Raw genomic sequence first — 230,686 nt, forward strand, 5'->3', positions numbered from 1 at the left:
GCCGAGCGGGCAGGACGTGTCGAAGCCCTTCGCCCGGGCCCACTGGCTCTCGCGCCGCTGGACGTCACGCGCGGTGACGTCGTTGGCGCAGGTGTAGCCGAAGATGACGTCCTTCACGCGCTCCCGCGGGACCTCACGGCACATACGGCCGATCACCACGGCCAGCTCGGCCTCGTGGTGCAGCTCCTCGGAGAAGGAGGGGAATTCGATGGAGTCGCCCGAGCCGATCACCGAGGTGGTGGGCTTGAAGAAGGCGACGGGCACATCCGGGACCTCGTTGCCCATCTCGGCGGCGTGTTCCGCGTAGTTGCGGCCGATGGCCACGACCTTGTTGGGGAGCACGGGCGGCAGCAGCCGGACCTTCTTCAGCGGGACCTTGGTCCCGGAGAGCTCGAAGTCGGCGTACGGGATGCCCTTGATGATGTCGAGGACGAGGCTGTCGGGGCTGTCGCCCTCGACCGCGCCGAAGGCGACATTGCCGTCGATGGAGAACCTGGCGATGCGCACGGGATGCTGTCGCCCCTCACTTGCTGGCTGGCTGAAGACTGACGCTCCAGGCTATCGCCTCGCCGGGCCGGAGGGCGGCCGCTACTCCGCCGCCGTGACCGGGGCGACCATGAGGATGGTGCGGCGCGGGTTGGCCGTCTGGGTGGGCAGGTCGACGGCGTGCTCACGCAGCTCCGGCTTCTGCAGCGCTTCGGCGTCCTCGAGGTGCGCCAGCGTCGTGCGCCGGGGGTTGGCAATGTTGCGGAACGTCATCGTCGTCTTCATCTGCCGTCTGGACCTTTGCCACTGGGGCGCTGCCCGAGGGCGCGCCGGTTGTCGGGATTCCCTATCCCTGTACAGCGCCAGGCTAAACATCCGATTCCCCACCGCGGCCGGGATGAGTCGGCGATCATGATGTGAGTTTGCTCACGAAGGTGATGACAAAACCCCCATTGCAGACACTTGATCATGGGATGCAAATCAGACAATACGGCTCTGAATCTGTCATTCCGCTCCCGATCATGGCGTCTGGGACACCCGGCACCCCTGGGGAGCCAACCCCATATCGACCGGTTTGACCGTGAACACGATCCACGCCTTGTCACCCGGCCATCACACCGTGTCATCCAGGTCACAGCCCGGTACGTGGGCCTTGTTGGAGATCCTTCACTGTGCTGGAATTCCACGCACCGCCGCGGGTTTCAGGCCCAACGCGCAGGGGCGCAACGCAGCGCCGAGTGGCGGCGGGAGGGGGAAGTACGCCGGTCACTCACGACCACCATGGGGCGCGTCCAGCGCCCCACGACGCCGACACCGTCCCGCCGTGCGACCGCGCGGAGGGACGCCTGGTCCAGAGGTTGCGACGCTAGTGCAGGGACGTTTCAAGAGGGATGGCATGGGGTCGCCCCAGCCCCGCCAGGGCCGAGGGGAAACCCCGGCGGAGCAGGAACCGCGCGGTGGGAACGACCGCGGTTCCTCGCCCCAGCACGCCCAGAATCCCGGTGCTGCCGGTGACGGCGGCGACCGCGCGCAGCGCTCCGGCACGACGAGCTCCGGCAGTTCCGGCAGCGCGGAGGCCGCGGCGCCCGCCAAGCCGGCCGGCCCCACGACCGCTGGTTCACGCGTGGCTCTGCGTAACTGGCGCATCAGCACGCGTCTGGTGTCCCTGCTCGCTCTCCCCGTCGTCGCGGCGACCACCCTGGGCGGGCTGCGGATCAACGAGTCGATGAACGACATCGACCAGCTGGAGCACATGCAGCTGCTCACCAAGATGACCAAGAAGGCGACCGCGCTCGCCAACGCGCTCCAGGAGGAGCGCGACAGGTCGGCCGGCCCGCTGTCGAACGGCGTGAAGGCCACCGACTACAAGGTCACCCAGCCCCGTGAGCGCACCGACCGCGCCAAGGACGCCTTCTTCGAGGCCACCGACGAGATAGGCAACTCCCCGGGCGACGCGGCGCTGGACAGCATCCACGCGAGTGTCAGCCAGATCGGCAACCAGCTGGGCAACATCACCAGCATCCGCAAGGACGCCTACGCCGGCGACAGCCCGAGTCTCAACACGGTCGACCAGTACAGCCAGCTCATCACCTCGCTGCTGAGCCTGTCGCAGGACATGGCGCAGGCCACCAGCAACCCCGAGATGATCAAGCGGACGCGTGCACTGGCCGCCTTCTCCTCCTCGAAGGAGTACGCCTCCGTCGAGCGCGCCATCATCGCCGCGGCCCTGCCGACCAGCGACAGCGAGAAGGGCAACCTGAACGACAACGACCAGGCGTTCGGCCGTAACGCGCTGAACAAGGCGAGCACGACCCTCAAGACCTTCGAGACGACCTACGAGTCCACCGGCAAGAGCTCCGCCGAACTGCTGGCGCCGCTGGACAACGGGAATCCCGAGATCACCGCCGCGGACATGTACGCGAAGAAGGTGCTCGACAGCCCGCTGGGCATGGAGGGCAGCGGCAAGGCCCGCACGTACATGGACTGGTACGACCAGAGCTCCAACAAGATCCAGGCCATGACCACCATCGAGCAGACGCTCCTCGGTGAGATGGAGAGCAAGGCCCGCGAGCTGCGTGACGAATCGCGCCGTGACGCGATCCTGAACGGTGCGATGATCATCATCGTCCTCGGCGTGTCGCTCGTCGGCGCCTTCGTCGTGGCGCGGTCCATGATCCGCTCGCTGCGGCGACTGCAGGAGACCGCGACCCGGGTCGCCCAGGACCGCCTGCCCGAGCTCGTCAAGCAGCTCTCCGAGACGGACCCGCAGGATGTCGACACCTCCGTCGAGTCGGTCGGTGTGCACTCCCGGGACGAGATCGGCCAGGTGGCCGCGGCCTTCGACGACGTGCACCGCGAGGCGGTCCGGCTGGCAGCCGAGCAGGCGCTGCTGCGAGGCAACGTCAACGCGATGTTCACCAACCTCTCGCGCCGCAGCCAGGGCCTCATCCAGCGCCAGCTCTCGCTCATCTCCGAGCTGGAGTCCCGCGAGGCCGACCCCGACCAGCTGTCCTCGCTCTTCAAGCTCGACCACCTCGCCACCCGTATGCGCCGGAACGGCGAGAACCTCCTCGTCCTCGCGGGCGAGGAGCCCGGCCGCCGCTGGACCCGGCCCGTGCCGCTGGTCGACGTGCTCCGTGCCGCCGCCTCCGAGGTGGAGCAGTACGAGCGCATCGAACTGGCCGCCGTGCCCGCCACCGAGGTCGCCGGCCGCATCGTCAACGACCTCGTGCACCTGCTCGCGGAGCTGCTGGAGAACGCCACCTCGTTCTCCTCGCCGCAGACGAAGGTCAGGGTCACCGGTCACGCGCTGCCCGACGGCCGTGTGCTCGTCGAGATCCACGACACCGGTATCGGCCTCTCCCCCGAGGACCTGGCCGCGATCAACGAGCGGCTCGCCTCGCCGCCCACCGTGGACGTCTCGGTGTCCCGCCGCATGGGTCTGTTCGTGGTCGGCCGGCTGTCCCTGCGTCACGGCATCCGCATCCAGCTGCGGCCCTCCGACTCCGGCGGTACCACCGCACTGGTCATGCTGCCCATGGAGGTCGCGCACGGTGGCAAGCAGCCGCCGAAGGCCGGCCAGCAGGGCAAGGGCGGCCAGCAGGGCGGCGCCCCGGGCGGGCTCCTCGCCGGCGGCGCGCCCGCCGCAGGCGGCCAGCGTCCCGGAGTCGCCGGTTCGGCGCCCACCGCGGGGCTCGGCGCGTCCGCCTCGCGCGGACAGGTCGGTACGGGCTCGGCTCCTCGGGCCGCACTGCCCTCGCGTGACGGCGGACCGCGTCAGCCGCAGCAGGGCAACCAGCAGGGCCCCGGTCTGCCCGGCCGGCCCGACGCTCCGCGTCAGGGCGGCGGCCTCGCCGGTGCCTTCGCCGGTGGTGCCCGTCCCGGAGCGCGGCCCCCGCAGGACCCCTCGGCCGGTACGGACTCGGGGCGGCCCAACCTCTTCGGCCACGCCGGCGCACCCACGCCCCGTGGTCCGCAGCAGCCCCAGGACAACCGGGGCGGACAGCAGCCTGGAGGCCCCGGCCGCCAGCTTCCGCCCGTCGGCGGTCCGCGCGCCGAGCTGCCCGGCGGCAACCCGCAGCCGCAGCGCGCGCAGAACACCAGCTGGGGCGCCGAGGAGCAGGGTGCTCCCCGACGCCCGCAGCCGGACGCTCCGCGTGGGCACGAGGAGCACGACAACGGCCGGTTCGCCCGGCCGGGGACCTCGGGCCCGAACCAGCCGTTCAGCCCGCCGAACCAGCGTCCGCCGATGGACGACCGTCAGGGCCCCGGCGCCACAGCGGAGTTCGCCCGCCCGGACTTCTCGGCCCCGCAGGCACCCCAGTACCCGCAGGCGCCCCAGTTCCCGCAGGCGCCGGACCCGGCGAGCACCGCGCAGTTCGCCCGCCCCGACTTCAACGCGCCGATGCCGCAGGACCAGGGCTTCGGCGCCCAGGCCCCGCAGACGCCCGCACCGCGCCACCAGGACGACGCCGACTTCGGCGCACCGCGTCCGCCGGCTCCCTCCGCGGGTGAGCTGCCGCACCGTCCGGCGCTGCCGCAGCAGCCCGAGGCGTTGCCGCCGGCCGGCCCCGGTGACGGACGTACGCCGCTGTACGACACGCTGGAGACGAACTGGTTCCACGGCGTGCAGCAGGGCGGCCAGCAGCCGCCGGCTGCCGAGCCGCAGGCACCGGCCGCCTCCCAGCCCGTCGGCGACACCCCGCCTCCGCCCATGCCTCGGCGTGGCGCGGCGGACAGCAGCGCGACCAGTTCATGGCGCGCTTCGCCCAACGACGAACTCGTACGGCAGGCGGAGCGGGTCAAGAAGCCCGCCGCCGGCGGGATCACGACGTCCGGACTGCCTCGCCGTGTCCCACGTGCCAATTTGGTGCCGGGCACCGCTCAGCAGCAGAATCATCAGTCCGGACCTCAGGTTTCGCGTGCGCCGGATGACGTACGCGGCCGTCTGACCAATCTCCGCCGGGGCATCCAGCAGGGACGACAGGCCAACACCGGCCCGTCTACCGGCAGTTACCAACTCGGCCCCACTCACCAGCAGGAGCGTTAGTTGAGCCCCATGAGTCAGGCCGCGCAGAATCTGAACTGGCTGATCACCAACTTCGTGGACAACACCCCAGGGGTGTCCCACACGGTGGTGGTCTCCGCGGATGGCCTGCTGCTGGCGATGTCCGAAGGTTTCCCGCGCGACCGCGCCGATCAGCTGGCGGCAGTCGCCTCCGGCCTGACGTCGCTGACCGCGGGTGCCTCCCGGATCTTCGAAGGCGGCGCCGTGAGCCAGACCGTCGTGGAGATGGAGAGGGGATTCCTCTTCCTCATGTCCATCTCTGACGGATCTTCACTCGCTGTTCTCGCCCACCCGGACGCGGACATCGGTCTGGTCGGGTACGAGATGGCACTCCTCGTCGACCGTGCGGGGACCGTCCTCACCCCTGACCTCCGCGCCGAACTACAAGGAAGTCTGCTCCACTAGACGGCCATGCGGCACACACTCGACGTGATCCCCCCAGGTACTACTCAAAACCCTCACCCGTCCGGCCGACACAGCCCCCCACCGGCCACCTTCAGACGGCAAGCCGACACCCTGCTGTCACGCCCGGAGGATTTATGACCCCGCCACCCGCCTCACCTGATCCGTACGGCGCACTGCACCACGCGTCGTACGACGGTGAAGGCGACCAGCCGCTGGTCCGTCCCTACGCCATGACCGGCGGCCGGACCCGGCCGCGCTATCAGCTCGCGATAGAGGCACTGGTCAGCACCACAGCGGACCCCGCCCACCTGGGGACCCTGCTCCCCGAGCACCAGCGGATCTGCCACCTGTGCCGCGAGGTCAAGTCGGTGGCCGAGGTGTCGGCCCTGCTGGCCATGCCTCTGGGTGTGGCACGGATCCTCGTGGCGGACCTGGCGGAAGCCGGCATGGTGGCCATCCACCAGCCGGGCAACGGAGAGGCCGGCGGCGCGCCGGATGTGACACTGCTCGAAAGGGTGCTCAGTGGACTTCGCAAGCTCTAGCGGCGGTACGGGTACGGCCCGCTCCACCACCTCGGCGAAGATCGTGGTGGCAGGGGGCTTCGGCGTGGGTAAGACCACGTTCGTCGGTGCCGTTTCGGAGATCAATCCGCTGCGCACCGAGGCCGTGATGACGTCCGCGTCCGCGGGCATCGACGACCTGACCCACACCGGGGACAAGACCACCACCACGGTGGCCATGGACTTCGGACGCATCACCCTGGACCAGGACCTGATCCTCTACCTGTTCGGCACCCCCGGACAGGACCGCTTCTGGTTCATGTGGGACGACCTGGTCCGCGGCGCCATCGGCGCCGTCGTCCTCGTCGACACCCGCCGCCTCGCCGACTGCTTCCCCGCCGTCGACTACTTCGAGAACAGCGGGCTCCCCTTCGTCATCGCCCTCAACGGCTTCGACGGACACCAGCCCTACACGCCCGACGAAGTACGCGAAGCACTCCAGATCGGCCCCGACGCCCCGATCATCACCACGGACGCCCGGCACCGCGCGGACGCCAAGAGCGGCCTGATCACCCTGGTCGAGCACGCACTGATGGCACGGCTGAAGTAGCCGTAAGTCTTTAGTGATCTACGGAAGTTGTTGTAGTCACTCGGGGGCGGCCTGTGTCCTTTGACACGATCCGCCCCCGTGTTCATAACATTTCGACAGAGATCTGGGTCCTCATCGATACCCGACGCGCACGGCCGGTGCCGCTGCGCTCACATGAGCCTCGCCTTTTGGCGGGGCTCGTTCTTTATGCCCGTTTTATCGGGCGCCCGCCTCGCTCCGAATCCCGCATTCCGACTGTTTGGAACGTGCCCGGTCCCCGTGCTGCAATGCCTCGAACTGCCCAGCAGTACGGGCCCTGAACGATAATCCGGCACAACGTAGGTGCCGACGCCGAGAGGTTGTTGGTCGAGTGAGGCGAAGCAACGAGGGCTCCGCGGCGCAGCCGGAGCGGGGCAACTTCACGCCGCCGCCGCGCGCTGCGGTGTCTCCGCCTGCGGACACGTCGTCCGCGGCGGAACCGGCCGGTGGCAGCACCAGCCGGATGTCCCCGCGCAACTGGCGGGTGCCCACCCGGCTGAACGCGATTCTCCTGATCCCGGCGCTGGTCGGCCTGGTCATGGGCGGCTTCCAGGTGAAGGGGTCGATCGACACCTGGAACGAGGCGCAGGAAGCCGAGAAGACGGCCCTGGTCGTCCGCGCGGCCGCGGCGTACGGACAGGCCCTGTTGAACGAGCGTGACCTCACCGCTCAGCCCCTGCTGTCCAACAAGCGCACCGCCGCCGAGGTGGAGAAGGTGCGTGCCACCACGGACAGCGCCGCGTCGGACTTCGACGCCGCCGTGCAGAACATGCCGGACAAGGAAGGGCTCCACCGCCGCCTGAAGCTGTTCAAGGTGGAGGAGCCGCTGCTCCCCGAGCTGCGCAAGTCCGCCTACGCCGAGGCGATGGACCCGGTGAAGACGGAAGAGGGCTACACCAAGGTCCAGCACTCGCTGATGGAGTTCTCCAACGAGCTCGGCCTGGGCACCGGCAACATCACCAGCTACGGCCGGACCGTGTACGCGATCGAGCTGGCCAAGGCCGCAGAATCGCTTCAGCGCTCCATAGGCATGCACCTGCTGGTGCGGCCGAGCCAGGAGGAGCGCAACTTCAACGGCCAGGTCACGGCGTTCAGCTCGTACAACTACCTGGAGCAGATCGCCCTCGGCGAGTTCGTCTCCGGTGGTACGGAGGCCGACGCGGCCCGGCTCACGGAAGTCATGGCCGCCAAGGCCGCCGAGGGCGCCAAGCAGTTGAAGGCCGCCGAGGCACAGGCCAAGGCCGCGGGCAAGCCCTTCGTCGCGCCTCCGAGCATCGACGGTTCGGTCTTCGACGGCATGGCCCAGCAGATCGGCCAGGGCAAGCAGCCGGACGAGCTGAAGGCGAAGGGCATCACGCCCGAGACCTGGATGGCCGCGGCCACCGCGAAGTTCGACGGCTACACCACGGTCGAGAACGAGCTGGTGGACAAGGCCGTGGCCGAGGCGGCGGAGATCTCGTCCGACGCCCGGACCGACGCCATCGTCAACGCCGCCATCGTGATCGTCGCGCTGCTGGCCGCCTTCATCATCGCCGGGCTCATGGCCCGCCAGATGAGCCGCTCGATGCGCCAGCTGCGTACGGCTGCCTTCGGCATCGCCGAGCAGCGGCTGCCGATGCTGGTCGACCAGCTGTCGCGGACCGAGCCGGGCCGGGTGGACACCCGGGTGCAGCCGATCCCGATCAACAGCCAGGACGAGATCGGCGAGGTCGCGCGCGCCTTCGACCAGGTGCACCGTGAGGCTGTCCGGCTCGCCGCCGAGCAGGCCATGCTGCGGGGCAACGTCAACGCGATCTTCACCAACCTGTCGCGCCGCAACCAGTCGCTCATCGAGGGCCAGCTGACCCTCATCACCGACCTGGAGAACAACGAGGCCGACCCGGACCAGCTGGACAGCCTCTTCAAGCTGGACCACCTGGCCACCCGTATGCGGCGTAACGGCGAGAACCTCCTCGTCCTCGCGGGCGAGGAGCCCGGGCGCCGCTGGAATCAGCCGGTGCCGCTGGTCGACGTGCTGCGGGCCGCCTCCTCCGAGGTGGAGTCGTACGAGCGCATCGAGCTCACCGGTGTGCCGGAGAGCGAGATCCACGGCCAGGCCGTGACCGACCTCGTGCACCTGCTGGCCGAGCTGCTGGAGAACGCCACCTCCTTCTCCTCGCCGCAGACCAAGGTGCGGGTCACCGCGACCCGGCTGCCCGACGGCCGCGTCATGGTCGAGATCCACGACAAGGGCATCGGTCTCACTGCCGAGGACTTCGCGGACATCAACCACAAGCTGGCCAACCCCCCGACGGTGGACGCCGCGGTGTCCCAGCGGATGGGCCTGTTCGTGGTCGGCCGGCTGGCCGACCGGCACGACATTCGGGTCCAGCTCCGCCCCTCGGGCGAGCAGGCGGGCACCACGTCGCTGGTCATGCTGCCGGACGCGATCACCCACGGCGGCGGCGGCGAAGGTGCGCCGCAGGGTGACTTCACCGTCTCCTCGATCATGCCCGAGCAGCAGCAGGCGTTCGACCCGATGCCGCAGCAGGTCCCGATGCGCACGGCGGCGGAGCTCGGCTTCGACGACTCGCGCTACGACACCACGGTCGCGGACTCGCCCCAGCTCGACCCGGTCAACCGCTCGCTCATGCGCGAGGAGCGCCGGGCGGCGCTGGAGGCACAGACAGGCGGCGAGCGCCCGCCGTTCCAGGACGACGGTACCGGGCAGCGACAGGACTACTCCCCGGAGCAGTTCACCCAGGAGCAGTACGCCCCGGCCCCGGAGCAGTACGCCCAGAACCAGCAGCAGTACGCGCAGCCCGGCTACGAGGGCGGCTACGACCCGTACGCCACCGGCAACGGCGAAAACTATCCGGATCCGCAGCAGCAGCAGCAGCAGAACGGCTATACGGAAGCCGTGTACGCCGCTCCGGACGGCGGGCAGGAGCAGTACGCCGACCAGTTCGCTCCGCAGAACAGCGGCCCCCACCAGGGTGAATGGGCGGATCAGGGTGGCTACCAGGGAGCTTTCGAGCCCTTGGCGCAGCCCGAAGCGGAATCTGTTCCGAGCGCTCCCGCCGAGACACGGGAACACGAGGGCTTCGACAGCCTGGGACCCACCCCCACCCCCGGCCCCGGTCCCGAGCTGACCGAGGCGGGTCTCCCGCGCCGCGGTGCGGGCCAGCAGCACTGGCAGCCCACCGGCCGCGGGAACGGTCAGCCCGCCGCACCGGCCCAGCAGCAGCGGCCTCAGCAGGACCAGCCGCAGGCGCAGCAGGCGGACGGCGAAGGCCCCGAGGACTGGCGCTCGGCGAACGACGAGCGCTGGGAGCGGGCCGAGAAGCTGCGGGAGCCGAAGGCGGGCGGAATCACCCCTTCCGGTCTCCCCCGGCGCGTCCCCAAGGCCAATCTGGTCGAGGGCACGGCTGAGCAGACCCAGCAGGGCGGCCCACAGGTCTCCCGTGCCCCTGAGGACGTGCGGGGCAGGTTGAGCAACCTGCGCCGTGGTGTCCTGCGGGGACGTACCGCGGGTTCGGACACAAGTGATACCTACAACCAGGAGCGTTAGTGTGAGCCCGATGAGCCAGGCGGCGCAGAATCTGAACTGGTTGATCACCAACTTCGTGGACAACACCCCTGGGGTGTCGCACACGGTGGTGGTCTCCGCCGACGGACTCCTGCTGGCGATGTCCGAGGGTTTCCCACGGGACCGTGCCGATCAGCTGGCGGCAGTCGCCTCCGGTCTGACGTCGCTGACCGCGGGTGCCTCCCGGATCTTCGAGGGCGGTGCCGTGAATCAGACCGTTGTGGAGATGGAGCGAGGATTCCTCTTCATCATGTCCATCTCTGACGGATCCTCGCTCGCCGTTCTCGCCCACCCGGACGCCGATATCGGCCTGGTTGGGTACGAAATGGCACTTCTCGTAGATCGTGCAGGAAGTGTTCTCACCCCGGATCTCCGCGCCGAACTCCAGGGAAGTCTTCTTAACTAATAGACAGACAGTGCGTTTCTCGTCACCGCGCCATAAGGTGCGGTGGCGCGGCACCACTGTGATGGCGACCGGCAGGCGGAGGAGGAAACGTGGCAACACCCACAGGCGGGCACCCGTACCAGGGCGGTCAGCGGGTTCCGGGTGAGCAGGGTGACAACCGTTTCGACAACCCCTCCATGCCCGGCAGACAGGGCGCGCAAGAGCCTTATCAGCCGTATCAGCCCTATCAGCAGCCCCACCAGTCCCAGCAGGGCCGGCACGGTGGCGACTGGCAGCAGCAGTCCCCGCAGCCCGGGTCCGGGTGGCCGCACCAGCAGCCGTACCAGCAGCCGCAGCAGGGTTCGCAGGGCGGCGACTGGCAGCAGCCTCGGTACGAGGTCCCGCCGTCGCGCATCCAGCCCGTCCAGCGGCGGGAACCGGCGCCGGCGAAGCCCGCGGCGCACAACCCGCTGGTCCGTCCGTACGCCATGACCGGCGGCCGGACCCGGCCGCGGTACCAGCTCGCCATCGAGGCACTGGTCAGCACCACGGCCGATCCGTCCCGGTTGCAAGGGCAGTTGCCCGAGCACCAGCGGATCTGCCGGCTCTGCATCGAGATCAAGTCGGTGGCCGAGGTGTCGGCCCTGCTCTCGATCCCCCTCGGCGTTGCCCGGATCCTCGTCGCCGACCTGGCCGAGGCCGGACTCGTCGCTATCCATCAGCCCGGCGGCGACGAGACCGCCGGCGGCCAACCAGATGTGACACTGCTCGAAAGGGTGCTCAGTGGACTTCGCAAGCTCTAGCGGCGGAGCGGCCCGCTCCACTACCTCGGCGAAGATCGTGGTGGCAGGGGGCTTCGGCGTGGGTAAGACCACGTTTGTCGGTGCCGTTTCGGAGATCAATCCGCTGCGCACCGAAGCCGTGATGACGTCCGCGTCCGCGGGCATCGACGACCTGACCCACACCGGGGACAAGACCACCACCACGGTGGCCATGGACTTCGGACGCATCACCCTGGACCAGGACCTGATCCTCTACCTGTTCGGCACCCCCGGACAGGACCGCTTCTGGTTCATGTGGGACGACCTGGTCCGCGGCGCCATCGGCGCCGTCGTCCTCGTCGACACCCGCCGCCTCGCCGACTGCTTCCCCGCCGTCGACTACTTCGAGAACAGCGGGCTCCCGTTCGTCATCGCCCTCAACGGCTTCGACGGACACCAGGCCTACACGCCCGACGAAGTACGCGAAGCGCTCCAGATCGGACCTGACACCCCGATCCTCACCACGGACGCCCGGCACCGCGCGGACGCCAAGAGCGCGCTGATCACCCTGGTCGAGCACGCACTGATGGCCCGCCTGCGCTGACCCCGACGCCGCACGACGAAGGCCCCGTACTCCTCGAGCTTCGAGGAGTACGGGGCCTTCGTCCGCACAGGGCGCACAGGACGTCACAGGACGTTCGGGACACACAGGGACGCGCGCACGGGGCCCTGAGGCCCCTGAACGGCCTCAGCGGCCGCTCTCAGCCCTGCCAGCTGTGCGGGGCCCGGAAACCCGGGGTGCGCTCCAGCCTGCGCCATCCGGCGGTGCTGCGGCCCCGGTGGGCGGTCACCTCGGGCTGGGCGGCCGCGCGGGCGAGCAGGACAGCGGTGATGGCGGCGAGCTCTTCGGGGCCGGCCTGGCCCTTCTCGACGCGCAGGACCGAATCGGCGGGGGTGACGCTCATGGATGTCTCCGTCTTCTGGGCAGGTGGTCGCGGAGCGGAGCGGAGCGCCGCTGCGGCCGCGGCTACTGCGGGGGGTTGCCGTGTTTGCGGGACGGCAGGTCGGCGTGCTTGTTGCGGAGCATCGCGAGCGAGGCGATCAGCACCTCGCGCGTCTCGGCGGGGTCGATGACGTCGTCGACCAGGCCGCGCTCGGCGGCGTAGTAGGGGTGCATCAGCTCGGCCTTGTACTCCTTGACCATGCGGGCCCGCATGGCTTCGGGGTCCTCGGCGTCGGCGATCTGACGGCGGAAGATGACGTTGGCGGCGCCTTCGGCACCCATCACGGCGATCTCGTTGGTGGGCCACGCGTAGGTGAGGTCGGCGCCGATGGACTGGCTGTCCATGACGATGTACGCGCCTCCGTAGGCCTTGCGCAGGATCAGCGAGATCCTCGGCACGGTGGCGTTGCAGTACGCGTAGAGCAGCTTCGCGCCGTGCCGGATGATCCCACCGTGCTCCTGATCGACGCCGGGCAGGAAGCCGGGTACGTCCAGCAGAGTGACGATGGGAATGTTGAAGGCATCACACATCTGGACGAATCGCGCGGCCTTCTCGGACGCCTCGATGTCCAGGACGCCGGCCAGCGACTGCGGCTGGTTGGCCACGATACCGACGACCTGGCCGTCGAGCCGGGCCAGTGCGCAGACGATGTTGCGGGCCCAGCGCTCGTGGACCTCCAGGAAGTCGCCGTCGTCGACGAGCTCCTCGATGACCTTGTGCATGTCGTACGGGCGGTTGCCGTCGGCCGGGACGAGGTCCAGGAGGACGTCACCGCGCCGGTCGGCCGGGTCGTCGCTCGGTACGACCGGAGGGTTCTCCCGGTTGTTGGAGGGCAGCATCCCGATCAGGTAGCGGACCTCGGCGATGCAGGTCTCCTCGTCGTCGTACGCGAAGTGCGCGACGCCCGAGGTCTCGGCGTGCACGTCGGCGCCGCCGAGGCCGTTCTGGGTGATCTCCTCGCCGGTGACGGCCTTGACGACGTCCGGTCCGGTGATGAACATCTGTGAGGTCTCACGGACCATGAAGACGAAGTCGGTCAGCGCCGGGCTGTACGCGGCGCCACCGGCGCACGGGCCGAGCATCACGCTGATCTGCGGGATGACACCGGAGGCGCGGGTGTTGCGCTGGAAGATCCCGCCGTAGCCGGCGAGCGCGCTGACACCCTCCTGGATACGGGCGCCGGCGCCGTCGTTCAGCGAGACCAGCGGGGCACCGGCCGAGATGGCCATGTCCATGATCTTGTGGATCTTCGTGGCGTGCGCCTCGCCCAGCGCCCCGCCGAAGATCCGGAAGTCGTGTGCGTAGACGAAGACGGTCCGGCCCTCGACCGTGCCCCACCCGGTGATGACACCGTCGGTGTACGGCTTCTTGGCCTCCAGGCCGAAGCCGGTCGCCCGGTGCCGGCGCAGCTGCTCGACCTCCTTGAACGATCCCTCGTCCAGCAGCAGCGCGATGCGCTCGCGGGCCGTCAGCTTGCCCTTGGCGTGCTGCGCCTCGGTCGCCCGGTCGCTCGGTCCACGCCGGGCCTGCTCGCGCAGTGCCAGCAGTTCGGCCACCCGGCCACGCGTGTCACTCGGCTCGCCCGGGATTTCGTCCACAACGGTCATACGTCGACCCTACGAACCCGACCACACAATCCCTGCCGTCCACACCGGACAGTCTCCCGCCCTGTTTCCTGGTGGCACCTGACAGAAGCCGGACACCATGTAACCCATCCACCAGCTCACGGGGCGTTCGCGTTGTAGGACTCCAACAAAGCGGACCATGTGGCGCCCGCCACACGCCCGCTCACGCGCCACGCCGCGGATCCACCGGGGCGGGCGACCCGACGCACCGAAATGGCGGGGGGACTCCCAGGATCACACGCCCCGGAGTGCCACACCGTTCCACCCCGGGGACGACCGGACGTCCCACGGCCGGTGTCGCGTTCGACTCCTGTTCACTCCATGCAGCCGATGATCGACCAGGCGTGGCCAAATCCCGTCCAGCGGCATCGAGTTGTGAAGAACTGAGCCTGTCTGAGAGCGCTCTCAGCCGTAAGTCTTGACGCTCACCGAAGGCCTGGCGAGAGTGGTGCGCACCGCAGACACCCCCCACAGCTCCACCTCCCCCCCTGACCCCCGTCTGCGACCCCCACACCTCGGGAGTTCCTTCGTGATTTCGCGCAGAATGTTCCTGACAGGCGCCGCCGCCTCGGCGACCGCGCTCTCCTACCCCCTCTGGGGCAGCGCCCTGAGCCCGCGCGCCTCGGCGGCTGCGGAAACCTGTGAACTGGCTCTGGAGAACAAGTCGTTGCCGGGCACGGTGCACGCGTACGTCACCGGCCACGAGCAGGGCACGGACCGCTGGGTGCTCCTGCGCCCCGACGGCACCGTCTACCGCCCCGACTCCCCCGGCGCCCCGCAGACCCCCCTGCCGGTGGACTGCGCCATCCCGCTGAAAGCCGCTGGCGCCGGGCCCGTCGTCCTGACCCTGCCCCAGATGTACGGAGCGAGGGTCTACTTCGTCCGGGACGACAAGCTGGACTTCTATCTCAACCCGGGTCCCTCCCTGGTCGAGCCCGCCTTCGCGACGCCCACCGACCCGAACTACGGCAGGACCTGGTCGTTCTGCGAGTTCACGTTCAATCCGCAGCAGCTCTACGCCAACATCAGTTACGTCGACCTCGTGACGGCGCTGCCGATCGGGCTGACCCTGGAGGGTGACGCCACCCACACGGTGGCCCCGCTCCCGGACGGCGCGGTGCAGCGCATCGCCGACGACCTCACGGCGCAGGCGGCCGCCGACGGTCAGCCCTGGGACAAGCTGGTCACCCGGGGCGGCGACGGGCAGGTCCTGCGGGTCGTCTCGCCGCAGAACCTGATGGCGCCGTTCTTCGACCGGCCGGCCGAGATGCCGTTCCGGGATCTGTTCACGGCCCAGATCGACGAGGTCTGGGAGAAGTACCGCTCCACCGACCTCAGGATCGATCTGCAGGGGGGCCGGGGCACGATGGCCGGCCGCGTCAGCGGCGACACGCTGACCTTCGAGGGCGGCCACACGTTCGTCAAGCCGACGTCGAAGGACATCTTCACCTGCAACCACGGCCCCTTCACCAACAACCCGGGTGACTCCGACGACAAGAAGGCGCTGCTGGCCAGGATCGCCGCGGGCTTCAACCGCTCGATCATGCTCAGTCACCCGCAGCAGCCCAACGGCACCACGGTGGCGGACTACTACAAGGGCGGGGTGACGAACCACTGGTCCCGCGTCGTCCACGCGAACTCGCCGATCGGCTACGCGTTCCCCTACGACGACGTACGCCCGGACGGCGAACCGGATGTCTCGGGGGCGGCGCACGACGGCAACCCGCGGCGCTTCACGGTGAGCGTCGGCTCCTGACGCCCCCACCGGTGACGCCTCCCACCGGTGACGATCCGCCCCGTCGTCCGCTGCCGCGGCCGGCGGGGCGGACTCGTGGCGCTCATCAGCGTCTGGGTTCGAGCTGGTCGAAGGACGTACAGGTGGAGAGGTTCCGGTTGGAGCAGCCGCCCGAGGGCGACCAGGTGATCCCGGACGCCCGGGATCTACGCGCGTCCACCAGGGAGAGGCGCCGGACGGGCCGGACTTCCGGACCGACCTGGACGCTGATGTTGAATGTTTAACAAAATGGGTCTACAGTCAATCTCATTGAAGGTTAAACAAGACCTTCGGCAAGCCACTCGTCTGAACACGTCCCCCGAGGAGGAGCCATGGCTCTGTTCAACCGCAAGAACAACGAGGCCTCGTCCGCCACCGCCACCCTCGCGGTGGACCCGGCACTGGCCGCGCTGACCGGCACCTACACCATCGACCCGGCGCACAGCAGCATCGGCTTCACCGTCCGCCACGCCATGGTCACCAACGTGCGCGGCTCCTTCGGTGAGCACGAGGGCACGCTGGTACTGGACGGCTCCGACCCGTCCAACTCCTCCGCGTCGATCGACGTCAGGATCGCCAGCGTCGACACCGGCATCGCCGACCGCGACGGCCACCTGGTCAGCGGCGACTTCTTCGACGCCGAGAAGTTCCCCCTGATGACGTTCCGCTCCACGCAGGCCGAGCAGCTCGGCGGTGACACCTACCGCGTCACCGGCGACCTCACGATCAAGGACGTCACCCGGCCCCTCTCCATCGACCTGGAGTTCAACGGCTCCGCCACCGACGTGTACGGCAACGAGCGTGTCGGCTTCGAGGGCAGCACGAACATCCTGCGCTCCGACTGGGGCCTGACCTGGAACGCGGCGCTGGAGACCGGCGGTGTGATGGTCAGCGACAAGGTCAAGCTGACCTTCGACATCTCCGCGATCAAGGCCGTCCCGCAGGCCTGAGCCACCTGGACCGAGCGCGCCCGCCGGCTCTCCCCTTCCGGGGAGGACGGCGGGCGCTCGGCGTTTCACCCTTGTTCCAGCACGGGGGCACGCTTCGTCCCTGCGGCCGTCGCGCCCACTCACGGACCAGGGCTTCGTTCAGCCCATGCTCTTCGCGCCGTCCAGCGACTCACGGATGATGTCGGCGTGACCGGCGTGATGGGCGGTCTCGGTGGCGATGTGCATCAGCACCTGACGGATCGACCACCGCTTGCCGGGCTCCGTCCACGGGGCGTTCGGCAGCGCGTGGGTGATGGACAGGTCGGGCAGGGTGGCGACCAGTTCATCGGTCCGGCGGGACACGTCGGCGTAATCGTCGAGCACGCCCGCCAGCGTCTCGCCGGGCAGCAGCTCGAACTCGTCGGCCCGTCGGGCCCAGTCGGCCTCGGTCATGGCGGTGAAGTCCGGCACCGTCGACGGGCCGTGCAGGATGAAGCCCGCCCAGCTCCGCTCGACCGCGGTGACGTGCTTGATGAGACCTCCCAGGCACAGTGCACTGGCGGTGGTCCGCAACCGCGCCTGCTCGTCGGTGAGGTCGCGGGTGGTGAGGCGCAGGAAGTGCCGCTGGACGGCCAGCATCTCCAGCAGGTCGGCGCGCTCGCCGGTGACGGCCAGGGCCTCGGCCACGTTGCGGGTGCTCGTCTCGCTGACGGTCATGATCTCTGCCTTCTGTCGTCCCTGTTCCGCCGATCGAGGCCCACACTAGAATCCATATAGGTCACTTCATGTCCTAAAGGCTTCTGGTTCTGAGGCTGGACGGCGGCCCGTCACGCCCCCGCTCTCCTGGTTGGCCGGACGGCAGGGCCCTCACGTCCGGCGAAGGCCCTGCCGTCGATGCGCGGTGCGGAGCCACACCCGTTGTCAGCGGCGGCGGAGCTTCAGCGCGTTGTCCGTGCGGGTGGTGGGGTTGCCCTCGGGGTCGTTCTGGATCCGCTCGTGTTCCTCGCTGAGCAACACGTCCCACGCCCCTTCCGGGAGCTCGAGGGACGCGAGGACCTCGTCCGTCGTGGGCAGCTCCATGTCCGGGTGGTCGTGCTCCCAGGAGGGGAAGCCGGCGTGGCCGACGACCAGGAGCACCCCGCCGGGTGCGACGGCCGCGGCCGCCTTGCGCAGGATCTCCTCGCGCGGCAGGTCACCCATGGAGTGCAGGAACTGCGCGGAGACCAGATCGAACTCCCCCTCGGGGAACGAGGCCCCCAGGTCGTGCCACTGCCAGTCGATCCGGTCGGCGACACCGGCCTCGGCCGCGTGGACCGCCGCCCGCTCGAGGGCGACGCGCGAGATGTCGGTCGCGGTGACCTGCCAGCCCCACCGGGCCAGCCAGACCGCGTCCGCGCCTTCGCCGCATCCCAGGTCGAGGGCGCGGCCGGGCTTGAGGCCCTCCACTTCACGGACGAGGACGACATTGGGGTTGCCGCTCCAGATCCGGTCGCTCTCGCGGTACCGGTCGTCCCACATCTCGGCGTCGGTGCGGGTGTCTTCGGTGGTCATCGTGATGTCTCCTGAAGTCCGTGACGGCGGTCACCGAGCACACGCTCGGTGACCTGGCGCTCGGCCTCGGCCGAGAAGGGTGCGCGGCGGGCGTCGACCGCGCGCCGGGTGTCCTCGGTGACGAGGTCCATATTGATCATCGAGGCGGCCTTCAGACCGGCTGCCGCCGCTCCGACGACCTGCTCCATGAGGTTGGCGACGTTGCCGGCCACCCATACGCCCGGCACCTCGGTCGCCCCGGCGGGGTCGGCCGCGATGTACGTACCGACGACGTGGCCGCCCACCTCCATCTCGGTGGGCCGGAGACCGAGGCCCTCCAGGACCGCCGAGCGCGCGGTGAAGCGGGGCTGGACGACGAGTGCCTGGCGCGGGATCACCGTGCCTCCGGCCAGCCGCACACCGGTGACCTTGTCGTCCGCCGCCTCCAGCGCGGTCACCTCACCGTCGACCACGCAGATACCCCGGGCGGCGAGCTGCTCGTACTCCTCGTCGCTGAAGTCGGGCTGGTCGTTCCGGAACAGCACCACGTCGTCGGTCCACTGCCGCCAGAGCAGTGCCTGGTGCGGGGCCATGGGGCTGCCCGCCAGGATGCCTACGGCCTGGTCCCGCACCTCCCACCCGTGGCAGTACGGGCAGTGCAGCACGTCGTTGCCCCAGCGCTCGGCCAGGCCCTCCACGTCCGGCAGCTCGTCGACGATGCCGGTGGTCACCAGCAGCCGACGCGCGTGGACGGTGGTCCCGTCCCCCTGTACGACGCGGAAGCCGTCGGACACCTTCTCGGCGGAGACGACGTCGCCCTGGACGATCTCGGCGCCGTAGCCCTCCGCCTCGGCCCGGCCGATGGCCAACAGCTCCAAGGGCGGAATGCCCTCGCGGCCCAGGTAGTTGTGCGCGTGGGACGCGGGCGCGTTGCGCGGTCTCCCCCCGTCGATCACGAGCACGGAACGCCGCGCCCGGGACAGGGCGAGCGCCCCGCTCAGCCCGGCGGCCCCACCGCCGATCACCACTACGTCGTACCGCTGGTTCTTGTCGCTCATGCGGAACACCTCCTGTTACGGGAGATGGTGCGCGCGCGGGGCCGTAGTGACAAGCTTGCTTGCCGAAGCGGCAAAATCGCACCACACGACCTTCCCCGGGTCCCGCTCCCCCACGCCCCACGCATCGGCAAGCGCCCCGACGAGCACGAGCCCGCGCCCGTACTCGGCGAGGGGTGCGGGGTGCGCGGGCTCCCCGACCGCACCTCCCCCGCTGTCGTGCACCTCGATCCGGAGCACCTCGCCCCAGGTGAGCTGAACACGGAAACCCCGGCCGGGCGGGACGCCGTGGACGAGGGCGTTGGTGGCGAGTTCGCTCACACAGAGCAATACGTCACCGAGGTCCAGCTCGCACGCCCAGTCGATCAGCACCTCGCGGACGAACTGGCGCGCGAGGGGGACGGACCTGCGCTCACGGCGGTAGAACGCCTCACGGAAGGAGGCGGGTCGAGTTGTCTCGTTCACGGGACGACTGTCACAGAAAGTCACTACTCTTGTTCACCGCGTCAGGTCGTACACCGCGTCCGTACGGGCGCTGACGGTCCGGCGGGGCTCGCGCACAGGGAAGGGCACACCTCATGCACTCGGCGAAGAACAAGAAGACCAAGCGGGTCACGTCCTGGCATCTGATCGGCGCCCAGCTCGCCGCCTTCCGGAGGGCGGCCGGGCTGACACAGACAGCCCTGGCCGACCGGGCCTGCGTGGGCGAGGACACGATCGCCTCGATCGAGCAGGGGCGCCGTGCGCTCCAGGCGGACTTCGCGGCTCAGCTCGACGAACTGCTGGACACCAAGGGGGCGTTGTCGGTCGCGGTGGCGATGGTGCCGCAGAAGGAGCGATTCCCGGCGTTCGTGCAGGACTTCGTGGAGTACGAGCAGGAGGCGGTGACGCTGCTGTCGTACGAGAACCAGGTGGTGCCTGGACAACTCCAGACCGAGGAGTACGCGCGCGCGGTCTTCGCGAGCCTCTATCCTCCGCTGGAAGACGACGCCCTGGAGGAACGTCTCGCAGGCCGCCTCGACCGTCAGCACATGCTCGACCGGAAACCCCGGCCGATGGCCAGCTTCCTGATCGAGGAATCCGTGTTGGCACGGCCCCTCGGGGGCCGGTCCGTACTCCGCGAGCAGATCCTGCATCTGCGGCGCTGCGCGGAACTGCCCTTCCTGGTGCTTCAGATCATGCCCACGGACCGCGAGACACACGCCGCACTCGACGGCCCGATGGTGCTGCTGGAGACCCCGGACCACGACCAACTGGCGTACATCGAGGGCCAGCGTGTCAGTGTCCTGATCGACGACCTCGACGAGGTCAGTGTGCTGCACCAGAAATATGGGATGCTGCGTTCGCAGGCGTTTTCCCCCGAGGAGAGCATGCGCCTTCTGGACGATCTGCTTGGAGAGTGAGTCATGACGCGCGCAGCACACGGCACGGATCTCACCTGGTTCAAGTCGAGCCACAGCGGCAGCGAAGGCGGTGCCTGCCTCGAAGTCGCGTACGCCTGGCGGAAGTCCAGCTACAGCGGCAGCGAGGGCGGCAACTGCGTCGAGGTCGCCGCGCACCCCGCCGCCGTACACATCCGCGACTCCAAGGTCACCAACGGCCCGGTCCTCACCGTGCCCCCGGCCGCCTGGGCCGCGTTCGTCGCCTCCGCCGTCTGAAGGTCGCTCCCGGCCGTTCCGCGCACTCTCTCTCCTGGATCATCGATCGGGCGGCGCCGCCCGTCACGCCCTCCGGCGCATTCCGCTGCCATCGACGTCGGTCTTTTCGTTCCCCTCCTCACCCAAGCCGGTCGGATATCTGTACGCGCGTCGACGTCTCGGTGTACGGTCCGGGCCGAAGGCCCTTGGGAGCGCTCCCATGGCGCTGTTTCCGCTTCACCCCCACGAGGAGGAACACTGTGAAACGCCTACTCGCCTTAGTGGCGACCTGCGCGACCGTCCTGGGCCTCACGGCAGCGACAAGCCCCCAGGCGACGGCCGCCGCCACCGGCTGCAAGATCGACTACACCGTCACCAGCCAGTGGACGGGCGGCTTCCAGGCCGCCGTGAAGGTCACCAACCTGGGCGCTCCCGTCACCGGCTGGACGCTCGGGTTCGCCATGCCGGACGCGGGCCAGAAGGTCGTCCAGGGCTGGAACGCCACCTGGTCGCAGTCCGGCTCGGCGGTCTCCGTCGCGGGTCTCGACTGGAACCGCACGCTGGCCACCGGCGCGGCGGCGGAGGTGGGATTCACGGGCTCCTTCACGGGCGCCAACCCGAAACCCACGGCGTTCACGCTCAACGGCGTCGCCTGTACGGGCTCCCTCGAGGAAGAGCCCCCGCCCGTCCCGTCCGACGGCACCCCCGTGGACGTCAACGGGCAACTCCACGTCTGCGGCGTGAACCTGTGCAACCAGCACGACCGCCCCGTCCAGCTGCGGGGCATGAGCACGCACGGCATCCAGTGGTTCGACCAGTGCTACAACCCCGCGTCCCTTGACGCGTTGGCCGACGACTGGCAGTCGGACCTGTTCCGCATCGCCATGTACGTACAGGAGGACGGCTACGAGACCGACCCTGCGGGCTTCACCGCCCGCGTGAACGAACTGGTCGACATGGCCGAGGCCCGTGGCATGTACGCCCTGATCGACTTCCACACGCTGACGCCGGGCGACCCGAACTACAACCTTCAGCGCGCGAAGACGTTCTTCGCCTCCGTCGCCGCCCGTAACGCCGGCAAGAAGAACGTGATCTACGAGATCGCCAACGAGCCCAACGGCGTGAGCTGGTCGGGCATCAAGAACTACGCCGAGCAGGTCATCCCGGTGATCCGGGCCGCCGATCCGGACGCCGTCGTCATCGTCGGCACGCGCGGCTGGTCCTCGCTGGGGGTGTCGGACGGATCCAACGAGAGCGAGATCGTCAACAGCCCCGTCAACGCCACCAACATCATGTACGCGTTCCACTTCTACGCCGCGAGCCACAAGGACGACTACCGTTCCGCACTGAGCCGGGCGGCCTCGCAACTGCCGTTGTTCGTCTCCGAGTTCGGCACGGTGAGCGCCAACGGGGGCGGCGCGATGGACCGGGCGAGCACCACGGCCTGGCTGGATCTGCTCGATCAGCGGAAGATCAGCTACGCGAACTGGACCTACTCCGAGGCCCCCGAGAGCAGCGCGGCGTTCAAGCCCGGCACGTGCAACGGCAGCGACTACAGCAGCAGCGCGGTGCTGACGGAGTCCGGGGCGCTGCTCAAGAGCCGGATCAGCACTCCCGACAGCTTCCCCACCAGCTGACACTCGGCGCGTACCCCGGCAGAGACGTGCCGGGACACGCGCCCCCAGCGTTCGCACCCCGCGCCGCATTTCTGTCCGTGACTCCACAACGACGACCGGAATCCTCAGTGGCGCGCGGGAAGCGTGATGCCGTAGGCCCTCATCTTGCGGTAGATCGTCGTACGGGAGATGCCGAGCCGCTGTGCCGCCAGCAGTTTGTTGCCGTCCGCCTCCAGCAGGGCCTGGACGAGGGTGTCGCGTTCGGACGCCTCCCAGGCGCTCAGGGGCCGGCCTCCCGCACTGTGCAGGGACGGGGGCAGATCGCCGAGCTCGATCCGGTACGTACGGCGGCCCGCTGCAGCCTTGCGCAGGACGCTTTCCAGCTGGCGGATGTTGCCGGGCCAGTCGTGCCGGCGCAGCAAGGGCAGGACCTCCGGCGCGCACTCCACGCCCGCGCCGATGCGTCGCAGCAGGCAGTCGACCAGGGCCGGGACGTCGGCGAGGCGGTGCCGCAGGGCGGGTACCGGTGACGCCTCGGTGAAGCAGCTCCGCAGGGCGTCCGGTACCCCCTGTGCGCGGGTCAGCGTGCCCACGATCCAGGTGCCCTGTGCCGCCGCGGTGTCCAGCGCCAGGGCCGCTGCGGGGCCCTGCCCGGGAGGCACGGCGTCGACGTTGCGCAGGACCAGCGCCCGGCCGGGTCCGGTGGGGGCCGCGTGCAGGGCGGCCGTCAGATCGTCGGTCCCGGCGTCCACGACGACGGGCGCGGAGGCGGCCCCGGTCAGCGCGTGCGCGGCGCGGGCCAGCGCGGACTTCCCTGTTCCGGCCTCGCCGTGGAGCAGGAGCGGCGTCCGTTCGCGGGCACAGCGCGACGCCGTACGGGAGACGGCGTTCCACGCCGGGTCCGTCCCGGCCAGACCCGGCAGCGGCCGGGGCCGGGCCGCCTCCTGCCCGTCACGGGGGCGGGTGCGGGAGCCGGGGCGGGCCTGGTCGCAGGGGTGGTCGGTGAAGGCCAGCTCCAGCAGGTATCCGGCCGCGCCCGCCGGGCTGTCGATCCGGCGGCAGCGCATCAGGGCGGTCTCCCCGCCGGTCAGCCGCACCTGCTTCCGGGTGCGCGGGGCGTGCCCCAGCTCGGCGGCGGCCTCGTGCAGCAGCCGGTGGTCGTCGCCGGTGAGTCTCGCCGAGGCAGCGGAGTTGGCGAGCACGAGGTCCTGGCCGAGGCAGAGGACCGGCCGGTCGCCGTAGTGGGTGACCTGCTGGAACGCCTCCAGCAGAGCGCGCTGGTGCGAGCTGCTGAACTCGTACATCACGCGCTCGATGTCGCCGGCCGCTTCCTGCACCAGGGCTGCCATGAGGGTGCGTGCCGGGCCGTTCCAGCAGGTCAGGTTCATGGCTCCCTCGACCCGCCCGGTGACCGAGTTCCGGATGGGGGCGGCTGCGCAGGAGACGTTCTGCAGGCGTTCGTTGAAGTGCTCGGTGCCCAGCACCACGTTGGGCCGGCGCTCCTCCAGCGCGACCCCGATGCCGTTCGTGCCGACGAACTCCTCGGCGTAGTTGAAGCCGGGCGCCAGGTGGACCCGGTCCAGGTGGGCCGAGAGCCGCTTCTCCCCGACGCGGCGGTCACGCACCCAGCCCTTCCGGTCCGTCACGATCACACAGGCGTCCGAGCCCGCCAGCGCCTGTTCCAGGCGGTCGAGGACCGGCGTGGCGGCGCGTACCAGGCGGCTCTCGCGGTCGTAGTCGGGCTGGTAGGGGACGACCACCTCGTCCGTGCCGATGCCCAGGTACTTGGAACGCTGCCAGGAGTTGCGGATGCCCTCGGGCACGATCGCCGCAGGCAGCTCCGCGTTCTCCAGGAACTTCAGGCGTGCTCGCGCGATGGTCCGGTCCCGCGCTGTGCCGTCACTGAGCATGGCGCCTCCGATGAGCGTGTTTCCGCCATATTACGAACGCGTTTGCACCTGTCAACGGTTACGTCGCCCCTGGTTCGCCGCACGTTCGAACAGTGACCCACGTCACATCCGACACCTGTCAGGAATCGACGCGCCGTTCCGCTCAAGGGGTAAGCGATTCAGACAGGAGCCTCACCATGAAGCACCGCATCCTCGTCCTCGGCGCCGGTTACGCCGGTGCCTTCGCCGCCGGGAGCCTGGCCCGGCGCCTCTCGCCCGCCGACACCGAGATCACCGTCGTCAACGCCGAGCCGGTCTTCGTCGAGCGGATGCGCATGCACCAGCTCGCGGCGGGTCGGGAGCCCGCGTCCCAACTGCTCACCGACGTGTTCGCGGGCACCGGGGTGCAGCTGCGCGTCGCACGCGTCACGGCGGTCGACCCGGAGCGGGGGACCGTCGCCGTGACCGGCGAGGAGGGTGACGACGAACTCGCCTACGACACGCTGCTGTACACGCTCGGCAGCCGGGTGGCCGACCACGGTGTCCCCGGTGTCGCCGAGCACGCCTTCGACGTCGCGGGGCGGCAGTCGGCGCTGCGGCTGCGCGCACGCCTGGACGGTCTCGGCGGAACCGGCACCGTACTGGTCGTCGGGGAGGGCCTGACCGGCATCGAGACAGCCACCGAACTCGCCGAGTCCCGCCCCGGTCTCTCCGTGGCGCTCGCCGCCCGTGGTGAGCTGGGAGCCTGGCTGTCCCCGGGGGCCCGGCTCCACCTGCGCGAGGCCTTCGACCGGCTGGGCATCACCGTCCACGAGCACACCGGCATCGAAGCGGTGGGGCCGGCGCACGCGGTCCGCGCGGACGGTACGTCCCTCCCTGCCGACGTGACCGTGTGGACCGCCGGGTTCGCCGTCGACCCCCTCGCGGCCGCCGCCGGGCTGGAGGTCACCGAGGACGGCCGGATCGTCGTCGACGACACGATGCGCTCGGTCTCGCACCCGGGCGTCTACGCCGCGGGTGACAGCGCCTACGCGATCGGCGACAACGGCCGGCCGCTGCCGATGTCCTGCGCCTCGGCCGGGCACACCACCATGCAGGCGGCGGACGCGATCGTGGCACGGCTGACCGGGCGCCGTGTCCCCAAGGGCAAGAAGACCTACGTCGGCAACCACATCAGCCTGGGGCGGTACGACGCGATCTTCCAGATGGTCGACGCCGACGTACAGGCGAAGTCCTGGTTCGTGGGCGGCCGGAAGGCCGCGCGGCTCAAAGCGGCCATCCTCAAGGGCAGCCTGTGGGCGACCTCGCACCCGACGTTCGGCGTGCCCAAGCTCAGGCGCCGTCCGACCACCACCACGACACCTGCCGGCACCACGACGCAGGCCGGTCTGCCCGGCGAGGCCGCGGCATAAGGTCCTCCGCATGGACAGCACCACCGCTGATCGCTTCGAGGCCGGCCGGCCCCGGCTGGCCTCGCTCGCGTACCGCCTGCTCGGTTCGGCTGCCGATGCCGAGGACGTCGTGCAGGACGCGTACCTGCGCTGGCACGCCGCCGACCGGGAGCGGATCGAGGTGCCGGAGGCGTGGCTGGCCAAGGTCGTCACCAACCTGTGCCTGGACCGGCTCCGCTCGGCACCGGTGCGCCGGGAACGCGCGGCCGGCACCTGGATGCCCGAGCCGCTGCTCGACGGCGACCCGATGCTCGGCCCGGCCGACACCTTCGAGCAGCGCGAATCGGTGTCGCTCGCCGTCCTGACCCTGATGGAGCGTCTCTCACCGGTCGAACGGGCCGTGTACGTCCTGCGCGAGGTGTTCTCCTACCCTCACTCCGAGATCGCCGGAATCCTCGGCATCTCGGAGTCGGCGAGCCAGCAGCACGCCCACCGGGCCCGGGGCCGGGTCGCAGCCGTCCGCCGTGGCAGCGGTGAGGTCGACCCGTCGTCCGCGCGCAAGGTCCTCGAGGAGTTCCTCGCCGCCGCGTCCTCGGGTCGTACCGAACGTCTGGTGGCTCTCCTCACCGACGATGCGAGCGCGGTCTCCGACGGGGCGGGCCTCGCGAGGACGCTGTGGCGCTACGAGACCCCCGCACGCGTCGCCTCCATGATGCGGACCGCTTTCAGACCCACGCCCGCGAAGCGGCGCCTGGCCGGTGGCTCGCCCACGATCCACCTCGGGCGGGTCAACGGCTGGCCGGCCGTGCTCGCCGTGCTCGACGACCGGGTCATCGGCGCCGTGGCGTGTGAGATCAGCGACGGCAAGGTGGCGGCGATGCACGGTTTCGCCGCTGCGGAACGGCTCACCCGCCTCACCGGCATGTGGCGGCGGCACCGTCCCGACGCGCCGGTCGTCGCCCGGTGGTGACCGGCGGTACGGCCGTGTGACGCACCGCCGTACGACCGGGCGCCGCCGTGTGTTCCACATTGAAAAACTCGACGGCGCCCCCTGCCCCCACGCTGATGGGCAGCACCGCACGAAAGGTGCGGCGGCTTACCGTCGAGCACAGGAGCACCTATGACTTCCGCCGACAACGCAGCCCGTACCGCGATCGTCACCGGCGCGGCCCGGGGCATCGGCCGCAGCATCGCCGAGCGGCTGGCCGAGGACGGGCTCGATGTGGCCGTCGCCGACCTCCCCGGCATGGGCGAGGAGCTGAGCGAGGTGGCGGCCGGCATCGAGAAGAAGGGACGCCGGGCGCTGGCCGTGCACGCCGACGTGACCAGCAAGGAGCAGACCGACGCCCTCGTGGAAGAGGTCGCGGACCGCTTCGGCAGGGTCGACGTCTATGTGGCAAACGCCGGGATCGCCAGGGTCACTCCGCTGCTGGACACCGGGCTCGACGAGTTCGAGCAGGTCATGGCGGTGAACCTGCGCGGCGTCTTCCTCTCCTACCAGGCCGCTGCGCGCCAGATGATCGCCCAGGGCGGTGGCGGCAAGATCATCGGTGCCGCCTCGATCGTCGCGTACCGCCCGTTCGCGCTGCTCGGCACCTACTCGGCGTCGAAGTGGGGCGTGCGGGGGCTGACCCAGGCCGCGGCCATGGAGTGGGCGCAGCACGGCATCACCGTCAACGCGTACTGCCCGGGAATCGTCGGCACCGACATGTGGGACCTCATCGACGAGCGGCTGGCGGAGGCCGAGGGCCTGCAGAAGGGCCGCGCCATCAAGAAGTACGCGGAGGCGATCGCGCTCGGCCGGGTCGAGGAGCCCGCGGACGTCGCGTCCTTCGTCTCGTATCTGGCCTCGCGGGACTCGGACTACATGACCGGCCAGTCCGTCATGATCGACGGCGGCATCCAGTTCTCCTGACGCGGGGCGTCGAGCCCGCACCCGGTCAGCCATCCGTCGCGCACTGAGGAGAGACAGATGTATTCCAAGGACGGCGAGAACTACTTCATCGTGGACGCCCACGTCGCGCTGTGGGACGCGCGTCCCGAGAACCAGCTCAACATCCACGGCAAGCAGTTCATCGACTGCTTCTACGACTACCACCGCAACCTGAGCCCCGAGTCGGAGCTGTGGCCGTACGCAGGGGACTTCCTCTACTACGGCGGCGAGCGCCTGATGAAGGACCTCTTCGTCGACGGGTACGTCGACCACGCCATCTTCCAGCCCGCGCGGCTGGGAGCGTTCTACCGCAACGGTTTCGGGCAGACCGAGGAGTCCTTCGCGCTCGCACAGCGGCACCCGGACAAGCTGACGTACAACCACTCCTGGGACCCGCGGTACGAGCAGAAGGGGCTCGACCAGCTGCGGCGGGACGCCGAGCGGTTCCAGCTCAAGGGCGCGAAGCTGTACACGGCGGAGTGGAAGGGCGACAGCCGTGGCTACAAGCTGGACGACCCGTGGACGTACCGCTATCTCGAGGCCTGTCAGGAGCTCGGGATCAACAACATCCACATCCACAAGGGCCCGACGATCCGGCCGCTCGACCGGGACGCGTTCGATGTGGCGGACGTCGACAGGGCGGCCACGCAGTTCCCCGAGATGAACTTCGTCGTCGAGCACTGCGGTCTGCCCCGGCTGGAGGACTTCTGCTGGATCGCCACGCAGGAACCGAACGTGCACGCGGGTCTCGCGGTCGCGATGCCCTTCATCCACAGCCGGCCGCGGTACTTCGCGCAGATCATCGGCGAGCTGCTGTACTGGCTGGACGAGAACCGCATCCAGTTCTCCAGCGACTACGCGCTGTGGACGCCCCGGTGGCTCATCGAGCGGTTCGTCGACTTCCAGATCCCCGAGGACATGACCGAGTACGCGCCGATCACCCTGGCGCAGAAGAAGAAGGTGCTCGGACTGAACGCGGCCGCCATGTACGACATCGAGGTCCCGGCCGGGCTGGGCGTCACCGAACCGGTGGTGGCCTGAGATGTCCACCGACGCACGGGAACTGTCCGCGCGCGCGGCGCTGGACACGGTCTTCGACCCGGAGCTGGACGAGCCGATCACCGACCTCGGCTTCGTGCGCTCGGTGGCCGTGGGCGCCGGCGGGGCGATCACCGTTCATCTCAGGCTGCCCACCTCGTTCTGTTCGCCGAACTTCGCGTACCTGATGGCCTCCGACTCCAAGGACGCGCTGACGGCGCTGTCCTGGGCGCGCGATGTCGTGGTGCTCCTCGACGACCATCACGACTCCGACCTGATCAACCGGGGGCTGGCGGCGGACGCGGGTTACCGCGGAACGTTCGGGGCCGAGGCGGAGAAGGATCTCGAAGCGCTGCGGCTGACGTTCCGGCAGAAGGCGCACACCGCGGCGATGGAGCGGGCGCTGTCCGCCCTGCTCCGGGAGAACCCGGACCTCACCGAGGAGGACCTCCACGACGTGGTCCTCGGCGACCTCCCCGACGTGACGGTGACCGGCGCGCTGCTGCGGCGGCGCGCGGCGCTGGGTCTCGGCGTGGCACCGTCCGAGCCGGTCCTGGTGGACGGGAACGGGCTGCGCTTCCCGCAGGGGGAGGTCCCGCTCCGGCTGCGCTTCGCCCGTTCGGTCCGGGTGTCGATCGACGGCAACGCCCATTTCTGCCGGGGGCTGCTCCGCACCCGGTATCCGCAGTCCGCCGCCGACCAGTCCCCGCGTGCCGGGGACCTCGTGAAGGAGAACGCCTCGTGAAAGCTGTCCAGGTCGTGGGCTACGGCAAGAACCTCGAGATGGCCGAGGTCCCGGCCCCGGAGGTCACCGGCCCGTACGACGTGATCGTCAGGATCGGCGGGGCCGGTGTGTGCCGGACCGACATCCACATCCTGGAAGGGCAGTGGGCCCAGAAGTCCGGGGTGACGCTGCCGTACACGATCGGGCATGAGAACGCCGGCTGGGTCCATGCGGTCGGCGGCGCGGTCACCCATGTCTCCGAGGGTGACAAGGTCATCGTGCATCCGCTGATCACCTGCGGACTGTGCCGGGCGTGCCGGGCAGGTGACGACGTGCACTGCGAGAACAGCCTCTTCCCCGGTATCGACACGGCCGGCGGATACGCCGAGTACCTGAAGACCTCCGCGCGCAGCGTCGTGCGGATCGACGACTCCCTCGAGCCGGCCGATGTCGCGGCTCTCGCCGACGCGGGCCTGACCGCGTACCACGCGGCGGCGAAGGCCGCCCGGAAGCTGCGGCCCGGTGACCGCTGCGTCGTGATCGGCGCGGGCGGGCTGGGGCACATCGGCGTACAGGTGCTGAAGGCCCTCACGGCCGCCGAGATCGTCGTCGTGGACCGCAATCCCGACGCGGTGGACCTGGCCGTGTCCATCGGGGCCGACCACGGTGTCGTCGCCGGGGGCGACCAGGTGGAGAGGGTGCGCGAACTGACCGGTGGGGCTGGGGCGGAGGCGGTCATCGACTTCGTCGGCGAGGGCGGCTCCACCAAGGACGGCGTCGGCATGCTGCGTCAGGCGGGCGACTACCACGTGGTCGGTTACGGCGAGAACATCGACGTACCGACCATCGACATCATCTCCGCCGAGATCAACTTCATCGGCAACCTCGTCGGCTCCTACAACGACCTGTGCGAGCTGATGGTCCTGGCGGCGCAGGGGCGCGTGAACCTGCACACCGCCACATACCCTCTCGACCGTTTCCAGGACGCCCTGGACGACCTCGGAAGCGGCCGGATCCGGGGCCGCGCGATCCTCATCCCGTAGACCCCCATCACTGACGACGAAGGAAGTGGCCCCTTGATTGTCATCACCGTGAAGTTCCGTGTCCGCACCGAGCACGCGGAGCGGTGGCCCGAGGTGGTGGAGGAGTTCACCCGGGCGACGCGCGCCGAACCCGGATGCCTGTGGTTCGACTGGTCCCGCAGCCTCGACGATCCGACGGAGTACGTCCTGGTGGAGGCGTTCCGGGACGACGAGGCCGGCGCGGCGCACGTGGGCTCCGCGCACTTCAAGGCCGCACAGCGGGACCTGCCGCCTCATCTCGTGGCGACGCCCAGGATCATCAACACGAAGGTCCCGCAGGACGACTGGTCGTTGCTCGGCGAGATGACGGTCCACGAGAGCTGACACCGGTCGTGCGGGGTCGTGCGGCCGGAGCCGGTGTGCCGGGCTCCGGCCGCCCCGTGCACGCCCGTCAGGTGGGACGCCGCAGGCGCTCAGGCGACGGTCCGGCGGTAGACCTGCCGTGCGGGTTCGCGGCAGCGTGCCATCGGACGGCCCACCACGGGGAAGGCGAGCAGGCATGGACCTTCCCGTCCCACCGCCGCCACGACGGACGGTTCGGTACGGGTGGCGCTGCCCCACGACGCGCCCGCCTACGACGTCGACGCGGAACGGCAGGACCTCGGTGGACGTCCCCGTCCCCGCCGCCGCGGACGCGGACGAGCACGGCATGACGCTGACCACCGTCGACCGACGGTGACGTCACCGTCGACCGACGGTGACGTCACCGCCACGCGTGACTGAGCCCGTCACGGGTGCTCCCCCGGCCCGTCGGTGTTCGGTGCGAGGCGGGTGGGTGAGAGGGCGGTGTCCTCCTCGCCCGGCTCCAGCAGGGTCGCGGCGGCACCCACGATGAGGGGGTCCGGCTTGCCGACGGTGTCGGCGTCCTTCGCCGCGTAGTCGATGCGGGCGAGGAGGCTGCGCATCGCTTCGAGGCGTGCCCTGCGCTTGTCGTTGCTCTTCACCACGGTCCACGGCGCGTGCTCGGTGTCGGTGGCACGGAACATGTCGATCTTCGCCGTGGTGTAGTCGTCCCAGCGGTCGAGGGAGTCGATGTCCGTGGGCGAGAGCTTCCACTGGCGCACCGGGTCGACCTGGCGGATGGCGAAGCGGGTGCGCTGCTCGGCGCGGGAGACGGAGAACCAGAACTTGACGACGATCATCCCGTCGTCGACGAGCATCTGCTCGAAGGCCGGGCACTGCTGGAGGAAGAGTTCGTATTCGGGCGGGGTGCAGAAGCCCATGACGCGTTCCACCCCGGCCCGGTTGTACCAGGAGCGGTCGAAGAAGACGAGCTCGCCGGGCGCCGGGAGGTGGGCCACGTAGCGCTGGAAGTACCACTGGCCACGCTCGCGGTCCGTGGGCTTGTCCAGGGCCACGATGCGCGCACCACGTGGGTTGAGGCGCTCGGTGAACCGCTGGATGGTGCCGCCCTTGCCCGCCGCGTCCCGCCCCTCGCAGAGCACGACGACCCGCGCGCCGGTCTCCTTGGTCCACCGCTGGAGCTTCAGCATCTCTATCTGGAGGATGCGCTTGACCCGCTCGTACTCCCTGCGGCGGATCTTGACGTCGTAGGGGTAGTTCTCCCGCCAGGTCTTGATCGGCCTGCCCGCCTCGTCCAGCAGGATCGGCTGCTCCGGCCTGCTGGTGTCGACGGTCAAACCGTCCAGCAGCTGCTTCTCCACCCGGTCACGGTCCATCGACCTCAGCCTCCCATCGGTTCGCGTCCCCCGCCACCAGGTGGCGGGGGACGCGGAGTGATCCGCCCTCGCCTACTTCATCTTCTCCGCGAAGAGCGGAACAACCTTCTCCAGCGCGTAACCGGTCGACAGCACCGAGTCGGTGGCGAACGCCTGGCTGATGCCCTTGTCGTCGAAGACGAGGGAGTGCCCGGCCTTCACCGACGGGACCGCCTTGAACAGCGGGTCGTCGCTGATGTCGGTGGCCGGGATGCCGATGGGCGCCATGACCGTCAGGTCGGCGTCGAGCAGGTCCAGGTTCTCCTTGGAGACGGAGACCGAGAAGCCCTCGCCGGCTTCGGCCTCGACGGCCGGGTTGTTCTCGAAGCCGAGGCGCTCGACGAAGTCGACCCGCCCGGTGCCGGAGACGTAGGCCCCGTAACCCTCGGAGGTACGGGAGCCGAGCGTGATCGTGCTGCCCTTGAACTCGGGGTGTGCCTTCACGGCCTCGGCGAACTTCGCCTCGGTGTCCGCGATGAGCTTCTCACCCTTCTCCGGGACGCCCATGGCGGCGGCGACCATCTCGGTCTGCTTCTCCCAGGAGAGCTTGTACTGCTCGCCCCCTTCGGGCACACCCACGGTCGTGGCTATCTTGCTCAGGGTGTCGTAACGCGTCTGGTCACCACTGGACTTGGTGTCGAGGATGAGGTCCGGCTGGAGCGCCGCGATCTTCTCGAACTCGGGCTCCAGGGTGCCGATCATCTGCGGGCTCTTGTCGTACCGGCCCTTGGCCCACGGCCCGACGCCCTCGCCGCCGAACGCCAGCCAGTCGCTCGCCCCGACGGGCTGACCGCCGAGCGCGAGCACCGTCTCGGCGTCGCCCCAGCCGAGCGCGACGATGCGCTTCGGGGCCTTGTCGACGGTGATCTCGCCGAACTTCGTCGCGACCTTCGCGGGGAAGGCGCCCTCGGCCGCTCCGGCCGAGGAGGAGGAGTCGGAGGTGGTGGTGTCGTCGGAGGAGCCACAGGCGGCCGAGCCGGCGAGCAGGACCGCGACGATGCCGGCCATGAGGGCCGGAGTGCGCCGGGACCGGCGGGAGCGTGGAGCGGAATCGTTCATGCTGATTAGGGTAGCCTCACCTAAAAATCCGGGGCAGGGCGGGCACCCGCACTCCGTACGTGGTGGCGGCCCAGCGGCACCACCATCGGGGTGGCCGACGCGGGGTCCTCCAGCACCGAACAGCGCATGCCGAACACCTCGCCGACCAGCGACTCCGTGACGATGTCGGAGGGCCGGCCCTCCGCGACGATCCGTCCGTCCTTCATGGCGATCATGTGGTCGGCGTAGCGGCAGGCCAGATTCAGGTCGTGCAGTACCGCCACCATGGTCACGCCGTGGTCGTGGTTCAGGTCGGTGAGCAGGTCGAGGACGTCCAGCTGGTGGCTGGCGTCCAGGAAGGTCGTCGGCTCGTCAAGCAGCAGGATGTCCGTCCGCTGCGAGAGCGCCATCGCTATCCAGACCCGCTGGCGCTGACCGCCCGAGAGCTCGTCCACCGGCCGGTCGGCGAGGTCGAGGGTGCCGGTCGAGAGCAGCGCCCGGGCGACCGCCTCGTCGTCCTCGGCGGTCCAGCGCCGGAACCAGCCCTGATGCGGGTAACGGCCGCGCCCGACGAGGTCGGAGACGGTGATCCCCTCCGGCGCCGACGGGCTCTGCGGGAGGATGCCGAGCACTGCGGCGACCTCTTTCGTCGGCATCTGCTGGATGCTCCGGCCGTCCAGCAGTACCGCGCCCTCGGAGGGCGCGAGCAGCCGCGCCATCGCGCGCAGCAGGGTCGATTTGCCACAGGCGTTCGGGCCCACGATGACCGTGATCCGCCCCGGCGGGACGTTCACGTCCAGGCCGGAGACGATCTCCCGGTCGCCGTAGCCGAGGCTGACGCCCTGGGCTCGAAGAGTGTGCTCAGCCACGGCGCGGCCACGCCTTTCGTCGTCATCGGTCTCGGATGTCCGAAGGTCAGCCACCGCTGCCCCCTCGGTTGGCGCGGGCCAGGAGCAGCAGCAGATAGGGGGCGCCGATGATGCTGGTCACCACGCCCACCGGCAGCTGGACCGCCGGCAGCAGATGCTGCGCGCCGAAGTCGGCGACCAGGACGATCAGTGCCCCGGTCAGCGCCGCGTGCGGCAGTGCGGCGCCACGGCCCGGGACCAGGCGCCGAGCGATCGGCCCGGCCACGAACGCCACGAAGTTGACCGGCCCCGCCGCCGCGGTCGCGACGCCCGCGAGGCCGGTCGCGCAGCCCAGCAGCGCCAGACGACCGGGCTCCACACGGGCACCGAGACCGGCTGCCGCGTCGTCCCCGAGCTGGAGGGGAGCCAGCGCGCGGGCGGCGAGGACGGTGAGCGGCACGAGGACGGCGAGGGCGCTCACCAGCGGCCACACCTGGCCCCAGGAGCGGCCGTTGAGGGTGCCCGTCAGCCAGAGGTACGCCTCCTGGGCGTCCGCGACGTCGGAGCGGGCCATCACGTACCAGACCACGCTGCTCAGTCCGGTGCCGAATCCCACGCCGATCAGCACGAGTCGCTGCCCGGCCACTCCCTGCCGCCAGGCGAGCAGGTAGATGGCCGCGCCGGCGGCCACGGCCCCGACCAGAGCGCTCGCGGACAGCGCGAGGCCGCTGATCTGGAAGAGCAGCGAGGCGGTGACGGCGACCGCGCTCGCCCCGGCACTGATACCGATGACGTCCGGGCTGGCCAGCGGATTGCGCAGCACGGACTGGAAGACGGCTCCGGAGAGCCCGAAGCCCATGCCGACGAGGACCGCGAGCAGAGCACGGGGCAGGCGCAGTTCCAGCACGACGAACCGCGAGCCGCCGTCACCGCCGCCGAGCAGGGTCTCCACGACCTTGCCGAGCGGCACCACCATGTCGCCCACGCTGAGCGAGACGGCGAACATCACCACCACGGCGGCCAGCAGGCCGGCCGCCACCAGCACGGAGCGCCCGCGCCCCCTGCCGCGTACGCGTGCCACCGTGCGTACGGCGTCCGCGACGCGGGCGTCCGGCGTCTCCCGGAGAGCGGCCCCGGTCACAGCTCCACCTGCTTCCTGCGCCGGACCAGCCAGATGAAGGGGATGCAGCCGATCGCGGCGGTGACCACACCCACCTGGACCTCACCGGGCGGGGCGATGACACGGCCGACGATGTCGGCGACGAGCAGCATGACCGGGGCGAACACCATGCTGTAGGGAAGTACCCAGCGGTAGTCGGGGCCGGTGACGAGCCGGGCGGCATGCGGGACGGCGAGGCCGACGAAGCCGATCGGGCCGGCGGCGACGGTCGCAGCCCCGCACAGCAGCACCACGGCGAGTGCCGAGGTCAGCCGGGCGAGCCCCACCCGCTGGCCGAGGCCCCGGGCCAGGTCGTCGCCGAGCGACAGGGCGTTGAGCTGCGGACCGAGCAGCAGCGCGAGGACGGCGCCGGCCGCGACGAACGGGGACACCTGCCACAGCACGTCCGCGTCCCGGGCCGTCAGCGCCCCGAGCTGCCAGAAGCGGAAACGGTCGTAACTGTCACGGTCCTGGAGCAGGACCGTGCTGGTCACGGACGTGAGCACGGCGCTCGTCGCCGCACCGGCCAGCGCCAGTTTGACCGGGGTGGCGCCCTCCCGCCCGAGCGAACCCACGCCGTACACGAGGAGTGCGGCGAGGAGCGCGCCGAGGAAGCCGAACCAGATGTACTGGGTGGCGACCGTGAATCCGAAGAAGCTGATGGAGCACACCACCGCGACCGAGGCGCCCGCGTTGATGCCGAGGAGCTGGGGATCGGCGAGCGGATTACGGGCGACGCCCTGCATCACCGTGCCCGCGAGGCCGAGCGCCGCACCGGCCAGCAGGCCCGCCGTGGTGCGGGGGATGCGGACCTCCTGGACGATGAGCTGGCCCTTGACACCGAGGTCCGGGTCCCACACGCCGTTCAGCACGTCGGCGAAGGAGACGTCTCCCGAACCGACGGCGAGGCTCGCCAGGACGGTCAGCATCAGGACTGCCACGGAAGCGACGAGTCCGAGGGCCAGGACGGGGCGGCTGCGTGCGGGGCGCCGCTCGGCTGTCCCGGGTGCCTGCGTCTTCGCCGCTCGGAGAACCAGGCCGCTCACAGCAGGGGCACCCGGGGCGGCGACATGCGGTTGTGCATCGTTCCTCACCCTTGCTTGTCGCCCCCGGGACGGGGCGCGCCCGCGAGCATAAGTAAGGTGAGCCTAACAGTGCCAGGTCAGCGATCCGCTGCGGTGCCCCCACGAGGTACGGAGAATCCCTTGTCGAACGCCGCGCCCGTGGCACCCACCGCCGACGCGCCCTCCTCCGTCGGTGACCCCCTGGCCGGGGCGGTGCCCCTGCGATCGGCGGAGCAGTTGCGCGAGATCCTGGGCGAACCGTGGCCGATCGTCATCGACAAGGTCCATGAGGAGCTCACCGAGGCCGACCTGGGCCTCCTGGCCCGTGCGCCGTTCTGTGCCGTGTCGACCTCGGACGCGGACGGCAACTGCGACACCTCTCCGCGCGGCGGCGAACCGGGCTTCACGCTCGTCCTGGACTCGCGCACCCTGGCACTGCCCGACCTGCCGGGCAACCGCCGCGGCGACAGCTTCCACAACATCCTGGCCAACCCGCACGTCGGACTGCTCTACCTGATACCCGGCGTGATGACCGTCCTGCGGATCAACGGCCGCGCCCGCATCCTCACGGACGCCCCCTTCTTCGACGCGATGACGGTGAGGGGCCGCCGCCCCGATCTGGCACTGGTCGTGGAGATCGACGAGATCTACCTGCACTGCCCGGCCTCGCTCAAGCGTTCAGGCGTGTGGGCGCCGGAGACGTGGGAGGCCGCCGCCGCCGCGAAGGCACAGGACCCGGAGGCTTAGTGGGCGTGTTTCGAAAGTCCCGCCTGCCAGACGCCGCCAGGCAGACGGGACTTTCGAAACACGCCTAGGGGCTCAGACCTCAGAACCCGCCTCCGTCGAAGCCTCCGCCGCCTCCGAAGCCTCCGCCGCCTCCGAAGCCTCCGCCGTCCCCGAAGCCGCTGCCGCCGAAGCCGGAGGAGTCGAAGTCGGAGCCGGAGACATCACCACCGCCCCAGTCCCCACCCGCGCCGAAGTCGCCACCGCCGTACTCCGCCGCGTACGCCGGGGTGGCGAGCATCGAGCCGAGCATGGTGCCGACCAGCAGGCCCGGGAGCAGGCCTCCGCCGAAGTAGCCGCCGGCCCAGGGGCCGTAGGCCGGTCCCGCCTCCCAGTAGGGGCGGCGTCGGCCGTCGCCGGTGTCCACCGTGCGGCTCATGGGGTCCTCGCCCTCGCGCAGCCGGACCTCGTCGGCGCCGCAGACCGGGACCTCCCGGGCCGCGCCACCGGACGGCGTCCACCGGACGTCCGCGACCGAGGGCCCGTGGCGGGGGTCGAAGAAGCAGGGCGGCCGGCGCGCCGGTAGCGCGCGGCCCCTGCGGCGTGCCTCCAGGACGGCGAGGGAGAAGCGGCCGTCCTCCAGGGCCTGGGTGACCCCGCGTACGTCGGAGGGGTGCTGGGCGTCGCCCATGCGGGACTTGGCGTTCTCGTAGGAGTCGAGCGCGCGCTCGTAGTCGATGCGCATCGCGTCGTCGGCGCCCTTCTCCGCGGGATGGAAGTCCAGCCGGTCCAGGGTCTCGCCGTACGCGGTGATGTCCTCGTCGACGACGACCCGGAGCTTCTCCAGGGCGGCCCGCTCTTCCTCCTCCTTGCGCTTCTTGGTGCGGCGGACGACGGCGAGCGCGGTGCCTCCGCCCAGGAGCACCACTCCGCCGAGGACGACCAGGCCGGCCACCGGTACGCCGTTCTCCTCGCCGTCACCGGCACCGCCGCCTGACCAGGAGGCCGGGGCGCTGCCCTCCGCCTCGTCGACGGCGCGGTCGACGAAGGCGTTGAGCTGGGACGCGGCGGACGTGTCCGTGCCGGGTGCCTTCACGGCCGTGGTGAGGTTGTCGACGGCCCGGGTCGGCATCACCTGCGGGTCGGCGCCCGCGTCGAAGCCGTCGCCGAGGCGGACCGCGTAGACGCCGGTGATCCCGGTGTCGGTGCGCAGGTTCTGCAGGAGGTTCTCGGGCGGGTACGCGGACGTCTCGGGCAGCACGGCCACGAAGACCGGCTTGTCGGCGTCCGTGATCTTCTTCTCCAGGGCGGCCTCCTGGGGCGCCGAGAGCTGACCGGACGCCGCCGGGTCGACGTACACGGGGCCCTGGCGCAGAGCGCGGGCGGCGTCGTCGATCGTGGCGGGGGCGGCGGCCTGGGCAGCGGGGATCATTGCCAGCACGGCCACCGAGAGCATCAGCAGCAGGCAGGCCCACAAGGGTGCGAACAGCCTTTTCCGCATACTCCGAAAGTAACCCGAACGGGCGAGAAATGCGTCGCCCGCCCGGGTCACGTCCGTGCTGTTACGCGGCGCGGTAGGCCGTGCGCAGCTTCGCCACCGCTGCGGTGAGGTCGCCGGTGAGCAGGAGATGGTCGGCCTCGGCGAACGGCTTCGACACCGCCTCGGTCAGCTTCCCGCCGGTCCTGTGCTGCACCAGCAGCCTCGCCCGGTCCACGATCTCCTTGCCGGCCGTGGTCTTCCCGAGACCCGCCCGCTCGGCGAGCTGTGCGGCGACGGCGAGGCCGGCGAGGGCGGATTCGCCGCCCTTGGGGGCCTTGCGGAGCGTGGTCAGTCCCCAGCCGTACGGGAACTGAGGGTCGTACGCGGCGTCGCCGACGTTGACCGGCAGCTGCGACTCGGACTTCGGCCAGGTCACCGGGAGCTGTCCGGTGAAGGCACGCTTGCCGTAGAGGACGTCGGCGACGCCGTCTCCCTCGGTGCCGGGCAGCCAGGAGGCGACCAGGGCGTCGATGTCGCCGAGGCGGTCGCCGATGAGCTGCGGGCGGCCCGAGACGACGAGCACCGCGCACTTCATGGCGGCGCAGACGGTGTCGACGGCCTTCTTGTCGGCGTCGGTGAGTTCCAGGTCGTGGCCGTTGCCGACGTCCCCGATGCCTTCGGCGTACGGCTTCTCGCCGACGACCACGACTCCGACGTCGTGTCCCTCGGTGGGGGCGGAGGCGTCCTGGGACCAGGTGGCGGAGGAGGTGTTCTTCTCGATGGCCTTCAGGATCGTCGTGCCCGGGGTGGTGGCACCCGAGGCACCCTGCCAGCTGATGGTCCAGCCGCCGGCCTGGTTGCCGAGGTCATCGGCGTTGGATCCGGCGACGTACACCTTCTGCGACGGCTTCAGCGGGAGTACCGCGCCGTCGTTCTTCAGCAGGACCTGGGACTTCGCGGCTGCCTCGCGGGCGACCGCGCGGTGCCCGGCGGAACCGACCTCGTCCAGGTTGGAGGTGTCGGCGTACGGCTTCTCGAAGAGGCCCAGGCGGAACTTCTGGGTCAGGATCCGGGAGACTGCGTCGTCGATACGGGCCTGGCTGACGCGGCCCGCGGCGACCTCGTCCTGGAGCGTCTTCGTGAAGTCCTGGTACGCGGTCGGCACCATGATCATGTCGAGGCCGGCGTTGACCGAGGTGCGGACGTCGCTGGCGTAGTCGCCGGGGATCTGGTCGATGGCCTGCCAGTCGCTGATGACGAAGCCCTCGAAGCCCATCCGGTCCTTGAGCACGCCGTTGATCATCTCGGCGTTGGCGTGCATCTTCACCGGACCCGCGTCGTCGCCGAGGACGTCCAGCGAGGAGTACGACGGCATGACCGTGCCGACGCCGCGCTTCACGGACTCGGTGAACGGCGAGAGGTGCACCGCTTCGAGTTCCTCGCGGGTGACCTTGGTGACGCCCTGGTCGATGGTGTACGAGCCGGTGGTGGAGGAGCCGAACTCCGTGCCGCCGTCACCGACGAAGTGCTTGGCGCTGGCCAGCACCTTGTCGTTGCGGTCGAGGTCCTTGCCGGAGGGGCTGCCCTGCATGCCGGTGATGACCGTCTCCATGGCCTCGACCAGGGCCGGGTCCTCGCCGTACGCCTCGTAGGAACGGCCCCAGCGCTCGTCGCGGGTGACGCACACACAGGGGGCGAAGTCCCACGGGATGCCTGTGGCGCGGACCTCGCTCGCGGTGACGGCGCCGGTCTTCCCGGCGAGCTTCGGGTCGCGGCCCGCGCCGATCCCGATGTTGTGCGGCATGATCGTCGCGCCGATCACGTTGTTGTGGCCGTGCACCGCGTCCACACCGTAGATCAGCGGGATCTGGAAGCGGGTCGCCTGCGCGCGCAGTTGGTAGGCGTCGGTCATCTTCGCCCATGCCTCGGGCGTGTTCGGGGTGGGCACGGAGCCGCCGCCGGAGAGCAGCGAGCCGAGGTCGTACGTGGCGATGTCGCCCTGTGACCTGAGCGCGTTGCGCTCGGCCTGGGTCATCTGGCCGGCCTTCTCTGCCGGAGACAACCGCGACAGCAGGTCGGCGACGCGCCTCTTCACCGGGAGCTTCGCGTTCTGGTACGGCAGCCCGTGGGCGTCGATGACGACCTGCGGGTTCTCCTTGGGCGCCTTGGCCCCGGTGACGGTGAGTTCCAGCGGGATCGTCTCCGCCGTCTCGGCGCCCTTGTCCTCGGCCGTGGCCACCGAGACGGTGTGCGTGGTACCGGACGCGGTGCCCGCCGGGAAGGTGTGCGTGCCGGTGACCGGTGTGTAGTCCTCGCCGGCGCCGGCGCTGCCGCCTTCGGTGGTGTACGCGACGGTGACGGGCTCCTCGGTGGGGAGGGAACCGGTGGTGGCGACGGAGATCCTGATGTCCGCGGTGGCGCCCTCCTCGACGGGGTGCACGGCGGAGTCGACGACGACGCTCGACTTCAGGGCCGGGTCCGCCTTCCCGTACAGCTCCACGGCGTCCATGGCGAAGGAGCCGGGGGCGCCGGTCGGGAGGGTGAGGGCGTAGCCCCACATCTCGTTCAGGCCGAGGACCTGGTCGATGCCGCCGACGGGCTGGTAGTCGGCCCGGTAGACGAAGTCCGCGAAGGGGATCTCCACCTGGTGCCAGCCCTCCCAGTCGTCGGTGAAGGAGGTGGTCCACAGCTCGGAGGCGCCGCCGTTCGCTCCGCCGTCCTTGATCTCGAAGTTGATCCGCTTGCCCGAACCGGGCGGCAGGGGCGCGGTGTTCTGGCCGTACCACCAGAAGCGGACGCCCTTGTGGGCCGTCCAGTCCCTGGGAGGCTGGTCCACGGCGAACTCGTGGCTGAGCCCGCCGTAGGCGCTGATGTCGTAGGTGCCCTGGAGGACCTTGGCGCCTTCGGGGGCGTCGGCGCGCTCCTTCAGCTCCAGAGCGGGGTGGTCGTCGGTGTCGCCGCCCCAGGTGAAGAGGGAGTCTGCGGGCGGGCTGCCCAACGGGACCTCGCCCTCGAAGCGGTCGACGAGGACGGGCGCGGGCTCGTCACCGTCGGCCGCGGCGCTGGGGACGGCCCCGGCGAGCAGGGAGGCGAGGACGGTGGCGGCTGCGAGCGCGGCCGTGGCCGGTCTCGCTCGGTGGCGGGCGCGGGTGTGTGGTGTGCGGGGCATGTGCGGCTCTCTTCCGTCCGTGTCAGTCGGTGTGGGTTTCGCGGGTGAGGCGGATCGTGTCGCGGTACCACTTGGCACTGTCCTTGAGCGTCCGCGCCTGTGTGTCGTAGTCGACGCGGACGATGCCGAACCGCTTGTCGTAGCCGTAGGCCCACTCGAAGTTGTCCATCAGCGACCAGGCGAAGTAGCCCCGGACGTCGGCGCCCTGCCTGCGGGCCTCGGACACGGCGGCGATGTGGTCGGCGAGATAGGCGGTGCGGTCGTTGTCGGGCACGGAGCCGTCGGCGGCGACGGTGTCGTCGAAGGCCGCCCCGTTCTCGGTGATGACGGTCGGCAGCGCGTAGTCGCGCTGGAGCCGCAGCAGCAGATCCGTGAGCTCACCGGGGGTGATCTCCCAGTCCATGGCCGTGCGGGGCAGGTCGCGCTCGACCCCGCGGACGACGGGTACGCCGTCGGCACCGGTCGGGGAGCCGTCCTCGTCGACCCCGGAGAACAGGGCGCCCCGGTAGAAGTTGACCCCGAGGACGTCGAGGGGGGTGGCGATGACCTCCAGGTCGCCTTCCCGCAGGGGCAGTTCGATGTTCTGTGCGGCGAGGTCGTCGACGATGTCCCGTGGGTAGCGGCCGTGGACGATCGGGTCGAGGTAGAGGCGGGTGCCCATGCCGTCGGCGCGGCGGCAGGCGTCCCGGTCGGCCTCGCTGTCGGTCTCCGGGGTGGCGGTGCCGAGGTTGAGGGTGATGCCGAGCTCCAGCGGATCGTCCCCCGCTGCCTCGCGCATCTGCCGGGCGGCGAGGCCGTGGCCCAGGAGCAGGTGGTGGACGGCGCCCATGGCGTCACCCAGGTCGGTGCGGCCGGGGGCGTGCGCCCCGTAGGCGTATCCGAGCATCGCCGAGCACCACGGCTCGTTCAGGGTCGTCCAGTGCTCGACCCGGTCGCCCAGTGCCTCGTAGGCGAGCATGGCGTACTCGGCGAAGCGCAGGGCGGTGTCGCGGGCCGGCCAGCCGCCCGCGTCCTCCAGTTCCTGCGGGAGGTCCCAGTGGTAGAGGGTGATCCAGGGGGTGACGTCCCTGCCCCGGAGCTCGTCGACCAGCCGCTTGTAGAAGTCCAGGCCCTTGGCGTTGGCGGGGCCCCGGCCGCCCGGCTGGATGCGCGGCCAGGCAAGCGAGAAGCGGTACGTGTCGACGCCGAGACCCGCGATCAGCTCCACGTCCTCGGGCATCCGGTGGTAGTGGTCGCAGGCCACGTCGCCGTGCTCCGCGTTGTGCACGGCGCCCGGCACTCGGCAGTAGGTGTCCCAGATCGACGGGGTGCGGCCGTCCTCCGAGGCGGCGCCCTCGATCTGGTACGAGGAGGTGGCGACGCCCCAGCGGAAGTCGGCGGGGAGTCCCTGGACGGCGGCGGGCCGCAGGCTGCTGCGGGGGGTGACGAGGTTCATCGGTCTCCGTAACTCCGGGTCTGGTGTGGGGTGGTGAGCGGTGGCGCGGTCGGTCATCGGGGCAGCCAGCACGCGACCTCGCGGTCCTGGCCGGTCTCCGGCGGGGCGAGGACCGGCACCTGCTGGGCGCACGGCTCGAAGGCCTTGCCGCAGCGGGGGTGGAAGGCGCAGCCCGCGGGCATCGCGGAGAGGTGCGGCGGCGAGCCGGGGATGCCGGTGAGCTCGCGGCGGGGGCCGTGCAGCGCGGGGAAGGAGTGCAGGAGGCCCTCGCTGTAGGGGTGGCGGGGGTCGCGGTAGATCTCGGCGGAGCCCGCCTGTTCCACGATCCGTCCGCCGTACATGATCGCGATGCGGTCGGAGAACTCGATCAGCAACGAGATGTCGTGGGTGATGAACACGACGGAGAAGGAGAGGCGCTCCCGCAGCTCCACCAGCTTGCGCAGGATCTGCCGCTGCATCACCACGTCGAGGGCGGTGGTCGGTTCGTCCATGATGACGATCTCGGGTTCCAGCGCGAGCGCCATCGCGATCATCACGCGCTGGCGCATGCCGCCGGAGAGCTGGTGCGGATAGGCGGCGAGCCGGTCGGTGGAGATTCCGACGAGGTTGAGCAGTTCCTCGGCCCGCGCGGTGCGCTCGGCGGCCCGCATGCCGGGGCGGTGCGCGGTGAGGACGTCGGTGAGCTGGCTGTGGACGGTGTGCACCGGGTTCAGCGAGTTCATCGCGCCCTGGAACACGATCGACAGTTCCTGCCAGCGGAAGGCGCGCAGCTCGTCCGGGGTGAGGGAGAGGATGTCGACGGGCGCGCCGCCCGGCCGGTGGTAGTGGACGTCGCCGCCGGTGATCACCCCGGGCGGGGAGAGCAGCCGGGTGACGGCGTACGCGAGTGTGGACTTGCCCGAGCCCGACTCGCCCGCCAGGCCGAGGACCTCACCTCGGTGGAGGGTCAGGTCGATGTCCCGCAGCGCCCGGACACCGCTCGCGCCGGTGCCGTAGTCGACGTTCAGGCCGCTGATGGTGAGGATCGGCTCGGCGGTCATGCGCTGGGCTCCTTGCTGGGCGTCGCGGGCGCCCCGGGCTGGGTGGTACGGGCCACCGGGGTGAAGCCGACCCGCATCCGGACCTTGCGGGAGGCGCCCGTCGCGGTGCGCAGGCGCGGGTTGACGAACTCGTCGATGCCGAAGTTGATGAGCGAGAGGGCGGTGCCCAGCAGGGCGATGCACAGCCCGGCGGGCACGAACCACCACCAGGCGCCCTGCGCCAGGGCCTGGTTGGACTGGGCCCAGAAGAGCACGGTGCCCCAGTTCCAGTGGGAGATGTCGGCGACACCGATGAAGGCGAGCGTGATCTCCGAGAGGACCGCGAAGATGACGGTGCCGACGAAGCCGGAGGCGATGACGGCGGTGAGGTTCGGCATGACTTCGAAGACGATGATCCGCCAGGTGGATTCGCCGGTGGCCCGCGCGGCCTCGACGTAGTCGCGGCGCCGGAGCGACAGCGTCTGTGCGCGCAGGACGCGCGCGCCCCAGGCCCAGGAGGTGAGGGCGATGACGGCTGCGATCAGCAGGTCCCCGGTGTCCTCGACGAAGCTCGCGATGATGATGATCAGCGGCAGGCCGGGGATGACGAGGAAGATGTTGGAGAGCATCGAGAGGATCTCGTCGGCGGCTCCGCCGAGGAATCCCGCGCTGACCCCGATGAGCACGGACAGCACGGTCGCCAGGATGCCGGCGAGGAAGCCGACGAGCAGTACCCCGCGGGTGCCGACCAGGATCTGCGAGAGGACGTCCTGACCGGTCTGCGTCGTCCCGAACCAGTGGTCGGCGGACGGCGGTTGCAGCAGCTGGTCGCTCATCGCGTCCGGGTCGTACGGGGCGAGCCAGGGGCCCGCCACGGCGAGGACGACGAAGAACGCGAGGATCAGCAGCCCGGCCCGGGTCTTCCCGCCGCGCAGGAAGCGGAGCCTGGCACGGGACGCGGCGGGGGCGGCTTCCGTGACGACTACGTCGGTGGTGGTGGTGACGGACATGGTCAGGGCCTCTCTTCCGGGACAGGCCGGAACAGGGAGCGCGGTCTGGTGCGTGCAGCCGCAAGGCGGAGGGTCGCCCCGATACTGGATGTATCGGGGTGATCCCGACAACGCGGCGAGCGTGCGTACCAGGCGTCGCCAGGCAGGCGGGACTTTCGAAACACGCCCTAGGCCTCCTTGCGGGTGCGCGGGTCGAGGAGGGCGTAGGCCATGTCGGCCAGCAGGTTCGCGGCGAGCACGGAGAGCGTGATGATCAGGAAGACGCCCTGCATCAGCGGATAGTCCTTGGCTCCGACGGCCTGGAACAGCTGGAAGCCGATGCCCGGGTAGGAGAAGACCATCTCGACCAGCAGGGTGCCGCCGACGATGAAGCCCAGCGAGAGGGCGAAGCCCGAGATGTTGGGCAGGACGGCGTTGCGGGCGGCGTACGAGAACATCACGCGGCGCTCTGACAGCCCCTTGGCCTGCGCCACCATGACGTAGTCCTCGGAGGAGACGGTCACCATCATGTTGCGCATGCCGAGGATCCAGCCGGCGATGGCGCTCAGCACGATCGTCACCCCGGGGAGCACCCCGTGGTAGAGCGCGCTGGAGATGAACGGCCAGTCGAAGGCGGGGACCAGGGAGTTGTCGTACCCTCCGGCGGCCGGGAAGACCTGCCACTTCACCGCGAACAGCGCGATGGCGATGAGGCCGAGCCAGAAGTAGGGGATGGCCGAGATGAAGGTGGTCACGGGCAGCAGCCCGTCCAGCCAGGAGCCGCGCCGCCAGCCGCTGTAGACGCCGATGCCGGTGCCGAGCAGGAAGCTGATCAGTGTGGTGATGCCGACCAGCGCGAGCGTCCAGGGCAGTGACTGGGAGATCACCTCGCCGACCGGGGTCGGGAAGAAGGTGAACGACAGGCCGAGGTCGCCGTCGAGGAGGTGGGACCAGTAGTCGGTGTACTGCGACCAGACCGACTGGTCCTCGTCGAGCCCGAACAGCGCCTTCAGGGAGGCGATCGCGGTGGTGTCGAGCTGCCCCTGGTAGCGGCTCATCAGCGCCTCGACGGGGTCACCCGGCATCAGGCGCGGAATCAGGAAGTTGATGGTGATGGCGGCCCACGCGGTGACCGCGTAGAAGGCCAGCCGCTGGAGGACGTACTTCACTTCGCTGCTCCCTCGGCGGTGGTGCCGTCGTACAGCCAGCAGGCGGCCCACCGGCCGTCCGCCAGCTCGAAGCGCGGCGGCAGTTCGGTGCGGCAGCGCTCCATGGCCTTGGGGCAGCGGGGGTGGAAGCGGCAGCCGTCCGGCGGGGCGATCAGTGAGGGCGGCTCGCCGCTCCCGGTCTCTTCCAGCGCCTCTTCGTCCGCCACGCGGTCGGGGTCCGGCGCGGAGGCGATCAGCAGCTGGGTGTAGGGGTGAGCCGGGTGCTGGGTGACGGTCTCGCTGTCACCGCCCTCGACGATCCGGCCCGCGTACATCACCAGGGTGGTGTCCGCGAAGTAGCGGGCGGACGCGATGTCATGGGTGATGTAGAGGATCGCGAGGTGCAGCCGCTCCTTGAGGTCGCGCAGCAGGTTGAGGACGCCGAGCCGGATCGACACGTCCAGCATCGACACCGGCTCGTCGGCCAGCAGCACCTGGGGGTCGGCGCCGAGCGCACGGGCTATCGCCACGCGCTGGCGCTGCCCGCCCGACAGCTCGTGCGGGAACGTGTCCAGGAACTGATGAGGAGGGGTCAGCTGGACGCGTTCGAGCAGAGCGGCCAGGTTCCTCTCCAGGTCCGCCTCCCCGTTCCCCGCCCGGTCGTGGATCTTGAGCGCCCGGGTCAGGTGGTAGCGCACGGTGTGTACCGGGTTGAGCGAGGCGAAGGGGTCCTGGAAGATCAGCTGGACCTGCTTGACGTACGTGCGGAAGGACCGGCCACGCCCGGCCTTCACCGCGGTGCCGCCCAGGTGTATCTCGCCCGCGGTGAGCGGGTACAGCTGGGCGAGCAGCCGTGCGACGGTGGACTTTCCGGAGCCCGACTCCCCCACCAGGGCCGTGACCGTGCCGCGCCGGAGTTCCAGCGAGACGTCGTCGACGGCGTGGACGGTGCGACGCCTGCGGGCGACGAGGTCGCCGGCGGTGCGCCGTACGGGGAAGTGCTTGGTGACTCCGCGTGCTTCGAGCACCACGTCGTTCGCGGTGGGCACGTCTGCGGTCTGTTCGGTGGTCATGGACGGTTCTTCCCCGTGCTTACTTGGCGGGCTTCAGGTTCAGCACGACTTCCAGCGCGTCCGGCTGGGTGTGCTGCGGGGCCGCGTACGGGTCCTTCTCGGTCGGCCAGCCCACCCAGTTCTTCGTGGAGTACTCGGCGCCGATGGGGGCGGCGGCCGTCGGGACGACCGGGGCCTGCTCGACCATGATCTTCTGGAGGGTGTTCATGGCCCTGGTGCGCGTCGGGTCGTCCGTGGCGTTGGCGTACTCCTTGAGCGCGGCGGTGGCCTCGGGGCTCTTGAAGCGGCCGAAGTTGCCGAGCTGGGAGCTCTTGCCGACGGGCTGGAGGATCGCCCCGTCCATGATGTTCTGGTACATGTCGTACGGCGTGGCGCCGCTGTTGGTCCAGTGCAGGGTGGCGTCGAAGTTGCCGGTGGCGACGTCGTTGCCCCAGGCCTCGGCGGTCTGCGTCTTCACCTTGGCCTCGATGCCGAGCTGCTTGATGTTGTCCTTGATGATGGACAGCCCGGTGATGTAGTCGTTCCAGCCGGCCGGGTCGGTGAAGGTGAGCTCGACGGGCTTTCCGCCCGGGTCCTTCAGGACGCCACCGCTGAGCTGGAACCCGGCGTCCTTGAGGAGCGCCTTGGCGCCGTCCACGTCGGGCGCCGTGGTGGCGCTCTTGTACTCCGGGGCGAGGAACGGCTCTCCGGCGGGAAGCGGGATGCCGGTCGGGTTGCTGATCTCCGGGTAGAGGGTGGCCTGGGCCTGTACGTGGATCGCCTTGCGGTCGATGACCATGGCCATCGCCTTGCGCAGGGCCGGGTTGTCGAACGGCTTGCGGGCGGTGTTGAACCACAGACCGTGGATACCGAGCCCGGAGGGGAACCACAGCTTGTGGTTCTTCGGGTCCTTGGCGACGTACAGCTGCTTGTAGTTCGGCATGAAGACGAACGACCACTCGAGCTTGCCGTTCGCCAGGGCCGTCGTCGCCGCGCTGTTGTCGTTGTACGCGGAGTAGCGCAGCTCCTTGACCTTGGTCTCGCCCTTCCAGTAGGTGGGCGTGGCGGTCAGCGTGGTGGTCTGCGGGGTGAACGTCTTCAGTGCGTACGGGCCGGAGCCGACCGGGGTGCGGTTGGGCCAGGTCTCCGGGTTCTCGACCTTCTCCCAGATGTGCTTGGGAACGACATAGGTCGTGATGATCTTGTTCTGGTTGACGAACTGGGAGTCCTTGAACGTCAGGACGACCTTCTCCCCCTCGACGGTGATGCCGTCGTACGGGATGCCGTTGCCGTTGAGCGCGGGGTGTTTCTTGAGCAGTTCGAAGGTGTAGGCGACGTCCGCGGCGGTGAGCGGCTTGCCGTCGGACCACTTGGCCCGCTTGTCCAGGGTGAAGGTGACCTTGGTGAAGTTGGACTCCCAGTCCCAGGCGGTCGCCAGCCAGGGGTCCGCCTTGTCGGTGGGGCGGATCTGGTTCGTCATGGCCAGCGGTTCGTAGATCATGAACCGGTAGCCCAGGGTGGCGCTCGCCGAGGTGGCGAGGAACGGGTTGCTGTTGTTCGTCTGCGGCCCGTCCGGCTTACCGATGGTCAGGACGCCGGATGCGCCGGCGCCCCCTTTGCCGGCGCCCGAGTTGGCGGAAGAGCAGCCGGCGGCGAGCGCGACCACGGCGGTGGCGGCTGAGAGCGCTCTCAGGGTGTGGCGACGGCGTACGGACATGGCGACTCCAGGAGGACTGCGGGTCTGGGAGATCCGGGTGTGGGAGATCCGGGTGCGGGCGGCGCGCTCGACGCGCCGGGTGCGGGAGATCCGGAGATGCGGACGGATGACCGGCGGACCGGGTCCGTTACGGCGCCGAGTGGCGCACGACCAGTTCGGTGGGCAGCACGACCGGGCCTTCCGGTACGGCGGTGCCGCCGAGGTGGGAGAGCAGCAGACGGGCGGCCGCCTCGCCCATCCGCCGGGCGGGCTGGCGCACGGTGGTCAGCGGCGGTTCGGTGTGTTCGGCCATCGGGATGTCGTCGAAGCCGATCACCGCGATGTCATCGGGTACGCGGCGGCCGGCCACCCTCAGGGCCCGCAGGACCCCGGCCGCGCTGATGTCGTTGAGGGCGAAGACCGAGTCGAACTCCGTTCCCGCCGCGATGAGTTCTTCGATGGCGAGACGGCCTCCGCGCTCGGTGAAGTCCCCGTCCACGACCAGCTCGGTGGGCAGGACCGAACGGAGACCCGCAAGCCGGTCACGCACGCAGCCGAAGTGCTTCGGGCCGGTGACGACCAGGGGCCTGGTGCGCCCCGCGGCCCGCAGATGGCGGCCCGCGGACGCGCCCCCTTCGTGATTGGTGGTCACGACGGAGGGGAATTCCGGGTGGTGGCCCCTGTCGTCGATCAGGACGATGGGAAGGCCGGAGCGGTGGAGCACGGTGAGCTGGTCGAGCGTGTTCTCCGGCTCGACGACGACGAGTCCGTCGAAGGCACGTGCCGACACCTGGGTGGTGAAGCGCTCGACGGATTCGGCGCCCCTGTTGCAGGTGAAGAGCAGCAGCCCGTAACCGGCCGCCTCGACGGTGTCGACCACCCCTTGGAGCACCTCACCCATCCACGGCCAGGTGAGCGAGGGGACCAGCATGCCGACGGTGCGGCTGCTGCCACGGGCCAGTCCGACGGCGCCGGAGCTGGGTACGTAGCCGAGGTCCGCGATCACTTCACGAACGCGGGCGGCCGTCGAACCGTCCACTTCGCCCTTGAGGTTGATGACCCGCGACACGGTCGTCTTGCTGACGCCGGCCTCGCGGGCGACATCGGCGATGGTGACACGCAACGGGGCCTCCAGGGACAAGGCGGGGAGGGGTGGGGCGGGACTCCGGTACCGGTTCCGGAACCGGTACCGGCGTTGCCGCTGGAGTTAACCGCCCTGGATCAGGGGCGTCAATACTTCACGCCGAGATTGGTCCGTACCCATGCGCGAAGCAGGTCCGGGAGTCCTTTCGTTCACCTCTTGAACACGCCAACCTCTTGACGCGAACACGTAATAACCCGTTCACTCACGCTCGTTCGACGGCATTTCCCCCACGCCCCTGCCGAGAAAGGCAGCAGCCCATGATTCGGACAAGCAGAGCGGCGAGAGTCCTCGTCGCGACGGCGCTCGCCACCGCCGGACTGGCCGGGCTCTCCTCCGGTACCGCGCAGGCCGCCGGTGAGACCGTGAACATCGTGCTGACCACCACGGACGACTCCGGCGGCCGCCATGTCACCCGTGGCCTCGAGGCACAGACACCGATCGCCTTCGGCCCCGGCAACGGCGGCTCCGGAACGAACATCACCGTCGACGAGAACACCCGCTACCAGACCTTCACCGGCGGCGGCGCCTCGTTCACGGACACCGCCGCCTGGCTGATGAAGGGCAGCGGGGCGCTGAGCCGGGCGACCCGCGACGCGACGATGAAGAAGCTCTTCTCCCCCACGGAGGGCATCGGGCTGTCGTTCGTCCGCAATCCCATGGGCGGGTCCGACCTGGCCCGTTTCGGCTACACGTACGACGACATGCCGGCCGGACAGACGGACCCGGGCCTCGCCGCGTTCTCGATCGCACACGATCTGCAGGACGTGCTGCCGCTGACGGCGCAGGCCAAGCAGCTCAACCCCGCGCTGACGACGGTCGCCTCCCCTTGGACGGCCCCGGCCTGGATGAAGGACGGTGGTCAGCTCAACGGCGGCTGGCTGAAGGCCGAGCACTACGGGACGTACGCCGACTACTTCGTCAAGTACCTCCAGGCCTGGAAGGCCCAGGGTGTCCCGGTCGACTACGTCACCGCGCAGAACGAGCCCACCTGTTGTTCCGGCTACCCCTCCATGAGCTGGAACGGCTCGGGCCTCGCCTACTTCACCAAGAACGAGCTGCTGCCCGGGCTCCGGTCGGCCGGCCTGTCCACCAAGGTCCTGGCGCACGACTGGAACTGGGACACCTACGACGCGTACGCCGCCGAGACGGTCGACGACGCGGCGGTGCGCAGCCATCCGAACTTCGGCGGGGTCGCCTGGCACGGCTACGGCGGTGACGTGGCCGAACAGACGGCGGTGCACGACCGGTACCCGGAGCTGGACGCCTTCCAGACCGAGCACTCCGGCGGGACGTGGATCGCCGACCAGCAGCGCGAGGACATGCTCAACATCATCGACTACACCCGCAACTGGGCGAAGTCGGTGACCAAGTGGTCGCTGGCCGTCGACCAGAACCGCGGCCCGCACAACGGCGGCTGCGGCACCTGCGACGGGCTGGTCACCGTGCACAACGGGGACAGCCGGCACGGCCAGGTCGACTACACCGTCGAGTACTACACGATGGGCCACCTGACGAAGTACGTCCGGCCCGGCGCCGCCCGGATCGCCTCCACCGCCAGCTCCGTCGTCCCCAACGTGGCCTGGCGCAACCCGGACGGCTCCAAGGCACTGATCGCCTACAACGGTTCGTCCTCCGCCCAGCAGGTCACCGTCGACTGGGGCGGGCAGAAGTTCACCTACTCCCTGCCCGGCCGCACCTCGGCGACCTTCACGTGGTCGGGCAGCCAGTCCGGGTCGTCGGGCAGCACCGGCGCCCTCACCGGGAGCGGCAAGTGCCTGGACGCCACGGGTGGCACCGGCGCCGACGGCACGCCCGTCCAGATCTGGGACTGCACCGGCGCGGCCAACCAGCGCTGGACGGTCGGCGCGGACGGCTCCGTCAAGGTGCTGGGCGCCTGCCTGGACGTCACATCGGGCTCGACGGCCGACGGAGCAAAGGTCCAGCTGTACACCTGCAACGGCTCCGGCGCGCAACGCTGGACGTACGACTCCTCGACCGGGGACGTGGTCAACACGGCGGCCGACAAGTGCCTGGACGTGGCCGACCGGTCCACGGCGAACGGTGCCCGCGTGCAGATCTGGACCTGCACCGGAGCCGCCAACCAGAAGTGGCGGCTCCGGTAGCGGCGCCCGTCAGTCGGTGGGCTCCACGCCCGCGCGCAGCAGGCCGTAGGTGTACGCGTCCTCCAGTGCCTGCCAGGACGCGGCGATGACGTTCTCCGCCACACCGACCGTCGCCCAGTCACCGGATCCGTCACCCGTGGTGATCAGCACCCGGGTGGTGGATTCGGTGCCGGTGCGGCCTTCCAGGATGCGGACCTTGTAGTCGACCAGCTCCAGCTTGGCCAGCTGCGGATAGATCCGCTCCAGGCCGACGCGCAGCGCCCGGTCCAGGGCGTTCACCGGGCCGTTGCCCTCGGCGGTGGCGACGATCCGCTCCCCCTTGGCCCAGAGCTTCACGGTCGCCTCGTTGGCGTGGGTGCCGTCGGGGCGGTTCTCGGCGATGGCCCGCCAGGATTCGACGCGGAAGTAGCGGCGGGGCCGGCCCTCGACCTCGGCGCGCAGCAGCAGCTCGAAGGAGGCGTCGGCCGCCTCGTAGGTGTAGCCCTTGAGTTCGCGCTCCTTGACGCGTTCGACGACCCGCTGGACGAGCGCGCGGTCGCCTCCCAGGTCGATGCCGAGCTCCTTGCCCTTGAGCTCGATGGAGGCGCGGCCCGCCATGTCGGAGACGAGCATCCGCATGGTGTTGCCGACGCGCTCGGGGTCGATGTGCTGGTAGAGGTCCGGGTCGACCTTGATCGCGGAGGCGTGCAGTCCGGCCTTGTGCGCGAAGGCGGAGACGCCGACGTACGGCTGGTGCGTGGACGGCGTGAGGTTGACGACCTCGGCGATGGCGTGGGAGATGCGGGTCATGTCGGCGAGCGCGCCCTCGTGCAGGACGGTCTTGCCGTACTTGAGTTCCAGCGCGGCGACGACCGGGAAGAGGTTGGCGTTGCCGACCCGCTCGCCGTAGCCGTTGGCGGTGCACTGCACGTGGGTGGCGCCCGCGTCCACGGCGGCCAGGGTGTTGGCCACGGCGCAGCCCGTGTCGTCCTGGGCGTGGATGCCGAGCCGGGCGCCGGTGTCGGCGAGGACGGTGGAGACGACGGCCTGGACCTGGGCGGGGAGCATGCCGCCGTTGGTGTCGCAGAGGATGACCACATCGGCGCCGGCCTCGTGTGCGGTGCGCACGACCGACTTGGCGTACTCCGGATCGGCACGGTAGCCGTCGAAGAAGTGCTCGCAGTCGACGAAGACCCGGCGGCCCTGCTCCCGGAGGTGGGTGACGGTGTCGCGGACCATCTCCAGGTTCTCGTCCAGGGTGGTGCGCAGGGCGAGTTCCACATGGCGGTCGTGGGACTTGGCCACCAGGGTGATCACCGGGGCACCGGAGTCCAGGAGCGCCTGTACCTGGGGGTCGTCGGCGGCCTTGCCTCCTGCCCTGCGGGTGGCGCCGAAGGCGACGAGCTGGGCGTGCTCGAAGTCGATCTCCTGCTGGGCACGGGCGAAGAACTCGGTGTCGCGGGGGTTGGCGCCGGGCCAGCCGCCCTCGATGAAGCCCACGCCGAAGTCGTCCAGATGCCGGGCAATGGTCAGCTTGTCCGCGACGGTCAGGTTGATGCCTTCACGCTGCGCACCGTCGCGCAGGGTGGTGTCGAAGACATGGAAGGTGTCGTCGGGGGCCGTGGCCTTGGTGGTCATGCTGATCTGACTCCTGTCGGGTGAGCGGATCCGGACGAATCGGCTCCACTTGCCCCCATCCTCTCGCGTGCCTCGCTCCGGCCGTGGTGGGGGCCGGAAAACGAAAAAACCCCTCGCGGGTGCGAGAGGTCTGCGCGCGGGTCTGGGGCACGATGTCCGTTCCGTACGTGGTGGTACGGGACGGTCACTGCGGACCGGCGCGCCTGCTGCCGATAATCATGGCGAACGAGGACACGGCAGCAGTGTGGCACAGCGGTACCCCCGGGCCCCGGCCCGTCTCAGGATGCGGGCGTGACGCCCGTCGCACGGGCGTCCGCTCCGGGCGGGGCGAGTACGTCGTCGGTGTATCCGCGCATCTGGTCCAGGACCTGCTTCCGGCCGGTGCCGGGGATGCCGACGGTGACATGGACGCTGAACCCGTCCATCAGGGCCCGCAGACGGGTCGCGGCCCGGTCCGTGTCGACGGCACGGAACTCGCCGTGTGCGACGCCGTCGGCCAGCAGTTCCACGAGGTCGCGGTGCCAGGCCTCCTCGATGGCGGCCTGCCGGGCGCGGGCGTCGTCGCCGGCGTCCTGCGAGCGGTTCCAGACCTCGAGCCAGAGCGTCCAGTGCGGGTCGCGGTGGCCGTCGGGGACGTACAGCGCGACGTAGGCGTCGAGCCGCTCACGTGCGGTGCCGGGCCCGGTGAGCAGGGCCCGGCGTTCGGCACCGAGCCGTGCCTCGCTCCACTCCAGGGTCTGCAGCAGCAGCTCGTCCTTGTTGCGGAAGTAGTAGAGCAGGTGCCCGCTGCTCATCCCCACCTCACGCCCGAGCCCCGCCATGGTCAGCCCGTCGAGCCCGCGTTCGGCGACGGTGGCCATGACGGCGGCGAGCACGTCCTCCCTGGGCGGGGCGATGTTGCGACGGCGCGGGGTACGGGGCACGGGTTCAGATCCTGGGCTGTTGCTGCGTGACGCAGTGGATGCCTCCACCACCGGCAAAGATGGTACGGGCGTCGACGGGTGTCACCGTACGGTCCGGGAACAGGTCGCCGAAGACCGCGGCCGCCGCCTCGTCCCTCGGGTCGTCGAACGCGCAGAGGATCACACCGTCGTTGCAGAGGTAGTGGGCGGTCGCCTCCGGGACGTTGAGCCGCAGGCCACGGGCGCGCCGGGCTCTGGCCGGCTCGGCCGCACCGAAGATCAGCAGCACTCCCATCACGCTTTGAGCGACGCTCAAAACCGGGGGGACGACAAAGGCCGCGCCCCGGCGGGGGCGCGGCCTCGGTGACGTACGGCCGATGGCTAGTGCCGCATCAGCCAAGGTTCGCCCCGTCGCGACGCCCGGCACGCACTCTCGCCGCACCGGCCGAAAGCCCGAGTACATCCAGTACAAGGGCTTCCGGCCGGCACACCGATAGCACGCACCTGACGCCGCTCCTTGACGGGCAAACCCTGACTGACGCGGCACTAGCCGAGCGTGTGCATCCAGCCGTGGGTGTCCTCGGCGATGCCGCGCTGGATGTCCAGCAGGCGCTCGCGCAGCTTGACGGTGACCTCGCCGGGGGTGCCGTCGCCCTGGGTCCACTCGCCGTCCGCGGACTTCACGGTGCCGACGGGCGTGATGACGGCGGCGGTGCCGCAGGCGAAGACCTCGGTGAGGGTGCCGTTCTCGGTGTCGGCGCGCCACTGGTCGATGGAGACGCGGCCTTCCTCGGAGGCGTAACCGAGGTCACGGGCGACGGTGAGCAGGGAGTCGCGGGTGACTCCGGCGAGCAGCGAGCCGGTGAGGGAGGGGGTGACGATCCGCTTGCCGCCGTCCTCCTGCTCGTACACGAAGTAGAGGTTCATGCCGCCGAGCTCCTCGACCCACTTGTGCTCGACCGCGTCGAGGTAGGCGACCTGGTCGCAGCCCTGCGCCGCCGCCTCGGCCTGGGCGAGGAGGGAGGCGGCGTAGTTGCCGCCGGTCTTGGCGTCACCCACGCCGCCGGGAACGGCGCGCACCCGGTCCTGGGAGAGCCAGATCGAGACCGGCTTCACGCCACCGGGGAAGTAGGCGCCGGCGGGAGAGGCGATCACGAGGAAGAGGTACTCGTTGGCCGGCCGGACACCGAGACCGACCTCGGCCGCGATCATGAACGGGCGCAGGTAGAGGGACTCCTCGCCGCCGTGCGGCGGGACCCAGGCCTGGTCCTGCTGGACCAGGACGTCGCATGCCTCGATGAACGTCTCGACGGGCAGCTCCGGCATCGCGAGCCGGGCGGCGGACCGCTGGAAGCGTGCGGCGTTGGCCTCCGGGCGGAAGGTGGCGACCGTGCCGTCGGGCTGCCGGTAGGCCTTGAGCCCCTCGAAGATCTCCTGCGCGTAGTGCAGCGTCATGTTGGCCGGGTCGAGCGACAGCGGACCGTACGGCACGAGCTGCGCGTCGTGCCAGCCGCGACCCTCGGTCCAGCTGATCGTCACCATGTGGTCGGTGAAGTGCCGGCCGAAGCCGGGGTTGGCCATGGCCGCCTCGCGCTCCGCGTCGGACAGCGGGTGCGAGGAGGGCTTGAGCTCGATCGTGGGCGTCGTCATGAGTGCGTGTCCTTCACCGGTCTTGTGTGTGATGGACCGCGCTCACGCCCCCTCCCCGTCCGGCAGCGCCGGTCAGGTCGTAGGACGTCCGAGCTCTACGGCGAGCCGCGGTCCCGTTCGATTATCTCCCGGGGGCGGCTCTGCACGAAATGACTCGATTGCGGTGACGTTTCACGATGTCGCTCGCACGACGCGAAAACGCGGTCCAGGGGTCGATGGTGGCACCCGGAGACCGCGAGGTGAAGCCGCCGGGTGCGGTTGCGACCCGGCGGCTTCGAAGTGGAGTCGTCGGGTCAGCTCGCTACTCGTACCGCGAGCGCGTCGCCGATCTCGTCGGTGGTACGTGCGGCGACCCCCTCGCGCTCCGCGAGATCGGCGGAGACGGCCTCCTCGACGCGCACGGCCTCGGCCTCGTAGCCGAGGTGGCGCAGCAGGAGGGCGACGGAGAGGATCGTGGCGGTCGGGTCGGCCTTGCCCTGGCCCGCGATGTCCGGCGCGGTGCCGTGGACCGGCTCGAACATGGACGGGAAGGCGCCCGTCGGGTTGATGTTGCCGGAGGCGGCCAGGCCGATGCCGCCGGTCACGGCTGCGGCGAGGTCGGTGAGGATGTCACCGAAGAGGTTGTCGGTGACGATGACGTCGAAGCGCTCCGGCTGGGTGACGAAGAAGATCGTCGCGGCGTCGACGTGCAGGTAGTCGGTGGTGACCTCGGGGTACTCGGCCGCGACCTTGTCGAAGGTGTTCTTCCACAGGTGGCCTGCGTACACGAGGACGTTGTTCTTGTGGACCAGCGTCAGCTTCTTGCGGGGACGGGCGGCGGCACGCGCGAACGCGTCACGCACGACCCGCTCGACACCGTAGGCGGTGTTGACGCTGACCTCGGTGGCCACCTCGTGCTCCGTACCCGTGCGCAGGGAGCCGCCGTTGCCCGTGTACGGGCCCTCGGTCCCCTCACGAACGACGACGAAGTCGATCTCGGGCCGGCCGGCCAGCGGCGTGGCGGTGTTCGGGAAGAGCTTCGACGGCCGCAGGTTGATGAAGTGGTCGAAGGCGAAACGCAGCTTCAGCAGCAGTCCGCGCTCCAGCACGCCCGACGGTACGGACGGGTCGCCGATGGCGCCGAGCAGGATGGCGTCATGGCCCTTGAGGGCTTCGAGCTCCGCGTCGGGAAGGGTCTCACCGGTGCGGTGCCATCGCTGGGCGCCGAGGTCGTACTCCTTGGTCTCCAGCTTCACATCCTGCGGGAGAACAGCGTTGAGAACCTTGAGGCCCTGGGTGACGACCTCCTGGCCGATACCGTCGCCGGGGATCACTGCGAGATCGATGCTGCGAGACATACAGGCACTCTAGCTTCCGTCCCACCCCATGACATTCGACGTCCATGATGCGGACGCCGCGCATCCCTCGCGACGCACGGGCCCCGTGGGCGGGACTGCGGCCTCAGTGGCCCGTCGACCCACCGTTGTCCCGGCGGTCGAGGGCGCGCTGCAGGGCTGCGGCGGCGTTCTTGCGCTCCGACTCGGCGGAGCGGGAGCTGTGGCGGACGCGGCGGACAGTGGTCTCAGCCATGAGGGATCGGCTCCTTGGGATCGCGTGGTTTCAGGACCCGGGACTTCGCGCGACGGATGTCGGGATCGCGGATTCCGGGATCGGGATGATGTCGGGACCGGGATTTCGAGACGCCCGAGGGGGCGGGGAGCGAATGCCGCAGGGATTGCCTGCTCGGCACGCTCACACACACCGGTCGCTGGATCAGCGATTCGTTCGGCTCCTACAAAGCTAGGACAGCTGGAGCCATCTGTCTCTACAGATACTCGGACTTCCTACTATCTGAGACGGTCGCTCGAGCGGACCGTGCTACGCGAGCCTCAGAGAGCCACGGTGAGCTGCGCCTCGATGTGCGCGCGCAGGACGCCCGCCATGTCCGTGGCGCAGTCGCTGAGCAGCCACTGCACCTGGAGTCCGTCCATCAGGGCGATCAGTTGCCGGCCCGCGGCCCCGGGGCCGATACCGGCCCGCAGCGCCCCCGCCCGCCGCGCCTGCTCGTAGGCGAGCTGGGCATCCGCGACCGAGTTCTCGTAGCGGCGCACGAAATATCCGTGGGCCGGGTGATCGGCGGCCGTCGCCTCGGTGGAGACCACCGAGAACAGCTCGACGATCCCGCGCCGGGTGGCGTTCAGCTCGGCCAGCTCGGCGAACCGCCGCAGCCTCCCGACCCCCGTGGTGCCGCCGAGGGAGAGCCACTCGCCGTCCACGTCGTCACGGTGCTCCAGGACCGCGAGCAGCAGCGCCTCCTTGGTCGGGAAGTGATGCAGCAGGCCGGTGTGCGAGATGCCGCACCGGGTCGCGATCACCCGCAGTGACGCGCCACGGTAACCGGCCTCACCGAACAGGGACATGGCCTGGCCCAGGATCTCCTGCCGCTTCGCGCGGCCCTTCGCGTAGCCCCGCCGCTCTTCGGCCGTCACTCGCCACTCCCCCGGTCCGCCGGCACAGGACAGGCCGGCACTGCGGTGCATCGAACACTCATTCAACCTCCCGAAGATACTTACCAGGTGGTCGGTATTGACTCTATGGTGAAGGCGGAACCGTGTCGCGAAAGGACCCCCCGTGTCCCCCTCCCTGCCCTACCTCGACCCCGCGCTCCCCGTCGCCGAACGGGTCGACGACCTCCTCGGCCGTATGAACCTGGCCGAGAAGACCGGCCAGATGCTCCAGCTGAACGCCAAGGACGGGGTGCGTCACCTCATCGAGGACCTGCACGCGGGTTCGATCCTCCACGCCTCACCCGAGCGCGTCCTGGAAGCTGCGGCCCTGACCGGGAAGACACGCCTGCGCATCCCGCTGCTGGTCGCGGAGGACTGCATCCACGGCCACTCCTTCTGGGAGGGAGCCACGATCTACCCCACGCAGCTCGGTCTGGCCGCGACCTGGGACCCGGGGCTGGTGGAGCGCGTCGCCAGGGCCACCGCCGTCGAGGTCGCCGCGACCGGCGTGCACTGGACGTTCTCGCCGGTGCTCTGCATCGCCCGGGACCTGCGCTGGGGCCGGGTCAGCGAGACCTTCGGCGAGGACCCCTTCCTGATCGGCGAGCTGGCCTCGGCGACGGTGCGTGGCTACCAGGGCGAGGGCCTGGACGACCCGACGGCGGTCCTGGCGTGCGCCAAGCACTTCGCGGGCTACTCGGAGACGCAGGGCGGCCGGGACGCGAGCGAGGCCGACATCTCCCGCCGCAAACTGCGTTCCTGGTTCCTTCCCCCGTTCGAGCGGGTCGCCCGTGAGGGCTGCCGCACGTTCATGCTCGGCTACCAGTCCATGGACGGGGTGCCGATCACGGTCAACGACTGGCTGCTCAACGACGTACTGCGCGGCGAATGGGGCTACACCGGCACGCTGGTCACCGACTGGGACAACGTCGGCCGCATGGTGTGGGAGCAGAAGATCTACGCCGACCACACCCAGGCGGCAGCGGCGGCGGTCCGGGCGGGCAACGACATGGTGATGACCACGCCGCAGTTCTTCGAGGGCGCGCAGAGCGCGGTCGCCGAGGGCACCCTGGACGAGGCGGAGATCGACGCGGCCGTACGGCGCGTCCTGACCCTGAAGTTCGAGCTGGGCCTCTTCGAGGACCCCCGGCACCCCGACACAGCCCGGCAGGCCGCGGTCATCGGCAGCGCCGGGCACACCGAGCTGAATCTGGAGGCCGCTCGCCGCTCCCTGGTCCTGCTCACCAACGACGGCACCCTGCCGCTGGCCGGCGGGCTGGTGCCGGGCCAGGCCGGACGCGCCGTCGCCGGGGCGGGACAGGCCTCGCGTACCGTCGCGGTGATCGGGCCCAACGCCGATGACCCGCAGACCCAGTTGGGCGACTGGGCGGGCTCCTCGGGTCAGGTCGACTGGCTGCCGGACGGCCACCCGCGCCCCATGATCCGCACGGTGCTGGACGGCTTCCGTGAGCACGTCCCGGACGGCTGGGACGTCACCTACGCGCGGGGCGCCGACATCCTCTCCGTGGGTCCCGACCCGGAGGGGGCGTTCTTCCCGGACGGGCAGCCCCGTCCGGAGGTCGTCGTCCCGGCGGAGCCCTCCGAGTCCCTGATCGCCGAGGCCGTCGCCGCGGCCGAGGCCGCCGATCACGTCGTCGCCGTGGTGGGCGACCGTATCGAGCTGGTCGGCGAGGGACGGTCGACCGCGACGCTGGAGCTCGTCGGCGGCCAGGTCGCGCTGCTCGACGCGCTCGCCGCGACCGGCAAGCCGCTCGTCGTCGTGGTCATCAGCTCGAAGCCGCTGGTCCTCCCGCCGTCCGCCCTCGGCGCGGCCGCGGTCCTGCACGCCTTCAACCCGGGCATGCAGGGTGGCCGGGCGGTGGCCGAGGTCCTGCTGGGCCTGGTCGAGCCGTCGGGCCGGCTGCCCGTCTCCTTCGCCCGGCACGCGGGCCAGCAGCCGACGTACTACAACCAGATCCGCGGTCAGCACGGCTCCCGGTACGCCGACCTCACCCAGCGTCCGGCCTTCGTGTTCGGCGAGGGCCTGAGCTACACGACCGTCGCGTACTGCGGTCTGGAGGTGCTCACGGCGAATGTCGGGGAGAGCGACACGCTGCGGGCGCGGGTCACCGTCCGCAACACCGGTGCGCGGCCGGCCCTGGAGACCGTGCAGGCGTACATCAGCGACACCGTGACGTCCGTGACCTGGGCCGAGAAGGAGCTCAAGGCCTACCGGCAGGTGACGCTGGCCCCGGGCGAGGAGCGCGAGGTGCTGCTGGAGCTGCCGGTCTCGGAGTGCACCCTCGTGGACGCCGCCGGCCGGCGCGTCGTCGAGCCCGGCGCCTTCGAGCTGCTCGTCGGGCCGTCCTCGTCCGACGACACCCTCCTGCGGGCCGGCTTCACCGTGAAGGGCTGAGGTCTGCCGCCGGACATGGAAACCGCCTCCCGGCAGGCGGGGGGAGCCGGCCGGGAGGCGGAGTTCGGGGCGGGGCGCCCGGCACGGGCGCCCCGGGGGCGTCAGCCCTGGTGGGGGTAGGTGTAGTCGGTCGGCGGGACCAGCGTCTCCTTGATGGCGCGGGTCAACGTCCAGCGCTGCAGGTTCTGCGGGGCGCCCGCCTTGTCGTTGGTGCCGGAGCCACGGCCGCCGCCGAAGGGCTGCTGGCCGACGACCGCACCGGTCGACTTGTCGTTGATGTAGAAGTTGCCCGCCGCGTAGCGGAGCTTGTCCATCGTGTACGCGGCCGCCGCACGGTCGTTGGAGATGACCGCGCCGGTCAGCGCGTAGTCGGACACCGACTCCATCTGCTCCAGCATGGCGTCGTACTTCTCGTCCTCGTAGACGTGCACGGCGAGGATCGGGCCGAAGTACTCCGTGGTGAAGACCTCGTTGGCCGGGTCGTCGCAGACGATGACGGTCGGGCGGACGAAGTAGCCGACCGAGTCGTCGTACGTGCCACCGGCGACGATCGTGCACGTCGGGTCGGCCGCGGCACGGTCGATCGCGGCCTTGTTCTTCGCGAAGGAACGCGCGTCGATGACGGCGCCCATGAAGTGCGACAGGTCGGTGACGTCACCCATGGTGATGCCGTCGACCTCGGCCGCGAACTCCTCCTTGAAACCGGAGTTCCAGATGGAGGCGGGGACGTACGCCCGGGAGGACGCCGAGCACTTCTGGCCCTGGTACTCGAAGGAGCCACGGGTCAGCGCGGTCTTCAGGACGGCGCGGTCGGCGCTCGGGTGCGCGACGACGAAGTCCTTGCCACCGGTCTCGCCGACGAGCCGCGGGTAGGTGCGGTAGTTGGCGATGTTGTTGCCGACCGTCTTCCACAGGTGCTGGAAGGTGGGGGTCGAGCCGGTGAAGTGGACGCCGGCCAGGTCGCGGTGGTTCAGCGCGACCTCGGAGACGGCGATGCCGTCGCCGGTGACCAGGTTGATGACGCCCTTGGGCAGCCCGGCCTCCTCCAGGAGCTGCATCAGCAGCACGGCGGCGTGGGTCTGCGTCGGGGACGGCTTCCACACCACGACGTTGCCCATGAGGGCGGGCGCGGTGGGCAGGTTGGCGGCGATGGCCGAGAAGTTGAACGGCGTGATCGCGTAGACGAAGCCCTCGAGCGGGCGGTGGTCCATGCGGTTCCACACGCCGGGAGAGTTCGCCGGCGGCTGCTCGGCGAGGATCTGGCGCGCGTAGTGGACGTTGAAGCGCCAGAAGTCGACGAGCTCACAGGGGCAGTCGATCTCGGCCTGCTGCGCGGTCTTGCCCTGGCCGAGCATCGTGGAGGCGGCCAGCGTCTCGCGCCACGGGCCGGACAGCAGCTCGGCGGCGCGCAGGATGATGGCCGCACGGTCGTCGAAGGACATGGCACGCCAGGCCGGAGCGGCGGCGAGGGCCGCGTCGACGGCGTCCTGGGCGTCCTGCTCGGTGGCACCGGCGAAGGTGCCGATGACGGCCTTGTGGTTGTGCGGCTGTACGACGTCGACACGCTCGCCGCCGCCCATGCGCTTCTCGCCGCCGATGGTCATCGGCAGGTCGATGGGGTTCTCGGCGAGCTCCTTGAGCTTCGCCTCCAGGCGGGCTCGCTCGGCGGTGCCGGGGGCGTAGGAGTGGACCGGCTCGTTGACCGGCGCGGGGACCTGGGTGACAGCGTCCATGAGTGCCTTGTCTCCTTGGTTGAGGTGGGTGGTCGGCCGGGCAGGTCAGCCCTGGTTCAGCCTGGGTGCGGTCCTGTGGTTCGAGCCCTCGGATCAGCCCTTGGTGAGCACGGAGCGGCCGAAGAACAGCAGGTTGGCCGGCTTCTCCGCGAGGCGGCGCATGAAGTATCCGTACCAGTCGGTGCCGTACGCCGTGTAGACGCGCATCCGGTGGCCCTCGGCCGCGAGCCGGATGTGCTCCTCGCTGCGGATGCCGTACAGCATCTGGAACTCGTACTCATCCAGTTTGCGCCCGGCCTGGCGTGCGAGCTCCTGGCCGATGGCGATGAGACGGGGATCGTGGGAACCGATCATCGGGTAGCCCTCGCCCCGCATCAGCGTCTTCAGGACGCGGACGTACGCCTTGTCGATCTCCGGCTTGCTCTGGTACGCGACGGAGGCGGGCTCCTTGTAGGCGCCCTTCACCAGGCGGACCCGGCTGCCCGCGGCGGCGAGGCGGCGGGCGTCGGCCTCCGTGCGGAACAGGTAGGACTGGATCACACAGCCGGTCTGCGGGAAGTCCTTCCGCAGCTCCTCGTGGATGGCGAACATCGAGTCGAGGGTGGTGTGGTCCTCGGCGTCCAGCGTGACCGTGGTGCCGATGGCGGCGGCCGCCTCGACGACGGGGCGGACGTTGGCGAGGGCGAGATCGTGGCCCCCCTCCAGCGCCTGGCCGAACATCGACAGCTTGACGGACATCTCGGCACGCTCGCCGAGGCCGAGCTCCTCGAGGCGGCCGATCAGCTCCAGGTAGGCGTCACGGGCGGCGGCGGCCTGCTCAGGGGTGGTGATGTCCTCACCCACGACGTCGAGGGTGACCTCGAGGCCCTTGGCGGCGGCGTCCACGACGACCGGGACGACCTGGTCGACGCCCTCGCCGGCGATGAAGCGGTCGACGACCTGCTTGGTGCCCGGCGCGGCCGAGATGAAACGACGCATCTTGTCGCTGCGGGACGCGGCGAGAATCACGGGACCCAGCACGGGGCACCTCCACGGAGTACGGACGAGGCCGGACCGGTACGCGTGTGAACGGACCGGGACGACACGGAGAACCACTGTGAAATCTAGGGACCCCCGCTTCCGCATGCCATCGACAGCTGTCACGCATCCGTGTACCGGATCTCAGACATATGTCTGAGAGAGTGCGAGAATAACGGGGTGAAGGGCGATTACCAGGAGCTGGTCGACGAGATCTCCGCGCTGCTCAGCGCCCCGGCGACCCTGGAGAACCGCGATTTCGGCCTGGTCGCCTTCGGGGCCCATGACAGCGACGACGACACGGCCATGGACCCCGTCCGGACGCGATCGATCCTGACCCGCCGCTCCACCCCCGCGGTCCGCGCCTGGTTCGAGGGGTTCGGCATCACCCGGGCGACCGGCCCCGTCCGTATCCCGGCCGCACCGGAGGCCGGGGTGTTCCGGGACCGCATCTGCCTCCCGGTACGCCACCGGGGTGTCGTCCTGGGCTACGTCTGGCTGCTGGACGCGGATCCGGGGCCGACCGACGGGCAGCTGACGGCGGCGATGGACGTCGCGGCCCGGATCGGCGCCCTGCTCGCCGACGAGGAGCGGGCCGGCACCGACCTGTCACGGGAGTTCGGCGCGGTGCTCGTCGCCGGGCGCGGCTGGCAGCGCGACATGGCGGTGGCCGCGCTGCACAAGGCCCTGGGGGCCGACGCGGAGGGGCTGCACACCGTGGTCTGCGTGACCCCGTGGCCCGGCGAGACCCCGTCAGCGCGTACGGTGCCGTCGGCGGCGGCCCTCACCGCGGTGCCCGGCGCCGGTACCCAGGCCCTGGCCGCCCTGGTCCGGCTGCGCTCCCCCGATGCGCTCGAACCGGCGACGACGGCCGCGGAGCGGCTGCGGCTCACCGCCGGTCCCGCCGCGACCGGCGGTCTCGCCGCGGCGCGCCGGGGTCTGGCGGAACTGGCCGACTCCTGGCGCGAGGCTTCGTCCGCCGCCCGCGCGGCCTCGGCGGAAGCGCGCTTCGGTCCCGTCGCCGCATGGTCGGCCATCGGCCCGTACCGGCTGCTGGCCGCTCTGCCCCGCACCCCGGACACCGTGCCGGACTCGGCCGTCCGCCCTCTGCTCACCCCGGCCCACGCGGAACTGGCCCGCACCGCCGAGGTGTTCCTCGACCGTGCGGGCCAGGCCGGCCGGACCGCCACCGAGCTGGGCATTCACCGCCAGACCCTCTACTACCGGCTCGGCCGGGTCCAGCAGCTCACCGGTCTCGACCTGAACGACGGCGAGGACCGGCTGCTGCTGCACATGGCGCTGAAGGCGGCCCGGCTGTGAGTCCCCGGCCGGCGGGACCGCGCACGGCCGCGCCCGGCGGACAGAGCGATGTCTGTCCGCCGGGCGCGGCCGTCGTACAGGGGCCGGTCAGTCGGTGAGGTTCACCGAACGGGCCGATGTGGCACCGATCTCCTCGGCGATCTCGTTGAGGACCGACTGCGGGATGGTGTCGTCGACGGTGAGGACGACCAGTGCCTCACCGCCCGCGTCCTGCCGCGAGACCTGCATGCCGGCGATGTTCAGTCCGGCCTCGCCGAGGATCTTGCCGACGGCGCCGACGACACCGGGGCGGTCCTCGTAGCGCAGGACGACCATGTGGTCGGCGAGCGCGAGGTCGACGTCGTGCGCGCCGATCGCCACGATCTTCTGGAGGTGCTTCGGACCGGCCAGCGTGCCGGAGACCGCGACCTCCTCGCCGCTCGACAGCGTGCCGCGGACGGTCACCACGTTGCGGTGGTCCGGCGACTCGGAGCTGGTGGTGAGGCGGACCTCGACACCGCGCTCCTGCGCGAAGAGCGGGGCGTTGACGTAGCTGACGGTCTCGTCGACGACGTCCTCGAACACGCCCTTGAGCGCGGAGAGTTCGAGCACCTTCACGTCGTGCTGCGTGATCTCGCCGTAGACCTCGACGTCGAGACGGGCCGCGACCTCGCCCGCGAGCGCGGTGAAGATCCGGCCGAGCTTCTCGGCGAGCGGCAGGCCGGGGCGCACGTCCTCGGCGATGACGCCGCCCTGGACGTTGACCGCGTCGGGCACGAGCTCACCGGCGAGGGCCAGCCGGACGGACCTGGCGACCGCGATGCCCGCCTTCTCCTGCGCCTCGTCGGTGGAGGCACCGAGGTGCGGGGTGCAGACGACCTGGTCGAACTGGAACAGCGGGGAGTCCGTGCAGGGCTCCTTGGTGTAGACGTCCAGACCGGCGCCGGCGACCCGGCCCTCCTTGAGGGCCGAGGCGAGCGCCTCCTCGTCGACGATGCCGCCGCGCGCGGCGTTGACGATGCGCACCGAGGGCTTCACCTTGTGCAGAGCGTCGTCGCCGATCAGGCCGAGCGTCTCGGGGGTCTTGGGGAGGTGCACCGTGATGAAGTCGGAGACCTCGAGCAGCTCGTCCAGCGTGAGGAGCTTGACGCCCATCTGCGCGGCGCGCGCGGGCTGCACGTAGGGGTCGTACGCGACGATCTTCATGCCGAAGGCCGACATGCGCTGCGCGACCAGCACGCCGATGCGGCCGAGGCCGACGACACCGAGGGTCTTCTCGCTGAGCTCCACACCCGTGTACTTGGAGCGCTTCCACTCACCGTTCTTCAGGGCGGTGTTGGCCTGCGGGATGTTGCGCGCGGTGGCGACGAGCAGGCCACAGGCCAGCTCGGCGGCGGTGACGATGTTGGACGTCGGCGCGTTGACGACCATCACACCGGCCTTGGTGGCCGAGGAGACGTCGACGTTGTCCAGACCGACACCCGCGCGGGCGACGACCTTGAGCTTCTTCGCGGCGGCGATGGCCTCGGCGTCGACCTTGGTGGCGGAGCGCACCAGGATCGCGTCGACGTCGGCGATCGCGGGGAGGAGTTCGGCGCGGTCCGCGCCGTTGCAGTGCCGGATCTCGAAATCCGGACCCAGAGCGTCAACCGTGGCGGGCGACAGCTCTTCGGCGATGAGTACGACAGGTTTCGAGCTCACGTGTGTCCTCACAAGTCCAGTGCGGACGGCCGTCCCGACGGCCGCAGGCGGTGGAGGGGCTAGCCGCGTGGAAGACGCACGACACTGTGGGCCCTGACGCGTGTATGTGTTGAGAAGTGTAGTCATGCAGCCGGGCGCGGACTGCGCCCCGGTGGAAGGATCACCCGCACGGGGTGGACGGTGTGTACAGACGTACGGTCCGCCTTCCTGCCACCTGCCTTTCCCCGCAGTGACACGGGGTGGGAGGCCGGCCGTGCGCCGGGGGCGGGCCCGTGACGGACCTGCCCCCGGCGAGAACTCAGGCGTCCTCGTTGTCGACCCAGCTCATGAGCTTGCGGAGCTCCTTGCCGGTGGTCTCCAGCAGGGACTCGCTGTCGGCCTTCTTGTACTCGTTGTACTTGGGCAGACCGTTGTGGTACTCGGCCATCCACGCCTTGGCGAAGGTGCCGTCCTGGATCTCGGCGAGGACCTTCTTCATCTCGGCCTTGGTGGCGTCGGTGATGATGCGCGGGCCGGTGACGTAGTCGCCCCACTCGGCGGTCTCCGAGATGGACCAGCGCATCTTCTCCAGGCCGCCCTCGTACATGAGGTCCACGATGAGCTTCAGCTCGTGGAGGCACTCGAAGTACGCGATCTCCGGCTGGTAACCGGCCTCGGTCAGCGTCTCGAAACCGGCCTTGACCAGGGCGGCGGTGCCACCGCAGAGGACGGCCTGCTCACCGAACAGGTCGGTCTCGGTCTCCTCGGTGAAGGTCGTCTTGATGACGCCGGCGCGGGTGCCGCCGATGCCCTTCGCGTAGGAGAGGGCGAGCTCCAGGCCCTTGCCCGAGGCGTCCTGCTCGACGGCCACGATGCACGGGACGCCGCGGCCCTCCTCGTACTGGCGGCGGACGAGGTGGCCCGGGCCCTTCGGGGCGACCATGCAGACGTCGACGTTGGCCGGCGGCTTGATGAAGTCGAAACGGATGTTCAGGCCGTGGCCGAAGAACAGCGCGTCGCCGTCCTTGAGGTTGTCCTTGACGGACTCCTCGTAGACCTGGGCCTGGATCGGGTCCGGAACGAGGATCATGATGACGTCGGCCTCGGCCGCGGCCTCGGATGGGGTCACCACGCGCAGGCCCTGCTCCTCGGCCTTGGCCTTGGACTTCGAACCCTCGTGCAGACCGACACGGACGTCGACACCCGAGTCACGCAGCGACAGCGCGTGGGCGTGCCCCTGGCTGCCGTAACCAAGCACAGCGACCTTACGGCCCTGGATGATGGACAGGTCGGCATCGTCGTCGTAGAACAGCTCGGCCACTGGGTCTTCTCCTTGGTGTGCAGGTGTTGCGTCCCACCGTACGGCGGGGTGCGTGGGGTACGTTGCCGGGTCTCGCCATACGAGCGGCGAGATTGCCCGTCGGGTTACGCCGTACGGTCGAGTGCGCGCAGAGAACGGTCGGTGATCGAGCGCGCGCCGCGTCCTATGGCGATGGTGCCGGACTGGACGAGCTCCTTGATGCCGAACTGCTCCAGCATCTTGAGCATGGCCTCCAGCTTGTCGGCGCCCCCTGTCGCCTCGATCGTGACCGCCTCCGGGGAGACGTCCACGGTCTTGGCGCGGAACAGCTGGACGATCTCGACGATCTGGGAGCGGGTCTCGTTGTCGGCGCGGACCTTCACCAGGACGAGCTCCCGCTGGATCGCTGCGGTGGGCTCGAGTTCGACGATCTTCAGGACGTTGACCAGCTTGTTGAGCTGCTTGGTCACCTGCTCCAGGGGCAGGCCCTCGACGTTCACGACAATGGTGATGCGTGAGATGTCGGGATGTTCGGTGGTACCGACCGCGAGCGAGTCGATGTTGAAGCCGCGCCGGGAGAACAGGGCCGTGATACGGGCGAGGACGCCCGGCTTGTTCTCGACCAGGACGGAGAGCGTGTGCTTACTGGACATGGAGTCGGTCTCTCTCTGTCTCTCAGTCGTCTTCGTTGTCGCCGAAGTCGGGGCGGACGCCGCGCGCTGCCATGACCTCGTCGTTGGAGGTGCCGGCGGCGACCATCGGCCACACCATGGCGTCCTCGTGGACGATGAAGTCGATGACGACCGGACGGTCGTTGATCGCGTTGGCCTCGGCGATGACCTTGTCCAGGTCGGCCGGGTCCTCGCAGCGGATGGCGTAACAGCCCATGGCCTCGGACAGCTTGACGAAGTCCGGCACGCGGGTGCCCTTGGCGGGGACGCCGTCCGTGTCCGCGCCGGAGTGCAGCACGGTGTTGGAGTACCGCTGGTTGTAGAACAGGGTCTGCCACTGGCGGACCATCCCGAGCGCGCCGTTGTTGATGATGGCGACCTTGATCGGGATGTTGTTGAGCGCGCAGGTGGTGAGTTCCTGGTTGGTCATCTGGAAGCAGCCGTCGCCGTCGATCGCCCAGACCGCACGCTCGGGCATGCCGGCCTTGGCGCCCATGGCGGCCGGGACGGCGTAGCCCATGGTCCCGGCGCCGCCGGAGTTGAGCCAGGTGGCGGGCTGCTCGTACTCGATGAAGTGCGAGGCCCACATCTGGTGCTGGCCGACGCCGGCCGCGAAGATCGTTCCCTCGGGGGCGAGTTGACCGATGCGCTGGATGACCTGCTGCGGGGAGAGGCTGCCGTCCTCCGGCAGGTCGTAGCCGACGGGGTAGGTCTCGCGCCAGCGGTTGAGGTCCTTCCACCAGGCGGCGTAGTCACCGGTGTTGCCGTCGGTGTGCTCGGCCTGGACCGCCTGGACGAGGTCGGCGATGACCTCGCGGGCGTCACCGACGATCGGGACGTCGGCGGCACGGTTCTTGCCGATCTCCGCCGGGTCGATGTCCGCGTGGACGATCTTGGCGTACGGGGCGAAGCTGTCCAGCTTGCCGGTGACGCGGTCGTCGAACCTGGCCCCGAGCGCGACGATCAGGTCGGCCTTCTGCAGCGCGGTGACGGCGGTGACCGAACCGTGCATGCCGGGCATTCCCACGTGCAGCGGGTGACTGTCGGGGAAGGAGCCGAGCGCCATCAGGGTGGTGGTGACGGGCGCTCCGGTGAGCTCTGCCAGGACCTTCAGCTCGGCGGTGGCGCCGGCCTTCATCACTCCGCCGCCGACGTACAGCACGGGGCGCTTGGCCTGCGTGATGAGCTTGGCGGCCTCGCGGATCTGCTTGGCGTGCGGCTTGGTGACCGGGCGGTAGCCGGGCAGGTCCATGGCCGGGGGCCAGCTGAAGGTGGTCTTCGACTGCAGCGCGTCCTTGGCGATGTCGACGAGGACCGGTCCGGGGCGGCCGGTGGAGGCGATGTGGAAGGCCTCGGCGACCGTGTGCGCGATGTCCTCGGCGCGGGTGACCAGGAAGTTGTGCTTGGTGATCGGCATGGTGATGCCGCAGATGTCGGCTTCCTGGAAGGCGTCCGTGCCGATGGCGGCGGAGGCCACCTGGCCGGTGATCGCGACCAGGGGCACGGAGTCCATGGCCGCGTCGGCGATCGGGGTGACCAGGTTCGTGGCGCCGGGACCCGAGGTGACCATGCAGACACCGACCTTGCCGGTGGCCTGTGCGTAACCGGTGGCCGCGTGACCGGCCCCCTGCTCGTGACGGACCAGGATGTGGCGCACCCGCGTGGAGTCCATCAGCGGGTCGTAGGCCGGGAGGATGCAGCCGCCGGGGAGGCCGAATACGGTGTCGGCGCCGACTTCCTCGAGAGAACGGATGAGGGACTGCGCGCCCGTGAGGTGCTCAACGGAGGCGGAGGACGGTCCGCCGTTACGGGCCCGCGGCTGCGGGTGCTGGGCCCCGGTGGCCTGCTCGGTCATCGGCATTCTCTTCTCGAAGCTGAGGGTTTATGCGGTGTTTTTGTGGGGTTCCGGGAGGTCCCGGTGCAACAAAAAACCCCTCGTGCCGTGAGGCAAGCGAGGGGAGCGCGCCGGTGCGGTCTGCAGGGTGTCCATGAGTGACCCTGCTTCAGCCGACGCGCTTTCCAAGTACGAGAATTCGGGTGCGCATGGCATTGACCCTCTCTCCAGCACGCATTCGGTGTCAAGTGGGTGGGACGGGCGTCTCATCATGTGAGCGGCCCCTGGCGCGGGAGCGCTCCGCCCGCGCACACCGGCTGAGCGGCCGGGGCAAGGCCGGGGACGGGATATTCCCCCCGGATCAGGGTGTGCCGCAGGCGGTACTCGTCCAGCGGCCCGGCGAAGGCCATTCCCTGGGCGTGCGTGCATCCCATGGCGCGCAGCGCGCGCACCTGTTCGGGTACGTCCACCCCGTCGGCCACCGACTGCATACCGAGGTCCCCGGCGATGCGCAGCAGCCCACGGGTGATCTTGTGCAGCCTGGCCGACTCGACCACGCCCTCCACCAGGCACCGGTCCAGCTTCAGCACGTCGATGGGCAGCCGGCGCAGGGCGTTGAGCGCGGCGTACCCGCTGCCGAAGCCGTCGAGCGCGATGCGGATGCCGAGGCGGCGCAGCGCGACCAGCCGCTGCTCCAGCTCGTCGAAGGAGATCCGCGGGTCGCTGTCGGCCACTTCGATCATGAGGCCACCGGACGGCAGCCCGTGCCGGGTCAGGAGCGCTTCGACCGACCGCGGGGGCAGGGCCCGGTCCAGCAGCCGGGCGGCCGGCACACGCACGGAGACGGTGACCGGGTGCCCGGCCCTGAACCGGTCCGCGGCCTGCTCGACGGCCTCCTCCAGCAGCCAGGACCCGAGCTCGGCGGCACGGTCACTGTCCTCGGAGACGCGGAGGAACTCGGCCGGGGCGAACAGGATGCCCTGGGCCGAGCGCCAGCGGGCCTGGGCGGCGACGGCCGCGACCGTGCCGCTGGCCAGGTGGACGACGGGCTGGTGGAGCAGGGCGAATTCACCGTCACGCAGGGCGGTGCGCAGACGTGCCGCGAGCTCGGAGCGGCGCACGACGTCCGCCTGCATCTGGGGGGCGTAGAGCTCGACCCGGTCCTTGCCGTTCGCCTTCGCCCGGTACATGGCGAGGTCGGCGTTGCGCATGAGGCCCTTGGGCGTGATGGAGGGCTCGGCGAAGGCGACCCCGATGGAGGCGGCCACCCGGACCTCCGCGGTGCCGATCCGGTACGGCTGGGAGAGTCTGAGGCGCAGCCGGTCGGCGATCTCATGGACCTGGCACTCCCGGGCGGCCTGGTCACGGGTGCCGTCGCCGACGATGAGGGCGGCGAACTCGTCGCCTCCGAGGCGCGCGGCGGTGTCCGAGGTACGTACGGAGTCCTGGAGGCGGCGTGCGGCCTGGATGAGGAGCTCGTCGCCCGCCTGGTGGCCGATGGAGTCGTTGACCGCCTTGAAGCCGTCGAGGTCGATGAAGAGCACGGCCGTACCCGGATCGCCCGCCCGGCGGCCCCCGAGCGCCTGGCCGACCCGGGTGGTGAACAGTGCGCGGTTGGGCAGATCGGTGAGCGGGTCGTGTTCGGCGTTGTGCTGGAGCTGAGCCTGCAGCCTGACCCGCTCGGTGACATCGCGGCTGTTGAGCAGCAGCCCGCCTTGGTGGCGGTTGACGGTGGACTCGACGTGGAGCCAGTCGCCCGTGCCTGATCTGAAGCGGCACTCGATCCTGGTGGTGGGCTCGTCGCGGGACGGCGCGGCGAGGAAGCGCCGCAGCTCGTGGATCACCCCTCCGAGGTCGTCGGGGTGGATGATCGACGACAGCTCCGCCCCGACGAGGTCCTCGGCGTCGCGTCGGTAGACCCCGGCCGCCGCGGGGCTGACGTAGCGCAGCCTGCCGCTGGGCTCGGCGATCATGATGACGTCGCTGGAGCCCTGCACCAGGGAGCGGAAGTGGTTCTCCTTCTGGGCCAGTTCCTGGGTGAGCGCGATGTTGTCGAGAAGCATGATGGCCTGCCGGAGAACCAGGGCGAGACAGACCGCGCAGCCGGTCAGGACCACGACCTGGTCGACCCTGCGCCCTTCGACCACGTTGTACAGGATGCCGAGGGTGCAGACCGCCGCGGCCAGATAGGGCGTGAGCGCGGCGAGGGAACCGGCGATCGGACGGCTCGTGGCCCGCGGCGCCGGGCAGTGGGCCTCGACAGCGTTGTCCTGTCCGTGACGGGCCACCCAGGGGGCGTACGCGAGGAGCAGGAATCCGGCGAACCATCCGGCGTCCAGCAGATGGCCCGACCGGTACACCGAGCGCAGCAGCGGGGTGGTGAAGAGGGCGTCGCACAGCACGATCAGGGCGAGGCCCGCGAGGGCGGTGTTGACCCCGGCGCGGTTCAGGCCGATCCGCCGGAAGCGCAGCGCGAGGACCATCGAGACCAGCACGATGTCGAGCAGTGGGTAGGCCAGCGAGAGCGCCGCCAGAGCCACGTTCGCCCCCGCGGCGTTCGCGAGGTGGGCGGTGTGGGCCAACGCGAGGCTCCAGGAGAGCGTCAGCAGGGATCCGCCGATCAGCCAGGCGTCCAGCACCACGCAGACCCATCCGGCCCGCGTGACGGGGCGCTTGGCCAGGACGAGCATCCCGACGACGACGGGCGGAGCGACGCAGAGGAACAAGAGGTCCGCGAGGGAGGGAGTGGGCATCTCACGCCGCAGCACCACCTCGTACCACCCCCAGACCGCGTTGCCTCCGGCGGACATGGCCAGGGAGAGCGAGAAGAGGAGCCATGCGAGCCTGAACGGGCCGCCGCTCGTGCGGGCGTGGAGGAAGAACGACACCGCAGCGATCAGGGCGGCGGCACCGAGGCCGAAGTCACCCATCAGCACGGCGGCTTCGGGTGACCCTCCCCAGCCGAAGGCTGCGCCCACCGCGTATCCGGCGCAGACCGCGGCCAGGACGAGCTGGGAGCGCAGCCCCCAGGTCCGCCCCGCCGTCCGCCCTACGGCCGGCTGCCGGCAGAGCAGGGCCCCGAGGGCGCTCACCGGAGAACTCCACCGGCGGGCCCCGGCGCCCTCACCGCCGGCCGCCCCTCCTGTCCGCCCCGCCGTGCCTGATCGTCTCTCCACTGGCCGAACATGCCGTCGCCCCCTCGCGTTCCGCTGCCTCCCCGGCGCCGCCCCTTCCACGACGCAGCCCTCTTGTGGACGATACACCAGAGCCGTCACTCAGTGCCATAAGTCCTCTACCCTCCGTGACGAGCTGGGGTGTTGCCGGGACGCAGTGCGCCGACTTCGCTCCGGAGCGTGGTCAGCCGGTGGTGAGCACCAGGTTGTCGACCGGCTCTCCCGCGGCGAACCGGGTGAGCTGCCCGGCCAGCAGCCGCTTGGCCCGGGGCAGGAACGCGGAGGTGCTGCCGCCGACATGAGGGGTGATCAGTGTGTGGGGAGCATGCCAGAGAGGATGGCCGGCGGGCAGAGGTTCGGGATCGGTCACGTCGAGCGCGGCGCGCAGTCGCCCGGACTCGAGTTCGGACAGCAGGGCCGCGGTGTCGACGACAGCACCCCGCGCGACGTTCACGAGCAGCGCGCCGTCCCGCATCGCGGCGAGGAACCCGGGGCCCACCAGCCCCTGGGTGGAAGGGTTCAGCGGAGTGGAGAGGATGACGACGTCCGCCTCGGGGAGCAGGGTGGGGAGCTCGTCGATCGCGTGTACGGGGCCGCGTGCGGTTGTCCGTGCGGAGCGCGCGACGCGTATCACCCGCGCGCACTCGAAGGGTTCGAGCCGGTCCTCGATGGCCGCGCCGATCGATCCGTAGCCGACCACGAGGACGGACTTGTCGGCGAGCGCCGGATAGAAGCCGGACCGCCACTCCTCCTCGTCCTGACCGTGCACGAAGCCGGGGAACCCCCGGAGCGAGGCGAGGACCAGGGCGAGGGCGAGCTCGGCGGTCGAGGCCTCGTGGACCCCCTTGGCGTTGCACACCCGCACTCCCGCGGGCAGCAGGCCGAGCCCCGGCTCCACGTGGTCGATGCCCGCGGAGAGGGTCTGTACGACCTGGACCGCCCGCATCTCCTCGAGCGGGCGGACGGCGACCTCCGGGCCCTTCATGTACGGAACGACATAGAACGCGCAGTCGGAGGGGTCCGCCGGGTAGTCCCGGCCACCGTCCCAGAGACGGTAGTTGAGACCCTCGGGAAGGCCGTCGATCTCTTCGGCGGGATACGGGAGCCATATGTCGGCAGCGGATGCAGAAGTCATGGTCAGGAGGCTATGCGAAGGGCACGGAACCGCAGAGGCTACTTTGGGGTCCTGGTGGGGCCCGTGATCACGGGGCCCGAGGGAGGGTTCGGGGAGTTGGAGCGCAGGACTATCGGGGCGGCGGCGCTTGCCGTGGGTGCGGTCGGACTGGGGTGCATGCCGATGAGCTGGGCCTACAGCACGTCGCAGCAGCGCGGTGACCGCTCGGTGCGGACCGTGCACGCCGCGCTGGACGCGGGCGTCCAACTGCTCGACACCGCCGACATGTACGGGCCCTTCACCAACGAGCTGCTCGTCGGACGGGCTCTCAAGGGCCGCCGGTCCGAAGCCTTCCTCTCCACCAAGTGCGGACTGCTGGTGGGCGATCAGCACATCGTGGCCAACGGGCGCCCCGGCTATGTGCGCCGGGCCTGTGACGCCTCGCTGCGACGGCTCCAGACGGATGTGATCGATCTGTACCAGCTGCACCGGGCTGATCCCGAGGTTCCGGTCGAGGAGACCTGGGGCGCGATGGCGGACCTGGTGACCGCGGGCAAGGTCCGGGCGCTCGGACTGTGCGCGGTGGGCGCCCGGGCGGGCCGCCGGCCGGGGGCGCGGATGCACGACGGGACCATCCGGCAGCTGGAGCGGATACAGCAGGTCTTCCCCGTCAGCGCGGTCGAGGCGGAACTCTCCGTATGGTCGCCCCAGGCGCTGCAGGATCTGCTGCCGTGGTGTGCGGCCCGTGGTGTGGGGGTGCTGGCGGCGATGCCGCTGGGCAACGGCTATCTCACGGGCACGCTCAAGCCGGGCCAGGGGTTCGAGCCGGACGATCCGCGGGCCAGGCACCCCCGCTTCACCGCCGAGATGATGGCGGCCAACCAGCCGGTGGTGGCGGGGCTGCGCAGGATCGCGGAGCGGCACGGCGCCACACCGGCGCAGGTGGCTCTGGCGTGGGTCCTGCGGCAGGGCCGCCATGTCGTGCCCGTGCCCGGGGCCAAACGGGAGGAGTGGGCCGTGGAGAACGCGGGGGCGGCGGGACTGACGCTCACGGACCGGGACATGGCGGAGATAGCCGGGCTGCCGCGGGCCCGCGGGTCGTGGGACTGATCCCGCGTGGCCGGCTGCGCGGGTCCGACTCCGTGGCGGGCCGATCGACGCAGACCGGGAACCCGGGGCGGAGCGGCGGTGTAAGAACAGTGAGTCGTTCGACCGTCGAAAGGATCGGTGCTGTGCAAACTCCCGTGCTGCGCAAGGGGGTGGTGGCCCTGCTCGCCTCGGCCTCCCTCCTGCTGTCCGCCTGCTCGTCCGACGACGGCCCGGCGGGGGGCGAGGACATCTCCTCGCCCCCGGCGAGCGCCCCGTCCTCTTCCCCGGCCCCGGCGAGCCCGTCGTCGGACCCGCCGCCGGCCAAGGGATCGGTCGAGGTGGTGAAGACGCTGACGGACGGCCTCGCGTCCCCCTGGGGCCTCGCGGCGCTGCCCGGGGGCGACCTGCTGGTCGCCTCACGTGACGAGGCGACGGTCACCCGGGTCGACGGGGAGAGCGGCAAGAAGACCCTGCTGGGCTCGGTGCCGGGGGCCGCACCGGCGGGTGAGGGTGGTCTCCTCGGCCTCGCCGTCGCCCCGACGTACGGTGCGGACCATCTGATCTACGCGTACGTCACCACCGAGTCGGACAACCGCATCGTCCGCCTCCAGTACGACGAGAAGAAGCCCGCGGGGCGGCAACTGGGGGCCCCGGACACCATTCTGCGAGGTATCCCGAAGGGCTCCGTCCACAACGGCGGGCGGATCGCGTTCGGCCCCGACCGCATGCTGTACGCGGGCACGGGCGAGACGGGCGACACGGGTCTGGCCCAGGACGAGTCGTCCCCCGCGGGAAAGATCCTGCGGATGACGCCCGACGGCGAACCGGTGCACGGCAACCCCGAGGGCGACTCCCTGGTCTACTCGTACGGGCACCGCAATGTGCAGGGACTGGCCTGGGACAGCGGGAAACGGCTCTGGGCGGCGGAATTCGGCCAGGACACCTGGGACGAGCTGAACCTGATCCAGCCGGGCGAGAACTACGGCTGGCCCGATGCCGAGGGCAAGGAAGGGCAGTCCGGGTTCGTCGACCCGGTCGCCCAGTGGAAGACCTCCGAGGCGTCGCCCAGCGGGATCGCGTACGCCGGGGGATCGATCTGGATGGCGGGGCTGCGGGGCGAGCGGCTCTGGAGGATCCCGCTGTCGGGCAAGGCGGACGGGCAACCGTCGGCCGACCCCCAGGCGTTCCTGGAGGGGAAGTACGGCCGACTGCGCACGGTGCTCGCCGCGGGTGGCGACAAGCTGTGGCTGGTCACGAGCAACACGGACGGCCGCGCCACCCCGAAGTCGGGCGACGACCGGATCCTGCTGCTGAAGGTGCGGTAGCCGGGGGCTGCGGTGCCCGGCCGGCTCCCACCCCACCGTGCGGAGCCTGGAGCGGTGCACCGGGCGGCGCGGCGCGGCGGGCGGGTACCGCCTTAGGGACGGTGGTGGCGTACGACGGTGGGGGCACGGCTCGTTGCCGTGCCTCCACCGTCGTACGCCGGGGTTCTCCGCAACTCGGGCGGGTGCCGCGTGTCCGCGGGGGCCTCAGGCCCGGGTGACGGATGCCTGGGACCGGCCGGTCCCAGCCGTCTGCCGTCGAGGCCTCAGCCCGCGGCCGGTGCTGTGGGCAGGGCGACGAAGAGGTCGAGGTACATGCCGACGGCGATCAGTACTCCGAGCACCCCCAGCGAGATGCCCGCCACGGCGACGGAGCGGACCCAGCCGGCCTGGGGACGGAGAGAGGGAGTGCCGAAGGAGGGCCGGACCAGGACGAAGACGCCGACGAGCAGCGCGAGCAGCGCGAAGACGCCGTTGACGAGGGCCGTGCTGTGCCAGGCGTCGCCGTAGATCTCGGAGATCTGCTGGGCGGCGCTGCCGCCGCCGGAGGAGGTCTCGATCTGGCCGAGCAGCGTCTCGCGCTCAGCGGCGACGCGGCCGGTCCACGCGCCGGAGAGCGAGACGACGCCGAGCCCGGCGGCCACGACGGAAGCCGCTCCGGTTCCGACGCCGGCGGCCGCGACGGCCTCGGCCTCGTCGTAGGGATCGGGCTCCAGGTCCGTCTCCAGGCCGTCCTCCGCGGCTGCGTCGGTCGCGGCCACGTCCATCGCGGTCACGTCCGACGCGGTCACGCCCGGGGCGGCGTCGGCCGGAACGGCTTCCTCCGCGGGGCTCGTCCTCTGTGTCGCGTCCGGCTCGGTGGCGGTCCCGTCGGCCGCCTTCTTCTCCTCGGTGTCGTCAGTGGTCGCAGTGGTGGGGGGAGGTCTTCATGCGCCGCACGCTAGGGGCCCTCCATGAGAACCTCCTTAACACTGCGCTCCTCAGCCCTTCCCGTTGCGCCATTCGGGGGCCAGGACGGCCCAGATCTCCCCGTCGTGACGCTTGCCGCGGTACGGATATGCCTCACGCAGCACACCCTCACGGGTCATGCCGAGCCGCTCGGCCACGGCGACACTGCGGGTGTTGGCGGAGGACGCGATCCACTCCACCCGGTGCATGCCCCGTACGCCGACGGCCCAGTCGATCAGTTTCCGTGACGCCCGCGTCACGAGGCCCCGGCCCTCCGCGGCGGCCTCCAGCCAGCAGCCGATCTCGCAGTTACCGGCCTCCGCCTCGAATATCCGGAACAGGACGCCGCCGACCAGCGTGCCGTCCAGCCAGATGCCGTAGAGCCGGCCGGTGTCGGCCGCCTGCTTGTCGGCGTAGCGCTGGAGCAGAGCCCGCGCGGAGGTGAGGTCCGTGGCGGCCGCGGCGAAGGGGATCCAGGGGTCGACCAGGGCCCTCGCCCGGTCCATGTGGGCCAGGAACTCCTCCGCCTGCCAGGGCTCGAGCGGGCGCAGCTCCGCACCGTCGTCCCCCAGTGACACCGTGAACACAGTGGTTCCCCTCGTCGTCGTGACATCTCGGTGGAGGCGCCGCGCGACGGTCCGGACGCCGTCGTCGGGTGCGCTCCCCGGGATCTTCGCACGTGCTGCGGTACGGCCCGGCGCCCCGACGCCGATGCGCGGGAGCGGCCGGGCGGGCAGCCGCCGGGCGGGCGCCCCGCGCGGGCACGTCAGCGGGCGACCAGCCCGCCACCGCCGCCTCCCGGCCGCCTCGCCCGTCAGCCGGAGAAGCTCGCCCTGCCGTTCTCTATGTGGCCCATCAGCCGGCGCCGGAAGGAGCCGGCTTCGTCCGCCGTCACCTCGAGGTCGTACCAGCCGTGGGCGTCGGCCGCCGAATGCACGACCGTGCGGCTGCGCCCCGGTTTGACCTTGACCGTCCGGGTCCAGTTCCGCAGGTCGTCCTCGTCGACGTATCCGAGTGGACGCACGGTGTAGGTGAGCGTCCGCCTGCCGTCGTTGCGCAGCGTCAGATGCAGGTCCCGCTCGTGGGCGTCGATGCGGGAGGAGATTTCCGCGGCACCGTCGGACGCTCCTTCGAACTCCCGTCGGAAGCCGTTCGGACCGGTGACCGTGAAGCGGTAGGCGTCACCGGTCAACGGCACCGTCCACCGCGCCGTGCCCCTGACGTCCCGGTGCTGCGGAGCGGCGAACTCCCGGGCGTACGGGTAGAGAGTGAAGTGCGCGGAGGACGTGCCGGTGTTGCTGAGGTCCAGCCGCAGCCCGCCGTCCACGTGCCTCGCCTGCGCGTCGGGCTGGTAGGGCAGGGGCCGGGCCGGGCGGACGCCCGTCTCCTGGACGGGCATGTGCTGGACGGCCGGCGGCTCGGGCCGCCAGCGTCCGCCGAACGGCGGGATCGCCGCGGGGTGCTCCGCCCGGGGCTGCCGCCGCGCACGGGTGAAGTCGAACGCCGAGGTGAGGTCGCCGGTGACCTGGCGCCGCCAGTCACCGATGTTGGGTTCCTTCACGCCCGTCCAGCGCTCCAGGAGGCGGATCACGGACGTGTGGTCGAAGACCTCGGAGCAGACGTATCCGCCGACCGACCACGGGGAGACGACGAGCAGCGGGACCCGCACACCGAGCCCGGTGGGCCTGCCCTCCCAGTGCTCATCGGCCACCTCCGCCGGGGCCACCGGCGGCGGCACGTGGTCGAAGAATCCGTCGTTCTCGTCGTAGTTGATGAGGACGACGGTGCGCCGCCACACATCGGGGTGCTTGCCGAGCGCGTCCAGGATTTTGTAGACGATCGTCGCGCTGTGCACCGGCGAGGAGACGCTCGGGTGCTCGGAGTCCACCGCCGACGGGACCAGGTAGGAGACCTCGGGCAGCGTCCCGGCCGCCACGTCCTTGGCGAACTCGTCGGCGAGCGTGCCCGTCTCGACCCGGCGCAGCCCCCGCTCGAACAGACTGCGCTCGGCCGCCGTCAGGGCGGCGACGCCCTCGTCCAGCAGGCCCAGCAGCCGCTCCCGCTCGGCGGCCCCGTCCGCGTCGCGCACGGTGGCGTAGAAGGACTCCATGTAGGTGTGGCCGTCGGTCTTCGCGAGGGCCTTGCGGGCGATGGCCTTGAAGGTGGTGAAGAACTCGATCTGGTTGTCGGTGAAGTTCTCCCACTCGGTGTACGTCTTCCAGCTCCGCCCGGCCTTCTCGAGCCGCTCGGCGTACGTGCCCCAGTCGTAACCGGGGTGGGTGGCCTCGTCGTACGCGTCGTTGCCGACGGCCCGCTCGCCGTTCGGCTCGTCGCCCGTCTTCCCGCTCCACAGGTGGTTGCGGTTCGGGCTGGTGGAGGTGTGGATCGAGGAGTGGTAGGCGTCGCAGACCGTGAAGGTGTCGGCGAGTTCGTAGTGCAGCGGGATGTCGCCGCGGTCGTAGTACGCCATGGTCGCGGCCGTCTTCGCGGTGACCCAGCCGTTCATCCATCCGCCGGCCCATGCCCTGGCGCCGCCGCTCCATGAGTGGTCGAGGTCACCGATGTACTGCAGGTCCTTCTTCTGCGCCCTTGCGGCCTCGCGCACGGAAAACGGCAGCACGCTCGCGCCCAGCGGCCCCGGCTGTTCGAAGACGGGCCGGCCGGAGGGAAGTTCGATCGCGTTGCGGTCACCGAAGCCGCGCACTCCGCGCAGCGTCCCGAAGTAATGATCGAAGGAACGGTTCTCCTGCATCAGGATCACCACGTGCTCGACGGCGTCCAGCCCCGCACCTCCGGACCGCCCGGCCGCGGGCTGTGCGGCCATCGCCGCCTGGAGCGACGGGGGCAGGAAGGACCCCGCCGCAGCGGCGCCGAGGGCACCGCCCCCGAGCGCGAAGAGCCGCCGCCGTGACATGTCCGTGGTCAAGTGAGCCTCCCGGTTCCGTATCTACGGCTGGAAGCTAGTCACCCCGGGTGGCGACGGGAAGACCGCCGTACGGACTGGCGGTGAACGTCCTCCAGGCTGTCGCGGTACACGGAGAAGGGGCGGCGCACCCGGTCGCCGGGTGCACCGCCCCTCAGGGCGTGCCGGGGGTCAGCCCTCGACGCCGAGCTTCTCCAGGATCAGCTCACGCACGCGCGCCGCGTCCGCCTGGCCGCGGGTGGCCTTCATGACCGCGCCGACGAGCGCACCGGCGGCGGCGACCTTGCCGCCGCGGATCTTGTCGGCGATCGCCGCGTTGCCCGCGATGGCCTCGTCGACGGCCGTGCCCAGCGCACCCTCGTCGGAGACGACCTTCAGGCCGCGCTTCTCGACGACGGTGTCCGGGTCGCCCTCGCCCGCGAGGACGCCCTCGAGGACCTGGCGCGCCAGCTTGTCGTTGAGGTCACCGGAGGCGACCAGCTCGGCCACCCGGGCGACCTGCGCCGGGGTGACCGGCAGCTCGTCCAGGCTGCGGCCGGTCTCGTTGGCGTTACGGGCGAGCTCGCCCATCCACCACTTGCGGGCCTGGTCGGAGGGGGCGCCCTCGTCCGTCGTGGCGACGATCAGGTCGACCGCGCCCGCGTTGAGGATGGACTGCATGTCGTGCTCGTTGACACCCCACTCCTCCTTCAGCCGCTTACGGCGCAGCCGGGGCAGCTCTGGAAGTCCCTTGCGGAGCTCCTCGACCCAGTCGCGGGAAGGGGCGACCGGCACCAGGTCCGGCTCGGGGAAGTAGCGGTAGTCCTCGGCGTTGTCCTTGATGCGGCCGGCCGTGGTGGAGCCGTCCTCCTCGTGGAAGTGCCGGGTCTCCTGCACGATCGTCCCGCCGGAGTTCAGCACCGCGGCGTGACGCTGGATCTCGAAGCGGGCGGCACGCTCGACGGAACGCAGCGAGTTGACGTTCTTCGTCTCGGAGCGCGTGCCGAACTTCTCGGTGCCGTGGGGGCGCAGCGACAGGTTGACGTCGCAGCGCATCTGGCCCATCTCCATCCGGGCCTCCGAGACACCGAGCGCCTTGATGAGCTCACGGAGCTCGGCGACGTACGCCTTGGCGACCTCGGGGGCGCGTGCGCCGGCGCCCTCGATCGGCTTGGTGACGATCTCGATGAGGGGGATGCCCGCGCGGTTGTAGTCGAGCAGCGAGTGGGAGGCGCCGTGGATGCGGCCGGTGGCGCCGCCGACGTGCGTCGACTTGCCGGTGTCCTCCTCCATGTGGGCGCGCTCGATCTGCACGCGGAAGATCTCGCCGTCCTCCAGCTGGACGTCCAGATAGCCGTCGAAGGCGATCGGTTCGTCGTACTGGGAGGTCTGGAAGTTCTTCGGCATGTCCGGATAGAAGTAGTTCTTCCGGGCGAAGCGGCACCACTCGGCGATCTCGCAGTTCAGCGCGAGACCGATCTTGATGGCGGACTCGACGCCGATCTCGTTGACGACCGGGAGCGCGCCCGGCAGTCCGAGGCAGACCGGGCAGGTCTGCGAGTTGGCGTCCTGCTTGAGCTCGGTGGAGCACCCGCAGAACATCTTGGTCTTGGTGCCGAGCTCCACATGGACCTCGAGGCCCATGACGGGGTCGTACGTCGCGAGGGCATCCTCGTACGACTCCAGGTCGATGACAGTCACGATGAAACTTTCCCTCTCAGCCCAGCAGGACGTCGTCGTCGCCGAGACGCTTGAGCTCGCGGTAGAGGATCGCGAGTCCGGTCACGATCGCGGCGGCGGATACGGCGGCGTCGGCCAGCCGCAGCATGTCGTTGTCCTGGCGGGCCATCCTCGCCTGCTTGACGACGCTCAGGGCGCCGAAGGCGGTGGTGCCCAGGGACACGTACACACCGGACTTGGACTTCTTGAAGTTCTTGGCCTTCTTAGCCATTGCGCTCATAGTGACGGAGCCTCCTCAAGCAGCGGGTGCCCCCACTTTTCCACGAATGCGGCCTCGACGGCTGCTCCGACCTTGTACAGCCGGTCGTCCTTCATGGCGGGGGCGATGATCTGCAGCCCGACCGGCAGGCCGTCCTCCGGGGCCAGGCCGCACGGAAGCGACATGGCGGAGTTGCCGGCGAGGTTGGTCGGAATGGTGCACAGGTCCGCGAGGTACATCGCCATCGGGTCGTCGGCGCGCTCGCCGATCGGGAAGGCGGTGGTGGGCGTCGTCGGCGAGACGATGACGTCCACCTGCTCAAACGCCTTCTCGAAGTCCTGGGTGATGAGGGTGCGGACCTTCTGCGCCGAGCCGTAGTACGCGTCGTAGTAGCCGGAGCTGAGCGCGTACGTACCGAGGATGATGCGGCGCTTGACCTCGTCGCCGAACCCGGCCTCACGGGTGAGCGCGGTGACGTCCTCGGCGGAGCGCGTGCCGTCGTCGCCGACCCGCAGGCCGTAACGCATGGCGTCGAAGCGCGCCAGGTTCGAGGAGCACTCGGACGGCGCGATCAGGTAGTACGCCGACAGCGCGAGGTCGAAGGACGGGCAGTCCAGCTCGACGACCGTGGCGCCGAGCGACTTCAGCAGCTCGACCGACTCGTTGAACCGCTGGACGACACCGGCCTGGTAGCCCTCGCCCGCGAACTGCTTGACCACACCGACGCGCATGCCCTGCACGGAGCCGTTGCGTGCGGCCTCGACGACCGGCGGGACCGGCGCGTCGATGGACGTCGAGTCGAGCGGGTCGTGTCCGCCGATGACCTCGTGCAGCAGGGCCGCGTCCAGGACCGTGCGGGCGCAGGGGCCGCCCTGGTCGAGGGAGGACGAGAAGGCGACCATGCCGTAGCGGGAGACGCCGCCGTAGGTGGGCTTGACGCCCACGGTGCCGGTGACCGCGGCGGGCTGGCGGATGGAGCCGCCGGTGTCCGTGCCGATGGCGAGCGGCGCCTCGAAGGAGGCCAGCGCGGCGGAGGAGCCGCCGCCGGAGCCGCCCGGGATACGGGTGAGGTCCCAGGGGTTGCCGGTGGGGCCGTAGGCGCTGTTCTCGGTGGAGGACCCCATGGCGAACTCGTCCATGTTGGTCTTGCCGAGGATGACGACGTCGGCCGCCTTCAGCTTCTTGGTGAGGGTCGCGTCGTACGGCGGGACCCAGCCCTCGAGGATCTTCGAACCGACCGTGGTCGGCATGTCCCGCGTGGTGAAGATGTCCTTGAGCGCGAGCGGGACGCCGGCCAGCGGGCCGAGCTTCTCGCCCGCCTCGCGCTTGGCGTCGACGGCGCGGGCCTGCGCGAGCGCGCCCTCGCGGTCGATGTGCAGGAAGGCGTGGACCTTCTCGTCGATGGCGTCGATCCGGGCCAGGTGCGCCTCGGTGACCTCGACGGCCGTCAGTTCGCCGGAGGCGATCTTCGCGGCGATCTGGGCCGCGGTGAGCTTGATGATGGTGCTGATGTCCGTCATGCGCTGTTAGTCCTCCCCCAGGATCTGCGGCACCTTGAAACGCTGCTGCTCCTGGGCCGGGGCGCCGGAGAGCGCCTGCTCGGGGGTGAGCGACGGACGGACCTCGTCCGCGCGCATGACGTTGGTCAGCGGCAGCGGGTGGGAGGTCGGCGGTACGTCTTGGTCGGCGACCTCGGAGACGCGGGCGACCGCGCCGATGATGTCGTCGAGCTGACCGGCGAAGTGCTCGAGCTCTTCGCCCTTCAGCTCCAGACGCGCCAGCCGGGCGAGGTGGGCGACCTCCTCGCGCGTGATGCCAGGCATGCAGCGATCCTCAAGGGTTGGTGTGTGGTTCTGGCCGGGGGCCGGCCACACATTTCCGCCGTCCGTCCGAAGGACGCGGCAGGTGGAAATGTGCCGCCGGCCCCCAATCCTATGGGGTCGCCGGACACCTCTGCGGCGAGCGGATCGAGCCCGGCCGCCGATTGAGGACAAAACGGCCGCCAGGTGGCCTTCGCCCGCACCTGCCCACGCCTCAGGCCGTGGCGGTGCCGGGGTTCAGCGCACGACCCGCGGGCCTGGGCGCCGCCTCGGGCGCCACCGCGGGCGCGGCCGCGGGCTCGCGCTCCGCGGGCCGTCGCCAACCGTGCTCGCCGCGCGCCCTCAGCCACGCCGTCGTCTCCTGCGGTGGCATCGCGGCGGCGACGAGCCACCCCTGCACAGCATCGCAGTGCAGGTCCCGCAGCCGCTCCCAGGTCTCGTCGTCCTCGACGCCCTCGGCGACGACGATCAGTCCGAGCGAGTGGGCCAGGTCGATGGTGCAGCGGACGATCTCGGCGTCCTCGTGGTCCACGGCCAGCCGCGCCACGAACGACCGGTCGATCTTGAGTTCGCTGACGGGCAGCTTCCGGAGATGGACGAGGGAGGAGTAGCCCGTGCCGAAGTCGTCGAGGGACATCTTCACCCCGTGCCCGGTCAGTCCCGCCAGGGTGTCGGCGGCGCGCTGCGGGTCCTCCAGCAGGACGTGCTCGGTTATCTCCAGTTGCAGTGCGCCGGCCGGGACGCCGTGCCGGGCGAGGCGCGCGGCGACACTGCCGGCGAAGCCGGGCGTGTGGACGTCGCGCGGCGAGACGTTGACGGCGACGGGAACGAACAGCCCCTGCGCCCGCCACCGGGCCACCTGGGCCAGCGCGGTCTCCAGCACGTACTCGGTGAGGTGGGGCATCAGTCCGGAGGACTCCGCTATCGCGATGAACTCGTCCGGGGGTACCCGTCCACGCTCCGGATGCACCCAGCGCACCAGCGCTTCGAGACCTGCCACCTGGCCGTCGAACCGGACCTTGGGCTGATAGTGGAGCTCCACCTCGCGGGCGTCCAGGGCGCGGCGGAGATCGCCCAGCAGACCGAGCCGGTCCGGGGTGTTGCTGTCCCGCTTGGACTCGTAGACCTCCACCCCCGTGCGGTCCCGCTTGGCCTGGTACATGGCCACGTCGGCCCGTCTGAGCAGCCCTTCGGCGTCCAGCGCGTGGTCGGGGTGGACGGCGACCCCCGCGCTCGCCTCCAGGACCAGGGTGAGGCCGTCGAGGTCGAGGGGCGAGGAGAGCTCGGCGACCAGCTGACGGGCGATGCGCTGGGCGCTGGTGGCCGAGTCCGCGGTCGGCAGCAGCACGGCGAACTCGTCACCGCCGAGCCGCGCGGCCTCCGCACCGCGCGGCAGGGCGAGCCGCAGCCGCTCGGCGATCTGCAGCAGGAGCCGGTCCCCTGCGAGATGACCGAGGGTGTCGTTGACGGCCCGGAAGCGGTCGAGGTCGATGAGGACGAGCGCCGACCTGGTGCCCGTGCCGCCGGCCTCCTCCAGCGCCGTCCACGTCCTCTCCAGCAGCCACTGACGGTTCGGCAGGCCGGTGAGCGGATCCCTCAGCTGCTCCTCGGCGCGTGCGCGGGCGATCCAGAGCGTGGAGTCCAGGGCGATCAGCGGGACGGCGAAGAGCGGCAGCAGTACGGGCTTGGCGGAGGCCACCACGCAGATCAGCGGGGCGATGCCGAGCAGGGCGACCGCGACGAGGCCCTGGCGCAGCAGTGCGGTGCGCGCGATCGTGGGCGGCCCGCCGCTCTGGGACGCCCTGGCGTACCAGAGGAGGAAGCGGGTGACGAGGAGATACGTGCCGGCGGCGAGCAGCACCTCCGGTACGGCGCCGAAGCCCCAGTCCAGCGGACGCCAGGGCGTCTCGACGCTCGGCACCTCGCCGAAGGCCGACAGCACGAGCGCGGCCGCCCCGATGCCGAGCATGTCCACCGCACCGTGCAGCACTCCCTGCCACCACCGGTGGCGTCTGGCCGTACCGACGAGGACCACGACGACGAGGCTGACCAGCCCGGCGGCCACCCAGCCGTAGAGCAGCAGGACGGAGAGGGTGAGGGCGGCGCCGGAACCGGTACCGCCCCACCAACGGTCGCGCCCGAGGGCGACCAGGTGGCCCACGATGATCCCGGTGAGTAAGGCGAGCGACCAGCCCGCGGTGCCGGCCGGGAAGAGCGCGTGGCCGTCGTGGACCGTCCGGTAGAAGCCGGTCGCGAGCTGCACCGCGGCGACCGCCACGACGACGGCGCCCACCTTGGACGTGAGGCCCACGAAACCTTGCAGCCGTGACACCGGTGCGGCGCTCTCGGTCGGTTTCATTCCGTCCCTCTCACAGCCGGCGGTGCCGATGTCCCATGGTGGCCCCCGCTTCCGTGCCACCACGACCCGAAAACCACCACGCGGCCGGGCACGGCAGGTGCTCGTCCCACAGTAGGCCGACGAGGGCCTCCACGGGCAGCGCTCTGCAGCTCTTGCCCGAACGCGGCCCTGACACCCCTCACCGTCCGAACCGTGCGGACGATCTCACCTGTCCGGCACCGGCCGAACGGGTGATGCGGGTGGGGCGGACCGGGTCTCCCGGCCCCCTTGCCGTCCGCCCCGTCCGCTTACTTCCCTCCTCGCTCATGACCACGCGTCACGACCGTCTCGATCGCGTCTCTGTCGGGCGTCGATCACGCGTCGGCGGGGACGGCGGCCTCACGGGCCGCGTCCGGCCCCTGCTCGAGGAGCACGGCGAAGCCCTCCTCGTCGAGGACGGGCACCTTCAGCTGCATCGCCTTGTCGTACTTCGACCCCGGATTGTCGCCCACCACGACGAAGGAGGTCTTCTTCGACACCGATCCGGTGACCTTCGCCCCACGGCTCTGGAGCGCGTCCTTGGCGCCGTCCCTGGTGTGTGCGGTCAGCGTGCCGGTGACCACGACGGTGAGCCCCTCCAACGGCCGCGGACCCTCGTCCTCACCCGCGCCCTCGTCCTCCATCCGGACCCCGGCCTCCCGCCACTTGCGCAGGATCTCGCGGTGCCAGTCCTCGGCGAACCACTGCTTGACCGATGCGGCGATGATGGGCCCCACCCCGTCGGCCGCGGCCAGCTCCTCCTCGGACGCCTCGTCGATCCGGTCGACGGACCGGAACTGCCGGGCCAGCTCGACGGCCGCCACCGGTCCCACATGCCGGATCGAAAGGCCGGTGAGGATCCGGGCGAGCGGGGCCTGTCTGGCCGCCGCGATGCCCTCCAGCATGCCGAGGGCGTTCTTCTTCGGCTCGCCCTGCTGATTGGCGAAGACCGTGGCGATCTTCTCCTCCCCCGTCCTCGGGTCCCGCTTGGGCAGTCCGCTGTCCGCGTCCAGGACGTACGCCCGGATCGGCAGCAGCTGCTCGACCGTCAGGCCGAAGAGGTCTCCCTCGTCCAGCAGCGGTGGCTCGGCGGGCTCCAGCGGCTTGGTCAGGGCCGCGGCGGCCACGTAGCCGAAGTGGTCGATGTCCAGGCACTTGCGGCCGGCGAGATAGGCCAGGCGCTCCCGCAACTGGGCGGGGCAGGAGCGGGCGTTCGGACAGCGGAGGTCGATGTCGGCCTCCTTCATGGGACGCAGCGCCGTCCCGCACTCGGGACACTCGGACGGCATGACGAACTCCCGCTCACTGCCGTCACGCAGGTCGACGACCGGGCCGAGGATCTCCGGGATGACGTCGCCCGCCTTGCGGAGCACCACCGTGTCTCCGATGAGGACGCCCTTGGCCTTCACCACGTTCTGGTTGTGCAGGGTGGCGAATTCGACCTCGGATCCCGCCACCTCGACCGGTTCGACCTGGGCGTACGGCGTGACCCGTCCGGTGCGTCCGACGCCGACCCGGATGTTGACCAGCTTGGTGTTGACCTCCTGCGGCGCGTACTTCCAGGCGATCGCCCAGCGCGGCGCGCGCGAGGTGGAGCCCAGCCTGCCCTGGAGCGGGATCTCGTCGAGCTTGATGACGACACCGTCGATCTCGTGCTCGACGGACTGGCGGTTCTCACCGAAGTAGGCGATGAACTCCCGCACCTCGTCGAGGGATTCGACCACCTTGTTGTGCTTGGCGGTCGGCAGGCCCCATTCCCTCAGCAGGTCGTACGCCTCGGAGAGCCGTTCGATGTCGAGGCCTTCCCGGGCGCCGATGCCGTGCACCACCATGTGGAGCGGGCGGGTCGCGGTGACCTTCGGGTCCTTCTGCCGCAGGGATCCGGCCGCCGCGTTGCGCGGGTTGGCGAACGGCTTGTCGCCGGCCTCGACGAGCCGGGCGTTGAGCCCCTCGAAGGCCTCCATGGGGAAGAAGACCTCGCCGCGGATCTCGACGAGCGCGGGGACGCGGTCACCCTTGAGGCGGAGCGGGATCTCGGCGATCGTGCGGACGTTGGGGGTGATGTCCTCCCCCGTACGCCCGTCGCCCCGGGTCGCCGCCCGGGTCAGCCTGCCGTGCTCGTAGGTGAGGTTGACGGCGAGGCCGTCCACCTTGAGCTCGCACAGGAAGTGGTACCCGCCCCTGCCCACGTCCTTGGCCACGCGCTCGGCCCAGGCAGCGAGCTCCAGGTCGTCGAAGGCGTTGTCCAGGGACAGCAGGCGCTCGCGGTGCTCGACGGAGGTGAAGTCCGTGGTGTAGGGGCCCGCGACCTTCTGGGTCGGTGAGTCCGGGGTGCGCAGCTCGGGGTGCTCGTCCTCGATGGCCTCCAGCGCGCGCATCTGCCGGTCGAACTCGGCGTCGTCGATGACGGGCTGGTCCTTCACGTAATACCGGAAGCGGTGCTCCTCGATCTGCTCGGCGAGAAGTGCGTGCTGTTCCTGCACCTCCGTCGGCACACCGGTCAGCTGCTGCGCCTGCTCTTCGCCGGCCATCGACTGTTCCTCCGTTGCCCCGTTGAGACCTCTATGACGACCCGTTACTCAGGGTTGTCCGCGAGCGACCTCGCGGCCCGGGCGCAGTGGGCGAGCGCGGCGCGCGCGTACGCGGGCGACGCCCCCGCCAGCCCGCAGGTCGGGGTGATCACGACGGACTCGCTCAGAGTCCCCGGATTCAGCCCCAGCCTGCTCCACAACGTCCTGACCTCGTTGACGCTACCGCCCGGGTCCGACAATGCGGTCGAGGCGGCGTCGAGTCCGGGAACCACGCCGAGGAAGAGCTGCGTGCCGCCTTCGACGGCTTCCCCGATCGCCTCCTCCTCACGCTCGGTCAGCAGGGAGAAGTCGAAGGAGACCGCGCCCGCCCCGGCGCGGCGCAGCAGCGCGAAGGGCACCTCGGGGGCGCACGAGTGGACGACCGTCGGGCCCGTGCCGTTGACCGCGAGCAGCTCGCGCAGGGTTCCTTCGACGGTCTGGCGGTCCACGGCACGGTAGGTGCGGTAGCCGCTCGCCGACCGGACCCGGCCCAGCAGTACGGCGGTCAGGGAAGGTTCGTCGAGCTGGAGCACCACCTCGGCGCCGGGGACCCTGCGCCGCACCTCGGCGAGGTGCGAGCGCAGTCCCTCGGCCAGCGAGCCGGCGAGATCGCGGCAGGCACCCGGATCGCCGAGCATGGCCTCGCCGCCCCGCAGCTCCAGGCCCGCCGCGAGGGTCCAGGGTCCGACGGCCTGGACCTTGAGCAGTCCCTCGTACCCCTGGGTGAACTCCTCCAGCGCGTCGAGGTCCTCGCCGAGCCAGGACCGGGCCCGGCGGGTGTCGCGGCCGGGGCGGTCACTGATCCGCCAGCCGCTGGGCTCGACATGTCCGTACATCTCGACGAGCAGTCCGACCGTCCGCCCGATCATGTCCGCCCCGGGGCCGCGTGCCGGCAGCTCCGCCAGGTGGGGCATGCCCTGGCCGTCGGCGAAGGACCCGGTGACGGTTTTCGCCGCCTCCCGGGCGTCTCCTCCCGGCATGGACCCGATCCCGGTGGCCGCACTCGCGCTGAACCCGCTCTTCTCGCTCACGCGGAAAGCCTACGGGCCCGGTGGTTCGGATTCTCAGCGGCCGGGGCGGACCGTCAGGTCGTTGATCTCGGCGTCCCGCGGGAGGTCGAGCCCCAGCAGGATCGTGGTGGCCACGGACTCCGGGTCGATCCAGCGGGAGGCGTCGTACTCCTTGCCCTCCTGCTGGTGGACCTTGGCCTGCATGGGGCTGGCGGTGCGGCCCGGGTAGACGGAGGTGACCCGGACCCCGTTGCCGTGCTCCTCGTGGCGCAGCGAGTCGGCGAGCGCCTTGAGCCCGTGCTTGCTCGCGGCGTACGCGCCCCATTCGGCATGGGCGGCGAGCCCGGCGCCGGAGTTCACGAAGACGACGTGGCCCTGGGCGACGCGCAGCTGCGGCAGCAGCAGGCGTGTCAGCTCGGCCGGGGCGACGAGGTTGGCGTTGAGCTGGAAGTGCCAGGCCTTGGGGGTGAGGTCGCCGATCCTGCCGAGCTCGACGACGCCCGCGACGTGCAGCAGCGAGTCGAGGCGTTCGGGCATCGGCTGGTGCCCGAACGCCCAGGAGAGGCGGTCGGGGTTGCCGAGGTCGCCGACGAGTGTGCGGGCCCCGGGATGCAGCGCGGCCAGTTCCTTGGCACGCCCCGCGTCCCGGGCCAGCAGCACGAGTTCGTCGCCGCGCTCCAGGAGGCGGCGGGCGACGGCCGCGCCGATGCCGGAACCGGCGCCGGTGATGAGATGAGTAGGCATGGCCTCATGCTCGCATCACTGCAGGCCGGCCGACTCCTCCAGGTAGGCCAGCGCCCCGACGCCGTCCTTGGCGAAGAAGACCAGATCGGTGAGCGGGACAGGCAGGAAGCCCTCGTCCTCCATGCGCTGGAACTGCTGGCGCAGGCCGTCGTAGAACCCGGCGGTGTTGAGCAGGACGACGGGCTTGGTGTGCTTGCCGTGCTTCTTCAGCTCCAGGATCTCCGTCGCCTCGTCGAGCGTCCCCGTCCCGCCGACCATGATCACGACGGCGTCGGACTTCTCCAGGAGCAGCGCCTTGCGCTCGGCCAGGTCCCCGGCGATCACCATCTCGTCGGCGTTCGTCCGCGCCTTGGCCGCCAGGAAGTCCACCGACACCCCGACCAGCCGCCCGCCGGACTCCTGCACGCCGTCGGCGACGACCTTCATCAGCCCGCTCTCCGACCCGCCCCAGACCAGGGTGTGGCCGCCCCGGCCCAGCAGTTCGGCGAACTCACGGGCGGGCACGGTGTAGCGGTCGTCGAGGTCGGCGGCGGAGAGAAAGACACAGATCTTCATACGGATACGGTACGGCGGGCCCCGAGGGCGGGAAGAAACCGGCCGCTGCCGCGGCTGAACCCTGTATGACCTCCCTCACAGGACACACGATCACCGTCGAACCCGCTGCCGTACACGTGCGCGCGGTGCACGACGGGCAGGTGCTCGCGGAGAGCCGCCGCCCCCTGGTGCTGCGCGAGACGGGCTGTCCGGACCGGTACTACCTGCCGCCCGAGGACGTCCGTACCGGCCTGCTGACGGCCTCGGACACCCGTACGCACTGCCCCTTCAAGGGAGACGCTTCCTACTGGTCGCTGCCCGGTGCGGCGGACCTCGTCTGGGCCTATGCGGAGCCCGAGGAGCGGGTCGCCGCGATCAAGGATCACTTCTGCTTCTACGCCACGGAGGTCGTCCCCGACTGACCGTCACAAAAGATTTCCGCGGCGGCGATGAGTTCCGTGCGGCACGGCAGTCCACCTTCACATGGACAAGACTCTCTCCCGTGACGGCACGTCGATCGCGTACCGCCGCCGCGGCGACGGGCCGCCGGTGATCCTGGTCGGCGGCGCCCTGAGCACCGCGGCCGACGAGGCACCGCTGGCCGCTCTGCTGGCCCCGCGCCTCACGGTCGTCACGTACGACCGCCGGGGCCGCGGGGCGAGCGGTGACGGCGGTCCGTACAGCCCTCGCCGTGAGATCGAGGACCTGGCGGCGGTCGTGGCCGCGGCGGGAGAACGCGTCTCGCTGTTCGGCATGCTGTCGGGCGGTGCGCTGGCCGTCGAGGCGACGGCCGCGGGGCTGCCCGTGGACCTCCTGGCGGTCTACGAGCCGCCGTACACTCCGGGTCCCGACGGCCTCCTGTACAAGTCCCGCTGTACGGAGCGGCTCCGCCGGCTGCTGGCGGACGGTGACAGGGGCGGCGCCGTCGAGCTGTATCTGTCCCGTACCGGGGTCCCGCGGGAGACGGTCGTCCGCATGCGCCGGGCTCCGCTGTGGCCCGGCCTGGAGGCGGTGGGCCACACCCTCGCGTACGACGACGCCCTGCTGGGCGACGGTTCGCTCCCCGTCGGCCGGCTCGCGTCGATCACCGCGCGCACCCTTGTGGTGACCGGCGGCTCCAGCACGCCAGAGGCGCACGAGGCGACCCTCGCCCTCGCCGCCGCGATCCCCCGGGCCAGGCACCGCACCCTGACCGGCCAGACCCGCGAACTGGCACCGCACGCGATCGCGCCGGTGCTGGCGGAGTTCTTCACCAGGAACGTGTCCTTGCGCTGGGCGTCCTGAGACCACCCCGCGCGGTCACGCCCGTACAGGGGTCGGACGTGACCGCGCGAGGTCACGTTCAGGATGACGCGTATCGCTCCAGACCCGTGCGTACGTCCTCGGCGGTCATCACCGGGAACATCTCGACCCTGGCGCCGAGCTGCGCGAAGAACGGCTCGGAGATGCTCGGGAGCTGAGAAGGGTCCTCCAGGTCGATGACGACGAAAGCGGTACGCACTCCACCGTGCGGCCCGAAGTAGGCGGCTTCCGGCCGCAGCCGCTCCAGCATCGACCGCATGAACTGCGCCATCTCGTTGTTCTCGATCATCTGGCTGGACTTCTGCGTGTCCATGTGGATCACCAGCATCGTTCTCATGGGTGCCTCTTCCCTCTCGACGACCAGCCGCTTCAGTGTGGGAGCGGTGTGACCGGGGCGCACCCGGGCCACGCCGTTCGAGGAACGCGGGGCTTCCGTCAGGGCTTGATATGCGCACCGACCGGGAGAAGACTCGGATGAGGGGGCGAGAGCGCGGAGCGGACACCGGACCGCTGATGTCGTGGGGGGGCGAGGAGGCCTCACATGTTGACCTACCGGTCGGGACGGGACGTCACCGTCCTCAACGACTTCCTGCCAGTCCCCGGAATCGGTTTCCTGACGGTGAACGCGTTCGTGCTGCACGCCGCCGAGCCCGTCGTCGTCGACACCGGGCTCAGCCTGCCCGACCGGTGCTTCATGGACGCGCTCGGTTCCACGCTCGACGTCGGCGACGTGCGGTGGATATGGCTGACCCATCCGGACCGGGACCACACCGGGGCCCTTTTCGATCTTCTCGCCGCCGCCCCCGAGGCCCGGGTGGTGACCACCTTCCTGGGCGCGGGAATCCTGTCGACCGAGCGCCCGCTGCCGATGGACCGTGTCCACCTCCTCAATCCCGGGCAGAGCCTCGACGTGGGCGACCGGACGCTGGTCGGTTTCCGGCCGCCGCTCTTCGACAACCCGGCGACCGTGGGATTCTTCGACACCGCCACGGACACGTGCTTCAGCTCGGACTGCTTCGGAGCGCCCATGCCCAGCGAGTCCCTCGCCGTCTGCGACGACGTGGCGGCCGTTCCGGCCGACGACCTCCGGGCAGCTCAGCTCCTGTGGGCGACGGTCGACAGCCCCTGGGTGCACATGATCGACCCCGTGGCCTTCCTCGGCTCGGCCGGACCACTGCGCGCGATGAAGCCCGAGCGCATCTTCAGCACCCATCTGCCGCCCTCCACGGGGCGCGGACCGGAGTTCCTGGACATGCTCGCCGCCGCACCGGGGGCCGACCCCTTCGTCGGACCGGACCAGCGCGGGCTGGAGGAGATGCTGGCCGGGTTCGAGCCCGCGGCCACCGCCGTACCTACCGCGACGTAGCCGTCGGCCGGCACCGGTAGGGAGCCCGGGGCCGGCATCAGTGACCGGTCCGGGAGCCCCTTGCGCAGGCGCTCGGTTGCCCGCGACGCCGCCACCTCGGCGCCCGAATCCCGGCGCCGTGCCCTGGACTCGTGCGAGGAGGTGATCCAGCTGGGCATCGGACAGCCAGGGGCTTCCCGTCGCGCCCCGGGTCGATCCGGGCCCCTGCCGAAGCAGGGCAGGACGGCAGGGTGGGCGGGGGCTGCCCGGTTCCTGCGCCCTCGTCAGAGCCGGATGCCGCCTCAGCCATGGCAGGCCGGCAGGAACTCCAGGCCCTCCGGCGTCCCATAGGTGAAGACCGCCTTGTACGCCCGCACGACGTCGCACCCTTTGTCCATCCACTGAACAGCGAACGCGCTCCAGATCACGAGGGCAATGACGAGGACCCACCTCGACCCCTTTGGCATGCACTCGGCATTCCGCTCTCCGTGACGGAATAAACCATGCCGCCTTCCGGGGCTCAGGGAAGGCCGTCAGGTCGTGAGCGCCAACTCGAACCAGATGGTCTTCCCGCCGGACCCCAGCTCCCCTTCTCCTATGGCACAACCGCCCCAACGGTCGGCGACAAGTTCAAGGATGTTCAGCCCTCGCCCGGCCTCGGCGTCCGGCCCGACGACCGGTGTGTACGGCTTGGGCAGGTCAGGGCTGAGGTCCCAGACACTGACCCTGAGCACCGGGTGCCGCCACTGGAGCCGTACGCCGGCGGGGCCTCGGGTGTGCCGCACGGAGTTGGTGGTCAGCTCGGAGGTCAGCAGCTCGGCGCGGTAGCTGAGTTCGGCGAGTTCGTGTGCGTCGAGGATGGCCCGGAGGGTGGTGCGTGCGATGCAGGGGCCGCGCGGGTCACGGGGGAAGGAGAGTTCGTAGCTCCAGGGGTCGGCGAACGGGATGGGAGCGGGGTGGTGGTCCTCGTACGGGCTGTACGGGGTGTGGAGCGCGGATTCGGTCCTCACGGGCACCTCCTGGGGTGCGTGCGAGCGGATGGAAGCGGGCGTGCGCCAGGGTGGTTGAGGGGCTGTGCTGCGCGCGACGGTGGCAATGCCGATCCGGGCCTGCCTCCCGGGGGGGGGGGGGGGGGCAGGGTGGATCGGTGCGCTTCCGTCAGCAACGGTGAGTGAGTGGCGCTCATCAAAGAGTAAGGGCTGATCCCATAACGGTGCTACCAAGTCACTCCGAAGGGTTAAGTTGCCGGTTTCGGTGGACCGTGGCGCTTCCGCTGGAAAAACTGAGCGCGGCCCCAGCAGAGAACGAGGACGACACATGGCACCACGACATGCCCCAACCATCCTTCAGCGCCGGTTCGGCATCGAGTTGAGACGACTCCGGGAGGCCGCCGGCATGACAGCCCCGGAGGCTGCGGGTTTGCTGGGGACAGACCGGACAGTCATCTCCAACGTGGAGGCCGGGCGGTTCGGTATCAGCGAGGAGCGCCTGCGGCGCCTGAGCAGCATCTACGAATGCGACGAGCCGGAACTGATCGACGCACTGGCCGCGCTGACAGGTGGCCGTAAGACGGGCTGGTGGGAGGAGTACCGGGGCAAGATCCCGCCGGGCTTTCTGGACGTGTCAGCCCTGGAGCACTACGCGGTCCGCCTGCGTACGGTCCAGACGGCACATTTGCCTGGCCTGTTCCACACGGAGGACCACGCGCGCGCCATCTTCGAACTCCTCGTCCCGTCCCTACCCCGTCTCGAAGTCGAACTACGGGTGGCGCACCGACTTGCACGCCAGTCCGTGGTCACGGGTGAACACGCGGTCCCATACTCAGGCGTGATCCACGAAGCGGCGATCAGGATGCAGCTCGGAGGCCGCAGCGCTGCGCGCGCCCAGTTGCTGCACCTCCTGGATGCCAGCGAGCGCACTACCGTAACGCTCCAGGTCATCCCGTTCGCAGCGGGTGGATACCCCCTCCTAGGCGACTCCTCCGTCCTGTACGCGGAGGCTCCCAACCCTCACCTGGACACAGTTCACATGGACTCACCGACCGGGGCGGTGTTCATCGACTCCCCCACACAGCTGGCCAACTTCCGTACCAGGCTGGACTTGGTCGAGAAGGTGGCGTTGACTCCCTCCAAGTCCAGAGACTTCATCCACTCCGTCGTCAAGGAGCTGTAAGCGGTGTCTCACGCCCCCGACCTGCACTGGGTGAAGTCGTCGTTCTCCGATGCAGGCGGGAACAACTGCGTCGAAGTCGCCGCAATGCAGCGCGATCTGGTGGCGATCCGCGAGAGCGATAGCCCGACTGCCCTCCTGGTGACAAGTCGGGCTGCGTTGGGGGCCCTCGTGCAAGAGCTCAAGTTGGGCGACTTCACGTCTCCGCCCGCGTAGCACTGCTCTCGATCAGGCTCCGACAAGGGGTTTCGGCCAAGCAGGGCGTGCCACTATCCGCCGCTGGGCGCATCAGGTCTGCATTCAGAATTCCGGCGGCACAGGCGCTGGTCAAGCCCTATGGAGCCTGCGGGAATTGCAGCGTGCGGCGACTCCTTAGCCGTTTTACTGGGCGGACCCCGCTGAGCCGTAGACGCATAACCCCTCATCAAGTCGAGTCGCGTTTCACTTGGTTGCACGCAGCCTCAACGGTGCTCAGGCCGGGCGTCAAGGCCGCTCAGGGGCTGTGCGCAACCGCGTGCAACTTCGTGGACCGGTGCCGCCCACGGTCTCGCGTCGCGTTCCGTGGACGATGTGAAGACGACGATGGCGGCCCCGGCTCACCTGACGGCCCCTCTGGAACCGCCGAAGCCAAGTGACCAGGGTTGTCCGGGCCGCGTACCAGTACATCCTGCACCGCATCACCGCACACCCGGACACCGAGGTCTCGTTCGAAGCCGAGTGCTTGTGGTGCGACTGGCAGGCGACACCGTCGACCGACTCGGAGTCGGTCGACGTCGAGTGCATGAGCCATACCGGGCGGAGCGGCCACAAGCCGTTCCGGCGATCCGGACGTCGTTCGCGTTGGCCGTCCGGGCGGAATGATGTCGGTGGCAGGGGTGCCTACAGGTTGCGGGCGTAGACCTTGGTCGCCTCATTGATTAATGCGACCAAGGCCTCAAGGTGCCAGGAATGCACGTTGTTCCAATCCTTGATGTGAGGACTGATGTCGACACCAAGGCCGGAGAGGGCTTCTACCTTCTGCCTGAGCTGGTCGATGGCCGCCCGGTGACGCTCGAACAGCTCACGCCCGAAGGTGGCGCTGAGCGTATGGGTGCGTACAGCCTCGTTCGCGAAGGGCAGAGCCTTCTTTAGTTCGGAGTGTCCGCGGCGGACCCTCTTCCGCTCGGCCTCCTTGGCTGCGACGTCTGCGGTCAACTGCCGTTGGGCCTTCGCGGCCTGTGCCTCAACTTCCTGGTCAAGCTTCGCGTGACGGATCGCCAGCTTCTTGCGGCGGTCGGTCTTGCGTACTCTTCGACGACGTCGCGGAGGTCGTCCAGCCATGCGAGCACGGCCCCTTTGGCCGCGATGCGCCAGGCCGTGATCATCCCTCCGAGAAACCCGAACGCAACCCCAACGAGCAGCTCGACCCTCACGGCACCCCCTACATATCCGTGTCTGCATGGCGACAGTGTGTAGCTGGTGCTTTGGCTGAGGTGTAGCGTGCTTCAACGCGCCTGGATTGCAGCGGCGTTGTCGGTGGTGGATGCCAGAATGCTCTGTATGGGTGAACCGCTGTCGCTGGCCGACATCATGGAGAAGAACCCGATCGACCAGTTGGGGGAGCAGTGGTTGGCCGCTGCTGCCACCCTGCTCTACCAGCAGGGTGATACCGAAGCTGCGATCGCTGCAGCTGACGTCCTTGTGATCGACGTGGCCTTGTGGAGCTCCGGGGACTACGAGTCCGACGGGTACAAGGTCTTCTTCACGGTGGAACCGCACCTCGTTGAGCAGTTCACGGAAGACGTCGTGAAGCGCCTTGAAGGCGGTATGAACGCTGTCGTGCCCAGGCGGGTTTCAGCCTACGTTCAGTCGATCGAAGTCGGCCCGGTGATCCCGGTCCCCAGTGCGGACTGGCGCAAGCAGTTGCGGTCCGCCAATGGCCCCACGCCGACAAACCAGGCTCGGAAGGCCCGTCTTGAGCCCGAGGATCAGCACCCAATCGAAGATGACCTGCACTTCACGAACGAGTGGGAGTACGGCCTCTACCGGGTACTCAAAGCGCGTCAGGCGGCCTTGCCGGACAACGAAACCATCGGGATCATGCCGTTGGGCAAGATGCGGCTGCTTGGGTCTACACGAGAGCCTGACTTCTTGATCACTTACAAGGGACGTGCAGGCGTCATTGAGGTGGACGGTCCCCACCATGGGAAGCCTGGCAGGGCGTCAAGCGACCACAGCAGGGACAACCTGATGCTCCACGCCGGGGTGGAATGGGTCAGCCGTCTGGACGTGCAGGACGTGAACACGAAGGCCGAAGTCGAGAAGTTCGTAGACAATTTCCTCGCGAGGCTCACGCGACGGTAGCGGCGCGGTGCTCAGCCGCGTTCGTGGGCTTCCTGTACTGCGATCACCCGGGCCATGAGCCTGACGGCCTGGGTGTGCGCTTCAGCGCCGACGGGGGAGCCCCATTTGAGGCCGGGCACCATGTCGGTCAGACGGCTCAGGCCGTCCCGGTCCATGCGGGTGACGTCGATGTCGTCGACTGCCGTGATCACCACGGGCTTTCGGGTAGAGATTAGGATACTTTTCAGCCTATTGGCTCGTTCGGTCCGAACCTAGGGATCGCACGCTTCAATATGGATCACGCGTGCGAGGCAGGCGAGGCGCCCCGTGGGACACCCGCCACCGGGAAGCAACCGGAATCATCAGGTACCGCTGAAAGCTATCTGTACAGGTCGGCGAGGGTAGGTAAGGGGTGCCGCCGGTGAGCAGCAACCTCCGATAAGTATTGGTCCTACTGCTGCCCGCCCCACGTACTCACGCTGTTGCCTTCTCCTCCTGCCAGGACAGTTCGCGGGCGATCTCCCCCGCACTGACTCGGGGCACACCGCCGTACCGGCCGCGCAGATAGCCGCGCTCCAGGTTCTCGCCGTCCTTCGGGTGCGCGGCGGACAGCGGATACACCTCCGTCGCGCCCGACCGGTCCTTGGCCGCGATCCAGACCTGGTCCCGGCCGAGCGGCCGGTCCAGCACCTCGCTGCCCAGCAGGGTGGCGTCGTGCGTCGTGAAGATCAGCTGTGCGTTCCGTGGGTTGGCCTTCGGGTCCTGGAAGATCCGTACGACCTCTGCCGCCAGCGTCGGGTGCAGGCTGGAGTCCAGCTCGTCCACGAGCAGCACCGCCCCCTTGTCGAGCACCGTGAGCATCGGCCCGAGGAAGGCGAACCAGGCGTGCGTACCGAAGGACTCCTCGGTGAGGAAGTCCAGCGAGGTCTCGGTTCCGTCCGCTGTACGATGCCGCAGCTTGACAGCACCGGACTCCTGGTCGATGTCCATGCCGGTGACACCGAGGTCGGCAACAGCCAGCAAGTTCATGACGCGCTCGCGGTACCCCTCGTTCGCGCTCTGCTCGATGAGCTCCTGCGTCCATCTGGTCCGGTGCTCGACGTCCGCGCCGGGTGTCACGAGCCACAGGTTGTCCAGGAACCACCGGTGCAGCGCAGAAAGCTGGGGGTCGTTCAGTGTGGCGGCGGTGGACAGGAACAGGGCGTCGGGGCGGGTGAGCGCCACCAGGTCCTCGCGGCGGCCCTTGAACCCATCGCCCTCGAAGACGAACTCCCCGCCTTCCGTCTTGGGGCGCCCTGCCTCCCGGTCGAACCAGATCTCGCGTCTGCCCTGCGGGTAGGCGTGCAGCCACTCGGCCTCGACGCGCTCGTCCGAGAGCTCGAACCCGTAGGTGAACCGGGTGCGGCTGCGTCCCAGGGTGAGGTCCACCTCGTAGAGGCTGGTCTCCTCCGCGAAAGCGGGGGCGAGCTTGAACGGCTTCCGGGGCACCCCAGGCGACTTCGCCCAGTCGGCGAACGAGGTACGGACTGCGGCGCGCATGTCACGCAGGGCGCTGAGCATGTTGCTCTTGCCTGCCGCGTTGGCGCCGAATACGCCCAGCACGGGCAGCGCCGAGACTTCTTGCTCCACGTGGCGCAGCCCGGTCGGGCGGCCACCGCTCACACCGGGTTCCGAGCCAATCAGCGACAGCTCGCACTCATCGCGGATCGAGCGGTGATTGGCCACCCGGAAACGCAGTAGCACCCTCGGCCTCCCGAAAGGACGGGGAGGCTGGCCCCGTCGCACGTACACCGCATGCGGACGATCCGCACGTGCAGCCTATGACGCCGGCACCGGCCGTGCCAGCCCCGCCCCCGGCCGTCAGCCGGCAGCCGCCTTCTCCCGCCGCACCGTCGTCGCGATGGTCGCCGAGCCGACGACCCGCGTCCCGTCGTACAGCACGACCGCCTGGCCGGGTGCCACGCCCCGCACCGGCTCCGTGAAGGTGACGGACAGGGTGCCGTCCACGAGCTCCGCCGTCACCTCCGTCTCGCCGCCGTGGGCGCGGAGCTGGGCGGTGTACGTGCCGGGGCCGGACGGGGCGGTGCCGCACCAGCGGGGCTTGATCGCGGTGAGGGCCGTGACGTCGAGGGCTTCCACCGGGCCGACCGTCACCGTGTTGTTCACCGGCGAGATGTCCAGGACGTAGCGCGGCTTGCCGTCCGGGGCGGGGTGGCCGATGCGCAGGCCCTTGCGCTGGCCGATGGTGAAGCCGAAGGCGCCCTCGTGGGTGCCCACCTTCGTACCGGACTCGTCGACGATGTCGCCCTCCGCCGGGCCACCGAGGCGGCCGGCCAGGAAGCCCTGGGTGTCGCCGTCGGCGATGAAGCAGATGTCGTGGCTGTCGGGCTTCTTGGCGACCGCGAGGCCCCTGCGCTCGGCCTCGGCCCGGATCTCGTCCTTGGTGGTGAGGGTGTCGCCGAGCGGGAACATCGCGTGGGCGAGCTGCTTCTCGTCCAGTACGCCGAGGACGTAGCTCTGGTCCTTGGCCATGTCCGAGGCGCGGTGCAGCTCCCGGCTGCCGTCCTCGGCGAGTACGACGGTGGCGTAGTGACCGGTGCACACGGCGTCGAACCCGAGCGCGAGCGCCTTGTCGAGCAGCGCGGCGAACTTGATCTTCTCGTTGCAGCGCAGGCAGGGGTTGGGGGTGCGCCCGGCCTCGTACTCCGCGACGAAGTCGTCCACGACGTCCTCACGGAAGCGTTCCGCCAGGTCCCAGACGTAGAACGGGATACCGATGACGTCCGCCGCGCGGCGGGCGTCCCGGGAGTCCTCGATGGTGCAACAGCCGCGCGCGCCCGTGCGGAAGGACTGCGGGTTCGCGGAGAGGGCGAGGTGCACACCGGTCACGTCGTGGCCTGCCTCGGCGGCTCGGGCGGCGGCGACGGCGGAGTCGACTCCGCCCGACATGGCGGCGAGCACACGGAGGGGGCGCTGGGAGGTCTGAGTCATAGCTTCACCAGAGTACGGGGCTCCGGGAACCGAATGCTCGCGGATAAGCGTTGAGGAGCACATGGGGAACAACGGGAGTGCCGGATCGTCGGGTAAAGGCCCTGGTCGCGGCATCAGCCGACGCACGCTGCTGATCGGTGGCGGGGTCGCGGCGGCAGGTACGGCCGCTTTTGCCACGGAGGAGATCCGGCGCGTCTGGTGGCGGGTGCCGGGCGTGGAGAAGCCCCGCAAGGCGGGCGAGCTGGACTATGCCCCGGCGAGCTGGGTCGCGGCCTCCGAGGCGAACTGGCGGCGCGCCGACCGGCCCGACGACTTCGGCGTGGACCGGGTGATCATCCACGTCACCCAGGGCAGCTTCGCCAGCGCGGTCCGCGTGTTCCAGGACCCCGCGCACCAGGCGGCGACGCATTACATCGTCGGGCAGAACGGACGCGTGACCCAGATGATCCGGGAGCTCGACGTGGCGTACCACGCGGGCAACCGCTCGTTCAACGAGCGCAGCGTCGGTATCGAGCACGAGGGCTTCGTCGACCGCCCGCAGGACTTCACGGCGAAGATGTACGAGTCCTCGGCGCTGCTGACGGCCGAGATATGCAGGCGGCACGGCATCCCGGTGGACCGCGAGCACATCATCGGGCACGTCGAGGTGCCCGGCACGGACCACACCGATCCCGGGCCGCACTGGGACTGGCCGCGCTACATGGAGCTGGTGCGCGCCGCGTCCACGCCGCGGGCCGAGGCGACCGAGGGGGCGCGGGCTAGCTGAGCCCTGCCATCCTGGCCCGGTCGACGGCCGGCCCGATGGCCCGTGCGACCTTCTCCACGTCCTGCCGGGTCGAGGTGTGGCCGAGCGAGAAGCGCAGGGTGCCCCGCGCCAGCGCGGGGTCGGTGCCGGTGGCCAGCAGCACATGGCTGGGCTGGGCGACGCCGGCGGTGCACGCCGACCCTGTGGAGCATTCGATGCCCTGGGCGTCGAGCAGCAGCAGGAGGGAGTCACCCTCGCAGCCGGGGAAGGTGAAGTGCGCGTTGGCGGGCAGCCGCCCGCCGGGGGCCGGGTCGCCGCCGAGGAGGGCGTCGGGCACGGCCTCCAGCACGGCCTCGGCCAGCTGGTCACGGAGTGCGCCGATCTCGCGGGCGAAGCCCTCGCGCCCGTCGGCGGCGTGCCGTCCGGCCACGGCGAACGCGGCCACGGCGGGCACGTCGAGCGTGCCGGAGCGCACATGTCGCTCCTGGCCACCGCCGTGCAGGACGGGCACGGGGGTGTGGTCACGGCCGAGCAGCAGCGCGCCGATGCCGAACGGGCCGCCGATCTTGTGCGCGCTGACGGTCATGGCTGCCAGCCCGGAAGCGGCGAAGCCGACCTCCAGCTGACCGAACGCCTGCACCGCGTCGGCGTGCATCGGGACACCGAACTCGCTCGCCACCTCGGCCAGTTCACGTATCGGCATGATCGTGCCGATCTCGTTGTTGGCCCACATCACCGTCACCAGGGCGACGTCGTCGGGGTTGCGGGCCAGCGCCTCGCGCAGCGCCTCCGGGTGCACACGTCCGTACGCGTCGACCGGGAGGTATTCGACGGTGGCGCCCTCGTGCTCGGCGAGCCAGTCCACGGCGTCGAGGACGGCGTGGTGCTCCACGGGGCTGGCGAGGACCCGGGTGCGCCGGGGGTCGGCGTCGCGGCGGGCCCAGTAGAGCCCCTTCACGGCGAGGTTGTCGGCCTCGGTACCGCCGGAGGTCAGGACCACCTCGCTGGGGCGTGCGCCGAGCGCGTCGGCGAGGGTCTCTCTGGACTCCTCGACGGTACGGCGGGCCCGGCGCCCGGCAGCGTGCAGGGAGGACGCGTTGCCGGTGACGGCGAGCTGCGTGGTCATCGCCGCGATCGCCTCCGGAAGCATCGGCGTGGTCGCGGCGTGGTCGAGGTAGGCCATGGTGGAGACGATTCTACGAGCCTGCGGCGCGGCCCGTGCCGTGGGCGGCGCCCGGCGCATCAGGTCCCGGCGCGCGGCGCCGGAAAGGAACCTCGTCCGGCCGGGTTCAGAACGCCGTCCAGCGCTGGGACGCCTTTCCCGAGCAGCGGGTCGTCGTGACGCCCCCGTTCGCCGAGTCGAGACAGCCCCCGGTGCCGAGGCTCACGAGGCTGCCCCCCGCCCCCGTGCGCCAACGGCGGAGTTCGGACTCGTTGCAGGAGAGCATCAGGGTCCCCCCGTTGAGGATGCCCGCGTTCAGGCACGACCTTCCCGACTCGTGGGCGAGCTGGAAGGATCCGTCGGACAGGGGCAGGACGGTCCAGGAGGAGCCCGCGCCGCCGCAGTCACCCGTGTACGCCGCGCCGCTGGACCGGGCGACGAGACACGTGCCGGTCTCGCCGTTGCGATAGCGGTGGGTGCCGGAGGGTGTGGTGGTGTCCCCGGAGCCGGATCCTCCGGCGGCACCGGGACCTTCCGAGGCACTCGACCCGCTGGAGGCACCGGAGCCGGCGGACGTGTGGGAGCCGCCGGAACCGTCCGAGTCGGCTCGGGACCCGCCCCCCGCGTCTCCCGCTCCCGGGGCGGGAGAGGGAGCGGCGTCCTTCGTCGCGTCTCCTCCCCCGGCCCCCTTGTCCTTCTCCCTGTCCGTCGGCGACCTACTCGGTGACGCCGAGCCGGACGGGCTCGCGCCGCCCGGCGGGGAGGCGGTGGGTACGGCCGGGGCGGTGGCCGGAATCGTCGGCCCGGCGGCCGCACGGTCGTCCGGCCCGAAGGTGTGGGGCAGGAGCTGGACGGCGAGTGTCGCTCCGCCCAGCGTCACGACGACGGGGACGACGGCGAAGAAGACCCGGGTACGCCGCCGGCGCTCCCGGGGCTTCGGGCGGGCCTTCCCACCGAGGGGCAGCGTCTCCACGGACACGGGGTCCGGCAGCTCCAGCTCCTGGACGTGCGCCGCGAAGGCGGCCTTCTCCGCGAGGTTCCCGCTGATGGACTCCGGCCAGAGGGGCGCGGCGAACGGCCCGTGCTCCTCCGCTTGCCGCACCAGCCCGGACGCCGTGGGCCGGGCCCCGGCGTCCTTGGCGAGACAAGCGGCGACGACGTCGGCAAGGGCGGGGTCCAGCGCGCGCACCGCATCGAGGTCGGGCTCCTCGTGCACGATGCGGTACAGCACGGCGGGGCCGGACTCCTCGCCGAAGGGCGGGCTGCCGCCGGCCGCGTACGCGATGACCGAGCCCAGTGCGAACACATCGGCGGCGCCGGTCAGATCCCGCCGGGTCGTGGCTTGTTCGGGAGCCATGTAGGCCGGGGTGCCGACGACCATGCCGCTTCTGGTCAGCTGGCTCTGCTCGGTGGCCCGGGCCACGCCGAAGTCGATGACTGTGGCGCCCTCGACCGTCAGCATGACGTTGGACGGCTTGAGGTCCCGGTGCACCATGCCCAGCTCGTGCACCGGAACCAGCCCCGCGGCGGCCTCGCGCAGCAGGAGCCACAGGGTGTCGGCGGGCAACGGGCCCTTGTGCAGTTCGAGGGCCTTGCTCAGGGTGAGTCCGGGAACGTACGCCGTCGCCAGCCAGGGGGGCCGCGCCTCACGGTCGCTGGCGAGCAGAGGCGCGGTGGCCGCCGCGGGGAGCTGGGAGAGGTTGTCCAGCTCGTGCCCGAAGCGGCGTACGAAGTCCTGGTCCTCGCCGGCGATCGAGGGCAGCACCTGCTTGACGGCGACGTACCGGCCCTCGTGGACGCCGAGGAACACGCGGCCCATCCCACCGGAGCCGAGCCGGCCCGCGAGCGGGATGCCGCCGATCTGTCGTGGGTCATCCGCTTCCAGCGGCTTGGCCCCACTGCCCGTCAGGTCGAACACACCCACACCGACTCCCCGTGACACACCATGGTCCGTTCCAGGGGAAGTCTGACCAGTGGAAACTGGCCGCGGAAGCACATTCTAGAAATTCACTCCAGAAGTTCACCGCGGCAGAGCCCCGCCTCAGGAACCACAGGGACGGTCACCCGATGAGCCCCAAGCAGCATCGCGGCGAAGTCACTTCCGATCTGCTGCTGGACGCCGCACTGCGCGTGTTCGTCGCGTCGGGCGAGCGGGGTCTCACGGTCGACGCCGTCATCCGGACCAGTGGCGTCAGCCTGGGCGGCCTGTACCACCACTTCGGCAGTCTCGACGGCCTCATCGGCGCACTCAGCCACCGCTGGCTGGACCGGCTGCTGGGCGAGCTGGCGCAAGCCCTCCAGGACGCGGACAGCGCCCGGTCGGGCATCGCCGCCGCCGTGCGGGCCTATCTGACCTTCGTCCAGGAGCACCGCGGGCCCGCCCTGCTCCTGCACTCACCGCTCTCCGACCGCAGGGGCATGGCGCGCGGCAGGGAGTTCCGTGACGCCCAGGAGGCCAGGGTCTCGGAGCTGGCGCTCTGGATCCGGCTCCACATCGATTCCGGCGAGCTCGCCCCGCTCCCCGCACCGCTGATCGATGGAGTCCGTCGTCCTGGGCCCCGTCGTCGCCGTGGCCCGCCGGTCGCTGTCCGGCATCGACGACGTGGCTCTCGACGAGGCCGCGCTCCTCCTGCCGGAGCGGATCTGGCGTTCGGTCCGCGCCTGAGGACGCGGTCGGCGTCAGCCCGTCAGGCTCCAGGAGACGGTGCCGTTCCCGGTGACCAGCACGGCGAGAACGACCAGGTCGGCGACGCCGAGGGCCAGTCCGAGCAGGGCGCGGCCCCAGCGGGCGGTGGAGCGGGCGAGAGCGACGACCGCCATGACGACGGCGGCCGGGCCGAGCAGGATGTTCATCACCAGGAGGCCGAGCAGTCCGAGCACGAACGAGGCCACGGCGAGCCCGTCGGCCTCCCGGGTCACGGAGGCGCCCCCCTGAGCGGTGCGGGCCGTGCGTGCGGTGGTGAGCGTCATGATGCGGCTCCCTTCGTCAGCGGATGCGGCGGGCGAGGCGTTCACGGGCGCTGAAGACCGTGAGCCAGAGACCGATCACGGCTGCGGCGACCAGGGTCACGGGGAGCGGCAGGTGCACGACCGCTCCCAGGACGACCCCCAGCAGGAGCAGGGCGGCTACGAGGACGAACATGTCCGGGCCTTTCTGCGAGCTTTGAGAGCACGACTGTTCACTGACTTACGAGCCTAACCCCTTCAGCGCTGGCGAAACTCGGAGAACGATTGTTTACTGAATGGCATGAGTCACACCACCGGCATCCGCCAGGCCCAGAAACTGAGGACGCGTCAGGCACTGCTCGACGCGGCCCTGGAACTGCTGGAGCACCAGAGCCTGAGCAGCCTGGGCCTGCGTGAGGTGACACGGGCCGTGGGTGTGACCCCGACCGCCTTCTACCGCCACTTCGACGGCACGGCGGCACTGGGCGTCGCACTCGTCGAGGAGACCCTGGGAAGCCTGCACGGCATGATCGCCGCGATCCTCGCCGACACCGGTGACAGCGGGGAACGGCTCGACCGCGGCGTCGGCCTGATAACCCGCCACGTCACCGCGCAGCCCGCCCACTTCCGCTTCATCGCCCGCGAACAGCACGGCGGCGTGCGGCAGGTGCGCGAGGCCATCGCCGGCCAGCTACGCGGTTTCGCCGAGGAGGTCGCTCATGCCCTCGGCGAGGAAGCGGAATCGGCGGGCTGGAACCAGGAGGACCTCTTGATGCTGGGCGGGCTGTACGTCGATCACATGGTGCTGACCGCGTCGGCACTGCTGGACGCCGGACCGGAAGGAGAACAGGAGGTCGTCCGGGTGGCGCGGCGGCGGCTGCGCCTGGTCACGCTGGGCCGGGCCCACTGGCTGGACGGTCCGGCCGTAGGGTCGGTGTCATGAGCGACTGGACCCTCGGCCGGACCTTCACCGGCTCATCCGGGGAGGTGCGCTGGGACGTGCTCGGCCCCGAGCAGGCCCCGCCCGTCGTCCTGGTGCACGGCACCCCCTTCTCCTCGTACGTCTGGCGCCCGTACTGATCTGCTGGGGCGCGGAGGACACCTGGATCCCGGTCGCCCGTGGCCACGAGCTCGCCGGGCTGATCCCGGGCGCCGAGCTGCGGCTGATCGAGGGGGCCGGACACCTCGTCCAGGAGGACGCCCCGGCCGAACTCACCGCCGCGCTCGTCCGCTTCCTGCGTACGGCTGCTCCCTAACCGCGGGGCGCGCGGGCCAGCTGGCGGGACTGGGCGACGAGGCGGTCGGCGCTGTCCCAGACGTCCGCGTCCTCCTCCAGGAAGCCGCCCGCGAGGTTGCGGGTGGTGATGGAGACACGCAGCGGCCCGGGGGCCGGGCGGCAGCGGATGTGGGTGGTGAGCTCGATGGTGGGTGTCCAGCCCTTCAGCCCCATCTCGAACGAGGTCGGCGGCAGCGCGTCCACGGTGAGCAGCAGCGAGAGCGGGTCCGCGTCACGGCCGTCCGCGAGCCCGAACCAGCCCCGCATCTCCCCCTTGCCAGACGGTGCGCCGACGGCCCAGCCGACCGTCGCCGGGTCGAGCTTGATGTCCAGGCGTTCGGTGATGGCGGAGCTGCCGGGGATCGGCGCCGTCCCGTCACTCGTACCGAAACACTGCTCGGGGGGCGGCATGGCCGGCGGCTCGGCCGACGTACGGATCTCGTCGGTCAGGCCGTCCAGGTCGCCGTAGGTGGCCAGGACCCTGATGCGCTCGACCTCCGTGCCGTCCTGGGCGAACTGGAAGAGCGAGGCCGCGCCGGTCGAGAGCGTACGGCCGGTGCGGACGACCTCGGTGCGGATCACGGCGGGGCCGGGGACGGAGGCCGTGAGGTAGTGCGCGGAGACCGAGAAGGGGTCGGAGTGCGGGAGCGCCTCACCGAGCGCGCGGCCGAGCATGGCGAGCAGATAGCCGCCGTTGACCGCGTGGATGATCGTCCAGCCGGCGGAGAGCTCCGCGTCGTAGACGCCTTCCTCCCGGAGGGTGACGGCGGTGTCGCGGTCGAACTCGCTGTCACCGATGGTCGCCTGTGCCGCGTGTACCGCGCGCGAATCCTGCGCTGCTGCCTGTGCCATGGCATGCACGGTACACCGATCGTATTACTGAGCGGTAGCTTTTTGTTGCCGTCAGATGACGGCCGAGGTCTCCTCCGCCGTGGCCGAGCGCCTGTTGTAGGCGCGCGGAGCCCGCCAGTGGAAGCGCATGGCCAACAGTCGCAGGACGAACGCGGTGATGGCGGCGGCGCCGCTGGTGTAGGCGTTGAGCGTCTCGAAGCGGATGCAGAGGACGACCATTCCCGCGCCGACGATCGCGGGCACGGCGTACAGGTCGCGGTCCCAGCGCAGCAGCGAGGGCACCTCGTTGGCCAGCACGTCACGCAGCACACCGCCGCCGACGGCGGTGGCCAGCCCGAGGGCGGCGGAGGAGGTGAGTCCGAGACCGTATTCGTACGCCTTCATCGTCCCGGATACGCAGAAGAGTCCCAGCCCCGCCGCGTCGAAGACGTTGACGCCGACCTGGATCCGCTCCACGTGCGGGTGCAGGAAGAAGACCAGGCCGGCGGCGAGCAGCGGCGTCACGAAGTAGCCGAGATCCGTGAAGGCCGCCGGGGGGAGCGCGCCGATCATGACGTCACGGAAGATCCCTCCGCCCAGCGCTGTCACCTCGGCGAGGACCGCGATGCCGAAGACATCGAAGTTCTTGCGTACGGCGAGCAGGGCACCCGAGATCGCGAACACGAAGATTCCGACGATGTCGAGCGCATGCTGGACGGAGGGGGTGAAGAGTTCGTTGAGCACCGGGCAATTGTGCCGGTCCTACTTCTTCGGCTTGCCCTCCGCACCCTTGGACGGTGCGGCGGAGCCCTTGCCGTCCTCCTCGGAAGCGGCCTCGGCGGCCTCGGCCGGCGCGACGGCCTCGGCGGTCTCCGTCGGCTCGGCGGGCTCCTCCGTGTCCTCCGGCGCGACGGCCTCGGCGGTCTCCGTCGGCTCGGCGGGCTCGGCCGGCTCCTGCGGGCTCTCCGGCGCGGCCTCGGCCGGCGCGCCCGCTTCCTCCGCCTCCGGTGCCACGACCGGCTCCGCCACCGACTTCACCGTGATGACGTCCGCGACGAGCGGCGCGTCCCCCGGTGCCTGGTCCTCGCCGTTCTCCGGGTGGTGGCACGCCACCTGGTGCCCGGTCTTCAGCTGGAGCAGCGGCGGCTCAGTCGTCTTGCAGACCTGCGTCGCCTTCCAGCACCGGGTGTGGAAACGGCAGCCGCTCGGCGGTGAGATCGGCGACGGAACGTCGCCCTTGAGCAGGATGCGCTCGCTCTTGGCACCACGCCGTCGCGGGTCGGGCACCGGGACCGCGGACATCAGCGCGTTCGTGTACGGGTGCATCGGCGCCTCGTACAGCGACGTGCGGTCCGCGAGCTCGACGATCTTCCCGAGGTACATGACCGCGATCCGGTCCGAGACATGGCGGATGACCGAGAGGTCGTGCGCGATGATCATGTACGTGAGACCGAGCTCCTCCTGGAGGTCGTCCAGCAGGTTCACCACCTGGGCCTGGATCGACACGTCCAGCGCCGAGACCGGCTCGTCGGCGACGACCAGCTTCGGCTTGAGCGCGAGCGCACGCGCGATGCCGATGCGCTGGCGCTGGCCGCCCGAGAACTCGTGCGGGTAGCGGTTGTAGTGCTCGGGGTTGAGCCCCACCAGCTCCAGCAGCCGCTGGACCTCCGCCTTCACGCCGCCTTCGGGCTTGACGCCCTGGAGCCGGAAGGGGGTCCCGACGATCCCGCCGACCGTGTGGCGCGGATTCAGCGAGCCGTACGGGTCCTGGAAGATCATCTGGATGTCGCGGCGCATCGGCCGCAGGCGTCCGGCCGACATGTGGGTGATGTCGGCGCCCTGGAACTCGACCTTGCCACCGGTCGGCTCCAGCAGACGGGTCACCAGCCGGCCCATGGTCGACTTGCCGCAGCCCGACTCACCGACGACGCCCAGGGTCTCCCCGGGACGCACCTCGAAGGTGAGGCCGTCCACGGCCTGGACCGCACCGACCTTGCGCTTCAGGATGCCCTTGGTGATCGGGAAGTGCTTGACCAGTCCGTCGACCTTGAGGAGCGGCTCGGACCCGGACCCGTCCGACCCGGCCGCGGGAGACGCGGGAGTCCTCTTGTTCAGATCAGTCACAGCTTCGGCGCAATCTCTTCGGTCCAGATCCGGTCACGCTGCTCACGCGACATGTGGCACGCCGAGTAGTGCCCGTCGCTGACCAGCTGCAGCTCGGGACGCTCGGTGCGGGTGATGTTGTCCGGCGGGACGTCGGCGTACGGGCAGCGCGGGTGGAAAGCACAGCCCGACGGGACGTTGATGAGACTGGGCGGTGATCCCTTGACCGGGATGAGCCGCTCGGTCTGCTCCCGGTCGATGCGCGGCATCGAGCCGAGGAGACCCCAGGTGTAGGGGTGCTGGGGCTCGTAGAACACCTTCTCGGCGCTGCCGCGCTCGATGCAGCGTCCCGCGTACATCACGAGCAGGTTGTCCGCGATCTCGGCGACGACGCCGAGATCGTGGGTGATCATGACGACCGCGGAGCCGAACTCCTTCTGCAGATCGCGGATGAGGTCGAGGATCTGCGCCTGGACGGTGACGTCGAGGGCGGTCGTCGGCTCGTCCGCGATGAGCAGCTGCGGGTTGTTCACCAGGGCCATAGCGATCATCGCGCGCTGGCGCATACCGCCGGAGAACTGGTGCGGATAGTCGTCGTAGCGGCGGTGCGGCTCGGGGATGCCCACGCGGTCGAGCATCTCGATCGCGCGCTTCTTCGCGGTCTTCTTGTCGACCTTGTTGTGGACCCGGTGGGCCTCCACGATCTGCGCGCCGATGCTGTAGTACGGGTGCAGGGCGGACAGCGGGTCCTGGAAGATCATGGCCATCTTCTGGCCGCGCAACGTGCGTACGCGCTCGGGGCCGGCGCCGATGAGCTCCTCGCCGTCGAGCCAGATCTCACCGCCGATCCGGGCGCGTTCCGAGGTGTGCAGGCCCATGATCCCCAGTGAGGTCACGGACTTGCCGGAGCCGGACTCGCCGACGATGCCGAGGGTCTGCCCGGCCTTCAGGTCGAAGCTGACGCCGTCGACGGACTTGACCAGACCGTCGTCGGTGTCGAAGTGGACGCTGAGGTTGCGTACGGAGAGGAATTCCTTGCCGTCGCCGGAGCGCGGGGCCGGAACGGCGTCCGCCGCCGGGGAGTCCTTCTGGATTGCGTCGCTCATGAGAGCCTCACCCGGGGGTCGATCGCGGCGTACACGAGGTCCACCAGCAGGTTGCAGATGACGATGAAGAAGGCGGCGACCAGGGTCACGCCCATCACCTTGGGCAGGTCGGCGGTGGTCACGCCCTGGATGGCGAACGCGCCGAGCCCCTGGAAGGAGAAGACCCGTTCGGTGATGACCGCGCCGCCGAGCAGCAGCGCGAAGTCCATGCCGAAGATCGTGACGAGCGGGGTGAGCGCCGAGCGCAGCCCGTGCTTGACGACGACCTTGCGTTCCTTGAGGCCCTTGGCCCGCGCGGTTCTGATGTAGTCCTCGCCCATCGTCTCCAGCATCCCTGCCCGGGTGAGCCGGGCGTAGAGCGCGGAGTACAGCAGGGCGAGTGTGCACCAGGGCAGGACGAGGCTGCCCGCCCAGGCCACGGGGTTGTCGGCGAACGGTACGTACTCCCCGTTGCCGAACAGCGCCAGGACGACGAGACCGGTGAAGAACATCGGCAGCGAGACACCGGCGAGGGCGACGCCCATGGAGAGGCGGTCGAAGAACGATCCCCGCTTCAGCGCGGAGAGGACACCGACCGCGACACCGGAGACGACCCAGATGACCGCGGCACCGACGGCCAGCGACAGCGTGACCGGGACACGGTCGACGAGCTGCGGCCAGATCTCGGTGTGGGTCTTGAAGGAGTAGCCGAAGCACGGGGCGTTACAGGTGACCGGGTCGGGGCCGAACTGGTAGTCGGCGCCGACGACGATGCCCTTGACGAAGTTCCAGTACTGGAGGTAGAGGGGCTGGTCGAGCCCCAGGTTCTTCTTGACCGCGGCGATGACGTCGGGGTCCGGGCTCTTCCCGACGTACTGGGCGGCCATCGAGTCGAGGGTCTGCCCGCCGAGGCGGGGGACCAGGAAGAAGATCGCGAACGTGACTGCGCTGACCACCAGCAGCAGCAACACCGCGGCGAATACGCGTCGGATGATGTACGCAGCCACAGCCGTGCGGCGCCGGGCGGGCGGACGGGGTACGCCCGCCGGCCCGGCGCCTTCACCTGCCTTTCAAGGGATGCTGTCGATGAACAGGTGTTACTTGGTGGACGTCATCAGCACGTAGTCGTACATGCCGAGGTACGCGTCCGTGACCGTGACGTTCGCCGCCGAGGTCGGGCGGTAGAGCAGGTTCTTGCGGTAGAAGAGCGGGACGACGGAGGCGTTCTCCATGACCTTCTGGTCGACCTCGCCCCACGTCGCGTTGCGCGCCGCGGTGTCGACGGTGCCGATGCCCTTGACGAGGAGGTCGTTGATCGCCTTGTCGTTGAGCTCCATCAGGTTCGTGCCGCCGGAGGGCTTGATGGCCGTTCCGTTCACGATCTGGTCGAGGAAGCCGAAGCCGGTCGGCCAGTCGGCGCCCCAGGCCATCATCATCATGCCCGCGTTGTTCTTGTGCACCCACTCCGGGACACCCGCGAAGTCGGTGAAGTACTTGTCCGCCGGGAACTGCTTGATCTCGGCGGTGATGCCGATCGCCTTCAGGCTGCCCTGGAGCTGCGTGGCGGCGGTGATCTCGTCAGGACGGTCGGAGCGCGCCGTCAGCGTGGTCTTGAAGCCCTTGGGCTGACCGCACTTGGTCAGGTGCTCCTTCGCCTTGGCGATGTCGCCCTTGTTGCCCTTGGACGGGTACAGGTCGAACTTCTTGTACCCGGCGACGGTCGGGGGGATGACCGTGGTGGCCGGGTCGCCCTTGACCGAGCCGCCGATGGAGTCGACCATGCTCTGCTTGTCGACGGCGTACTGCACGGCCTTGCGGCACTCGACGTTGTCGAACGGCTTCACGTTGACGTTCAGCGCCAGGTACTGCAGGGCGCCGGCGTACGGGTTGTCGGTCTTCGCCTTCTCGTCGGCCTTGACCAGGACCTTGGGCTGGGTCTTGGACTGCAGACCCGTGCCCTCGGCACCCACGGTGATCGCGTCGTTGAGCAGGTGGTCGTCGATCGTGGTCGCGTTCACGTTGAACTTGAGCTCGACCTTGTCCGCCAGCGCCTTGCGGATCGGGTCCGTCTTCGGGTCCCACTCGGGGTTCCGGACCAGCGTGGCGCCCTTGCTCTCGTCGTACGCCGAGAACTTGTACGGACCCGAGGAGACCATCTTCTGGACGTAGCTGGCGCCCGTGTCGGCCTTCTGCTGGATCGGAGCCGTCTGCGAGAAGGCGGCGAGGTAGTCCATGTCCGCGAACGGCTTGTTCAGCTTGAAGACGATCGTGTGGTCGTCCGGGGTCTCGATGGACTTGAGGCCCTCGGCGGACTTGTCCTTGTACGGACCCTTGTACTTGTCGCCGCCCTCGAGGTAGGCCTTGAAGTACGTCGGGCCGTTGGACAGGGCCTCCGGCGCGAAGTTGGAGCGCTCGACGGCGTACTTGACGTCCTTCGAGGTGATCTCGGTGCCGTCCTCGAACTTCACACCCTTGCGCAGGGTGTACGTCCAGGTCTTGGCGTCCGCGCTGGCCTTGCCGAGGCCGGTGGCGAGGTCGGGGACGACCTCCAGGCTCTCCTTGCCGGCGGCCGGCTTGAAGGTCACCAGCGAACGGGCGTACAGGCGGGAGAAGTTCTGCACCCAGCCGTAGTACGTGTTACCGGGGTCCAGGGAGTCCGGGCCACTGGCGTGCTCCAGCGTGACCGTCCCCCCCTTCTTGTCGGTCTGGTTGACGATGCTGGTCAGACCGGCGTCAGCCTTGACGTTGCCCCCACCGCCGTTGCTGTCACCGCCCGAGTCGCTGCCGCTGCACGCCGATGCGCCGAGCGACACCGCTACGGCCACGGCTATGGCCGCTGCTGTCTTTCTGTTCTGCATGCTGAGGAAAGCCCCCTCGCTAGTCCGGTGCGGCACTGCCGCGATTACTTGCCACGAGGGTCGAGTGCGTCACGCAGCCCGTCCCCCAGCAGATTGAAGGCCAGCACGGTGATGAAGATCGCCATGCCGGGGATGACCATGAACATCGGGTCCACCTCGTAGAGGTCGACCGCCTGCGTGAGCATGCCGCCCCATGACGCCTGCGGCGGCGCGATACCGACGCCGAGGAAGGACAGGGAGGCCTCGAAGAGGATGTTCGTGGGGATCAGCAGCGTCGCGTACACGAGGATCGGCGCGATCAGGTTCGGCAGCAGCTCGCGGAAGAGGATGAACGGGCCGCGTGCGCCCAGCGACCTGGCGGCCTCGACGAACTCCCGCTCGCGCAGCGACAGGGTCTGCGCACGGACGATGCGGCCGATGTAGGGCCAGCTGAAGAAGCCGATCACGAAGATCAGGACCGCGATCCGCAGCGTGAGCCCTTCCATCCCGAAGGCGTTGCCCTGCAGGGAGGCGGAGATGGAGATCGCGAAGAGCAGCAGCGGGAAGGCGAGGAAGGTGTCCATCAGCCGGCTGATGAAGCTGTCCACCCAGCCGCCGTAGAACCCGGCCACGACGCCCATGACGACGCCGATGACGACCGAGAGCAGCGTGGAGCCGACGGCGACCACCAGGGAGACCCAGGAGCCTTCCAGGATGCGCGCCAGGATGTCGCGTCCGGTCTGCGGTTCGACTCCGAGGGGGTGGTCCCAGCTGATCCCGCCGAGGGCGCCCTTGGGCGCCAGCATGACGGGGTCGACCAGGCTCTGGTTGAACGCGTTGGGGTCGAGCCCGAGGAGCGACTGGAGCGGCTTGGACAGCACCGCCGTGAGGATCAGCAGCACGACAACGATGCCACCGGCCATCGCGCCCTTGTCCCGCTTGAAGCGCGTCCAGGCGATCCGGCCGAGCGAGCGGCCCTCGATCTCCTTGCGCCCGGCGCCTTCCAGCACCGTTTCGGGCGACGCGTCCGCCCCGGTGGTCTCGATCGGTGCCGTCATTGCGCTGGAGACCCCTCTCGGCCGACGGTGGCCGGCCTGTGACCGCCGCTGTAGCGGCTCTAACAAAATATGACAGATGTAATCAGGCATGGCCGAACTGCCCCCGTTTGAAAAGGGGGTTCGCCGGGCATGGAGCACCTGCTGTGTGGAGTCTTCAACCACTTTGCGATCACCCGCCAGACCTGACGGGGAATGTTTGCTCAACCGTGATGCTGCCAAGAGGCTTCCGTTATCCGGACAGCCGTGCTTGGTGAGCGGACCTCTCGGTCACTAATCCGCGATAACGGACATGACGCCCAACTGTGCCGTCGGACTGACTATTTGACCGTCGGGCCGAAGTGGCGGCTGACGCCTTCTCAGTACGCGTGCGGTGCCGCGCCGGTGGCCGGCGGGTAGCCGTAGCCGGTGGGGGCGGACGCCTGGGCGTGAGCCTCACGGTCGTAGAACGGCCGCGCGTTGGCGTTGAGCCACATCGCGACGGGGTCGTACTCGTCGGACAGCGAGACCGTGGAGACGGGCAGACCGTCGGGCACCACGCCGACCGACTGCTGCATCATCGCGCGGACCGCGTCGACGGACGGGCGTCCGGTGTCGTAGAGGTCGAGCCCGATCGCGAGGTACGGAACACCGAGCGCGGGCTGCACCCAGGCGCGGCGCAGCGCGCGGACGGCGGGGGTGCGGTGGGCGTTCTGCGACAGCAGGGCATAGAACTGCGGGATCTCGATGGCGGGTTCGGAGAGCCGCAGCGGCCCCGCGGGCATCCGGTCGAGGCCGGTGGCGATGCGGCGCAGGTCCAGCCAGGGGATGCCGACGCCACCGCCGGGGGCGTGCGGGTTGAGCCAGATGCCCCAGCGGTCGGGGAAGAGGGCGCGGGCGATGTCACGGCCCGTGGTCACCTCGTGGGCCCGGTTCCAGCCGCTGGCCGAGAGCTCCTGGGCGGAGGTCACGCACGGGGCGTAGCCCACGCCTTCGATCTCCATGTTGCCGTACTGCGCGTCGGGGGAGCCCGCCGTGCCGTGCCAGAGCAGCATCCACACCGGGCCGTCCGCCAGGGACCGCAACAGCGCCTCGTACGCGTCGAGCCGCCCGGGGGTCACTTGGCGAAGCATGTGCTCGACCTGCCCGGCCGCCGCGGTGCCTGACGCACTCACCCTGGGTCCCGCCCCTCATCGATCCGTCATCGATCCGCTGTTCCCGCATGCCGCACGGTGCTGTGGTGCCGCTCCCGGGCGCGCGGGGCGGCCTCGTCATCCAACCAGCTTATGCGCCGCCCCTGACACCGCCGTGACGCCACGTGGCAGTACGGGCCTCGGAGTTCAGTACTCGTCGCGCCGGTAGAAGGGGCGTACCTTCTCCAGCATCCAGTCGCCGACCGGGTCCTGTGCCACGTCGAGCAGGAGGAGATTGACCGGCCAGGGCACCTGGATCCGGCCCAGCGCGCGACCCACGGCTTCCAGCGGGACGCTCTGCTCCGCGGCGTCCCGCACGACGAACTCGACGCCGACGAACAGGACGGGGCTGTCCCCCTCGATGCTGGCCAGCGCCCGGCGCGCGGTGCTCACCACGCCGATCGCCTGGAATTCCTCGGACACGGCGGACAGGAACGCGACGGGGTCCTCCTTCCAGTCCGGCTCGTACAGCCGTACCCGGCCGCCGCTCGCGGGACCGTCCAGCGGGGTGCGCCCCACCCTGCACAGCTCGGCGACGGCGGGCGGCGGCAGGGGCACCCCGACGGCACCGCCCGGATTGACCGCTATGCCGAGCTGCGGGGGGAGTCCACGCGCGAACTCACGAGCCGGCGCGACGGTGAAGGAGAGATGGTTGCCGACACACTGGAGGAACTGCGCCTCGGAGCTGAAGACGGGGACGTACGCGCCGCCGCCTATGTCGACCGTCGGCAGGTCGAGATCCTCGCTGTCGGGCCCCCCGCCGTTCGGCAGGGGCACCCAGACATGGCTGCGGCCGAGCACCTCGACCAGCCGCCCGGCCGCCCCGGGTACGCCGAGCGAGGCACTGAGCACTTCCTCGAGCTCGTTGGCCGGCCACCCCTGCGGCGGCTGCGACGGGGCCTGGGCCTGGGCCGGAATGTCCACGGTGTCTGTGTCCCTTTCTCGCCATGCTGTGCGGCTGAAACCTTAGACGCCCTCGCACCGCGAGGGCAGTGCCGCAGGCCGGAGCGGTGCCCTGCCCGCCACACCGTCCAGATTTCGGACAGCCCGCGAAGGACACGCGAACTGTGCGTATGCGAACGGTGACACCGAGGACCGGGCCGTCGTGTTCCTCCTGGGTCCGGGCCCGCGACTACTCCTGCGGAGGCCGCGCCTACGGGAAGGAGATCCGGCCGATCGCCGCCGCCGCCTCCCGGTCGAGCAGCACCGCCGACGCGCACCCCTGCGGCAGCAGCCCGCTCTCGGTGTCGCGCAGCAGCCGGCCGACCGCACGCCGGTGCCGGGCGAACGCGTATCGGGACACCCCGCGCCCCCGCTCCCGCTGCCCCTGCCGGGCCACCTTGGGGGTGACGTCGAGCAGGACGAGATGGAGGGCGCTGCCGCGGCGCCGGGCCTCGCGCGCCAGCCAGCGCCGCACCCAGGCCTGCGTACCGCAGTCGTGCACGACGACGGATCCGCCCGACCGCAGAGCCCGCCACAGCCCGGCGTAGTGCGCGGCGCGCACCAGGGGGCGGTACAGGGCGTACGGGAGTAATCCGGGCAGCGTCGCCGCCCATCGGTCCCGGGTGTCCTGGGAGTCGATCCCGTGTTCCCGGGCCGCCCGCCGGATCAGCGTCGACTTCCCACTGCCGGGCAGCCCCGAGACCACCACCACCTCGCCGGCCGCGAAGTCCAGATCCCGCGGTCCGCCGCCACTGCCCCGCAGATCACGCACCACCGGAGCGGCTCCCCCCATCGGCACCCGGGCGGGTCCGTCCGGCTGCTGGGGCATCGCACCGCGTGCCGCCCCCGCGGTAGTCGCGTGCTGCAACGTCATCGCCTTCCCCCTGCCGAGTCACCCACTGACCTGCCCATGAAGTGTAAAGAAAAGGTAATGCGGCACAACCGGTTCCACCCGGACGTGTCGGGACCGGCACCGGTCCGACCGCGACGCCCCACTCTCCCCCAATGCGTGCGATGATGACCCCGCCAACTGCATACCGGCCGTTTGAATCCGCGCGGGAGAGTCCCGGTCACCGTGTGCGCCGGGCGCCGAAGGAGCAAGATCCTCCCTTGAATCTCTCAGGCCCCGTACCGCGTGGATGAGGCAGATCTGAAAAGCGGGCCGCTGCGCGGCTCCACCCAAGGTGCAAGCCGACCCTGACAGGGCTGTCCCGGTCAGGACCCTTTCAGGGGCTCTCGGCGAACCTCTCAGGTTCCGATGACAGATGGGGAGGGATCCGCCCCCTGTCGTCATGCCCTGGAGCCATGTCCATGAGCACTGCCCCCCGTCTCACCGCCCTCGACGCACTGCACCGGTCCCTGGGCGCGACCATGACCGACTTCGCCGGCTGGGACATGCCGCTGCGGTACGCGAGCGAGCGCGACGAGCACAACGCCGTACGCACCCGGGCCGGCCTCTTCGACCTCTCGCACATGGGTGAGATCACCGTCACCGGCCCGCAGGCCGCGGCTTTCCTGAGCTATGCGCTGGTCGGCGACATCGCCACCGTGGGCGTGGGCCGGGCCCGCTACACGATGATCGTGGCGGAGGACGGCGGCATCCTGGACGACCTGATCGTCTACCGTCTCGGCGAGACCGAATACATGATCGTCGCCAACGCGGGCAACGCCCAGCTCGTCCTGGACACCGTCACCGAGCGCGCCGGGGGCTTCGACGCCGAGGTGCGGGACGACCGCGACGCGTACGCGCTGCTCGCCGTCCAGGGCCCCGACTCCCCCGCCGTACTGAAGTCGGTCACCGACGCCGACCTGGACGGGTTGAGGTACTACGCCGGGCTCCCCGGAACGGTCGCCGGCGTCCCCGCACTCATCGCCCGTACGGGCTACACCGGCGAGGACGGCTTCGAGCTCTTCGTGGCTCCCGCGCATGCCGAGCAGCTGTGGAAGGCGCTGACCGAGGCAGGCGCGCCCTACGGCCTGATCCCCTGCGGGCTCTCCTGCCGCGACACGCTCCGCCTGGAGGCGGGGATGCCGCTGTACGGGCACGAGCTGACCACCGCGCTGACGCCCTTCGACGCGGGCCTGGGCAGGGTCGTGAAGTTCGAGAAGGAGGGCGACTTCGTCGGCCGCGAGGCACTGTCCGCCGCGGCCGGACGGGCGGAGTCCTCCCCGCCCCGCAAGCTCGTCGGCCTGGTGGCCGAGGGCCGCCGGGTCCCGCGCGCCGGTTACCCCGTCGTGGCCGGCGGGCAGGTCGTCGGCGAGGTCACCTCCGGCGCGCCGTCGCCCACCCTGGGCAAGCCGATCGCCATGGCCTACGTGGACGCGGCACACGCCGCGCCCGGCACCGAGGGTGTCGGGGTCGACATCCGGGGCACGCACGAGCCGTACGAGGTCGTGGCGCTGCCCTTCTACAAGCGCCGCAAGTGACGCGGTGCGGCGCGCGTCCGGCGCGGCGCGCCGCGCACGTGACGCATTCGTGTCTCACACCGTAAGACCACCGTTCATCAGCACTGCCTCGCGTACAGGAGAATTCAGGTCATGAGCAACCCCCAGCAGCTGCGGTACAGCAAGGAGCACGAGTGGCTGTCGGCCCTCGAGGACGGCGTGGCCACGGTCGGTATCACCGAGTTCGCGGCCAACGCGCTCGGTGACGTCGTCTACGCCCAGCTCCCGGAGGTCGGTGACACGGTGACCGCGGGCGAGACCTGCGGTGAGCTGGAGTCGACCAAGTCGGTCAGCGACCTGTACTCGCCGGTGACCGGCGAGGTGACCGCGGCCAACCAGGACGTCGTGGACGACCCGTCGCTGGTGAACTCCGCCCCCTTCGAGGGCGGCTGGCTGTTCAAGGTGCGCGTCGCGGAGGAGCCGAAGGACCTTCTCTCCGCCGACGAGTACACCGCGTTCTCCGGCAACTGAGACCTTAGGGACCCACTGATGTCGCTTCTCAACTCCTCCCTCCACGAGCTGGACCCGGACGTCGCCGCCGCCGTCGACGCCGAGCTCCACCGTCAGCAGTCCACCCTCGAGATGATCGCCTCGGAGAACTTCGCTCCGGTCGCGGTCATGGAGGCGCAGGGCTCCGTCCTCACCAACAAGTACGCCGAGGGCTACCCCGGCCGCCGCTACTACGGTGGCTGCGAGCACGTCGACGTGGTCGAGCAGATCGCGATCGACCGCATCAAGGCGCTCTTCGGCGCCGAGGCCGCGAACGTCCAGCCGCACTCGGGTGCGCAGGCCAACGCCGCCGCGATGTTCGCGCTGCTGAAGCCGGGCGACACGATCATGGGCCTGAACCTGGCCCACGGCGGTCACCTGACCCACGGCATGAAGATCAACTTCTCCGGCAAGCTCTACAACGTGGTCCCGTACCACGTCGACGAGACCGGCGTCGTGGACATGGCAGAGGTCGAGCGCCTCGCCAAGGAGTCGAAGCCGAAGCTCATCGTGGCCGGCTGGTCCGCCTACCCCCGCCAGCTGGACTTCGCCGCCTTCCGCCGCATCGCGGACGAGGTCGGCGCGTACCTGATGGTCGACATGGCGCACTTCGCGGGCCTCGTCGCGGCGGGCCTGCACCCCAACCCGGTGCCGCACGCCCATGTCGTCACGACCACCACGCACAAGACCCTCGGCGGTCCGCGCGGTGGCGTGATCCTGTCGACCCAGGAGCTCGCCAAGAAGATCAACTCGGCGGTCTTCCCCGGTCAGCAGGGCGGCCCCCTGGAGCACGTGATCGCGGCCAAGGCCGTCTCCTTCAAGGTCGCGGCGACCGAGGAGTTCAAGGAGCGCCAGCAGCGCACCCTGGACGGTGCCCGCATCCTCGCCGAGCGCCTGGTGCAGCCGGACGTCACCGAGGTGGGCGTATCCGTCCTCTCCGGCGGCACGGACGTCCACCTGGTCCTGGTCGACCTGCGCAACTCCGAGCTGGACGGCCGGCAGGCCGAGGACCGGCTCCACGAGCTGGGCATCACGGTCAACCGGAACGCCGTCCCGAACGACCCGCGGCCCCCGATGGTCACCTCGGGCCTCCGCATCGGTACGCCGGCCCTGGCCACCCGTGGCTTCCAGGCCGAGGACTTCACCGAGGTCGCGGAGATCATCGCGGCCGCGCTGAAGCCCACGTACGACGCCGACGCCCTGAAGGCCCGCGTGATCGCGCTGGCCGAGAAGTTCCCGCTGTATCCCGGCGTCAAGTAGTCACCCGCCGTTTGCACACCGGGTGGGGGCATCGCGCACACTGAACACAGTGAGCCCGGTGCCCCCACCCCTTTGCCCCGCGCTCCCGGGCCCACCCGGCCCGTCCCGCACCACCCGGCGGACAACGTCGTCCACCAACGCCTTAGGAGTACCCCCGTGGCCCTCTCGGTCTTCGACCTCTTCTCGGTCGGCATCGGCCCGTCCAGTTCCCACACGGTCGGCCCGATGCGCGCGGCCCGCATGTTCGCCCGCCGCCTCAAGAACGAGGGCCTGCTGGCCCACACCGCGTCGGTCCGGGCGGAGCTGTACGGTTCGCTCGGTGCGACCGGCCACGGCCACGGCACCCCCAAGGCCGTCCTGCTGGGCCTGGAGGGCGAGTCGCCCCGCACGGTCGACGTCGAGGGCGCCGACGCCCGCGTCGAGGAGATCCGCGCCTCGGGCCGCATCAACCTCCTCGGCATGCACGACATCCCGTTCGACGCCGACGATCAGCTGGTCCTGCACCGGCGCAAGGCCCTGCCGTACCACGCCAACGGGATGACGGTCCTCGCCCACGACCACGAGGGTGCCCCGCTGCTGGAGAAGACGTACTACTCGGTGGGCGGCGGCTTCGTCGTCGACGAGGACGCCGTGGCCGGCGAGAACCCGATCGTGCCCGACGACACCGTCCTCAAGCACCCCTTCCGCACGGGCGACGAACTGCTGAGGCTCGCCCGGGAGACCGGCCTGTCCATCTCCTCCCTGATGCTGGAGAACGAGAAGGCCTGGCGGACCGAGGACGAGATCCGGGCCGGTCTGCTGGAGATCTGGCGCGTCATGCAGGCGTGCATCGCGCGCGGCATGTCCCGCGAGGGCATCCTGCCCGGCGGCCTGAAGGTCCGCCGCCGCGCGGCGAACTCGGCCAGGCAGCTGCGTGCCGAGGGCGACCCCCAGACGCACGCGATGGAGTGGATCACCCTCTACGCGATGGCCGTCAACGAGGAGAACGCCGCCGGCGGCCGTGTCGTCACCGCCCCGACCAACGGCGCGGCGGGCATCATTCCCGCCGTCCTGCACTACTGGACGAACTTCGCGGCGAGCGGCTGCACCGAGGCGGAGAAGGACGACAGCGTGGTCCGCTTCCTGCTGGCCGCCGGTGCGATCGGCATGCTCTTCAAGGAGAACGCCTCCATCTCGGGCGCCGAGGTCGGCTGCCAGGGCGAGGTCGGCTCCGCCTGCTCCATGGCCGCCGGCGCCCTCGCCGAAATCCTGGGCGGCTCCCCCGAGCAGGTGGAGAACGCCGCCGAGATCGGCATGGAACACAACCTGGGCCTGACCTGCGACCCGGTCGGCGGGCTCGTCCAGATCCCGTGCATCGAGCGCAACGGCATGGCGGCGGTCAAGGCGGTCACGGCGGCCAAGATGGCGTTGCGCGGTGACGGCAGCCACAAGGTCTCCCTGGACAAGGTCATCAAGACCATGAAGGAGACGGGCGCCGACATGAGCGTCAAGTACAAGGAGACCGCCCGGGGCGGGCTGGCGGTGAACATCATCGAGTGCTAGGGCGTGTCAGTCGCCGGCCGGGGCACGCTCATCGCCAGGAGCGCGGTGTCGTCGTCGAGTCCCTCGCCGAAGGAGTCCAGGAGTGCGGTGAGCGTGCGGACGGCGTCGGGAGCCGAGGTGGGTGCGAGGGCCCGTGCGAAGTCCAGGAGCGCTTCGTCGCCATAGCGTTCGCCTGCGCGCGGGGTACGCGCCTCGGTCAGACCGTCGGTGTAGAGCAGCAGTGTGTCCCCGGGACGCAGATCCACGGTGGCCGTGGTGAACTGCGCGTCCGGTACGACTCCGACCAGCTGACCGCCCGGTGTGGACACGTAGTCGGCGTTGCCGTCGGACCGCAGGAGCACGGCCGGCGGATGGCCGCCGCTGGCCAGGACGACGTGGAAGCCCACGTCGTCCCCCTGGGGTGCGAGCAAGCCGAAGATCACGGTGCAGAAGGGCGGCTCGTCTTCCTGCGAATGCTGGTCGAGCGCGGTGTTGAGGTTGGCCAGGACCGTGGCCGGCACCGGATCGGAGACCGCCGCGGCACGCAGGGTGTACCGCGCCAGGGACGTCACCACGGCCGCGTCCGCGCCCTTCCCGCGCACGTCACCCATGAAGAACGCCCAGTGGCCGGCGGCCAGCGGGAACAGGTCGTAGAAGTCCCCGCCCACCTCGTCGGAGGATGCGAAGTGGTACCGCGCGGCGACGTCCAGACCCGGAACAGGCTGGAGAGCCGGCGGGATGAGGGTGCGCTGCAGCGTCGCGGCAAGGCGCTGCGCGCGTGCGCGGTCGTGCTCGGCCTGTTGCCGGGCCCGCAGAAGTTCGCGTTCGTAGGTACGTCTGTCCCGGGCGTCCAGAAGGGTGGTGCGGATCAGCAGTGGCTCGCCGTCACTGTCCTGCTTCACGACGGAGGTGACCATGACAGGCAGTCGGCTGCCGTCCGCGGCCTTGAGCTCCAGCGCGACGCCGCTGACCTCGCCCTGCATACGCAGCAGCGGTGAGTAATGCGTCTCGTGGTACAGCCTGCCGCCGATGGTCAGCAGGTCGGAGAACAGCTTGTGGCCGATCAGCTCCTCGCGGCGGTAACCGAGCCATTTCAGCAGGGTCCCGTTGACCTTGGCGATCCGCCCGTCCAGGAGGGTGGAGAGGTAACCGCACGGCGCGTTCTCGTACAGGTCCTCCGCACTGTCCTCCAGCAGGGCGGAGGGCGGCAGACGGTACTGCGCACGGTCTCCCGCCGCCCACGACGCGTCGTCGCCCGGCCCCACCGTCACGGCTCCCGTACGAAGGCGATGATCGCTTCGGCCGTCTCCTCGGGGGCGCTCAGCTGCGGGCAGTGGCCCGTGGAGTCCAGAGTGACCAGTTCACTGCCGGGGATCTGTGCGTGGACGAAGGCGCCCACCTCCCGCGGGGCGATCGTGTCGTGAGCGCTCTCGATGACGCACGTCGCAACGGTCACCTTGGCGAGATCCGCCCGGTTGTCGGACAGGAAGGTGGCTCTGGCGAAGACCTGGGCGATCTCCGGGTCCGTTCGGCAGAAACTGTTGGTCAGTTCCTCACCCAGCTCGGGACGCTCCGGGTTCCCCATGATCACCGGTGCCATCGTCGCGGACCAGCCCAGGTAGTTGCTGTCCAGGGACTCGAGCAGCTCGTCGATGTCCTGGGCGCTGAATCCGCCCCGGTAGTCACCGTCATCGATGTACGACGGCGACGGAGTGAGCAGGACCAGCTTGTCGAAGAGTCCCGGCTCCTCCACGGCCGCGAGGACGCCGATCATGGAACTGACCGAATGCCCGACGAAGGTGACGGGCCCGAGGCCGAGCTCCCTGCAGATCTCGATCACGTCCTGCGCGTAACCGTCCAGGGTGGCGTACCGCTCGGGGCTCCAGGCGGACACATCCGAACGCCCCGCCCCGACATGATCGAAGAGGACCACCCTGAAGCGCTCCTCCAGCGCGGGTGCGACCAGGCGCCACAGGTTCTGGTCGCACCCGAACCCGTGGGCCAACATCACCACCGGGCCGTTCTCCCGGCCCGTCACCGATACCCGGTTCCTTGTCAGGACGTCCATAAGAACATCCTGACACTCCCGGCGCCTGACGGCCCGATCTGCGGAAGGACGGCCCGCCGGCGTTGATCACGCGATGACCCCCGGGCGCCGGCCGCTCACAGGTGCACGGCGCGGTCCGCGTTTGAGACGAGCACACCGGACGGCGGTGCGGGCGCATGGGCCTTGAAGGCCTACGGCCTGGGAAAGAGGTACCGGCGCGGCTGGGCGCTGCGGCACTGCTCCTTCCGGCGCGACCGAGAAGGCCACGAACGCGCCAGATGGCCGCCATGCAGTGGACCGGCGCCGGGCTGCTGCTGGCCGGCACGGCCGTGCTGACCTCGTTCGCCCTCTGGTGGGCCTCGCGCCGTCCTCTGTAGGGCCGGGCCCGTCGTAAACCCTCGTCGAGCCGGGGGCCGGGCCCGAGTGGCCGCTGCGTACCGCGCTGAACGGATGGCTGCACCAGGCACGCGACGAGGGCCTCGGCCGCGAGGAGGTGCAGGCCCTTTTCCTGGCGTCCTTCGAGGCCGCCCATCCCTCCGCCCCGCGGAGCTGAGCGCCCGGCCACCGAGGGGCACGCCGGCGAGGGTGGATCCGAGACCCTCCGCCGGCGCGAAGGGCCGGACCGCCGTCCCCCGGACCGGTAGGGGTCAGGCCTTGTTCTGCGACGCCCAGAACTCGTCGAACGTGAGCTCACCGTCGCCGTTGCCGTCGTGGGCGTTGATGACGGCCTGGGCGACGGTCTCGGTGACATAGGGGTCACCGAGCTGCGCCATGGCGCTCTTGTACTCGGCGGCCGTTATGCTGCCGTCGCCGTTCTGGTCGAAGCGCTCGAATGCCGTGCGTGCCGACTCGATGTCCGCCACTGTTCCGCCCCTTCGTTGAGCATCGTTGACGAAGGTCAGATTATCCGGCGGTCCGGACGGCGGGTCCGGCGGGCGGCCGCACCCGCCAGGCCCCGGGACGGCGTCAGACCAGCAGCTCCGTGGCGGTCACCGCGCGCAGTTGGCGCCGGTCGATCTCGGTGAGCAGCAGGGGCAGCGCCGCGACGGTGTCCCGGTAGCCGAAGCGCAGGCTCACCACGGAGCCGTTACGGAGTTCACCGGCGACCTTGCGGGTGACGGCCGCGACCCCGGGCGAGGTGAAGTCGAGGGAGTCCACGTCCCAGGACAGGACGTGCGGGTATCCGGCGCGGCGCGCGAGGTCCTGGACCAGCGGGGTCGCGTACCGGGCGCGCGAGGGCCTGAACCAGGTGCCGATCGAACCGGTGAGCCGGTGCAGGCGCCGGGCGCAGCCGGTGATCTCCTCGTACGCCCGTGACTCGTCCATCGTGTTGATGTCGAGGTGTCCCTGGGTGTGGTTGCCGAGGTCGTGGCCGCCGTCGAGGATCCGGCGGGCCATCCCGGGGTGCCGGTCGAGCCAGTCGCCGTCGGCCAGGACGGTCAGCCGGGCACCGGCCCGCTCCGCCAGCGCGAGGGCGGTGCCGGCCAGGGCGGGGTCGCCCCGGCCGTGGAAGGTGAGAGCGACACGGGGGCGGTCGCGGGGGCCGTGCTCGATCTGGACCGGCTGCCCCGGGAAGCGGCGCGGGGTGGCGGCCGGGGGTACGCCGCCATGGGCCGGCCGGGACGACCCGGCGCTTCCCTCGCTGTCGCCGTAGCGCACCGCCCGGGCCGGCGGCAGGGCCCCGCCCCGCGTGCAGCCCGCGGCGGAGGTCACTGCCAGCAGCGCTCCGGCGGCCGTACGCAGGGCGTCACGGCGAGGCACCGGTGTCCTGCGACCATCCATGGCCGTCCACCTCGTGGGGCTCGGGATCTCTCTCCGGGATCCGACACACAGTAAGGCGGCACGGGTGGACGTCCGGGAGCGGCCGGGCAGGGGCACTTCCCGAAGGTGATCAATGAATCACCGAGCGAAGTCATCGAAAACACGAAGATTGCCAGGCACGTGACCCATCACACCTATGATTCGCAAAGTAAATCGAATGATTTCTTAGCAATCGCCCGAAATGAGACTTTGGATCCGGGGTCGCCCGTCTGCCATAGTCGGAAGCACGACCTCCTCCGACCCGAGCCAGGTCCCCTGCGCGGCCGTGGACACACCCCCCATTCCACGGCCCCCTCAGAAGCCCCCGACGCGCCGCACCCAGGCTGCGACCGGGGGCTTCTGCGCGTCAGCGGTCGGCGGTGCGCATCTCGAACCAGGTGGTCTTCCCACGTGGCAAGAGATCCACACCCCACCTGTCGGACAGCTTGTCGACCAGGAAGAGACCTCGCCCGCTGACATCCATCTCACGCACGGGCATCAGACACGGCAGCCCGCGCGAGGGGTCGCGCACCTCGATCCGGACCCAGCCACGACGGCGCAGCATCCGCAGACCGAAAACCCGCGCTCCGGTATGCCGTACGGCGTTGCCCACGAGCTCGGAAACCAGTAGCACACCGTGTTCGGCGGTCTGCGGGGGGAGCTGCCATTGGCGCAGCATCACGCACGAGGTGATCCGGCGGGCGGTGGCCGCGGACTCCGGACGGGAGGGCAGCCGGACCTCACCCTCCGTCGGATTTCCGAACAACTCCAGTGCCTTGAACGCCTGTTCGTCTTCGACGGCGGTCGTCCAACGCGCCGCTGACACGCTGCCGCGCGATCGCGGCTGCTCCACACCCTCCAGGCCCGCCATGCTCACCATCATGGCCGCACGGAATGCTCTCCGTGACCGTTCCGACAGAATCCCCTACCCGGAACCAGTCCTTCCGCGCCGGTTGTCCGGCATATGCCGGAGGCAGAACAGGGGCCCGTTCAGCCCGACCCACCTGCGACGACAGGCGGCCGCCGAGCAATTGCAGCAGTGATCCGCGCGCCGGACCTTAAGGTTCTCTTAAGGTCCGGCGGATCCGCCCGCACGGATGAACGCGCGGTCCTCGTACGCGACTCACTCCCGGTCGTTCAAAGGTCGGTCAGAGGAACCGTGCCTTGCCCGGGCCCTCCTCCACGAAGCTGCGCATGCCGCGCTCCCGGTCCTCGGTGGCGAACAGACCTGCGAACCAGTTCCGCTCGATCGTGAGCCCGGTGTCGATGTCCGTCTCCAGCCCCGCGTCCACGGACTCCTTGGCCGCCCGCAGTGCCAGCGCGGGCCCCTGAGCCAGCCGGGCGGCCCAGGCGTGCGCCTGCTCGTACACCTCGGCGGCGGGCACCACGCGGTCCACCAGTCCGATCGCCAGGGCTTCCTCGGCCTTCACCTGACGGCCCGTGAAGATCAGGTCCTTGGCCCTGGAGGGACCCACCAGCCGGGCCAGGCGCTGGGTGCCTCCGGCCCCGGGGATCAGCCCCAGGAGGATCTCCGGCTGGCCGAGCTTCGCGCTGTCCCCGGCGATCCTGAAGTCGGCACAGAGCGCCAGCTCGCAGCCTCCGCCCAGGGCGTAGCCGGTGACCGCCGCGACCACGGGCTTGGGGATGCGCGCCACGGCGGTGAAGGAATCCTGCAGAGCTTTGGAACGCAGGACCATCGCCGCGTGGTCCATCGCCTGCATCTCCTTGATGTCCGCGCCCGCCGCGAACACCTTCTCGCCTCCGTAGAGGATGACGGCCCGCACGTCGTCACGCCGGCCCGCCTCCTCGGCGAGCTCACGCAGCCGGTCCTGGACGGCGACGTCCAGGGCGTTCATCGGCGGCCGGTCCAGCCGGATCGTGCCGACGTCGTCGCTTACTTCGAGGGTTACGGTCATGGGCAGCAGGTTAACCGTCGCTAACGCCGACGGGCCCGGTGCCGTTGGTCACAGCACCGGGCCCGCTTCCCCGCGTCAGCGGCGGTGATCTACTTGATCCACTCCGACCAGTCCATGTTCCAGCCGTTGAGGCCGTTGTCGGGCTGGATCACCTTGTCCTTGGAGTTCTTGACGACGACGACGTCCCCGATCAGGGAGTTGTCGAAGAGCCAGGCCGCAGGGGTCTTGCCGTCCCAGCCGCCGCGCACATCGCGCAGCCCGACGCAGCCGTGGCTGGTGTTGGTCGAGCCGAAGATGCTCGACGCACCCCAGTAGTTGCCGTGGATGAAGGTGCCCGACGTCGACAGACGCATCGCGTGCGGCACGTCCTTGATGTCGTACTCGCCGCCGAAGCCGACAGTGTCACCGTTCATCCGGGTCACCTTGAGCTTCTCGCTGATGACCATCTGCCCGTTGTACGTGGTCGTGGCCGGCGCGCCCGCGGAGATCGGGATGTCCTTGATCTGCTTGCCGTCACGGACCACCTTCATCCGGTGGGAACTCGCGTCGACCGTGGAGACCTGGCTGCGGCCGATGGTGAACTCCACCGTCTTGGCCTGCTTGCCGTAGACCCCCGGCCGCCCCTCGACACCGTCGAGGTCGAGACGCAGCTTCACCTTCGTGCCCGCCGCCCAGTAGTTCTCGGGGCGGAAGTCGAGGCGGTCGTTGCCGAACCAGTGGGGCTCGATCCGTACGGCGGGCTCCGCCGTCACGCTGATCGCCCTCTCCACGGCCTCCGGGTCGGTGATGCCGCGGGTGAAGTGGATCGACACCGGCATGCCCACACCGACGGTCGAACCGTCCTCGGGCGTGTACTGCCCGAGGAAGGTGTTCTTCGGGACCAGCGTCGTGAAGCTGGTGTCCTTCGCCGACTGGCGGCCCTTGTCGTCCTTGGCGACCGCGTGCACCGTGTACTTGGTGGCGGCGGCCAGGTGACGGTCGGGCACCCAGCTCAGGCCGTCCTTCGCGATCTTGCCCGCGACCTCCTTGCCCTTGGGGTCCGCGACCTTCACGGTGCTCAGCCTGCCCTCGGCCGCCGACACCTTCAGCGCACCGCTGGTCGCCACGTCACCGGCGCCGTCCTTGGGCGCGATGGTCACCACCGCCTGCGAGGCGCTGGTGTCGTCGACCTTCGCGCCCGCTTCCTCACCGTCCTTGTCGGCGGCGTTTCCGTTGCCGCCGCACGCGGTCACCAGCAACAGCAGCGCGCCCAGTACCAGTGCGAGAAGTCCGCGGGCCCCTCGCCCGCGCCGTTCCCCGCCCGCTCCGGCCCATGCCCCCGATATCGGCTGCCCGTTCAATGTGGTCGTCTCCCCTCGCACGGCCTGGCCCCGCCATGGCCCGCACCCCCGCGCGCTGTACATGCACGCTCGGCGCAAGATAATCACACCGCGCGTGGGGAGAACTCCCCCAGACTGTCACTGTTCGGTCCCAAGTCACGCCGGAGGCCCCGACAGCGGCCCCGGAGAACGGATCTCCGGGGCCCTCCCAGGTCGGGGCAGGGGTCAGCGCAGGGCGGAACCCGCCTTCCACCGCGACCAGTCGAGGTTCCAGCCACCGAGGCCGTTGTCCGCCGCGACCGTCTTGTCCGCCGAGTTGACCACCTCGACCACATCGCCGATGAGCGTCCGCTCGAAGAACCAGCCGGCCGGGGTGTCCGAGCTGCCGCCCTTCACATCACGCAGCCCGATACAGCCGTGGCTGGTGTTCTCGGAGCCGAAGACGCCCGGGGAAGCCCAGTAGTTGCCGTGCAGGAAGGTGCCCGACTTCGTCAGCCGGACGGCGTGGGGCACGTCCTTGATGTCGTACTCACCACCGAACCCCACGGTGCTGCCGTCCATGCGGGTCACCTCGTGCAGCTCGGAGACCACCATCTTCCCGTTGTACGTGGTCCTCTTCACCGCGCCCGCCGTGATCGGCACGGTGCTGACGAGCTCGCCGTCACGACGTACCTCCATGGTGTGCGCCCCGGCGTCCACCAGTGACGTCTGGGAGCGGCCCACCCGGAAGGTCACCTTCTTGTGCTGGCTGCCGTACACCCCTGGCGCGCCCTCCACGTCGCGCAGTCCCACGTCGACGGTGACCTCGGTGCCCGGTTCCCAGTAGGTGGCCGGCCGGAAGTCGAGCCGGTCCTTGCCGAACCAGTGGCCGACCACCTCGACCTCGGGTCTCGTGGTGATCCTGATCGCCTTCTCCACCGCGGCACGACGGGTGACGGGCCGGTTGAAGTCGAAGGAGACGATCATGCCGGTGCCCACGGTGGATCGGTTCTCCGGCTTGAAGTAACCGATGAAACGGTCCTTGGGGACCAAGGTGGTGAAGGTGGCGCTGCGGGCCGAGCGGTGGCCGTCGTCGTCGACGGCGACCGCCTCCACGCTGTACTTCCCGGCCAGCCCGAGCCGGTACGCGCCGTCCCGTGGGGCCCATGACCGGCCGTCCTTCGCGATGCGGCCCGGCACCTCCTCCTGTTCCGCGTCCTCCATCCGGGTCACCTTCACCCGCTCGAGCCGTCCGTCGGGGACGGTCACCTCGAGCCGGCTGTCCGCGCCGACGTTCTCGGCGCCGTCCTCGGGGACGATCCGGATGGCGTCCCCGGGTGAGCGGTCGTCCCCGAAGAACGACGTCGCCTCGGTGCAGCCCGTCAGCAGGGCCAGCACGGTGAACAGTCCTGCCCATGTCAGCACGGCGACCGAACGCGCCTGTGCTCTCTTCGCTACGTGGTTCACGCTCCCCCCAACGACGTGGCCGTCCCGGGGAAACGTGAGGGCGGGCCCCCCGGTGGGCAGAACAGAGGGGTGGACACCGCCAGGACGGGCGCGGCCGGGACGCCGCGCACTCCTTCTGCCGGGTGGCCGCTCCTACGAGCCGCAGGAGGCTGAGAGGTGTCGAGCACAGCCGAGCAGGAGGAAACGCCGCGTACGACGGGGCGGCTGGTGGCAGCCGGAACGGCACCGGGAAACGGCGTCGACGAACCACCCGTATGGCCGGGTACCCCGATGCCTCTGGGCGCCCGCTTCCGGGTCGGCCCGGACGGTGTGGCGGGCACCAACTTCGCCCTCTGGGCGGGTGGGGCCGAGGCCGTCGAGCTCTGCCTCTTCGACGACCGGGGCACCGAGACCAGGCTCCCGCTGACCGAGCTGACCCATGAGATCTGGCACGGCTTCGTGCCCGGCGTGGGCGCGGGCCGGCGCTACGGCTACCGGGTGCACGGCCGCTGGGACCCCTGGACCGGCGCCCGCTGGAACGCGGCGAAGCTGCTCCTCGACCCGTACGCCCGTGCGGTGGACGGGTCGTTCACCCTCCCGGCCGAGGTGTACGGCCATGTGAGGGACTGGCCGGAGCAGCATGTCGCCGACACCGTGCGCGACGACCGGGACTCGGCGCCGTACGTCCCCAAGGCGGTCGTCGTGCATGACGACGACGACTGGGCGCAGGACCGCAGGCCCAAGACCCCGTGGGCGGACTCCGTCATATACGAACTGCACGTACGCGGCTTCACCAAGCTCCACCCGGACATCCCGCCCGAGCTGCGCGGCACCTACGCCGGGCTCGCCCATCCCGCCGCGATCGGTCATCTCCAGCGGCTCGGCGTGACGGCCGTGGAGCTGCTCCCCGTCCATCAGTTCGCCCACGAGGACCATCTGCTGCGGCGCGGACTGCACAACTACTGGGGCTACAACTCGATCGGCTACTTCGCCCCGCACGCGGGTTACGCCGCGAGCGGCACGGCGGGCAGTCAGGTCGGCGAGTTCAAGCAGATGGTGCGCGCCCTGCACGACGCAGGGATCGAGGTGATCCTCGACGTGGTCTACAACCACACGGCGGAGGCGGGCGAGCTCGGCCCGACGCTGTCCCTGCGCGGCATCGACAACCGCGGTTACTACCGCCTCCAGCAGGACGCCCGCCGCTACGCGGACTACACCGGCTGCGGCAACACCCTGCACGTGGTGCAGCCGCAGGTCCTCCGGCTGATCACCGACTCGCTGCGCTACTGGGTGACGGAGATGGGCGTCGACGGATTCCGCTTCGACCTGGCGGCGGCACTCGCGCGCTCGATGCACGACGTCGACATGCTCTCCCCGTTCCTGGCGGTGATCGCCCAGGACCCCGTCCTGCGCCGGGTCAAGCTGATCGCGGAACCCTGGGACGTCGGCAACGGCGGCTACCAGGTGGGCGCGTTCCCCCCGCTGTGGACCGAGTGGAACGACCGCTACCGGGACGCCGTACGCGACTTCTGGCGCGGTGCGCTGCCCGACGTACGCGACCTCGGCTACCGGCTCACCGGGTCGAGCGACCTGTACGCCTGGGGCGGCAGGCGCCCGTACGCCTCGGTCAACTTCGTCACCGCGCACGACGGTTTCACCCTGCGCGACCTGGTCAGCTACGAGCACAAGCACAACGAGGCCAACGGCGAGGGCAACCGGGACGGCACGAACGACAACCGGTCCTGGAACGGCGGCGCAGAGGGCGAGACCGACGATCCCGGCATAGACGCCCTGCGCCGCCGGCAGCTGCGCAACCTCCTCACCACACTGCTCCTGTCGACCGGGGTGCCGATGCTGGTGGCGGGCGACGAGATGGGCCGGACCCAGGGCGGCAACAACAACGCCTACTGTCAGGACAACGAGGTCAGCTGGCTGGACTGGTCGCTCCTGGAGGAGCCCCGGTGGCGGGAGCTGACCGCGCTGACCGCCCGGGTACTGGCTCTGCGCCACCGCCATCCGGTGCTCCGACGCCGGGCCTTCTTCGCCGGGACACCCCAGGCCCCGGACGGTCTGCGGGACCTGGCGTGGTTCACGGCGCAGGGCGCGGAGATGACGGAGGGCGACTGGTACGCACCCGCCGCGACGCTCGGCCTCTACCTCTCCGGGCGAGACATCCCGGGCCGGGACGCCCGGGGCGGGCAGATCACCGACGACAGTTTCCTGGCGGTCCTGCACGCCGACCACCGGCCCTGCGACTTCCTGCTCCCGGGCCCGCCCTGGGCCCGTTCCTACGAACTGGTGCTGGACACCTCGCGCGAGGAGCAGTCCACGGCCCCCGGCACCCTCCACCGGGGTGGCAGCGCCCTCACGGTGGAGGGCAGGTCGGTGACGCTGCTGCGGGTGGCGGAGTGAGGGGGCGGGCTCAGCCGAGGATGCCGCGCTCGTAGCCGACGGCGACGGCCGCCGCACGGTCCTTGGCACCCAGCTTGGCGAACACATGGGTGAGGTGGGTCTTCACCGTCGCCTCGCTGATGAACAGCTCGGCGGCGATCTCCCGGTTGGAGGTCCCGCGGGCGACGAGCCGGAGCACCTCGCACTCGCGCGCCGACAGCGACTCGTGGCCGGGTGCGGCCGGGGTGCGCACCCGGGAGACGAGCCGTGAGACGACGGCCGGTGACAGGACCGTGCGGCCGTCGGCAGCGGCGCGTACGGCGGTGAACAGCTCGTTACGGGGCGCGTCCTTGAGCAGGTATCCGGTGGCGCCCGCCTCGATCGCGGGCAGGGTGTCGGAGTCGGTGTCGTACGTGGTGAGGACGAGCACCCGGGACCGTACGCCGAGCCGGGTCAGCTCGGTGATGGCCGCCACTCCTCCGCCGCCCGGCATCCGCAGGTCCATCAGCACGACGTCGGGGTCCAGGCGGGTGGTGAGCTCGACCGCGGCCACCCCGTCGGCCGCCTCGCCGAGCACCTCGAAGCCGGGGGCCGAGGCGAACATGCCTCGCAGACCGTCCCGTACGACGGGGTGGTCGTCGACGACGAGAAGAGTGATCACACGCGCGGTTCCAGGGGCATCGGTCATATCGGTTCCAGGCTACGTCCCGTCAGGTGGGACGGACCAGCGGCACCCGGGCGGAGACGGCCGTGCCCCTCCCGGGTTCCGCCTCGATCTCGACGGTGCCCGCGATCCGTTCGGCCCGGGCCCGCATCCCGCCGAGGCCGAAACCGCCCGTGCCGCTGTGCGGGGTCACGGCGGCCGGGTCGAAGCCGCAGCCGTCGTCACGGACGTCCAGGGTGATCTCGTCCCCCATGTAGGAGAGGGTGACGCCGGCCCGGGTCGCCCCGGCGTGCCGAGCGGCGTTGGCGAGGGCCTCCTCCGTGATGCGGAGCAGGGTGGCGCCGACCTCGTCGTGGAGCGGCTCGACGGTTCCGGTGACCGTGAACTGCGCGCGTACGGACGTGCGTTCCGCCCACCCGGCCACTGTCTTCTTCAGCGCACCGGGCAGGTCGTCCTCCTCCAGTGCGGCAGGCACCAGGTTGTGCACGGAGCGGCGCGCCTCGCCGAGGCTGTGCCGGGCGAGGGCCGCCGCACGGTCGAGGTGTTCCCCGGCCAGGGCGGGGTCGGCGGTGGAGGTGCCGGCCTGGAGCTGGGCGATGATCCCCGCCAGGCCCTGCGCGAGGGTGTCGTGGATCTCGGCGGCGAGCCGGCGCCGCTCGTCGGCGACCCCGGCCTCCCGAGCCTGGAGCAGGAGTTGGGCGTGCAGGGTCGCGTTCTCGGCGAGGGCCTGTTCCAGCCGGGTGTTGGCGAGCTCCAGCTCGGTGATGGTCTGCTTCTGGCGCCGGGCCTTCTCCTCCTCGCGGTCTCCGAGGTTGCCGAAGAAGATGGCGAGGGCGGAGTGCAGGGCGAAGAGCGCGCCGAAGGCGATCCAGTTGGTCAGGGAGGCCGGCGGCAGTCCGCTGCCGGACTGCGCTCCGGCCATGGTGACGGCGGTGCACATCAGCCCGGGTCGTACGAAGCGCCGCGGGACCAGCGTGGCGACGTCGAAGTAGCCGACGATGGCGTAGATGGAGAAGAAGGGGTTGCACCAGCAGAGTGCGAAGCCCAGCACGGTCCGCAGTACGTAGTAGACCTGGCCGGCCCGTTCGTGCGCGGGCAGGTGCCGGGTCCTCCCCCACCACATCTGCAGGACGACGGCCGCGGAGGCCAGGGCCGCCGCGGCGTACAGGTCCGTCGCGGACATGCCGACGACCCCGGCGGACACGGCGGCCATCAGGACGGCGACACCGAGGAGGGCGTACGGGCCGTACCGGTGGAACCGCTCCGCCAGCGTCCCGACGTTCATGCGTACCTCCGTCGCCTCGTCCGGGGCCCAGTCTCCTCTGCGCCACGCCCCGGGTCACTCCCAGCGGAAGAGCCGCGTCGCCGCCCCGCCCAGCACGGCGGTCCACAGGACCATCACCAGCAGATGCGTCCAGCCCGGCCAGTGCCCCGAGGCCGCCTGGTCCAGCGCCTGGGAGGCGGCACCGAGCGGGGTGCACTCGACGATCGTGCGCAGCAGGTCCGGCATGGTCTGTACCGGCACCCAGACCCCGGCGGTGAACATCATCACGAGGTAGGCCACCGAACCGACGGCGGTCGCGACCTTGGACGTCCGGGACAGTGCGCAGATGGTCGCGCCGAGGGCGAGGACGCAGGCGACGGCGAGGAGGAGGGCCGCCAGGTAGCCGGCCGCCTGTCCCGGCAGCCGTACGCCGAACGCGATCCGGCCGACCGCGATGACGAGCACCGCAGAGCCCAGCGAGGCCGCACCGTGCAGCACGATCTGTGCGGCGAGCAGGGCCGAGGGGCGCACGGGCGTGGCCGACATCCGCCGGAGGATGCCGCGTTCGCGGTAGACGGTGAGGACCGGCGGCATGGCCTGGAGCCCGGCCATGATGATGGCGAGCAGCACGGCCACCGGGACGTACAGGTCGATGACGCTGCGGCCTCCGAGGGCCTCGTCGGCCTTCCGGAAGGAAGGGATCAGACCGAGGATCGTCATCAGGGCGGTCGGGAAGACCAGGATCCAGAACAGGCTGCCCGGCTCACGCAGGAAGAGCCGGGTCTCCGTCCTGAGGACGGCGGCGAGCGGGGCCGGGCGGGACCCGGCGGTCGTGGTGAGGCTCGTGGTCATGGTCATGTGGCCTGTTCCGTGAGGTCGAGGAAGACGTCGTCCAGGCCGGCCTCGACGACGCGCAGCTGACGGGCGGTGATGTGGTGGCGGGCCAGGAGCGTGATCACGGCGTTGGCGGTGTCGTCCGTACCGTGGATGACCACCCGGCCGCCCGGATCGGTCACGTCCACGGTGACGGCGCCCGGCAGCGTCGTGAGTTCGGCGTACGCGATCGGCTCCGACGGGGTGAAGGAGATGGCGGTCGACCCCGCCGTCCCGCCGATCAGTCCGCCGGGGGTGTCGAGCGCGACGACGCGGCCCTTGTCGATCACCGCGACCCGGTCGCAGAGCCGCTGGGCCTCCTCCATGAAGTGGGTGACCAGCAGGACGGTCACCCCGCTGTCCCTGATCTCCTCGATCAGCCTCCAGGTGTCGCGGCGGGCCCGGGGGTCGAGGCCGGTGGTCAGTTCGTCCAGTACGAGCACACGGGGGTTGCCGATGAGGGCGAGGGCGATGAACAGGCGCTGCTTCTGGCCACCCGACAGCTTGGCGAACCGGCGGTCCAGGTGACCGTCGAGACCGAGCCGTCCGGCGAGCGCCCGCCGGTCCGCGGGGTGCGGGTAGAAGGCGCTGTACAGCTCCAGGGCCTCCCCCACGGTCAGCTTGGGCTGGAGCTCACTCTCCTGGAGCTGGGCGCCCAGCAGCTGGGTGACCGCCCGGCGGTCGACGGCGGGGTCCAGACCGGCGACCCGGACCGTGCCCGCGTCGGGGACCCGCAGTCCCTCGACGCATTCGACCGTGGTGGTCTTGCCGGCCCCGTTGGGGCCGAGGATCCCGAAGATCTCCCCCTCGTCGACGGTGAAGCTCACCCCGTCGACCGCGGGGCGGCCTCCGTAGGCCTTGCGGACCCCGTTCACTTCGATGATCGCCATGCCCGTAAGGATTCCGGCGGGCGGGCGGCGCCGGTATCCGCCGTCCCGCTCGGACCGGCATCAGCCGATCGGTTGACAGGATGCTCCGACCCATGGCGCGTGACCGGAAAACCACGTGAGCGATGTCAGCCGTGAACCATAAGCTCGCTCCTGATGCCCGGAAAACCTGCAGAGCCCACGGACCGGTCCGCCGTGCGCTCCCTCCTGCGACTGTGGCCCTATGTCAGACCGGTGCGCATGCGCTGGATCAGCGCGGCACTCGTGGCGATGCTCGCGTCCTGTCTCGCCCTGCTGATTCCGCTGGTCCTGAAGTGGATGGTGGACGGTCCCGTCGCGGACCGTGATCCCGGCGGGGTGTGGCTGGGAGCCCTGTGGCTGCTGCTGCTGGGGATCGCCGAGGCAGGGCTGTTCGGGCTCCGGCGGTGGCTCGTGGCCCGGCCACTGGCCGGTGTCGAGGCGTCGATGCGCGCCGACCTCTACCGCCATCTGCAGCGGCTGCCGGTGGCGTTCCACGACCGCTGGCCCTCGGGACAGCTGCTCTCGCGCGGGACCACGGACCTGATGCTGCTGCGGATGTTCCTTGCCTTCCCGCTGACGTTCCTGCTGGTCAACGGGACGACGATTCTGGTCGGCTTCGTCATCCTGTTCGCCCAGGAGTGGTCGTTGGGACTGGTGCTGCTCGCTCCCGCCGTCCCGCTGATGATCCTGTGCTCGGTCTTCGAGACGAAGTACTCGCTGGTGGCGCGCAGGGCCCAGGACCAGGTCGGCGACCTGACGACGGTCGTCGAGGAGAGCGTGCTGGGAATCCGCATCGTCAAGGGCTTCGGACGCAACCGAAGCCAGGCGCTGGCCTTCCGCGCGCTGGCACAGCGGCTGCGCACCACGGAGCTGGGCAAGGCCCGGCTGCTGGCCGGGATCTGGGCGCTCATCACCGCCATCCCGGAGCTGGCGATCGGTGCCGCGCTGGTACTCGGCACGATCGAGGTCGCCGACGGCAGTCTGTCGGCGGGCACGCTCGTCGCCTTCCTCTCGACGGCCCTGGCACTGCGCTGGCCCGTCGAGTCGATCGGTTTCCTGCTGGCGATGAGCCAGGAGTCGGCGACGGCCGCCGACCGCTACTTCGAGGTCATGGACGTCGCGGAGGAGCCGGAGCCCGAGGTCCCGGAGAAGCCCGCCGCGACGGCGGACCAGGGCATCGTCTTCGACGGGGTGGAGTTCCGCTACCCGGACGCCGATCCCGGTTCTCCGCCCGTCCTGGCGCGGATCGATCTGCGGATCCGGCCCGGCGAGACGATGGCGCTGGTGGGCGCCACGGGTTGCGGGAAGACGACGCTGACGGCGCTCGTCCCCCGGCTGCACGAGGCCACCGGCGGCCGGATCCTGCTCGACGGCGAGGACATCGCCACCATGGAACGGTCCCGGTTGCGCGAGCTGGTGTCGGTCGCCTTCGAGGAGCCCACCCTCTTCTCGGCGACCGTCAGGGAGAACGTGCTGATGGGCGCCGAGGGTGCCGGCGAACAGGAGCTGGGCCGGGCTCTGTCGATCGCGCAGGCCGACTTCGTGCACGAGCTGCCGCAGGGCATCGACACACAGGTCGGCGAGCAGGGGCTGAGCCTCTCCGGCGGCCAGCGCCAGCGCCTGGCGCTGGCCCGCGCCGTGGTCGGCGGGCCGCGCTTCCTGGTGCTCGACGACCCGCTGTCCGCACTGGACGTGCACACGGAGACGCTGGTGGAGGCCGCGCTGCGGCGCGTGCTGGAGGAGACGACGGCCGTGGTCGTCGCCCACCGGCCGTCCACGGTGATGCTGGCGGACCGGGTGGCGCTGCTGTCCGAGGGCCGGATCGCCGCCGTGGGAACCCATCAGGAACTCCTGCGCACCAACGCCGAGTACGCCTGGCTGATGTCCGGTGACCGTGGGCCCGGCGTTCTCGTTCCCGAGGAGGGCAGCACCCGATGACCAGTACGACTGCCGACGGCCGACCCGCCCTCGCCGACGAAGACCCGCACGGGAAGGAGCCCGGCCGGGCGCCGGACGACGCCGACCCGTTCGACGCCGACGCCCTGCCCACCCCTCCGGGTGCCACCAGGGCCCTGCTGACCTCCCTGCTCGTACCGCTGAAGGCCAGGGTGGTCGTGGCCTCCCTCCTGCTGCTCGTCCAGCAGGCCGCCGTGCAGGCGGGGCCTCTGCTGGTCGCGTACGCCATCGACAGCGGTGTGCCCGCGTTCCGCGACCACGACTACGGGCCGCTGGCAGCCGTGGGCATCGGGTACGCGGTGTGCTCGGTCGGCGCGGGACTGCTCCAGTACGCCTTCATCCGGGCGGCCGCCCGAATCAACCAGGACGTGCTGCTCGACCTGCGCGGGCGGATCTTCCGGCACGCGCAGGCTCTGAGTGTGGACTTCCACGAGCGCTACACCTCGGGCCGGCTGATCTCCCGCTCGACCACGGATGTGGAGTCCCTGCGTGAGCTGCTGAGCGAGGGTCTGCAGGAACTCATCGGGGTGATCCTGTCGTTCGTGTCGATCTCCCTGATGCTGCTGTGGCTCGACTTCGGCATCGGAGCCATCGCCGTGGCCTCCTTCGTTCCCTTGTACCTGCTGGTGCGCGTCTACCGCCGCCGGGCGTCGAAGGCGTACTCGGAGCGCTCCTCGGCGATCGCCTCGGTCATCGTGAAGTTCGCCGAGACGATGAACGGGATCCGCCCGGTGCAGGCCTTCCGCAGGGAGCGCGCCAACGACCAGGACTTCGCGGTGTTCAACCGCCGTCACGAGCGGACGAACGGCGACGCGCTGCTGGAGATGGCCCGCTACGTCGTCGGCTCCCGGCTCGTCGCCAACACGGCGGTGGCGGCGATGGTGCTGTGGGGCGCCCAGCGGGTGGCGTCGGGCACGCTGGAGCTCGGTGTGCTGGCCGCGGCGGTGCTGTACCTGCGGCGGCTGTACGACCCGATCGACCGGCTCGCGATGTTCCTCAACTCCTACCAGTCGGCGGCCGCCTCACTGGAGAAGATCGCCGGCCTGCTCGCCCGGACGCCGACGGTGCCGGAGCCGGTGGCGCCGAAGGAGCTGCCCGCCCTCGCCGGTGAGCATCCCGGCCGCGAGGTCACGTTCGACGGGGTGCGGTTCGCCTACCGCACGGGGGGCGAGGTGCTGCCGCGCTTCGCCCTGACGATCCCGGCGGGCCAGACCGTGGCCGTGGTGGGCTCGACCGGTGCGGGCAAGTCGACGCTGGCCAAGCTGCTGGCCCGCTTCTACGACCCGACGGAGGGCCGGGTCCTGCTCGACGGCACCGACCTGCGTGACCTGGCGACGGCGGAGCTGCGGCGGGGTGTGGTGATGGTGACCCAGGAGGCGTTCCTGTTCTCCGGGACGATCGCCGAGAACATCGCGATCGGCCGTCCGGACGCGACACCCGAGGAGATCGAGCACGCCGCCAAGGCCATCGGGGCGCACGACTTCATCAGCTGCCTGCCCGACGGGTACGACACGGATGTCCGTAAGCGGGGCGGCCGCATCTCCGCCGGACAGCGCCAGTTGGTCTCCTTCGCACGGGCGCTGCTGGCGGACCCGGCGGTGCTGATCCTCGACGAGGCCACGAGTTCGCTGGACATCCCCGGTGAGCGGGCGGTGCAGCGGGCGATGGACACGGTGCTGCACGGGCGCACGGCCGTCGTCATCGCCCACCGCCTCTCCACGGTCGAGATCGCCGACCGGGTCCTCGTGATGGAACACGGCCGGATCGTCGAGGACGGCGCACCGGCCGGACTCATCGGCGGTACGGGCCGGTTCGCGGGCCTGCACCGGGCGTGGCGGGAGAGCCTGGCCTGAGGGTGCTCCGGCGGCCGTCCGGGCCGGGGCCGTCGCCCCGCCCCGGACGGGCCGGCAGTTGAGCGGCAGGGGCGCGGCGGGTGAGCGGTTGCCGCCCTGCCGACTGGCCCGGCCCGGATCCGGCCATACCTGCGCGCCGTCTCAGCACGTGGTCCACTCCGTTTCCCCGTGCGCCGTCCGAGGGCGATGGCTACCGCGGGAAACCCCTCTCTGCCCTGCGGCGTACGGCGGAAGACACCCCGGGCAATTTCCCGCGCCATCTGAATGACACACGGCGAAACGTCCGCTTAACGAACATGACCATTCCGGCAACGGACGAGTTCCGGCCAATGTATTGACGCGGTCCTGACATACCCCTGTTCCGGCTGGCACTCTTCCCCCGTTCCGCGTACCGCCTGCTTTGCCCGGCCCGCTCACCCGGTTGGCCGGCGCCCCCTCGCAGAAGGAGTCCGCGTGAGACCCACGCCCAGCCGTCGTGCCACCGCGACCGGCGCTCTGATAGCCGCAGCCGCTCTCCTCGCCGTCGGAATCCAGGGCGGTGCCGCAACGGCCGCCCCCGAAAGCGCGACCGCGGCCCCCGCCGCGGCGGTGAAGGGCGCCGACCCCGGCGCTCTGCCCGCGAAGCTGTCCCCGGCCCAGCGGGCCGAACTGCTCCGCGAGGCCAACGCCACCAAGGCGGCCACCGCCGAGGAACTCGGGCTCGGCGCCACGGAGAAGCTCGTGGTCCGCGATGTCGTCAAGGACGTCGACGGCACCACCCACACCCGTTACGAGCGCACCCTCGACGGCCTTCCCGTCCTGGGCGGCGACCTGGTCGTGGCCGCGTCGGAGTCCGGTGCGACCCAGGGCGTCACCAAGGCGTCCAAGGCGACCGGCGCGCAGCTGAAGGCGGTCGGCACCACCGCGGACATCGCACCGGCCACCGCTGAGAAGCAGGCGCTCACCGCGGCCCGCTCCGACGGCTCGAAGAGCACGGAGGCGTCCAAGGCCCCGCGCAAGGTCGTCTGGGCGGCGAACGGCGCCCCGCAGCTCGCGTACGAGACGGTGGTCGGCGGCCTCCAGCACGACGGCACCCCGAACGAGCTGCACGTCATCACCGACGCCTCCTCCGGCGCCAAGCTCTACGAGTGGCAGGCCATCGAGAACGGCACCGGCAACACGCTGTACAACGGCCAGGTGACCCTGGGGACCTCCGGTTCCTCGGGCTCGTACAACCTGACGGACAGCGCGCGCGGCAACCACAGGACGTACAACCTGAACCGCGGTACGTCCGGCACCGGGACCCTGTTCTCCGGTCCCGACGACGTCTGGGGCAACGGCAGCGCGTCGAACGCCGAGACCGCCGCCGCCGACGCGCACTACGGGGCGGCGGAGACCTGGGACTTCTTCAAGAACGTCATGGGCCGCAGCGGCATCAGGGGCGACGGCGTCGGCGCGTACTCCCGCGTCCACTACGGCAACAACTACGTCAACGCCTTCTGGTCGGACAGCTGCTTCTGCATGACGTACGGCGACGGCAGCGGCAACGCCGCGCCGCTGACATCGCTCGACGTGGCGGCCCACGAGATGACGCACGGCGTCACCTCCAACACCGCCGGTCTCAACTACAGCGGTGAGTCCGGCGGTCTCAACGAGGCCACCTCGGACATCTTCGCGGCAGGCGTCGAGTTCTACTCGGACACCGCCGAGGACCCCGGCGACTACATGGTCGGCGAGAAGATCGACATCAACGGCGACGGCACCCCGCTGCGTTACATGGACAAGCCGAGCCAGGACGGCGCGTCCAAGGACTACTGGTACTCGGGCATCGGCTCGGTCGACGTCCACTACTCCTCGGGCCCGGCGAACCACTTCTTCTACCTGCTGTCCGAGGGCAGCGGGGCCAAGACCGTCAACGGGGTCTCCTACAACTCCCCGACGTCCGACGGCCTTCCGGTGACCGGCATCGGCCGTGACAAGGCGCTGCAGATCTGGTTCAAGGCGCTCACCACGAAGTTCACCTCCACCACGAACTACGCCGCGGCCCGCACCGGCACCCTCGCCGTGGCCGGTGAGCTGTACGGCACCACGAGCGCCGAGTACGCCGCGGTCGCCCACGCCTGGGCCGGGATCGCCGTGGGCTCCCGCCCCGGTGGCGGCACCGACCCGGGCGGCACGGTCTTCCAGAACACGACCGCCAAGGCCATCGCCGACCGGAGCACCGCGAACTTCCCGGTCGTGGTCAGCGGCGTCACCGGCAACGCGCCCAATGATCTGTCGGTCGCGGTGAACATCAGCCACACCTACCGCGGTGACCTCGTCCTCGACCTGGTCGCCCCGGACGGGACGGCGTACCGCCTGAAGAACTCCTCGTCGAGCGACTCCGCGGACAACGTGGTGGCGACCTACACGGTCAACGCCTCGTCCGAGGTGGCCAACGGCACGTGGAACCTGAGGGTCCAGGACGCCTACTCGGGCGACACCGGCACCTTCAACAGCGTCAAGCTCACCTTCTGAGCCGGACGGCCCGGGGGAGCACGCTCCCCCGGGCCGTCGCGCGTCCGGCCGGGGCCACGTTCACCCCGGGATGTTCTGCTCGGCCCAGACGACCTTGCCGGTCGCGGTGCGGCACGAACCCCACCTGCGGCACAGCAGGTTGATGAGCTGCAGCCCCCGGCCGCCCTCGTCGCTGACGTCGGCGTGCTGGATCTGCGGAAGATCGGGCCCGGTGTCGGCGAGCTCGACCTGGAGCCGGTCGTCGTAGAGCAGCCGGAGCCGGCCCGGGCCGCCGCCGTAGCGGAGGGCGTTGCCGACCAGCTCGCTGACCACCAGCTCCGTCACGTCCGCCAGTTCGTCGAGGCCCCACCGGGAGAGCTGCTCGGTGATCAGCCGGCGCGCGGTGGAGGCGGGGTTGCCTTCCGTGGGCAGGTCCCACTCCCGCAACTTCATGTCGGACGGCGGCTCATGGCCCCCGGCGACCAGCAGCACGGCCTCGTCGAAGCGGCCGTCGTCGCGGCGCGGCGAGGTGAGCGGGCCTCCGGCGTCGAGCTGCTCGGGCGGCATCGCGGCCACGGCCGCGCGCAGCCCCTCCAGTTGTACGTCCACGTCGTCGGTCCTGGTCTTGATCAGCCCGTCGGTGTAGAGCACCAGCCGGCCCCCCGCCGGACCGCGCAGCCGCAGCGCGTCGTACGGGATGACCCCGGCGCCCAGCGGCGCGCCGACCGGCACGTCGAGATAACGGGCGGTACCACCGGCGTCCACCAGCAGCGGCGGCGGATGGCCCGCGCTGGCGATGGTGTAGCTGGAATCCACCGGGTCGTAGACCGCGCACAGACAGGTGGCGACCTGGTCGTCCTCCAGGTCGCGGGTCGCCAGGTCCAGCCGGGCGAGCACCCGGTCGGGTGCGATGTCCAGCATCATGAGCGTACGGGCGACGGCCCGGAGCCGGCCCATCGTGGCGGCGGCGGGCAGCCCGTGGCCGGTGACGTCGCCGACGACCAGCGCCGTACGCCCGCTGGGGAGCGCCACCACGTCGTACCAGTCGCCGCCGACCCCGTGCGCCTCGACGGCCGGAGCGTAGTGGGCGTGCACCCGCAGGCCCGGGGTGTGGGGGGTGACGCGCGGAAGCAGGGAGCGCTGCAGCGAGACGACGTGCTCGCGCTCGCGTCCGTAGAGCCGGGCGTTGTCGATGAACACAGCGGCCATGGAGCCCAGTTGACCGGCGATCTCCAGGTCTGCGCGGTTGAAGGGCGGGCTGTTCCCGGCGCGTACGAAGTCGGCGGAGCCCAGCAGCACCCCACGGGCGATCAGCGGAACGGCCATGTAGCTGTGGACACCCTGGCGCCGCATCGCCTCGGCAGCGCTCCGGGTGGGTGTGACGCGCGCGTAGTCCTCCGGCGTCATGCGGCTGACCAGCACCGGACGGCCGTTGCGCAGGCACTCCTGGGTCAGCAGCGTCTCGCGGCGCTCCCGGCGGTCGACGACCTGGCCGACGGGTGAGGGTTCGAGCTCGTTCAGCGCGTCGATGGCCCGGACCGCCACCGCCCGGGTGACGGGAACCGCCGCACCGGTGACACGCTCGCCCTCCTCACCACGCAGGACGGACTCCAGTACGTCGACGGCCGCACCGTCGGCCAGTCGCGGGACGCTGTATCCGGCCAGCTCCTCCGCCGTGCGCTTCAGATCGAGGGTCGTGCCGATCCGGGTGCTCGCGGCGTGCAGCCAGCGCATCCTGGCCGCGGTGGTGAAGCGGTCGCCCCGCAGCGGGACGGTTTCCGGCCGGCGGATGTGCAACGGCCGGGAGGTGCCGTTCCGCGCGGCCAGCCGACGGGTCAGGCGTTTCGCTCGGCCTCCGCCGCCGTTCACCGTGCTGACCTCCACTCGCGCCCCAGGGACGCCTCGCTGTCACGTCGGTGGCTGCTGGGCGACACCGGCACGGTTGTCATGTTAGCCAGATCACGGCAGAAACACCCCTGTCGGTGGTTTCCTTCGGGGACCGTCGGGCACGGCGGCGGGGCCGGACGCGTGTGGCGCCCGGCCCCGTCGCCGGCCCGTGTGTCAGCGCAGAAGCATTCCGCCGCCGTCGACCGTGGCGGCGTTCGGCACCGCGACCAGGCCGAGTTCCGCACCCGAGGCGAGCCGTGGATGCGAGGGCAGGACGCGCACGGTGTAGCCGTAGGGACCCGTGCGGTCGAGAGCGAGTGGGCCCTCGTACAGCCAGCGGTCCTCCAGGTCGTGACCGCCGGCCGGCTTCAGCGGGAACGTCCGGGCCTCCGCGATCGCGTCACCGGAGTCGACCCGCCCGGCGACCACCTGCACCTCGACGTCCTCCGGGTCCAGTCCGCCCAGGGCGATCCGGACCCGCAGTGCCAGGGTGGATCCCAGCTCTGCGGACCCGCCGACGACCGTGTCGGCGGAGGCCTCCACGTGATCGACCGCCACCTGCGGCCAGGCCGCACGGATCCTGGCCTTCCAGGTGGCGAGCTCGCGGGCGGCGACGGGCTCCAGCGCCCGGCGCGACAGCGCCGCGGGGGCGTAGAGCCTTTCGACGTACTCCCGCACCATGCGGCCCGCGAGGACCTTGGGGCCCAGGGTGACCAGGGTGCGGCGGACCATCTCGATCCATCGCTCGGGCAGGCCCTCGGTGTTGCGGTCGTAGAAGCGCGGGGCGACCCGGTCCTCGATCAGCGAGTAGAGGGCGTTGGCCTCCAGCTCGTCACGCCGCTCCTCGTTCGTGGCGGACCCGTCGGCGGTGGGGATCGCCCAGCCGAAGTCCGGCTCGAACCACTCGTCCCACCAGCCGTCGCGCACGGAGAGGTTGAGGCAGCCGTTGAGCGCCGCCTTCATCCCGCTGGTGCCGCAGGCCTCCAGGGGGCGCAGCGGGTTGTTGAGCCAGACGTCGCAGCCCGGGTAGAGCCTCTGCGCCATTCCCATGCCGTAGTCCGGCAGGAAGACGATGCGATGGCGTACCCGCGGGTCGTCCGAGAAGCGCACCAGTTCCTGGATCAGCCGCTTGCCGCCGTCGTCGGCGGGGTGGGCCTTGCCGGCGACGACGATCTGGATCGGGTGCGTCGGGTGGAGCAGCAGCTCCCGCAGCCGGTCGCGGTCGTGCAGCATGAGGGTGAGCCGTTTGTACGAAGGCACCCGGCGGGCGAAGCCGATGGTCAGCACGTCCGGGTCGAGGACGCCGTCGACCCAGCCCAGTTCGGCGGTGCCCGCGCCGCGCCTGCGCCAGGAGGCGTGGAGCCGTGTGCGCACCTCGGCGACGAGCTGCTCGCGCAGCCCCCGGCGCAGGTCCCAGATCTCGTGGTCCGGGACGGCGGTCACGGCGTCCCAGCGTCCGGGGGTGCCTGCCGTTCCTGCGCGGCCCGTCCCGGCTCCGGCGAGGGCGTTCCGCGCACGTGCGGAGCCGAAGACGCCGGCGCCGAGCCGGAGGACCTCGGGGGCGACCCAGGTCGGGGCGTGCACCCCGTTGGTCACCGAGGTGATCGGCACCTCGGAGGGGTCGAATCCCGGCCACAGGCCGGAGAACATCTCCCGGCTGACGGCTCCGTGCAGGGTCGAGACCCCGTTGGCGCGCTGGGCGAGCCGCAGCCCCATCACTGCCATGTTGAAGAGGTCGGGCTCGCCGCCGGGGTAGGTCTCCATCCCGAGGCGCAGGATCCTGTCCACACCGATCCCGGGCAGCTCGCCGTCGTCACCGAAGTGACGGGCGACGAGCTGGCGCTCGAACCGGTCTATCCCGGCGGGTACCGGGGTGTGCGTGGTGAAGACCGCGCCTGCCCGTACGACCTCCAGCGCGGCGTCGAAGTCCAGGCCCGTGTCGGAGAGTTCACGGATCCGCTCCAGGCCGAGGAATCCGGCGTGGCCCTCGTTGGTGTGGAAGACCTCGGGGTCCGCGTGCCCGGTCAGCCGGCAGTAGGTGCGCACGGCGCGGACCCCGCCGATGCCGAGCAGCATCTCCTGCAGCAGCCGGTGGTCGCTGCCGCCGCCGTAGAGCCGGTCGGTGACGTCGCGTTCGCCCGGTGCGTTCTCCTCGACGTCGGAGTCCAGGAGCAGCAGGGGGACGCGCCCGACGCGGGCCTGCCAGACCGAGGCGTGGAGCGAGCGCCCGCCGGGCAGGGCGAGGACGACCCTGCTGGGGCTGCCGTCGGTCTCCCGCAGGAGGGTGAGCGGCAGCTCGTTGGGGTCGAGGACGGGGTAGTGCTCCTGCTGCCAACCGTCCCGGGAGAGGCTCTGTCGGAAGTAGCCGTGCCGGTAGAGCAGACCGACCCCGATGAGCGGTACGCCCAGGTCGCTGGCGGCCTTCAGGTGGTCACCGGCCAGGATGCCGAGGCCGCCCGAGTACTGGGGCAGGGCGGCGGTGACACCGAATTCGGGTGAGAAGTAGGCGATGGCGGCGGGGAGCTCGGCGCCCTGGGAGAGCTGGTCCTGATACCACCTCGGGCCGTCGAGGTACTCACGGAGGTCCTCGGACACCTCGGTGAGCCGGTGCAGGAACTGCTCGTCGCCGGCCAGCTCGGCAAGGCGGGCGGCGGAGACGGCACCGAGCAGGCGCACGGGGTCGGCGTCCGCGGGCCGCCAGCCCTCCGGGTCGGCCGCCTGGAAGAGCTGTTGGGTCTCGGTGTGCCAGGACCAGCGCAGGTTGCGGGCGAGGTCGCTGAGCGGTCGCAGGGGTTCGGGGAGGACGGGACGCACGGTGAATCGACGAATGGCCTTCACGTATCCCACCTTTACAGGGGACGTACGGATCCGAGGGGACGCACGACGGTGGGCGCCCTCTCCGTCACCCTCGACGGTAGCGGCGTGCCGCCGAACGCGGACACGGCGCGCGACCGGCTCAGTGGGCCCGCCCCGGCGCGGTCCGTCCGCCCCCGTCCCCCACGCTGCACCGGGCGCACCGCCCCCTGCCACCTCACGTGCCCCACCGGTGCAACGAGGCCCCGGCACCCTCTCCCACCCCTCCGGCCCAGGCCGCCGCATGGGCCAGATGCGCCAGTTACGCCCCCTTCTGTCACGGGCGATATGGCTGATTTCCCCTCCTCACTCGGACTTGTGGCACCCCGCACCACAGGGAAGGCTTCGGAGGTGCCCGCGTGGCGGCCGGGGGACCGGCGCGCGGCCCACAGCGCGTGCACCAGTTGCACCCAGGAGTTGACACTCCGCCGGGTTGGCCGCCCGAAAGCGGTGGGAAGGCTTCCCCGGTAACACCCCCGCGCTGCACATCCCAGGTGCCCCGGTCCGAGCACGAACCGCCCGCGCACCTGCCATTCGAGTGCCATTCGAGTGAACGCGGACAGGAGCGGCCATGCCCACAGCCCGCCAGCCGACGACCGAGCAGCTACAAAGGACGCACCCCCACCATCGCGGCGCGCGCGGTCAGCCCTTCACGCCCACGTCCCGCGCCGTGCATGCCGAGCTCCGACCCCCAGGTGATTCCATGATCGGTCGCATTCCCGTCCTGGACGTCCGTCCGCTCGTCGACTGCGGCAGACGTCCCGCCAAAGCCGTTGTGGGCGAGACCTTCGAGGTCAGCGCCACCGTGTTCCGCGAGGGCCATGACGCCGTGGCCGCCGACGTCGTCCTGTGCGACCCGAACGGACGGCCCGGCCCCTGGACGCCGATGCGCGAGCTCGCTCCCGGCACGGACCGGTGGGGCGCCGACGTCACCCCGGAGTCCGAGGGGCACTGGACGTACACCGTCGAGGCGTGGAGCGATCCGGTCAGCACCTGGCGCGCCCGTGCGCGGATCAAGATTCCGGCGGGCATCGACGTCGCGCTGGTCCTCGACGAGGGGGCCGCGTTGTACGCCCGCGCCGCCGAGGGCGTGCCGAAGAAGGACGGGCGGGAGGCCGTGCTGGCGGCCGTGGACGCGCTGCGCGACACGAAGCGCCCGGCGGCCGCCCGGCTCGCGGCCGCGCTGACCGCCGAGGTGGACGAGGCGCTCGGACGCCACCCCCTGCGCGAGCTGGTCACCGCGTCCCGGCCGCTGCCACTGACGGTGGAGCGCCGGCGCGCCCTGTACGGCTCCTGGTACGAGCTGTTCCCGCGGTCCGAGGGCGCGCGGGAGGAGGCGGTGGCGCCCGCGAAGCCGGCCCGGAAGCCGCGGGCCACGAAGACCGCGAAGACGGCAGCCGCTCGGAAGAAGGCTTCGGCGGCGGTCACGTCGGAGCTGTCCCTGCCCGCTCCGAGGGTGATCAGCGGTACCTTCAGGACCGCCGCCGAACGGCTTCCCGCCGTTGCCGCGATGGGCTTCGACGTGGTCTATCTCCCGCCGGTCCACCCCATCGGCACCACCCACCGCAAGGGCCCGAACAACAGCCTCACCCCCGGCGACGGCGACCCGGGCGTGCCCTGGGCGATCGGTTCGGCCGAGGGCGGCCACGACGCCGTCCACCCTGATCTCGGCACGCTCGAGGACTTCGACCACTTCGTCGCGACGGCACGCACACTGCGGATGGAGGTCGCGCTCGACTTCGCCCTCCAGTGCTCGCCGGACCACCCCTGGGTGACGGAGCATCCGGAGTGGTTCCACCACCGTCCGGACGGGACCATCGCCTACGCCGAGAACCCGCCCAAGAAGTACCAGGACATCTATCCGATCGCGTTCGACATGGACATGCCCGGGATCGTCACGGAGACCGTCCGCATCCTGCGGTTCTGGATGGAGCACGGGGTGCGGATCTTCCGCGTCGACAATCCGCACACCAAGCCGGTGGTGTTCTGGGAGAAGGTGATCGCCGACATCAACCGCACCGACCCGGACGTCATCTTCCTGGCGGAGGCCTTCACCCGCCCCGCGATGATGCGCACGCTGGCCTCGGTCGGCTTCCAGCAGTCGTACACGTACTTCACCTGGCGTAACACGAAGCAGGAACTCACCGAGTACGTCACCGAACTCTCGGGCGAGAGTTCCTCGTACATGCGGCCCAACTTCTTCGTGAACACGCCCGACATCCTTCCCGGTTACCTCCAGGAGGGCGGCCGTCCGGCCTTCGAGGCCCGGGCCGTGCTGGCCGCGACACTGTCCCCGTCCTGGGGCGTGTACGCGGGTTTCGAGCTGTGCGAGAACACCCCGGTGCGTCCCGGGAGCGAGGAGTACCAGGACTCGGAGAAGTACCAACTCAGGCCCAGGGACTGGGAGTCGGCGGAACGTGAGGGCCGCTCGCTCGCTCCTCTGATCACCTCGCTCAACCGGATCCGGCGTCGCCATCCGGCGCTCCAGCAACTGCGCGACGTCCACTTCCACCCGGTCGACAACGAGGCACTGATCGCCTACAGCAAGCGCTCCGGCCCGGACACCGTCCTGGTGGTCGTCAACCTCGACCCTCACCACACCCAGGAGGCCACGGTCTCGTTGGACATGCCGCGTCTCGGCCTCGACTGGCACGAGAGCGTGCCGGTGCGCGACGAGCTCACCGGCGACACCTATCACTGGGGCAGGACCTTCTATGTGCGCCTGGAGCCGGGCACGACTCCGGCGCACATCGCGGTCCTGCGACCGTCCCCGCCGACCGGAGGGTCACCCACACCATGATCGTCAACGAGCCTGTCCACGACCTGTTCGAGGACACTCCCGCCAGGGACCGCGATCCCGACTGGTTCAAGCGCGCCGTCTTCTACGAGGTACTCGTCCGGTCCTTCCAGGACTCCAACGGGGACGGCGTCGGTGACCTCAAAGGCCTCACCGCCAAGCTGGACTACCTGCAGTGGCTGGGCGTCGACTGCCTGTGGCTGCCGCCGTTCTTCAAGTCCCCGCTGCGCGACGGTGGTTACGACGTCTCCGACTACACCGCCGTGCTGCCCGAATTCGGCGACCTCGCCGACTTCGTGGAGTTCGTCGACGCCGCGCACCAGCGCGGCATGCGCGTGATCATCGACTTCGTCATGAACCACACGAGCGATCAGCACGACTGGTTCCAGCAGTCCCGCACGGACCCGGACGGGCCGTACGGCGACTACTACGTCTGGGCCGACGACGACAAGCAGTTCCCGGACGCCCGGATCATCTTCGTCGACACCGAGACGTCCAACTGGACCTTCGACCCGGTCCGCAAGCAGTACTACTGGCACCGGTTCTTCTCGCACCAGCCCGATCTCAACTACGAGAACCCGGCGGTGCAGGAGGAGATCATCTCGGCCCTGCGCTTCTGGCTGGACCTGGGTATCGACGGCTTCCGCGTCGACGCGGTGCCCTACCTCTACCAGCGCGAGGGCACCAACTGCGAGAACCTCCCCGAGACCCACGACTTCCTCAAGCGGGTCCGCAAGGAGATCGACGCCAACTACCCGGACACCGTGCTCCTGGCCGAGGCCAACCAGTGGCCGGAGGACGTCGTCGACTACTTCGGTGACTACACGGCCGGCGGCGACGAGTGCCACATGGCGTTCCACTTCCCCGTGATGCCCCGCATCTTCATGGCCGTACGCCGCGAGAGCCGCTACCCGGTCTCGGAAATCCTGGCGAAGACCCCGGAGATCCCGTCGGGCTGCCAGTGGGGCGTCTTCCTGCGCAACCACGACGAGCTCACGCTCGAGATGGTCACGGACGAAGAGCGCGACTACATGTACGCGGAGTACGCCAAGGATCCACGGATGCGGGCCAACATCGGCATCCGGCGGCGGCTCGCACCGCTCCTGGACAACGACCGCAACCAGATCGAGCTGTTCACGGCGCTGCTGCTGTCCCTGCCCGGCTCCCCGATCCTCTACTACGGGGACGAGATCGGGATGGGCGACAACATCTGGCTGGGCGACCGTGACGCCGTACGCACCCCGATGCAGTGGACACCCGACCGTAACGCCGGGTTCTCCTCCAGCGACCCGGGCCGGCTCTACCTCCCCACGATCATGGACCCGGTCTACGGCTACCAGGTCACCAACGTCGAGGCATCGATGGCCTCGCCGTCGTCGCTGCTGCACTGGACGCGGCGGATGATCGAGATCCGCAAGCAGAACCCGGCGTTCGGCCTCGGCTCGTACAGCGAACTGCCGTCCTCGAACCCGGCGGTGATCGCTTTCACCCGTGAGTACAAGGACGACCTCGTGCTGTGCGTCCACAACTTCTCGCGGTTCGCGCAGCCGACGGAGCTCGATCTGCGCACCTTCGACGGGCGTCATCCGGTGGAGCTGATCGGCGGGGTGCGCTTCCCCGCCGTCGGTCAGTGGCCCTACCTGCTGACACTCGCGGGGCACGGTTTCTACTGGTTCCGGCTGCGGAAGGACGCCTCGGTCAGCTGACCACCGGTGAAGGCCGGCTGACGGCGCCCCGCCTGCGGGGCGCCACCCGCGGGGCGGTTTCCACCGCCCCGCACGGGGCACTCTCCCCCATATCGAGCACTTCCTGGCTCTTCCGGACTCTTGTGGCCCCTTGATCAAGCATTGATCGAGCACCGAACGAGCACTGATCGAGCACCGATCGAGTCCATACGGACATTTCCTCACCCGACACGTCCCGCACAGCCGGACAGCCATTGCCGCAATCCGGGACACTCTTCGCATCCTGTGGTGTGCCCGGGGAAAGGACGCGATGCCATGTCGGAGGCTGCATCCACTCGAGTCGCCCTGGCGAAGAACACAACATCGAGAAAGACGACAAGACGACATTCGACGAGCGCCCCGGGGGCCACGGCCCTCCTGGCGTCACTCGCCCCACTGCTCCACGAGTGGGTGCCCCGGCAGCGGTGGTTCGCGGGCAAGGGGCAGCCGGTCACCGGCTTCTCCCTCGTCGCGGCCACCGAGATACTGCCCCTGGACACCCCGGGCACAGCCCCCGGGCTGCTGCACCTGCTCGTCCGCGTACACCAGCCGAGCAGCCGCTCCGCGCATGCCCAGGGAGACTGCTACCAACTCCTGCTCGGCGCGCGCACCACGCTCCCCCCACGTCTGGCCGACGCCCGCATCGGCCAGGTCACGGACGGCCCGCTGGCGGGCCGCACCCTGTACGAGGGGCTGCACGACCCACGCGTCGCCGACCTTCTGCTGGAACGATTCCGTAACCCCGGATCCCTCGGCATCCTCCGCTTCGACCGGGCGGGCACCGTTCCGCCGTCCCTCGCCCCGCGCCTCCTGGACACCGAGCAGTCGAACTCCTCGCTCGTCTACGGGGACGCCCTCATCCTGAAGATCTTCCGCCGCGTCTTCCCCGGCACCAACCCCGACCTCGAACTGCCGCTCGCACTGGGCCGGGAGGGCTGCGGCCGGGTCCCCGCCCCGGTCGCCTGGTTCGAGGCGACGGCCACCCCGGAGCCGCTCACGCTCGGCGTGCTCCAGCCCTTCCTGCGGGGCGTCCAGGACGGCTGGCAGCTCGCGCTGGCCGCCCTGGCCACCGGGCGGGACTTCGTACCCGAGGCGCACGCGCTCGGCCGGGCCACCGCCGAGGTGCACACGGCCCTCGCCGCCGCACTGCCGACGCCGCCCCTGGCCCACGAACGGACCAGGGACCTGGTGGCCGGGATGGTGGAGCGCCTGGAGGCCGCGGCCCAGGCGGTCCCGGCGCTCGCCCCGTACGCACCGGGGCTGCGCACCGCCTTCGACGCCGTCGCGGCGCTCGGGGACACCGGTCACGGCTGGGCGGCGCAGCGGGTCCACGGGGATCTGCACCTGGGGCAGACCCTGCGGGACGACGACGGCTTCTGGTCGCTGATCGACTTCGAGGGCGAGCCGGCCAAGCCGCTGCCCGAACGCCGCAGCCCGCAGCCGACGGTGCGCGACGTCGCCGGGATGCTCCGGTCCTTCGACTACGCGGCCCGCTCGCACCACCCGTGGAACCCCGCGTGGGCGGCCCGCTGCCGTGCCGCGTACTGCGAGGGCTATGCCGCCGCGGCGGGCTCCGACCCCCGCTCCCGACCGGAGCTGCTGCGCGCCCATGAGACCGACAAGGCGGTGTACGAGGTGCTGTACGAGGCCCGGCACCGCCCCGACTGGCTGCCGGTCCCTATGGCAGCCATCCAGCGCCTGGCGGCCACGCCCGTGTGACCTCCGCTTCCCACCACCCACCCCGGGCCGTACGAGCCCACGAGCCTTCGAGGAGGCTGTCTCCGTGACCGCCCGCAAGCCGTCCCGCAAGCCGTCCGAGCCGATCGAGGTCCCGCCCACGGCCAAGCCGGTGACCACCGAGGTCACCGCCCCGGCCGCGGCGCCCGCCACCACTCCCGCCACGGCCCCTGCCGCCGCCCCCACGGACGCGCCTGCCGACGCGCCCCCGCCGCCGCCCGTCAAGCGGGCCCGAGCCAGGAAGACGACTGCGGCGGCCTCCAAGACCCCGCCCCGCCCCCGGCGCGGGGGAGGCAGCAGGAGCGTGCTGCCCGCCACCGCCCTGGACGACGCGGACCGGGGCCGGCTGCTCGCGGGTGAGCACCACGATCCGCACGGCGTCCTGGGCGCGCACCCGACCCCGGGCGGAGTGCTCTTCCGCGCGCTGCGCCCGTACGCGCGCTCGGTGACCGTGCTGGCCGGGGGCAAACGGGCCGCGCTGCAGAGCGACGGCGACGGCTTCTTCTCGGGCATCCTGCCCCTGCCGGCCGTGCCCGACGGCTACCGCCTGCAGGTCGCCTACGACGACAACACGATCGAGGTGGAGGACCCGTACCGCTTCCTGCCCGCCATCGGCGAACTCGATCTGCACCTGATCGGCGAGGGCCGGCACGAGGAGCTGTGGAAGGCACTCGGCTCCCAGACGATGGAGCACCAGGGTGTCGCGGGCACCCGCTTCACCGTCTGGGCGCCGAACGCGCGGGGCGTGCGCGTCACGGGCGACTTCACCTACTGGGACGGCACGGCCTTCCCCATGCGCTCCCTCGGCTCCACCGGCGTGTGGGAGCTCTTCCTCCCCGGCGTCGGCGAAGGCGCCGTGTACAAGTACGACATCAGCAGGCCCGACGGCTCGCACACCCAGCGCGCCGACCCGATGGCCCGCAGCACCGAGGTACCACCCGCGACAGCGTCGGTGGTCACCGCGTCGCACCACGTGTGGCAGGACGAGGACTGGATGAGCCACCGGGGCGACCGCCCGGTCCACGAGGCCCCGTTCTCGGTCTACGAGGTCCACCTGCCGTCCTGGCGCCCCGGCCTCGACTACCGCCGACTGGCCTCACAACTCCCGGCGTACGTACGGGATCTGGGCTTCACCCATGTGGAACTGATGCCGGTTTCCGAGCATCCCTTCGGAGGGTCCTGGGGCTACCAGGTCACCGGGTTCTACGCGCCGACGTCCCGCATGGGCACCCCGGACGACTTCCGTTTCCTGGTCGACGCACTGCACGCGGCGGGCATCGGCGTCCTCATGGACTGGGTGCCGGCCCACTTCCCCCGCGACGACTGGGCGCTCGCCGAGTTCGACGGCCGCCCGCTGTACGAGCACTCCGACCCGAACCGGGCCGCGCACCCGGACTGGGGCACGCTGGAGTTCGACTACGGCCGTAAGGAAGTGCGTAACTTCCTCGTGTCCAACGCCACGTACTGGTGCGAGGAGTTCCACATCGACGGGCTGCGGGTCGACGCGGTCGCCTCCATGCTCTACCTCGACTACTCCCGCGAGGACGGCCAGTGGTCGCCGAACGAGCACGGGGGCCGGGAGAACCTGGACGCGGTCACCTTCCTCCAGGAGATGAACGCGACGGTCTACCGTCGCAACCCCGGCGTCGTCACGATGGCGGAGGAGTCCACCGCCTGGAACGGCGTCACCCGCGCGACGGACCACGGCGGGCTCGGTTTCGGGCTGAAGTGGAACATGGGCTGGATGCACGACTCGCTGGTGTACATGTCCAAGGAGCCCATCCACCGCAAGTACCACCACGACGAGATGACCTTCTCGATGGTGTACGCGTACAGCGAGAACTACGTGCTGCCGATCTCGCACGACGAGGTCGTGCACGGCAAGCAGGCCCTTGTCACCAAGATGCCCGGCGACTGGTGGCAGCGGCGGGCCAACCACCGCGCGTACCTCGGCTACATGTGGGCCCATCCGGGCAAGCAACTCCTCTTCATGGGACAGGAGTTCGCTCAGGGCGCCGAGTGGTCCGAGGGGCACGGCCCGGACTGGTGGCTGCTCGACGAGACCTACGAGGCCTCCGGCGACCACCGGGGCGTACGCAATCTGGTCACGGACCTCAACGCGGTGTACCACGCGCTGCCCGCGCTCTGGCAGCGGGACACCGTGCCGGAAGGTTTCAGCTGGATCGACGGGGGCGCGGCAGAGGACAACGCGTTCGCCTTCGTCCGGTACGACGCGGACGGCTCGCCGCTGATCGCCGTCTCGCACTTCTCCCCGGTGGTGCGCAGCGACTACCGCATCGGCGTACCGGACGGCCCGGAGGCCTGGGTCGAGGTCATCAACACCGACGCGGCCCGCTACGGCGGCAGCGACGTGCGCAACGAGGAGCCGCTGAAGCCGGAGGCGGTGCCGGCACACGGCCGGGACACCAGCATCACGCTGACGCTCCCACCGCTGGCGACGGTGTGGCTGCGGCCGGCCTGACGGCGACGGGGAGCAGGCGGCGCACCCGGACGGAACCGGGTGCGCCGCACCACGCCCGTGGTGATGAGAAGGGGACGTCCGTGACGCCCCCGCGAGCGCGTGCGGCCTGCCCTACTTGAACGTGTACGAGCAGGGCTTGCCCGGGTCCTTCTTGGTGTCGACCACCGTCTTGCCGTCAAAGACGATCGAACACGTCGCCTGGGGGGCGTATGCACCGTCGGCCGTCATCATGTGTCCGGGCGCAGCGATCACCAGTCGGCCGACCTCCTGCTCGGCGCCTCGCGCCGCGATGGTGGCCGTCTTCGACCAGGGCAGGGTCACCTTCGGGGTCTCCGACTCGTCGAGGGTGTACATGACGGTGCCCGTGCCCTCACCATCGATCTTGATGGTGACCTCGTGCGAGGGGCCCTCAGAGACGCCGCTGCCCCCGGATTCCTCCGACTTCTCGGCCTTCGGACTCGCGGAACTCGCCGCCTTGCTGGTGTCGGCGGGCTTCTCCTCACCACCACCGCAGCCCGTCAGCAGAGCGGCTGCCAGGACGAAGGCCGTCGCAAACGCCATGGCCCGGGAGCCCTCAGGGCGCCCGCATCAGGTTGCGCATGCTGCCCACCAGCGCCTTGACGTCCCGCCCACCGGGCAGTTCGGCCGCCGGGTCCTCGATGGCTCCGGTCCCCGCCTGGACGGTGGTGCGGCAGGGGCGACAGAGGCCGTCCGGGAGGGCCTCCGCCGGGCCGGGCCGACCGCATTCCGCGCACTCGACCAGGAGCGGGCGTACCCCAAGCGCGGCCGACCCAGGGGGAGGAGCGTCGGGCAGCCGGGGCGGGAGTTTGTCGATGAGGCGACGGCGTACGAAGCCGACGGGCGAGCCGATCGGGGAGGGGAGGCCGGAGGTCAGGGCCTGGGTGAGGTAGTCGGCGTCCACCCCACGGGCGAACCACTCCGCTGCGAACCGCTCCAGCGCGGCGCAGTCCCCGGCGGAGAGGGCCAGCCGGGGTTCGAGGCGCCCGAGCCGGGCCAGTGCGACGTAGGCGGGCGAGGAGGCGGCGCTGTCCGGAGCCGGGTCGGCCGTCGGCCTCTGCTGCGGTACGGGGACCGGCTCTTCGGCAGGCACCCAGGGCGGCGGCGGTGCGGGCGCTTCCTGCGTGGACGAGCCCTCTCCCCCGGTCGCCTCGCCCGCGAGGTGGTTGGCCCACCACTCGTTGTCGCGGGCGCGGCGGGACCAGTAGGTACGCGTCACCCAGCGGCTCTGGCCGGACGATTCGACGCGGCAGCGTACGTGGCGGAGGTGGCCGGCGACCGCGAGGGTACGCAGGGCGGTACCGATGGCCATCTGTCCGTACAGCGGGAGGTCTTTGGCGAGCGACTTGATGTCCATGGCCGCACCGTCGGGGAGATGGTCGACGTACCCGGCGACGTACCGCTCGCGCTCGCGGAGAAGGGCGAAGTCGGATGCCTGGGACGGTGGTTGCCCCAGCACGGAACGCTTGCCGTAGCCGGTGCGGGCCTGGCGGTACGGGCGCGAGGGTGCGGGGGCGCACGGGGCGGAGCTAGGGTGCTGGGTAGCCACGAGATCGTCTTTCTAGGGTATCGATCTTGGGGTGAGACCCCGGATGGTGCTTCCTACACCGTGCCGGGGTCGTTTCGTTGAGGGCACCGTAAGCATCCGCGACTCTGCGCCGCAAGCCGGTCACTATTAGTCATACTTGCTGGCCGTTACGGGGTGGGGAGGGTGGGTAGGTTTTCCCAACCCCTTCTTTTTCCCCCGGATGTACAACATCGCTCGAATCCCGACTCCCGGATTCCGACCCCCGAAGCCCGAAGCTCAAGCGCCGGTCCGGGAGCCTCACACGTACCCCCGAAAGAGTGACCGGACCCTTTCCGACGCTCGAACCCCGGGCCCCGGGACCCGAGTTCCGTGACTTGAGCTTCGGGAAGCTACGACCTTCCTCCTCCGCGCAGCGACCGGTTCGCAGGTCGAGCCAAGGGTTCTGCGCGTAGCTTCCGTCATGTCTGCTGACTCCATCCAACCGGTCGCCGGGTTCTCTTCGGCCCTATCATGCGTAAGCGCGATACCGCACTAACGCGTAACCGCGATAGCGCAATCTCGCGAACTCGCCCACGCTGGAGATATGGACCTTGACCGCTCCGTCCCCGTGTGGCCCCAGGTGGCTGATGAGCTGCGCCGACGCCTGGACGCCGGCCGCTACGAACCCGGCTCCCGCTTCCCCGGCACAGTGGCGTTGGCTGCTGAATTCGATGTCAGTCAGTCGACAGCGCAGAAGGCCGTAGTTGCGCTCCGCCAGGAAGGGCGTCTGTACACCGTGCTGGGCCAGGGATCGTTTGTATCGCACTGAGGGCACATCTCCCGCGCCCCACATCTGCCAGACTTCGGCTCCGGTCGTTGCGGTCCACGCACGGGATCTTGAGGCCGCGAGTAGCCCATGGCAGGCTCATGCCGCATGATCGATGAATTCGCGAAGGACAACCTGCACGGGAGACTGCGGCGGGACCGCGAGGCACTGCTCTGGAAGCTCGACGGCTTGTCCGAATACGACGCCCGCCGACCGTTGACCGTGACCGGGAGCAACCTCCTCGGCCTGGTCAAACACGTGGCCAGCGTCGAGGCCAGGTATTTTGGCGAGGTCTTCGCCCGCCCTTTCCCGGAACCTCTGCCCCGGTGGCAGGACCACGACGGCAGCGATCTGTGGGCGACTGAGGGCGAGACCCGCGATCAGATCATCGAGTTCTACCGGCGCACGCGGGAACACTCGGACGCGACGATCAACGAGCTTCCCCTCGATGCCCCCGGCCACGTGCCCTGGTGGCCGGACCCCCATTCCCACACGAACCTGTTCGCCGTCATGGTCCACGTCCTCGGCGAGACCAACCGGCATGCCGGGCACGCCGACATCCTGCGTGAAAGCGTAGACGGCCGAACCGGGATGCGCCCCGAACATGAGATGCAGATCGATGAAAAAGCCCGCGCCGTCTACTACGCGAAGATCGAGCAGGCCGCCAGATCGGCCGCCTCGGCCAGAGCGTAGAGGTCCGTGCCACGTGGCTTGAGGTTCGAGCGGCATGATGGCGGCCGTGAGGGGTGATCTGTCGAAGCGTCTGGTTCCTGCTGAGCTCTGGGAGCTGGTCGCCCCGCTACTGCCGTCATTCGCGGCTCGACCGCAAGGTGGCGGACCGCTCCGCGTGACGACCCCTCATAGTGCTCCGAGGAGGCGCCGGCACCACGGGTCGGCGGCCAACTGCGTGTGGTCGTGCTGGACGACTCGCGAAGTCCGGTGCGCCTCAGCCCCCTTCGGTCCGACATCGAGACCGCTCGGACGTCGCAGGGCCGCAGCGGGCTACTTGAGCTTGTAGGAGCAGGGCTTGCCCGTCTCGCCACCCTCCTGCTCGACAACCGTCTTTCCGTCGACGGTGATCGAACATCCTGCGGAGACCAGCTTGCCGTCGGCTGCCGTCATGGTGCCGGGCGTGACGATCACCAGCCGTCCGACCTCGCTCTCCGCACCTCGCGGGGCGATGGTGGCCGTCTTCGTCCACGGCAGTTCGACGTCCGCGAAGTCCGAGTCGTCGAGGGTGTACATGACCTTGCTCTTGCCCGTTCCCTCGACCTTGATCGTCACCTCGTGCGACGTGCCCTCGCCGGCGTCCTTCGGCTTCGCGGACTCCGGGGCGGTGGTGCTCTGCCCCTTGCCTTCGTCGGCCGGCTTCTCCTCGCCACCACCGCAGCCCGTCAGCAGCGCGGCGGTCAGAACGAAGGCCGTCGCGGTGAGTGTCTTGCGCATTGCTTCCCCCAAGATCGGTGTCCCCGGCGCGCTCGACAGGCCCCGGGTCCCGGAAAAGCCTAGTCAGGCGCACCGACAGCCATTTCTGCGGGCTCGGCTGGGGGCTTCCGTCCCCGCGTGGACGGTGGCACGGCAGGGACGGCAGAGGCCGTCCGGGAGCGCGTCGGCCGGGCCGGGGCGACCACATTCGACGCACTCGACCAGGCGAGGCCGTACGGCTGGTGCCTGATGTACGCGGGAATGGGCGCGCCACTCGTCGTCGCGGGCGCAGCGGGACCGGTAGGTGACGTTGTAGAACGCGTAGTACATTGGGCTTATGGGCGGAAACAGGGAAGTTCCACTCCGGCAACTGAACCAGCAGACCTCACGCGTCATGGCCCGTGTGCAGGCCGGCGAGACCGTGACCATCACCAAGGACGGCGTCCCGATAGGAGACATCGTCCCCCGAGGGGCCCGTCTGGGCCCGCTCTCCTACCCCTTTCGTACCGACCCGATGGGTCCGCTGGACTTTCCCGACCTGGGCGGCCCGGAGCTCACCGACGACGAGATCGACACGACGCTGAGGGGCATGGGCGCGACCGATGGCTGACATTCCCGTCGCGATCGCCGACACGAACGCCCTGTATCGGCTGTTCACGGCCAAGGACCCCCGCCACGCTCAGCACAGGGACACCCTGGCCTCGGTGGGACACCTCGTGGTGTCGCCGATGGTCCTCACCGAACTCGACTATCTGCTGACCTCGCGGGTCGGCGCTCGCGCATCGATGACCGCGCTCGACTTCATCGCGGGCCAGGCCGAAGCCCGCCGTTTCGAAGTCCCGGAAATCGCCCCGCACCTGCGCGGCGCCATGGCGGTCATGCGTGGGTACGAGGACGCCGACAACGGTCAAGGCGTCGGCCTGGCCGATGCGATGAACGTGGTGCTCGCAGCCGCTTTCCGGACCGCCGACCTCTTCACCACCGACGGTCACTTCCGCATGATGCGTCCACTCACCGGCCACCCGGCGTTCCGGCTGTTGCCCGACGACCTGTGAGCGGTGGACGGGCGTCAGGACCGTTCCCATCCAGTGTGCATCAGTGAGTCCTGGACCCACTGATGTGTTCTGGGCGCGTCCCGTTCGGTGGCACGCCTCCAGGGGCGTGGTCGGAGATACAGTCTCCGCCGCGAAATGGGCCTTCGATACGCCCTGGCTCGTCCACTACCGGTGACAGCGCGATAACTCCATTTCAATGGTTCCGTACACGAGCCCCGGGAGCCCACCGGGGCACAGGGTTGGCCGGGACGTCCACCCACACCACATGGCCACGGTCATCCACCGTGAGGCCGAACCGGTCGAAGTCCGGCTGACCTTGCTGGTACCACCACCGCCACGCGGTCTCCAGTTCATGCCACAGCTCGCGGCGCCCCGACTGCACGACGCGGAAGGAGGCCTCCCCGCGCACGTAGTCGGCCGACGCCCAGCTCGTCCGTCCCCTGTCGAACAGCCACAGCCGGTAGGAGTCCTCCCGCACGTCCGATACACGGCAGAACATGTCCGGGACCTGCACACCGATCGCGAACATGTGGATCCACTCGCCCACGTCGTCAGGTGACAGCGTCGTCCTGGACTCCACACCCCCGGCCGGCCAGGTGTTCTCGTCGAGGAAGTCGCTCGTGGGCGGTAGATTCCGCCTCTGCTCGCGGAGTCGCATGAAGGCCGACGAGCCGACGAACCGGCCGGTCAGCGTTCCGGCCTCCGTGACCGTGAGCTGGGCCAACGCCTCACCCCCGTACACGGGCCCCCAGGGGGCCACGATCACCGCCCCCGGCTTGGCCTGGCTCACCCACTGGACCGGAATGCTCCCGACCGAGCACGTGGCAATGATCCGGTCGTACGGCGCATCCTTGCCGTAGCCGCGCGTGCCATCGCCGACGATGACCTTCGGGTGGAAACCCGCAGCCATGAGCCGGGCGCGGGCCTCAGCTGCAATGTGCGCGTCCACCTCCACCGTGACGACGTTCATGTCTCCGAGCCTGTGGCACAGCAGAGCGGCGTTCCAGCCCGTGCCCGTGCCGATCTCCAGCACCCTGTGACCGGCCTCGACGTCCAGCGCCGAAAGCATGGAGAACACCATCGTGGGCATCGAGTTGGAGCAGGACGGCGTGCGGCCCCGGCCAGGACCCGTGTATGCCCCGTCGTCCCACTGTGTCGTGATCGGAGCGTCCGTCCAGACGGCCTCCCACCACGACTCCGGAGCTTCCGACCGGATCACCCGGCCGTCCTGGCGGTTCATTCCCGCTCTCCCCGGCCAGATGACATCCGGAACGAAGAAGTGACGGGGCACCGCCTTGAAGGCCGGCAACCAGTCGGAAGCCAGCGCACCCTTCTCCATGAGCCCGGAGGCCAGTCCGTCAGGACCAGCCTCCGACATCGTCTCCTCGGACACGATCAGCGCCCGTCCGCCGGTGTCTGCCCGTCGCTGCTGTTACCGCCTTCGTCGGAGCCACCTCCGCCGTGCTTGTTGCCCGAGTCGCTGTCGTCCTGCGGGTTACCACCATCGGCCTGGAGCATCCAGAACGGGTTCATAAGTGTGTCCTCTCGTGGGTTCATCGAATCGTTCTCCTGCAACCCGCCCTGCCGAGGGCGGGGCTGTGACCCCACCTCCCTGACCTCGAAGCGAGGCCGGGGAGGCAGGAAACCAGGGGTTTCGGACCGGCCAGGACTCGGCCGGATCCCGGGACGGTAGTCATGGGGCGGCAAGGCAACGCGGGCAGTTCACAGCACGAGCCCAAACGTCCTTCTCGTCACCGGCCTTGCCATCACCGCATACCGACTTCAACTCACGCGTCCGCCCGGGGTCATCAAGCGGTCCGATGAGCCTGTGCACGGTTATGACGTCTTCTCCGACAGTGCCCGGCGCCCACTTCGCCATTTCATCGGGCCGCGTCTTCGCGCTCATTTCCTGCCCTTCTGCCGTTGCCTATGAATCCTGCCGACCGCCACCAGTTGTCGCTCCATCACTTCCGGTACGGCGAAAGCTCTGCGGATTCCACTCTTCGCGGCCGCTCCGCAACAGGGCTCTTCACCCTCACGCCCGTTCCGCCCTTCAGTGCGGGTGGTTCACCATCTCTTCGTTGCAGCTCCGGACCGTGATCAGGTTCCCTGCCACGTACGCTGACGCTCGCTGCCGTGACAGCGCTCCGCACACGTCGCACCCGGCCATGGGAACGGGCTCAAGGGCGGGCGGGTGAAGCGCGGATACAGCCGTGGCACCGCTCACCGTTCGAACCCGCTTCCGAAGTCCGGCCTCAACCTCTCCGAGTACACCCTTGCTCGGCACGGCGTATCCGGTGCGTGGCACCCAGTCCGGGACCAGTCGCCAGAACGCGTCGATCCGTGTGACCGGCTCGTCAGCGCCACTGCGGCGTCGCTGGGGACTGGGTGACTTGGAAGTGTGCTTCCGGGGCAAGGTCCACTCCTCTCCGTAGCCATACCGCTACCGGGCCCGCCCAGCGTGACGTAAGGTCAGGTTTCCTTCAACTGAGCGAAAACGAAGGAAGGATTGGACGGCGGAATGGTCAACCGCAAGGAATTGGACCCCGAGAGCAGCCCCCAAGCAGCCTACGGTGCCCGCATGCGCAGGTTGCGGGAGGATCGAGGCTGGAGCCAGGAGGAGTTGGCCGAGAGCTTGGCATATTCCAGTCAGCATATTTCGGCTGTGGAAACTTGCCGGAAGTCACCAACCCTTCCCTTCTCACGCAAAGTCGATCTCGTCTTCGGGATTGCCGGTTCCGTCGATTCGTTTGAGCGCGAGTGGCGCGCAATTCGACATGGCTCGCTATTGGAAGGCTTCCCCGAGTACGTGGGGCATGAGGGCCGAGCGGTAGAGATCCGACTGTTCGAGATCGGGATCATTCCCGGGCTGTTACAGACGCCGGAGTACGCACAGGTGTTGGCGGACAGCGCCGTACGGCGGGGTGCCATCACGCCCGCACAAGCAGATGAACGTGTCTCGTTCCTGGCGGAGCGACAGGCGGCGCTGGCACGACCCCGGCCACCCATGATGTTCGTGACCATGGACGAAAGCTGCATCCGTCGGCCCATTGGCGAAGCCGACGTCATGGCCGCCCAGTTGGAGCGTCTGGTCGAGTTCGCCGAGCTGCCGAACACGCTGCTACAGGTGGCACCGTTCGAGATAGGCGAGCGACGCACGTTCGACCTGCCCGTCAACCTCTTGACACTGCCGGATCGGTCCGTGATCTGTTACGCCGAGTCGCAGGCTCAGGGGCACCTGGAACGAGAGAGCACTTCCGTGATGCCCATGCTGACGGCCTACCATCAGCTACAGGCTCAAACGCTGTCGCAGGCGGCATCCGTAGCCATGATCAGCCAGTTGCGAAAGGGCACCCCGTGACGACCGAATCCCCCCGTTGGTTCAAGTCCTCGTACAGCAACAACGGCGGCAACTGCCTCGAGGTCGCCGCCAACCTCATCACCCCGCGCGGCATCGTTCCCGTGCGTGATTCCAAGGATCCGAGCGGCCCAGTCCTGCACTTCTCCGCCTGCGCGTTCGCTTCGTTCGTGGCCGAGGTGAAGGCCGGGGAGCCGTCCGTCATCTGACCTGCTCCAAGCGCCACGACCAGAACCCCGCCACTCCCCCGTCTTCGGAGCGGCGGGGTTCTTCGTCTGGCGAAGTGACGCAACGGGGAACCGGCCTGCGCCCGCCGCATCCGTCAGGGCGTGACCGCAGGAGGTTTACTCGCCACATGAGTGACGTGAGTAGGACGAGTGCGATGAGTGGGACGAGTGGGATGTTGGCGGGCAAGACCGTCATGATCACGGGCGCGTCGAGCGGTATCGGGGAAGCAGCCGCCCGTTTGTTCGCCGCCGAGGGAGCCGCGGTCGTCCTGATGGCCCGTCGCGAGAATGTGCTGCGGCAACTGGCGCAGGAGATCGCCGACTCGGGCGGCCGGGTGGTGATCAGTGCGGGCGACGTCTCGGTCGCCCAGGACGTGCAGCGTGCCGTGGACACGGCCCGGGAGCACTTCGGCACCCTGGACGCGGCCTTCAACAACGCGGGCTTCGCCGGAGACGACCTGTCGCCCCTGCATGAGCTCGACCAGGCAGTCTTCGACCGCTCGATGGCCGTCAATGTCACCGGCACCTGGAATTGTCTGCGCTCCCAGATCCCGGTGATGCTCGAAGCGGGGAAGGGCGCGATCGTCAACACGGCCAGCACGGCGGCCATGGGGGCCACCGGAGCCCCCGTGCCCTACGTCGCCGCCAAGCACGCGGTGCTCGGCATGACCAGGGCAGCGGCGGCCGAGTACGCGGCGCACGGGATTCGCATCAACACGCTCGTCGTCGGCACCACCCGGACGGACATGATCGACCAAGCGGTGCAGGCCTACCCGGAGTTGGGTACGGCTTTCGTCGCCCGCCAGATGCAGAAGCGCATGGCGGATCCCGTCGAGATCGCGCAGGCGGCCCTGTGGCTGTGCAGCGACCGCGCGTCCTTCGCCACGGGGTCGGCACTGGCCGTGGACGGTGGATGGACGGCCTGCTGACAGCCGCCCCTCCTGCGTCGCTGTCGCCACCGTGCCGGGGCCGCTTCGTCGAGGCACCGTGAGACTCGCGTCGCGAACGGGTCGCCGTCAGTCGTACGCGCCCTCCGGGCGCCGTTCGCTGATCAGCCGGCCGGGAGGTGGGCGCGGCGCTTCAGCTCCGCCAGGGTGCCGCGGAACACGTTGAGGTCGGTCCTGCCCCTCGATGGGATGCCGGGCACGCTTCCCTGTTCGCTGTGCTGCCAGATCGTCCAGCCTGACCCGGCACCCGGCACGGCGTCGGGCTCGCGGGAGCCGCTCCGGTAGCGCGGCTGCCAGAGCGTGTGTCCCTCGAGGAGCGAGCCGTCGCCGTCCATGCACCGGTCCACGAACTGCTTGGTGGTGTACACGATCGGTCTCACTCCGACCTCACCGGTGAGCACCTGGAGGAAGTCACGCAGCTGACCGGTGCCGAAGCCCTTGGGACACGCGTTCTTCTTCAGCTCCAGATCGACCGTCGGCGGCAGTTCACCGGCCGCCTTCCCGGTGTACCTCGCGCCCTTCATCGCCTGCACGAAGTTCTCGGCCTGAGCGGCGCCCGGTGTCCCGGCGTAGAAGTGGTAGGCGCCGCGAACGAGACCCGCGCGCTTCGCCCCTTCGAGATCGCGGGCGAACCAGCTGTCCCTCTCGGTGGCACCCTCGGTGGCCTTGGCGATCACGAACGAGTGCCCGGCAGCGCGGACCCGACGCCAGTCGACCGCCCGCCCTCCGGGGTGGCTGTAGTGGCTGGTGTCGACGCCCTTGACGCGGTACTTGCCCGGCGGGGCCGCCTCCGAGGGCATCGCGGTCAGGCCGGTGACCACCACTGCGGTGCTCGCCGCCACCACGGCGGTCCGTACGGCGGCCCTTCGCAGGCCGGTCATGCGGCTTTTAGCCGCGGTGGGTGTGATGCGGACGACGGACATGCGGAGTCCTTCCAAGGGGATCGGTCAGGGGTCCGGGCCGTACGACGCGAGCCCGCGCGCCACTCGTCCGGGTGAACGTGTACGCGGCTGAGAGACGCGCCGCGCGCCGGACCGCGACGACCTGTGCAGCTGGGCTCCGGGGTCGCCGGGCCCCGAGGGCGCCGAACCGGACGCCCGGTGGCGAAGTCAGCATGCCGGACACGTCGTCCCGCTCGCTACGATCTGCTCTGCTGTCGGCCGATGCGTTCATGTATGCCGTTATGCACGCCGCCGACCAGCTGAGATGCGGTCAGGCACGGACTCCGGGGGCCTGGTTGTTCCGTGCCGCCGGCTGTTCCGTACGAGGACGGGGAGGGACTCACGCGTGGCGAGCGAGCGAGGTGGCCAGGAGCAGGAGGAACCGCCGGGCGTGCAGCTGGCGCGGTTGCTCCGGGGATGGTGGGAGGCGGCCGGAAGCGCGTCCGGCGGTACGCGGCCGACACAACAGGCGCTGGCGTCGAGGCTGGGCATCGACCAGACGACACTCTCGCGCTACCTGAACCGCAATCACCAGTCCACCGCTCCCCCGAGGGTGGTGGCGGCTCTGCACGCCCAGTTACGCGCCCCGGCGCAGGAGTTGGAGCGGGCGCAGGCCCTGTGCCGGGCCTCGCTCGAGGATCTGGGGCGCCAGCGGGCGGCCGGCGGCACACCCGTACCTGCCGACGGGGCCGACGCGGAGACCCGTGGCGGTGATGCCTCCGGCCGGTCACTCCCCCGGTGGGCGCTGCCGGCGGTGGTGGCGGTGGCTGTTCTGTCCTTCCTCGCCGGCACCGTCGTGCAGGGGCAGTTCGCCGAGGACCGTACGGTCGCGGCGAGCGGGAGCACGGGGGCCGGTTCCGCCCACGCGACGCACGGGCCCCAGCGCTGGCCGCTGGTGAAGCGGAAGAAGCACGAGGACCAGTTCACCTGGGGCCGCACGGTGCAGAACCTGCTGAAACACCAGGGGTACGAGCTGGAGGTGGACGGCATCTTCGGAGACAGGACGTACGAGGCCGTCATGGACTTCCAGAGGAGACACCACCTCTCGCCCGACGGCAAGGTAGGGGACGACACCTGGCCGGCTCTGGTCGTGGAGATCCACATCGGCGCCGAAGGATTCCCGGTCAGGGCGGCGCAGGAACTGCTGGACAAGGCGGGCCAGGGCGGCACGGAGGTCTCGGGAACGTTCACCCCGACGACCGCTTCCAACGTGAAGTTCTTCCAGCAGGGACACGGCCTTCCCGTGACCGGTGCGGTGGACGTGCCCACCTGGCGGGCGCTGCTGATGTCCCAGAGCCCGGCCGATGACACGCCCGCGTACCAGAAGTCCCCGGGCGCTTCGCCCTCCGTCTCCGCGTGAGCACGGCGGGCAGGCGTTGGTGCCCGCACGGCGCATGTCGTCCGCCGCTTCCCGCATGACGCATGACGGCATGACGGCATGACGGCATGACGGCAGGTCAGGGCCGCTGTGCATGGGCTGCATCCATGCACCTGTGCAGCCTGCCGAAAGCACTTTTCCGTGCCGTGGCCCCCGGGGCAGTCTGGTGATGCGCCCAGCGGTGCCGGACGGCCCGCCCTCGTCGAGGGCATCGAAGAGCCTGCGTCCGCTCCCCCGCTTTCGGTGCGCGTCCCGTCATCTCTCCTCGGAGGAGTTCTCCATGTCCGCTTTCCGCACGACCACGCATCCGCACGTCCACCCCGGAGGGAACGAGGCCGCAGGACGGGAGCGAGGTACGCACAGGGAGTCGAGCAAGCGCGTGGTCAGCGGCGTGCTGGCCGTGGGAACCCTGGCGGCCACCCTCGCACTGGCGCCGGCCGCCGCGGTCGGCGCACCGGCGGCGGGCACGAAGCCCGCTGCCGCGGCGCCTGCGACGACGCTGGTGTTCGACAAGAACCAGAGTTCGCCCTCCGACTCACGGCTGCGCGTCTACCGGGGCGGGAAGCTCCAGGCCGCCTACCGGGCCGGGTCCGGTCACGGGAAGCGGATCAAGGAGGACTGCGTCCGCAACCAGGGCTGGATGCCGAACGGAAACTGGAAGATCAAGCTCAAGGACAGGCGCTACAACGGACGGCTGATCAAGGGATACGCCGTGTGGCTGGAGAACATGCCGTGCTCCAGGAAGACCACCACGCGCACGGAGATGTTCATCCACTCCGAGATGAACCGGGACGGCAGCCGGGGAAAGACCGAGGCACGCCGCTGGGACGGCGCGAGTGACTACGCGTCCAACGGCTGTGTGAAGCTCAACCCGACGGACATCGCGAAGATGTTCGGGCTCCTCGACCGCATCGGCTGGCCGACCCACCTGCGGGTGATCAACTGACGGCTCCGCCACCGCCACCCCCACCGCATGCCGGTGGGGGTGGCGCGCTCGCGGGCCCTTACGCCAGGGCGTTCGGGAGCTGTACGCCTTGTCGCCGCTGACGTGGGCCCCGCCCGCGCCACTTCCCGGGGGCTGCGCCCTCACCCCGGGGAGACGGCCTCCCGGATCACCCCGGAGCCAGACTACTGTCGTGAGCATGGTCCGACACGATGCCTTCGATGCCACCCGTGAGGCTTACGACGCCGCTGCCCCCACCTATGCGGAGCTGTTCCGCGACTCGCTCCGTGACAGCCCCCTGGACCGCGCGATCCTCAGCGCCTTCGCCGAGGCCGTACGCGCGAGCGGGGACGGTCAGGTCGCGGACCTGGGGTGCGGGCCCGGCCATGTCACCGCTCATCTGGTGGAGCTGGGGCTGGCGGCGTTCGGGGTGGACGCCTCTCCCGTGATGATCGAGCTGGCCCGGCGGGCCCATCCGGGCCTGCGGTTCGACGTGGGCTCGATGGCAGCGTTGGACGTCGCTGACGGCGTGCTGACCGGCGCACTCTCACGCTGGTCCATCATCCACACCCCGCCGCCACAACTCCCCGCAATCCTCGCGGAGTTCCACCGCGTACTGGCATCCGGCGGCCACCTGTTGGTCGGATTCTCGGCGACTGACGACCCGTCTCAGCTGACGCAGGTCTTCGATCACGCGGTCGTCCCCGCCTACCGATGGTCGCCCGACCACCTCTCCGCGATGCTGGGCGAGTCCGGACTGGCCGAAGTGGCCCGCATGGTTCGCCGGCCGCAACCCACCGACCGGCGACAGTTCCAGGAAGTGCAACTGCTGGCCCGTAAGGCCTGACCGCTCCCAGCCCACCCGCCGCGCCGAGCGGGCATACTCTTCGTCCTCTACACCGACATAGCCTGGCAACTCTTGCCGCTGGAGCTGGGGTTCGGCTCGGGGGCCAGACGTGCTGGCGTCGCCTGGACAGGTGGCAGAAGGCAGGGGTCTTCGACCGGCTGCACCGGATCCTGCTCGCGGAACTGAACGCGGCCGGCGCACTCGACTGGTCACGGGCATGCGTGGACGGTTCGCACATCCGAGCAAAAAAGGGGGATCCGATACCGGTCCGTCGCCGGTCGACCGGCGGAAAACGGCAAGCAAGCACCACCTGATCTGCGACGGACGTGGCACCCCGCTCAAGGTCATCACGACTGCGGCCAACGTAAACGACGTCACCCAGACCCTCGCTCTGGTCGACGGCATCCCACCCATCGCCGGCCGCCCGGGCAGGCCCCGCAGACGACCCGCAGCCCCTGCTCGGCGACAAGGGCTACGACTCCAACACCAATCGAGACGAACTACGCAAGCGCGGGATCCTGCCCGTCATCTCACGCAAAGGCTGTCCGAACATCAAGGGACTGGGCGAACTTCGCTACGTGGTGGCACAGACCTTCGCCCTGCTCCACCACTTCAAACGCCTCGCAGTTCGCTGGGAACGGCGCACCGAACTTCACGACGCCTTCGGCTCCCTCGCCTGCAGCCTCATCTGCTACCGACGCCTCAAGCAGTGCCGATCGCAAGAGCGGTGGTACGAGTTCAAGAGGTGCTCGACACGGACGCATACGGAGTCAGCCACGCAAGGCGATGAAGAGCTGGTATCCGGTGATCCCAAGTCCGCCGCAGGCCATACCGAGGCCTACGACTGACATCAGCGCCATCATGACCTGGCCGTAGAGCGACTGGCGGGTGGAGGCGCGGCTGGGGTTGTTCGGGTCGTAGCTGAGCTCCAGCTGCTGCCCGCCGGTCCGATCCCGGTAGAAGTGCAGCCCGCCGTCCTGGTCCTCGTACCGGTACACCTTGGTACTGTCGGTGTAGTGGTCGAGTTCGGCCATCACCGTGATGCCATGCTTGGGGAGGCGCAGCGCTTCGTACAAGCCTCGTCCCAGTGTCAGAGCCAGGAATACCCCCGTGCTCGCGAAGAGCTGCAAGAACGGCAGCGCGATGGCCCACGCCGGCTCACGGAGCACCGCCACCGCCCCATCGATCACAGCGAAGACCGCGATCACGGCGACAAGGAGAACGCGCTTCGAGGGCGTCCGGGGGTGCCCAGCAGGGACTTCGGTGATCAGATCTTCGCCGTCGACGCGCAATCCCTCGTCCCCTCTCTCGGGCAGTCGGGCCTGCAGGGCGGCGCAGAACGTGGTCACGGCTGCGGTGCTGGCATCGTGAACCGCGTACACGGCAGGACGGCGGTCGGCCTCTGCAGTCGTCAGTACTACCTGGAACGAGCGGTCGAGGCTGCGGACCGCTTCGATGGCATCCAGCGGAATTCGTGTCACGCGCCCGTCCTCTTCCCACTGCACGTAGTCGAATCCGTCCCCGAAGCGGGCGGTGGCACTGCTGCCGCGCAGCACGAGGGATGGGAGGGCAGGCGTCGTCGTCATGTGCATATGACGGCTGAGATCAACAAACGGTTGCCCACCGCCGTGGCAGGCGCACGTCACAGCCTCAGGGCAGAAGGCGGCACCACTCAATGCCAGGCCCATCTTGGCCCCTGGCACCACCCAGCCAAGGCGATGATCCAGAGGCGAAGTCGTACACCCGGCACCGGAGCCGTCCTGGCCAGCTTTGCTTTCCGCCCTCAGCCCGCGCGTGCTCTCCCCGCGCCGCCTCTGCCCCACCCGACCAGAACACTTGAACAAGATCGTGTTACGAGCTCTTTGGGTGTCCTCAGTCCCCCAACGACCGCCCCACGCACGGTGGGCGCTGCCTCAGCCCTGCAGGGCCGCCGCCGGCAGCACCTCCTCCAGTTCCTGGAGCAGCCGCCGCTTCGGACGGGCGCCCACCATCGACCGCACCGGTTCGCCGTCCTGGAAGACCATCAGGGTCGGCGTCGACAGCACCGCGTAACGGCTCGTGATGCCCGGGTTGTGGTCCACGTCGATCTGCACGACCTTGACGCGGCCGGCCTCTTCCCTGGCGATCGCGCTGAGCACCGGGGCGAGCTGACGGCAGGGACCGCACCAGTCGGCGGTGAATTCGACCAGGACCGGCAGGCCGCCTCCCAGTACCTCCGTGTCGAACGTCGTGTCGGTCACCTCGGCGACACCTTCCGCATGGATCATCCTTCGTCCTCCCAGTTCAGTTCGCATCGTGGTTCGGGGCCGCCCGGCAGCTCGGCGGACGCCTCCAGTTCGGCGCGGGCCAGCTGGGCCCCCACCTCCGTACGGACCGACTGAAGCTGACCGATGAGGGCGTCCAGCTCGCCGAGCTTGCGCCGGTAGACGGCCAGTGACGCCGGACAGGCGTCGCCCGCCGGATGGCCGGCGCGCAGGCAGTCGACGAAGGGACGGGTCTCCTCCAGGTCGAACCCGAAGTCCTGGAGGGTCCGGATCTGCTGGATCAGCCGCAGGTCGCTCTCGTCGTACGTGCGGTACCCGTTGCCCGCGCGGCGTGCGTGCAGCAGGCCCCGTGACTCGTAGTACCGCAGCGTCCGTGTCGTCGTTCCGGCGCGTTCGGCCAGTTCCCCGATTCGCATACCGCGACCGTATTCCTTGACGCCGACGTCAAGGCAAGGCGTGGCGTGGCGGGCTCCGGGCCCTATGTGTCGCAGGCGCCGGGCGCGACGCCGCTGCCCGCCAGTTCGAACAGCTCACCGAGAGACCGGGCTCCGGTCCCGGCCTCGGCCCTCGTGCGGACGGTGACGCTCTCCTCGGGAAACAGGGCGATGAGAGCGATCTGCGACGTGAGGGGCTTACGCACGTGGCCGGACGCGGGTGGGACTCCTGCGGAGGTGGCCTCGACATGGAGGTGGCTGATGCTCTCGTCCACCAGCAGCACGTGGAAGCGCATCAGTTCGTAGCCCTCGTCGGCCTGAGGCCGTCCGGTGGGCAGAAGTGTCTCGGATTCGCCGAGCGAGGTCATCGACCAGCCGCGCAGAACGGCCGCGGCTTCCTCGGGATCGGTCAGGTCCGGTGCCCCCGCGCTGCCCGAGAGGTGTTCCGCGCTCCCCCAGCCCTCCGCGCCCTCGCGCCGCGCGAAGAAGAGCTCCTCGGCGACGACACCGTCCTTGCGCCGGTGGAGGAGCAGGGCGAAACCGAGGTCGCCGCGTACGCACGTGTCGGCGACGACCGTGGTGGTGGCGCCCTCGATGCGGTGCGCCGGTACGGCCCCGTGTTCCCCGGCGCCGGGCGCGTACGCGCCCGTCAGAGCGGCTCGTGCGGTGTCCGCCAGATTCCTGTGCATCCCGCTCCTCGGTGGCACGAGTACCGAACGCGCGTCGCACGTGTGGGGTCGTGGAGTCGCAGTGGAACGCCAGTCTGGCACACCGGCCGCGGTGGCTGTTCAGCTCAGCCGGCACGTGTGCCGCCGGGTCGGCATCGCTGAGCAGCCGGGGCGGGCCCTTGCCCCGGTGAAGTCCGCGGCGACGGTCCGGAGTGCCCGGCTGGTCGCCCGTGCCCGGATCGGCGGCTCGGGGTGCGGCCGGGCCCCCGGATCACAGGCGCCGTGGCTGAGCCCGGGCCCCGATCAGTCCGCGAGGCCTCGGGACACCGGCTCGGACCACGGGCCATGGGGCACGGCCGCGAGCGAACGCCGCGCACTCCGCCCGGCCGCGTACCCTCCGATCCCGAGACCGGTCCCCACGAGGGTCAGCACGACCCCGAGGACTCCGAGCGTGCCCCACACCGCCGGCACGGCGAAACCCTCCTGCGCGCGTCCGAGCACTCCGGAGGCCGCGACGCTGCCCGACTGGTCGTCGAGGAAATACCGCGAGTCGTAGGAGTTCGCCCGGTGATCGCCCAGCAGGAACAAGCGCCCTGCCGGCACCCGCACGTCGTACGGTCCGGTCGCCGGGTCCGCCTCGCCGCGCCTCACGTACGGTTCGTCGACCGGCTTCCCGTTCACCGTGATGCGGTCCCCGTCGCCCACCACATGGTCGCCGCCCATCCCGATGACCCGCTGCAGGACCGGTCGGCCCATGGCGCGACCGGGCACTCGGACGAGTACGACATCACCCCTGCGTACCTCGTCCGCATCGACGCGCTCGACGACCAGTCGCTCGCCCACACGGTAGGTGGGCTCCATCGCCTGGCTCATGACGGTGACCCCTCGGTAGTGCGTGAGGAAGTACCCGCCGCCCCCCAGGGCCAGGATCAGCCCGAGCGGCACCAGTACCCCGGCCGCGACTCTCAGCCCGCCGCCCGCTCCCCGCTGCCTCATGAACGCCCTTCCGCCGAACCGGCCGCCACCGGGCCGGACAGCAGAGGTTAAGCGGTCCCGGGTCGCAGGCGCACCTCGGTCCCGCACGGCGCTCGACGGCAAGGCACCACAGGGGACCGGACCTGGCATCTCCGGGGCCCGCTGTGCGCGCCCACGGCACGAGTGCGGCCGGTACGGGGCTCGCTCCCGTACCGGCCGCACTCGCCTGCCCGTGTCCTCGGGCCTGCCTACGCCGCCTGCTTACGCCTTCGCCAGTGACGGCTTGTCGGCGGAGTCGGCGTCGGCGTCGTCGTCCCGCGAGGCCGGGACGTGCGGCTCCGCGCCGTGGACGTCGTCCGTCATCGTCTGCTCGTCGAACGGGATCGCACCGGAGAGGACCTGGTCCACGCGCTCCCGGTCGATCTCCTTGGTCCACGTGCCGACCAGCACCGTGGCGACCGCGTTGCCCGCGAAGTTCGTCAGGGCGCGGGCCTCGCTCATGAAGCGGTCGATGCCGACGATCAGGCCGACGCCGTCGACCAGTTCGGGGCGGTGCGACTGGAGGCCGCCCGCGAGGGTGGCCAGACCGGCGCCGGTGACGCCCGCCGCGCCCTTCGAGGCGATCACCATGAAGATCAGCAGCGAGATCTGCTCACCGATGGTCAGCGGGTCACCCGTCGCGTTGGCGATGAAGAGCGAGGCCATCGTGAGGTAGATCGCGGTGCCGTCGAGGTTGAAGGAGTAGCCGGTCGGCACCGTGATGCCGACGACGGGCTTGCTGACGCCCATGTGCTCCATCTTCGCGATCAGCCGCGGCAGGGCCGACTCGGACGAGGAGGTGGAGAGGATCAGCAGGAACTCACGGCCCAGGTACTTCAGCAGGGTGAAGATGTTGACCCCGGCCACCAGGCGCAGGATCGTGCCCAGGATCAGGAAGACGAAGAGCGCGCAGGTGACGTAGAAGCCGATCATGATGATCGCGAGGGACTTCAGCGCGTCCACTCCGGTCTCGCCGACCACCGCCGCCATCGCGCCGAACGCGCCGACCGGGGCCGCCCACATGATCATGGCCAGGATGCGGAAGACGAGGCGCTGGATGTGGCCGATGCCGCGCAGGACCGGCTCGCCGGCCGAGCCCATGGCCTGGAGCGCGAAGCCCGCCAGCAGGGCGATCAGCAGGGTCTGCAGGACCTCGCCCTCGGTGAAGGCCGAGACCATGGTGGTGGGGATGATGCCGAGCAGGAAGTCCACGGTGGACTCGCTGGCCCCCGAGGCCTGCTTCTCACCCGCGGCGCGGGCCGCCTCGGTGAGGTGGAGGCTGGATCCGGGCTCCAGGAGGTTGCCGACGACCAGGCCGATGGCCAGGGCGACGGTCGACATCACCAGGAAGTAGCCGAGGGCCAGGCCGCCGACGGCACCGACCTTGGCGGCCTTGCGTACGGAGCCGACCCCCAGCACGATCGTGCAGAAGATGATCGGCGAGATCATCATCTTGATGAGATTGACGAAGCCGGTGCCGATCGGCTTGAGCTCCACGGCGAAGTCGGGAACCACCAGGCCGACGGTGATGCCGAGCACCACGGCGGCGATCACGGCGATGTAGAGATAGTGGGTGCGGTCCCGTCGTGCGGCTTTCTCTGCCACGGGGGTCTCCTCGGGTTTGCGGCTGCTCCCCGTCCCTGGGGGCCCCGGCGACTATTCACGTTCCCTGTGACGGTCGTCACCCTTGCGTTCATATCGTTCACAGATGGTTTCGAGCCACCTTGGGCCGCGTGCCCCCGCCAGGCAGACTGGATGCCATGCGCCTGCCCCGAACCCTCCCCCGCAGCCTGGCCGGCCAGCTGTTCGCGATGCAGGCCCTGCTCGTGGCCGCGGTCGTGGCGGGGTGCGCCTTCTTCGCGTACGCCTCCGGCCGGGACCGGGCGGAGGAGACCGCGGCCCGCCAGGTGCGGGCCGCCGCCCTCGCCATGGCCGGATCGCCGTCCGTGCGGGAGGCCATCCGTACCCCGGACCCGTCCGCCGTACTCCAGCCGTACGCCGAGCAGGTCCGCGAGGACACCGGGATCGCCTTCGTCACGATCATGAATCCGCAGGGGGTCCGCTGGACCCACCCCGACCGCTCCCAGATCGGCAGGAGCTTCATCGGTCACACCGACCGCGCGCTGCTCGGCGAGACCTTCGAGGAGACGTACGCCGGCACGCTCGGCCCCTCGATACGGGTCGTCACGCCCGTGCACGACGGCGACCGGATCGTCGGCCTGGTCAGTGCGGGTATCACCGTCGAGCGGGTGTCCACCCAGGTACGTGAGCAGCTCGGTGCCCTGGGGACCGCGGCGGGTGCCGCCCTGGCGCTCGGCGCGCTCGGGACGTACGTGATCAACGCCAGGCTCCGGCGGCACACGCACGGGATGAACGCCCGGGAGCTGAGCCGGATGCACACGTACCACGAGGCGACGCTGCACGCGGTGCGCGAGGGGCTGCTCATGCTGGACGGGCAGCGCAGGGTCGCCCTGATCAACGACGCGGGCCGGGAGCTGCTGGGGCTGGCGCCGGGGGCGGTCGGGCGCAGGGTCGACGAGCTGGAGCTGCCGGCGCCGCTGACCGGGGCGCTGCTGGCGTCCGGGCCCCGGGTGGACGAGGTCCATCTGACGGTGGACCGGGTGATCGTCGTCAACACCAGCCCGGTGGTCGGCGGTGAGCGGCGCGGCACGGTCGTGACGCTGCGGGACCACACGGAGCTGCAGGCCCTGTCGGGCGAGCTCGACTCGGAGCGCGGCTTCACCCAGGCGCTCCGCTCGCAGGCCCATGAGGCGGCGAACCGGCTGCACACCGTGGTGTCCCTGATCGAGCTGGGCCGGGTCGAGGAGGCGGTGGAGTTCGCGACGGCGGAGCTGGAGCTGGCGCAGGTCCTCACCGACCGTGTGGTGGACGCGGTGGCCGAGCCGGTGCTCGCCGCCCTGCTGCTCGGCAAGGCGGCGCAGGCCAACGAGCGCGGGGTGGAGCTGGTGCTCGCGGAGGACAGCCTGATCGACGACGGGGCCCTGCCGCCCTCGCTGGCGCCGCGTGACCTGGTGACGATCCTCGGCAATCTGATCGACAACGCGGTGGACGCCGCGTCGGAGACGTCTGCGGGTGACGTCCCCGGTCCCGTGCCCGCGCAGCGCTCCGCGCCGCAGGCCCCTCTCCGGACGGTCACCGTGACCGCGCGGGCGGAGGCCGGCGAGTTGCTGCTGCGGGTGGCGGACACCGGCGCCGGGATCGGCCCGGACGACGCGGACGAGGTGTTCCGGCGCGGCTGGACGACGAACGGCGCGGGCCGGGGCCTGGGCCTGGCGCTCGTGCGGCAGGCGGCCCACCGCAACGGGGGGACGGTGACGCTGGGCCGGGCGCCGGACGGCGGCGCGGAGTTCACCGTGCGGCTGCCGCTCGGCGCCCGCACGGCGGGGCCGGAGGTGGTCGCGCCGTGATCAGGGTGCTGGTCGTGGAGGACGACCCGGTGGCCGCGGACGCCCACCAGCTGTACGTGGGCCGGGTGCCGGGCTTCGAGGTCGCCGCCGTCGCCCACTCGCGGGCGGAGGCCGTACGGGCGCTGGACCGGACGGAGATCGATCTGCTGCTGCTCGACCTCTACCTGCCCGACGGGCACGGTCTGCAGCTGCTGCGCTCGCTGCGTGCGGCCGGGCACGGCGCGGACGTCATCGCGGTGACGTCGGCGCGTGATCTCGCCGTGGTGCGGGAGGGCGTGTCGCTCGGTGTCGTGCAGTACGTGCTGAAGCCGTTCACGTATCCCACGCTCCGGGACCGGCTCGTGCGGTACGCCGAGTTCCGGGCGGCGGCCGGGGAGGCGAGCGGCCAGGAGGAGGTGGACCGGGCGCTGGGCGCGTTGCGGGTCTCGGACCCGGTCACGCTGCCCAAGGGGCTGAGCGGGCCGACGCTCGAGGCGGTGACCCGGGCTCTGCGGGAAGCTTCGGACGGGGTGACCGCGGCGGGCGCCGGTGAGGGGCTGGGTATCTCCCGGATCACCGCCCGCCGCTATCTGGAGCACCTGGTGACGGTCGGCCGGGCCGTGCGGAGGCCGAGCTACGGCCAGGTCGGCCGGCCCGAGTTGCACTACCACTGGGTGGCTGGAACTCGCTGATGGATCAGTGCCACGCCGGAGCCGGCGCCCTAGGAGGATCGTACGAAGGGTGAACTGTGAGGAACAGGCTGTAGCCAGGCCGTTCCCAGGCTTCTACGGTGGGGCCGTGCACCCCACACCACCCTTCAACGCCCCCGCCGCGCGCCGCCTCCGCGAGGCGCTGGGAATGGCTCCCGGCCATGTTGCGTACGGCCTCGGCGCCCAGTACGGACTGACCGTCACCGCTGAGACCGTGATGGCCTGGGAGCGCGGTACAGCACTGCCCGGCGAGCGCGAACTGAAGGCGCTCGCCGGTGTGTTGTGGTGCGCGCCCGGCGAACTCCTGACCGCTGCGAGCACCCTGCGCGAGCACCGGCTGGCCCGGGACATCGCGGTGGAGGACCTGGCGCGGACGCTGGGGATGACGGCCGCCGCGTACCAGCGGACCGAGGAGTCGGGCCGCTGGCGCGGCAACGAACGCCAGGCCGTGGCGCTCTGCGGGGCGCTGGACATGTCGGCGGCGCAGTTCCTGACGGCGACCGGCCGGAACGAGGAGCTGGCGGACCTGCTGAGCAGGGCGGTCACGACCCGCTGGCAGGCGTACGTGAAGCCGGTGGACAAACTCGTACCGCTGGACCGGGTCCTGGTCCAGAACGTGCTGGAGCAGCTGCACGCCGACTACCAGGCGCTGACGATATCGACGTTGAGCTGGAACCCGACGGCCCGGGACCGGGCCGGGACGACGGATGACCCGGGGCGGGAGTTCCTGGACCGGGTGGTCGAGGAGTTCTGGCGGACGGCCGGGATCTGAGCCCGGGAGTGACGGCGGCCCCCGCCGTCCGCGAGGACGGCAGGGGCCGCGTGTGCGTGTGCGGGCCTCAGAAGACCGACTCGGCCTCGTACATCCGGTCGGCGGGAACGGTCTTGAGCCGGGTCACGGCGTCCGCGAGCGGGGCCATCACGATCTCGGTCCCGCGCAGCGATGTCATCCGGCCGAAGTCGCCGCGGTGCACGGCCTCCACGGCGTTCCACCCGAACCGGGTCGCGAGCACCCGGTCGTACGCGGTCGGCGTGCCGCCGCGCTGTACATGGCCGAGAATGACCGGCCGGGCCTCCTTGCCGAGCCGCCTCTCCAGCTCGGCGGCCAGCCGGTTGCCGATGCCCTGGAAGCGCTCGTGACCGAACTGGTCGATCTCGCCCTTGGCGTACGCCATGGAGCCCTCGGCCGGGTGCGCCCCTTCGGCGACACAGATGACGGCGAACTTCTTGCCGCGCGCGAAGCGTTCCTCGACCATCTTGACCAGGTCGTCGACCTGGAAGGGCCGCTCCGGCAGGCAGATGCCGTGTGCGCCCCCGGCCATGCCGGACTCCAGCGCGATCCAGCCCGCGTGGCGGCCCATGACCTCGACGACCATGACCCGCTGGTGCGACTCGGCGGTCGTCTTGAGACGGTCTATGGCCTCGGTCGCGACGCCCACGGCGGTGTCGAAGCCGAAGGTGCGGTCGGTGGCGGAGATGTCGTTGTCGATGGTCTTCGGGACGCCCACGACGGGCATTCCGGCGTCGGACAGCATGCGGGCCGCGGTGAGCGTGCCCTCGCCGCCGATCGGGATCAGCGCGTCGATGCCGTAACGGTGGGACAGTTCCGCGCAGTTCTCGGCGGCCTCGCGCAGACGGTCGCGCTCCAGGCGGGCCGAGCCGAGGATCGTGCCGCCGCGGGCCAGGATGCCGCTGACGGCGTTCAGGTCGAGAGGCCGGAAGTGGCCGTCGAGGAGCCCCTTGAAGCCGTCCTCGAAGCCGATGACCTCGTCACCGTGACCCACCACGGCGCGGTGCACGACCGAACGGATCACAGCGTTCAGGCCTGGGCAGTCGCCGCCTGCGGTGAGAATTCCGATGCGCATCCTGCTCTGTCTCCTGCTCGCTAGTGCCATGCATTCCGGGGACCCGTCGTGAAACCCCCGTACCGTGAGCCACGACGATTGTCCCACGCCGGGCCGGGCCCCCGCGCTTCCGGCCTCGTCGGCAGGGGCGGCGAGGCCGCAAGCGGCGCGGAGGACGGTGCCGGAAGCGGGCCGCCCGAGGCGTCGTGCTCGGCGGGCGACTCACCTGCCCCGGTAGGTATCGTCGAAGGGACGATGCCAGCCGAACAGGACAGGAGAGCACGCGTGGCGCGCAGCGTGTACGTGACCGGGATCGACCGGGGAGACGGCCGGCAGGTCGTCGATCTGGGAGTCATGGAACTACTGACGCGTCAGGTGGACCGGGTCGGTGTCTTCCGGCCGCTGATCCACGACGGGCCCGACCGGCTGTTCGAACTGCTGCGGGCCCGCTACCGGCTCTCGCAGAGCCCGGAGACGGTCTTCGGACTGGACTACCAGCAGGCCTCCGCCGTCCAGGCGGAGAAGGGTACGGACGAGCTGGTCTCCCTGCTCGTCGAACGGTTCCACCGGGTGGCCCGCGACTACGAGGTGGTGCTGGTGCTCGGCAGCGACTTCGCCGCCACCCAGCTCCCCGACGAGCTCGCCCTGAACGCGCGGCTCGCCAACGAGTTCGGCGCCTCGGTGATCGCGGTGGTCGGCGGCAAGGACCAGGACGCCGAGTCCGTACGGGCCGAGACGCGCAACGCCTACCGGGCGTACGCCGGTCTCGGCTGCGACGTCCTGGCGATGATCGTGAACCGGGTGGCGTCCGGGGACCGCGAGGACATCGCCGACCGGCTGAAGGCGCAGCTCCCGGTCCCGTGTTCCGTCCTGCCGGACGATCCCGCACTCTCCTCGCCCACCGTCGCCCAGATCACCACGGCCCTGGGCGGAACGGTTCTGCTGGGCGACGACTCGGGCCTGGCCAGGGACGCCCTGGACTTCGTGTTCGGCGGCGCGATGCTGCCCAACCTCCTGAAGGCGCTGACCCCGGGCTGCATGGTCGTCACCCCCGGCGACCGCGCGGATCTGGTCGTCGGTTCGCTCGCCGCGCACAGCGCCGGCACTCCGCCCATCGCGGGCGTCCTGCTCACCCTCGACGAGCGCCCCGGCGAGGAGATACTCCGGCTGGCGGCCCGCCTCGCACCGGGCACCCCGGTCATCGCGGTGACCGGCGGCTCCTTCCCCACGGCGGGCGAACTCTTCGCCCTGGAAGGCAAGTTGAACGCGGCGACACCCCGCAAGGCAGAGACCGCCCTCGGCCTCTTCGAGCGCCATGTGGACACCGGCGCCCTGCTGGAGCGCATCTCGGTGGCCCGCAGCGGCCGGGTCACCCCCATGATGTTCGAGCACGAGCTGCTGGAACAGGCCCGCTCGAACCGGCGCCGGGTCGTCCTCCCCGAAGGCACCGAGGAGCGCGTCCTGCGCGCCGCCGACGTGCTGCTCCGCCGCGACGTCTGCGACCTGACCCTTCTCGGGGACACCGACGCCATCCGCAAGAAGGCCGCCGACCTGGGCATCGACCTCGGGGAGACGCAGCTCGTCGACCCGCAGACCTCCGAGCTGCGTCAGAGCTTCGCCGAGCGGTACGCCGAGCTGCGCGCGCACCGCGGGGTGACGGTGGAACTGGCGTACGACGTCGTCTCGGACGTCAACTACTTCGGCACGCTGATGGTCCAGGAGGGCCTGGCCGACGGCATGGTCTCCGGTTCGGTGCACTCCACGGCCGCCACGATCCGCCCGGCGTTCGAGATCATCAAGACCAAGCCGGACGCCTCGATCGTCTCCTCGGTGTTCTTCATGTGCCTCGCGGACAAGGTCCTGGTCTACGGCGACTGCGCGGTCAACCCTGATCCGGACGCCGAGCAGCTCGCGGACATCGCGGTGCAGTCGGCGGTCACCGCGTCCCGCTTCGGTGTGGACCCGCGGATCGCGATGCTTTCTTACTCGACGGGCACCTCCGGCACCGGGGCCGACGTCGACAAGGTGCGGGAGGCCACCGAGCGGGTACGCGCCTCACGACCGGACCTGAGGATCGAGGGGCCGATCCAGTACGACGCGGCGGTCGATCCGTCCGTCGCCGCGACCAAGCTGCCGGCGTCGGAGGTGGCGGGCCAGGCGACGGTACTGGTCTTCCCGGACCTCAACACGGGCAACAACACCTACAAGGCCGTCCAGCGCTCGGCGGGAGCCGTCGCGGTCGGCCCGGTCATGCAGGGGCTGCGCAAGCCGGTCAACGACCTCTCGCGCGGCGCGCTGGTGCAGGACATCGTGACGACCGTCGCCATCACGGCGATCCAGGCGCAGGACGAGGAGCAGACCGGATGACTGCCACGCACACCACCGGCGACCGGGCCAGCCGGGTGCTGGTGCTCAACTCGGGTTCCTCCTCGGTGAAGTACCAGCTCCTGGACATGCGCGACGGCGCCCGGCTGGCGACCGGCCTGGTCGAGCGGATCGGCGAGGCGGACTCCCGGCTGGTGCACACACCGCTGAGGAGCGGGGAGCCCCGCGAGCGCACCGGCAGGATCGCCGACCACGAGCAGGCGCTGAAGGCCGCGGCCGAGGAGCTGGCGGCCGACGGGCTCGGCCTGGACTCCCCCGAGCTGGTGGCGATCGGCCACCGCGTGGTGCACGGCGGGCTGAAGTTCAGCGAGCCCACCGTGATCACCGACGAGGTGCTGAAGGAGATCGAGCGGCTCGTCCCGGTGGCCCCGCTGCACAATCCGGCGAACATCACCGGGATCCGTACGGCGCAGGCGCTGCGGCCGGACCTGCCGCAGGTCGCGGTCTTCGACACGGCGTTCCACACGACGATGCCGGAGTACGCGGCGCGGTACGCGATCGACGTCGAGACCGCCGACGCGCACCGCATCCGACGTTACGGCTTCCACGGCACCTCGCACGCGTACGTGTCGCGCAGGACGGCCGAGCTGCTGGGCCGGCCGGTGGCCGACGTGAACGTGATCGTGCTGCACCTGGGCAACGGCGCCTCGGCCTCGGCCGTGGCGGGCGGGCGGTGCGTGGAGACGTCCATGGGACTGACCCCCCTGGAGGGGCTGGTCATGGGGACGCGTTCGGGGGACATCGACCCGGCCGTCACCTTCCACCTGAAGCGGGTGGCGGGGATGTCGGCGGACGAGATCGACGTCCTGCTGAACAAGCGGAGCGGTCTGGTCGGTCTCTGCGGCGACAACGACATGCGGGAGATCCGGCGCCGCGTGGACGAGGGCGACGAGCGCGCCACGCTCGCGTTCGACATCTACATCCACCGGCTGAAGAAGTACATCGGCGCCTATTCGGCGGTCCTCGGCCGGGTGGACGCGGTGGTGTTCACGGCGGGGGTCGGGGAGAACTCGGCACCGGTGCGGGAGGCTGCGCTCGCGGGACTGGAAGGTTTCGGCCTGGCCGTGGACGCGGACCGCAACGCCGTACGGTCCGGCGAACCGCGGCTGATCTCGCCCGATGACGCGCGGGTGGCGGTCGCCGTCGTCCCTACCGACGAGGAGCTGGAGATCGCCGGTCAGACCTTCGCCCTGGTCGACAACTGAGCGGGCCCGCGCCCCTTTGTATCTTCCACCAGACGGAATATTCCGCAGTGAAACAAACCGATAGGATCCGCCTCATGCGCCGTTCCAAAATCGTCTGCACCCTCGGTCCCGCCGTCGACTCCCATGAGCAGCTCGTCGCTCTGATCGAGGCCGGCATGAGCGTGGCCCGTTTCAACTTCAGTCACGGTACCCACGAGGAGCACCAAGGCCGTTACGACCGGGTCCGCAAGGCCGCCGCCGAGACCGGCCGCGCGGTCGGCGTGCTCGCCGACCTCCAGGGCCCCAAGATCCGTCTCGGGAAGTTCGCCGAGGGTCCCGTCGAGCTGGTCCGCGGGGACGAGTTCGTCATCACCTCCGAGGACGTGCCCGGCGACAGGTCGATCTGCGGCACCACCTACAAGGGGCTGCCCGGCGACGTCACCAAGGGTGACCCGATCCTGATCAACGACGGCAACGTCGAGCTGAAGGTCGTCTCGGTCGACGGCCCCCGGGTCACCTCCATCGTCATCGAGGGCGGTGTCATCTCCGACCACAAGGGGATCAACCTTCCCGGTGCGGCGGTGAACGTCCCCGCGCTGTCCGAGAAGGACGTCGAGGACCTGCGGTTCGCCCTGCGGATGGGATGCGACCTGGTCGCGCTGTCCTTCGTCCGGGACGCCGAGGACGTCAAGGACGTGCACAAGGTGATGGACGAGGAGGGCCGCCGGGTCCCCGTCATCGCCAAGGTCGAGAAGCCGCAGGCCGTCGAGCACATGGAGGGCGTCGTCGCCGCCTTCGACGGGGTGATGGTCGCCCGCGGTGACCTCGCCGTCGAGTATCCGCTCGAGAAGGTCCCGATGGTGCAGAAGCGCCTCATCGAGCTGTGCCGCCGCAACGCCAAGCCGGTGATCGTGGCGACCCAGATGATGGAGTCGATGATCACCAACTCGCGGCCGACGCGCGCCGAGGCGTCCGACGTCGCCAACGCGATCCTGGACGGTGCGGACGCCGTCATGCTGTCGGCGGAGTCGTCCGTCGGCGCGTACCCGATCGAGACGGTCAAGACGATGGCGAAGATCGTCGTCGCCGCCGAGGAGGAGCTCCTGTCCAAGGGGCTCCAGCCGCTGGTACCGGGCAAGAAGCCGCGTACGCAGGGTGGTTCGGTCGCCCGCGCGGCTGCCGAGATCGCGGACTTCCTGGACGGCAAGGCGCTGGTCGCGTTCACCAAGTCCGGTGACACGGCACGCCGCCTCTCCCGCTACCGCGCCGCGCAGCCGATCCTGGCCTTCACCACGGAGGAGGCCACGCGCAACCAGCTGGCGCTGAGCTGGGGCGTCGAGTCCTACGTCGTTCCGCACGTGGACAACACGGACGCCATGGTCGACCTGGTGGACGCCGAGCTGCTGAAGCTGAACCGCTACAGCGACGGCGACACGATGGTCATCACGGCCGGCTCGCCCCCCGGTGTCCCCGGCACCACCAACATGGTCCGGGTCCACCACCTGAGCGGCGAGCGCGCCTGACGCTCCCCGCCGCACGACGACGGCCCGCGTTCCGGTACGTACCGGAACGCGGGCCGTCGTCGTGCGGCGCCATCGGCGCGGCGGCCGGAACGGCCGCCGCGGGCTCTGCCGGTCCGGGTACCGCAGGCGAGGGCCCCTGGCTCTCCCCCTGTTCACCTCAGGTGCTTTTTTCAGTCAGCTTGATCTGTCCCTGACCATCAGACCCTCACAGCTCCCACACAGAGAGCCCCTTGCCGTCGACGGCCACCTGCGCAGGCCGGTACGTCACTCGGTTGTGTCGCAACAGACCAATTCACGCCAACCGGTGTACCCCAATCATCTTTTCCTGCACCCAGAAGAGTCGACTTCTATCTAAAGTGACGCTGCGCCTGACCGGATCTCTCTCTTGTCCGCGATCGTGCAACGTCGTTCACGCGACCGGGGGCACAGTGACGCCGGGGGGAAGTCATGTCGCGATGCAGCAACATCGGCAATCCGCGTCTCTCATTCCGGCCGGACACCGCCGCTCCTGATGCCGTGGGGCGGGCCGGACGGCCCGCCCCACGGCATCTCCGAGCCGACCGGCGGTCGCCTCCCGGTCGCGTCCGCCCTTCATGCAGAGGATGCGCAGTTGCCTGCCATATCACCAGGGTCGCCCAGACCGGCGCCCCGACGGTCCGTGCGGTCCGCCCGCATCGTCCCGCCCCTGCTCGCCGTAGCCCTCCTGACCGCGCTCGGAATCCGCCCGGACCTGGCCGACCGGTTCGCCGACCCGGCCACGGAACCGGTCGGTGCGTCCTACGACTGGTACGAGGACACCGCCGCCGAGCAGTTGCGGCAGGACCAGTGCCTGATGAGTGACGTCCTGCGGCTCGGCGGGTCGACCATGGCCCAGACCGCGCAGGACGGTCTCGGCAAGACGCCCGAACAGCTCCGTGTCCTGGCGAACCGGGACCACTGGGAGGACACCCCCCTCGCGACGGCCTACACCAAGGACAGAGAGGCCGCGAGCGCCGAACTGGACGCCCTCGACGCGCTTCACGAAGGCTGGAAGGCCCCTGTCTCCGGTCTCGAAACACCGGCCGGCTTCACCCAGGCGGCTTTCCAGTGGCCGCCGGGCACCAGCAACGACGGCCAGAAGGACTTCCACGAGCAGACCGGCCTGACCACCTGGATCGCCGATCGCTTCTGGAAGGACGAGAGCGACTTCTACGAGGACCCCACTCCCCTGGCGGACGACGCGACACTCCAGGCCGTCAAGGACCTGGGCACCCCGCTGTACGGGAAGGACCCCGACCCCGGCCTTCCCTCGGACGAGTGGAACCGCGCGCTCGCCGAGCGCGATGCCTTCGAGCACCTGACGGACTGGCCCCTGGAGCCCGCCGGCGCGGACAACGCCGGCCTCTTCCTCGCCTCCGGCGGGTTCGCGCGTACCGCCCCCGACCCGGGCACCCCGGAGCACCGCATCGCGGTCGAGGACCTGAAGTCCCGGTTCGCCGCGTGCGCGTGGCGTGACCCGATCGACCCGAACAAGGCGCTGGGCGGCATCTCTGCCACCGCGGCCACCGAGTGGCAGCAGGAGATCGCCTCTCAGGCCACGCAGCGCGACCAGATCCTGAACGCCAACAAGGACGCCACCAAGGCGCTCGCGGCCGGGTCCGAGGCACTGGGCCAGATGCTGGGCCACTCATGGGTCGCCGACCACCTCACCCGTTGGCAGGACTACTGGTCCTCCGGCGGCGTCGGCTGGATCGGCAGCTCACCGACGGTGATCCAGGTCCCCGGGGCGTCGGGCAAGTGCCTGGAGGCCGCCGGCGGCGCAAAGACCAACGGCACCGCCGTCCAGATGTACACGTGCAACAACTCCGCGGCGCAGATGTGGGAGGTCTCGGGTGACGACGCCGGTCTGCATCTGCGCAACGTGAACTCCCAGAAGTGCGTCGACGTGTCGTCCAACAACACGGCGAACGGTACGAAGATCCAGCTCTGGACGTGCAACAGCTCCCCGGCGCAGACCTGGGAGTACAACGTCCGGGCCACCACAGCCCTGCAGAGCGTCGGGACGGGCAAGTGCCTGAACCTGCCGTCGTTCACGAACGGCCAGGACGCGCTCACGTACACGTGCAACACCACCAGCGCGCAGAAGTTCACCGTCAAGGTGTCCGCGCACAACGGCACCCTTCCGCCGACGGCTCAGTTCGACAAGGCGAAGAAGGGGATCGCCGCCGCCCAGGCCTCCGCGAAGGCGCAGCTCGCCGTCCTCAGGACGCAGGCCGCAGCGGCGGCGAAGGCCGGCACGACCAGTGCCGCCGCCGAGCAGGCCGCCTATGCCGTGGCGGATGCCAACGGCGCGCCGCGTGGCCGCGGTCTGCTGGTCGGCCTGCAAAAGGCCCAGGTGACCCAAGGCGCCGCCGCCGCTCTCACCGCCATGGTGAAGGCGGGTGAGACCGCCGAGGCAGCGACCCGCGCCGCCGCCGGTGACAGCGCGACGATCGCGCAGCGGGCGCTGGCTCAGGCCGCCCAGTCGAAGGCCGAGTTCCGCAAGCAGGCGGCGTACGCCGCGGAGTTGCAGGCGAAGGCGGCCGCGGACGCGGCCAAGGTCCACCGCGACAATGCCAAAAAGGACAAGGAGACGGCGGAGGCGAAGCTCGCCGAGGCCCTGAAGGCCGAGGGTGATGCCAAGACGGCCGCGGCCGAGGCCCACGCCAAGCGGCTCTCGGCAGAGGCCGAGGAGCTGACGGCCAAGGCGGAGAAGGAGACAGCGGCCGCCAAACAGGTCGAGGCGGCCCAGCACAAGCAGAACGCCCAAGCCCAGGCATCGAAGGCGAAGACCGCGCAGGAGAACGCGGAAGCGGCCGAGGGCACCGCCGTCACGAAGCAGAAGGCCGCCGAGACGGCCCGTGACAACGCCAGGAACCTACGGGACGACGCGTGGGACGCCGAGCAGGAGGCGGACGCCGCACGCGCCAAGGCCTACGCGAAGAACGCGTTCGCCGAGGCACACGAGTCGGACAGCAACGCCCAGGAGTCCCGGGCGGCGGCCGACGCCGCGGCCCGGCACGCCGACACCGCCGAGACGGCGGCCGCGGCCGCCCGTTCGGAGGCCGACGCCGCGACCCAGGCAGCCGCGGATGCGGACGCCGCGGCCACCCGTGCCGAGGCGGCCGCCGAGCGTGCGCGCTCCGACGCGGACGCCGCCCAGGCGGCGAAGCTGAGGGCCGACGCGGCGGTGAAGACCGCGACCAGCGCGGCGGCCGACGCGATCGCGGCCTCCCAGCACGCCGCCTCGGAGGCGAAGACGGCGGTCGAACTGGCCGACGAGGCCGAGGCACAGGCCAAGACCGCCAAGTCCCACGCCGACGTGGCACAGCAGGAGTGGCTCAAGGCCGTAGCGGCGTCGGTGAAAGCCGCCGGCCATGCGTACGTCACCGCACAGACCGCCGTGGACGCCGGCAACGCCGCCGCCCAGGTCGCCGCCCCCGCGAACGACGCCATCCAGCTCGGCTCGCCCTACGTCACCAGGGACTCGGCCGCCGGGCTGGTGGTCCTGACCGGCCAGGCGTCGAAGACGATCGCCGAGCAGCAGAAGGCCGTCGCGGAAGCCCATGCCGAGAACGCCGCACAGGAGGCTGCGAGCGCCAAGGTCATCGCCGACACGGCGCAGGGCGACGCCAAGGCCGCCTACCAGCACGCGGCGAACGCCGCCGGCCACGCGGCGGACGCCCGCGGATACTCCAAGGAGGCGCTCGGCTACGCGGCAGCCGCCGCCACGGCCGCATCGAAGGCCGCGGCGTCCCTGGCCCGGACGATCGAGTACGGCCGCCAGGCCACCGCGGACGCCGACGCCGCTGACAGGGCCGCCGGACGGGCCGAAGGGTACGCCGTCGAAGCCCGCAGCTCCGCGGACCAAGCCGCTCTCGACGCCCAGGCGGCACGCGACGCCGCAGCAGCGGCGGAAGAGGCGGCGGAAGCAGCGCGCGCGGCCGCCGAGCGTGCCGATACGGCGGCCACCGCCGCCGAGGAAGCCGCCAAGGACGCCCAGAAATACGCGGAGTCCGCGCAGGAGGCCGCCGAGTCGGCCGAACGCAAGGAGGCCAACCAGCAGGTGTCCACCGGCGCCGGCACGGGGATCGGGGGAACGTTCTACGTCGTCGACGACATCAAGGTGACGAAGGCCGATCAGCAGAACCCCTGCGAGATCAAGATCGGGTTCGAGGGCTGCGAGGTGACGTTCACCGTCCACTTCGACGCCACGCTCGATTTCTACGTGTGCACCGACCCGAGCGTCCCGGCCACCCGGTCGGGGTGCCCGCAGGAGGAGACGGTCTTCCTGGAGACCAAGACCTTCCCGAACCAGACGAAGGAGGTGACGAGCTACTTCAGCAAGCTGGACGTCATCCAGCAGACGATCGTCTACCAGGTGCTCAAGGAGATCCTGGTCGGGGACTTCGTCGACTGCTGGCACGGCAGTGTCAGCGGGTGTGCGTGGGCCGCGTCCAACTTCGTGCCGGGGAAGGCGATCGAGAAGGTCGTCGAGGGAATCCGGGCTCTGGACGCCGCCATGCAGACGGGCATCGGCGTCGCGGACGCTTTCAAGGCGCTCAGAACGCTGGACATCGACCCCGCGACGCTCGCCGACGTCCAGCGGTCGGTGAACGCGTACGAGGATCTGCGCACCGCGTGCACGATCAACAGCTTCCCCAGGGAGACCCGGGTGCTGATGGCCGACGGCACCAGCAGGGCGATCAGTGAGGTGGGCCGGACGGACCGGGTGCTGGCCGCCGATCCCGTCACCGGCGAACTCCGCCCCGAGCAGGTGCTCAGCACCTACCGGCACGACACCGACCGTCTGGTGGACGTCGTGCTGGCCGACGGCGGCCAGGTCTCCAGCACGGTGGGACACCGTTTCTTCGTCGTCGGCGAGGGCTGGACCGTGGTGGCCGACCTGACGGTGGGCGACCGGCTGCGGACGGAGGACGGCGAGGTACGGGCCGTGGCCGCCCTCAGGGAACGGGCCGCCCCGGCGGACCGGACGGTCCACGACCTGACCGTCGACAACCTGCACACCTTCTTCGTGCTGGCGGGTGACTCACCCGTCCTGGTCCACAACTGCAGCAACCTCGTGGCCGACGCGCAGAAGTTCGCCGGGCAGGCGCACATTCTCAGCAAGCACACGACGTCCGAGGCCACCGCCCTCACGCGGGCCCAGGCCGACGGCGAGAAGATCAGCGTGTTCGACAACGTGGGAACGGCGCAGGCGGTCGTCGACCAGATCCTGGCAGCGAAGGCCGCCGAGATCGCCAAGTGGATGCGGGGCAGCCAGCAGCAGAAGACGCTGAGGGGCACGATGGGCGGCAAGGACAACTCGCTCGGTTTCGTGGCCCATCCCGACGGCAGGACGGTCACCCGCACCGGCAACCAGTTCGTCATCGTGCTCAAGCGGGCGCCGGGGCACAAGCCCGGCGGGTTCTACGTCTACACCGGGTACCCGGTGTAAGGGAGGAGATCGCCGATGGACCGGTCCACGGAGTTCACGTTCGGTGTCCCCTGGGTCATGAGCTTCTTCCACCAGGACTGGACGCTGGACGCCTCCACGGAAGCGGAGGCCGTGGCCGGTCAGTTCGTGGAGGAGCTGGAGCCGGAAGCCGTACTGCTGGTGCGCCGTGACGCCCGCCTCCTCCACGACGCGCTCCCGGCCGACCACGTCACCGTGCTATGGGAAGGGTGCGTGGAGGGCGGCGAGCGTTTCTTCCACCGCGGCCGACTCACGGACGGTGCCACGTGGATGTGGCAGTTGATCGATCTGTGCGATGCCTGGCTCGCCCGCCGTCCGGACCGCGTGACGCTGTCCGAGGCGGACCGATACGAGGGGCGGGAGCTGGTCGGCCGGGTCCGGGCCGCCGTCGAGGAGTTCGACGGCGTGCTCGACCGGGATGTGGTCCGGGCACTCGTCGGGTGCGTCGATCGCTGCACGCCGGATCTCGCCTTCCGGCTGCTGCTGCGTGCCCTGCCCATCAGGAGTGACGCGCTGTCCCCGCATTACCTGCGCCTGTCGAGAGAGCGATACACGCGACTGGAGGAGCTGGGGAGAGCGTTCCGGTACGGGAAGTACGTCGTGGGCGACATCGAGTACCTCGTGGAGGCGTAGCGCCCACACGGTGACCGGTACTCCGCTACGACATGGCTGCGGGCCGCCCCCTCGGTGAGGGGACGGCCCGCGGTGCTGTGCGGCTCCCGAACGGATCGGGTGGGGCCTGGCACGCACCTCACGTCCGGCCTGACCCGGACGGAAGGCCCTGGCTAGCTGTTGCCGCCGGTGAAGTAGTTCGACAGGCCCGGCACCGTGAGCGTGCCCCCGAACTGGCCGGCCTGGATCACCGTCACGTCGGTGAAGAAGGCGAAGGGGACGTTCAGCGGCGGAGGGGTCTCCGGGCTGAAGGTGATCGGGATGAGCCCGAAGAGGTTGCCCTCGAGCTTCTCCGTGTACATCGTCACCTCGCCGTCACGGATTGTCGACGTGGAGCCGCTGCGCGCCTTGACGTGCCCGGTCGTTCCGGCCGGGCCCTTCGTCAGCTGGTGCAGGTCCCTGATGTCGATGGAGCCGGCTGTGAACTTCAGGACCTTCTTGACGTCGCCGCTGTACGTCTTCACCTCGACGATGCCCGCGTAGTCCAGCCCGTTGAGCGTGAGCTTCGAGCTCTCCAGCGTCCACGGCGCGTCCGGGAGCAGCGGGACACCCTGCTCCAGTTCGGCCGCGGCGAGCGCCTCGGGGTCGGCGGTCGGGCAGGGGAAGCGCTCCTTGGCGCCGTCCGGGATGTCCTCGTCCTTCACGGGGTCGAGGCCCTTGACGTCGTCGTCGAGCTCCTCGACGTCCTTGCCCGCCTTCTCGGCCGCCTCACGGATGGCGTCGGTGGTCTTGCCGACCGTGTCCTTCGCCGCATCCGTCGCCTCCTCCACCGGCTTCGTGGCGGAGGCGCTCTCCGACGGCTCCGGGCTCTCGGCGGTGGCGCTGGGGGACGGCGCGGCCGTCTCCTTGTCCGGTCCGTCGAAGACGTCCTTGAGCGCGTCACCGACACCCAGTGGGTCGAGGGGGTTCTTCGACTCGGTGGGCGAGGGAGTGGCCGAGGTGTCGGCCTTGCCCCCGGCGGTTTCCTCGGGTGTGTCCTCGTCGGACGCACTCGCACTCGCGGAGGGGCCCGGCGTCGCGGCCCCGTCGTCCTTGCCGTCGTCGTCCTTCGGGCCGGCGTCGCCCTTGCCCTCGTCCTTCGCGCCGGCGTCGTCCTTGCCGGCATCGTCGGACCGTGTGGCGCTCGGGGTCGGCTCCGCCTCGGGCTCCTGCGACTCCGACGGTTCGTCGGAGCGGGTCACACAGGGCCCGGGCGCGAACGGGATGTCCGAGCTGTCGTCGGCCATGGCCAGCTTGGGGGTGAACCCCATCCCCACGAAGACGGCCGTCGGCATCGCCGCGAGCGCGAACGCCTTCCTGCCCGCGGGCAGGTGCAGCTTCGTCAGGAGTGACTTCCTGGGCGCCGCGTGGCGGGGCCCTCTTCGTTCCGGAAGGCTCTCCGGCCCGAAGTCGTTCGTCCGGCTGTCGTCACCCCGCACGATGCCTCCTGCCGTCGGCCTCCGCCGCCACCTCGAACAGCGGCGGCCTCCGGGGGGCCTCAGCCGTGGCGTCGGCACCCTGACCGCGTTGCGGAACCTCGGTCCGGGCCACATGCGGGCCCTCGGGTTCCGGAGCGTCCTCCGCCTCGCCCGGAGCCCATGAGATGGAGAGGGCCCCGCCGAGAAGCGCGAACAGGAAGCCGATGACGAAGCCGCCTATGTTGGCGACGGGTATGGAGATGAGCGCGAGCAGGATCGCGGCGACCCCTGCGAACACCCGCACGATGTGGTGGAACCACATCGTGAGACCCAGCGTGACGAGCAGGACCCCGATGATCAGCGACCCGGCTCCGGCAGTCGTGGACATCGCGATCGTCATGTTGCCGAGATGCATGTTCGCGTACGGGAAGTACGCGATGGGTAGGCCACCCAGGATGGTGAACAGGCCCGCCCAGAACGGCCGGTTACCCCGCCAGGTGCGGAATCCCCGCCGGTGGACGGTGAGGTAGTGCTCGTTCTGCCCTGTGGACTCGGGGCTCATGGAAAACAGCTCCCTGGAACCGGTACTGCTGTGAGAAGAGAGGGGGTGGGCAGCCGGAGGCCCTCAGGGAGCACTCCGGCCACCCGGTCAGGTGCCTCAGAAGCACTGCTCGTCGGTACCGCTGTGCAGCCGCAGCTTCAGGTTGCTGAGCTCGAAGGTGCCGGCCGTGGTCGCCCACGCCACCTGCTCCACATCGGTCAGGACCGCTTCCTCCGCACGCTGCGCGAAGCCGTTCTTGTTGGCCTGGGTGCCCGGCTGGATGCCGGTGGCACCGAGGTCACCGGCCGCGACACCGATGTCGATGTTCTTGAACGCCGCGTCCGCGTCGAGCTGAGCGACGTCCAGGTACAGGTTGGTCGCCCTGACCGGCTTCTCCGGGTCGGTACCGGCCTCCAGCCTCAGCGTGACGCTGCCGAGGTCGAAGGGCAGGTTCGGCGTGACCACCGACTGGCACATGTTGGTGATCGTCGCACTGCTGAAGCCCGACACGGCCACCGGGTGGTGCTTGCCCGCCCCTGAAGCGACGTTCCCGTACTGGACGAAGTCCTCACCGACGAGCTTGTCGGTGCGGACCTTGAAGCTCTGGCCGGAGACGCTGAACGACGCGGCGAGCGCACCCTGCGCGAGCCCGACGCCGACCGCTGCGGTCGCGACGACGCTCGGCACCATGACCAGAGCGAAACGCTTCCATCTGGTACCACCGCGAACCTGCGAACTCATATATTTCCTCCTTCTCGGACGTACATCTCCGGTGCGGGCATCGTGCCCGTCCTGGGATGGGAGAAGTGCTACGTCCTCGGGAAGGAGAGCGCCCGGACCGGAGGCGCGTACCGCATCCGAATCACCGGCGATCACCCCCGAGCGACAACCACTGGCCGCGCGTCTGCGCAGCCGGTTCGGACAGGCCCTGCCGGGGCAGGAACCCCCCTGTCCGCGATCGGCGCCACTGCCGCCGACCACCCGGTGGGGAACCAACAGACCCACCTGCGCCGACTGGCCGTCGGGCCCGCGGGTATTGGACCGAGCGTGGCCGATCGTGGTGCATTCGCGGCTGTGACACAAGGGGGGTCGTTACTGACTGGTAACGACCCGATGACCGGGATGCGACAGGGGGGCACCGTCCGGCCACACACGGTGGCACCGAGGGGACGCGGAAATGACGGGATTGCGGCCCGAACCCGGACAGACCCGTAGCGGCGATTTACTGCGAGTAACAGTACGTTTGTTTATCAAGTTTTGGTAAAGCAAACGTGTTCATTGTCGTTCGCCCGCGAAAACGGCCGTGGGGCCCGGAGGGTCCCACGGCCGTGTTGTCACATCAGAACAAGACGCGCGCCAGGGCGGTACGGGCCGCGCTGACCCGGGGGTCGTCGGGGCCGATCACCTCGAAGAGCTCCAGGAGCCGGACCCGGACGGCGTCACGGTCGTCACCGAAATTACGGCGGACCGTCTCGACGAGCCGGCCGAACGCGTCCTCCACATGGCCACCCACGAGGTCCAGGTCGGCAGCAGCCATCTGCGCCGCCGGCTCGGCCGGGTTCTCCGCGGCCTCCTTGCGGACCTGCTGCGGGTCCAGGCCCGCGACACGGCCCAGCAGCTCGGCCTGGGCGAGGCCCAGCTTCGCCTCGGTGTTGACCGGGTCGTCGGCCAGCACACTCCTGTACGCCTGCACCGCGCCGTCGAAGTCGTTGGCGTCCAGCGCCTGCGCGGCGGCTTCCAGCTGTGCGTCGTACGGCCCGGCGGGCACCTCGGCGGGCTCGCCCTCCTCGGCTCCGGCGTCCGGGGCGACGGTGATCCCGGTGAGACCGAAACGCTCCTCGCCGACCTGGATCAGCTGGTCCAGCGTCTGGCGGATCTGACTCTCCGGGGCCGCGCCCTGGAAGAGCGGGAGGGCCTGCCCGGCCACCACCGCGAAGACCGCCGGGATGCCCTGGATCCCGAACTGCTGCATCAGCATCTGGTTGGCGTCGACATCGACCTTGGCCAGCACGAAGCGGCCGTTGTACTCGGCGGCGAGGCGCTCCAGGAGCGGGCCGAGCTGCTTGCACGGCTCACACCACTCGGCCCAGAAGTCGATGACGACGGGGACTTCGGTGGAGCGCTGGAGGACGTCGGTCTCGAAGCCCGCCTCGTCGACGTCGATCACCAGGGAGGCGGGTGCCACGGCACCGGTACCCCCCTGCCGAGCGGACTCCGCGCGGGCCTGCTCCGCCTTCGCCTTGGCGTCGCCGGCCGCCTTGACGGCGGCGAGGTCGACGACACCGCTCATGGACATGTTCCTAGGCTGCATACGTACATCCTCCCCCCTGCGCCCACTGTTCCGGAAAGCGATCCGTGAACCGCTTCCGCCCACAGCCACGCCGGTGTGCGCGGAGGCGGACGGAAACGGTCCCGGGGCCCTGAAAAACCCCGTGCTCGGAATCGGGTCCCCACCCGGTTCCTGTGGCTGTCGATCGGTCGTCGCGCGACGACGGACGAGCCGTCCGCCCTTACGCTACGCCCCGTAGCGTAACTGCCCAGCCCCCCTGCGGGGCAAGAGCCCCCGGTGATCTGTCTCACGGGCTCCCGGGCCGGTCAGTAGTACTTACCGGCCGGTATGGTCGCCGCATGCTGAGCCGCAGCCCAACCGGACCCATCCGTTCCGGACGTCCTCGCAGCGCCGAGGCCGATGCCGCGATCCTTGAGGCGACCCGTGCGTCGCTGGTCGACCTCGGCTGGTCGAAGCTGACGATGGGCGATGTGGCGACGCGGGCGGGGGTCGCCAAGACGACGCTCTACCGCCGCTGGGCGGGCAAGAACGAGCTGGTGGTGGACGCGGTCGCGGTCCTCTTCGACGAGCTGGAGCTGCCCGACCTCGGCAGCCTCGCAGCCGATGTGCAGGCCGTGGTCCTCCAGTTCGCGGCCCTGCTGGAGCGACCGGAGACCAAGACGGCGCTGATGGCCGTGGTCGCCGAGTCGACACGGGACGAGGCGCTGCGCGATCGCATACGCGCTTCGATCGTGACCCGGCAGAAGCACCTCGTGCTGCAGGGGCGGGAGCGCGCCCAGCAGCGAGGCGAACTGCCCACCGAGCCGGACGCGGTGGTGGCGGCCCGCACGGCGGACCTGATCTTCGACGTGATCGCCGGCGCCGTGGTGCACCGGACCCTGGTGAGCGCCGAGCCCGTCGACACCGACTGGGCCCGGCGCTTCACCCTGCTGCTGCTCTCCGGGCTGGGAACGGCCTCACCGCCACAGGACTGACGGCCGCCGGTCAGAAGCCGGGCGGCTCCGTGTAGACGCCCCACTCGTCGCGCAGCACCCCGCAGATCTCGCCGAGGGTCGCCTCCGCCCGTACGGCCTCCAGCATCGGGCCGATCATGTTCGAGCCGTCCCGCGCGGCGGCCAGCATCGCGTCCAGCGCGCTCCGGACCCTCGCGTCCTCACGGCCCTCCTTGCGCACGGCGAGCTCGCGCACCTGTTCACGCTCGACCTCGTGGCTGACCCGGAGGATCTCCAGGTCCCCGGTGACGGACCCGTGGTGGACGTTGACGCCGACGACCCGCTTCTCGCCCTTCTCCAGCGACTGCTGGTAGCGGAAGGCGGATTCAGCGGTCTCGCCGGTGAACCAGCCGTCCTCGATGCCTCGCAGGATTCCGGAGGTCATCGGCCCGATGGGGTGCCTGCCGTCCGGGTGCGCGCGGGTGCCACGCTCCTTGATCTGCTCGAAGATCTTCTCGGCGTCGGCCTCGATGCGGTCGGTGAGCTGCTCGACGTACCACGATCCGCCGAGCGGGTCGGCGACGTTGGTGACGCCGGTCTCCTCCATGAGCACCTGCTGGGTGCGCAGCGCGATTTCGGCGGCCTGCTCGGACGGGAGGGCGAGCGTCTCGTCCAGGGCGTTGGTGTGCAGGGAGTTGGTGCCGCCGAGGACGGCGGACAGCGCCTCCACCGCGGTGCGTACGACGTTGTTGTACGGCTGCTGGGCGGTGAGCGAGACACCGGCCGTCTGGGTGTGGAAGCGGAGCCACTGCGCCTTGTCGGTCCTCGCGCCGTAGGTGTCCTTCATCCAGCGGGCCCAGATCCGGCGGGCTGCGCGGAATTTGGCGATCTCCTCGAAGAAGTCGAGGTGCGCGTCGAAGAAGAAGGAGAGCCCGGGGGCGAAGGTGTCGACGTCCAGACCGCGCGAGAGGCCCAGCTCCACGTATCCGAAACCGTCGGCGAGGGTGTAGGCGAGCTCCTGCGCCGCCGTGGCCCCGGCCTCGCGGATGTGGTAGCCGGAGACCGAGAGCGGCTTGTAGGCGGGGATGTCGCGCGTGCAGTGCTCCATCAGGTCACCGATCAGGCGCAGATGGGGCTCGGGCTGGAAGAGCCACTCCTTCTGCGCGATGTACTCCTTGAAGATGTCGGTCTGGAGCGTGCCGTTGAGCACGCCCGGGTCGACACCCTGGCGCTCGGCGGCGACGAGGTACATGCAGAAGACGGGGACGGCGGGTCCGCTGATCGTCATCGAGGTGGTGACGTCACCGAGCGGGATGTCCCGGAACAGGACCTCCATGTCGGCGGCGGAGTCGATGGCGACGCCGCAGTGGCCGACCTCACCGAGTGCGCGGGGGTCGTCGGAGTCGCGGCCCATCAGGGTCGGCATGTCGAAGGCGACACTGAGTCCGCCGCCGCCGTTGGCCAGGATGGACCGGTACCGCTCGTTGGTCTGCTCGGCGTTGCCGAAGCCGGCGAACTGGCGGATGGTCCAGGTCCGGCCCCGGTAACCGGTGGCGTGGAGCCCTCGGGTGAAGGGGTACTCGCCGGGCCAGCCGATCCGCTCGAAGCCCTCGTACGTGTCGCCGGGACGGGGCCCGTACACGGGCTCCACCGGGTCTCCGGAGAGCGTGGTGAAGTCCGCGTCGCGCTTGCGGGCCTTGTCGTAACGGGCCTGCCAGCGACGGCGGCCTTCCTCGATCTCGTGAGCGTCCATGGGACAAATTTACTAGGACGTCCTAGTAACTGTCGATGGCAAACCGCCCGGCGCATCGCGCGGGGCGGTCAGGGCCTTCGGATCAGACCTTCACGGCCTGGGCGGAGCCGTCGGTGATCAGCGGCTCCACCTCCCGGACGACCTTGCGCTCGACGAAGAACGCGGCCGTCGGGATCGTGCCGGAGATCAGCACCCAGAGCAGCTTGCCGATCGGCCACTTGGCCTTGGAGCCGAGGTCGAAGGCGAAGATCAGGTAGATGATGAACAGGACGCCGTGGAGCTGCGAGACCGCGAAGGTCAGGCTCTCGCCGGTGTCGAATCCGTACTTGAAGACCATGCACACGCACAGGATCATCAACATGACGGCGGTGACGTAGGCCATCACCCGATAGCGGGTCAGCACGCTGCGTTTCATGACATCGAGCGTAACCGGGCGGCCGGGCCGGTCGTGCGGCACCCCGGCCTCGTGGCTACTTGTCCTCGAAGTCCTGGGCGGCCACCCGTAGCGGCCGGAGCATCGCGAAGATCTCGGCGCACTCCTCGTCGTCGTACGCGCCGAGCCCGAAGTCCATCGCCATCAGGTCCTGACTGGCCGCCTCGACGACCTCCCGGCCCTTGTCCGTGATGGAGGCCAGGGTGCCGCGGCCGTCGTTGGGGTTGGGACGCTTGTCGACCAGTCCCGAGCGCACCAGCCGGTCCACCGTGTTCGTCACGGAGGTGGGGTGCACCATCAGGCGCTCACCGATCTTGGACATCGGCAGCTCACCGGCCTGGGAGAACGTGAGCAGGACCAGCGCCTCGTAGCGGGCGAAGGTCAGCCCGTACGGTTTGACCACCGCGTCCACCTCGGCCAGCAGGATCTGCTGCGCACGCATGATCGAGGTGATCGCACCCATGGAGGGCACCGGCCCCCAGCGTCGCTGCCAGAGTTCTTCGGCGCGGGCGATGGGATCGAAGGGGAGGCTGAGCGGCTTCGGCACGGCACGACCTTACCCACTGGTCACTTGACGGTCAGCCCCGTCTCGCCTTTCGGTACCGGACACGCGTTCTACGCACCTCCGCGACCAGCAGGAGGGTGCAGACGGTGCCGACCGCGCCCGAGCCGGCGACCACCTGGTGCACCGGGAAGAACTCCGCGGCCAGTCCCGCGAGGGCCATACCGAGGCCCTGGGCCGTCATCAGGCCGGCGGTGAGAAGGGTCATGGCCCGGCCCCGCAACTGCTCGGGGACCGCCTCCACGAACCACTGGTCGAGCCCGACGACGTACGCCGCCCCGGCCCCGGCCAGCACGAGTGCGCACACGACCAGGGCCGTACCCGGGTGGAACGCGTAGAGCACCAGGGGCAGCAGACCGAGCGCGGCGACCGGCAGCACGATACGGGAGCGGGCCCGCGGACCGAGAGCGGTACCCACGTACAGCTCGGCTCCGATGTGGCCGACGGCCATGGCGCACATCACCAACCCCAGGGCGGCGGGGCCGGCGCCGATCGCGTCCGCGTACGGCGCCGCGAGGGCCTCCGGGGCCACCACGAAGAAGGCCGGCACCCAGAAGAGGAGCAGCAGTCCGCGCATCCGCCGGTCTCCGAGGACGGCGCGGGCGCCGGCGAGCGACTCCTTCAGCAGCGCGCCGCCGACGTCCCCGCCCGTGCGGGCCGGCCGGTCACGGGTGCCCAGGCGGAGCAGGACGGCCGAGCAGAGGAACGTGCACACGGTGATCGCGACCGCACCGCGCGGGGACACCGCGGTCAGCAGCACCCCGCCCACGCCGAAGCCGACGAGCACGGCGCTCTGCGAGACGAGGCGCAGCAGCGAGCGTCCGAGGACGTAGAGGTCGCCCTCACCGAGGATGTCGGCGAGGGCCGCTGTCCGTGTCCCGGTGAAGACGGGTGCCACCGCGGCCACCAGGCAGCGCAGCACGAGGAGCCCGCCGACGGGGGTGCCAGGAAGCACCATCACGGCGGCGCAGCCGGCGCAGACGAGGTCGCAGACGACCAGGACCCGGCGGGCGGGGTAGCGGTCGGCGACCCCGGCGAAGAGCGTGCCGCCGACGATGTACGGGAGGAAGCCGAGGGCGAAGGTGAGGGCGGAGAGCAGGGGCGACCCGGTGAGGTCGTAGACGAGCACCGTGAGCGCCAGCTCGCTGATGACGACGCCGAGGAGCGAGAGCAGGTGAGCGGCGAAGACGGCACGGAACTCCCGTACGGCGAGGACGGCGCCGTATCCCCCCGCTGCGGGGTCTGCCCCCGGAACGGAACCCGGGTCGGGCGAGGTGGTGCGTCCCGGGGGCAGGGCCGGGGACAGCGCCTCCGCGGCGGGCTCTTCGGGGGGTGTACCCGCCGGAGTGGTGGTGTCGATCGGCATGGGAGCAGCGTGGGGGACCGGCCGGGACCGCCATAGACTTTCGGCTCAGACCGAAAGTCGAGTGAGCCGCCCATGCCGTTCCATCTGTACTTCGACGAGAGCGATCTGCTCCGCTGCCGCTTCGCGGTCTCTCCCCTCTGGGAGACGCAGGAGGCCGTGCGTACCCTCTCCCGCCCCGGCCGGCACGGCTACCACCTGCCCTGGCTACGGCGGATCGAGGAAGGGGCCGCCGGACTGGACCTCACGCCGCTGTGGCTGCTGATGCCGGAGCGCGGCCACAACCCGGACTTCATCTGCCCGCCGCCGCTCGGACCGCTCGCCACCTTCTCCGAAGAGGTGGCGGCCGTACGCGCGACTGATCCGGCGACCGCACGTGAGGACATGGCGCTCTCGCTCGCCGATACTCCGCACGGCCTCCACTCCCCCGCCGGCCGGCGGATGCTGGCCGACCCGGCACGGGCGGTCCAGGAGCTGGCGGACCTGTTGGAGCGGGCCTGGCAGGTGATGGTCGAACCGCACTGGCCGCGGTTGCGCGCCCTGCTGGAGGCGGACATCGCCTACCACTCGCGCCGCCTGGCGGAGGCCGGTTTCGAGCGGCTGCTCGGCGAGATCAGCCCTCAGCTGCGCTGGGCGGACTCGACCCTGACGGTGGTCGGCACCAAGGGGAGCCACAGCCGGGTTCTGGGCGGTCAGGGCCTTGTCCTGATGCCCAGCGTCTTCGTGTGGCCGGATGTCGTCGGCGGCTACGAACCTCCCTGGCGGCCCGCCGTGATCTACCCCGCGCGGGGTATCGGCGGGCTGTGGACCGAGTCCGCCGACCGGACACCGGAGACGCTCGCCCGGCTGCTGGGAAGGGCCCGCGCCGACGTGCTGTGCGCCATCGGCGAACCGGCCGGGACGAGCGCGCTCGCCCACCGGCTCGCGCTCGCCCCGTCCTCCGTGTCGGCGCATCTGTCGGTGCTGCGCGCGGCCGGTCTGCTCACCTCACGGCGCTACGGGCATCAGGTGCTGTACGAGCGCACACCGCTGGGCATCGCTCTGGCAGCGCAGGAGTCCTGAGCGGGACCGGCCCGCCCGGTCGCACAGCACTGCCGTTCCCGGGTTCACGCCGCACGGGGAAGGACCGCACGGCGAGCGGCGTGAGGGCGATCACCAGAGCGAGCACGGCCCAGCCGCGGGCGGCCGGGTGGGCGAGGGCCGCAAGGCAGCTCACCACACCGAGCAGCCGGGTGAGGGCGGTCAGGGGGCGGTGGACGAGCAGCAGCGTGTAGCCGAGGAGCCGGCCCGGCGGCATCCGGAACAGTGCCTTCCCGTACTGCCGCAGGAGCGCCCTGCGGGGCCGGTGCGGCCGTCGGCCGGAGCGGTCCGCCGAGGGGACGTGCCCCGCGCGGGAGACCACCGCGTCCTGGGTGTGGACGGAACGCCAGTACCCCCCGGTCCGGGGGTTGCGGCGGCGGTGGATCTCGAGCCCGGTGGCCGTGTCATCGGTGACCGAGTCGCGGAAGCCACCGGCCTGGCGCAGCGCCGTGACGCGTACGACGCTGCCGGGGCCGGTGAACAAGGCCGCACCGTGGCGGTTGCCCACCCGCTGCGCCAGTACCTGGACGTCATGCTCCCCGGCGGGCTCCGGACCGACGACGAACGCGGTGTCCGGGTCCCGGAAGTACCCCGTCATCCGCTCCAGGAAGCCCGGCAGCGGGACGTGGCCGGTGTCCACGGCGGCGAAGAGGTCGTAGGCGTCACCGTGCTTGGCGAGCCAGGCGTTGAGGTTGCCGTGCCTCGTCCCGGCCTGGTGCGGGCCCTGCGCCCGGTTCCACTCGGGCACCCCGAGGCGGGTGAAGTGGTGCACGCCCAGCTCGGCGCAGAGCATCCTGGCCTCCGGGTCGTCCCCCTCGTCGAGCAGCCAGACGTCCAGCGGCCCGGGGGGCCGCATCCGTACGGCACCCTCCAGGCCGGCCCGTACCGAGGAGAGCGGCTCCCCGCCGGGCACGTACGTGGTGAGGAAGGCGACCCGGGTGCCGGCTTCAGGCGGTGGCGGGGCCGGGGCCCCCGCCACCGTGGCGGCGTGCACGACCAGGGCGAGGCCGGCCGCCGCGAACACGGCGAGCAGGCCGAGGGACACCAGCATCACGGCGTCGGCGGGAGAGAGCCACGCCTGGCCGTTCCCGCGTGCGGCCCGGTGGGCGGGGAGGACCAGGACGAGCAGCAGCAGGGCGGCGAGCGTCGGCGGGGTGACCGCTCCTATTCGTCGCCACCCGGTGCGGCCGGTGCGCCGGCTGCGGCGGTCCTGGTCACGTCTTTCCGACGGCATCGCTCCTCCAACGGTCGGATGTACCGGTGACCCCACAGAAGGGGATATCCGGCACCATGGCGACCCGGCAGGTCCGACCGGGCGGTTCCCTTCGCCCGAACGGGACGAGCCCCCGGCGCCGGAGGGCGTGGAGGCTCGTCGTGCGTGCGAGGCGGACGGGGTCGTCAGCCCGCCAGGTGGCGCTCCACCGTCTCGACCTTCGAGGTCAGACCGTCGGTGACACCCGGCCGGATATCGGCCTTCAGTACCAGGGACACGCGGCCGGCGCGTGCCTCGACGGCGGCCACGGCGCGTTTGACCACGTCCTTCCCCAAGCTCTCAACTACGTTCGAGCAGGGGAGACCCCACTCTCGTCCCACTCACCTTCGACCGAGGTGAACATCGCGTCCGTACGGTTGGGCAGCCCGGACTCGCGGACGACCCGGACGGCGTCGGCGACGTACTCACCGACGTCCTCGCCGACGCCCAGCGGGCTGACGGAGAAGGCGACGATCATGCGCTGACCGTCCCCTCGGCGCGGGCACGGGCGGCGATGACGCCGTCGGCCTCGTACTTCTTGAGCAGCTTCTCGCCGTAGAGACCGCCGAAGGGCACGACCGCGAGGAGGAAGAACAGGGCGACGCGCTTGAGGGGCCACTTCGCCTTGACCCACACGTCCAGCAGGAAGATCACGTAGATCGTGAAGAGCAGGCCGTGCAGCGCGCCGAGGGGCGGCATCAGGAAGTCGATGTCCGAGACCCGCATGAGGAGCGAGCCGAAGATGAGGAGCGCCGGGAAGGACAGCGCCTCGGGAAGCGAGATGAGGCGCAGCCGGTGCAGGGCGGAAGCGGTCTTGATGTCCACGAGGGCACCTTCGGTGGGAGGGGCGTGTCGGCTTGTGAAAGCAGGCACAAGCACAGCCATTGTGGCATCGCCCCGGGGCCTGCCCGGCAGTGGGTCCGCGCCGGGCCCGCGTCGCACGTATCCGCGCATATCAGGGTCGTTCCGGGGGGCGCATCGGCCCCAGGGCTCTGTCCGCCGGCCCTCCCTGCGGCTAACGTCGCACCGTGGCGATGTTCCGACTTCAAGGCAGCAAGACGCTCGCCGTCGACCTGACGGGCGACGCCGTCAAGGCGAAGAACGGCGCGATGGTGGCGTACGACGGCCGGATGGCGTTCAAGAAGATGTCCGGCGGCGGTGAGGGCCTGCGCGGCATGGTGACCCGCCGGCTGACCGGCGAGCAGATGGAGATGATGGAGGTGAAGGGACAGGGCACCTGCTATTTCGCCGACCGGGCGACTGAGATCAACCTCGTCTCGCTGCACGGCGAGACGCTGTACGTCGAGTCCAGCAATCTGCTGGCCGCCGACTCCGCGCTGCGCACCGGGACCTCCTTCACGGGCCTCCGCGGCGGGGCGAGCGGCAACGGCCTGTTCACCACGACCGTCGAGGGCACCGGCCAGGCGGCGATCATGTCGGACGGCACCGCCGTGGTGCTGCGGGTGACACCCCAGTACCCGCTGAACGTCGATCCCGGCGCCTACATCGCCCACCAGGGCAGGCTCCAGCAGCACTTCCAGTCCGGGGTAAACTTCCGGACGCTCATGGGCGAGGGGTCGGGCGAGTCCTTCCAGATCCGCTTCGAGGGCGACGGCCTCGTCTACGTACAGCCCAGCGAGCGGAACACCGTCGGGGGCGATGTCTGATGCCGTTCCGTGAGATCAACTCGAAGATGGTCGAGGCCGTGGTGGTCCCCGGCCAGAAGATGTACAGCCAGCGCGGTGCGATGCTCGCGTACCGGGGTGACGTCTCGTTCACCCCGAACATCCAGGGCGGCCAGGGCGGTCTGGGGTCGATGATCGGCCGACGGGTGGCGAACGAGGCGACTCCGCTGATGACGGTCGAGGGCAACGGCACGGTGATGTTCGGCCACGGGGGCCACCACATCCAGGTGATCGGCCTGACCGGCGACACCCTCTACGTGGAGGCCGACCGGCTGCTCGCCTTCGACGGGACGCTCCAGCAGGGCACCATGTTCATGGGCTCGCAGGGCGGGGTGATGGGCATGGTGCGCGGCCAGGTGACCGGGCAGGGCCTGTTCACGACGACGCTCAAGGGACACGGCGCGGTCGCCGTGATGGCGCACGGCGGGGTGATCGAGCTGCCGATCACGCCGGGCCGGCCGGTGCATGTGGACCCGCAGGCCTACGTCGCGCACCACGGTGACGTGACCAACAAGCTGTCCACCGCGCTCGGCTGGCGTGACATGGTGGGGCGGGGTTCCGGCGAGGCGTTCCAGCTGGAACTCAGCGGCAACGGAGCGGTGTACGTCCAGGCGTCGGAGGAGAAGCTGTGAGCACGCCGGTGATCCACGACCCGATGACGCTGCCGTCGGACGACAACGTCAACGCGTACACCTTCTGCGTGGAGCTCAAGGGGAGCCAGTGGTTCCTGCAGAAGGGCAAGATGATCGCCTACTACGGGCAGATCGACTTCAACGGCATCGGGCACGGCCGCTTCGAGCGGCTGATCCGTACGAGCTTCCACTCACCGCTCCACGCGAGCGACTGGGTGGTGGCCGAGGGCAGCGGCAAGATGCTGCTCGCCGACCGGGCCTTCGATGTGAACTCCTTCGACCTGGAGGACGGGAACCTGACGATCCGGTCCGGCAACCTGCTGGCCTACCAGCCGACCCTGGCACTGAAGCAGTCGATCGTGCCGGGCTTCCTGACCCTGATCGGGACGGGGAAGTTCGTCGCCGCGTCCAACGGTCCGGTGGTCTTCATGGAACCGCCGCTCCGGGTGGACCCACAGGCGCTGGTGGGCTGGGCGGACTGCCCCTCGCCCTGCCACCACTACGACCACGGCTACATGACGGGCGTGATTGGCGGGCTGCGCTCGCTGACCGGGATCGGCGGCACCTCGGGTGAGGAGCACCAGTTCGAGTTCGTCGGGGCGGGGACGGTGCTGCTCCAGTCGACCGAGGCGCTGATGCCCGAGCACGCGACCGGCGCCGTCCCGCACGAGCCGGGCGTGCCGGGTGGCGGGCCCGGGAGCGGTGGTCAACATGGCTCCGCACCCCGCATGCCCGGTCAGCTGGGGGACCTCCAGCGTCGCTTCGGGCTGTGAGCGGTAGTCTGCGGAGTGTGACGCCGGCAGGTGCGTGCGCCGTGTCACACCCTCAAACTTCGTCCGGCTTTCAACATCTTAGGTAGAATTCATACATGGAGACCGAGACGGCCACACGCTGGCTTACCGATGCGGAGCAGTGCGCCTGGCGCACCCACCTGGACGTCAGCAGGCTGCTGACGCATCAGCTGGAGAAGGACCTCCAGCCGTTCGGCCTGACCATGAACGACTACGAGATCCTGGTCAACCTCTCGGAGTCGGACGACCAGCGCATGCGGATGAGCGATCTCGCCGCCGCCACCCTGCAGTCCAAGAGCAGGCTCTCGCACCAGATCACCCGCATGGAGAACGCCGGCCTGGTGCGGCGCGAGCACTGCGAGTCGGACCGGCGCGGACTGTTCGCGGTCCTCACGGAGCTGGGCGGCGAGACGATGCGCAAGGTCGCGCCCCGTCATGTCGAGTCGGTGCGCAGGCACTTCATGGACCTGCTCTCCCCCGAAGAGCTGGCCGGACTGCACTCGGCACTGACCCCGATCGCGGACCACCTGCGCGGGCGGCGCGGCAAGCCGTAGCCCGGACGACAGCTCTCAGCCGTCCTCCGTCGTCCCCTCCCGCCCGTCCTGCGGCTTCCCCGGCAGCCGCAGGGTGAACCGCGCGCCGCCGCCCGGCCCCTCGTCCACCGTGAGTGTGCCTCCGTGCCGGGCGGCCACGTCACGGGCGATGGCCAGTCCGAGCCCGGCTCCGCCGTCGTCACGGCTGCGGGCGTCGTCCAGCCGCACGAAACGCTCGAAGATCCGGTCCCGCTCGGCCTCGGGCACGCCCGAGCCGTCGTCGGTGACCTCCACGAGCACGTCACCGCCGTCCGCCCGCACCGACACGGCGACCGAACGCTCCGCGTGGCGCTGTGCGTTGTCCAGCAGATTGCCGACGACCCTGGCCAACTGGCCGCGCGAACCGGCGACTTCGAGTGGTCCACCGCCGTCGGAGACGGACACGTGCGGCGGGATCCGGTCCGAGCGCTGGGAGACCTCCTCGCGGACCAGCGCGTCCAGGCCGACCGCCGCCCGCCCCGGCCGCTCCCCCGCGTCCAGCCGGGCGAGCAGCAGCAGATCGGCGGCCAGCACCTGCAGCCGTACGGTGTCGGCGACCGCGCCGGGCACGTCCAGCAGCTCCGGGTGGGCCTCCCCCACCTCCAACTGGGTGCGCAGCGAGGCGATCGGGCTCCGCAGCTCGTGCGAGGCGTCGGCGACGAAGCGCCGTTGCCGGTCGACCGAGGCCTCCAGCACGGTGAGGGTCTCGTTGGTCGTACGGGCCAGCCGCGCGATCTCGTCCCCTGAGTCCGGCTCGGGCACCCGGCGGCTGAGGTCCTCGGAGGCGGTGATCGCGGCCATCTCCTGCCGGATGCCCTCGACCGGGCGCAGTGCGCGCCGGGTGACCAGCCAGGTCACGCCGGCGACGACGAGCAGCATGACGGGCAGCCCTGTCAGCATCGAGGTCCGTACGGTGTTCACGGCCTCCTGCTCGGCCGCGAGCGGGGCGCCCGCGTGGACGGTCAGGGTCACGTCCTGCCCGGTGGTCACCTCGACGGCGGCGAAGCGGTAGTCCGCCGTCCCGCCGTCGACGGTGGCGGTGCCGTTCGTGAAGTCCGGCGGGTCGGAGGAGACCTCACCGCGGGGCGGGTCGCTCCCGTCGTCGTCCTCGTCATCGTCGTCGTCACCCGGACTCGGGGCCGGCGCCGGGGAGACCGGCACGACCTGTGACGTCCCCGTCCCCGAGATCGCCTCCAGCTCCTTGGAGACGGCCACCACGCGCCCCTCCTGGTCCGTCACCTGGACGGGGTGGGTGTCGTCGTCGCCCGGCTCCAGCTCCGCGTACGTCGCCCCGAGGGCCAGTTCCCCGGCCACCTCACGTGCGGTCACCTCGGCCTCCAGTCCCGCCCGGTCCGTCAGGTTGCCGCGCAGCACCGCCAGGACGGCCAGCCCCGCGACGGTCAGCGCGACGGCGACCACCAGGGTGGCGCCCAGGGCGGCCCTGGCCCGTACGGACCTCACAGCGCCTCCAGCCGGTAGCCCGCGCCCCGTACGGTACGGATCGACGCGGCGCCGATCTTGCGGCGCAGGGTGCTGATGTAGACCTCGACGATGTTCGGGTCGCCTTCGTAGGCGAAGTCCCAGACGTGCTCCAGGATGTCGGCCTTGCTGACCACCTCGCCCGCGCGCAGCACGAGCTGTTCCAGGACGGCGAACTCCTTGGCGGTGAGCGCGATTTCGTCCTCGCCCCGGTGGACCCGCCGGGCGGCGGTGTCCATGCGCAGCGTGCCGGCGGTCAGCACCGGCGAGGCGGAGCCGCCACGGCGGCGCAGCAGCGCCCGGATCCGGGCGACGAGCACGACGTACGAGAACGGTTTGGTCAGGTAGTCGTCGGCGCCCGTGTCGAGGCCCTCCGCCTCGTCGTACTCCCCGTCCTTCGCGGTCAGCATCAGGATCGGCATCTCGTGCCCCGCGGCGCGCAGGGCCGCGCAGATCCGGTAGCCGTTCATCCCGGGCAGCATGATGTCGAGGACCACGAGGTCGTGGACGCCCTGGCCGGCCAGGTGCAGCCCCTCCAGGCCGTCGTGCACGACATCCACGGCGAAGCCCTCGGCGGTGAGTCCCCGCGCGAGGGACGTCGCGAGACGCTTCTCGTCCTCCACGATCAACAGGCGCATGGGGACAGCTTCCCGCACCGAAGCTGAAGAAGCCTTCAGGTGCCTTCAGGCTGCGTTCAGCATCGCCGGGCCAGTGTGGGTCCTGTCGCTCGGCACAGCGGAGCACAGCACAGCACATCCCATCGGGGAGGAACCCACCATGAAGCGCAACATCGCCGTCGCCACTCTCACCGCGGCCGTACTGGTCGGTGGCGGGCTCGCCGCCACCGCGGCCTTCGCGGACTCCGGCAGCAGCGGGACCGACGAGCGGACGGCCGTGGCGGACCGTGCGGTCGTGGCCGACCGGGCAGCCGGGAACACCGTGGAGCACAAGACCGGGCCGAAGGCGGAGCGGCTCACCGTGGACGAGGCCGTCGGCGCCGCCCTGAAGGCCGTCCCCGGCACGGTCACCGAGGCCGAGCTGGACGAGGACGACGACGACCGCGACCGCGCTGTCTGGGAGCTCGACGTGTACGGATCCGACAAGGTCTGGCACGACGTGACGGTGGACGCGCGGAACGGCACGGTGCTGTCCGACCGCGAGGACGACGGCAACGACGACCGCGACCGGCACGCGCCCCGTTCGGCGGCCGTGTCCCTGGACGCGGCGGTGAAGGCCGCGCTCGGCGCGCAGCCCGGCACGGTGACGTCGGTCGACCTGGACGACGACGACGACGACAACGGCAAGGCCGGTGCGCCGCGCTGGGACGTCGACGTCGCAGGCAAGGACGGCAAGGAGCACGAGCTGCGCGTCGATGCCGGGAGCGGCAAGGTCACCGTGGACCAGGAGGACGACAACGACGGTGACGACGACAACGACGACAACGGCGACGACGACTGATCCTCACGCCCGGCGGTCCTGTCCGGCTCCGCCTCAGGGCGCGAAGCCGGACAGGACCCTGCCGTCCGCGTCCACCAGTCTGCCGGCACTCGCCCCAGTGATCACGAACCCCACGGTGAGGGGTTCCCTCCCGTCGGTGTGTCGTGCCGTGTCTTCTCCTGGTTCCCCGGTGGCCATTTTCACCGGTTCGCTGTGGTGTCGTGGGGTCCGGGCAGGGCCGCGGCCGGCAGTCGCCGGGAGGAGGCCCTGTGAGTGGCTGTAGCCGCCCACAGCGCGATGGCGATGAACAGCAGCTGCTCAGGAACCCTGAACCACAACGGCGTCGCCGGATCGCCGTTGAGCGGGATGTCCTCGATGGCGGCGTAGATGTTGGCTGGGAGCATCAGCACGAAGAGTGCGGCCAGGCCTATCCCGGCCGGCGAGCGTGTCGTGGTCCGGACGAGCCCTGCGGCGCCGAGGAGCTCCAGCACACCGGTCACGTAGACCATCGTGCGGGGAAACGGCACGAACGGCGGGACCATGGCTGCCAGATCGTCGTGGCTGGGCATCACGGTGACGCCTGACGGGAGGAAGTGCGCGGTCGCGGTGGCCACGAGCATGACCGCCAGGCCGTGGATGGCGCCGGCCCGCCAGGTCGCGAACCGCCTGATCCCCAGCACGCCGAGCAGGCGGAATCCCAGCGCCGGGCCGAGGAGGAGCAGAAGGGTTGTGAACATGGGCCCTCCAAAGGGGGTGAGAACGTGCAGACGAGCAAGCCACGGTTTTCCTTACGGGGCGTCCGGTCGTCCGGCTGCCGTTCGGGTCGGCTGCGGGTGCACGAAGGGCGTTGCACATACGCGCAGGGTGCGCTGCGAGCAACCTGACCTTCGGGTGACGAACTTCAGGAGCTCGTGTGGGCCGACGCGGCGTTCAGCCGGCGGCGAAGAACAGGCCTGCTCCGTACGCGTGGCGCGCGGAGACGAAGAACCCGTAACCGGTCGACCGGGTCGCGGTGCCGCCACTTTCGATGATTTCGCGGGCGTCGTCGACGTCATCGACCAGGACGGTCATGGCGGCCAGGTAGGACGGGGCCGGGACCGGTTCGCCGGGCAGCACCTCTTCGGCGTCCGAGGCGCGGACGATCTCCAACCGCGCAGCCGACATCTCCAGCGCGGTGATCGGACCGCAGTGCTCGGGGGTTGCCCGCAGCATGCGGACGTACCGGTTCGTGATCGCGTCGTACTCGGCGTCGTCGGCCACCATGAGCACGGCACCGAGGCCGCGCGCGCCGTTGCGGTGGCTGAGATAGCGCGGCTGGTGCACGTACCGGCGGGTGAGGTGCTGAGCGATCCCCAGGTAACCCTCCGGGGTTGAGCGCGGATCGATGTGCACGGCGCGGGCCCGGACCGTGCGCGTCCCTTCCTCGGTGTCGACGTCTCGCTCCAGTTCCAGCACGCCCGAGGTGCGGAGACCGGCGGCGACCAGTCGCTGGCCGGCGAATTCGGCGTCGTCGGTGTCGAGGTCGAGCAGCCTGAAGCCCTCGTACTCGTCGGCCATCGCCTTGGTGTGCCAGGGGTCGGGCGCGGACTCGTCCACGATCCCGAGCAGTTCGATGTACGACCTACCGAAGAGTGCGCAGCGGTTGGCTGTGCAGCCGGGCATCGGTGCCTGGCCGGGCCGTCCGCCCAGCAGGTGCTGTGAGCGAGGGCTGAGAGTGAACCCGAACGAGGCATAGGCCCGCTCAAGCCCGTCGAGGTCCCGGGTCAGGATCCCGGCGTGATGGATGCCTTGGATGTCACGTGTCATGGGGCTGATACTCCGTCGGCCACCCGTGCCTGACCTCCGACTGTCGCCGCCGCGCCGCTATCCGACACCGGACTACACTGCCCAGGTGGATTCGGTCACACTGGACCTGCTTGATCTGCGGCTGCTGCACGCGCTCCAGCTCGACGGGCGCGCCGCCTTCAGCAGGATCGCGGATGTTCTCGGCGTCTCCGACCGCACCGTGGCCCGCCGCTTCGGCAGGCTCCGCACCGCGGGGGCAGCCCGAGTGGCCGGCGTGCCCGTCAGCCGCCGCACCGGCCATGCCGAATGGCTGATACGCCTGCGGGGCCTGCCATCCGCCACCGCACCGCTCGCCCGCACGTTGGCCCGCCGCCAGGACACCGCCTGGGTGACCGTCGTCTCCAGTGGCACCGAGATCGTCTGCATCTTCCGCGTCGCCGACCAGGGCCCGGCGCCCCTGGAAGCGCTGGACCGCCTGCCCCAGATCACGCAGGTCGACGCACAACGGCTGCTACGCCCCGTGATGGACCACCGCTGGACCGGCCGGACCTCGGCGCTCACCGCCGATCAGATGGCAGCACTGCGGCCACCGGCCGCTGCGGGTACCGGGCCAGTCCACCTGACCGATCTCGACCGCCGACTGCTCCCCGCTCTCGCTGCGGACGGCCGCGCCGCCTACCCGCACCTCGCCCGCCAGGTCGGCTGGTCGGAATCCGCCGTCCGCCGCCGTCTGGAAGAGCTCCGCCGTACCGGCGTACTGCAACTCGACGTCGAGGTCGATCCAGCCCTGTTCGGTTTCTCCGCCCAGTGCCTGCTCTGGCTGACCGTCACACCCGCCCGGCTCGACAGCGTCGCCAGGTCCCTGGCCGCCGACCCCGAAGCGGCCTTCGTCGGCACCACGACCGGCACCCACAATCTGATCGCCATCGCCGTCTGTCGGGACGCCGACGCCCTTCACACCTACTTCACCGACCGCATCGGCTCCCTCGGCGGCGTCGACCACATGGAAACAGCTCTGATCACCTCGTATACCAAACGAGCCGCCCCTACGCCGTGGCACGCGCGTTGATCGAAACGCCGGCCGCCCTTACGAGGAAGAGCCCCTTTGATCCTCGCGCCGGAGTCGCGGCGAACACCTCTCGCGTGATGGTCCCGGCACGCGTCCCCCGAGGTGCTTTGAACGGGAACGCCACCCAGCCCTCCCCGGCGGGCCGCACCTGATCACGCGTCGCAGGACGGAGTGGCAGGGCGGACGTGCACCCGTCCGGCCGTACGTACGCGGCACGGGAGACGTGGCTGGGGCGGCTCCCGGGCGGCCCGCACGCCGCCCGGGAGCCGTCAGTTCCCGCTGGTGAGTCCCGCGACCAGCTCGTCCGCCGCCGCGTACGGGTCGAGGCCGCCGGCCACGATCCGTGCCGCGAGGGCGTCCAGCCGGCGGTCGCCGTGCAGATCGGCGATCCGCTCACGGAGCGCGGTGACGGCGATCGTCTCGACCTCGCGGGCCGCTCGCGCGGCACGCCGCTCGGCCAGGACGCCGTGCTCCTCCATCCACGCCCGGTGCTTCTCCAGGGCCTCGACGACCTCGTCGACGCCCTCGCCCCGGGCGGCGACCGTCTTCACGATCGGCGGCCGCCAGTCACCGGGCCCCCGGGCTTCCCCCAGGCCCAGCATGTGGTTGAGCTCGCGGGCGGTGGCGTCGGCGCCGTCCCGGTCGGCCTTGTTGACGACGTAGACGTCGCCGATCTCCAGGATCCCGGCCTTCGCCGCCTGGATGCCGTCGCCCATGCCGGGGGCGAGGAGGACGACGGAGGTGTCGGCCTGGGAGGCGATCTCCACCTCCGACTGGCCGACCCCCACCGTTTCCACGAGGATCACGTCGCAGCCCGCCGCGTCCAGCACCCGGATCGCCTGGGGTGCCGACCACGCGAGGCCGCCCAGGTGGCCCCGGGTGGCCATCGAGCGGATGTAGACGCCCGGGTCGGAGGCGTGCTCCGACATCCGGACCCGGTCCCCGAGCAGCGCGCCCCCGGAGAACGGCGACGACGGGTCGACGGCCAGGACCGCGACCCGTTTGCCGGCCTTGCGGTACGCGGAGACCAGCGCCGAGGTCGAGGTGGACTTGCCGACACCCGGCGAGCCGGTCAGGCCGACGACGTAGGCACGGCCGGCGAGGGGTGCCAGGGCGGCCATCACCTCGCGCAACCGGGGCGAGGCCCCCTCCACCAGGGAGATGAGCCGGGCCACCGCACGCGGCCTGCCCTCGCGTGCCTGCTCGACCAGGGTGGGGACGTCCACCTTCACGCTCGGCCTCCTCGCTCGCCGTACCGGTTACTTGCCCGGTACGCGGATGATCAACGCGTCGCCCTGACCGCCACCGCCGCACAGGGCGGCCGCCCCGGTACCACCGCCGCGCCGCTTCAGCTCCAGCGCGAGGTGCAGCACCACACGGGCGCCGGACATGCCGATGGGGTGGCCGAGCGCGATGGCGCCGCCGTTGACGTTGACCTTGTCGGAGGTGACGCCGAGGTCCTTCATCGACTGGACCGCGACGGCCGCGAAGGCCTCGTTGATCTCGATGAGGTCGAGGTCCTCGACGCCGATGCCCTCCTTCTTCAGGGCGTGCCGGATGGCGTTGGACGGCTGCGACTGGAGCGAGTTGTCCGGGCCCGCCACGTTGCCGTGGGCGCCGATCTCGGCGATCCAGTCCAGGCCGAGCTCCTCGGCCTTCGTCCTGCTCATGACGACGACGGCGGCGGCGCCGTCGGAGATCTGCGAGGAGGTGCCCGCGGTGATCGTGCCGTCCTTGGTGAAGGCGGGGCGCAGCTTCCCGAGGGACTCGGCGGTCGTCTCGGGACGGATGCCCTCGTCCTTGGAGAAGAGGACCGGGTCGCCCTTGCGCTGCGGGATCTCGACCGGGGTGATCTCGGCCTCGAAGACGCCGTTCTTCTGGGCGGCGGCGGCGCGCTGGTGGGACTGGGCGCCGATCTCGTCCTGGTCGGCGCGGGCCAGGCCCAGGCGGGTGTTGTGCTTCTCGGTGGACTCGCCCATCGGGATGTTCTCGTAGGCGTCGGTCAGGCCGTCGTACGCCATGGAGTCGAGCATCTCGATCGCACCGTACTTGTATCCCTCGCGGGACTTCGGCAGCAGGTGCGGGGCGTTTGTCATGGACTCCTGGCCGCCGGCCACCACGACGTCGAACTCACCGGCGCGGATCAGCTGGTCCGCGAGCGCGATCGCGTCGAGTCCCGACAGGCACACCTTGTTGACGGTGAGGGCGGGGACGTTCAGCGGGATTCCGGCCTTGACCGCGGCCTGACGTGCCGGGATCTGCCCTGCCCCGGCCTGGAGCACCTGGCCCATGATCACGTACTCGACCTGGTCGCCGCCGATGCCGGCCCGGTCCAGCGCCGCCTTGATGGCGACACCTCCGAGGTCGGCCCCGGAGAAGCTCTTCAGGGAGCCGAGGAGCCGGCCCATGGGCGTCCGCGCGCCCGCGACGATCACTGAGGTGGTTCCGGTCGTTCCAGACATGAGGCGCAGCCCCTTGGGATCGGTTGTGAACGAGGGTTTACCTGAATGTACTGAGCGGTACGGCGCCCGTCATCCGGCTGTCGGTGTGATCGCGCGCACGTTGCGTAACCGACCCCGGGGCGCTGCACTGGTTCCATGCTGACGCGAATCGACCACATCGGAATCGCCTGTTTCGACCTCGACAAGACGGTGGAGTTCTATCGTGCGACCTACGGCTTCGAGGTGTACCACTCGGAGATCAACGAGGAGCAGGGCGTCCGGGAGGCCATGCTGAAGATCAACGACACCTCCGACGGTGGGGCTTCCTACCTCCAGCTGCTGGAGCCGACCCGTGAGGATTCGGCCGTCGGCAAGTGGCTGGCGAAGAACGGCGAGGGTGTGCACCACATCGCGTTCGGGACCGCGGACGTCGACCAGGAGGCCGCGGACATCCGGGGGAAGGGTGTCCGGGTGCTGTACGACGAGCCCAGGACCGGATCGATGGGTTCCCGGATCACCTTCCTGCACCCCAAGGACTGCCACGGCGTGCTGACCGAACTGGTCACCTCGGCAAAGGAGCACTGACCCGACGGATACCCGGCCCGGTAGAGTGGGCGGTTCCGGGCCGGGGCCGGGTCGGGGCCGTGCCGTTGGTCTGTCACCATTCCCCGGGGGACCGCTCGCCGGAGAGCGGTCCTCGTACGGAGAATTGCGACCAGGGTTGGGGCCTCCCCCTGCTCAGTGGGGCATCCCCTGCTCGAACGAAGTCGAGAGCGTGGGGAAGAAGTTGAGAGCTCGGGGAAGGATGGGACCGCGCAGTGCGGGGCTACGAGAGCCAGCAGAGCCACCGAGCTGACGACGACCATCTCTCGAGGTTCGAAGCCGAGATGGACCGGCTGAAGACCGACCGGGAGAAGGCCGTCCAGCACGCCGAGGACCTCGGTTACCAGGTCGAGGTCTTGCGCGCCAAGCTGCACGAGGCGCGGCGCAATCTGGCGACCCGTCCCGCACACGACAGCGCGGACGTCGGCTACCAGGCCGAACAGATGCTCCGTAACGCCCAGATCCAGGCAGATCAGCTGCGTACGGACGCCGAGCGCGAGCTGCGTGAGGCCAGGGCGCAGACGCAGCGCATCCTGCAGGAGCACGCGGAACATCAGGCGCGTCTCCAGGCGGAGTTGCACGCAGAAGCGGTGCAGCGGCGCCAGCGGCTCGACCAGGAGCTGGCGGAGCGCCGGCAGACCGTCGAGTCCCACGTCAACGAGAACGTCGCCTGGGCCGAGCAGTTGCGGGCCAGGACCGAGTCGCAGGCCCGCCGTCTCCTGGACGAGTCGCGTACGGAGGCCGAGCAGTCGCTGGCGGCCGCCCGCGCCGAGGCCGCCCGGCTCGCCGACGAGACCCGTCGGCGCCTCAACTCCGAGGCGGAGTCGGCGCGTGCCGACGCGGAGGCGACCCTCCTGCGGGCCCGCCGGGACGCCGAGCGGCTGCTGGAGGCCGCCTCCTCGCAGGCCCAGGAGGCCACGGGTCACGCCGAGCGGCTGCGCTCGACGGCCACCGCCGAGACCGAGCAGACCCGGCAGCAGACCGCCGAGCTGAACCGCGCGGCCGAGCAGCGCATGCAGGAGGCCGAGACCCGGCTGCGCGAGGCCCGGCTGGAGGCCGAGAAGGTCCTCTCCGAGGCGAAGGAGGCCGCGGCCAAGCGGCTGGCCGGCGCCGAGTCGCAGAACGAGCAGCGCACCCGTACGGCCAAGACCGAGATCGCCCGGCTGGTCGGCGAGGCCACGCAACAGTCCGAGACGCTCAAGGAAGAGGCCGAGCAGGCCCTGGTCGACGCCCGGGCGGAGGCCGAGCGGGTGGTCGCCGAGGCCGCGGAGAAGGCCCGCACCGTGGCCGCCGAGGACGCCGCGGCTCAGCTCGCGAAGGCGGCCAGGAGCGCCGAGGAGGTCCTGACCAAGGCCTCCGACGACGCCAGGTCCACCACCAAGGCCGCCGGTGAGGAGGCCGACCGGATCCGCCGTGAGGCCGAGGCCGAGGCGGACCGGCTGCGCGGGGAGGCCGCCGAGCAGGCCGACCAGCTCAAGGGTGCGGCCAAGGACGACACCAAGGAGTACCGGGCCAAGACCGTCGAGCTGCAGGAGGAGGCCCGCCGTCTCCGTGGCGAGGCCGAGCAGCTGCGCTCGGAGGCCGTCGCCGAGGGCGAGCGCATCCGCGGAGAGGCCCGCCGGGAGGCCGTCCAGCAGCTCGAGGAGGGTGCCCGCACCGCCGAGGAGCTGCTCACCAAGGCCAAGGCCGACGCAGAGGAGCTCCGGACCTCCGCGGGCACCGAGAGCGAGCGCGTCAGGACCGAGGCGGCCGAGCGCGCCGCCACCCTGCGCAAGCAGGCCGAGGAGGCGCTCGAGCGCAGCCGTGCCGAGGCGGAGAAGCTGCGCGCCGAGGCCGAGGAGCAGGCGGCCGCCCTGACCGCCGCGGCGGAGACGGCGGCCGAGGCTCTGCGCGAGGAGACCGAGCAGGCCGTGGAGGCCCGCAAGGCCGAGGCTGCCGACGAGTTGGCGCGGCTGCGCACCGAGGCGGAGTCCCGGGTCACGGCCGCCGAGACGACGCTCGGCGAGGCACGCGCCGAGGCGGAGGGGCTCCGCCGCGAGACGAGCGAGGAGTCCGAGCGGCTGCGCGCGGAAGCCGCCGAGCGGATCCGCACCCTCCAGGAGCAGGCCACCGCGGAGGCCGACCGCCTGCGCACGGAGGCCGCCGCGGACGCCGCGCAGTCCCGCGCCGAAGGCGAGAACGTCGCCGTACGGCTGCGCAGCGAGGCCGCCGCCGAGGCGGAGCGGCTGAAGACCGAGGCGCAGGAGAGCGCCGACCGGGTGCGTTCCGAGGCCGCGGCCGCCGCCGAGCGGGTCGGCACGGAGGCCGCCGAGGCCCTGGCCGCCGCCCAGGAGGAGGCCAACCGCCGTCGCCGTGCCGCCGAGGAGACACTCACCTCGGCGCGCGCCGAGGCGGAGCAGGAGCGCGAGCGCGCCCGCGAGCAGAGCGAGGAGCTCCTCGCCTCCGCCCGCAAGCGGGTCCAGGAGGCCCAGGCCGAGGCACAGCGGCTGGTCGAGGAGGCGGAGAGCCGGGCCGCCGAGCTCGTCTCCGCCGCCGAGCAGACCGCCCAGCAGGTGCGGGATTCCGTCGCCGGGCTGCAGGAGCAGGCGGAGGAGGAGATCGCCGGGCTGCGGTCCGCCGCCGAGCACTCCGCCGAGCGTACGAGGACCGAGGCCGAGGCGGAGGCGGACCGGGTCAGGTCCGACGCCTACGCCGAGCGTGAGCGGGCCACCGAGGACGCCAACCGCATCCGTCAGGTCGCGCACGAGGAGTCGGAGGCCGCGAAGGCCCTGGCCGAGCGGACGGTCTCCGAGGCCATCGCCGAGTCGGAGAAGCTGCGTTCGGACACCTCGGCGTACAGCCAGCGGGTCCGTACGGAGGCGTCCGACGCCCTCGCGTCCGCGGAGCAGGACGCCGCGCGCGCCCGCGGTGAGGCCCGTGAGGACGCCAACCGGATCCGTTCCGAGGCGGCGGCGCAGGCCGACCGGCTCATGGCCGAGGCGACGAGCGAGAGCGAGCGCGTCCGTACCGAGGCCACCGAGCAGTCGGAACGCTTCATCGGAGAGGCGACCGACGAGGCGGAGCGGCTGCGCGCGGAGGCGGCGCAGACCGTCGGTTCGGCCCAGGAGCACGCGGCGCGTACCCGCGAGGAGTCGGAGCGGCTGCGCACCGAAGCCGAGGCCGCGGCGGAGCAACTGCGCGCTGAGGCCCGCCAGGAGGCGGACCGGCTGCTGGACGAGGCGCGCGAGGCCGCGGCGAAGCGCCGCGCCGACGCCGCCGAACAGGCCGACCAGCTCGTCAACAAGGCGCAGGAGGAGGCGCTGCGCGCCGCCACCGAAGCCGAGGAGCAGGCCGACAGGATGGTCGGCGCCGCCCGCAACGAGGCCGTGCGGATCACCTCGGAGGCGACGGTCGAGGGCAACTCCCTGGTGGAGCGGGCCCGTACGGACGCCGACGAGCTGCTCGTCGGCGCCCGCCGGGACGCCACCGCGACCCGGGAGCGGGCGGAGGAGCTCAGGGCCCGGATCGAGAGCGAGGTCGAGGAGCTGCACGAGCGTGCGCGGCGCGAGACCTCCGAGCAGATGAAGACGGCGGGCGAGCGCGTCGACAAGCTGATGAAGGCGGCGACGGAGCAGCGGGCCGAGGCCGAGGCCAAGGCCAAGGAGTTGCTGTCGGACGCGAACTCGGAGGCGAGCAAGGTCCGTATCGCCGCCGTGAAGCGCGCAGAGTCGCTCCTCAAGGAGGCCGAGACCAAGAAGGCCGAGCTGACGCGGGTGGCCGAGAAGCTGCGCGCCGACGCCGAGGCCGAGGCGAAGCAGATCGTCGACGACGGCCGCCGGGAACTCGACCTGCTGGTCCGCAGACGCGAGGACATCAACACGGAGATCTCCCGTGTCCAGGACGTCCTCGAAGCGTTGGAGTCCTTCGAGGCTCCGGGTGGATCGGGCAAGGGATCGGGCGGCGCCTCCGGCGTCAAGGCCGGCGCGGCGGCCGGCAACCGCTCGGGGGGCAAGGCGTCGGACGGGTAGGGACTCACCCGTTTTGCCATGCACATTCAAGCCTTCCGGCCGCAAGCGCTCCGGGGGGCAGCCACTCAAAAGGGGTGTCATTCTCCATACCAAAGCGGCATCTTCACGTTGACACGCCGCCCAGGCCCCTAGGATTCCCTCTAACACCTCACCGGTCTCATTCGACAGGAACCCCATGAGCGACCCTTCCTCCCCCTTCGGCTTCGAGCTCGTGCGACGTGGATACGACCGCGGTCAGGTGGACGACCGCATCAACAAACTCGTCGCCGACCGTGACAGCGCTCTCGCCCGCATCACCTCTCTGGAGAAGCGCATCGAGGAACTCCACCTCGAAACGCAGAACGCCCAGGCCCAGGTCAACGACGCCGAGCCGTCGTACGCCGGTCTCGGTGCCCGCGTGGAGAAGATCCTGCGCCTCGCCGAGGAGGAGGCGAAGGACCTCCGTGAGGAGGCCCGCCGCGCGGCCGAGCAGCACCGCGAGCTGGCCGAGTCGGCCGCCCAGCAGGTGCGCAACGACGCGGAGACGTTCGCCGCCGAGCGCAAGGCGAAGGCCGAGGACGACGGCGTCCGTATCGTCGAGAAGGCCAAGGGCGAAGCGGGCACGCTGCGCACCGACGCCCAGAAGGACGCCCAGCAGAAGCGCGAGGAGGCGGACGCCCTCTTCGAGGAGACCCGCGCCAAGGCCGCCCAGGCCGCCGCCGACTTCGAGACGAACCTCGCCAAGCGCCGCGATCAGTCGGAGCGCGACCTCGCGTCCCGTCAGGCGAAGGCCGAGAAGCGTCTCGCCGAGATCGAGCACCGCGCCGAGCAGCTCCGCCTGGAGGCCGAGAAGCTTCGTACGGACGCCGAGCGCCGGGCCCGTCAGACGGTGGAGACGGCTCAGCGTCAGGCCGAGGACATCGTGGCGGACGCGAACGCCAAGGCCGACCGGATCCGCAGCGAGTCGGAGCGCGAGCTGGCGGCGCTCACCAACCGCCGCGACTCGATCAACGCCCAGCTCACCAACGTCCGCGAGATGCTGGCGACGCTGACGGGTGCCGCGGTCGCCGCCGCCGGTTCCCCGGCGGAGGACGAGTCCGCCACCCGCGGGGTCCCCGCCCAGCAGACCCGCTGACCCACGGCACGTACAGCGCGTACAGCAGCTGTACCCCTTTGTGCGCCCGGTTCCGCCTTTGTGGTGGCGCCGGGCGCGCGGCCGTTCTAGCGTGAGCGCATGATCGAGCTCGACGGTCTCACCAAACGCTTCGGCAACAAGGTTGCCGTCGACCATCTGTCATGCCGGGTCAGGCCGGGGATGGTCACGGGTTTCCTCGGCCCGAACGGTGCGGGCAAGTCCACGACCATGCGGATGATGCTCGACCTCGACAACCCCACCAGCGGAACGGTGCGGATCGACGGCCGTCCCTACCGCGACCTCCAGGAGCCGCTCAAGCACATCGGGGCACTGCTGGACGCCAAGTCGATGCACGGTGGGCGCAGCGCGTACAACAACCTGCTGTGCCTCGCCCAGAGCAACCGCATCCCGGCGAGCCGGGTCTCCCACGTGCTGGACACCGTCGGCCTGAGCGCGGTCGCGAAGAAGAAGTCCAAGGGTTTCTCCCTCGGCATGGGCCAGCGGCTGGGCATCGCGGCCGCGCTGCTCGGCGATCCCGAGATCCTGATGTTCGACGAGCCCGTCAACGGTCTGGACCCCGAGGGGATCCACTGGATCAGGAATCTGATGAAGGCGCTCGCGGCGGAGGGCCGGACCATCTTCGTCTCCTCGCACCTGATGAGTGAGATGGCCCTGACCGCCGATCATCTGATCGTCATCGGACAGGGCAAGCTGCTCGCGGACACCTCGATGGCCGACTTCATCCGCGAGAACTCCCGCAGCTTCGTACGGATGCGCTCCCCGGAACGGGAACGCCTGCGCGACCTGCTGCACGCGGAGGGCGTCGTCGCGGTCGAGTCGGGCAACGGCGCGCTGGAGATCGACGGAGAGGCCCCGGAGCGGCTCGGCGAGCTGGCCGGGCGGAGCGGGATCGTGCTGCACGAGCTCAGCGCCCAGCGGGCTTCCCTGGAGGAGGCTTTCATGCAGATGACCGCGGGCTCCGTGGAATACCACGCCCACTCCGAACGCGACGGCGCCCAGCCACCGCCGGTGGGCCCGCACTGGGGCGAACAGTGGAACCAGCAGACCGGCGGCGGCACGGCCGGCGACGTGACGAAGGGGGTGTGACGGCATGGCATCGGTACCCGCGGTCCTGAATTCCGAGTGGACGAAGATCCGTACGGTCTCGTCGACCACCTGGACGCTCATCTCCGCGTTCCTCGTCACCGTCGCCATGGGCGCCGCCCTGAGCGCCCTGCTGAACAGCCAGTTCGACGACCTCTCCGCCGCCGAGCGGGCCACCTTCGACCCGACGTTCGTGAGCTTCTCCGGGATGGTCCTGGGGCAGCTGGCCATGGTCGTCTTCGGTGTCCTGGTGGTGGGCACGGAGTACAGCTCGGGCATGATCCGCACCTCGCTGGCCGCCGTGCCGCAGCGCGGATCGTTCCTCTTCAGCAAGATCGCGGTGGCGGGCGTCCTGGCCCTGGTGGTCGGCCTCGCCACCAGCTTCGTGACCTTCTTCCTCAGTCAGGCCCTGCTCGGCGACCGCGGCACCGACCTCGGCGCGGAGAACGTACTGCGCGCGGTCTTCGGCGGCGGCGTCTACATGGGTCTGATCGCGATCTTCTCGATGGGCGTGGCCACGATGCTGCGCAGCTCCATGCTGTCGCTGGGCATCCTGATGCCGTTCTTCTTCCTCGTCTCGCAGATCCTCTCCGCGGTCCCCGGCGCCAAGAGCGTCGCCCGGTACTTCCCCGACCAGGCCGGCTCCAAGATCATGCAGGTGGTCCCGGACGCCATGAACAGCGACCCGGCGCCTTACGGGCCCTGGGCCGGACTCGGGATCATGGCTCTGTGGGTGGTGGCCGCGCTGATCGGCGGCTACCTCGTACTGAAGAAGCGGGACGCCTGACCGACGCCCGGAGCGGCGCCGCTCCGGGCGGACGACTTGGCCGGAACCACCGGAGCCTGGTTATCCTCCTAACTCTTACGGGGGCGTGCGGCCGGAGAGGCCTGGGCCCCGACGACGGAATAGTCGATGGGGCTGGAGAATGATCGAGGCAGTCGGCCTGACCAAGCGCTACGGCGCGAAGACGGCCGTGCACAACCTTTCCTTCCAGGTACGGCCCGGTGCCGTGACGGGGTTCCTCGGTCCCAACGGATCGGGCAAGTCGACCACCATGCGCATGATGCTCGGCCTGGACCGGCCGACATCCGGACATGTGACGATCGGCGGCCACGCCTTCCGCAGCCTTCCCAACGCCCCGCGCCAGGTGGGGGCACTGCTCGACGCCAAGGCCGTGCACGGCGGGCGCAGCGCCCGTAACCACCTGCTGTGCCTGGCCCAGTTGGCGGGCATCCCGGCTGCGCGGGTCGACGAGGTCCTCGGTGTCGTAGGGCTGCAGGACGTCGCGAAGAAGCGGTCCAAGGGCTTCTCCCTCGGTATGGGCCAGCGGCTCGGGATCGCGGCGGCGCTGCTCGGCGACCCGCAGGTGCTGCTCTTCGACGAACCGGTCAACGGGCTCGACCCCGAGGGCATCCTCTGGGTCCGCAACCTGATGAAGCAGCTCGCCTCCGAAGGCCGCACGGTCTTCGTCTCCAGTCACCTGATGAGTGAGATGGCACTCACCGCCGACCATCTGATCGTGATCGGCCGCGGGCAGCTGCTCTCCGACATGAGCATCAAGGAGTTCATCTCCGCCAACTCCGCCGACTTCGCGCGGGTGCGGGTCCCCGCCGACCGGCCGGAGGAGCGGGAGAAGCTGACGGCCTCACTGACGGAGGCGGGCGGCGGAGTCATGACCGAGCCGGACGGGGCGCTGCGCGTCACCGGGCTGCCGCTCCCCCGGATCAGTGAACTGGCCCACGCCTCGGACGTACGGCTGTGGGAGCTCTCGCCGCACCAGGCGTCGCTGGAGGAGGCGTACATGCGGATGACGCAGGGCGCCGTGGACTACCGCTCGACGGCGGACGCCAAGGAGGGGCTCCAGCCGCCGCCCGGCTACGGGCAGCCCTTCCCCGCGCCCCCGGGTGCGCCGGAGGTCCCGCAGCAGGGTTGGTACGCACCGCCGCCCCCGGGACAGAACCCGTACGCCGACACACCGGCGCCCGCCCCCACGATCACCGCGGACGGGGCCGGCCCCAAGACCAGCGAGGACTCCCGATGACGACGCCGGCGCCGCACCACCCGCAAGCGCAGACGCCCCCGCAGGCGCACCAGGCTCCTCAGGGGCCGCAGCAGGGGTGGGGCGCCCCTCCCGGCCTGTACGCCTCACCGATCCCCGTGCGCACGCCCGGCCTCGGTGACGCGATCGCCTCCGAGTGGACGAAGATCCGTTCCGTGCGCTCCACGATGTGGACGCTCGGCGTGATGATCGTGCTGCTGGTCGGCATCGGCCTGCTCACCGCGCTCATCGTGAACGTGTCGGACGCCCCCATCGACGACACCCCCGTGCTCAGCCTGGGCTTCTTCGGCGTACTGCTCGGACTGATCTGCGTGATCACGCTGGGGGTGCTGACGATCGCGTCCGAGTACGGCACCGGGATGATCCGTACGACGCTGACCGCGTGCCCGAGCCGGGCACGGATGCTGATCGCGAAGTCGGTGGTCTTCTTCCTGCTGGCCTTCACGATCACCACGGTGACCACCGGGATCGTCGGCGTCCTGCAGACGGCCATCCTGGACGGCGCCACACCCGACACCGGCCTGTGGGTGCGCTCGACCGTCGGGGTCGGCCTCTACGTCGCCACGCTCGGGCTGCTCTCCCTCGCGCTCGGTGCGATCATCCGGCACTCGGCGGGTGCCATCACGATCATGATCGCGGTGGTGCTGCTCCCGCTCGTGCTGGCGATGTTCATGTTCTCGCCGACGCTGGCCGCTGTGCAGCAGGCGCTCCTCGAGTACTCGATCCCCAACCAGCTCGGCACGCTGTACAACACGTCGATGACCTCGACGGGGCCGAGCGGCTGGGACCCGCTGTGGATCATCGTCGGCGTGACCGCCGTGGCCATGGCCGGCGCCCTGGCGGCGCTGGACCGGCGCGACGTCTGACACGGCAGCCGGTCGGTCCCGGACCGGCCGGCCTCAGTGGCGCGGAGCGTTCCTGGACCGCTGCACCCGTGTGGTGCGGCGGTCCTTCGCGTTCCAGCAGGCCTTGTGCCAGTGCCTGCGGTCGTCGATCCCGCCGAACTCGGGCCAGGCGACGAGGTGCGGGACACCGGACGGGATCTCCTGGTCGCAGCCGGGGCAGCGGTAGCGCTTGCCCGCCGCGCTCGCGCCGCTCACCGGGCGCACCGACCACTCCTCGCCCTGCCAGCTCTCGGTGTCGCCTCCCCCGCCGTAGCGCTCCCCCGCCTCTCGTGCGTTGCTGTGAGGACTCTCGCCGCCTCGGGGGCGGTTGCGGCGCGGGGACACGGAACACCTCACGGGGCGGCGGCTCGGGCAGGTCGTCCCGTCCAGCCTAGAGGCATCGCCTGCGGGCCCGTGTCGGAAGGGGCGCGTGAGCAGCGGCGGGACGAATGGGTAACCGGAAAATCGCAACAACTTCGCCCTGGACCGTGCCTTTGGCACGTGTCGGACGTTGTTGCCAGTGGGGGACAGCCGCGTCGGCCGTAAGGAGGCGATTGACGATGCGCGTAGGAACGTTCGTGCTGGCAGCCCAGTTCCCGGGCCAGGGGCAGGGCGAGGCCCTGCACCGGGCCGTCCGGTCCGCGGAGGTCGCGGAGGAGGCGGGGCTCGACTCCGTCTGGCTGGCGGAACATCACTTCGTGCCGTACGGGGTGTGCCCGTCCGCCACGACACTGGCCGCGCTGCTGCTCGGCCGCACCCGCAGGATCCGCGTGGGCACGGCGGTGAGTGTGCTGCCCAGCCACCACCCGGTCATGCTCGGCGAGCAGGCCGCTCTGCTGCATCTGACCAGCGGAGGGCGCTTCTCCCTGGGGGTGGGGCGGGGTGGCCCGTGGGTCGACCTGGAGGTGTTCGGCGGCGGGCTCGAGGGGTACGAGAGGGGCTTCCCCGAGGCGTTGGAACTGCTGCTCGACTGGCTGGTCAGGCCCAGGGTGGCGGGGAGCGGGAAGCGTCACCGCTTCCGCGAGGTGGCGGTGGTGCCCCGGACCGACGAGCTCCTCGGGGACGGCCCGCCGGGCCCTGAGGTGATCGTCGCCTGCACGTCGCCGAAAAGCGTGAAACTCGCCGCTGAGAAGGGTTTGCCGATGCTCCTCGGGATGCATTGCGGCGACGAGGAGAAGGCCGGCATGGCGGCCCTGTGGCGCTCGGCCGCCCGGGAGGCCGGTCAGCCGACGGAGGTCGTGGAGCGGGTAGCACATGTGTCCGCGGGGGTGGCGCAGATCGCGGACAGTCCCGCGGACGCCGAGGAGACGCTCGTGAAGGCGATGCCGGGATGGCTGCGTCAGGGGCTCGACGCCCATGTGACGGTCGACGGCCGGCACCGGGTGATGCGCGACCCCGTCGCTTACACGGAGTTCCTCTGCGGCCTGCATCCGGTGGGCCCGCCGCGTCTCGCCGCCGACCGGCTGGCGGCCACGGCGGAGCGCACGGGCATCACTCGCTTCGCCCTCATGGTCGAGGGGTCGGGCGATCTCGCGGCGACGGAGACGAATGTGCAGCGGCTGGGCACGGAAGTGCTGCCGTTGCTGGAGTGATGCGTTCACGCTGGTGATCCCGGTGGTGCGGTGGTGCGGGAGCTGCCGCCCCGGAGCCAGTTGCACCTCCCGCGGCCCGAAGCGGCAGCAGAAGCGTTCAGCAGTCCCGTAGCTCGGGTGACTGGTTGAGCAACTGGCCTCTCACCGAGGTGAATCGGGCCAGCCGCTCGTCGACCGAGACGTCCAGCGGGAACACCGCGACGCGGTGGCAGTTCTGGAATGCCAGGCGCACTCCGAAGTGCCGCTGCAGCGCGCCGCGTATCGCATCACTCGCAAGCGCACGCAGCAACTGGCCGCGTGCCTGCTCGTCCGGCGGGGGCGTCTGGTTGTCGGCGAATTGTCCGCCGTCGACCTTCAGCTGGGCCACCAGCGAGCTGATCATCTCCCATGCGTAGGGCAGGGAGGTCCGGACGCAGTCGACGAAGTCGGCTTCGTCGACCTCGCCTCGCTCGGCCTGTTCCAACAGCGCCGGTGAGACGTCGAGCGACATGGGTTCTCCTCTCGCGACCCCGAACAGGTGGACGGGGCCTTACGGGCGGGGCAGGACGGCGACGCTGCGTACACAGACGACGACCTCCTGCTTCCACGGTAAGCGCGCAGTCCGGGCCGCACCAGGAGATTGGGAACACAACCGGCCAATAACGAACGGTCGCAAAGAGGGGCAAGCCCGATCGGCGTCCGCTCGGCATACGTCAAGGGGGCTACCGCGACGGGGTCCGGGAATCGCGTGGACCCGTGGTCGTCGAGTAGCGTTGCCGACCATGCGTCTCGTCATCGCCCGTTGCTCCGTCGACTACGCGGGCCGGCTCACCGCCCACCTGCCCTCCGCCCCCCGTCTGATCCTGGTGAAGGCGGACGGCAGCGTCTCGATCCACGCCGACGACCGGGCGTACAAACCTCTCAACTGGATGTCCCCTCCGTGCACCTTGAAGGAGGGCGCCGACGGGAACGAGGGCGTCTGGACCGTGGTGAACAAAGCGGGCGAGAAACTGATCATCACCATGGAGGAGGTCCTCCACGACTCGTCCCATGAGCTGGGTGTCGACCCGGGGCTCATCAAGGACGGTGTGGAGGCCCACCTCCAGGAACTGCTGGCCGACCGCATCGAGACGATCGGCGAGGGCTACACCCTGATCCGCCGTGAGTACCCGACCGCGATCGGCCCGGTCGACATCCTCTGCCGGGACGCGGACGGCGCGACGGTGGCCGTGGAGCTGAAGCGGCGGGGGGACATCGACGGCGTGGAGCAGCTGACCCGCTATCTGGAGCTGCTCAACCGGGATCCGCATCTGGCCCCGGTGCGGGGCGTGTTCGCGGCGCAGGAGATCAAGCCGCAGGCCCGGGTGCTGGCGACGGACCGCGGGATCGGGTGCCTGGTCCTCGACTACGACGCGATGCGCGGCATCGAGGACGACAAGCTGCGGCTGTTCTGACCCGGCTCCTGCCGTCCGATCGCCGTACGGGCCCGGTTTCCGGGGCCGTACGGCGATTTCGCTTTCAGGCCAGGGCCGGCGAAGCGGGGGCGCTGTCCGTCGCCGAAGCGGTGACGGTCTCGGCCGGGCCGCTCGCCGAGTTGGAGGTCTCCGGCTCCGTGGGGGGCTCCGTCGTCGGAGTCGGCTCCTCGGGGGTCTCGGTCGGGGTCTCGGTCGGAGTCTCGGTCTCGGTCTCGGTGGGCGGCGGGGTCGTCGTCTCCTCCGTCGCCGAGGGACTGCTCTGCGGGGGCGGGTCCTCGTCACTGGAGCCGCTGCTGGACGGGGTGCGTGTGCCCGGGCTCGTGCCGGGGCTCGATGCGCTCGGGGACGGGGCGCCGCTCGTGGACGGGCCGGCGGTGCCGGACGGGGCGGGGGTCTCGGAGCCGCCGCCGGCCGTGCCCTCGTCGGTGGCCGGGTCGTCGGTCGGCTCGTCCGCG

General features: G+C 70.4%; 197 protein-coding genes, 5 pseudogenes and 1 riboswitch (2 of these 203 only partly in view). Of the genes and pseudogenes, 85 read left to right on the forward strand and 117 right to left on the reverse strand.

Annotated features, from left to right (window positions below):
- On the reverse strand, positions 1-507 hold the 5' portion of the coding sequence (locus ACFYSH_RS05095; RefSeq protein ID WP_359472951.1) for a fumarylacetoacetate hydrolase family protein. 270 nt of this gene lie to the left of the window's left edge; 507 of the gene's 777 nt are visible here — the first part of the coding sequence; its start codon is at positions 505-507; its stop codon lies off the left edge, out of view.
- Positions 508-588: 81 nt separating this feature from the next.
- Positions 589-771, reverse strand: coding sequence for a hypothetical protein (locus ACFYSH_RS05100; protein WP_359472953.1), 183 nt, complete (start codon positions 769-771; stop codon positions 589-591).
- A gap of 610 nt (positions 772-1,381) precedes the next feature.
- Here ACFYSH_RS05100 and ACFYSH_RS05105 point away from each other — a divergent pair.
- From ACFYSH_RS05105 to ACFYSH_RS05140, 8 genes are all read left to right on the forward strand, one after another.
- On the forward strand, positions 1,382-5,035 hold the full coding sequence (locus tag ACFYSH_RS05105; protein WP_388750942.1) for a nitrate- and nitrite sensing domain-containing protein: 3,654 nt from the start codon (positions 1,382-1,384) through the stop codon (positions 5,033-5,035).
- A gap of 9 nt (positions 5,036-5,044) precedes the next feature.
- A complete protein-coding gene (locus ACFYSH_RS05110; protein ID WP_006127850.1) occupies positions 5,045-5,458 on the forward strand; it encodes a roadblock/LC7 domain-containing protein in 414 nt (137 codons plus the stop codon).
- Positions 5,459-5,592: 134 nt separating this feature from the next.
- Positions 5,593-6,000 carry a DUF742 domain-containing protein gene (locus ACFYSH_RS05115; protein WP_356713524.1) on the forward strand — a complete coding sequence of 136 codons (408 nt, stop codon included), beginning with the start codon at positions 5,593-5,595 and terminating at the stop codon, positions 5,998-6,000.
- On the forward strand, positions 5,981-6,568 hold the full coding sequence (locus ACFYSH_RS05120) for an ATP/GTP-binding protein (protein WP_359472958.1): 588 nt from the start codon (positions 5,981-5,983) through the stop codon (positions 6,566-6,568). Before ACFYSH_RS05115 ends, ACFYSH_RS05120 begins: the two co-directional genes overlap by 20 nt.
- Before the next feature lie 349 nt (positions 6,569-6,917).
- On the forward strand, positions 6,918-10,136 hold the full coding sequence (locus ACFYSH_RS05125; protein ID WP_388750945.1) for a nitrate- and nitrite sensing domain-containing protein: 3,219 nt from the start codon (positions 6,918-6,920) through the stop codon (positions 10,134-10,136).
- Between the two features lie 10 nt (positions 10,137-10,146).
- A complete protein-coding gene (locus ACFYSH_RS05130; protein WP_006127847.1) occupies positions 10,147-10,560 on the forward strand; it encodes a roadblock/LC7 domain-containing protein in 414 nt (137 codons plus the stop codon).
- Positions 10,561-10,649: 89 nt separating this feature from the next.
- Positions 10,650-11,342 (forward strand): DUF742 domain-containing protein, encoded by a 693-nt coding sequence (locus ACFYSH_RS05135; RefSeq protein ID WP_359472962.1) that lies wholly within the window; start codon positions 10,650-10,652, stop codon positions 11,340-11,342.
- Positions 11,323-11,904 (forward strand): ATP/GTP-binding protein, encoded by a 582-nt coding sequence (locus ACFYSH_RS05140; RefSeq protein ID WP_356332557.1) that lies wholly within the window; start codon positions 11,323-11,325, stop codon positions 11,902-11,904. The genes ACFYSH_RS05135 and ACFYSH_RS05140 overlap by 20 nt, the downstream gene beginning before the upstream one ends.
- Before the next feature lie 157 nt (positions 11,905-12,061).
- Here the strand turns inward: ACFYSH_RS05140 and ACFYSH_RS05145 are convergent, their stop codons facing one another.
- Positions 12,062-12,265, reverse strand: coding sequence for an acyl-CoA carboxylase subunit epsilon (locus ACFYSH_RS05145; protein ID WP_359472965.1), 204 nt, complete (start codon positions 12,263-12,265; stop codon positions 12,062-12,064).
- Positions 12,266-12,327: 62 nt separating this feature from the next.
- Positions 12,328-13,911, reverse strand: coding sequence for an acyl-CoA carboxylase subunit beta (locus ACFYSH_RS05150; RefSeq protein WP_388750948.1), 1,584 nt, complete (start codon positions 13,909-13,911; stop codon positions 12,328-12,330).
- 562 nt (positions 13,912-14,473) lie between these two features.
- On the opposite strand from ACFYSH_RS05150, the gene ACFYSH_RS05155 reads away from it, so the two are divergent.
- Together ACFYSH_RS05155 and ACFYSH_RS05160 are read left to right on the forward strand one after the other, a co-directional pair.
- Positions 14,474-15,685: a glycoside hydrolase family 64 protein gene (locus ACFYSH_RS05155; RefSeq protein ID WP_359475093.1), complete on the forward strand. Its 1,212-nt coding sequence runs from the start codon at positions 14,474-14,476 to the stop codon at positions 15,683-15,685.
- 350 nt (positions 15,686-16,035) lie between these two features.
- Positions 16,036-16,653 (forward strand): YceI family protein, encoded by a 618-nt coding sequence (locus ACFYSH_RS05160; RefSeq protein ID WP_359474905.1) that lies wholly within the window; start codon positions 16,036-16,038, stop codon positions 16,651-16,653.
- A 138-nt stretch (positions 16,654-16,791) separates the two neighbouring features.
- On the opposite strand, the gene ACFYSH_RS05165 is transcribed toward ACFYSH_RS05160, so the two are convergent.
- The 4 genes from ACFYSH_RS05165 to ACFYSH_RS05180 form a co-directional block, all read right to left on the reverse strand.
- Positions 16,792-17,349 (reverse strand): DinB family protein, encoded by a 558-nt coding sequence (locus ACFYSH_RS05165; protein ID WP_388750951.1) that lies wholly within the window; start codon positions 17,347-17,349, stop codon positions 16,792-16,794.
- A gap of 204 nt (positions 17,350-17,553) precedes the next feature.
- On the reverse strand, positions 17,554-18,183 hold the full coding sequence (locus ACFYSH_RS05170) for an SAM-dependent methyltransferase (protein ID WP_388750953.1): 630 nt from the start codon (positions 18,181-18,183) through the stop codon (positions 17,554-17,556).
- Entirely contained in the window at positions 18,180-19,220 is a 1,041-nt protein-coding gene (locus tag ACFYSH_RS05175) for an NAD(P)/FAD-dependent oxidoreductase (protein ID WP_388750955.1), read from the reverse strand. The genes ACFYSH_RS05170 and ACFYSH_RS05175 overlap by 4 nt, the downstream gene beginning before the upstream one ends.
- 15 nt (positions 19,221-19,235) lie before the next feature.
- Positions 19,236-19,682 carry an ATP-binding protein gene (locus ACFYSH_RS05180; protein WP_388750957.1) on the reverse strand — a complete coding sequence of 149 codons (447 nt, stop codon included), beginning with the start codon at positions 19,680-19,682 and terminating at the stop codon, positions 19,236-19,238.
- A 113-nt stretch (positions 19,683-19,795) separates the two neighbouring features.
- Here ACFYSH_RS05180 and ACFYSH_RS05185 point away from each other — a divergent pair, with 113 nt between their 5' ends.
- From ACFYSH_RS05185 to ACFYSH_RS05195, 3 genes are all read left to right on the forward strand, one after another.
- Positions 19,796-20,620: a helix-turn-helix domain-containing protein gene (locus ACFYSH_RS05185; protein ID WP_388750959.1), complete on the forward strand. Its 825-nt coding sequence runs from the start codon at positions 19,796-19,798 to the stop codon at positions 20,618-20,620.
- 3 nt (positions 20,621-20,623) lie between these two features.
- Positions 20,624-20,875: a DUF397 domain-containing protein gene (locus ACFYSH_RS05190; RefSeq protein WP_388750961.1), complete on the forward strand. Its 252-nt coding sequence runs from the start codon at positions 20,624-20,626 to the stop codon at positions 20,873-20,875.
- A gap of 239 nt (positions 20,876-21,114) precedes the next feature.
- On the forward strand, positions 21,115-22,491 hold the full coding sequence (locus ACFYSH_RS05195) for a cellulase family glycosylhydrolase (RefSeq protein ID WP_388750962.1): 1,377 nt from the start codon (positions 21,115-21,117) through the stop codon (positions 22,489-22,491).
- Between the two features lie 104 nt (positions 22,492-22,595).
- Here the strand turns inward: ACFYSH_RS05195 and ACFYSH_RS05200 are convergent, their stop codons facing one another.
- Positions 22,596-24,380, reverse strand: coding sequence for a sigma-54-dependent Fis family transcriptional regulator (locus ACFYSH_RS05200; RefSeq protein WP_388750964.1), 1,785 nt, complete (start codon positions 24,378-24,380; stop codon positions 22,596-22,598).
- 176 nt (positions 24,381-24,556) lie between these two features.
- On the opposite strand from ACFYSH_RS05200, the gene ACFYSH_RS05205 reads away from it, so the two are divergent.
- From ACFYSH_RS05205 to ACFYSH_RS05235, 7 genes are all read left to right on the forward strand, one after another.
- A complete protein-coding gene (locus tag ACFYSH_RS05205; RefSeq protein ID WP_388750966.1) occupies positions 24,557-25,771 on the forward strand; it encodes an NAD(P)/FAD-dependent oxidoreductase in 1,215 nt (404 codons plus the stop codon).
- A 10-nt stretch (positions 25,772-25,781) separates the two neighbouring features.
- Positions 25,782-26,720: a sigma-70 family RNA polymerase sigma factor gene (locus ACFYSH_RS05210; protein ID WP_359474936.1), complete on the forward strand. Its 939-nt coding sequence runs from the start codon at positions 25,782-25,784 to the stop codon at positions 26,718-26,720.
- A gap of 150 nt (positions 26,721-26,870) precedes the next feature.
- Complete coding sequence (locus tag ACFYSH_RS05215; protein WP_359474939.1) at positions 26,871-27,665, forward strand: acetoin reductase; 795 nt, start codon at positions 26,871-26,873, stop codon at positions 27,663-27,665.
- 57 nt (positions 27,666-27,722) lie between these two features.
- The gene (locus ACFYSH_RS05220; RefSeq protein ID WP_388750968.1) at positions 27,723-28,724 is read left to right on the forward strand and encodes an amidohydrolase family protein; all 1,002 of its coding nucleotides are present in this window, start codon (positions 27,723-27,725) and stop codon (positions 28,722-28,724) included.
- Between the two features lies 1 nt (position 28,725).
- Positions 28,726-29,466, forward strand: coding sequence for an iron-sulfur cluster assembly protein (locus ACFYSH_RS05225; RefSeq protein ID WP_359474945.1), 741 nt, complete (start codon positions 28,726-28,728; stop codon positions 29,464-29,466).
- Positions 29,463-30,488, forward strand: coding sequence for an NAD(P)-dependent alcohol dehydrogenase (locus ACFYSH_RS05230; protein WP_359474948.1), 1,026 nt, complete (start codon positions 29,463-29,465; stop codon positions 30,486-30,488). Before ACFYSH_RS05225 ends, ACFYSH_RS05230 begins: the two co-directional genes overlap by 4 nt.
- Positions 30,489-30,521: 33 nt before the next feature.
- The gene (locus ACFYSH_RS05235; RefSeq protein WP_359474951.1) at positions 30,522-30,851 is read left to right on the forward strand and encodes a putative quinol monooxygenase; all 330 of its coding nucleotides are present in this window, start codon (positions 30,522-30,524) and stop codon (positions 30,849-30,851) included.
- Between the two features lie 404 nt (positions 30,852-31,255).
- Here the strand turns inward: ACFYSH_RS05235 and ppk2 are convergent, their stop codons facing one another.
- The 5 genes from ppk2 to ACFYSH_RS05260 form a co-directional block, all read right to left on the reverse strand.
- Positions 31,256-32,206 (reverse strand): polyphosphate kinase 2, encoded by a 951-nt coding sequence (gene ppk2 / locus ACFYSH_RS05240; protein ID WP_359474954.1) that lies wholly within the window; start codon positions 32,204-32,206, stop codon positions 31,256-31,258.
- 72 nt (positions 32,207-32,278) lie between these two features.
- Complete coding sequence (locus ACFYSH_RS05245; RefSeq protein ID WP_388750972.1) at positions 32,279-33,304, reverse strand: iron-siderophore ABC transporter substrate-binding protein; 1,026 nt, start codon at positions 33,302-33,304, stop codon at positions 32,279-32,281.
- A gap of 20 nt (positions 33,305-33,324) precedes the next feature.
- Complete coding sequence (locus tag ACFYSH_RS05250; protein ID WP_388750974.1) at positions 33,325-34,152, reverse strand: ABC transporter ATP-binding protein; 828 nt, start codon at positions 34,150-34,152, stop codon at positions 33,325-33,327.
- 46 nt (positions 34,153-34,198) lie between these two features.
- Positions 34,199-35,272 (reverse strand): iron chelate uptake ABC transporter family permease subunit, encoded by a 1,074-nt coding sequence (locus ACFYSH_RS05255; RefSeq protein WP_359474963.1) that lies wholly within the window; start codon positions 35,270-35,272, stop codon positions 34,199-34,201.
- A complete protein-coding gene (locus ACFYSH_RS05260) occupies positions 35,269-36,336 on the reverse strand; it encodes a FecCD family ABC transporter permease (protein WP_388750976.1) in 1,068 nt (355 codons plus the stop codon). The genes ACFYSH_RS05255 and ACFYSH_RS05260 overlap by 4 nt, the downstream gene beginning before the upstream one ends.
- 159 nt (positions 36,337-36,495) lie before the next feature.
- Here ACFYSH_RS05260 and ACFYSH_RS05265 point away from each other — a divergent pair, with 159 nt between their 5' ends.
- Positions 36,496-37,101 (forward strand): MSMEG_1061 family FMN-dependent PPOX-type flavoprotein, encoded by a 606-nt coding sequence (locus tag ACFYSH_RS05265; RefSeq protein ID WP_359474966.1) that lies wholly within the window; start codon positions 36,496-36,498, stop codon positions 37,099-37,101.
- A 79-nt stretch (positions 37,102-37,180) separates the two neighbouring features.
- Here the strand turns inward: ACFYSH_RS05265 and ACFYSH_RS05270 are convergent, their stop codons facing one another.
- From ACFYSH_RS05270 to ACFYSH_RS05310, 9 genes are all read right to left on the reverse strand, one after another.
- Positions 37,181-38,578: a hypothetical protein gene (locus ACFYSH_RS05270; RefSeq protein ID WP_359474969.1), complete on the reverse strand. Its 1,398-nt coding sequence runs from the start codon at positions 38,576-38,578 to the stop codon at positions 37,181-37,183.
- A gap of 61 nt (positions 38,579-38,639) precedes the next feature.
- Positions 38,640-41,726 (reverse strand): glycoside hydrolase family 3 N-terminal domain-containing protein, encoded by a 3,087-nt coding sequence (locus ACFYSH_RS05275; RefSeq protein WP_359474972.1) that lies wholly within the window; start codon positions 41,724-41,726, stop codon positions 38,640-38,642.
- A gap of 22 nt (positions 41,727-41,748) precedes the next feature.
- Positions 41,749-43,161 (reverse strand): GH1 family beta-glucosidase, encoded by a 1,413-nt coding sequence (locus ACFYSH_RS05280; RefSeq protein WP_359474975.1) that lies wholly within the window; start codon positions 43,159-43,161, stop codon positions 41,749-41,751.
- A gap of 53 nt (positions 43,162-43,214) precedes the next feature.
- Complete coding sequence (locus ACFYSH_RS05285; protein ID WP_359474978.1) at positions 43,215-44,201, reverse strand: ABC transporter ATP-binding protein; 987 nt, start codon at positions 44,199-44,201, stop codon at positions 43,215-43,217.
- Positions 44,198-45,190 carry an ABC transporter permease gene (locus tag ACFYSH_RS05290; RefSeq protein ID WP_359474981.1) on the reverse strand — a complete coding sequence of 331 codons (993 nt, stop codon included), beginning with the start codon at positions 45,188-45,190 and terminating at the stop codon, positions 44,198-44,200. Before ACFYSH_RS05290 ends, ACFYSH_RS05285 begins: the two co-directional genes overlap by 4 nt.
- A 167-nt stretch (positions 45,191-45,357) precedes the next feature.
- Positions 45,358-46,338 (reverse strand): ABC transporter permease, encoded by a 981-nt coding sequence (locus ACFYSH_RS05295; protein ID WP_359474984.1) that lies wholly within the window; start codon positions 46,336-46,338, stop codon positions 45,358-45,360.
- Positions 46,335-47,390, reverse strand: a complete 1,056-nt coding sequence (locus ACFYSH_RS05300) for an ABC transporter ATP-binding protein (protein WP_359474987.1) — start codon at positions 47,388-47,390, stop codon at positions 46,335-46,337. The genes ACFYSH_RS05295 and ACFYSH_RS05300 overlap by 4 nt, the downstream gene beginning before the upstream one ends.
- Before the next feature lie 19 nt (positions 47,391-47,409).
- Complete coding sequence (locus tag ACFYSH_RS05305; RefSeq protein WP_359474990.1) at positions 47,410-49,086, reverse strand: ABC transporter substrate-binding protein; 1,677 nt, start codon at positions 49,084-49,086, stop codon at positions 47,410-47,412.
- A gap of 127 nt (positions 49,087-49,213) precedes the next feature.
- Positions 49,214-50,188 (reverse strand): LacI family DNA-binding transcriptional regulator, encoded by a 975-nt coding sequence (locus ACFYSH_RS05310; RefSeq protein WP_359474993.1) that lies wholly within the window; start codon positions 50,186-50,188, stop codon positions 49,214-49,216.
- 278 nt (positions 50,189-50,466) lie between these two features.
- Between ACFYSH_RS05310 and ACFYSH_RS05315 the strand changes: the two genes are divergently transcribed.
- Positions 50,467-52,332 (forward strand): ricin-type beta-trefoil lectin domain protein, encoded by a 1,866-nt coding sequence (locus tag ACFYSH_RS05315; RefSeq protein WP_359474996.1) that lies wholly within the window; start codon positions 50,467-50,469, stop codon positions 52,330-52,332.
- Positions 52,333-52,341: 9 nt separating this feature from the next.
- Here the strand turns inward: ACFYSH_RS05315 and cimA are convergent, their stop codons facing one another.
- From cimA to ACFYSH_RS05350, 7 genes and pseudogenes are all read right to left on the reverse strand, one after another.
- Positions 52,342-53,949: a citramalate synthase gene (gene cimA, locus ACFYSH_RS05320; RefSeq protein ID WP_359474999.1), complete on the reverse strand. Its 1,608-nt coding sequence runs from the start codon at positions 53,947-53,949 to the stop codon at positions 52,342-52,344.
- A gap of 278 nt (positions 53,950-54,227) precedes the next feature.
- Positions 54,228-54,872 (reverse strand): TetR family transcriptional regulator C-terminal domain-containing protein, encoded by a 645-nt coding sequence (locus ACFYSH_RS05325; RefSeq protein ID WP_359475002.1) that lies wholly within the window; start codon positions 54,870-54,872, stop codon positions 54,228-54,230.
- 4 nt (positions 54,873-54,876) lie between these two features.
- A pseudogene (locus tag ACFYSH_RS05330) lies at positions 54,877-55,056 on the reverse strand (agmatine deiminase family protein); the annotation flags it as partial.
- 341 nt (positions 55,057-55,397) lie between these two features.
- The gene (locus ACFYSH_RS05335; RefSeq protein WP_359470083.1) at positions 55,398-56,501 is read right to left on the reverse strand and encodes a branched-chain amino acid aminotransferase; all 1,104 of its coding nucleotides are present in this window, start codon (positions 56,499-56,501) and stop codon (positions 55,398-55,400) included.
- 293 nt (positions 56,502-56,794) lie between these two features.
- The gene (locus ACFYSH_RS05340; protein WP_359470081.1) at positions 56,795-57,838 is read right to left on the reverse strand and encodes a 3-isopropylmalate dehydrogenase; all 1,044 of its coding nucleotides are present in this window, start codon (positions 57,836-57,838) and stop codon (positions 56,795-56,797) included.
- A gap of 103 nt (positions 57,839-57,941) precedes the next feature.
- Positions 57,942-58,070, reverse strand: coding sequence for a hypothetical protein (locus tag ACFYSH_RS05345; protein WP_262346853.1), 129 nt, complete (start codon positions 58,068-58,070; stop codon positions 57,942-57,944).
- A gap of 299 nt (positions 58,071-58,369) precedes the next feature.
- Positions 58,370-58,969, reverse strand: coding sequence for a TetR family transcriptional regulator (locus ACFYSH_RS05350; RefSeq protein WP_359470077.1), 600 nt, complete (start codon positions 58,967-58,969; stop codon positions 58,370-58,372).
- A 142-nt stretch (positions 58,970-59,111) separates the two neighbouring features.
- Between ACFYSH_RS05350 and ACFYSH_RS05355 the strand changes: the two genes are divergently transcribed.
- On the forward strand, positions 59,112-61,403 hold the full coding sequence (locus ACFYSH_RS05355) for a glycoside hydrolase family 3 N-terminal domain-containing protein (protein WP_359470074.1): 2,292 nt from the start codon (positions 59,112-59,114) through the stop codon (positions 61,401-61,403).
- A 101-nt stretch (positions 61,404-61,504) separates the two neighbouring features.
- Here ACFYSH_RS05355 and pruA read toward each other — a convergent pair whose 3' ends face one another.
- Both pruA and ACFYSH_RS05365 read right to left on the reverse strand, forming a co-directional pair.
- Positions 61,505-63,136 (reverse strand): L-glutamate gamma-semialdehyde dehydrogenase, encoded by a 1,632-nt coding sequence (gene pruA / locus ACFYSH_RS05360; RefSeq protein ID WP_359470071.1) that lies wholly within the window; start codon positions 63,134-63,136, stop codon positions 61,505-61,507.
- Between the two features lie 93 nt (positions 63,137-63,229).
- On the reverse strand, positions 63,230-64,156 hold the full coding sequence (locus ACFYSH_RS05365; RefSeq protein WP_359470068.1) for a proline dehydrogenase family protein: 927 nt from the start codon (positions 64,154-64,156) through the stop codon (positions 63,230-63,232).
- 177 nt (positions 64,157-64,333) lie between these two features.
- Between ACFYSH_RS05365 and ACFYSH_RS05370 the strand changes: the two genes are divergently transcribed.
- Positions 64,334-65,473 (forward strand): helix-turn-helix domain-containing protein, encoded by a 1,140-nt coding sequence (locus ACFYSH_RS05370; RefSeq protein ID WP_359470066.1) that lies wholly within the window; start codon positions 64,334-64,336, stop codon positions 65,471-65,473.
- A gap of 87 nt (positions 65,474-65,560) precedes the next feature.
- Here ACFYSH_RS05370 and serA read toward each other — a convergent pair whose 3' ends face one another.
- From serA to ACFYSH_RS05400, 6 genes and pseudogenes are all read right to left on the reverse strand, one after another.
- Positions 65,561-67,153, reverse strand: coding sequence for a phosphoglycerate dehydrogenase (serA, locus tag ACFYSH_RS05375; protein WP_359470064.1), 1,593 nt, complete (start codon positions 67,151-67,153; stop codon positions 65,561-65,563).
- Positions 67,154-67,451: 298 nt separating this feature from the next.
- A complete protein-coding gene (ilvC, locus tag ACFYSH_RS05380; protein ID WP_031091632.1) occupies positions 67,452-68,453 on the reverse strand; it encodes a ketol-acid reductoisomerase in 1,002 nt (333 codons plus the stop codon).
- A gap of 104 nt (positions 68,454-68,557) precedes the next feature.
- Positions 68,558-69,085, reverse strand: a complete 528-nt coding sequence (gene ilvN, locus ACFYSH_RS05385) for an acetolactate synthase small subunit (protein ID WP_103760243.1) — start codon at positions 69,083-69,085, stop codon at positions 68,558-68,560.
- A 22-nt stretch (positions 69,086-69,107) separates the two neighbouring features.
- Positions 69,108-70,964 carry an acetolactate synthase large subunit gene (locus tag ACFYSH_RS05390; protein ID WP_388750985.1) on the reverse strand — a complete coding sequence of 619 codons (1,857 nt, stop codon included), beginning with the start codon at positions 70,962-70,964 and terminating at the stop codon, positions 69,108-69,110.
- A gap of 217 nt (positions 70,965-71,181) precedes the next feature.
- A pseudogene (locus ACFYSH_RS05395) lies at positions 71,182-74,029 on the reverse strand (putative bifunctional diguanylate cyclase/phosphodiesterase).
- Positions 74,030-74,294: 265 nt separating this feature from the next.
- Positions 74,295-75,245 carry a 2-hydroxyacid dehydrogenase gene (locus tag ACFYSH_RS05400; protein ID WP_388750987.1) on the reverse strand — a complete coding sequence of 317 codons (951 nt, stop codon included), beginning with the start codon at positions 75,243-75,245 and terminating at the stop codon, positions 74,295-74,297.
- Positions 75,246-75,377: 132 nt separating this feature from the next.
- On the opposite strand from ACFYSH_RS05400, the gene ACFYSH_RS05405 reads away from it, so the two are divergent.
- Both ACFYSH_RS05405 and ACFYSH_RS05410 read left to right on the forward strand, forming a co-directional pair.
- On the forward strand, positions 75,378-76,334 hold the full coding sequence (locus ACFYSH_RS05405; RefSeq protein ID WP_359470097.1) for an aldo/keto reductase: 957 nt from the start codon (positions 75,378-75,380) through the stop codon (positions 76,332-76,334).
- A 122-nt stretch (positions 76,335-76,456) separates the two neighbouring features.
- Positions 76,457-77,638 carry a PQQ-dependent sugar dehydrogenase gene (locus ACFYSH_RS05410; RefSeq protein ID WP_388750989.1) on the forward strand — a complete coding sequence of 394 codons (1,182 nt, stop codon included), beginning with the start codon at positions 76,457-76,459 and terminating at the stop codon, positions 77,636-77,638.
- Positions 77,639-77,901: 263 nt separating this feature from the next.
- Here the strand turns inward: ACFYSH_RS05410 and ACFYSH_RS05415 are convergent, their stop codons facing one another.
- The 12 genes from ACFYSH_RS05415 to ACFYSH_RS05470 form a co-directional block, all read right to left on the reverse strand.
- Complete coding sequence (locus tag ACFYSH_RS05415; protein WP_388751258.1) at positions 77,902-78,402, reverse strand: hypothetical protein; 501 nt, start codon at positions 78,400-78,402, stop codon at positions 77,902-77,904.
- Positions 78,403-78,615: 213 nt separating this feature from the next.
- Complete coding sequence (locus tag ACFYSH_RS05420; protein WP_359470049.1) at positions 78,616-79,170, reverse strand: GNAT family protein; 555 nt, start codon at positions 79,168-79,170, stop codon at positions 78,616-78,618.
- 227 nt (positions 79,171-79,397) lie between these two features.
- Positions 79,398-81,509, reverse strand: coding sequence for a phosphocholine-specific phospholipase C (locus ACFYSH_RS05425; RefSeq protein WP_388750991.1), 2,112 nt, complete (start codon positions 81,507-81,509; stop codon positions 79,398-79,400).
- A gap of 168 nt (positions 81,510-81,677) precedes the next feature.
- Positions 81,678-83,186: an Asp-tRNA(Asn)/Glu-tRNA(Gln) amidotransferase subunit GatB gene (gatB, locus tag ACFYSH_RS05430; RefSeq protein ID WP_359470043.1), complete on the reverse strand. Its 1,509-nt coding sequence runs from the start codon at positions 83,184-83,186 to the stop codon at positions 81,678-81,680.
- A gap of 16 nt (positions 83,187-83,202) precedes the next feature.
- Entirely contained in the window at positions 83,203-83,445 is a 243-nt protein-coding gene (locus ACFYSH_RS05435) for a hypothetical protein (RefSeq protein WP_033298532.1), read from the reverse strand.
- A complete protein-coding gene (gatA, locus tag ACFYSH_RS05440; protein WP_388750993.1) occupies positions 83,442-84,944 on the reverse strand; it encodes an Asp-tRNA(Asn)/Glu-tRNA(Gln) amidotransferase subunit GatA in 1,503 nt (500 codons plus the stop codon). The genes ACFYSH_RS05435 and gatA overlap by 4 nt, the downstream gene beginning before the upstream one ends.
- Before the next feature lie 6 nt (positions 84,945-84,950).
- Positions 84,951-85,247, reverse strand: coding sequence for an Asp-tRNA(Asn)/Glu-tRNA(Gln) amidotransferase subunit GatC (gatC, locus tag ACFYSH_RS05445; protein WP_014153935.1), 297 nt, complete (start codon positions 85,245-85,247; stop codon positions 84,951-84,953).
- Between the two features lie 211 nt (positions 85,248-85,458).
- Positions 85,459-87,603: a bifunctional diguanylate cyclase/phosphodiesterase gene (locus ACFYSH_RS05450; RefSeq protein ID WP_359470038.1), complete on the reverse strand. Its 2,145-nt coding sequence runs from the start codon at positions 87,601-87,603 to the stop codon at positions 85,459-85,461.
- A gap of 353 nt (positions 87,604-87,956) precedes the next feature.
- Positions 87,957-90,152: an NAD-dependent DNA ligase LigA gene (gene ligA, locus ACFYSH_RS05455; RefSeq protein ID WP_359470035.1), complete on the reverse strand. Its 2,196-nt coding sequence runs from the start codon at positions 90,150-90,152 to the stop codon at positions 87,957-87,959.
- Positions 90,153-90,196: 44 nt separating this feature from the next.
- Positions 90,197-91,222 carry a methionine synthase gene (locus ACFYSH_RS05460; protein WP_359470032.1) on the reverse strand — a complete coding sequence of 342 codons (1,026 nt, stop codon included), beginning with the start codon at positions 91,220-91,222 and terminating at the stop codon, positions 90,197-90,199.
- A 33-nt stretch (positions 91,223-91,255) separates the two neighbouring features.
- A complete protein-coding gene (locus tag ACFYSH_RS05465) occupies positions 91,256-91,945 on the reverse strand; it encodes an SDR family oxidoreductase (RefSeq protein WP_359470029.1) in 690 nt (229 codons plus the stop codon).
- Between the two features lie 15 nt (positions 91,946-91,960).
- Entirely contained in the window at positions 91,961-92,500 is a 540-nt protein-coding gene (locus ACFYSH_RS05470; protein WP_359470026.1) for a TIGR00730 family Rossman fold protein, read from the reverse strand.
- Positions 92,501-92,565: 65 nt separating this feature from the next.
- Here ACFYSH_RS05470 and ACFYSH_RS05475 point away from each other — a divergent pair, with 65 nt between their 5' ends.
- Positions 92,566-92,901, forward strand: coding sequence for a DUF427 domain-containing protein (locus ACFYSH_RS05475; protein WP_388750997.1), 336 nt, complete (start codon positions 92,566-92,568; stop codon positions 92,899-92,901).
- A gap of 61 nt (positions 92,902-92,962) precedes the next feature.
- The gene (locus ACFYSH_RS05480; protein WP_359470019.1) at positions 92,963-93,763 is read left to right on the forward strand and encodes an alpha/beta hydrolase; all 801 of its coding nucleotides are present in this window, start codon (positions 92,963-92,965) and stop codon (positions 93,761-93,763) included.
- 58 nt (positions 93,764-93,821) lie between these two features.
- Here ACFYSH_RS05480 and ACFYSH_RS05485 read toward each other — a convergent pair whose 3' ends face one another.
- Positions 93,822-94,118: a DUF3303 family protein gene (locus tag ACFYSH_RS05485; RefSeq protein ID WP_359470016.1), complete on the reverse strand. Its 297-nt coding sequence runs from the start codon at positions 94,116-94,118 to the stop codon at positions 93,822-93,824.
- A 204-nt stretch (positions 94,119-94,322) separates the two neighbouring features.
- On the opposite strand from ACFYSH_RS05485, the gene ACFYSH_RS05490 reads away from it, so the two are divergent.
- The gene (locus ACFYSH_RS05490) at positions 94,323-95,147 is read left to right on the forward strand and encodes an MBL fold metallo-hydrolase (RefSeq protein ID WP_388750999.1); all 825 of its coding nucleotides are present in this window, start codon (positions 94,323-94,325) and stop codon (positions 95,145-95,147) included.
- A 512-nt stretch (positions 95,148-95,659) separates the two neighbouring features.
- On the opposite strand, the gene ACFYSH_RS05495 is transcribed toward ACFYSH_RS05490, so the two are convergent.
- Positions 95,660-96,136 (reverse strand): ATP-binding protein, encoded by a 477-nt coding sequence (locus tag ACFYSH_RS05495; RefSeq protein ID WP_388751001.1) that lies wholly within the window; start codon positions 96,134-96,136, stop codon positions 95,660-95,662.
- A 307-nt stretch (positions 96,137-96,443) separates the two neighbouring features.
- Here ACFYSH_RS05495 and ACFYSH_RS05500 point away from each other — a divergent pair, with 307 nt between their 5' ends.
- On the forward strand, positions 96,444-97,298 hold the full coding sequence (locus tag ACFYSH_RS05500) for a helix-turn-helix domain-containing protein (protein ID WP_388751003.1): 855 nt from the start codon (positions 96,444-96,446) through the stop codon (positions 97,296-97,298).
- Between the two features lie 30 nt (positions 97,299-97,328).
- Complete coding sequence (locus ACFYSH_RS05505) at positions 97,329-97,511, forward strand: DUF397 domain-containing protein (protein WP_388751260.1); 183 nt, start codon at positions 97,329-97,331, stop codon at positions 97,509-97,511.
- Between the two features lie 663 nt (positions 97,512-98,174).
- Here ACFYSH_RS05505 and ACFYSH_RS05510 read toward each other — a convergent pair.
- Positions 98,175-98,615, reverse strand: coding sequence for a hypothetical protein (locus tag ACFYSH_RS05510; protein ID WP_388751005.1), 441 nt, complete (start codon positions 98,613-98,615; stop codon positions 98,175-98,177).
- Between the two features lie 219 nt (positions 98,616-98,834).
- Here ACFYSH_RS05510 and ACFYSH_RS05515 point away from each other — a divergent pair, with 219 nt between their 5' ends.
- Positions 98,835-99,638 (forward strand): hypothetical protein, encoded by an 804-nt coding sequence (locus ACFYSH_RS05515; RefSeq protein WP_388751007.1) that lies wholly within the window; start codon positions 98,835-98,837, stop codon positions 99,636-99,638.
- Positions 99,639-99,649: 11 nt separating this feature from the next.
- Here the strand turns inward: ACFYSH_RS05515 and ACFYSH_RS05520 are convergent, their stop codons facing one another.
- From ACFYSH_RS05520 to mnmA, 3 genes are all read right to left on the reverse strand, one after another.
- A complete protein-coding gene (locus ACFYSH_RS05520) occupies positions 99,650-99,832 on the reverse strand; it encodes a hypothetical protein (RefSeq protein WP_388751009.1) in 183 nt (60 codons plus the stop codon).
- A 259-nt stretch (positions 99,833-100,091) separates the two neighbouring features.
- Positions 100,092-101,279, reverse strand: a complete 1,188-nt coding sequence (locus ACFYSH_RS05525) for an ATP/GTP-binding protein (RefSeq protein WP_388751011.1) — start codon at positions 101,277-101,279, stop codon at positions 100,092-100,094.
- A gap of 198 nt (positions 101,280-101,477) precedes the next feature.
- Entirely contained in the window at positions 101,478-102,608 is a 1,131-nt protein-coding gene (gene mnmA, locus ACFYSH_RS05530; RefSeq protein ID WP_359469986.1) for a tRNA 2-thiouridine(34) synthase MnmA, read from the reverse strand.
- Between the two features lie 61 nt (positions 102,609-102,669).
- Between mnmA and ACFYSH_RS05535 the strand changes: the two genes are divergently transcribed.
- Positions 102,670-103,374 carry a peptidoglycan recognition family protein gene (locus ACFYSH_RS05535; RefSeq protein WP_359469983.1) on the forward strand — a complete coding sequence of 235 codons (705 nt, stop codon included), beginning with the start codon at positions 102,670-102,672 and terminating at the stop codon, positions 103,372-103,374.
- Here ACFYSH_RS05535 and ACFYSH_RS05540 read toward each other — a convergent pair.
- The gene (locus ACFYSH_RS05540; protein ID WP_359469980.1) at positions 103,367-104,536 is read right to left on the reverse strand and encodes a cysteine desulfurase family protein; all 1,170 of its coding nucleotides are present in this window, start codon (positions 104,534-104,536) and stop codon (positions 103,367-103,369) included. The genes ACFYSH_RS05535 and ACFYSH_RS05540 overlap by 8 nt on opposite strands.
- Positions 104,537-104,642: 106 nt before the next feature.
- On the reverse strand, positions 104,643-106,433 hold the full coding sequence (locus ACFYSH_RS05545) for a serine/threonine-protein kinase (protein ID WP_359470094.1): 1,791 nt from the start codon (positions 106,431-106,433) through the stop codon (positions 104,643-104,645).
- 149 nt (positions 106,434-106,582) lie between these two features.
- On the opposite strand from ACFYSH_RS05545, the pseudogene ACFYSH_RS05550 reads away from it, so the two are divergent.
- A pseudogene (locus ACFYSH_RS05550) lies at positions 106,583-107,180 on the forward strand (TetR/AcrR family transcriptional regulator).
- Positions 107,181-107,194: 14 nt separating this feature from the next.
- Here the strand turns inward: ACFYSH_RS05550 and ACFYSH_RS05555 are convergent.
- Positions 107,195-107,485 carry a DUF4190 domain-containing protein gene (locus tag ACFYSH_RS05555; protein ID WP_388751014.1) on the reverse strand — a complete coding sequence of 97 codons (291 nt, stop codon included), beginning with the start codon at positions 107,483-107,485 and terminating at the stop codon, positions 107,195-107,197.
- A gap of 16 nt (positions 107,486-107,501) precedes the next feature.
- Positions 107,502-107,657: a hypothetical protein gene (locus tag ACFYSH_RS05560; protein WP_359469975.1), complete on the reverse strand. Its 156-nt coding sequence runs from the start codon at positions 107,655-107,657 to the stop codon at positions 107,502-107,504.
- Between the two features lie 105 nt (positions 107,658-107,762).
- Here ACFYSH_RS05560 and ACFYSH_RS05565 point away from each other — a divergent pair, with 105 nt between their 5' ends.
- The gene (locus tag ACFYSH_RS05565; protein WP_388751016.1) at positions 107,763-108,404 is read left to right on the forward strand and encodes a TetR family transcriptional regulator; all 642 of its coding nucleotides are present in this window, start codon (positions 107,763-107,765) and stop codon (positions 108,402-108,404) included.
- 49 nt (positions 108,405-108,453) lie between these two features.
- On the forward strand, positions 108,454-108,717 hold the full coding sequence (locus ACFYSH_RS05570; protein ID WP_388751262.1) for an alpha/beta fold hydrolase: 264 nt from the start codon (positions 108,454-108,456) through the stop codon (positions 108,715-108,717).
- Here ACFYSH_RS05570 and ACFYSH_RS05575 read toward each other — a convergent pair.
- From ACFYSH_RS05575 to ACFYSH_RS05620, 10 genes are all read right to left on the reverse strand, one after another.
- Positions 108,714-109,589: a thioesterase family protein gene (locus ACFYSH_RS05575; protein ID WP_359469968.1), complete on the reverse strand. Its 876-nt coding sequence runs from the start codon at positions 109,587-109,589 to the stop codon at positions 108,714-108,716. The genes ACFYSH_RS05570 and ACFYSH_RS05575 overlap by 4 nt on opposite strands.
- 51 nt (positions 109,590-109,640) lie before the next feature.
- Positions 109,641-110,312, reverse strand: coding sequence for a trimeric intracellular cation channel family protein (locus tag ACFYSH_RS05580; protein ID WP_359469965.1), 672 nt, complete (start codon positions 110,310-110,312; stop codon positions 109,641-109,643).
- Positions 110,313-110,330: 18 nt separating this feature from the next.
- The gene (locus ACFYSH_RS05585; protein ID WP_388751019.1) at positions 110,331-111,692 is read right to left on the reverse strand and encodes an ABC transporter ATP-binding protein; all 1,362 of its coding nucleotides are present in this window, start codon (positions 111,690-111,692) and stop codon (positions 110,331-110,333) included.
- A complete protein-coding gene (locus tag ACFYSH_RS05590) occupies positions 111,689-112,777 on the reverse strand; it encodes an ABC transporter ATP-binding protein (RefSeq protein WP_359469959.1) in 1,089 nt (362 codons plus the stop codon). The genes ACFYSH_RS05585 and ACFYSH_RS05590 overlap by 4 nt, the downstream gene beginning before the upstream one ends.
- Complete coding sequence (locus tag ACFYSH_RS05595; RefSeq protein ID WP_359469955.1) at positions 112,774-113,763, reverse strand: ABC transporter permease; 990 nt, start codon at positions 113,761-113,763, stop codon at positions 112,774-112,776. The genes ACFYSH_RS05590 and ACFYSH_RS05595 overlap by 4 nt, the downstream gene beginning before the upstream one ends.
- Positions 113,764-113,853: 90 nt before the next feature.
- Positions 113,854-115,614, reverse strand: a complete 1,761-nt coding sequence (locus tag ACFYSH_RS05600) for an ABC transporter substrate-binding protein (protein ID WP_359469952.1) — start codon at positions 115,612-115,614, stop codon at positions 113,854-113,856.
- Between the two features lie 44 nt (positions 115,615-115,658).
- Positions 115,659-116,651 carry an ABC transporter permease gene (locus ACFYSH_RS05605; RefSeq protein ID WP_359469950.1) on the reverse strand — a complete coding sequence of 331 codons (993 nt, stop codon included), beginning with the start codon at positions 116,649-116,651 and terminating at the stop codon, positions 115,659-115,661.
- Between the two features lie 356 nt (positions 116,652-117,007).
- Entirely contained in the window at positions 117,008-117,802 is a 795-nt protein-coding gene (locus tag ACFYSH_RS05610; RefSeq protein ID WP_359469946.1) for an enhanced serine sensitivity protein SseB C-terminal domain-containing protein, read from the reverse strand.
- A gap of 165 nt (positions 117,803-117,967) precedes the next feature.
- Positions 117,968-118,744 carry an enhanced serine sensitivity protein SseB gene (locus ACFYSH_RS05615; protein ID WP_388751022.1) on the reverse strand — a complete coding sequence of 259 codons (777 nt, stop codon included), beginning with the start codon at positions 118,742-118,744 and terminating at the stop codon, positions 117,968-117,970.
- 229 nt (positions 118,745-118,973) lie between these two features.
- Positions 118,974-119,636 (reverse strand): AAA family ATPase, encoded by a 663-nt coding sequence (locus ACFYSH_RS05620; RefSeq protein WP_388751024.1) that lies wholly within the window; start codon positions 119,634-119,636, stop codon positions 118,974-118,976.
- Between the two features lie 172 nt (positions 119,637-119,808).
- Positions 119,809-119,906, forward strand: a riboswitch (glycine riboswitch).
- A gap of 167 nt (positions 119,907-120,073) precedes the next feature.
- Here ACFYSH_RS05620 and gcvT point away from each other — a divergent pair.
- The 4 genes from gcvT to ACFYSH_RS05640 all read left to right on the forward strand — a co-directional run bounded on the left by gcvT (position 120,074) and on the right by ACFYSH_RS05640 (position 124,498).
- Positions 120,074-121,189, forward strand: a complete 1,116-nt coding sequence (gene gcvT, locus ACFYSH_RS05625; RefSeq protein WP_388751026.1) for a glycine cleavage system aminomethyltransferase GcvT — start codon at positions 120,074-120,076, stop codon at positions 121,187-121,189.
- Positions 121,190-121,300: 111 nt separating this feature from the next.
- On the forward strand, positions 121,301-121,678 hold the full coding sequence (gene gcvH / locus ACFYSH_RS05630) for a glycine cleavage system protein GcvH (RefSeq protein ID WP_099174367.1): 378 nt from the start codon (positions 121,301-121,303) through the stop codon (positions 121,676-121,678).
- Between the two features lie 18 nt (positions 121,679-121,696).
- Entirely contained in the window at positions 121,697-122,956 is a 1,260-nt protein-coding gene (gene glyA / locus ACFYSH_RS05635) for a serine hydroxymethyltransferase (RefSeq protein ID WP_359469932.1), read from the forward strand.
- A 156-nt stretch (positions 122,957-123,112) separates the two neighbouring features.
- Entirely contained in the window at positions 123,113-124,498 is a 1,386-nt protein-coding gene (locus tag ACFYSH_RS05640) for an L-serine ammonia-lyase (protein ID WP_388751028.1), read from the forward strand.
- Here the strand turns inward: ACFYSH_RS05640 and ACFYSH_RS05645 are convergent.
- Entirely contained in the window at positions 124,495-125,748 is a 1,254-nt protein-coding gene (locus ACFYSH_RS05645; RefSeq protein ID WP_388751030.1) for a PP2C family protein-serine/threonine phosphatase, read from the reverse strand. The two genes, ACFYSH_RS05640 and ACFYSH_RS05645, sit on opposite strands and share 4 nt — an antisense overlap.
- Positions 125,745-126,545: an alpha/beta fold hydrolase gene (locus tag ACFYSH_RS05650; protein ID WP_388751032.1), complete on the reverse strand. Its 801-nt coding sequence runs from the start codon at positions 126,543-126,545 to the stop codon at positions 125,745-125,747. Before ACFYSH_RS05650 ends, ACFYSH_RS05645 begins: the two co-directional genes overlap by 4 nt.
- 126 nt (positions 126,546-126,671) lie before the next feature.
- Between ACFYSH_RS05650 and ACFYSH_RS05655 the strand changes: the two are divergent.
- Positions 126,672-126,773 (forward strand): annotated as a pseudogene (locus tag ACFYSH_RS05655) (ABC transporter ATP-binding protein); the annotation flags it as partial.
- A gap of 398 nt (positions 126,774-127,171) precedes the next feature.
- On the opposite strand, the gene ACFYSH_RS05660 reads toward ACFYSH_RS05655, so the two are convergent.
- The 6 genes from ACFYSH_RS05660 to ACFYSH_RS05685 form a co-directional block, all read right to left on the reverse strand.
- Complete coding sequence (locus ACFYSH_RS05660) at positions 127,172-127,387, reverse strand: EF-hand domain-containing protein (RefSeq protein WP_124274777.1); 216 nt, start codon at positions 127,385-127,387, stop codon at positions 127,172-127,174.
- Between the two features lie 103 nt (positions 127,388-127,490).
- Positions 127,491-128,306: a polysaccharide deacetylase family protein gene (locus ACFYSH_RS05665; protein ID WP_388751034.1), complete on the reverse strand. Its 816-nt coding sequence runs from the start codon at positions 128,304-128,306 to the stop codon at positions 127,491-127,493.
- A 385-nt stretch (positions 128,307-128,691) separates the two neighbouring features.
- The gene (locus ACFYSH_RS05670; protein ID WP_359467690.1) at positions 128,692-129,207 is read right to left on the reverse strand and encodes an ATP-binding protein; all 516 of its coding nucleotides are present in this window, start codon (positions 129,205-129,207) and stop codon (positions 128,692-128,694) included.
- A gap of 265 nt (positions 129,208-129,472) precedes the next feature.
- On the reverse strand, positions 129,473-130,240 hold the full coding sequence (locus tag ACFYSH_RS05675; RefSeq protein ID WP_359467692.1) for an enoyl-CoA hydratase-related protein: 768 nt from the start codon (positions 130,238-130,240) through the stop codon (positions 129,473-129,475).
- Positions 130,241-130,329: 89 nt separating this feature from the next.
- Positions 130,330-131,580 carry an Ig-like domain-containing protein gene (locus ACFYSH_RS05680; protein WP_359467694.1) on the reverse strand — a complete coding sequence of 417 codons (1,251 nt, stop codon included), beginning with the start codon at positions 131,578-131,580 and terminating at the stop codon, positions 130,330-130,332.
- Between the two features lie 204 nt (positions 131,581-131,784).
- Positions 131,785-133,005: an Ig-like domain-containing protein gene (locus ACFYSH_RS05685; RefSeq protein WP_359467697.1), complete on the reverse strand. Its 1,221-nt coding sequence runs from the start codon at positions 133,003-133,005 to the stop codon at positions 131,785-131,787.
- 270 nt (positions 133,006-133,275) lie between these two features.
- On the opposite strand from ACFYSH_RS05685, the gene glgX reads away from it, so the two are divergent.
- Positions 133,276-135,396, forward strand: coding sequence for a glycogen debranching protein GlgX (glgX, locus tag ACFYSH_RS05690; RefSeq protein WP_388751264.1), 2,121 nt, complete (start codon positions 133,276-133,278; stop codon positions 135,394-135,396).
- Between the two features lie 10 nt (positions 135,397-135,406).
- On the opposite strand, the gene ACFYSH_RS05695 is transcribed toward glgX, so the two are convergent.
- From ACFYSH_RS05695 to ACFYSH_RS05710, 4 genes are read right to left on the reverse strand one after another with little or no spacing between them, the layout of a single operon-like run.
- Positions 135,407-136,063, reverse strand: coding sequence for a response regulator (locus tag ACFYSH_RS05695; RefSeq protein WP_388751038.1), 657 nt, complete (start codon positions 136,061-136,063; stop codon positions 135,407-135,409).
- Between the two features lie 22 nt (positions 136,064-136,085).
- Positions 136,086-137,324, reverse strand: a complete 1,239-nt coding sequence (locus ACFYSH_RS05700) for a sensor histidine kinase (RefSeq protein ID WP_359467703.1) — start codon at positions 137,322-137,324, stop codon at positions 136,086-136,088.
- Positions 137,325-137,378: 54 nt separating this feature from the next.
- Positions 137,379-138,155: an ABC transporter permease gene (locus ACFYSH_RS05705; protein WP_359467843.1), complete on the reverse strand. Its 777-nt coding sequence runs from the start codon at positions 138,153-138,155 to the stop codon at positions 137,379-137,381.
- A gap of 2 nt (positions 138,156-138,157) precedes the next feature.
- Positions 138,158-139,066 (reverse strand): ABC transporter ATP-binding protein, encoded by a 909-nt coding sequence (locus ACFYSH_RS05710; protein ID WP_359467706.1) that lies wholly within the window; start codon positions 139,064-139,066, stop codon positions 138,158-138,160.
- 153 nt (positions 139,067-139,219) lie between these two features.
- Here ACFYSH_RS05710 and ACFYSH_RS05715 point away from each other — a divergent pair, with 153 nt between their 5' ends.
- The 3 genes from ACFYSH_RS05715 (at position 139,220) to ACFYSH_RS05725 (ending at position 145,389) form a co-directional block, all read left to right on the forward strand.
- Positions 139,220-141,022, forward strand: a complete 1,803-nt coding sequence (locus ACFYSH_RS05715) for an ABC transporter ATP-binding protein (protein WP_388751041.1) — start codon at positions 139,220-139,222, stop codon at positions 141,020-141,022.
- Entirely contained in the window at positions 141,019-142,893 is a 1,875-nt protein-coding gene (locus tag ACFYSH_RS05720) for an ABC transporter ATP-binding protein (protein ID WP_388751043.1), read from the forward strand. Before ACFYSH_RS05715 ends, ACFYSH_RS05720 begins: the two co-directional genes overlap by 4 nt.
- Before the next feature lie 453 nt (positions 142,894-143,346).
- The gene (locus ACFYSH_RS05725) at positions 143,347-145,389 is read left to right on the forward strand and encodes a M4 family metallopeptidase (protein WP_388751045.1); all 2,043 of its coding nucleotides are present in this window, start codon (positions 143,347-143,349) and stop codon (positions 145,387-145,389) included.
- A gap of 60 nt (positions 145,390-145,449) precedes the next feature.
- Here the strand turns inward: ACFYSH_RS05725 and ACFYSH_RS05730 are convergent, their stop codons facing one another.
- Positions 145,450-147,252 (reverse strand): SpoIIE family protein phosphatase, encoded by a 1,803-nt coding sequence (locus tag ACFYSH_RS05730; RefSeq protein WP_359467718.1) that lies wholly within the window; start codon positions 147,250-147,252, stop codon positions 145,450-145,452.
- Between the two features lie 177 nt (positions 147,253-147,429).
- Positions 147,430-150,093 (reverse strand): alpha-glucan family phosphorylase, encoded by a 2,664-nt coding sequence (glgP, locus tag ACFYSH_RS05735; RefSeq protein WP_359467721.1) that lies wholly within the window; start codon positions 150,091-150,093, stop codon positions 147,430-147,432.
- Positions 150,094-150,811: 718 nt separating this feature from the next.
- Between glgP and ACFYSH_RS05740 the strand changes: the two genes are divergently transcribed.
- From ACFYSH_RS05740 to glgB, 4 genes are all read left to right on the forward strand, one after another.
- Positions 150,812-152,908: an alpha-1,4-glucan--maltose-1-phosphate maltosyltransferase gene (locus ACFYSH_RS05740; RefSeq protein WP_388751048.1), complete on the forward strand. Its 2,097-nt coding sequence runs from the start codon at positions 150,812-150,814 to the stop codon at positions 152,906-152,908.
- Positions 152,905-154,611 (forward strand): maltose alpha-D-glucosyltransferase, encoded by a 1,707-nt coding sequence (gene treS, locus ACFYSH_RS05745; RefSeq protein WP_359467727.1) that lies wholly within the window; start codon positions 152,905-152,907, stop codon positions 154,609-154,611. The genes ACFYSH_RS05740 and treS overlap by 4 nt, the downstream gene beginning before the upstream one ends.
- A gap of 294 nt (positions 154,612-154,905) precedes the next feature.
- The gene (locus ACFYSH_RS05750; protein WP_359467730.1) at positions 154,906-156,348 is read left to right on the forward strand and encodes a maltokinase; all 1,443 of its coding nucleotides are present in this window, start codon (positions 154,906-154,908) and stop codon (positions 156,346-156,348) included.
- 64 nt (positions 156,349-156,412) lie between these two features.
- Entirely contained in the window at positions 156,413-158,848 is a 2,436-nt protein-coding gene (gene glgB, locus ACFYSH_RS05755; RefSeq protein ID WP_359467732.1) for a 1,4-alpha-glucan branching enzyme, read from the forward strand.
- A 111-nt stretch (positions 158,849-158,959) separates the two neighbouring features.
- On the opposite strand, the gene ACFYSH_RS05760 is transcribed toward glgB, so the two are convergent.
- Both ACFYSH_RS05760 and ACFYSH_RS05765 read right to left on the reverse strand, forming a co-directional pair.
- Complete coding sequence (locus tag ACFYSH_RS05760) at positions 158,960-159,409, reverse strand: hypothetical protein (protein WP_359467734.1); 450 nt, start codon at positions 159,407-159,409, stop codon at positions 158,960-158,962.
- Between the two features lie 13 nt (positions 159,410-159,422).
- Positions 159,423-160,415, reverse strand: a complete 993-nt coding sequence (locus tag ACFYSH_RS05765; protein ID WP_388751051.1) for a MarR family transcriptional regulator — start codon at positions 160,413-160,415, stop codon at positions 159,423-159,425.
- Between the two features lie 562 nt (positions 160,416-160,977).
- On the opposite strand from ACFYSH_RS05765, the gene ACFYSH_RS05770 reads away from it, so the two are divergent.
- Positions 160,978-161,202 carry a winged helix-turn-helix domain-containing protein gene (locus ACFYSH_RS05770; protein ID WP_359467756.1) on the forward strand — a complete coding sequence of 75 codons (225 nt, stop codon included), beginning with the start codon at positions 160,978-160,980 and terminating at the stop codon, positions 161,200-161,202.
- A 105-nt stretch (positions 161,203-161,307) separates the two neighbouring features.
- Positions 161,308-161,892, forward strand: a complete 585-nt coding sequence (locus ACFYSH_RS05775) for a DinB family protein (protein WP_359467760.1) — start codon at positions 161,308-161,310, stop codon at positions 161,890-161,892.
- A gap of 309 nt (positions 161,893-162,201) precedes the next feature.
- Here the strand turns inward: ACFYSH_RS05775 and ACFYSH_RS05780 are convergent, their stop codons facing one another.
- Entirely contained in the window at positions 162,202-162,645 is a 444-nt protein-coding gene (locus tag ACFYSH_RS05780) for a hypothetical protein (RefSeq protein ID WP_359467763.1), read from the reverse strand.
- Positions 162,646-162,961: 316 nt separating this feature from the next.
- Here ACFYSH_RS05780 and ACFYSH_RS05785 point away from each other — a divergent pair, with 316 nt between their 5' ends.
- Both ACFYSH_RS05785 and ACFYSH_RS05790 read left to right on the forward strand, forming a co-directional pair.
- Complete coding sequence (locus ACFYSH_RS05785) at positions 162,962-163,234, forward strand: type II toxin-antitoxin system prevent-host-death family antitoxin (protein WP_359467765.1); 273 nt, start codon at positions 162,962-162,964, stop codon at positions 163,232-163,234.
- Complete coding sequence (locus tag ACFYSH_RS05790; RefSeq protein ID WP_359467768.1) at positions 163,227-163,679, forward strand: PIN domain-containing protein; 453 nt, start codon at positions 163,227-163,229, stop codon at positions 163,677-163,679. The genes ACFYSH_RS05785 and ACFYSH_RS05790 overlap by 8 nt, the downstream gene beginning before the upstream one ends.
- Before the next feature lie 193 nt (positions 163,680-163,872).
- On the opposite strand, the gene ACFYSH_RS05795 is transcribed toward ACFYSH_RS05790, so the two are convergent.
- On the reverse strand, positions 163,873-164,919 hold the full coding sequence (locus tag ACFYSH_RS05795; RefSeq protein WP_388751054.1) for a methyltransferase domain-containing protein: 1,047 nt from the start codon (positions 164,917-164,919) through the stop codon (positions 163,873-163,875).
- A 155-nt stretch (positions 164,920-165,074) separates the two neighbouring features.
- Entirely contained in the window at positions 165,075-165,236 is a 162-nt protein-coding gene (locus tag ACFYSH_RS05800; protein ID WP_359467773.1) for a hypothetical protein, read from the reverse strand.
- A gap of 964 nt (positions 165,237-166,200) precedes the next feature.
- Here ACFYSH_RS05800 and ACFYSH_RS05805 point away from each other — a divergent pair.
- The 3 genes from ACFYSH_RS05805 to ACFYSH_RS05815 all read left to right on the forward strand — a co-directional run bounded on the left by ACFYSH_RS05805 (position 166,201) and on the right by ACFYSH_RS05815 (position 168,193).
- Positions 166,201-167,040 carry a Scr1 family TA system antitoxin-like transcriptional regulator gene (locus ACFYSH_RS05805; RefSeq protein ID WP_388751056.1) on the forward strand — a complete coding sequence of 280 codons (840 nt, stop codon included), beginning with the start codon at positions 166,201-166,203 and terminating at the stop codon, positions 167,038-167,040.
- On the forward strand, positions 167,037-167,246 hold the full coding sequence (locus tag ACFYSH_RS05810) for a DUF397 domain-containing protein (RefSeq protein ID WP_388751058.1): 210 nt from the start codon (positions 167,037-167,039) through the stop codon (positions 167,244-167,246). The genes ACFYSH_RS05805 and ACFYSH_RS05810 overlap by 4 nt, the downstream gene beginning before the upstream one ends.
- A gap of 173 nt (positions 167,247-167,419) precedes the next feature.
- The gene (locus ACFYSH_RS05815) at positions 167,420-168,193 is read left to right on the forward strand and encodes an SDR family NAD(P)-dependent oxidoreductase (protein ID WP_388751060.1); all 774 of its coding nucleotides are present in this window, start codon (positions 167,420-167,422) and stop codon (positions 168,191-168,193) included.
- 122 nt (positions 168,194-168,315) lie between these two features.
- Here ACFYSH_RS05815 and ACFYSH_RS05820 read toward each other — a convergent pair whose 3' ends face one another.
- Entirely contained in the window at positions 168,316-169,134 is an 819-nt protein-coding gene (locus ACFYSH_RS05820) for a glycoside hydrolase family 25 protein (protein ID WP_359467785.1), read from the reverse strand.
- Between the two features lie 364 nt (positions 169,135-169,498).
- On the opposite strand from ACFYSH_RS05820, the gene ACFYSH_RS05825 reads away from it, so the two are divergent.
- From ACFYSH_RS05825 to ACFYSH_RS05840, 4 genes are all read left to right on the forward strand, one after another.
- Positions 169,499-170,512 (forward strand): peptidoglycan-binding protein, encoded by a 1,014-nt coding sequence (locus ACFYSH_RS05825; RefSeq protein ID WP_388751062.1) that lies wholly within the window; start codon positions 169,499-169,501, stop codon positions 170,510-170,512.
- Positions 170,513-170,810: 298 nt separating this feature from the next.
- Positions 170,811-171,476, forward strand: a complete 666-nt coding sequence (locus tag ACFYSH_RS05830; protein ID WP_388751064.1) for a L,D-transpeptidase — start codon at positions 170,811-170,813, stop codon at positions 171,474-171,476.
- 196 nt (positions 171,477-171,672) lie between these two features.
- Positions 171,673-172,320: a class I SAM-dependent methyltransferase gene (locus ACFYSH_RS05835; protein WP_388751066.1), complete on the forward strand. Its 648-nt coding sequence runs from the start codon at positions 171,673-171,675 to the stop codon at positions 172,318-172,320.
- A gap of 217 nt (positions 172,321-172,537) precedes the next feature.
- Entirely contained in the window at positions 172,538-173,110 is a 573-nt protein-coding gene (locus ACFYSH_RS05840) for a transposase (RefSeq protein ID WP_388751068.1), read from the forward strand.
- Here the strand turns inward: ACFYSH_RS05840 and ACFYSH_RS05845 are convergent.
- The 6 genes from ACFYSH_RS05845 to ACFYSH_RS05870 form a co-directional block, all read right to left on the reverse strand.
- The gene (locus ACFYSH_RS05845) at positions 173,091-174,008 is read right to left on the reverse strand and encodes a DUF3592 domain-containing protein (RefSeq protein ID WP_388751070.1); all 918 of its coding nucleotides are present in this window, start codon (positions 174,006-174,008) and stop codon (positions 173,091-173,093) included. The genes ACFYSH_RS05840 and ACFYSH_RS05845 overlap by 20 nt on opposite strands.
- A gap of 225 nt (positions 174,009-174,233) precedes the next feature.
- On the reverse strand, positions 174,234-174,587 hold the full coding sequence (gene trxA / locus ACFYSH_RS05850) for a thioredoxin (protein ID WP_359467798.1): 354 nt from the start codon (positions 174,585-174,587) through the stop codon (positions 174,234-174,236).
- The gene (locus tag ACFYSH_RS05855) at positions 174,584-175,000 is read right to left on the reverse strand and encodes a MerR family transcriptional regulator (protein WP_359467801.1); all 417 of its coding nucleotides are present in this window, start codon (positions 174,998-175,000) and stop codon (positions 174,584-174,586) included. Before ACFYSH_RS05855 ends, trxA begins: the two co-directional genes overlap by 4 nt.
- A gap of 62 nt (positions 175,001-175,062) precedes the next feature.
- Positions 175,063-175,707, reverse strand: a complete 645-nt coding sequence (locus tag ACFYSH_RS05860) for a hypothetical protein (RefSeq protein WP_388751072.1) — start codon at positions 175,705-175,707, stop codon at positions 175,063-175,065.
- A gap of 282 nt (positions 175,708-175,989) precedes the next feature.
- Positions 175,990-176,682: a signal peptidase I gene (gene lepB / locus ACFYSH_RS05865; protein ID WP_388751074.1), complete on the reverse strand. Its 693-nt coding sequence runs from the start codon at positions 176,680-176,682 to the stop codon at positions 175,990-175,992.
- Positions 176,683-176,922: 240 nt separating this feature from the next.
- Entirely contained in the window at positions 176,923-178,305 is a 1,383-nt protein-coding gene (locus tag ACFYSH_RS05870) for a cation:dicarboxylate symporter family transporter (RefSeq protein ID WP_388751076.1), read from the reverse strand.
- 155 nt (positions 178,306-178,460) lie between these two features.
- Here ACFYSH_RS05870 and ACFYSH_RS05875 point away from each other — a divergent pair, with 155 nt between their 5' ends.
- The 3 genes from ACFYSH_RS05875 to ACFYSH_RS05885 all read left to right on the forward strand — a co-directional run bounded on the left by ACFYSH_RS05875 (position 178,461) and on the right by ACFYSH_RS05885 (position 181,589).
- Positions 178,461-180,128 carry an ATP-binding protein gene (locus ACFYSH_RS05875; RefSeq protein ID WP_388751078.1) on the forward strand — a complete coding sequence of 556 codons (1,668 nt, stop codon included), beginning with the start codon at positions 178,461-178,463 and terminating at the stop codon, positions 180,126-180,128.
- Positions 180,125-180,799, forward strand: a complete 675-nt coding sequence (locus ACFYSH_RS05880; protein WP_359467813.1) for a response regulator — start codon at positions 180,125-180,127, stop codon at positions 180,797-180,799. Before ACFYSH_RS05875 ends, ACFYSH_RS05880 begins: the two co-directional genes overlap by 4 nt.
- Before the next feature lie 166 nt (positions 180,800-180,965).
- On the forward strand, positions 180,966-181,589 hold the full coding sequence (locus ACFYSH_RS05885) for an XRE family transcriptional regulator (RefSeq protein ID WP_359467846.1): 624 nt from the start codon (positions 180,966-180,968) through the stop codon (positions 181,587-181,589).
- A 67-nt stretch (positions 181,590-181,656) separates the two neighbouring features.
- On the opposite strand, the gene ACFYSH_RS05890 is transcribed toward ACFYSH_RS05885, so the two are convergent.
- Complete coding sequence (locus tag ACFYSH_RS05890) at positions 181,657-182,682, reverse strand: ATP-dependent 6-phosphofructokinase (protein ID WP_359467816.1); 1,026 nt, start codon at positions 182,680-182,682, stop codon at positions 181,657-181,659.
- Positions 182,683-182,946: 264 nt separating this feature from the next.
- On the opposite strand from ACFYSH_RS05890, the gene pta reads away from it, so the two are divergent.
- The 5 genes from pta to ACFYSH_RS05915 all read left to right on the forward strand — a co-directional run bounded on the left by pta (position 182,947) and on the right by ACFYSH_RS05915 (position 193,880).
- A complete protein-coding gene (pta, locus tag ACFYSH_RS05895) occupies positions 182,947-185,028 on the forward strand; it encodes a phosphate acetyltransferase (protein ID WP_388751081.1) in 2,082 nt (693 codons plus the stop codon).
- Positions 185,025-186,251, forward strand: a complete 1,227-nt coding sequence (locus ACFYSH_RS05900; protein ID WP_388751083.1) for an acetate kinase — start codon at positions 185,025-185,027, stop codon at positions 186,249-186,251. Before pta ends, ACFYSH_RS05900 begins: the two co-directional genes overlap by 4 nt.
- 74 nt (positions 186,252-186,325) lie before the next feature.
- Positions 186,326-187,753, forward strand: a complete 1,428-nt coding sequence (pyk, locus tag ACFYSH_RS05905) for a pyruvate kinase (RefSeq protein ID WP_359467825.1) — start codon at positions 186,326-186,328, stop codon at positions 187,751-187,753.
- Positions 187,754-188,585: 832 nt separating this feature from the next.
- Positions 188,586-193,229, forward strand: coding sequence for an RICIN domain-containing protein (locus ACFYSH_RS05910; protein ID WP_388751266.1), 4,644 nt, complete (start codon positions 188,586-188,588; stop codon positions 193,227-193,229).
- A 15-nt stretch (positions 193,230-193,244) separates the two neighbouring features.
- Complete coding sequence (locus tag ACFYSH_RS05915) at positions 193,245-193,880, forward strand: hypothetical protein (protein ID WP_359476710.1); 636 nt, start codon at positions 193,245-193,247, stop codon at positions 193,878-193,880.
- A 152-nt stretch (positions 193,881-194,032) separates the two neighbouring features.
- Here the strand turns inward: ACFYSH_RS05915 and ACFYSH_RS05920 are convergent, their stop codons facing one another.
- From ACFYSH_RS05920 to ACFYSH_RS05935, 4 genes are all read right to left on the reverse strand, one after another.
- Positions 194,033-195,337: a hypothetical protein gene (locus tag ACFYSH_RS05920; RefSeq protein WP_359476713.1), complete on the reverse strand. Its 1,305-nt coding sequence runs from the start codon at positions 195,335-195,337 to the stop codon at positions 194,033-194,035.
- The gene (locus ACFYSH_RS05925) at positions 195,327-195,878 is read right to left on the reverse strand and encodes a DUF6114 domain-containing protein (protein ID WP_359476716.1); all 552 of its coding nucleotides are present in this window, start codon (positions 195,876-195,878) and stop codon (positions 195,327-195,329) included. Before ACFYSH_RS05925 ends, ACFYSH_RS05920 begins: the two co-directional genes overlap by 11 nt.
- 96 nt (positions 195,879-195,974) lie before the next feature.
- Positions 195,975-196,598, reverse strand: a complete 624-nt coding sequence (locus tag ACFYSH_RS05930; RefSeq protein ID WP_359476719.1) for a DUF6230 family protein — start codon at positions 196,596-196,598, stop codon at positions 195,975-195,977.
- Between the two features lie 598 nt (positions 196,599-197,196).
- Positions 197,197-198,168 carry a tetratricopeptide repeat protein gene (locus ACFYSH_RS05935; protein ID WP_359476722.1) on the reverse strand — a complete coding sequence of 324 codons (972 nt, stop codon included), beginning with the start codon at positions 198,166-198,168 and terminating at the stop codon, positions 197,197-197,199.
- A 317-nt stretch (positions 198,169-198,485) separates the two neighbouring features.
- Here ACFYSH_RS05935 and ACFYSH_RS05940 point away from each other — a divergent pair, with 317 nt between their 5' ends.
- Positions 198,486-199,121 (forward strand): TetR/AcrR family transcriptional regulator, encoded by a 636-nt coding sequence (locus ACFYSH_RS05940; protein WP_359476725.1) that lies wholly within the window; start codon positions 198,486-198,488, stop codon positions 199,119-199,121.
- 10 nt (positions 199,122-199,131) lie between these two features.
- Here ACFYSH_RS05940 and ACFYSH_RS05945 read toward each other — a convergent pair whose 3' ends face one another.
- The 4 genes from ACFYSH_RS05945 to ACFYSH_RS05960 form a co-directional block, all read right to left on the reverse strand.
- Positions 199,132-200,832 carry a methylmalonyl-CoA mutase family protein gene (locus ACFYSH_RS05945; RefSeq protein WP_359476730.1) on the reverse strand — a complete coding sequence of 567 codons (1,701 nt, stop codon included), beginning with the start codon at positions 200,830-200,832 and terminating at the stop codon, positions 199,132-199,134.
- An 82-nt stretch (positions 200,833-200,914) separates the two neighbouring features.
- Positions 200,915-201,247 (reverse strand): DUF3817 domain-containing protein, encoded by a 333-nt coding sequence (locus tag ACFYSH_RS05950; protein ID WP_250288812.1) that lies wholly within the window; start codon positions 201,245-201,247, stop codon positions 200,915-200,917.
- Between the two features lie 55 nt (positions 201,248-201,302).
- A complete protein-coding gene (locus ACFYSH_RS05955) occupies positions 201,303-201,812 on the reverse strand; it encodes a MarR family transcriptional regulator (RefSeq protein ID WP_359476734.1) in 510 nt (169 codons plus the stop codon).
- A 31-nt stretch (positions 201,813-201,843) separates the two neighbouring features.
- Positions 201,844-203,193: an MFS transporter gene (locus ACFYSH_RS05960; protein WP_359476737.1), complete on the reverse strand. Its 1,350-nt coding sequence runs from the start codon at positions 203,191-203,193 to the stop codon at positions 201,844-201,846.
- Positions 203,194-203,265: 72 nt separating this feature from the next.
- Here ACFYSH_RS05960 and ACFYSH_RS05965 point away from each other — a divergent pair, with 72 nt between their 5' ends.
- Positions 203,266-204,252 carry a DUF5937 family protein gene (locus tag ACFYSH_RS05965; protein WP_388751088.1) on the forward strand — a complete coding sequence of 329 codons (987 nt, stop codon included), beginning with the start codon at positions 203,266-203,268 and terminating at the stop codon, positions 204,250-204,252.
- On the opposite strand, the gene ACFYSH_RS05970 is transcribed toward ACFYSH_RS05965, so the two are convergent.
- The 3 genes and pseudogenes from ACFYSH_RS05970 to ACFYSH_RS05980 form a co-directional block, all read right to left on the reverse strand.
- Complete coding sequence (locus tag ACFYSH_RS05970; protein WP_388751090.1) at positions 204,173-205,504, reverse strand: glycosyl transferase; 1,332 nt, start codon at positions 205,502-205,504, stop codon at positions 204,173-204,175. The genes ACFYSH_RS05965 and ACFYSH_RS05970 overlap by 80 nt on opposite strands.
- A 164-nt stretch (positions 205,505-205,668) precedes the next feature.
- Positions 205,669-206,000 (reverse strand): annotated as a pseudogene (locus ACFYSH_RS05975) (MTH1187 family thiamine-binding protein).
- A complete protein-coding gene (locus tag ACFYSH_RS05980; protein WP_325746621.1) occupies positions 205,997-206,347 on the reverse strand; it encodes a DUF3817 domain-containing protein in 351 nt (116 codons plus the stop codon). The pseudogene ACFYSH_RS05975 and the gene ACFYSH_RS05980 overlap by 4 nt, the downstream one beginning before the upstream one ends.
- A gap of 209 nt (positions 206,348-206,556) precedes the next feature.
- Here ACFYSH_RS05980 and ACFYSH_RS05985 point away from each other — a divergent pair, with 209 nt between their 5' ends.
- From ACFYSH_RS05985 to ACFYSH_RS06000, 4 genes are all read left to right on the forward strand, one after another.
- Complete coding sequence (locus tag ACFYSH_RS05985) at positions 206,557-207,189, forward strand: AIM24 family protein (protein ID WP_359476832.1); 633 nt, start codon at positions 206,557-206,559, stop codon at positions 207,187-207,189.
- On the forward strand, positions 207,189-207,839 hold the full coding sequence (locus ACFYSH_RS05990) for an AIM24 family protein (protein ID WP_359476747.1): 651 nt from the start codon (positions 207,189-207,191) through the stop codon (positions 207,837-207,839). Before ACFYSH_RS05985 ends, ACFYSH_RS05990 begins: the two co-directional genes overlap by 1 nt.
- Positions 207,836-208,612, forward strand: coding sequence for an AIM24 family protein (locus tag ACFYSH_RS05995; RefSeq protein ID WP_359476750.1), 777 nt, complete (start codon positions 207,836-207,838; stop codon positions 208,610-208,612). The genes ACFYSH_RS05990 and ACFYSH_RS05995 overlap by 4 nt, the downstream gene beginning before the upstream one ends.
- Before the next feature lie 95 nt (positions 208,613-208,707).
- The gene (locus tag ACFYSH_RS06000) at positions 208,708-209,184 is read left to right on the forward strand and encodes a MarR family transcriptional regulator (RefSeq protein ID WP_359476753.1); all 477 of its coding nucleotides are present in this window, start codon (positions 208,708-208,710) and stop codon (positions 209,182-209,184) included.
- 15 nt (positions 209,185-209,199) lie between these two features.
- Here the strand turns inward: ACFYSH_RS06000 and ACFYSH_RS06005 are convergent, their stop codons facing one another.
- Positions 209,200-210,663, reverse strand: a complete 1,464-nt coding sequence (locus tag ACFYSH_RS06005; protein WP_359476756.1) for a HAMP domain-containing sensor histidine kinase — start codon at positions 210,661-210,663, stop codon at positions 209,200-209,202.
- Complete coding sequence (locus tag ACFYSH_RS06010) at positions 210,660-211,319, reverse strand: response regulator transcription factor (protein ID WP_359476762.1); 660 nt, start codon at positions 211,317-211,319, stop codon at positions 210,660-210,662. The genes ACFYSH_RS06005 and ACFYSH_RS06010 overlap by 4 nt, the downstream gene beginning before the upstream one ends.
- A gap of 139 nt (positions 211,320-211,458) precedes the next feature.
- On the opposite strand from ACFYSH_RS06010, the gene ACFYSH_RS06015 reads away from it, so the two are divergent.
- Positions 211,459-212,139 (forward strand): PepSY domain-containing protein, encoded by a 681-nt coding sequence (locus tag ACFYSH_RS06015; RefSeq protein WP_359476765.1) that lies wholly within the window; start codon positions 211,459-211,461, stop codon positions 212,137-212,139.
- Between the two features lie 179 nt (positions 212,140-212,318).
- Here the strand turns inward: ACFYSH_RS06015 and ACFYSH_RS06020 are convergent, their stop codons facing one another.
- Both ACFYSH_RS06020 and ACFYSH_RS06025 read right to left on the reverse strand, forming a co-directional pair.
- Positions 212,319-212,855, reverse strand: coding sequence for a hypothetical protein (locus tag ACFYSH_RS06020; RefSeq protein ID WP_359476768.1), 537 nt, complete (start codon positions 212,853-212,855; stop codon positions 212,319-212,321).
- 193 nt (positions 212,856-213,048) lie between these two features.
- Positions 213,049-213,924, reverse strand: coding sequence for a VOC family protein (locus ACFYSH_RS06025; RefSeq protein ID WP_359476771.1), 876 nt, complete (start codon positions 213,922-213,924; stop codon positions 213,049-213,051).
- A gap of 85 nt (positions 213,925-214,009) precedes the next feature.
- Here ACFYSH_RS06025 and ACFYSH_RS06030 point away from each other — a divergent pair, with 85 nt between their 5' ends.
- Positions 214,010-214,972 (forward strand): AsnC family transcriptional regulator, encoded by a 963-nt coding sequence (locus ACFYSH_RS06030; RefSeq protein ID WP_359476774.1) that lies wholly within the window; start codon positions 214,010-214,012, stop codon positions 214,970-214,972.
- A gap of 269 nt (positions 214,973-215,241) precedes the next feature.
- Here the strand turns inward: ACFYSH_RS06030 and meaB are convergent, their stop codons facing one another.
- On the reverse strand, positions 215,242-216,204 hold the full coding sequence (gene meaB / locus ACFYSH_RS06035; protein WP_359476777.1) for a methylmalonyl Co-A mutase-associated GTPase MeaB: 963 nt from the start codon (positions 216,202-216,204) through the stop codon (positions 215,242-215,244).
- A gap of 27 nt (positions 216,205-216,231) precedes the next feature.
- A complete protein-coding gene (locus ACFYSH_RS06040) occupies positions 216,232-217,434 on the reverse strand; it encodes an acetyl-CoA C-acetyltransferase (protein WP_359476780.1) in 1,203 nt (400 codons plus the stop codon).
- Between the two features lie 135 nt (positions 217,435-217,569).
- Here ACFYSH_RS06040 and mce point away from each other — a divergent pair, with 135 nt between their 5' ends.
- From mce to ACFYSH_RS06075, 7 genes are all read left to right on the forward strand, one after another.
- Positions 217,570-217,998, forward strand: coding sequence for a methylmalonyl-CoA epimerase (gene mce / locus ACFYSH_RS06045; protein WP_359476783.1), 429 nt, complete (start codon positions 217,570-217,572; stop codon positions 217,996-217,998).
- A gap of 233 nt (positions 217,999-218,231) precedes the next feature.
- The gene (scy, locus tag ACFYSH_RS06050; protein ID WP_359476786.1) at positions 218,232-222,023 is read left to right on the forward strand and encodes a polarized growth protein Scy; all 3,792 of its coding nucleotides are present in this window, start codon (positions 218,232-218,234) and stop codon (positions 222,021-222,023) included.
- A gap of 175 nt (positions 222,024-222,198) precedes the next feature.
- Positions 222,199-223,137, forward strand: a complete 939-nt coding sequence (locus ACFYSH_RS06055) for a cellulose-binding protein (protein WP_359476790.1) — start codon at positions 222,199-222,201, stop codon at positions 223,135-223,137.
- Positions 223,138-223,236: 99 nt separating this feature from the next.
- Positions 223,237-224,244, forward strand: coding sequence for an ATP-binding cassette domain-containing protein (locus ACFYSH_RS06060; protein ID WP_359476793.1), 1,008 nt, complete (start codon positions 223,237-223,239; stop codon positions 224,242-224,244).
- 4 nt (positions 224,245-224,248) lie between these two features.
- Positions 224,249-225,028, forward strand: a complete 780-nt coding sequence (locus tag ACFYSH_RS06065; RefSeq protein ID WP_359476796.1) for an ABC transporter permease subunit — start codon at positions 224,249-224,251, stop codon at positions 225,026-225,028.
- Between the two features lie 139 nt (positions 225,029-225,167).
- A complete protein-coding gene (locus ACFYSH_RS06070; protein WP_359476799.1) occupies positions 225,168-226,283 on the forward strand; it encodes an ATP-binding cassette domain-containing protein in 1,116 nt (371 codons plus the stop codon).
- Positions 226,280-227,167, forward strand: coding sequence for an ABC transporter permease subunit (locus ACFYSH_RS06075; protein ID WP_359476802.1), 888 nt, complete (start codon positions 226,280-226,282; stop codon positions 227,165-227,167). The genes ACFYSH_RS06070 and ACFYSH_RS06075 overlap by 4 nt, the downstream gene beginning before the upstream one ends.
- 33 nt (positions 227,168-227,200) lie before the next feature.
- Here the strand turns inward: ACFYSH_RS06075 and ACFYSH_RS06080 are convergent, their stop codons facing one another.
- Positions 227,201-227,530, reverse strand: a complete 330-nt coding sequence (locus ACFYSH_RS06080) for an ATP/GTP-binding protein (RefSeq protein WP_359476805.1) — start codon at positions 227,528-227,530, stop codon at positions 227,201-227,203.
- Between the two features lie 215 nt (positions 227,531-227,745).
- Between ACFYSH_RS06080 and ACFYSH_RS06085 the strand changes: the two genes are divergently transcribed.
- A complete protein-coding gene (locus ACFYSH_RS06085; RefSeq protein ID WP_359476808.1) occupies positions 227,746-228,777 on the forward strand; it encodes an LLM class flavin-dependent oxidoreductase in 1,032 nt (343 codons plus the stop codon).
- Positions 228,778-228,874: 97 nt separating this feature from the next.
- On the opposite strand, the gene ACFYSH_RS06090 is transcribed toward ACFYSH_RS06085, so the two are convergent.
- Positions 228,875-229,267: an SCO5389 family protein gene (locus tag ACFYSH_RS06090; RefSeq protein ID WP_359476811.1), complete on the reverse strand. Its 393-nt coding sequence runs from the start codon at positions 229,265-229,267 to the stop codon at positions 228,875-228,877.
- A gap of 271 nt (positions 229,268-229,538) precedes the next feature.
- On the opposite strand from ACFYSH_RS06090, the gene nucS reads away from it, so the two are divergent.
- Positions 229,539-230,210: an endonuclease NucS gene (gene nucS / locus ACFYSH_RS06095; protein ID WP_359476814.1), complete on the forward strand. Its 672-nt coding sequence runs from the start codon at positions 229,539-229,541 to the stop codon at positions 230,208-230,210.
- 64 nt (positions 230,211-230,274) lie between these two features.
- Here the strand turns inward: nucS and ACFYSH_RS06100 are convergent, their stop codons facing one another.
- Positions 230,275-230,686 carry the final stretch of an ATP-binding protein gene (locus ACFYSH_RS06100; RefSeq protein ID WP_359476816.1) on the reverse strand. The gene runs 2,054 nt beyond the window's last position, so the window shows 412 of its 2,466 coding nt (coding positions 2,055-2,466); the start codon falls outside the window, past its right edge; it ends in the stop codon at positions 230,275-230,277.

It is taken from the genome of Streptomyces sp. NPDC005791, from assembly GCF_042871485.1.
Classification (GTDB): Bacteria; Actinomycetota; Actinomycetes; order Streptomycetales; family Streptomycetaceae; genus Streptomyces.

Bases quoted from the DNA above. Each gene is read 5' to 3' on its own strand.
- ACFYSH_RS05100 (WP_359472953.1), bottom strand. From the start codon at position 771: ATGAAGACGACGATGACGTTCCGCAACATTGCCAACCCCCGGCGCACG.
- ACFYSH_RS05105 (WP_388750942.1), top strand. From the start codon at position 1,382: ATGGGGTCGCCCCAGCCCCGCCAGGGCCGAGGGGAAACCCCGGCGGAG.
- ACFYSH_RS05110 (WP_006127850.1), top strand. From the start codon at position 5,045: ATGAGTCAGGCCGCGCAGAATCTGAACTGGCTGATCACCAACTTCGTG.
- ACFYSH_RS05115 (WP_356713524.1), top strand. From the start codon at position 5,593: ATGACCCCGCCACCCGCCTCACCTGATCCGTACGGCGCACTGCACCAC.
- ACFYSH_RS05130 (WP_006127847.1), top strand. From the start codon at position 10,147: ATGAGCCAGGCGGCGCAGAATCTGAACTGGTTGATCACCAACTTCGTG.
- ACFYSH_RS05145 (WP_359472965.1), bottom strand. From the start codon at position 12,265: ATGAGCGTCACCCCCGCCGATTCGGTCCTGCGCGTCGAGAAGGGCCAG.
- ACFYSH_RS05150 (WP_388750948.1), bottom strand. From the start codon at position 13,911: ATGACCGTTGTGGACGAAATCCCGGGCGAGCCGAGTGACACGCGTGGC.
- ACFYSH_RS05155 (WP_359475093.1), top strand. From the start codon at position 14,474: ATGTTCCTGACAGGCGCCGCCGCCTCGGCGACCGCGCTCTCCTACCCC.
- ACFYSH_RS05160 (WP_359474905.1), top strand. From the start codon at position 16,036: ATGGCTCTGTTCAACCGCAAGAACAACGAGGCCTCGTCCGCCACCGCC.
- ACFYSH_RS05165 (WP_388750951.1), bottom strand. From the start codon at position 17,349: ATGACCGTCAGCGAGACGAGCACCCGCAACGTGGCCGAGGCCCTGGCC.
- ACFYSH_RS05170 (WP_388750953.1), bottom strand. From the start codon at position 18,183: ATGACCACCGAAGACACCCGCACCGACGCCGAGATGTGGGACGACCGG.
- ACFYSH_RS05175 (WP_388750955.1), bottom strand. From the start codon at position 19,220: ATGAGCGACAAGAACCAGCGGTACGACGTAGTGGTGATCGGCGGTGGG.
- ACFYSH_RS05185 (WP_388750959.1), top strand. From the start codon at position 19,796: ATGCACTCGGCGAAGAACAAGAAGACCAAGCGGGTCACGTCCTGGCAT.
- ACFYSH_RS05190 (WP_388750961.1), top strand. From the start codon at position 20,624: ATGACGCGCGCAGCACACGGCACGGATCTCACCTGGTTCAAGTCGAGC.
- ACFYSH_RS05200 (WP_388750964.1), bottom strand. From the start codon at position 24,380: ATGCTCAGTGACGGCACAGCGCGGGACCGGACCATCGCGCGAGCACGC.
- ACFYSH_RS05205 (WP_388750966.1), top strand. From the start codon at position 24,557: ATGAAGCACCGCATCCTCGTCCTCGGCGCCGGTTACGCCGGTGCCTTC.
- ACFYSH_RS05210 (WP_359474936.1), top strand. From the start codon at position 25,782: ATGGACAGCACCACCGCTGATCGCTTCGAGGCCGGCCGGCCCCGGCTG.
- ACFYSH_RS05215 (WP_359474939.1), top strand. From the start codon at position 26,871: ATGACTTCCGCCGACAACGCAGCCCGTACCGCGATCGTCACCGGCGCG.
- ACFYSH_RS05220 (WP_388750968.1), top strand. From the start codon at position 27,723: ATGTATTCCAAGGACGGCGAGAACTACTTCATCGTGGACGCCCACGTC.
- ACFYSH_RS05225 (WP_359474945.1), top strand. From the start codon at position 28,726: ATGTCCACCGACGCACGGGAACTGTCCGCGCGCGCGGCGCTGGACACG.
- ppk2 (WP_359474954.1), bottom strand. From the start codon at position 32,206: ATGGACCGTGACCGGGTGGAGAAGCAGCTGCTGGACGGTTTGACCGTC.
- ACFYSH_RS05245 (WP_388750972.1), bottom strand. From the start codon at position 33,304: ATGAACGATTCCGCTCCACGCTCCCGCCGGTCCCGGCGCACTCCGGCC.
- ACFYSH_RS05270 (WP_359474969.1), bottom strand. From the start codon at position 38,578: ATGCGGAAAAGGCTGTTCGCACCCTTGTGGGCCTGCCTGCTGCTGATG.
- ACFYSH_RS05275 (WP_359474972.1), bottom strand. From the start codon at position 41,726: ATGCCCCGCACACCACACACCCGCGCCCGCCACCGAGCGAGACCGGCC.
- ACFYSH_RS05280 (WP_359474975.1), bottom strand. From the start codon at position 43,161: ATGAACCTCGTCACCCCCCGCAGCAGCCTGCGGCCCGCCGCCGTCCAG.
- ACFYSH_RS05285 (WP_359474978.1), bottom strand. From the start codon at position 44,201: ATGACCGCCGAGCCGATCCTCACCATCAGCGGCCTGAACGTCGACTAC.
- ACFYSH_RS05290 (WP_359474981.1), bottom strand. From the start codon at position 45,190: ATGTCCGTCACCACCACCACCGACGTAGTCGTCACGGAAGCCGCCCCC.
- ACFYSH_RS05300 (WP_359474987.1), bottom strand. From the start codon at position 47,390: ATGACCACCGAACAGACCGCAGACGTGCCCACCGCGAACGACGTGGTG.
- ACFYSH_RS05305 (WP_359474990.1), bottom strand. From the start codon at position 49,086: ATGTCCGTACGCCGTCGCCACACCCTGAGAGCGCTCTCAGCCGCCACC.
- ACFYSH_RS05315 (WP_359474996.1), top strand. From the start codon at position 50,467: ATGATTCGGACAAGCAGAGCGGCGAGAGTCCTCGTCGCGACGGCGCTC.
- cimA (WP_359474999.1), bottom strand. From the start codon at position 53,949: ATGACCACCAAGGCCACGGCCCCCGACGACACCTTCCATGTCTTCGAC.
- ACFYSH_RS05335 (WP_359470083.1), bottom strand. From the start codon at position 56,501: ATGACGACGCCCACGATCGAGCTCAAGCCCTCCTCGCACCCGCTGTCC.
- ACFYSH_RS05340 (WP_359470081.1), bottom strand. From the start codon at position 57,838: ATGTCTCGCAGCATCGATCTCGCAGTGATCCCCGGCGACGGTATCGGC.
- ACFYSH_RS05345 (WP_262346853.1), bottom strand. From the start codon at position 58,070: ATGGCTGAGACCACTGTCCGCCGCGTCCGCCACAGCTCCCGCTCCGCC.
- pruA (WP_359470071.1), bottom strand. From the start codon at position 63,136: ATGGACGCTGTCACCCAGGTCCCCGCGCCGGTCAACGAGCCGGTCCAC.
- ilvN (WP_103760243.1), bottom strand. From the start codon at position 69,085: ATGTCCAGTAAGCACACGCTCTCCGTCCTGGTCGAGAACAAGCCGGGC.
- ACFYSH_RS05390 (WP_388750985.1), bottom strand. From the start codon at position 70,964: ATGCCGATGACCGAGCAGGCCACCGGGGCCCAGCACCCGCAGCCGCGG.
- ACFYSH_RS05400 (WP_388750987.1), bottom strand. From the start codon at position 75,245: ATGACTTCTGCATCCGCTGCCGACATATGGCTCCCGTATCCCGCCGAA.
- ACFYSH_RS05415 (WP_388751258.1), bottom strand. From the start codon at position 78,402: ATGGACGTGGCCGCGACCGACGCAGCCGCGGAGGACGGCCTGGAGACG.
- ACFYSH_RS05435 (WP_033298532.1), bottom strand. From the start codon at position 83,445: ATGAGCGCAATGGCTAAGAAGGCCAAGAACTTCAAGAAGTCCAAGTCC.
- gatA (WP_388750993.1), bottom strand. From the start codon at position 84,944: ATGACGGACATCAGCACCATCATCAAGCTCACCGCGGCCCAGATCGCC.
- gatC (WP_014153935.1), bottom strand. From the start codon at position 85,247: ATGCCTGGCATCACGCGCGAGGAGGTCGCCCACCTCGCCCGGCTGGCG.
- ACFYSH_RS05450 (WP_359470038.1), bottom strand. From the start codon at position 87,603: ATGAAACCGACCGAGAGCGCCGCACCGGTGTCACGGCTGCAAGGTTTC.
- ligA (WP_359470035.1), bottom strand. From the start codon at position 90,152: ATGGCCGGCGAAGAGCAGGCGCAGCAGCTGACCGGTGTGCCGACGGAG.
- ACFYSH_RS05465 (WP_359470029.1), bottom strand. From the start codon at position 91,945: ATGCCTACTCATCTCATCACCGGCGCCGGTTCCGGCATCGGCGCGGCC.
- ACFYSH_RS05470 (WP_359470026.1), bottom strand. From the start codon at position 92,500: ATGAAGATCTGTGTCTTTCTCTCCGCCGCCGACCTCGACGACCGCTAC.
- ACFYSH_RS05475 (WP_388750997.1), top strand. From the start codon at position 92,566: ATGACCTCCCTCACAGGACACACGATCACCGTCGAACCCGCTGCCGTA.
- ACFYSH_RS05480 (WP_359470019.1), top strand. From the start codon at position 92,963: ATGGACAAGACTCTCTCCCGTGACGGCACGTCGATCGCGTACCGCCGC.
- ACFYSH_RS05485 (WP_359470016.1), bottom strand. From the start codon at position 94,118: ATGAGAACGATGCTGGTGATCCACATGGACACGCAGAAGTCCAGCCAG.
- ACFYSH_RS05490 (WP_388750999.1), top strand. From the start codon at position 94,323: ATGTTGACCTACCGGTCGGGACGGGACGTCACCGTCCTCAACGACTTC.
- ACFYSH_RS05500 (WP_388751003.1), top strand. From the start codon at position 96,444: ATGGCACCACGACATGCCCCAACCATCCTTCAGCGCCGGTTCGGCATC.
- ACFYSH_RS05510 (WP_388751005.1), bottom strand. From the start codon at position 98,615: ATGGCTGGACGACCTCCGCGACGTCGTCGAAGAGTACGCAAGACCGAC.
- ACFYSH_RS05515 (WP_388751007.1), top strand. From the start codon at position 98,835: ATGGGTGAACCGCTGTCGCTGGCCGACATCATGGAGAAGAACCCGATC.
- mnmA (WP_359469986.1), bottom strand. From the start codon at position 102,608: ATGACTCAGACCTCCCAGCGCCCCCTCCGTGTGCTCGCCGCCATGTCG.
- ACFYSH_RS05535 (WP_359469983.1), top strand. From the start codon at position 102,670: ATGGGGAACAACGGGAGTGCCGGATCGTCGGGTAAAGGCCCTGGTCGC.
- ACFYSH_RS05540 (WP_359469980.1), bottom strand. From the start codon at position 104,536: ATGGCCTACCTCGACCACGCCGCGACCACGCCGATGCTTCCGGAGGCG.
- ACFYSH_RS05555 (WP_388751014.1), bottom strand. From the start codon at position 107,485: ATGACGCTCACCACCGCACGCACGGCCCGCACCGCTCAGGGGGGCGCC.
- ACFYSH_RS05560 (WP_359469975.1), bottom strand. From the start codon at position 107,657: ATGTTCGTCCTCGTAGCCGCCCTGCTCCTGCTGGGGGTCGTCCTGGGA.
- ACFYSH_RS05565 (WP_388751016.1), top strand. From the start codon at position 107,763: ATGAGTCACACCACCGGCATCCGCCAGGCCCAGAAACTGAGGACGCGT.
- ACFYSH_RS05575 (WP_359469968.1), bottom strand. From the start codon at position 109,589: ATGGCACAGGCAGCAGCGCAGGATTCGCGCGCGGTACACGCGGCACAG.
- ACFYSH_RS05590 (WP_359469959.1), bottom strand. From the start codon at position 112,777: ATGAGCGACGCAATCCAGAAGGACTCCCCGGCGGCGGACGCCGTTCCG.
- ACFYSH_RS05600 (WP_359469952.1), bottom strand. From the start codon at position 115,614: ATGCAGAACAGAAAGACAGCAGCGGCCATAGCCGTGGCCGTAGCGGTG.
- ACFYSH_RS05605 (WP_359469950.1), bottom strand. From the start codon at position 116,651: ATGACGGCACCGATCGAGACCACCGGGGCGGACGCGTCGCCCGAAACG.
- ACFYSH_RS05620 (WP_388751024.1), bottom strand. From the start codon at position 119,636: ATGACGTTGCAGCACGCGACTACCGCGGGGGCGGCACGCGGTGCGATG.
- gcvT (WP_388751026.1), top strand. From the start codon at position 120,074: ATGAGCACTGCCCCCCGTCTCACCGCCCTCGACGCACTGCACCGGTCC.
- gcvH (WP_099174367.1), top strand. From the start codon at position 121,301: ATGAGCAACCCCCAGCAGCTGCGGTACAGCAAGGAGCACGAGTGGCTG.
- glyA (WP_359469932.1), top strand. From the start codon at position 121,697: ATGTCGCTTCTCAACTCCTCCCTCCACGAGCTGGACCCGGACGTCGCC.
- ACFYSH_RS05650 (WP_388751032.1), bottom strand. From the start codon at position 126,545: ATGGACGTCCTGACAAGGAACCGGGTATCGGTGACGGGCCGGGAGAAC.
- ACFYSH_RS05665 (WP_388751034.1), bottom strand. From the start codon at position 128,306: ATGGATGGTCGCAGGACACCGGTGCCTCGCCGTGACGCCCTGCGTACG.
- ACFYSH_RS05670 (WP_359467690.1), bottom strand. From the start codon at position 129,207: ATGATGGTGAGCATGGCGGGCCTGGAGGGTGTGGAGCAGCCGCGATCG.
- ACFYSH_RS05675 (WP_359467692.1), bottom strand. From the start codon at position 130,240: ATGACCGTAACCCTCGAAGTAAGCGACGACGTCGGCACGATCCGGCTG.
- glgX (WP_388751264.1), top strand. From the start codon at position 133,276: ATGCCTCTGGGCGCCCGCTTCCGGGTCGGCCCGGACGGTGTGGCGGGC.
- ACFYSH_RS05695 (WP_388751038.1), bottom strand. From the start codon at position 136,063: ATGACCGATGCCCCTGGAACCGCGCGTGTGATCACTCTTCTCGTCGTC.
- ACFYSH_RS05700 (WP_359467703.1), bottom strand. From the start codon at position 137,324: ATGAACGTCGGGACGCTGGCGGAGCGGTTCCACCGGTACGGCCCGTAC.
- ACFYSH_RS05705 (WP_359467843.1), bottom strand. From the start codon at position 138,155: ATGACCACGAGCCTCACCACGACCGCCGGGTCCCGCCCGGCCCCGCTC.
- ACFYSH_RS05710 (WP_359467706.1), bottom strand. From the start codon at position 139,066: ATGGCGATCATCGAAGTGAACGGGGTCCGCAAGGCCTACGGAGGCCGC.
- ACFYSH_RS05715 (WP_388751041.1), top strand. From the start codon at position 139,220: ATGCCCGGAAAACCTGCAGAGCCCACGGACCGGTCCGCCGTGCGCTCC.
- ACFYSH_RS05720 (WP_388751043.1), top strand. From the start codon at position 141,019: ATGACCAGTACGACTGCCGACGGCCGACCCGCCCTCGCCGACGAAGAC.
- ACFYSH_RS05740 (WP_388751048.1), top strand. From the start codon at position 150,812: ATGATCGGTCGCATTCCCGTCCTGGACGTCCGTCCGCTCGTCGACTGC.
- treS (WP_359467727.1), top strand. From the start codon at position 152,905: ATGATCGTCAACGAGCCTGTCCACGACCTGTTCGAGGACACTCCCGCC.
- ACFYSH_RS05750 (WP_359467730.1), top strand. From the start codon at position 154,906: ATGTCGGAGGCTGCATCCACTCGAGTCGCCCTGGCGAAGAACACAACA.
- ACFYSH_RS05760 (WP_359467734.1), bottom strand. From the start codon at position 159,409: ATGGCGTTTGCGACGGCCTTCGTCCTGGCAGCCGCTCTGCTGACGGGC.
- ACFYSH_RS05770 (WP_359467756.1), top strand. From the start codon at position 160,978: ATGGACCTTGACCGCTCCGTCCCCGTGTGGCCCCAGGTGGCTGATGAG.
- ACFYSH_RS05775 (WP_359467760.1), top strand. From the start codon at position 161,308: ATGATCGATGAATTCGCGAAGGACAACCTGCACGGGAGACTGCGGCGG.
- ACFYSH_RS05780 (WP_359467763.1), bottom strand. From the start codon at position 162,645: ATGCGCAAGACACTCACCGCGACGGCCTTCGTTCTGACCGCCGCGCTG.
- ACFYSH_RS05785 (WP_359467765.1), top strand. From the start codon at position 162,962: ATGGGCGGAAACAGGGAAGTTCCACTCCGGCAACTGAACCAGCAGACC.
- ACFYSH_RS05790 (WP_359467768.1), top strand. From the start codon at position 163,227: ATGGCTGACATTCCCGTCGCGATCGCCGACACGAACGCCCTGTATCGG.
- ACFYSH_RS05795 (WP_388751054.1), bottom strand. From the start codon at position 164,919: ATGAACCGCCAGGACGGCCGGGTGATCCGGTCGGAAGCTCCGGAGTCG.
- ACFYSH_RS05800 (WP_359467773.1), bottom strand. From the start codon at position 165,236: ATGAACCCACGAGAGGACACACTTATGAACCCGTTCTGGATGCTCCAG.
- ACFYSH_RS05805 (WP_388751056.1), top strand. From the start codon at position 166,201: ATGGTCAACCGCAAGGAATTGGACCCCGAGAGCAGCCCCCAAGCAGCC.
- ACFYSH_RS05815 (WP_388751060.1), top strand. From the start codon at position 167,420: ATGAGTGGGACGAGTGGGATGTTGGCGGGCAAGACCGTCATGATCACG.
- ACFYSH_RS05820 (WP_359467785.1), bottom strand. From the start codon at position 169,134: ATGTCCGTCGTCCGCATCACACCCACCGCGGCTAAAAGCCGCATGACC.
- ACFYSH_RS05830 (WP_388751064.1), top strand. From the start codon at position 170,811: ATGTCCGCTTTCCGCACGACCACGCATCCGCACGTCCACCCCGGAGGG.
- ACFYSH_RS05835 (WP_388751066.1), top strand. From the start codon at position 171,673: ATGGTCCGACACGATGCCTTCGATGCCACCCGTGAGGCTTACGACGCC.
- ACFYSH_RS05840 (WP_388751068.1), top strand. From the start codon at position 172,538: ATGCGTGGACGGTTCGCACATCCGAGCAAAAAAGGGGGATCCGATACC.
- ACFYSH_RS05845 (WP_388751070.1), bottom strand. From the start codon at position 174,008: ATGGGCCTGGCATTGAGTGGTGCCGCCTTCTGCCCTGAGGCTGTGACG.
- trxA (WP_359467798.1), bottom strand. From the start codon at position 174,587: ATGATCCATGCGGAAGGTGTCGCCGAGGTGACCGACACGACGTTCGAC.
- ACFYSH_RS05855 (WP_359467801.1), bottom strand. From the start codon at position 175,000: ATGCGAATCGGGGAACTGGCCGAACGCGCCGGAACGACGACACGGACG.
- ACFYSH_RS05860 (WP_388751072.1), bottom strand. From the start codon at position 175,707: ATGCACAGGAATCTGGCGGACACCGCACGAGCCGCTCTGACGGGCGCG.
- lepB (WP_388751074.1), bottom strand. From the start codon at position 176,682: ATGAGGCAGCGGGGAGCGGGCGGCGGGCTGAGAGTCGCGGCCGGGGTA.
- ACFYSH_RS05875 (WP_388751078.1), top strand. From the start codon at position 178,461: ATGCGCCTGCCCCGAACCCTCCCCCGCAGCCTGGCCGGCCAGCTGTTC.
- ACFYSH_RS05885 (WP_359467846.1), top strand. From the start codon at position 180,966: ATGGCTCCCGGCCATGTTGCGTACGGCCTCGGCGCCCAGTACGGACTG.
- ACFYSH_RS05890 (WP_359467816.1), bottom strand. From the start codon at position 182,682: ATGCGCATCGGAATTCTCACCGCAGGCGGCGACTGCCCAGGCCTGAAC.
- ACFYSH_RS05900 (WP_388751083.1), top strand. From the start codon at position 185,025: ATGACTGCCACGCACACCACCGGCGACCGGGCCAGCCGGGTGCTGGTG.
- pyk (WP_359467825.1), top strand. From the start codon at position 186,326: ATGCGCCGTTCCAAAATCGTCTGCACCCTCGGTCCCGCCGTCGACTCC.
- ACFYSH_RS05910 (WP_388751266.1), top strand. From the start codon at position 188,586: ATGAGTGACGTCCTGCGGCTCGGCGGGTCGACCATGGCCCAGACCGCG.
- ACFYSH_RS05915 (WP_359476710.1), top strand. From the start codon at position 193,245: ATGGACCGGTCCACGGAGTTCACGTTCGGTGTCCCCTGGGTCATGAGC.
- ACFYSH_RS05925 (WP_359476716.1), bottom strand. From the start codon at position 195,878: ATGAGCCCCGAGTCCACAGGGCAGAACGAGCACTACCTCACCGTCCAC.
- ACFYSH_RS05930 (WP_359476719.1), bottom strand. From the start codon at position 196,598: ATGAGTTCGCAGGTTCGCGGTGGTACCAGATGGAAGCGTTTCGCTCTG.
- ACFYSH_RS05935 (WP_359476722.1), bottom strand. From the start codon at position 198,168: ATGCAGCCTAGGAACATGTCCATGAGCGGTGTCGTCGACCTCGCCGCC.
- ACFYSH_RS05940 (WP_359476725.1), top strand. From the start codon at position 198,486: ATGCTGAGCCGCAGCCCAACCGGACCCATCCGTTCCGGACGTCCTCGC.
- ACFYSH_RS05945 (WP_359476730.1), bottom strand. From the start codon at position 200,832: ATGGACGCTCACGAGATCGAGGAAGGCCGCCGTCGCTGGCAGGCCCGT.
- ACFYSH_RS05950 (WP_250288812.1), bottom strand. From the start codon at position 201,247: ATGAAACGCAGCGTGCTGACCCGCTATCGGGTGATGGCCTACGTCACC.
- ACFYSH_RS05960 (WP_359476737.1), bottom strand. From the start codon at position 203,193: ATGCCGATCGACACCACCACTCCGGCGGGTACACCCCCCGAAGAGCCC.
- ACFYSH_RS05965 (WP_388751088.1), top strand. From the start codon at position 203,266: ATGCCGTTCCATCTGTACTTCGACGAGAGCGATCTGCTCCGCTGCCGC.
- ACFYSH_RS05970 (WP_388751090.1), bottom strand. From the start codon at position 205,504: ATGCCGTCGGAAAGACGTGACCAGGACCGCCGCAGCCGGCGCACCGGC.
- ACFYSH_RS05985 (WP_359476832.1), top strand. From the start codon at position 206,557: ATGTTCCGACTTCAAGGCAGCAAGACGCTCGCCGTCGACCTGACGGGC.
- ACFYSH_RS05990 (WP_359476747.1), top strand. From the start codon at position 207,189: ATGCCGTTCCGTGAGATCAACTCGAAGATGGTCGAGGCCGTGGTGGTC.
- ACFYSH_RS06000 (WP_359476753.1), top strand. From the start codon at position 208,708: ATGGAGACCGAGACGGCCACACGCTGGCTTACCGATGCGGAGCAGTGC.
- ACFYSH_RS06010 (WP_359476762.1), bottom strand. From the start codon at position 211,319: ATGCGCCTGTTGATCGTGGAGGACGAGAAGCGTCTCGCGACGTCCCTC.
- ACFYSH_RS06015 (WP_359476765.1), top strand. From the start codon at position 211,459: ATGAAGCGCAACATCGCCGTCGCCACTCTCACCGCGGCCGTACTGGTC.
- ACFYSH_RS06020 (WP_359476768.1), bottom strand. From the start codon at position 212,855: ATGTTCACAACCCTTCTGCTCCTCCTCGGCCCGGCGCTGGGATTCCGC.
- ACFYSH_RS06025 (WP_359476771.1), bottom strand. From the start codon at position 213,924: ATGACACGTGACATCCAAGGCATCCATCACGCCGGGATCCTGACCCGG.
- ACFYSH_RS06040 (WP_359476780.1), bottom strand. From the start codon at position 217,434: ATGTCTGGAACGACCGGAACCACCTCAGTGATCGTCGCGGGCGCGCGG.
- mce (WP_359476783.1), top strand. From the start codon at position 217,570: ATGCTGACGCGAATCGACCACATCGGAATCGCCTGTTTCGACCTCGAC.
- ACFYSH_RS06055 (WP_359476790.1), top strand. From the start codon at position 222,199: ATGAGCGACCCTTCCTCCCCCTTCGGCTTCGAGCTCGTGCGACGTGGA.
- ACFYSH_RS06060 (WP_359476793.1), top strand. From the start codon at position 223,237: ATGATCGAGCTCGACGGTCTCACCAAACGCTTCGGCAACAAGGTTGCC.
- ACFYSH_RS06065 (WP_359476796.1), top strand. From the start codon at position 224,249: ATGGCATCGGTACCCGCGGTCCTGAATTCCGAGTGGACGAAGATCCGT.
- ACFYSH_RS06070 (WP_359476799.1), top strand. From the start codon at position 225,168: ATGATCGAGGCAGTCGGCCTGACCAAGCGCTACGGCGCGAAGACGGCC.
- ACFYSH_RS06075 (WP_359476802.1), top strand. From the start codon at position 226,280: ATGACGACGCCGGCGCCGCACCACCCGCAAGCGCAGACGCCCCCGCAG.
- ACFYSH_RS06085 (WP_359476808.1), top strand. From the start codon at position 227,746: ATGCGCGTAGGAACGTTCGTGCTGGCAGCCCAGTTCCCGGGCCAGGGG.
- ACFYSH_RS06090 (WP_359476811.1), bottom strand. From the start codon at position 229,267: ATGTCGCTCGACGTCTCACCGGCGCTGTTGGAACAGGCCGAGCGAGGC.
- nucS (WP_359476814.1), top strand. From the start codon at position 229,539: ATGCGTCTCGTCATCGCCCGTTGCTCCGTCGACTACGCGGGCCGGCTC.